At 35.4% G+C, this 230,686-nt stretch carries 198 protein-coding genes and 5 pseudogenes (2 of these 203 running past the window's edge); 40 read left to right on the plus strand and 163 right to left on the minus strand.

Annotation, left to right across the window (positions count from 1 at the left end):
• The 3 genes from IGJ55_RS14150 to IGJ55_RS14160 all read right to left on the minus strand — a co-directional run.
• A protein-coding gene (locus tag IGJ55_RS14150) for a beta-glucoside-specific PTS transporter subunit IIABC (RefSeq protein WP_069639363.1) crosses the window boundary here: on the minus strand, nucleotides 1-45 show its 5' portion. It extends 1,815 nt beyond the left edge of the window; the window shows 45 of its 1,860 coding nt (coding positions 1-45); it begins with the start codon at nucleotides 43-45; the stop codon falls past the left edge of the window.
• 4 nt (nucleotides 46-49) lie between these two features.
• On the minus strand, nucleotides 50-898 hold the full coding sequence (locus IGJ55_RS14155) for a PRD domain-containing protein (RefSeq protein ID WP_430606681.1): 849 nt from the start codon (nucleotides 896-898) through the stop codon (nucleotides 50-52).
• 202 nt (nucleotides 899-1,100) lie between these two features.
• Nucleotides 1,101-2,549, minus strand: coding sequence for a glycoside hydrolase family 1 protein (locus tag IGJ55_RS14160; RefSeq protein WP_430606682.1), 1,449 nt, complete (start codon nucleotides 2,547-2,549; stop codon nucleotides 1,101-1,103).
• 161 nt (nucleotides 2,550-2,710) lie between these two features.
• On the opposite strand from IGJ55_RS14160, the gene IGJ55_RS14165 reads away from it, so the two are divergent.
• Both IGJ55_RS14165 and IGJ55_RS14170 read left to right on the plus strand, forming a co-directional pair.
• Nucleotides 2,711-3,502 (plus strand): MurR/RpiR family transcriptional regulator, encoded by a 792-nt coding sequence (locus IGJ55_RS14165; protein WP_429948666.1) that lies wholly within the window; start codon nucleotides 2,711-2,713, stop codon nucleotides 3,500-3,502.
• A 31-nt stretch (nucleotides 3,503-3,533) separates the two neighbouring features.
• Nucleotides 3,534-4,136 (plus strand): hypothetical protein, encoded by a 603-nt coding sequence (locus IGJ55_RS14170; protein WP_069639359.1) that lies wholly within the window; start codon nucleotides 3,534-3,536, stop codon nucleotides 4,134-4,136.
• A 221-nt stretch (nucleotides 4,137-4,357) separates the two neighbouring features.
• On the opposite strand, the gene IGJ55_RS14175 is transcribed toward IGJ55_RS14170, so the two are convergent.
• The 3 genes and pseudogenes from IGJ55_RS14175 to IGJ55_RS14185 form a co-directional block, all read right to left on the minus strand.
• A complete protein-coding gene (locus tag IGJ55_RS14175; protein WP_430606683.1) occupies nucleotides 4,358-5,617 on the minus strand; it encodes an MFS transporter in 1,260 nt (419 codons plus the stop codon).
• Between the two features lie 179 nt (nucleotides 5,618-5,796).
• Nucleotides 5,797-6,471, minus strand: a complete 675-nt coding sequence (gene yeiL, locus IGJ55_RS14180; RefSeq protein ID WP_430606684.1) for a transcriptional regulator YeiL — start codon at nucleotides 6,469-6,471, stop codon at nucleotides 5,797-5,799.
• A 102-nt stretch (nucleotides 6,472-6,573) separates the two neighbouring features.
• A pseudogene (locus tag IGJ55_RS14185) lies at nucleotides 6,574-6,702 on the minus strand (DUF3788 family protein); the annotation flags it as partial.
• Nucleotides 6,703-6,758: 56 nt separating this feature from the next.
• On the opposite strand from IGJ55_RS14185, the gene IGJ55_RS14190 reads away from it, so the two are divergent.
• Nucleotides 6,759-7,385 carry a YczE/YyaS/YitT family protein gene (locus IGJ55_RS14190; protein ID WP_430606685.1) on the plus strand — a complete coding sequence of 209 codons (627 nt, stop codon included), beginning with the start codon at nucleotides 6,759-6,761 and terminating at the stop codon, nucleotides 7,383-7,385.
• A gap of 43 nt (nucleotides 7,386-7,428) precedes the next feature.
• Here the strand turns inward: IGJ55_RS14190 and IGJ55_RS14195 are convergent, their stop codons facing one another.
• Nucleotides 7,429-8,220, minus strand: a complete 792-nt coding sequence (locus IGJ55_RS14195) for an LssY C-terminal domain-containing protein (RefSeq protein WP_069639357.1) — start codon at nucleotides 8,218-8,220, stop codon at nucleotides 7,429-7,431.
• Nucleotides 8,221-8,569: 349 nt separating this feature from the next.
• Nucleotides 8,570-9,142 (minus strand): LysM peptidoglycan-binding domain-containing protein, encoded by a 573-nt coding sequence (locus IGJ55_RS14200; protein ID WP_069641559.1) that lies wholly within the window; start codon nucleotides 9,140-9,142, stop codon nucleotides 8,570-8,572.
• Between the two features lie 546 nt (nucleotides 9,143-9,688).
• On the opposite strand from IGJ55_RS14200, the gene IGJ55_RS14205 reads away from it, so the two are divergent.
• Complete coding sequence (locus IGJ55_RS14205; protein WP_430606686.1) at nucleotides 9,689-10,993, plus strand: ISL3 family transposase; 1,305 nt, start codon at nucleotides 9,689-9,691, stop codon at nucleotides 10,991-10,993.
• A 169-nt stretch (nucleotides 10,994-11,162) separates the two neighbouring features.
• On the opposite strand, the gene IGJ55_RS14210 is transcribed toward IGJ55_RS14205, so the two are convergent.
• The 15 genes from IGJ55_RS14210 to IGJ55_RS14280 all read right to left on the minus strand — a co-directional run bounded on the left by IGJ55_RS14210 (nucleotide 11,163) and on the right by IGJ55_RS14280 (nucleotide 32,263).
• On the minus strand, nucleotides 11,163-12,428 hold the full coding sequence (locus tag IGJ55_RS14210; RefSeq protein WP_430606687.1) for a hypothetical protein: 1,266 nt from the start codon (nucleotides 12,426-12,428) through the stop codon (nucleotides 11,163-11,165).
• Between the two features lie 20 nt (nucleotides 12,429-12,448).
• A complete protein-coding gene (locus tag IGJ55_RS14215) occupies nucleotides 12,449-14,218 on the minus strand; it encodes a glucosaminidase domain-containing protein (protein ID WP_430606688.1) in 1,770 nt (589 codons plus the stop codon).
• Nucleotides 14,219-14,235: 17 nt separating this feature from the next.
• The gene (locus IGJ55_RS14220; protein ID WP_430606689.1) at nucleotides 14,236-15,396 is read right to left on the minus strand and encodes a hypothetical protein; all 1,161 of its coding nucleotides are present in this window, start codon (nucleotides 15,394-15,396) and stop codon (nucleotides 14,236-14,238) included.
• Nucleotides 15,397-16,193: 797 nt separating this feature from the next.
• A complete protein-coding gene (locus IGJ55_RS14225) occupies nucleotides 16,194-17,618 on the minus strand; it encodes a glycoside hydrolase family 1 protein (protein ID WP_069641555.1) in 1,425 nt (474 codons plus the stop codon).
• A gap of 18 nt (nucleotides 17,619-17,636) precedes the next feature.
• A complete protein-coding gene (locus IGJ55_RS14230) occupies nucleotides 17,637-19,499 on the minus strand; it encodes a beta-glucoside-specific PTS transporter subunit IIABC (protein ID WP_430606690.1) in 1,863 nt (620 codons plus the stop codon).
• 95 nt (nucleotides 19,500-19,594) lie between these two features.
• The gene (licT, locus tag IGJ55_RS14235) at nucleotides 19,595-20,428 is read right to left on the minus strand and encodes a BglG family transcription antiterminator LicT (protein WP_069641553.1); all 834 of its coding nucleotides are present in this window, start codon (nucleotides 20,426-20,428) and stop codon (nucleotides 19,595-19,597) included.
• 227 nt (nucleotides 20,429-20,655) lie between these two features.
• On the minus strand, nucleotides 20,656-22,611 hold the full coding sequence (locus IGJ55_RS14240; RefSeq protein WP_430606691.1) for a heavy metal translocating P-type ATPase: 1,956 nt from the start codon (nucleotides 22,609-22,611) through the stop codon (nucleotides 20,656-20,658).
• Between the two features lie 344 nt (nucleotides 22,612-22,955).
• The gene (locus IGJ55_RS14245) at nucleotides 22,956-24,596 is read right to left on the minus strand and encodes a peptide ABC transporter substrate-binding protein (protein ID WP_429948650.1); all 1,641 of its coding nucleotides are present in this window, start codon (nucleotides 24,594-24,596) and stop codon (nucleotides 22,956-22,958) included.
• Nucleotides 24,597-24,632: 36 nt separating this feature from the next.
• Nucleotides 24,633-25,007: an OsmC family protein gene (locus IGJ55_RS14250; RefSeq protein ID WP_069641550.1), complete on the minus strand. Its 375-nt coding sequence runs from the start codon at nucleotides 25,005-25,007 to the stop codon at nucleotides 24,633-24,635.
• Between the two features lie 180 nt (nucleotides 25,008-25,187).
• Nucleotides 25,188-26,513, minus strand: a complete 1,326-nt coding sequence (locus IGJ55_RS14255) for a metallophosphoesterase (protein ID WP_430606692.1) — start codon at nucleotides 26,511-26,513, stop codon at nucleotides 25,188-25,190.
• 113 nt (nucleotides 26,514-26,626) lie between these two features.
• Nucleotides 26,627-28,051, minus strand: a complete 1,425-nt coding sequence (locus IGJ55_RS14260) for a 6-phospho-beta-glucosidase (RefSeq protein ID WP_429948646.1) — start codon at nucleotides 28,049-28,051, stop codon at nucleotides 26,627-26,629.
• Nucleotides 28,048-29,925, minus strand: coding sequence for a beta-glucoside-specific PTS transporter subunit IIABC (locus IGJ55_RS14265; RefSeq protein WP_430606693.1), 1,878 nt, complete (start codon nucleotides 29,923-29,925; stop codon nucleotides 28,048-28,050). The genes IGJ55_RS14260 and IGJ55_RS14265 overlap by 4 nt, the downstream gene beginning before the upstream one ends.
• Nucleotides 29,926-30,036: 111 nt before the next feature.
• The gene (licT, locus tag IGJ55_RS14270) at nucleotides 30,037-30,873 is read right to left on the minus strand and encodes a BglG family transcription antiterminator LicT (protein ID WP_069641546.1); all 837 of its coding nucleotides are present in this window, start codon (nucleotides 30,871-30,873) and stop codon (nucleotides 30,037-30,039) included.
• Nucleotides 30,874-31,090: 217 nt separating this feature from the next.
• The gene (locus IGJ55_RS14275) at nucleotides 31,091-31,423 is read right to left on the minus strand and encodes a thioredoxin family protein (RefSeq protein ID WP_430606694.1); all 333 of its coding nucleotides are present in this window, start codon (nucleotides 31,421-31,423) and stop codon (nucleotides 31,091-31,093) included.
• A 60-nt stretch (nucleotides 31,424-31,483) separates the two neighbouring features.
• Nucleotides 31,484-32,263 (minus strand): MerR family transcriptional regulator, encoded by a 780-nt coding sequence (locus IGJ55_RS14280; protein ID WP_069641544.1) that lies wholly within the window; start codon nucleotides 32,261-32,263, stop codon nucleotides 31,484-31,486.
• Between the two features lie 98 nt (nucleotides 32,264-32,361).
• On the opposite strand from IGJ55_RS14280, the gene IGJ55_RS14285 reads away from it, so the two are divergent.
• Nucleotides 32,362-34,104 (plus strand): ABC transporter ATP-binding protein, encoded by a 1,743-nt coding sequence (locus IGJ55_RS14285; RefSeq protein WP_429948642.1) that lies wholly within the window; start codon nucleotides 32,362-32,364, stop codon nucleotides 34,102-34,104.
• Nucleotides 34,104-35,879 carry an ABC transporter ATP-binding protein gene (locus tag IGJ55_RS14290; RefSeq protein WP_429950009.1) on the plus strand — a complete coding sequence of 592 codons (1,776 nt, stop codon included), beginning with the start codon at nucleotides 34,104-34,106 and terminating at the stop codon, nucleotides 35,877-35,879. Before IGJ55_RS14285 ends, IGJ55_RS14290 begins: the two co-directional genes overlap by 1 nt.
• 195 nt (nucleotides 35,880-36,074) lie before the next feature.
• On the opposite strand, the gene IGJ55_RS14295 is transcribed toward IGJ55_RS14290, so the two are convergent.
• The 7 genes from IGJ55_RS14295 to queG form a co-directional block, all read right to left on the minus strand.
• Nucleotides 36,075-36,365 carry a hypothetical protein gene (locus tag IGJ55_RS14295; RefSeq protein ID WP_429948640.1) on the minus strand — a complete coding sequence of 97 codons (291 nt, stop codon included), beginning with the start codon at nucleotides 36,363-36,365 and terminating at the stop codon, nucleotides 36,075-36,077.
• 33 nt (nucleotides 36,366-36,398) lie between these two features.
• Nucleotides 36,399-36,854, minus strand: a complete 456-nt coding sequence (locus IGJ55_RS14300; RefSeq protein WP_207120902.1) for a DUF1292 domain-containing protein — start codon at nucleotides 36,852-36,854, stop codon at nucleotides 36,399-36,401.
• A 326-nt stretch (nucleotides 36,855-37,180) separates the two neighbouring features.
• Nucleotides 37,181-37,528, minus strand: coding sequence for a hypothetical protein (locus tag IGJ55_RS14305; RefSeq protein ID WP_207120903.1), 348 nt, complete (start codon nucleotides 37,526-37,528; stop codon nucleotides 37,181-37,183).
• Between the two features lie 15 nt (nucleotides 37,529-37,543).
• On the minus strand, nucleotides 37,544-39,166 hold the full coding sequence (locus IGJ55_RS14310) for a hypothetical protein (RefSeq protein WP_430606695.1): 1,623 nt from the start codon (nucleotides 39,164-39,166) through the stop codon (nucleotides 37,544-37,546).
• A complete protein-coding gene (locus IGJ55_RS14315) occupies nucleotides 39,156-39,524 on the minus strand; it encodes a DUF3958 family protein (RefSeq protein ID WP_430606696.1) in 369 nt (122 codons plus the stop codon). The genes IGJ55_RS14310 and IGJ55_RS14315 overlap by 11 nt, the downstream gene beginning before the upstream one ends.
• 5 nt (nucleotides 39,525-39,529) lie before the next feature.
• The gene (locus tag IGJ55_RS14320; protein ID WP_069641536.1) at nucleotides 39,530-39,808 is read right to left on the minus strand and encodes a TIGR04197 family type VII secretion effector; all 279 of its coding nucleotides are present in this window, start codon (nucleotides 39,806-39,808) and stop codon (nucleotides 39,530-39,532) included.
• A 310-nt stretch (nucleotides 39,809-40,118) separates the two neighbouring features.
• Nucleotides 40,119-41,264, minus strand: coding sequence for a tRNA epoxyqueuosine(34) reductase QueG (queG, locus tag IGJ55_RS14325; RefSeq protein ID WP_069641535.1), 1,146 nt, complete (start codon nucleotides 41,262-41,264; stop codon nucleotides 40,119-40,121).
• A gap of 397 nt (nucleotides 41,265-41,661) precedes the next feature.
• Here queG and IGJ55_RS14330 point away from each other — a divergent pair, with 397 nt between their 5' ends.
• Nucleotides 41,662-43,578: a MucBP domain-containing protein gene (locus IGJ55_RS14330; protein ID WP_430606697.1), complete on the plus strand. Its 1,917-nt coding sequence runs from the start codon at nucleotides 41,662-41,664 to the stop codon at nucleotides 43,576-43,578.
• Nucleotides 43,579-43,676: 98 nt separating this feature from the next.
• On the opposite strand, the pseudogene IGJ55_RS14335 reads toward IGJ55_RS14330, so the two are convergent.
• The 3 genes and pseudogenes from IGJ55_RS14335 to IGJ55_RS14345 form a co-directional block, all read right to left on the minus strand.
• A pseudogene (locus IGJ55_RS14335) lies at nucleotides 43,677-44,095 on the minus strand (zinc-binding alcohol dehydrogenase family protein); the annotation flags it as partial.
• Between the two features lie 84 nt (nucleotides 44,096-44,179).
• Nucleotides 44,180-45,241, minus strand: coding sequence for a C45 family autoproteolytic acyltransferase/hydolase (locus tag IGJ55_RS14340; RefSeq protein ID WP_207120909.1), 1,062 nt, complete (start codon nucleotides 45,239-45,241; stop codon nucleotides 44,180-44,182).
• A 125-nt stretch (nucleotides 45,242-45,366) separates the two neighbouring features.
• On the minus strand, nucleotides 45,367-47,016 hold the full coding sequence (locus IGJ55_RS14345) for a peptide ABC transporter substrate-binding protein (RefSeq protein WP_430606698.1): 1,650 nt from the start codon (nucleotides 47,014-47,016) through the stop codon (nucleotides 45,367-45,369).
• Between the two features lie 216 nt (nucleotides 47,017-47,232).
• On the opposite strand from IGJ55_RS14345, the gene IGJ55_RS14350 reads away from it, so the two are divergent.
• A complete protein-coding gene (locus IGJ55_RS14350) occupies nucleotides 47,233-48,336 on the plus strand; it encodes an NAD(P)/FAD-dependent oxidoreductase (protein WP_207120911.1) in 1,104 nt (367 codons plus the stop codon).
• Between the two features lie 105 nt (nucleotides 48,337-48,441).
• Here the strand turns inward: IGJ55_RS14350 and IGJ55_RS14355 are convergent.
• The 8 genes and pseudogenes from IGJ55_RS14355 to IGJ55_RS14390 all read right to left on the minus strand — a co-directional run.
• A pseudogene (locus IGJ55_RS14355) lies at nucleotides 48,442-48,654 on the minus strand (transposase); the annotation flags it as partial.
• A gap of 22 nt (nucleotides 48,655-48,676) precedes the next feature.
• On the minus strand, nucleotides 48,677-49,996 hold the full coding sequence (locus IGJ55_RS14360) for an amidohydrolase (RefSeq protein WP_430606699.1): 1,320 nt from the start codon (nucleotides 49,994-49,996) through the stop codon (nucleotides 48,677-48,679).
• Complete coding sequence (locus IGJ55_RS14365; RefSeq protein WP_430606700.1) at nucleotides 49,980-51,719, minus strand: adenine deaminase C-terminal domain-containing protein; 1,740 nt, start codon at nucleotides 51,717-51,719, stop codon at nucleotides 49,980-49,982. The genes IGJ55_RS14360 and IGJ55_RS14365 overlap by 17 nt, the downstream gene beginning before the upstream one ends.
• A 21-nt stretch (nucleotides 51,720-51,740) precedes the next feature.
• Nucleotides 51,741-52,805, minus strand: coding sequence for an ABC transporter substrate-binding protein (locus tag IGJ55_RS14370; RefSeq protein WP_069641526.1), 1,065 nt, complete (start codon nucleotides 52,803-52,805; stop codon nucleotides 51,741-51,743).
• A 27-nt stretch (nucleotides 52,806-52,832) separates the two neighbouring features.
• The gene (locus tag IGJ55_RS14375; protein WP_069641525.1) at nucleotides 52,833-53,873 is read right to left on the minus strand and encodes an ABC transporter ATP-binding protein; all 1,041 of its coding nucleotides are present in this window, start codon (nucleotides 53,871-53,873) and stop codon (nucleotides 52,833-52,835) included.
• A gap of 55 nt (nucleotides 53,874-53,928) precedes the next feature.
• Nucleotides 53,929-54,708, minus strand: a complete 780-nt coding sequence (locus IGJ55_RS14380) for an ABC transporter permease (RefSeq protein ID WP_207120915.1) — start codon at nucleotides 54,706-54,708, stop codon at nucleotides 53,929-53,931.
• A complete protein-coding gene (locus IGJ55_RS14385) occupies nucleotides 54,701-55,537 on the minus strand; it encodes an ABC transporter permease (RefSeq protein ID WP_069641523.1) in 837 nt (278 codons plus the stop codon). The genes IGJ55_RS14380 and IGJ55_RS14385 overlap by 8 nt, the downstream gene beginning before the upstream one ends.
• A gap of 202 nt (nucleotides 55,538-55,739) precedes the next feature.
• On the minus strand, nucleotides 55,740-56,126 hold the full coding sequence (locus IGJ55_RS14390) for a YbgA family protein (protein WP_069641522.1): 387 nt from the start codon (nucleotides 56,124-56,126) through the stop codon (nucleotides 55,740-55,742).
• A 198-nt stretch (nucleotides 56,127-56,324) separates the two neighbouring features.
• Between IGJ55_RS14390 and IGJ55_RS14395 the strand changes: the two genes are divergently transcribed.
• The gene (locus tag IGJ55_RS14395) at nucleotides 56,325-57,794 is read left to right on the plus strand and encodes a peptide MFS transporter (RefSeq protein ID WP_069641521.1); all 1,470 of its coding nucleotides are present in this window, start codon (nucleotides 56,325-56,327) and stop codon (nucleotides 57,792-57,794) included.
• 47 nt (nucleotides 57,795-57,841) lie between these two features.
• On the opposite strand, the gene IGJ55_RS14400 is transcribed toward IGJ55_RS14395, so the two are convergent.
• The 9 genes from IGJ55_RS14400 to IGJ55_RS14440 all read right to left on the minus strand — a co-directional run bounded on the left by IGJ55_RS14400 (nucleotide 57,842) and on the right by IGJ55_RS14440 (nucleotide 71,725).
• Complete coding sequence (locus tag IGJ55_RS14400; protein ID WP_069641520.1) at nucleotides 57,842-59,005, minus strand: cation:proton antiporter; 1,164 nt, start codon at nucleotides 59,003-59,005, stop codon at nucleotides 57,842-57,844.
• Between the two features lie 211 nt (nucleotides 59,006-59,216).
• Nucleotides 59,217-59,780, minus strand: a complete 564-nt coding sequence (gene efp, locus IGJ55_RS14405; RefSeq protein WP_430606701.1) for an elongation factor P — start codon at nucleotides 59,778-59,780, stop codon at nucleotides 59,217-59,219.
• Between the two features lie 273 nt (nucleotides 59,781-60,053).
• Entirely contained in the window at nucleotides 60,054-64,028 is a 3,975-nt protein-coding gene (locus IGJ55_RS14410; RefSeq protein WP_430606702.1) for an MSCRAMM family protein, read from the minus strand.
• 616 nt (nucleotides 64,029-64,644) lie between these two features.
• The gene (locus tag IGJ55_RS14415) at nucleotides 64,645-65,136 is read right to left on the minus strand and encodes a nucleoside deaminase (protein ID WP_069641518.1); all 492 of its coding nucleotides are present in this window, start codon (nucleotides 65,134-65,136) and stop codon (nucleotides 64,645-64,647) included.
• Nucleotides 65,133-66,575 (minus strand): cytosine permease, encoded by a 1,443-nt coding sequence (locus tag IGJ55_RS14420; RefSeq protein ID WP_430606703.1) that lies wholly within the window; start codon nucleotides 66,573-66,575, stop codon nucleotides 65,133-65,135. The genes IGJ55_RS14415 and IGJ55_RS14420 overlap by 4 nt, the downstream gene beginning before the upstream one ends.
• 24 nt (nucleotides 66,576-66,599) lie before the next feature.
• Complete coding sequence (locus IGJ55_RS14425) at nucleotides 66,600-67,742, minus strand: ankyrin repeat domain-containing protein (RefSeq protein WP_069641516.1); 1,143 nt, start codon at nucleotides 67,740-67,742, stop codon at nucleotides 66,600-66,602.
• A gap of 21 nt (nucleotides 67,743-67,763) precedes the next feature.
• Entirely contained in the window at nucleotides 67,764-69,188 is a 1,425-nt protein-coding gene (locus IGJ55_RS14430; protein WP_069641515.1) for a DUF1116 domain-containing protein, read from the minus strand.
• Entirely contained in the window at nucleotides 69,185-70,735 is a 1,551-nt protein-coding gene (gene fdrA, locus IGJ55_RS14435; RefSeq protein WP_069641514.1) for an acyl-CoA synthetase FdrA, read from the minus strand. Before fdrA ends, IGJ55_RS14430 begins: the two co-directional genes overlap by 4 nt.
• 72 nt (nucleotides 70,736-70,807) lie before the next feature.
• Nucleotides 70,808-71,725: a DUF2877 domain-containing protein gene (locus IGJ55_RS14440; RefSeq protein ID WP_069641513.1), complete on the minus strand. Its 918-nt coding sequence runs from the start codon at nucleotides 71,723-71,725 to the stop codon at nucleotides 70,808-70,810.
• Between the two features lie 170 nt (nucleotides 71,726-71,895).
• On the opposite strand from IGJ55_RS14440, the gene IGJ55_RS14445 reads away from it, so the two are divergent.
• Nucleotides 71,896-73,572, plus strand: a complete 1,677-nt coding sequence (locus tag IGJ55_RS14445) for a PucR family transcriptional regulator (RefSeq protein WP_069641512.1) — start codon at nucleotides 71,896-71,898, stop codon at nucleotides 73,570-73,572.
• 63 nt (nucleotides 73,573-73,635) lie between these two features.
• Here the strand turns inward: IGJ55_RS14445 and fabZ are convergent, their stop codons facing one another.
• A complete protein-coding gene (fabZ, locus tag IGJ55_RS14450; protein ID WP_010762460.1) occupies nucleotides 73,636-74,070 on the minus strand; it encodes a 3-hydroxyacyl-ACP dehydratase FabZ in 435 nt (144 codons plus the stop codon).
• 2 nt (nucleotides 74,071-74,072) lie between these two features.
• Nucleotides 74,073-75,311: a beta-ketoacyl-ACP synthase II gene (fabF, locus tag IGJ55_RS14455; RefSeq protein WP_069641511.1), complete on the minus strand. Its 1,239-nt coding sequence runs from the start codon at nucleotides 75,309-75,311 to the stop codon at nucleotides 74,073-74,075.
• A 304-nt stretch (nucleotides 75,312-75,615) separates the two neighbouring features.
• On the opposite strand from fabF, the gene fabI reads away from it, so the two are divergent.
• Nucleotides 75,616-76,368 (plus strand): enoyl-ACP reductase FabI, encoded by a 753-nt coding sequence (gene fabI, locus IGJ55_RS14460; protein ID WP_069641510.1) that lies wholly within the window; start codon nucleotides 75,616-75,618, stop codon nucleotides 76,366-76,368.
• A 129-nt stretch (nucleotides 76,369-76,497) separates the two neighbouring features.
• On the opposite strand, the gene IGJ55_RS14465 is transcribed toward fabI, so the two are convergent.
• From IGJ55_RS14465 to IGJ55_RS14525, 13 genes and pseudogenes are all read right to left on the minus strand, one after another.
• Nucleotides 76,498-77,592 carry an acyltransferase family protein gene (locus IGJ55_RS14465; RefSeq protein ID WP_429948611.1) on the minus strand — a complete coding sequence of 365 codons (1,095 nt, stop codon included), beginning with the start codon at nucleotides 77,590-77,592 and terminating at the stop codon, nucleotides 76,498-76,500.
• 194 nt (nucleotides 77,593-77,786) lie between these two features.
• A complete protein-coding gene (locus IGJ55_RS14470; RefSeq protein WP_430606704.1) occupies nucleotides 77,787-77,924 on the minus strand; it encodes a hypothetical protein in 138 nt (45 codons plus the stop codon).
• An 11-nt stretch (nucleotides 77,925-77,935) separates the two neighbouring features.
• Entirely contained in the window at nucleotides 77,936-78,523 is a 588-nt protein-coding gene (locus tag IGJ55_RS14475; RefSeq protein WP_069641508.1) for a DUF1700 domain-containing protein, read from the minus strand.
• Entirely contained in the window at nucleotides 78,516-78,833 is a 318-nt protein-coding gene (locus IGJ55_RS14480) for a PadR family transcriptional regulator (RefSeq protein WP_069641507.1), read from the minus strand. Before IGJ55_RS14480 ends, IGJ55_RS14475 begins: the two co-directional genes overlap by 8 nt.
• A gap of 200 nt (nucleotides 78,834-79,033) precedes the next feature.
• On the minus strand, nucleotides 79,034-79,849 hold the full coding sequence (locus IGJ55_RS14485; RefSeq protein WP_430606705.1) for a helix-turn-helix domain-containing protein: 816 nt from the start codon (nucleotides 79,847-79,849) through the stop codon (nucleotides 79,034-79,036).
• 187 nt (nucleotides 79,850-80,036) lie between these two features.
• Nucleotides 80,037-80,894 (minus strand): GNAT family N-acetyltransferase, encoded by an 858-nt coding sequence (locus IGJ55_RS14490; protein ID WP_430606706.1) that lies wholly within the window; start codon nucleotides 80,892-80,894, stop codon nucleotides 80,037-80,039.
• Nucleotides 80,895-80,952: 58 nt separating this feature from the next.
• On the minus strand, nucleotides 80,953-81,333 hold the full coding sequence (locus IGJ55_RS14495; RefSeq protein WP_069641505.1) for an NAD-binding protein: 381 nt from the start codon (nucleotides 81,331-81,333) through the stop codon (nucleotides 80,953-80,955).
• 11 nt (nucleotides 81,334-81,344) lie between these two features.
• Nucleotides 81,345-82,886, minus strand: a complete 1,542-nt coding sequence (locus IGJ55_RS14500) for an ABC-F family ATP-binding cassette domain-containing protein (RefSeq protein ID WP_430606707.1) — start codon at nucleotides 82,884-82,886, stop codon at nucleotides 81,345-81,347.
• A 466-nt stretch (nucleotides 82,887-83,352) separates the two neighbouring features.
• Nucleotides 83,353-83,505 (minus strand): annotated as a pseudogene (locus tag IGJ55_RS14505) (DUF454 family protein); the annotation flags it as partial.
• A complete protein-coding gene (locus IGJ55_RS14510) occupies nucleotides 83,502-83,825 on the minus strand; it encodes a nitrous oxide-stimulated promoter family protein (RefSeq protein WP_207120928.1) in 324 nt (107 codons plus the stop codon). The pseudogene IGJ55_RS14505 and the gene IGJ55_RS14510, both read right to left, overlap by 4 nt.
• A gap of 560 nt (nucleotides 83,826-84,385) precedes the next feature.
• Nucleotides 84,386-85,813 (minus strand): helix-turn-helix domain-containing protein, encoded by a 1,428-nt coding sequence (locus tag IGJ55_RS14515; protein ID WP_069641502.1) that lies wholly within the window; start codon nucleotides 85,811-85,813, stop codon nucleotides 84,386-84,388.
• On the minus strand, nucleotides 85,814-86,416 hold the full coding sequence (locus IGJ55_RS14520; RefSeq protein WP_429948602.1) for a bacterial Ig-like domain-containing protein: 603 nt from the start codon (nucleotides 86,414-86,416) through the stop codon (nucleotides 85,814-85,816).
• A gap of 104 nt (nucleotides 86,417-86,520) precedes the next feature.
• Nucleotides 86,521-90,957 (minus strand): bacterial Ig-like domain-containing protein, encoded by a 4,437-nt coding sequence (locus IGJ55_RS14525; protein WP_430606708.1) that lies wholly within the window; start codon nucleotides 90,955-90,957, stop codon nucleotides 86,521-86,523.
• A 382-nt stretch (nucleotides 90,958-91,339) separates the two neighbouring features.
• Here IGJ55_RS14525 and IGJ55_RS14530 point away from each other — a divergent pair, with 382 nt between their 5' ends.
• Nucleotides 91,340-92,011, plus strand: coding sequence for a hypothetical protein (locus IGJ55_RS14530; RefSeq protein WP_207120932.1), 672 nt, complete (start codon nucleotides 91,340-91,342; stop codon nucleotides 92,009-92,011).
• Nucleotides 92,011-92,868: a sce7725 family protein gene (locus IGJ55_RS14535; protein WP_069641498.1), complete on the plus strand. Its 858-nt coding sequence runs from the start codon at nucleotides 92,011-92,013 to the stop codon at nucleotides 92,866-92,868. Before IGJ55_RS14530 ends, IGJ55_RS14535 begins: the two co-directional genes overlap by 1 nt.
• 84 nt (nucleotides 92,869-92,952) lie before the next feature.
• Here IGJ55_RS14535 and IGJ55_RS14540 read toward each other — a convergent pair whose 3' ends face one another.
• Nucleotides 92,953-94,149: an AbrB/MazE/SpoVT family DNA-binding domain-containing protein gene (locus IGJ55_RS14540; protein ID WP_069641497.1), complete on the minus strand. Its 1,197-nt coding sequence runs from the start codon at nucleotides 94,147-94,149 to the stop codon at nucleotides 92,953-92,955.
• A gap of 211 nt (nucleotides 94,150-94,360) precedes the next feature.
• Here IGJ55_RS14540 and IGJ55_RS14545 point away from each other — a divergent pair, with 211 nt between their 5' ends.
• Together IGJ55_RS14545 and IGJ55_RS14550 are read left to right on the plus strand one after the other, a co-directional pair.
• The gene (locus IGJ55_RS14545; protein ID WP_430606709.1) at nucleotides 94,361-94,786 is read left to right on the plus strand and encodes a lipoprotein BA_5634 family protein; all 426 of its coding nucleotides are present in this window, start codon (nucleotides 94,361-94,363) and stop codon (nucleotides 94,784-94,786) included.
• 367 nt (nucleotides 94,787-95,153) lie between these two features.
• Entirely contained in the window at nucleotides 95,154-96,218 is a 1,065-nt protein-coding gene (locus tag IGJ55_RS14550) for a YdcF family protein (protein WP_430606710.1), read from the plus strand.
• Nucleotides 96,219-96,339: 121 nt separating this feature from the next.
• Here IGJ55_RS14550 and IGJ55_RS14555 read toward each other — a convergent pair whose 3' ends face one another.
• The 9 genes from IGJ55_RS14555 to truA form a co-directional block, all read right to left on the minus strand.
• Nucleotides 96,340-96,798 carry a GNAT family N-acetyltransferase gene (locus tag IGJ55_RS14555; protein WP_430606711.1) on the minus strand — a complete coding sequence of 153 codons (459 nt, stop codon included), beginning with the start codon at nucleotides 96,796-96,798 and terminating at the stop codon, nucleotides 96,340-96,342.
• A 171-nt stretch (nucleotides 96,799-96,969) separates the two neighbouring features.
• Nucleotides 96,970-97,245 (minus strand): hypothetical protein, encoded by a 276-nt coding sequence (locus IGJ55_RS14560; RefSeq protein WP_069641493.1) that lies wholly within the window; start codon nucleotides 97,243-97,245, stop codon nucleotides 96,970-96,972.
• 178 nt (nucleotides 97,246-97,423) lie between these two features.
• Entirely contained in the window at nucleotides 97,424-98,527 is a 1,104-nt protein-coding gene (locus tag IGJ55_RS14565; protein WP_430606712.1) for an NADH-dependent flavin oxidoreductase, read from the minus strand.
• Between the two features lie 85 nt (nucleotides 98,528-98,612).
• The gene (locus IGJ55_RS14570) at nucleotides 98,613-98,981 is read right to left on the minus strand and encodes a MarR family transcriptional regulator (RefSeq protein ID WP_207120935.1); all 369 of its coding nucleotides are present in this window, start codon (nucleotides 98,979-98,981) and stop codon (nucleotides 98,613-98,615) included.
• 145 nt (nucleotides 98,982-99,126) lie between these two features.
• Complete coding sequence (locus IGJ55_RS14575; protein ID WP_430606713.1) at nucleotides 99,127-100,440, minus strand: NCS2 family permease; 1,314 nt, start codon at nucleotides 100,438-100,440, stop codon at nucleotides 99,127-99,129.
• Nucleotides 100,441-100,823: 383 nt separating this feature from the next.
• Complete coding sequence (locus tag IGJ55_RS14580; RefSeq protein WP_430606714.1) at nucleotides 100,824-101,729, minus strand: phosphatase PAP2 family protein; 906 nt, start codon at nucleotides 101,727-101,729, stop codon at nucleotides 100,824-100,826.
• A gap of 312 nt (nucleotides 101,730-102,041) precedes the next feature.
• A complete protein-coding gene (locus IGJ55_RS14585; protein ID WP_069641488.1) occupies nucleotides 102,042-102,431 on the minus strand; it encodes a DUF1307 domain-containing protein in 390 nt (129 codons plus the stop codon).
• Nucleotides 102,432-102,552: 121 nt separating this feature from the next.
• On the minus strand, nucleotides 102,553-103,215 hold the full coding sequence (locus IGJ55_RS14590) for a DUF998 domain-containing protein (RefSeq protein ID WP_430606715.1): 663 nt from the start codon (nucleotides 103,213-103,215) through the stop codon (nucleotides 102,553-102,555).
• Nucleotides 103,216-103,552: 337 nt separating this feature from the next.
• Entirely contained in the window at nucleotides 103,553-104,293 is a 741-nt protein-coding gene (gene truA / locus IGJ55_RS14595) for a tRNA pseudouridine(38-40) synthase TruA (RefSeq protein WP_430606716.1), read from the minus strand.
• Nucleotides 104,294-104,491: 198 nt separating this feature from the next.
• Here truA and IGJ55_RS14600 point away from each other — a divergent pair, with 198 nt between their 5' ends.
• From IGJ55_RS14600 to IGJ55_RS14610, 3 genes are read left to right on the plus strand one after another with little or no spacing between them, the layout of a single operon-like run.
• Nucleotides 104,492-104,830: an ArsR/SmtB family transcription factor gene (locus IGJ55_RS14600; RefSeq protein ID WP_429948584.1), complete on the plus strand. Its 339-nt coding sequence runs from the start codon at nucleotides 104,492-104,494 to the stop codon at nucleotides 104,828-104,830.
• Nucleotides 104,827-105,741, plus strand: coding sequence for an ABC transporter ATP-binding protein (locus tag IGJ55_RS14605; RefSeq protein WP_429948582.1), 915 nt, complete (start codon nucleotides 104,827-104,829; stop codon nucleotides 105,739-105,741). Before IGJ55_RS14600 ends, IGJ55_RS14605 begins: the two co-directional genes overlap by 4 nt.
• A 42-nt stretch (nucleotides 105,742-105,783) precedes the next feature.
• Nucleotides 105,784-106,554 carry an ABC transporter permease gene (locus IGJ55_RS14610; RefSeq protein ID WP_069641483.1) on the plus strand — a complete coding sequence of 257 codons (771 nt, stop codon included), beginning with the start codon at nucleotides 105,784-105,786 and terminating at the stop codon, nucleotides 106,552-106,554.
• A 90-nt stretch (nucleotides 106,555-106,644) separates the two neighbouring features.
• Here IGJ55_RS14610 and IGJ55_RS14615 read toward each other — a convergent pair whose 3' ends face one another.
• The 5 genes from IGJ55_RS14615 to rpe form a co-directional block, all read right to left on the minus strand.
• On the minus strand, nucleotides 106,645-107,382 hold the full coding sequence (locus tag IGJ55_RS14615) for a DeoR/GlpR family DNA-binding transcription regulator (protein WP_069641482.1): 738 nt from the start codon (nucleotides 107,380-107,382) through the stop codon (nucleotides 106,645-106,647).
• A 121-nt stretch (nucleotides 107,383-107,503) separates the two neighbouring features.
• Nucleotides 107,504-108,877, minus strand: a complete 1,374-nt coding sequence (locus tag IGJ55_RS14620) for a PTS transporter subunit EIIC (protein ID WP_207120940.1) — start codon at nucleotides 108,875-108,877, stop codon at nucleotides 107,504-107,506.
• Nucleotides 108,878-108,929: 52 nt separating this feature from the next.
• On the minus strand, nucleotides 108,930-109,856 hold the full coding sequence (locus tag IGJ55_RS14625; RefSeq protein ID WP_207120941.1) for a sugar phosphate isomerase/epimerase family protein: 927 nt from the start codon (nucleotides 109,854-109,856) through the stop codon (nucleotides 108,930-108,932).
• Between the two features lie 127 nt (nucleotides 109,857-109,983).
• Entirely contained in the window at nucleotides 109,984-110,421 is a 438-nt protein-coding gene (rpiB, locus tag IGJ55_RS14630) for a ribose 5-phosphate isomerase B (RefSeq protein ID WP_069641479.1), read from the minus strand.
• A 39-nt stretch (nucleotides 110,422-110,460) separates the two neighbouring features.
• Complete coding sequence (rpe, locus tag IGJ55_RS14635) at nucleotides 110,461-111,114, minus strand: ribulose-phosphate 3-epimerase (protein WP_430606717.1); 654 nt, start codon at nucleotides 111,112-111,114, stop codon at nucleotides 110,461-110,463.
• Between the two features lie 210 nt (nucleotides 111,115-111,324).
• Between rpe and IGJ55_RS14640 the strand changes: the two genes are divergently transcribed.
• Nucleotides 111,325-112,332 carry a LacI family DNA-binding transcriptional regulator gene (locus IGJ55_RS14640; RefSeq protein ID WP_430606718.1) on the plus strand — a complete coding sequence of 336 codons (1,008 nt, stop codon included), beginning with the start codon at nucleotides 111,325-111,327 and terminating at the stop codon, nucleotides 112,330-112,332.
• A gap of 308 nt (nucleotides 112,333-112,640) precedes the next feature.
• Here the strand turns inward: IGJ55_RS14640 and IGJ55_RS14645 are convergent, their stop codons facing one another.
• From IGJ55_RS14645 to IGJ55_RS14670, 6 genes are all read right to left on the minus strand, one after another.
• Nucleotides 112,641-114,986, minus strand: a complete 2,346-nt coding sequence (locus IGJ55_RS14645) for a hypothetical protein (protein ID WP_429948577.1) — start codon at nucleotides 114,984-114,986, stop codon at nucleotides 112,641-112,643.
• A 32-nt stretch (nucleotides 114,987-115,018) separates the two neighbouring features.
• Nucleotides 115,019-116,125 (minus strand): DUF916 and DUF3324 domain-containing protein, encoded by a 1,107-nt coding sequence (locus tag IGJ55_RS14650; RefSeq protein ID WP_069641475.1) that lies wholly within the window; start codon nucleotides 116,123-116,125, stop codon nucleotides 115,019-115,021.
• Nucleotides 116,126-116,256: 131 nt separating this feature from the next.
• On the minus strand, nucleotides 116,257-116,964 hold the full coding sequence (locus IGJ55_RS14655) for a WxL domain-containing protein (protein WP_069641474.1): 708 nt from the start codon (nucleotides 116,962-116,964) through the stop codon (nucleotides 116,257-116,259).
• A 22-nt stretch (nucleotides 116,965-116,986) separates the two neighbouring features.
• Nucleotides 116,987-117,616, minus strand: a complete 630-nt coding sequence (locus tag IGJ55_RS14660; protein ID WP_069641473.1) for a WxL domain-containing protein — start codon at nucleotides 117,614-117,616, stop codon at nucleotides 116,987-116,989.
• 21 nt (nucleotides 117,617-117,637) lie between these two features.
• A complete protein-coding gene (locus tag IGJ55_RS14665) occupies nucleotides 117,638-118,315 on the minus strand; it encodes a WxL domain-containing protein (RefSeq protein ID WP_069641472.1) in 678 nt (225 codons plus the stop codon).
• A 25-nt stretch (nucleotides 118,316-118,340) separates the two neighbouring features.
• Nucleotides 118,341-119,018, minus strand: a complete 678-nt coding sequence (locus IGJ55_RS14670) for a WxL domain-containing protein (protein ID WP_430606719.1) — start codon at nucleotides 119,016-119,018, stop codon at nucleotides 118,341-118,343.
• Between the two features lie 658 nt (nucleotides 119,019-119,676).
• Between IGJ55_RS14670 and IGJ55_RS14675 the strand changes: the two genes are divergently transcribed.
• The 7 genes from IGJ55_RS14675 to IGJ55_RS14705 all read left to right on the plus strand — a co-directional run bounded on the left by IGJ55_RS14675 (nucleotide 119,677) and on the right by IGJ55_RS14705 (nucleotide 127,783).
• Nucleotides 119,677-121,221, plus strand: coding sequence for a helix-turn-helix domain-containing protein (locus tag IGJ55_RS14675; protein ID WP_430606720.1), 1,545 nt, complete (start codon nucleotides 119,677-119,679; stop codon nucleotides 121,219-121,221).
• 93 nt (nucleotides 121,222-121,314) lie between these two features.
• Nucleotides 121,315-122,010: a winged helix-turn-helix domain-containing protein gene (locus tag IGJ55_RS14680; protein WP_430606721.1), complete on the plus strand. Its 696-nt coding sequence runs from the start codon at nucleotides 121,315-121,317 to the stop codon at nucleotides 122,008-122,010.
• A 270-nt stretch (nucleotides 122,011-122,280) separates the two neighbouring features.
• Nucleotides 122,281-123,807, plus strand: a complete 1,527-nt coding sequence (locus IGJ55_RS14685; protein WP_207120945.1) for a helix-turn-helix domain-containing protein — start codon at nucleotides 122,281-122,283, stop codon at nucleotides 123,805-123,807.
• 205 nt (nucleotides 123,808-124,012) lie between these two features.
• Nucleotides 124,013-125,011: a DUF916 domain-containing protein gene (locus tag IGJ55_RS14690; protein WP_069641468.1), complete on the plus strand. Its 999-nt coding sequence runs from the start codon at nucleotides 124,013-124,015 to the stop codon at nucleotides 125,009-125,011.
• A gap of 22 nt (nucleotides 125,012-125,033) precedes the next feature.
• Nucleotides 125,034-126,872: a hypothetical protein gene (locus tag IGJ55_RS14695; protein ID WP_430606722.1), complete on the plus strand. Its 1,839-nt coding sequence runs from the start codon at nucleotides 125,034-125,036 to the stop codon at nucleotides 126,870-126,872.
• Between the two features lie 21 nt (nucleotides 126,873-126,893).
• Nucleotides 126,894-127,190 (plus strand): LPXTG cell wall anchor domain-containing protein, encoded by a 297-nt coding sequence (locus tag IGJ55_RS14700; RefSeq protein ID WP_069641466.1) that lies wholly within the window; start codon nucleotides 126,894-126,896, stop codon nucleotides 127,188-127,190.
• Nucleotides 127,191-127,213: 23 nt separating this feature from the next.
• On the plus strand, nucleotides 127,214-127,783 hold the full coding sequence (locus tag IGJ55_RS14705; RefSeq protein ID WP_069641465.1) for a hypothetical protein: 570 nt from the start codon (nucleotides 127,214-127,216) through the stop codon (nucleotides 127,781-127,783).
• 299 nt (nucleotides 127,784-128,082) lie between these two features.
• Here IGJ55_RS14705 and IGJ55_RS14710 read toward each other — a convergent pair whose 3' ends face one another.
• The 23 genes from IGJ55_RS14710 to IGJ55_RS14820 all read right to left on the minus strand — a co-directional run bounded on the left by IGJ55_RS14710 (nucleotide 128,083) and on the right by IGJ55_RS14820 (nucleotide 157,688).
• Nucleotides 128,083-128,592 (minus strand): DinB family protein, encoded by a 510-nt coding sequence (locus tag IGJ55_RS14710; RefSeq protein WP_430606723.1) that lies wholly within the window; start codon nucleotides 128,590-128,592, stop codon nucleotides 128,083-128,085.
• Between the two features lie 584 nt (nucleotides 128,593-129,176).
• Complete coding sequence (locus IGJ55_RS14715; RefSeq protein ID WP_430606724.1) at nucleotides 129,177-130,616, minus strand: 6-phospho-beta-glucosidase; 1,440 nt, start codon at nucleotides 130,614-130,616, stop codon at nucleotides 129,177-129,179.
• A 30-nt stretch (nucleotides 130,617-130,646) separates the two neighbouring features.
• Complete coding sequence (locus IGJ55_RS14720) at nucleotides 130,647-131,957, minus strand: PTS sugar transporter subunit IIC (RefSeq protein WP_207120951.1); 1,311 nt, start codon at nucleotides 131,955-131,957, stop codon at nucleotides 130,647-130,649.
• Nucleotides 131,958-132,150: 193 nt separating this feature from the next.
• Nucleotides 132,151-132,906: a MurR/RpiR family transcriptional regulator gene (locus IGJ55_RS14725; RefSeq protein ID WP_207120952.1), complete on the minus strand. Its 756-nt coding sequence runs from the start codon at nucleotides 132,904-132,906 to the stop codon at nucleotides 132,151-132,153.
• 49 nt (nucleotides 132,907-132,955) lie between these two features.
• Nucleotides 132,956-133,888, minus strand: a complete 933-nt coding sequence (locus IGJ55_RS14730) for an ROK family protein (RefSeq protein WP_430606725.1) — start codon at nucleotides 133,886-133,888, stop codon at nucleotides 132,956-132,958.
• Nucleotides 133,889-134,211: 323 nt separating this feature from the next.
• Nucleotides 134,212-135,072, minus strand: a complete 861-nt coding sequence (locus IGJ55_RS14735) for a hypothetical protein (protein ID WP_207120953.1) — start codon at nucleotides 135,070-135,072, stop codon at nucleotides 134,212-134,214.
• 170 nt (nucleotides 135,073-135,242) lie between these two features.
• Nucleotides 135,243-136,166 carry a zinc ribbon domain-containing protein gene (locus tag IGJ55_RS14740; protein WP_430606726.1) on the minus strand — a complete coding sequence of 308 codons (924 nt, stop codon included), beginning with the start codon at nucleotides 136,164-136,166 and terminating at the stop codon, nucleotides 135,243-135,245.
• A gap of 124 nt (nucleotides 136,167-136,290) precedes the next feature.
• Nucleotides 136,291-137,235, minus strand: coding sequence for a serine hydrolase (locus tag IGJ55_RS14745; protein ID WP_430606727.1), 945 nt, complete (start codon nucleotides 137,233-137,235; stop codon nucleotides 136,291-136,293).
• A gap of 359 nt (nucleotides 137,236-137,594) precedes the next feature.
• A complete protein-coding gene (locus IGJ55_RS14750; RefSeq protein ID WP_069641457.1) occupies nucleotides 137,595-139,364 on the minus strand; it encodes a DNA-binding protein in 1,770 nt (589 codons plus the stop codon).
• A gap of 273 nt (nucleotides 139,365-139,637) precedes the next feature.
• Nucleotides 139,638-140,393, minus strand: a complete 756-nt coding sequence (locus IGJ55_RS14755) for a hypothetical protein (protein WP_430606728.1) — start codon at nucleotides 140,391-140,393, stop codon at nucleotides 139,638-139,640.
• 210 nt (nucleotides 140,394-140,603) lie between these two features.
• Nucleotides 140,604-142,001: a CHAP domain-containing protein gene (locus IGJ55_RS14760; RefSeq protein WP_430606729.1), complete on the minus strand. Its 1,398-nt coding sequence runs from the start codon at nucleotides 141,999-142,001 to the stop codon at nucleotides 140,604-140,606.
• Nucleotides 142,002-142,321: 320 nt separating this feature from the next.
• Nucleotides 142,322-143,626, minus strand: a complete 1,305-nt coding sequence (locus IGJ55_RS14765) for an McrC family protein (RefSeq protein WP_430606730.1) — start codon at nucleotides 143,624-143,626, stop codon at nucleotides 142,322-142,324.
• Nucleotides 143,627-143,628: 2 nt separating this feature from the next.
• Nucleotides 143,629-145,671: an McrB family protein gene (locus IGJ55_RS14770; RefSeq protein ID WP_100630411.1), complete on the minus strand. Its 2,043-nt coding sequence runs from the start codon at nucleotides 145,669-145,671 to the stop codon at nucleotides 143,629-143,631.
• Nucleotides 145,672-145,911: 240 nt separating this feature from the next.
• Nucleotides 145,912-147,465 (minus strand): hypothetical protein, encoded by a 1,554-nt coding sequence (locus tag IGJ55_RS14775; protein ID WP_430606731.1) that lies wholly within the window; start codon nucleotides 147,463-147,465, stop codon nucleotides 145,912-145,914.
• A 247-nt stretch (nucleotides 147,466-147,712) separates the two neighbouring features.
• Nucleotides 147,713-148,423, minus strand: a complete 711-nt coding sequence (locus tag IGJ55_RS14780; RefSeq protein WP_069641451.1) for an HAD family hydrolase — start codon at nucleotides 148,421-148,423, stop codon at nucleotides 147,713-147,715.
• Between the two features lie 225 nt (nucleotides 148,424-148,648).
• Nucleotides 148,649-149,917, minus strand: a complete 1,269-nt coding sequence (locus IGJ55_RS14785) for a class II D-tagatose-bisphosphate aldolase non-catalytic subunit (RefSeq protein ID WP_429948560.1) — start codon at nucleotides 149,915-149,917, stop codon at nucleotides 148,649-148,651.
• Nucleotides 149,918-149,955: 38 nt separating this feature from the next.
• Entirely contained in the window at nucleotides 149,956-151,020 is a 1,065-nt protein-coding gene (locus IGJ55_RS14790) for a PTS fructose transporter subunit IIC (protein WP_207120960.1), read from the minus strand.
• A gap of 26 nt (nucleotides 151,021-151,046) precedes the next feature.
• On the minus strand, nucleotides 151,047-151,376 hold the full coding sequence (locus IGJ55_RS14795; protein ID WP_069641448.1) for a PTS fructose transporter subunit IIB: 330 nt from the start codon (nucleotides 151,374-151,376) through the stop codon (nucleotides 151,047-151,049).
• Nucleotides 151,377-151,397: 21 nt separating this feature from the next.
• The gene (locus tag IGJ55_RS14800) at nucleotides 151,398-151,877 is read right to left on the minus strand and encodes a fructose PTS transporter subunit IIA (protein ID WP_430606732.1); all 480 of its coding nucleotides are present in this window, start codon (nucleotides 151,875-151,877) and stop codon (nucleotides 151,398-151,400) included.
• Nucleotides 151,861-153,801, minus strand: coding sequence for a BglG family transcription antiterminator (locus IGJ55_RS14805; RefSeq protein WP_430606733.1), 1,941 nt, complete (start codon nucleotides 153,799-153,801; stop codon nucleotides 151,861-151,863). The genes IGJ55_RS14800 and IGJ55_RS14805 overlap by 17 nt, the downstream gene beginning before the upstream one ends.
• Before the next feature lie 514 nt (nucleotides 153,802-154,315).
• Entirely contained in the window at nucleotides 154,316-155,188 is an 873-nt protein-coding gene (locus IGJ55_RS14810) for an ROK family protein (RefSeq protein ID WP_430606734.1), read from the minus strand.
• 21 nt (nucleotides 155,189-155,209) lie between these two features.
• On the minus strand, nucleotides 155,210-156,193 hold the full coding sequence (locus IGJ55_RS14815; protein WP_069641445.1) for a LacI family DNA-binding transcriptional regulator: 984 nt from the start codon (nucleotides 156,191-156,193) through the stop codon (nucleotides 155,210-155,212).
• A 13-nt stretch (nucleotides 156,194-156,206) separates the two neighbouring features.
• Nucleotides 156,207-157,688: a sucrose-6-phosphate hydrolase gene (locus tag IGJ55_RS14820; RefSeq protein ID WP_430606735.1), complete on the minus strand. Its 1,482-nt coding sequence runs from the start codon at nucleotides 157,686-157,688 to the stop codon at nucleotides 156,207-156,209.
• 252 nt (nucleotides 157,689-157,940) lie between these two features.
• Between IGJ55_RS14820 and IGJ55_RS14825 the strand changes: the two genes are divergently transcribed.
• Both IGJ55_RS14825 and IGJ55_RS14830 read left to right on the plus strand, forming a co-directional pair.
• Nucleotides 157,941-159,902: a sucrose-specific PTS transporter subunit IIBC gene (locus tag IGJ55_RS14825; protein WP_430606736.1), complete on the plus strand. Its 1,962-nt coding sequence runs from the start codon at nucleotides 157,941-157,943 to the stop codon at nucleotides 159,900-159,902.
• Nucleotides 159,892-161,505 carry a glycoside hydrolase family 13 protein gene (locus tag IGJ55_RS14830; RefSeq protein WP_430606737.1) on the plus strand — a complete coding sequence of 538 codons (1,614 nt, stop codon included), beginning with the start codon at nucleotides 159,892-159,894 and terminating at the stop codon, nucleotides 161,503-161,505. The genes IGJ55_RS14825 and IGJ55_RS14830 overlap by 11 nt, the downstream gene beginning before the upstream one ends.
• A 52-nt stretch (nucleotides 161,506-161,557) precedes the next feature.
• Here the strand turns inward: IGJ55_RS14830 and IGJ55_RS14835 are convergent, their stop codons facing one another.
• Nucleotides 161,558-163,732, minus strand: a complete 2,175-nt coding sequence (locus IGJ55_RS14835; RefSeq protein ID WP_430606738.1) for an alpha-galactosidase — start codon at nucleotides 163,730-163,732, stop codon at nucleotides 161,558-161,560.
• 88 nt (nucleotides 163,733-163,820) lie between these two features.
• On the opposite strand from IGJ55_RS14835, the gene IGJ55_RS14840 reads away from it, so the two are divergent.
• A complete protein-coding gene (locus tag IGJ55_RS14840; protein ID WP_207120965.1) occupies nucleotides 163,821-164,612 on the plus strand; it encodes a helix-turn-helix domain-containing protein in 792 nt (263 codons plus the stop codon).
• 521 nt (nucleotides 164,613-165,133) lie between these two features.
• Here IGJ55_RS14840 and IGJ55_RS14845 read toward each other — a convergent pair.
• The 5 genes from IGJ55_RS14845 to IGJ55_RS14865 form a co-directional block, all read right to left on the minus strand.
• Nucleotides 165,134-166,024, minus strand: a complete 891-nt coding sequence (locus tag IGJ55_RS14845; RefSeq protein WP_069641439.1) for a helix-turn-helix domain-containing protein — start codon at nucleotides 166,022-166,024, stop codon at nucleotides 165,134-165,136.
• A gap of 511 nt (nucleotides 166,025-166,535) precedes the next feature.
• On the minus strand, nucleotides 166,536-168,947 hold the full coding sequence (locus IGJ55_RS14850) for a hypothetical protein (RefSeq protein WP_430606739.1): 2,412 nt from the start codon (nucleotides 168,945-168,947) through the stop codon (nucleotides 166,536-166,538).
• Between the two features lie 595 nt (nucleotides 168,948-169,542).
• Complete coding sequence (locus IGJ55_RS14855) at nucleotides 169,543-170,154, minus strand: hypothetical protein (RefSeq protein ID WP_430606740.1); 612 nt, start codon at nucleotides 170,152-170,154, stop codon at nucleotides 169,543-169,545.
• Nucleotides 170,155-170,396: 242 nt separating this feature from the next.
• Nucleotides 170,397-173,084 carry an N-6 DNA methylase gene (locus IGJ55_RS14860; protein ID WP_430606741.1) on the minus strand — a complete coding sequence of 896 codons (2,688 nt, stop codon included), beginning with the start codon at nucleotides 173,082-173,084 and terminating at the stop codon, nucleotides 170,397-170,399.
• Between the two features lie 316 nt (nucleotides 173,085-173,400).
• A complete protein-coding gene (locus IGJ55_RS14865; RefSeq protein WP_430606742.1) occupies nucleotides 173,401-173,496 on the minus strand; it encodes a PTS transporter subunit EIIB in 96 nt (31 codons plus the stop codon).
• A gap of 250 nt (nucleotides 173,497-173,746) precedes the next feature.
• Here IGJ55_RS14865 and IGJ55_RS14870 point away from each other — a divergent pair, with 250 nt between their 5' ends.
• Nucleotides 173,747-174,343, plus strand: a complete 597-nt coding sequence (locus IGJ55_RS14870) for a histidine phosphatase family protein (protein ID WP_430606743.1) — start codon at nucleotides 173,747-173,749, stop codon at nucleotides 174,341-174,343.
• Nucleotides 174,344-174,403: 60 nt separating this feature from the next.
• Here the strand turns inward: IGJ55_RS14870 and IGJ55_RS14875 are convergent, their stop codons facing one another.
• Together IGJ55_RS14875 and IGJ55_RS14880 are read right to left on the minus strand one after the other, a co-directional pair.
• Nucleotides 174,404-175,297: a MurR/RpiR family transcriptional regulator gene (locus IGJ55_RS14875; RefSeq protein ID WP_430606744.1), complete on the minus strand. Its 894-nt coding sequence runs from the start codon at nucleotides 175,295-175,297 to the stop codon at nucleotides 174,404-174,406.
• A gap of 22 nt (nucleotides 175,298-175,319) precedes the next feature.
• On the minus strand, nucleotides 175,320-175,712 hold the full coding sequence (locus tag IGJ55_RS14880; RefSeq protein WP_430606745.1) for a MerR family transcriptional regulator: 393 nt from the start codon (nucleotides 175,710-175,712) through the stop codon (nucleotides 175,320-175,322).
• A gap of 124 nt (nucleotides 175,713-175,836) precedes the next feature.
• On the opposite strand from IGJ55_RS14880, the gene IGJ55_RS14885 reads away from it, so the two are divergent.
• Both IGJ55_RS14885 and IGJ55_RS14890 read left to right on the plus strand, forming a co-directional pair.
• A complete protein-coding gene (locus IGJ55_RS14885; RefSeq protein ID WP_430606746.1) occupies nucleotides 175,837-176,154 on the plus strand; it encodes a carboxymuconolactone decarboxylase family protein in 318 nt (105 codons plus the stop codon).
• Nucleotides 176,155-176,176: 22 nt separating this feature from the next.
• A complete protein-coding gene (locus IGJ55_RS14890; protein WP_430606747.1) occupies nucleotides 176,177-176,977 on the plus strand; it encodes an MBL fold metallo-hydrolase in 801 nt (266 codons plus the stop codon).
• A gap of 247 nt (nucleotides 176,978-177,224) precedes the next feature.
• Here the strand turns inward: IGJ55_RS14890 and IGJ55_RS14895 are convergent, their stop codons facing one another.
• From IGJ55_RS14895 to IGJ55_RS14955, 13 genes are all read right to left on the minus strand, one after another.
• Complete coding sequence (locus IGJ55_RS14895) at nucleotides 177,225-178,205, minus strand: aldo/keto reductase (protein ID WP_069640240.1); 981 nt, start codon at nucleotides 178,203-178,205, stop codon at nucleotides 177,225-177,227.
• Nucleotides 178,206-178,794: 589 nt separating this feature from the next.
• A complete protein-coding gene (locus IGJ55_RS14900; RefSeq protein ID WP_430606748.1) occupies nucleotides 178,795-179,529 on the minus strand; it encodes a GntR family transcriptional regulator in 735 nt (244 codons plus the stop codon).
• Between the two features lie 122 nt (nucleotides 179,530-179,651).
• Nucleotides 179,652-181,010, minus strand: a complete 1,359-nt coding sequence (gene celB, locus IGJ55_RS14905) for a PTS cellobiose transporter subunit IIC (RefSeq protein ID WP_069640242.1) — start codon at nucleotides 181,008-181,010, stop codon at nucleotides 179,652-179,654.
• A 5-nt stretch (nucleotides 181,011-181,015) separates the two neighbouring features.
• Entirely contained in the window at nucleotides 181,016-181,513 is a 498-nt protein-coding gene (locus tag IGJ55_RS14910; protein ID WP_207121605.1) for a hypothetical protein, read from the minus strand.
• 879 nt (nucleotides 181,514-182,392) lie between these two features.
• The gene (locus IGJ55_RS14915; RefSeq protein WP_207121607.1) at nucleotides 182,393-182,632 is read right to left on the minus strand and encodes a hypothetical protein; all 240 of its coding nucleotides are present in this window, start codon (nucleotides 182,630-182,632) and stop codon (nucleotides 182,393-182,395) included.
• Between the two features lie 12 nt (nucleotides 182,633-182,644).
• Complete coding sequence (locus IGJ55_RS14920; protein WP_207121608.1) at nucleotides 182,645-183,112, minus strand: hypothetical protein; 468 nt, start codon at nucleotides 183,110-183,112, stop codon at nucleotides 182,645-182,647.
• Nucleotides 183,113-183,174: 62 nt separating this feature from the next.
• The gene (locus IGJ55_RS14925; RefSeq protein ID WP_207121609.1) at nucleotides 183,175-183,615 is read right to left on the minus strand and encodes a hypothetical protein; all 441 of its coding nucleotides are present in this window, start codon (nucleotides 183,613-183,615) and stop codon (nucleotides 183,175-183,177) included.
• Nucleotides 183,616-184,113: 498 nt separating this feature from the next.
• The gene (locus IGJ55_RS14930) at nucleotides 184,114-184,632 is read right to left on the minus strand and encodes a hypothetical protein (RefSeq protein WP_207121610.1); all 519 of its coding nucleotides are present in this window, start codon (nucleotides 184,630-184,632) and stop codon (nucleotides 184,114-184,116) included.
• Between the two features lie 459 nt (nucleotides 184,633-185,091).
• Nucleotides 185,092-185,610, minus strand: coding sequence for a hypothetical protein (locus IGJ55_RS14935; RefSeq protein ID WP_430606749.1), 519 nt, complete (start codon nucleotides 185,608-185,610; stop codon nucleotides 185,092-185,094).
• Nucleotides 185,610-186,515, minus strand: coding sequence for a polymorphic toxin type 44 domain-containing protein (locus IGJ55_RS14940; RefSeq protein WP_207121612.1), 906 nt, complete (start codon nucleotides 186,513-186,515; stop codon nucleotides 185,610-185,612). The genes IGJ55_RS14935 and IGJ55_RS14940 overlap by 1 nt, the downstream gene beginning before the upstream one ends.
• A gap of 185 nt (nucleotides 186,516-186,700) precedes the next feature.
• Nucleotides 186,701-186,904, minus strand: coding sequence for a hypothetical protein (locus IGJ55_RS14945; protein ID WP_207121613.1), 204 nt, complete (start codon nucleotides 186,902-186,904; stop codon nucleotides 186,701-186,703).
• Nucleotides 186,894-187,280: a hypothetical protein gene (locus IGJ55_RS14950; protein WP_430606750.1), complete on the minus strand. Its 387-nt coding sequence runs from the start codon at nucleotides 187,278-187,280 to the stop codon at nucleotides 186,894-186,896. The genes IGJ55_RS14945 and IGJ55_RS14950 overlap by 11 nt, the downstream gene beginning before the upstream one ends.
• The gene (locus tag IGJ55_RS14955) at nucleotides 187,280-187,567 is read right to left on the minus strand and encodes a TIGR04197 family type VII secretion effector (RefSeq protein ID WP_069640256.1); all 288 of its coding nucleotides are present in this window, start codon (nucleotides 187,565-187,567) and stop codon (nucleotides 187,280-187,282) included. Before IGJ55_RS14955 ends, IGJ55_RS14950 begins: the two co-directional genes overlap by 1 nt.
• A gap of 208 nt (nucleotides 187,568-187,775) precedes the next feature.
• On the opposite strand from IGJ55_RS14955, the gene IGJ55_RS14960 reads away from it, so the two are divergent.
• On the plus strand, nucleotides 187,776-190,196 hold the full coding sequence (locus IGJ55_RS14960; protein WP_430606751.1) for a hypothetical protein: 2,421 nt from the start codon (nucleotides 187,776-187,778) through the stop codon (nucleotides 190,194-190,196).
• Here IGJ55_RS14960 and IGJ55_RS14965 read toward each other — a convergent pair.
• A complete protein-coding gene (locus tag IGJ55_RS14965) occupies nucleotides 190,171-191,235 on the minus strand; it encodes a hypothetical protein (RefSeq protein WP_430606752.1) in 1,065 nt (354 codons plus the stop codon). The two genes, IGJ55_RS14960 and IGJ55_RS14965, sit on opposite strands and share 26 nt — an antisense overlap.
• 90 nt (nucleotides 191,236-191,325) lie before the next feature.
• Here IGJ55_RS14965 and IGJ55_RS14970 point away from each other — a divergent pair, with 90 nt between their 5' ends.
• On the plus strand, nucleotides 191,326-192,216 hold the full coding sequence (locus IGJ55_RS14970) for a tyrosine-type recombinase/integrase (RefSeq protein ID WP_430606753.1): 891 nt from the start codon (nucleotides 191,326-191,328) through the stop codon (nucleotides 192,214-192,216).
• A 197-nt stretch (nucleotides 192,217-192,413) separates the two neighbouring features.
• Here the strand turns inward: IGJ55_RS14970 and IGJ55_RS14975 are convergent, their stop codons facing one another.
• From IGJ55_RS14975 to IGJ55_RS15000, 6 genes are all read right to left on the minus strand, one after another.
• Nucleotides 192,414-192,884, minus strand: a complete 471-nt coding sequence (locus IGJ55_RS14975) for a JAB domain-containing protein (protein ID WP_430606755.1) — start codon at nucleotides 192,882-192,884, stop codon at nucleotides 192,414-192,416.
• Nucleotides 192,885-192,932: 48 nt separating this feature from the next.
• Nucleotides 192,933-193,253 carry a DUF960 family protein gene (locus IGJ55_RS14980; RefSeq protein WP_430606757.1) on the minus strand — a complete coding sequence of 107 codons (321 nt, stop codon included), beginning with the start codon at nucleotides 193,251-193,253 and terminating at the stop codon, nucleotides 192,933-192,935.
• A 90-nt stretch (nucleotides 193,254-193,343) separates the two neighbouring features.
• The gene (locus IGJ55_RS14985; protein ID WP_430606758.1) at nucleotides 193,344-193,472 is read right to left on the minus strand and encodes a hypothetical protein; all 129 of its coding nucleotides are present in this window, start codon (nucleotides 193,470-193,472) and stop codon (nucleotides 193,344-193,346) included.
• 107 nt (nucleotides 193,473-193,579) lie between these two features.
• Complete coding sequence (locus IGJ55_RS14990; RefSeq protein ID WP_430606759.1) at nucleotides 193,580-194,521, minus strand: hypothetical protein; 942 nt, start codon at nucleotides 194,519-194,521, stop codon at nucleotides 193,580-193,582.
• A gap of 33 nt (nucleotides 194,522-194,554) precedes the next feature.
• Entirely contained in the window at nucleotides 194,555-195,340 is a 786-nt protein-coding gene (locus IGJ55_RS14995) for a hypothetical protein (protein WP_430606761.1), read from the minus strand.
• A gap of 31 nt (nucleotides 195,341-195,371) precedes the next feature.
• Entirely contained in the window at nucleotides 195,372-195,785 is a 414-nt protein-coding gene (locus IGJ55_RS15000; RefSeq protein WP_430606762.1) for a hypothetical protein, read from the minus strand.
• Between the two features lie 342 nt (nucleotides 195,786-196,127).
• Between IGJ55_RS15000 and IGJ55_RS15005 the strand changes: the two genes are divergently transcribed.
• A protein-coding gene (locus IGJ55_RS15005; RefSeq protein WP_430606763.1) for an IS3 family transposase occupies nucleotides 196,128-197,254 on the plus strand; the annotation gives its coding sequence in 2 pieces (ribosomal slippage) (nucleotides 196,128-196,383 and nucleotides 196,383-197,254; 1,128 coding nt in all).
• Between the two features lie 224 nt (nucleotides 197,255-197,478).
• Here the strand turns inward: IGJ55_RS15005 and IGJ55_RS15010 are convergent.
• The 20 genes from IGJ55_RS15010 to IGJ55_RS15105 all read right to left on the minus strand — a co-directional run bounded on the left by IGJ55_RS15010 (nucleotide 197,479) and on the right by IGJ55_RS15105 (nucleotide 217,009).
• A complete protein-coding gene (locus IGJ55_RS15010) occupies nucleotides 197,479-198,588 on the minus strand; it encodes a DUF916 and DUF3324 domain-containing protein (RefSeq protein WP_429948525.1) in 1,110 nt (369 codons plus the stop codon).
• Between the two features lie 65 nt (nucleotides 198,589-198,653).
• On the minus strand, nucleotides 198,654-199,499 hold the full coding sequence (locus IGJ55_RS15015) for a WxL domain-containing protein (RefSeq protein ID WP_430606764.1): 846 nt from the start codon (nucleotides 199,497-199,499) through the stop codon (nucleotides 198,654-198,656).
• A gap of 96 nt (nucleotides 199,500-199,595) precedes the next feature.
• Entirely contained in the window at nucleotides 199,596-203,000 is a 3,405-nt protein-coding gene (locus IGJ55_RS15020) for a hypothetical protein (RefSeq protein WP_430606766.1), read from the minus strand.
• A gap of 433 nt (nucleotides 203,001-203,433) precedes the next feature.
• A complete protein-coding gene (locus tag IGJ55_RS15025; RefSeq protein WP_430606767.1) occupies nucleotides 203,434-204,225 on the minus strand; it encodes a WxL domain-containing protein in 792 nt (263 codons plus the stop codon).
• 73 nt (nucleotides 204,226-204,298) lie between these two features.
• Nucleotides 204,299-204,526, minus strand: a complete 228-nt coding sequence (locus IGJ55_RS15030) for a hypothetical protein (protein WP_429948518.1) — start codon at nucleotides 204,524-204,526, stop codon at nucleotides 204,299-204,301.
• On the minus strand, nucleotides 204,523-204,861 hold the full coding sequence (locus IGJ55_RS15035; protein WP_429948516.1) for an LPXTG cell wall anchor domain-containing protein: 339 nt from the start codon (nucleotides 204,859-204,861) through the stop codon (nucleotides 204,523-204,525). The genes IGJ55_RS15030 and IGJ55_RS15035 overlap by 4 nt, the downstream gene beginning before the upstream one ends.
• Nucleotides 204,836-205,936, minus strand: a complete 1,101-nt coding sequence (locus IGJ55_RS15040) for a DUF916 and DUF3324 domain-containing protein (protein ID WP_429948514.1) — start codon at nucleotides 205,934-205,936, stop codon at nucleotides 204,836-204,838. The genes IGJ55_RS15035 and IGJ55_RS15040 overlap by 26 nt, the downstream gene beginning before the upstream one ends.
• A gap of 265 nt (nucleotides 205,937-206,201) precedes the next feature.
• Nucleotides 206,202-206,864, minus strand: a complete 663-nt coding sequence (locus IGJ55_RS15045) for a winged helix-turn-helix domain-containing protein (RefSeq protein WP_429948512.1) — start codon at nucleotides 206,862-206,864, stop codon at nucleotides 206,202-206,204.
• A gap of 369 nt (nucleotides 206,865-207,233) precedes the next feature.
• Nucleotides 207,234-208,340, minus strand: coding sequence for a tyrosine-type recombinase/integrase (locus IGJ55_RS15050; RefSeq protein ID WP_429948510.1), 1,107 nt, complete (start codon nucleotides 208,338-208,340; stop codon nucleotides 207,234-207,236).
• 398 nt (nucleotides 208,341-208,738) lie between these two features.
• Nucleotides 208,739-209,008, minus strand: coding sequence for a 4'-phosphopantetheinyl transferase (locus IGJ55_RS15055; protein WP_429948508.1), 270 nt, complete (start codon nucleotides 209,006-209,008; stop codon nucleotides 208,739-208,741).
• A 59-nt stretch (nucleotides 209,009-209,067) separates the two neighbouring features.
• Complete coding sequence (locus IGJ55_RS15060; protein ID WP_429948507.1) at nucleotides 209,068-209,538, minus strand: JAB domain-containing protein; 471 nt, start codon at nucleotides 209,536-209,538, stop codon at nucleotides 209,068-209,070.
• A gap of 48 nt (nucleotides 209,539-209,586) precedes the next feature.
• Nucleotides 209,587-209,907, minus strand: a complete 321-nt coding sequence (locus IGJ55_RS15065; protein ID WP_429948505.1) for a DUF960 family protein — start codon at nucleotides 209,905-209,907, stop codon at nucleotides 209,587-209,589.
• A 95-nt stretch (nucleotides 209,908-210,002) separates the two neighbouring features.
• On the minus strand, nucleotides 210,003-210,896 hold the full coding sequence (locus tag IGJ55_RS15070; RefSeq protein WP_429948503.1) for a helix-turn-helix domain-containing protein: 894 nt from the start codon (nucleotides 210,894-210,896) through the stop codon (nucleotides 210,003-210,005).
• Between the two features lie 385 nt (nucleotides 210,897-211,281).
• Nucleotides 211,282-211,761: a DUF960 family protein gene (locus IGJ55_RS15075; RefSeq protein WP_429948501.1), complete on the minus strand. Its 480-nt coding sequence runs from the start codon at nucleotides 211,759-211,761 to the stop codon at nucleotides 211,282-211,284.
• Between the two features lie 281 nt (nucleotides 211,762-212,042).
• Nucleotides 212,043-212,561 carry a hypothetical protein gene (locus tag IGJ55_RS15080; protein ID WP_069640247.1) on the minus strand — a complete coding sequence of 173 codons (519 nt, stop codon included), beginning with the start codon at nucleotides 212,559-212,561 and terminating at the stop codon, nucleotides 212,043-212,045.
• 176 nt (nucleotides 212,562-212,737) lie between these two features.
• Entirely contained in the window at nucleotides 212,738-213,115 is a 378-nt protein-coding gene (locus IGJ55_RS15085; protein WP_429948499.1) for a hypothetical protein, read from the minus strand.
• Nucleotides 213,116-213,126: 11 nt separating this feature from the next.
• Nucleotides 213,127-214,026 carry a hypothetical protein gene (locus IGJ55_RS15090; protein ID WP_430606768.1) on the minus strand — a complete coding sequence of 300 codons (900 nt, stop codon included), beginning with the start codon at nucleotides 214,024-214,026 and terminating at the stop codon, nucleotides 213,127-213,129.
• Nucleotides 214,027-214,282: 256 nt separating this feature from the next.
• Entirely contained in the window at nucleotides 214,283-215,539 is a 1,257-nt protein-coding gene (locus IGJ55_RS15095) for an SPASM domain-containing protein (protein ID WP_429948495.1), read from the minus strand.
• Between the two features lie 917 nt (nucleotides 215,540-216,456).
• On the minus strand, nucleotides 216,457-216,801 hold the full coding sequence (locus IGJ55_RS15100) for a hypothetical protein (RefSeq protein WP_429948493.1): 345 nt from the start codon (nucleotides 216,799-216,801) through the stop codon (nucleotides 216,457-216,459).
• Between the two features lies 1 nt (nucleotide 216,802).
• Nucleotides 216,803-217,009, minus strand: coding sequence for a helix-turn-helix transcriptional regulator (locus tag IGJ55_RS15105; protein ID WP_429948491.1), 207 nt, complete (start codon nucleotides 217,007-217,009; stop codon nucleotides 216,803-216,805).
• 85 nt (nucleotides 217,010-217,094) lie between these two features.
• On the opposite strand from IGJ55_RS15105, the gene IGJ55_RS15110 reads away from it, so the two are divergent.
• Nucleotides 217,095-218,732, plus strand: coding sequence for an ABC transporter ATP-binding protein (locus IGJ55_RS15110; RefSeq protein WP_429948489.1), 1,638 nt, complete (start codon nucleotides 217,095-217,097; stop codon nucleotides 218,730-218,732).
• Nucleotides 218,733-218,930: 198 nt separating this feature from the next.
• Here the strand turns inward: IGJ55_RS15110 and rlmH are convergent, their stop codons facing one another.
• Nucleotides 218,931-219,410, minus strand: a complete 480-nt coding sequence (gene rlmH / locus IGJ55_RS15115) for a 23S rRNA (pseudouridine(1915)-N(3))-methyltransferase RlmH (RefSeq protein ID WP_069640257.1) — start codon at nucleotides 219,408-219,410, stop codon at nucleotides 218,931-218,933.
• Between the two features lie 423 nt (nucleotides 219,411-219,833).
• Here rlmH and IGJ55_RS15120 point away from each other — a divergent pair, with 423 nt between their 5' ends.
• On the plus strand, nucleotides 219,834-221,153 hold the full coding sequence (locus tag IGJ55_RS15120) for a S1C family serine protease (RefSeq protein ID WP_069640258.1): 1,320 nt from the start codon (nucleotides 219,834-219,836) through the stop codon (nucleotides 221,151-221,153).
• Nucleotides 221,154-221,306: 153 nt separating this feature from the next.
• On the plus strand, nucleotides 221,307-221,591 hold the full coding sequence (locus tag IGJ55_RS15125; RefSeq protein WP_069647287.1) for a hypothetical protein: 285 nt from the start codon (nucleotides 221,307-221,309) through the stop codon (nucleotides 221,589-221,591).
• Nucleotides 221,592-221,776: 185 nt separating this feature from the next.
• Here the strand turns inward: IGJ55_RS15125 and IGJ55_RS15130 are convergent.
• The 4 genes and pseudogenes from IGJ55_RS15130 to IGJ55_RS15145 form a co-directional block, all read right to left on the minus strand.
• A pseudogene (locus IGJ55_RS15130) lies at nucleotides 221,777-222,667 on the minus strand (IS3 family transposase); the annotation flags it as partial.
• Nucleotides 222,655-223,185, minus strand: a complete 531-nt coding sequence (locus IGJ55_RS15135; protein ID WP_429949422.1) for a helix-turn-helix domain-containing protein — start codon at nucleotides 223,183-223,185, stop codon at nucleotides 222,655-222,657. The gene IGJ55_RS15135 and the pseudogene IGJ55_RS15130, both read right to left, overlap by 13 nt.
• Nucleotides 223,186-223,386: 201 nt before the next feature.
• The gene (locus tag IGJ55_RS15140; protein WP_069640260.1) at nucleotides 223,387-223,839 is read right to left on the minus strand and encodes a universal stress protein; all 453 of its coding nucleotides are present in this window, start codon (nucleotides 223,837-223,839) and stop codon (nucleotides 223,387-223,389) included.
• A 132-nt stretch (nucleotides 223,840-223,971) separates the two neighbouring features.
• Nucleotides 223,972-227,394 (minus strand): Cna B-type domain-containing protein, encoded by a 3,423-nt coding sequence (locus tag IGJ55_RS15145; protein ID WP_430606769.1) that lies wholly within the window; start codon nucleotides 227,392-227,394, stop codon nucleotides 223,972-223,974.
• A 589-nt stretch (nucleotides 227,395-227,983) separates the two neighbouring features.
• Between IGJ55_RS15145 and IGJ55_RS15150 the strand changes: the two genes are divergently transcribed.
• Together IGJ55_RS15150 and IGJ55_RS15155 are read left to right on the plus strand one after the other, a co-directional pair.
• Nucleotides 227,984-228,724 (plus strand): tyrosine-protein phosphatase, encoded by a 741-nt coding sequence (locus IGJ55_RS15150; protein WP_430606770.1) that lies wholly within the window; start codon nucleotides 227,984-227,986, stop codon nucleotides 228,722-228,724.
• A 162-nt stretch (nucleotides 228,725-228,886) separates the two neighbouring features.
• Nucleotides 228,887-229,276, plus strand: a complete 390-nt coding sequence (locus IGJ55_RS15155) for a hypothetical protein (RefSeq protein ID WP_069640263.1) — start codon at nucleotides 228,887-228,889, stop codon at nucleotides 229,274-229,276.
• 304 nt (nucleotides 229,277-229,580) lie between these two features.
• On the opposite strand, the gene IGJ55_RS15160 is transcribed toward IGJ55_RS15155, so the two are convergent.
• On the minus strand, nucleotides 229,581-230,686 hold the 3' portion of the coding sequence (locus tag IGJ55_RS15160) for a dihydrolipoyl dehydrogenase family protein (RefSeq protein WP_430606772.1). Its footprint extends 235 nt past the window's final position; the window shows 1,106 of its 1,341 coding nt (coding positions 236-1,341); its start codon lies beyond the right edge, outside the window; the stop codon is at nucleotides 229,581-229,583.

Below are 230,686 nucleotides of genomic sequence, written 5' to 3' on the forward strand. Positions count from 1 at the left end.
ACCTACTAGGCGGATGATGTCTTCATTAAATGTTTGATATTTCATTTTCTTATGTCCTCTCTTTTTGACTCCGATGCGTCACTCGATGGATATGGAGCATAAGATAGGTTTCTTCATCGATCGTTAGATTACAGCTGTACTTTTGCTGAACATAGACTCTGATTTTCTGCACACATTCAAACGAACTAGGATACAAGAGCTTGATTTGTTCATTTAAGATTGAATCACTTTCCTCATCACTATTTTGAGTCATGATTCGTTGAATAAAGTATTGCAGATGGGTCATCAGCCTCATATAATTCAAAGAGCCTTCATCTAATTTAATCTGAAAATGATACTGAATGATCGATAAGATATCTCTTAAACTCTCCATTGAGCGGATCGTTTCGTCTAGATTATTCTTATCCTCCTGCAGATTGACAAAGTGTAACGCAATCGAAACAGCTTCATCCTCTGGAAATGTTACTTGGAATTGGTCATTGATCAAGTTCAATGCATACATGCCAATGTCAAAATGCTGCGGATAAAATTTCTTTACTTCCCAAGTTAATGGGCTGCGAATAAATTGTCCTTTGGCTGCACGTTTCAATGCAAATTCGATATGATCCAGTAATGTCAAACTGAGATAGTCATTTGATTTTTCACCCAACTTTTCTTCCCCGTAAGCAATGATTTGATTGACTAAAGTGATATGATTCGCATCAGAATGAGACAACAAATAACTAAAGTGCTCCAACATATCATTAGAATCTAACACATACGTTTTTTCAATTTCATCTTCATGGATGACTTGACCGACTTTTTTTCTAAACGCCAAACCCTTGGCATAGACGATGACCTCGTTGTCTCCACGGCTTACGATTGCTACGTTGTTGTTTAAAATTTGACTTACTTTCACTTGATATACTCCTTTCCAGAAAAAAAACTCAAACTACCCAGGAAAGGACATTCCTAGGTAATCTGAGTTCTGCCTGCATTATTCAGTAACATACTCTATAAATGACTACATCGTCATTATCAGTTTTTTCTCTTGTGTTTAGTATAATCCATTCAGCTAAAATAAGCAACGCTTACATTGAATATATTTCGGTATTCTTCTCTTAATCCAGATTGCCGCCATTTGTTTCAATTACTTTTTTGTACCAATAGAAAGAATCTTTTCTAGAGCGATCCAAGGTGCCTTTTCCCTCATCGTCTAAATCCACATAAATGAAGCCGTAACGTTTGGACATTTCACTCGTACTTGCACTGACTAAATCGATACAGCCCCATGGCGTGTAGCCCATTAAGTCCACACCTTCATTGATGGCTTGTTCCATTTGTTCAATATGACTTCTTAAATAATCAATACGATAGCTATCATGAATACTGCCGTCTGCTTCGACAACATCTTTAGCACCTAACCCGTTTTCTACGATAAATAATGGAATTTGATAACGATCATATAGCTTATGCAAGGTTACACGTAAGCCAACTGGATCAATTTGCCAACCCCATTCACTTGCTTCTAAGTAGGGATTTTTCTTAGACCCCAGTAAGTTGCCTTCTGTAATATTGCCCTCTTTTTTATGGGACGCAATGCTACTCATGTAGTAGCTGAAAGACATATAATCGACTGTTCCTTCTTTCAGAATTTGATCATCACTTGCTTCTTTTTTGATCGTAATATTATGGTCACGGAAGAATTTATTCATATAACTTGGATAATATCCACGAATTTGAACATCTGAATAGAATAAGTTATTGTGATCACTATTCACACTTTCCATTACATCTAACGGATGACAGGTTTCCGGATAAGCTTCCATTCTTGCTAACATACAACCAATTTTCGCATTTGGAATAATGTCATGACACGCTTTAACTGCTAGAGCACTTGCTACAAATTGATGATGGGCTGCTTGGTATTGCGCCTGCAGCATATTTTTTTCTCCATCAGCTAAGATTCCACCACTTAAATAGCCTGTCATTCCAATAATATTGATTTCATTAAAGGTCAACCAGTATTTCACTTTGTTCTTGTAGCGATTAAAAAGAACACGTGCATAACGTTCAAACGCTTCAATCGTCTTACGACTTTCCCATCCATTTTGCTTAAATGCTAATCCTAAAGGAAACTCATAATGAGAAATCGTTACGAGTGGTTCTATATCATATTTCAAGCACTCATCAAAAACCGCATCATAGAAAGCTAAACCAGCTTCATTTGGCTCTAACTCATCTCCGTTTGGAAAAATGCGCGGCCAAGAAATCGATAAACGGAACGTTTTAAAGCCCATCTCAGCAAATAAGGCAATATCCTCTTTATATCTATGATAAAAATCGATGCCGTGACGTTTCGGATAGACTCCTTCTTTGTCATTCATCGCAAACTCAACATCTGCTTTGGTCGTTGGTTTAAGTAATTCTGCCATACTTATTCCGTTTTCTTTGATAAAACGTGCAGTATCAGCTGTTGACCAGCCCTTACCGTCTTCTAAAAATGCCCCTTCAAACTGATTAGCTGCTGTTGCGCCGCCCCATAAAAAATTTTGTGGAAATCCACTCATATTTCCCATCCTCTCAATCATTGATTTAGTGTATAATTGATTTAACAACTTTAGTTTACCATGAGAAGAGCCCGAGCTATTTTTATGTTTCTGATACGATTTTCATTATTACGATTCATTTTCATGTTTGCGAAAATGAATCGCTACGAAGGAGTTTTTTGATGCTTGATCTATTTGATTTTCTCCATTATTTAAATACGAATAAGCGAGATGCAACCTATTCACGAATCATCATTTATCTCTTTACTCATCTTGACAAAATTCGAATGATGACGATTACTGAAATTGCAGAATCTTGTTTCGTCTCACCTGCAACACTAACACGTTTTTGTCGTCACTTCGGTGTTTCCAGCTTTGCCTCTTTACGGGAATCGTTAGTTTCTTTAGGAACAATGAGAAAGCATAGTGGTTTACGGATGAAAGAACAGGAATTAGCAGATTTGACTAGTGATCCCAAAAGTTATCTCGCTTCTTATGGAAATGAAATCAGCACAGCAATCAATGATGTTTTACAAACGATCGATATAACCCAAGTGGATCATATCTTGGCTGATATCCATCATGCTGAAGAAATCGTTCTTATCGGCTACAGTTCCACTTTAGATTTAGCTAAAGATTTACAAACCTCTTTTCTACTCAGCCAAAAATTAGTCTTGGTAGGAGAAACAGAAGAAACACAGCAAGCTTTTATTGAAGACCTTAGCACAGATTCGATGGTGATTGTTATTTCATCTTATGGTTCTGTCCTTAATCGCAGTAGTGAGCTAATGAGAAAAATCAGCGACAGTCCCGCACGGTCGATTCTTTTGACACAGCATACACAAAATACTTTGACCAACCAATTTGACTTAGCTGTCAATGTAACGACGACAAATTATGTGCGTATTGGAAATTATCCGTTGACTTTTTTTCTAGATTATTTTGTAAGACGCTATGCAAGTTTGTATCAGTAAATAAATTAAGATTGTTATTATAGGAGGAATTATGGGTATATTTGATTTTTTTAAAAAGGAAGAGCCAAAAGAAGTGGTTGATTTAAATGAGGAAGTCGCTAAAATCGTCGCTATTTATGAAGATTATCCTGAATTTCCAGCGATGTCAGCTGACCGTAACGTTGATGAATGGTTAAAAACAATTGCAGATGGTAGTGGCAAAATTGTTCCGAAAGAAAATATGATCAGAAATGCAGATGGTTTATTACCTGGTGAAGTGCTTTTACTTGATTGGGTCAATGAAAAAGACTCGACTACTGGGTGTTTTCCAGAGTTCTTTGAAATGGAGTTTGGAATTGATCCCGTAGAAGCAACGAATCAACTATTATTTGCTGATTATCTAGATATTTTAAATGATGCATCTGTTATTGATTATTGGTCTTTATTTCAGCTAAATGAAGTTTTAGAGGAAAATGGTCTCAACCAATATGATACGAAAGAACGCGCTATCCAAGTATTGAAAAAGGAATTTACCGCTGATTATATCGTAAATATGGTCGATCCCGGGATTTATGTTTTAATGGAGAAAGGTCAGTTTATTGTATCTAAATATGCTGATTTTATTCACGAATATTTAGATACACCACCTGAATAAAAAAATCTAGGCTAACAATCACTGTTGTGCCTAGATTTTTTATCTAACTCCCAAGGCCTACACTGTTCGATTCCCCAGAGTCCACCACTTCACTCTATCCCTCACCATTGTTGCTTTTGTATTCGTTACAGGCAGCGTTGTACTTTCTTTAAATTAAAGAAAGAAGAAAAAAGCACTTAAAAAAAGCAACTTTCTTCTTACAAAGGTGTTCAATTTCTTATTTAAATCATTTCTTTTCTTCCATAAATATCGGTTTCTACAGTTTTTCTGAACAAATAATAACATAAAAAAGAGAGCAACAAGACGCTACAAGCTATGAAGGTTAGCGGCAAAAAGACATTGCTTGTCGTTTGCTTAAAGATCATGCCAATCATTATTTGTCCTAATGGAACTGCACATTGCGCACATGCCACAATTGTGGCCATCACTTTTCCTAGATTTTCTTTAGGCGTCACTCGCTGGACCATGGAAATCAAGTAAATCGAGATAACACTCATCAACATACCAATTGGAATACCTGTGATCACAAATAAGACAAACCCTAGTACATTCCCAGAAGGTGTCCCGGCGAAAGTTAACCCAAGATTCATAGCAAACAACAACAATCCTGATAATGTAAACGTAAGATACAGGTTGTTCAGACGTAATTTCTTTGTAAAAAAACCAGCAAATACAGCACCTAAAATTGTTGCAAGGCTGACTAAAGACATGCCAAAACCATACATCGAATCATTGGCCTGTAGAATTACTCTTAATATAACAGGCGTACCTACAATAAAAAATGATGCTAACACAAAGTTGACAAGCGCCGCAATCAGAATCGATTTTAAAATTACTGAATTTTTGCGGACCTCTTGAAAGCCTTCAATCAAATCTGAGGTCAGTGTTGTGAGCAACCCCTTTTCTAACGCTCTTTTTTCAAACGGAATTTGAAGGAAGGATTCAATCACAGCTGCCAAAAGGAAAAAAAGTGCACTGCACGCAACCAGTACCTGAGCACCTAAAATACTATAGAGAATACCGCCAATAATCGGTGCCACAACATTAGACATGGAAAGAACGCCATTCACTAACCCATTCACTTTTTCTAACTTGCTTTCTTCTACCAATAAAGGAATACTGGCGGTAACAACTGGCGTGTCAAAACTGCCGACGATCGATAAGAGGAACAACAGCGCTCCTATCATGAAAATCGATTGATTCATCCCTAAAACAAAAAATAGAAACACAGCCAATACTGCATTCGCAATGTCCATCAAAACCATTAACATCCGTCGATCAAATCGATCAGCGATTGCACCACCGATTGGTGCAACTAAAACAGGGATACTCGAAATCGCCAAAACCGTTGCAAAAATATCTGCTCGTCCGGTCTGATCCAACACGAAAAGTGATAAAGCAAATCGTAAAATAGCACCTCCAAACACCGAAATAACTTGTCCCAATATCAAATATAGAATATTCTTTTGACCCTTTTTCATTTTCTCTCTCCTAACATCCTTGTCTGTGTCCATCTGCCAATAAAGCGATTACTTTTATATCACTTATAAGCTTACCATTTTATGGTAGTTTCCTACTCATTCAAAAGAACTAGTTTTTCTAGGACTTTCGGCTGATTATTACAGATCAGTGTTATTAGATTCGGTCCTTCTTGATACTTTTAAAAATCGCTCAATCCTTGAGCTAGTTGCTTTAGTTTGGCTTGATTCAAGTGATAGCTTTTTCCCTCTTTTATAACCACTTCATTCTTTTGAAATTCAGTCAATGTATACATCAGATGTCGATAGCTAACCCCTAAATATTCAGCAGTTTCCGTTTGTTTTTCAGTGTAGACTCCTCCAACTTCTGTCTGCAGCATATATGCCGCTAAACGATGCTTTAATTCATAATTTTGATTATTTGAAAAATGCTCTACTCTTAGCAGAACTTTTTCACCTAAATACTGTGCAAGAATTCTTAAAAAATGAGGATCATTTAGCAAATCTTGTTTTACCTTCTGATAGGGCAGCGCTAAACAAACACAACGGTCGATTGCTTGCACATCTTTGACTTGTTTTTCGACTTCTAATAAAGACAGTTCTCCGATAAAATCTCCACCACCTAAAAATTGAATCAGCGAACGTCGACCATTTTCATGTATTTTGTAAATTTTGGCTCGACCTTCAATGACAAAAAAGAGATGCTCTACTTGTTTTTCAAAACGAACAATGTATTCTTTACTATCATAAATAAAGAGTTTGGCTTGTTTGAGTATTGTTTCGGAAAAGTAAGTAGATAAATCAATTTTATTTTCTCCAATTACTTCATTCAGTTGCTCTAAGCAAATTTTTTTCATGTCATTCTCCTTAAAATGTGAGATATCTCCTATTATTATGACTGATTATCCGTTAAATTGTGAGTGGGACATAACTCTTCGAGTCATATCCCGCTCACGTGGAATCAGGATAAACGGTGGGAGCAGAAGCAACCCCTTCGGAAATAAGCTGAAATTCACAAAAATTTGAAGAACAATTTTCGTGAATTCCCTCTTATTTCTCGGGGTTTAACACTTCTGTCCCATCCTCATTCTTTTTTGTCAGTGCTAACGATGCTTGATTCGCTTTTATATTAGGAGGGTTCATAGTGAAAAAAATAATATCTTCATTGTTCTTTTATACACTTAGCGGTATTGGCATCAGTTTAACCTTAAAGGCCGAGATCGGTGTTAGTAGTTTCAATTCGCTCAATGTAGCGATTGCTTCAATCAATGAAATTAAAGTTGGGACAATCACCGTCTTATTAAATACTTGTTTTTTGATTCTGTATATGTTGCTATCTAAGGAAAAACATTTTTTGAAGTATTTATTGATGTTTCTTTCAGTCCTTTGCTTGGGAAGTATTATCAATTTCTTTACATATACAGTACTCGCTCCACTGAGTTTGAATAATTATTTGCTTCGGTTAGCAGTCTTTGTTCTTGGTACATGCGTTGCAGGTTTTGCAACTGGAATGGTGATCTCCCTTGGGGTGTTACCTTTTCCTATTGAAAGTGTCTGTATTGTTTTATCAGAATTGACTGGCTATTCTTTCGCTAAGTTCAGGTATGGTATTGATTTGTTTTCAGTAGCTAGCTCCTTAGCCCTTTCATTTATTTATGATCTGCCGATTTTTGTCAGGGAAGGGACGCTGATCAGCTTAGTCTTATTATCTGGTGTCATCTCTTTTACCAAAGCTAATTACGAAATCTACTTACTCAAACGAAACAATTAAAGAAAAGGCGCAGAAAACGTGATTGCTCATTCTGCGCTCTTTCTTATTTGTCTATTTTAATAAATGGTAAGGCACCATCCGTAAATATTTCATCTCCACCACCGTTACGACCATGATAACTCGTTGTAAAATGCTCCACAACCTCAACTGAGACGGCTTGACTCGATTGCTTAAACGAATCTAAAACAAAATCTCGTTCTTTATCAATATCTGAATTGATTTTATGTGTGACCTGTCCAGTAAAAAATGAGAATCCTACTTTTTTATCATAAGTAGCGGCTCCTAACCAGTCTGCCTCTCTTCCACCTGGTAAATACCAATTTTCTGGAGTTTGCCAAAAACGAATATGATGTCTTCTTCTAGGGTTATTATTTATCTCTCGTTCAAAAGCTATATCTTGTTTCTTGTTGAACAGAAATAGCGAACTGACAGGTGCTTTAGGGTATGACTTCCCAAAAACACTTGCAGTGATCATATGCAGACTAGACTTTACCGATAATGGCTCCGCAATTGTCCATCCTGCTTCTAGAAAAAGTTTCTCTAATTCTTTTTTTGTACCAATAAAGGCAAGATTGATAGGATCACCAAGCAAACCATCACTGGTTCTTGAACGACCAATGAAATAATCTGGCAGATAGCGACCTGTCAATAATTTATTAATATAAGGAATCACTAGATAAGAGCTAAATAGCCATAACGCAATATAGAAAAATAGATGGATTTTTTTAGTTAAAATTTCTGCAAATAACGACTGATAAACTAAATAACCAATAATCACGATCACAATGAAACGAAATACTCTAAATATACTATTCAACACCGTTTGCTTTTTCATTTACTCTCTCTCCTTTTTATATAACTTATGGCTCTATTTTTCTAGGTTATAAGAGACCTATCGATTATAATTATCCAGTCCTCCTTCAAATATATAACAGAACTAATCTTTTGTTCCAAGCTCATCTCAATTATATTATTCATCGCCTTTTTGGTATTCAGTTGTTGTAAGCATTGCTCTTGTTTTTTCGATCCTTTCTTTAATGGCAGTTATCAAAATGAAAAAATGTTTTTTCGTTTAATTAAATTATACTCTATTCTGAAATAAAGTCGTCTGATAGCATTTAAACTAAGACATAAAAAAAGAAGTAACCAATAAATGGCTACTTCTTAGAATAGTCTACTTTTTCTTAATACCAACCATTTGCTAACCAAAAGGCTTGTGCAGCTTCCCATGAACCATAACGTCCTGCTACATAACTATCTGCTACGCGCTCTTGATTGGCCTCAGAGTAATCACCATTTAGATAAGAAGCATCTAATTGATATCTCCCGATATATTTGCCATTTGTCGCATTATATGAACCGCTAGATTCTTTTTGCGCGATCCATTCTTTTGCAGAAGAAGTTGTAGCTGTTGCAGTTGGCGCTACTTCTTGAGCAACAGGAGCTGATTGTTCTTGTACTTCTTGTACAGGTTCCGCTACTGGGGTTTGCTGAGTCGGTGCTTGAGTTGTCTCATCAGCGGTACGAATCGTTAATTGTTCGCCCTCAAAGATCATATTTACATTCGAAATGTTATTATCCTTAGCAATCAAATCAATCAAGCTATTGTCTCCACTAAACTGATGAGAGATAGTAGATAATGTATCTCCAGTTTTTACTGTATATAAGCTATCGGCATGCGCGTCAGTCGTTCCCATAAAAATTCCAAATCCTGCAGTCAAAGTTGTTGCGAATAAAATCGTTTTAAGTGATTTCATGTTGTTTCTCCTTTGTAAAAAATATTTTTGTCGTTTGTTTATCGACTTTGCATACTTTAACATCTAAAAATATTTCATAGGTGAAGATCTAGTGACAATTCGTTACGAGTGTTTTCGTTGCGTAACAGCTTGTAAAATTAGAGCAGAAAAACACTTGTTCGCACTTGATTTGTAGTTGATTTTAGAAATGGAAAAATTCATGATTTTTTCTGAAATTTATTTTTTTCGATTCGATAACGGTTGTCATATTACAAAATTCTAGAAATATTACAAGATATTTGTCTGAATTGCTATCAATTCGAGCACTTTTTTCAGTAAGTTTGGCCCATTTTTATAAACCGATTAAGTAAATACACGTCATTTTCAATCAAAATAGAGCAAAAAAACAGAATCCATAATTGACTAGGATTCTGCTTTTATGGGCTCTATACTTTCTGATGTTGGTGAGAAATCACCGGCATCTTTTTAATGCAAAATAATAGAAAAGACACCCTGATATCCTTTAGAATTAAGTCGTCTAAACCCATTCAAAAAGGAGAAATCAAGATGTCCTACACCAATCTTATCAAAGAAACCTTAGATATTCTAGACTTAAACATTACTTTTAATGAAAATGGCTTAAAAAAAGAACGAATCAAAGGTAGAATCTGTCAGGTCTTCTCAGGTACGCTCGATTATGCTGCTCATGTTTGTCCTCATTGTGAATCGAAAGAGAATGCCGCCATTATACGTTGGGGCTTTACAACTTGTCTGATTTTACTGAATGATGTTTCGGAGTATCAAACGTATTTACGCTTGAAGAAACGCCGTTTCTTCTGTTACTCCTGTAATCGATCGTTCGTTGCTAAAACGAGTCTTGTTGAAAAACATTGTTCGATTTCAACTAAAGTGAAGCTATCCATTGCCGATAGACTCAGAAAAACCACTTCTATGAGTGAGATTGCGCGTCAAAAGAAGGTCTCTGTCTCTTCTGTTTATCGTGTCCTAAAACGATTTTATGAACCTAAAAAAATCAACCGACTCACTTTACCTGAAGTCCTTTGTTTTGATGAATTTAAATCAGTTAAGCAAGTCACCGCTTCTATGAGTTTTATCATGATGGATGGTCAAACAAAGCAGTTAATTGATGTCGTTGAAAATCGTCAGCTCCCTTTTCTAGAGCGGTATTTTTCACGTTTTCCTTTGGCTGTTCGTAAAACGGTTAAGTATATTGTTTGCGATATGTATGCCCCTTATTTTTCTCTCGTTAAAAAGTTATTTCCGACGACTCAGATTATTCTTGATCGCTTTCATATTGTCCAACTCATCAGCCGAACCTTTTTAAAGCACCGTATTCAGAGAATGAATACATTTCTTCATCAGGGAAATACAGAAGCAAAAAAATATCGACACTTGAAGAAATACTGGAAACTTCTTCAAAAAAATCAGTCGAAGCTTGATTTTGAAAAACGCCTTTGGCGTTCTTCCTTCCGCACCTATTTAACTGAAACAGAAGTCGTGGATCGTTTACTTGCGTATGATGACGAATTGAAAAGTGGCTACACCTGTTATCAGGACTTTCTTTATGCCGTACAGACAAGAGATTTTGCTCGGTTTTGTGCACTATTAGACGAAGATTTTTGTCGTCTTCCTACCTATTATCAAACGACTATTGGTACTTTTAAGAAGTACAAAAATGAAATTAAAAATGCGCTAGAATTGCCTTATTCTAATGGACCATTGGAATGTTTAAACAACCATATTAAAGTGTTGAAGAGAAATGCTTATGGGTTTCGTAATTTTTACAATTTTAAGTTGAGAATTTCTTTATGTTTTGGCACTATTCTTTTTCAAGAAAATAGAAAAACCTAGAGGAAATTTCCTCTAGGAATCATATTAATCGATTTAATTCTTTAGATTTTCTTCACCAACATTAGTTGACAAAGAGCCGAAATTTCCTCTAGGAATCATATTAATCGATTTAATTCTTTAGATTTTCTTCACCAACATTAGTTGACAAAGAGCCCTTTTATGCTTTTGACTATACATTTAAATCTTTTTGTTCAATTACTGATTCTAATAATCGATTCTCCGTTTGAATAATGTCAAAGAAAGCACTGATTTTCTCTAATTGTTCATAATCGATTTGATATAATTTTACTCTGGGTTTAAAAAATAAGAACCCAGGACGAATTTTTACTCGCTCATTGATCAAATGGCATTGCTCCATCATCGATTGTAAATCCATTTCAGATACACTGTTCTTGATTTTTTCAATCCGTGCTCGTTCATAGACCCATTGATCTTTCGTCACGGTCATTCGCTCAGTAGTTGTGACTAATTGACGATTTAAACGCCAAGATTGCTCAATAAATTTTGCCTTTTTATACAGATCATCATACTGAATCAAATCAATTCGAACAGGTTTATACCAGTCTTCTTCATCTATTGTACTTTTTTGATGCTTCTTAAATCGTTTTAAGCCACTAACGAGTAAGCTGTTTTCTATGGCGAGCAGCTCGTACTCCAATTTTTCTTTTGCTACCCGCACACGTTCCTTTGACGCTTTTTCTCGTTTTAGACTTTCTTTGAGGAAAAGAACTTCATTTTCCTCTGAACGAGCAATAGCTGTTGTGTCAGCTGCTTTTTTAGGTTCGATCTCAATGTCGGTTTCGGTTTCGGTTTCGGTTTCGGTTTCGGTTTCGGTTTCGGTTTCTAACTCCTCAGCCTCCAAAAACGAATGATCAAAGTCCGGTATCTCTTCATCATTTTCCTCTACAGATACTTCTACTGGAAAGCTAAGTGTTTCACCTGCTAAAGAGACATCCTCTTCCTCTTGAAAGCTAGAAAGAAGTTTTGCTTCTAGGATACTGCTGACAGATTGATTTTTTGAATACCCCATCTGCTCTAAACTAGTTGAAACAACAAATTGTACTGGTTCGTCTTCTGAGTTTAGTGAGACTGGAACGAACTCACAAAAATATGTACTAAAAGCGCCATCGACTTCTTCGATGATTCTCGTCCAAATAAATTGCGGGAAGAGTTCTTCTAGTTCTTCCAATAAAACATCCCAATTTAATTGCGCTTGAAAAAACTGAATTTCTACATGCTTTTTAATGGGCGAAGAAATTACTTTTCGAGAAAGTTCATCATTTTCCCGAAAAGTGAGAAATTCTCCTGTTGAGCGTTCATAGAGTGTTTCGCACGCTTCAATGATTTCTTCTGTGCTGTTTTTTTGGTAGAGAACGGTCCCTAAAGTGAATGGGATTGCTTGTTGATGAAAAAAAACATCGAAATAATCATTCATTAAACCGTTCTCCTTTCTTTTTATGATTGAAGATCATGTACTGGGGTTAAAATAAGCTGTTGTCCCTCTGTTAAGAAGTACTGTTCTAGATCGTTCCACTCTTTTAACGACCAAACAGAAATACCAGTTTTTTTAGAAATACTCGCTAAAGTATCTCCTTTTTTCACTTCATATGTTTCTTTTGTCTTCTTGCGCGTTGCACTTACTTGATAATCTTTTGTATCTTTTTTAGTTGTTGTTTCACTGGTACTTGTTGTTTTTGTATCTTTCTTAGTTGAAGAAGTTGTTTTAGTTTCTTTTTTAGCTGAGGAAGCGGTCTTAGCTTCTTTTTTAGCTGTTGTTTGAGTCGTCCCTTGATTTGTGAAAGCGTTAGATAGATTTTGAACCATTTCTAATGAACGATCTACTGCGTCTTCTTTCATTATAACAGTGCTTGGATCTTCTTGTTTTGGCACGCTCAGTTTTTGACCGATAAAGAGCATCCGTCGATCTAATTGATTCTTTTCCAAAATAGCTAATGTGGAAATATTATAAAGTTCACTGATTGATTTAAGTGATTCACCTTTTTTCACAACGTGAGTAAGGTACTCAATTTTTTGATCTTTGTCATCGTCTTTTTTCTCTAATTTATCAAAAGAGGTGTTCAACGTGATTTTCTTCGCTTTTTTACTGTTCTTTTTATCTTTCAGCGTATCGTACTGTGTTAAATCATACGCATCGATCAAACCATTTAATTTAGAATTATAGCTAGTATCCGTTGCATAACGTCCAGTTAGAAACTTCGTCGCATCTTTATAAGAGGTCGTTTTATTTTTCCAGGTACCACTATAAAATGCACTGCTAGAATCTGTACCACCTTTAAGTAGCTTCACGTAATCGCCTAGCGATTCTTTGTAAGAAGGATACTTTCTAAAATTAGAACGAATCGTAAACATACCACCAGAACCATTGTCTTCACTTGTTAGAAAGTTTGCACTTGCCCCTTCATAGCTTCCTTTGATTCCAAATAGGTTATAATTTGGTGCAGAAGCTAGTGCGCTATTGCCAGAAGCACTTTCTAAAATTGCCTGAGCAATCATTACTGATGCATATAAATTGTTCTCACCTGCAATTGTGCGGGCATCTTCACCAATCACTTTGACAAAGCTTTTTGTTGTCAAGTTCGGACTGATATGAAACACTTGATCAGACCCAGCTGAACTACCAGCAGTATTGCCACCTGTCGTTGTTCCAGTATTTGGTCTGTTTGACGATGGAGCAGGTGTATTTGGCTGATAGCTTGGACCTTGGACTGAAGGTCTATTTGGTTTTGGTGCTGGTTTATTTGGTTTTGGTGCTGGTTTATTTGGTTTCGGCTTTGGTTTTGGTTTTGCCGGTGTTGTTGAACTTGTGCTACTACTTGTCGTACTACTGCTTGTTGTAGAACTAGTTGATGATGTCTCAGATGTACTGGTTGAATCTGTTGTCTCGTGTGTAGAACTAGTATCTTCTGTTGAGCTCGTTGATTCACTACTTGTTTCAGCTGTTGAATCTGTTGTTGACGAGGTTGTACTAGTATCTGTAGAGGAACTCGTTTCAATTCCTTCTATTGTGCTTTCTGTTGTTTCATGTTCTTTAGTTGAAGATAAAATAGCTACACTCTCTTGTTCTTCGGAGCCTGAAGTTACTGTATCGTCGACTTCTTTGGCAACAATCGGTTGAACATCGGTAACAGAAAGGACAGCACTTGAAGTAAGTAACCCTACACTCAATAATCGTAATTTCTTACTGTTTAGATTTCTTTTTTTCATTCTGTGTCCTCTCTTTCTTATTGATCAGGATCTTCTTTCACCAAATTGATGATTTGGTTGAAGGCTTGTTCTGATTCTTCCTTCACGTCTTTGATACGTTTGTAATAGTTTTGGTATTCTTGTTCCGCACGCTCTAAGCGTTTTAAGACGCCTGCTTTTTTCTTTGTTTCTTCATTAATAATTTGTGCACGTTGATTAGCTTGGCTGATAATTTCTTTAGCTTGTCTCTTGGCCTCAAGCAACACTTCACCGATATCTTCTTTAGATAATTGCTGATCGACATCGATTGTTTTTTGGGCTAATTGACGTTTTGTTGTTTCTAATTCTTGACGAACCTTCGCTAATTCTTCATAAGCTCCTGTATCCGTAGGAGTATCTGATGCCATGATCACGATACGATCTTCTGTCAATTTATCGATTTCTTCTTGCTTAGCCAATAGCTCTTGTTCGTACTGTCTAATTTTATTGGCAAAACGTTCTGCTTTTTTACGGTTTAAATCAGTTTCGTCCATCTGACGGTTGCTGTCTCGTAATAGGCTGTTGTACTTGCTTTTTACTTGTTCCAGTTCGGCCATTCGTGCATCGTAATCTTTTGGCACAGCTTGAACCATGGCCAACTCATTTTCTAATGATTCGTTTGACTCACGTAAGGCTTCTACCTCGTTTTGTAATTGAGAGCTTTCTCTTTTACTCTTACGCAATTCAGCTTTCAACTCACGAATTTCACTTTGAAGTTGTGCGTTTTCTTCTTGAAGCTCTTCTAATTCATCATCATCGATAACTTCATGGATTGGTGGTCGTTTTTTCTTTGGTTTAGGTTTTTTAGTAGGTGCTGGAGTTGGTTTTTTCTTCCTACGAGAAAATAACGAACGTTCCTCTTCATCATCATCGTAGTCTTCGTCGTCATCTTCGTCATAATCTTCGTCGTCATCATATTCATCATCATCGTCGTAGTCTTCGTCGTCATCTTCGTCGTCATCATATTCATCATCATCATCGTCGTCATCATATTCATCGTCGTAGTCTTCGTCGTCATCATATTCATCGTCGTCGTAGTCTTCGTCGTCATCATACTCATCATCATCGTAATCTTCATAATCATCGTCATCATATTCATCATCGTAATCTTCATATTTTTTTCTTTTTTTACCTTTGCCTTTGCCAAAAATTTTTAGCATATGCTCACTTCCTTCTACAAAAATGGGACTGTCTCTTTTTTTGATTATTTTTAACATACTGATTTTAATACTAAGTAAATTATGTGATTTGTCGATATATGTAACTATAGTGACAAGTGTAGTATTTTTGATTTGTAAAAATAACCAACTTCACTTTAGGTATATGTTTTTCAGTAGTAGTTTGACCTAGCTCACTCGGCTAATCAGGTTCCTTATTATTCAACTACTATTTGTTCAATAAAAAACTTACTGAAAAACATCCAAAAACACGCCTACCTTGTTCTATTCTATCAGATAAACCCTAAACAAACAAACTGAATTAGCGGTTTATTCCTAATTTTACGAAACTAAAAGGACGCTCATTTTTAGTTTCCAAAAAAATACTCTTACAATAAATTAAATACATGTTTTTTTATTATTAATATTAATGAAAAAATTCATTTTTTTGTAATTTTGATATCAAAGTGAATTTACTATCTACCACTTACAAAAAAGATACCTTCTGTTTTACACAACTCAAGATACCGAGCTTTATTCATATTATTTATGTCTTTATTTTATTTTAACGCTCATATTTAATACTAAAAAAAGAAGTAGGCTCTAATAAAATAAGAACCTACTTCATTTCAATATAAATAATTATCATTTTTCCCAAATTAAACAAATTAATTTATTTGTTATTAATTTAATTATAATTAATTAGTAGTATTAAAAGATTTTTCTCAGCCTTCATGATTATTTCACACAAATTACTCATTTTTTTCATGACTTATGAAGCTATTTTCTAGATTGATCCACTATAAGCAACTATTGTCATTTAAGAGACAGCGACCATTCGTTGTAATCACCTCTTGATACCATTTAAAGCTTTTCTTTTTATACCGTTCTAAAGTCCCTGTTCCGTCATCATTGCGATCAACGTAAATAAATCCGTAGCGTTTTTTTAATTCAGCCGTGGTAAAGCTGACTAAATCAATACAGCCCCATGAAGTATAACCCATAATTTCTACACCGTCTTCAATAGCCTCAGCTACTTGAACTAGATGATTCTTCAAATAGTCAATACGGTAATCATCGATCACAGTCTTTGTACCGTCTTCGAGTTCAATCAATTCATCGACTGCACCAAAACCATTTTCAACAATAAAGACAGGTTTTTGATAACGATCATACAAAATGTTTAAATAATATCTCAACCCTTCTGGATCGATCTGCCAGCCCCAATCGCTTGCTTTTAAATAAGGATTTGGCACGCCACCTAAAATATTACCTTCTCCAGTCTCTAAAGTAGGATCTGAAGATTCACAGGTACTCATGTAATAACTGAACGAAATGAAATCCACCGTTTCAAGCAAGTCTAATTTATCTTGTTCTGTTATCTTGAGCTGAATATCATTATCCTTGAAAAAACGTTTGGTATAGGCTGGATACGTTCCCCTTACCTGTATATCAGAAAAGAAAAAGTTTTCTCTTTCTGTCTGCAATGCAGCCAAAACATCCGCTGGTGCTGGTGTCAGTGGGTAAACAGGCATCCCTAAAATCATACAACCGATCCTAGCTTCCGGAAGGATTTCATGACAAGCTTTAACAGCTTTAGCGCTGGCAACTAGTTCATGATGAATGGCTTGATATAAATCTTGTTGGGATAGTTTTTCTTTTGGTGTATAAATGCCTCCACTTAGAAATGGTGCGTGTGTAATTGAATTGATCTCATTAAATGTCAGCCAATACTTCACTTTCCCTTTATAACGAGTGAAAACAGTTTTAGCGTAGTGTTCAAAGAAGCCAATCATTTTACGATCACGCCAACCATCATATGTTTTTGATAAATGGAGTGGCGTTTCATAATGTGATAACGTAACAAGCGGCTCCATTCCATATTTATGGCATTCATCAAACACTTTATCATAAAATTCTAACCCTTTTTCATTGGGTTGCGTCTCATCTCCTTGAGGAAAAATTCGGGACCAAGCGATGGATAATCGAAATACTTTAAACCCCATTTCTGCAAATAACTTGATGTCTTCTTTATAACGATGATAAAAATCAATCCCGACCAGTTTCATATTATCTGAAGTTGGTTCTGCTGTAGGTTCACCTTTCCAGCCATGGGGTGCAACATCTTCCACACTTAAGCCCTTACCATCTTCATTATATGCTCCTTCACACTGATTGGCAGCAATTGCGCCACCCCATAAAAAATCTTTTGGAAATGTTAACATGTTCGCTCCTCCTTTTTTTTAAACAATATATAAAATAGTCTCTTGACTTTCTGTTTCAGTTCCTTCTTTTGCAACAACATCAATAAATGATTCTGAATTCGTTACTACAATCGGGGTTGTGGTATCATATCCTGCAGTTTTTATCTGCGCAAAATCGACCGATAGTAATTTTTGTCCTTTTTTGATTTTGTCTCCCGTTTCAACAAACGCTGTAAAATATTGTCCCGCTAATTCTACAGTATCGATCCCTACATGGATCAATAGTTCGATTCCTGAGTCACTTGTTAAACCAATAGCATGTTTTGTAGGAAAAAGGGCCGTTACTTCTCCGTCAAAAGGTGCTTTTATCGTGTCTTCTTCGGGAATAATCGCAAGACCTTCTCCCATCATTTTCCCTGAAAAAGCATCGTCTTTTACTTGTTCTAATGGTATTACTTGCCCTTTCATCGGGGCATAGATTTTTTTAGGATCATTACTGCCAGTTTCAACTGCCTCTGAAATTTCAATATGCTGTTCTGTTTCATTTTTGTCCACTTCATCAATACCGAAAACCCAAGTTAAAATAAATGTCAACACAATAGATATCACTGCTACAACAATCGCATTGATAATATTTCCATTTCCTTGCCCACCAATAAATTGAGGTAATGAAACAAGCGATGGTACAGCAAACGCATATGATTCTAACCCTGTGATTCCCATGTATACACCACAGACTGCTCCTGAAATCATCGCGGCATACAATGGTTTTTTATATTTCAATGTAATACCATATAGGGCGGGTTCTGTCACCCCTGCTAATAATGCTGAAATTCCGGAAGCGGCAGCTACTTGTTTTAAATTTTTATCTTTTGTTTTAGCTGAAACTGCTAATGCTGCTGCTCCTTGAGCTAAGTTTGCGGCCAACATTGCAGGTAGGATCAAAATATCAGGTGTGGCTGGTGAAGCAATTAGGAAAATCGGTGCAAATGCCCAGTGCATCCCTGTCATGACAATCAGCGGCATAAACGCTGCCATCAATCCTAACGCTAACCAACCAGCTTTCCCTTGAATCCAAATAATAGCAGAAGATAATAATTGTCCTGCAAAGGTTCCTAAAGGTCCCACCACGATTAAAGCTACTAGTCCTGAAATCAATAAAATAAGCAACGGTTTAGTGAAGCTTTTGATGACATTTGGAATAATTTTGTCAAAGAAACCTTCAATATATTTCATTAACCAAACCATGATCAAAATGGGGATCACTGAGGAACCATATGATGCTAAAGTAACAGGTAATCCTAGAAAATGGACTGGATCACCAGCATTGACCATTTCTACAAAATTTGGATGCAACATGATTCCACCAACGGTGACGGCCAGCATTGGTGTAACGTTAAATTTCTGTGCAGCAGTAAAGGCCAGCATCATCGGCATAAAGTAAAATGGCGCATCCCCAAAAAATGATAGGATCGCAAACGTCTGACTGCTGTCGTCTAAAATGCCCATCAACGGTAGTAAAATCAACAATACCTTGATCATACCACCACCTAACATTGCAGGAATCAAAGGTGACATACAGCCTGAAATCACATCCACGAAAGCTTCAAACAGATTCTTCTTTGTTCCTGTATCGTCAGTTGAAGATTGGTTGCTAAAATGACCTAATTTAGCTAATTCTTTATAATAAGAGGCCACATCATTCCCTATAATAACCTGATATTGCCCCCCTTTTCTCATAACGCCCATTACGCCTGGAACCTCTTTGACACGAGTATCTTCTACTAAACTTTCGTTGCGTAAAACAAAGCGTAAACGTGTCATACAATGAGTGACGGATTGAATATTAGCCTCTCCTCCAACTAAATCCAGTATTTGTTTTGCTGATTCTTTATAGTTCATTTTGCTCTTCCTTTCTACATGAAAAAAACCTAAAACAGCCGCTGTTATGCGTACTATTTTAGGTCATGCTCCTAATGGATAACAATCCTATTTGTCTATAAATTTTTCGTTATTCTTCTGATGTGCGCTGTTAAATAAACTAATTCAGTGGAACTTAAATCGTACTCAAAGGTCGTCTGGACATAGTCGCTGATTTTTATTGAACAACGATATTCCAATTCATACTTTTTCCTCAACGTATCAAGTAATTCAGAATCTTCATCTTCATAGTGTTCCCCAACTAACAGGCGTTGAGCAAAAAATTTTACGTGAGTGATAAAACGATAATAATCGAGCGAAGATTCATCAAATTCTGTGTTATATTCTTTTTTCACGATATCTTCGATATTTTTAGTGATTTCAGCGATTTCGTAAGCCAAGTCAAAACTTTTAGATTGCTCTGCATTCACGAAATGAATTGCAATGAAGGCCGCTTCATCAATCACAAATTCCACACCCAATTCATTACGAACGATCTCGATTGCCTTTTCCCCAACTACATATTCATCGGGATAAAAGCGTTCAATATCCCAACGTAAAGGATTCTTTAAGATAATCCCTTCTTGATAGCGTTCGACGGCTGAATGAATATGATCGGTTAGATTGACATAAATCGTTTCACTGAGGTTTTTCCCTAGCTTAATTTTACCAAAGTTGATTATTTTCTCCGCTACTAAAATGTGGTCCATTGGCACGTCAATCAATAATTCTGTAAATTTATTTTGTGTGTCTTTATCTCGTAACAGGAAGGTCTTTTCAACTAATTCCAAATCGACGGTTTGGCCTTTTTTCTGACCAAAAGCGATTCCTTTTCCCATTAAAAGAACTTCCACACCCTTACTATTAGTAGAAATGATGGTATTGTTATTTAGTACTCTTTTTATGATCATAATAAGTCCCCAATTACAAAAAAATCCCATTTACCCGTCGCTAAAAAACGGTGCAAATAGGTCATGCTCACTTGTGTGATAACATCCAATAAAATAATGTTCAAAAACCGCATGGCATGCTTACCCAAAGTAATAACATCCATTGCTTAATACTTAGAATAGCAAATATTGTAAGGGCTGTCAACACATGAAAAAAAAGAAGGCCCAGTAGGCACTTCTTTTTTTGTTTATTCTTTTGATGGCAGCAACAGACGTAATCCGTTTAAAATAACTAGTAATGTACTTCCTTCGTGTGCAATAACACCAATTGTAATATCCATTTTCCCAAGAATATTCAAGGTGATCAATAACACTACAATAAACATTGAAAAGAAGATATTTTGCCATACAACACGATCTAGACGTTTGGATACTTTATACGCATAGCTGAATTTAGTTAGATCATTTTGCATCAATACCGCATCCGCCACGTCAATAGCGATATCGGTGCCCTCTCCCATTGCCACACCAATATCTGCTGTTACTAGTGCTGGTGCATCATTGACTCCATCACCTAACATGGCAACACTACCGAAACGAGCTTGTTGATTCTTGATGATTGCAGCCTTATTTTCTGGCAGAACATTGCCGACTACTTCATCGATTCCAATTTGATATCCTACTGCTTGTCCTGTTAACTCTGCATCTCCTGTAATCATAGTCGTATGAATTCCTTGTGATTTTAAATAGCTGATTACTGATTTCGCGTTTTCATTTGGGACATCCATCATTGCAATCAAGCCTACAACTTCGTTATTTTCAGCAAAGTAAACAACTGTTTTCCCCTCTTTGGCGTATTGTTCATTATGAGCATTGATTTGTGTGCTGACTAAACTAAATATTTCTGGTTTACCGATTTGATACGTATTTCCTTGATATTCTGTCACCAAGCCTTTACCAATCTCATTTTCCACAGTTACGTCCAAAACTGTTTTTGCATGAAACTTAGCTAAAATCGCATTGGCTAATGGATGATTCGCTGTTTTTTCCATCGCAACAATGAGATCAATATATGCTTGTTCTTGTTCAGTAGCTGAATCTGTCAAGAAATAAAAATCCGTGACAGATGGTTTGCCTTTAGTCAAGGTTCCTGTTTTATCGAAAGCGACTGACTTGATTGTCGCCAGATTAGCCAAATAGGAACCGCCTTTAAATAACACCCCGCGTTTAGCTAAATTAGAAATCCCTGATAGCGTTGCTGGTACTGCACTTGCTGCCAATGCACATGGAGAAGCGGAAATCAAAAACACCATTCCACGATAAAAGCTTTCATTCCAAGACCAGTTAAAGAGTATTGGCCCTACTGCGATAAAGATTGGCACTAAGATCAAAACGATCGTGACATAATATGGTTCTAATTTTTGAATCTTAGTGGCTGTTTTTGACAGGTTTGCTTGTGACTGATTGACCAATTGAAGAATTTTAGCAAATACAGTATCACTGCTATCTTTTGTGACTTCCATCGTAAAGGTTCCACTGCCATTGATGGTACTACCGAAGACTTCATCTCCTACTGTTTTTTCTCTAGGAATACTTTCTCCATTGATAGATGATTCATCGATAGAGGTTCTTCCTGAAAGAATAATGCCATCTGTTGCGATTTGGTCACCATTTAATACTTGTAGCTTGTCTCCGATCTTTAATACTGAAACGTCTACTGTTTTCACACTGCCATCAGCTTGGATCAAACGTGCTTCTGTTGGATTCATTTTAAGCAGATTAGTGATTTCTCTTTTGCTGCGTCCTTCAGCATATTCTTCAAGGAAATGTGCTGCTGCAAAGATGATGATCAACAAGGCTCCTTCTTCATAATTTCCAATGATCGTGGCACCAAACGCCGCTAAGGTCATCAAAATATGAACATTCGGTACAAATTTCCTTTGCTGTTTCGATTCGTTGATCGTATCTACGATTCCTTCTAAAATAATGTGATAGCCGGATAATAGCATAGCACTGACAAACAGAATTTGTTGGAAAAGCGAACCTTCATTGATGAAAAATGCAACGATAAAAAACGCTAATCCTGTAAAAAATAAAACAACTGGTGATTTTCCTCCATGACTATGGCTGTGATTGTGGCTGTGACCATGATCATGTCCTTCTTCTTTAGAACAATCGTGCTCATGAGTTTTTGCGGTTTCCATTTTATTCATCCTCCTTTTTTAGGTTATTTTCTGAAAAGATACACGTACTTTTTTCAGATGAATAACTGTTCATATATCATACACCCATAATACATGAACGAACATTCATGTGTCAAGTGATAAAATGAATTTTCTACAAAAAAAAGAAGAGTCTGAGACATAACTTTACGAGTTATCTCTCAGACTCAAGGAATCCGTATAAACGGTGGGAGCAGAAGCAATCACTACGCTTCGCTTCGATCACATCAAATTCTAAGTGCTAAAGCACTAAGATTTGAAGAGCAATTTTCGTGAATCCCTTCTTATTTCTCGGGATTAAACACTCCTGTCCCACCTCTTCTTAATTATTTTGATTCTTTCACTTGAATAGATTTAAAACTATAAGGTGAACCAAAACTGTGTTTCACTACACCAGTGATTGTCGGCTTTTGCAGTAATGCAGTTTGTTGTTGGTAAATCGGGGCAATCGTATAATCTTCTGCTAACAAGACTTCTTCTGCCTGTAATAGATCTGACCATCTTTTTTCTTCATTAGCCGCATCAGTCTCAGAAGCAGCTTGGATCAATTGATCGTATTTCGGATTTTTATAATTTACATGATTCAATCCAGAATCTGAGGCAAACATATCTAAAAATGTGATGGCATCTTTAAAATCAGGCATCCATTGACCAAAAGCAATATCATAATCTCCTGACAAGTACCGTTCCTGCACGTTATTACTAGGTAATGTTGTAATCTCAAATTTAATTTCTGGCAGTACTTCAGCAATTTGACTGGCTAAGTATTCGGCTGTTTTTTTCTCCGTATCGGTATCTTTGGTCAAATAAACCAAGGTAATCTCTGCTTTGTTTAATTCTTTTTTCGCTTGTTCGTATGCTTTTTGAGCTGTTGTTTGATCAAATTTTTGCTGAACCCCATTTTCTTTACGGAAATCTTCACCAGTCGTAGGATTTTGCACAAAGTTTTGCGGCACAAATCCCTCAGCGGCAATAGACCCATCACCTAAGACATTTTTTACAAACGTTTCTCGATCGATAGCTAAAGAAAGTGCTTTTCGCAATTGTTTATTTTCAAGTAATTTCCCTTGTCCTTGATTAAAACGCAAGTACCCCATTTTAGTATCATTTTGATTTTGGAAATCGGGATCATTTTTATATTGTTTAGAAAATTCTCCGTCTAAAACTACGCGATCTAGTTCGTCTGTTTGATATAAATTAACGGCTGTACTGGTTGATTTAACAACAGTTGTTTGAATTTCATCCACTAACACATGTTGTTTATCCCAATATTCAGGGTTTTTCACGTATTGCCAAGTATCTGAATTTTGCTCCCAGCCAGCTAACGTAAAAGGTCCGTTGTAGATTGTTGTTGTGCTTGAGGTACCGTAATCTTTGCCTTGTTTTTCCGCAAATGCTTGATTGATTGGGAAAAATGTTTCAAAGGTTAATAAGGAAGTGAAATACGGGATTGGTTTGATCAAATGAATCACCAAAGTTTGATCATCCAGTGCTTCTACTCCAAGTTGTTCTGGTTTCATTTTTCCTTGATAAACCGCATCGGCATTTTTGATTGATGACACAAATAGACTAGCATAAGAAGGTGCTGTTTCTGGTGTCACGGCACGCCGCCAAGCATAGAGAAAGTCATTTGCTGTAACAAGATCCCCATTTGACCATTTTGCGTCTTCTCTCAAAGTAATCGTGTAGGTTAGCTGATCTGCACTAATTTCAGGTAATTCTTTTGCGACAGCTGGGATTGCTTCGTCTTTTTCATTTAATTGATAAAGTCCTTCAAGCACTTGATTTTGGGCATTAAAACTAGTGAAATCTTCTTCTTGTGTCGTATCTAATGTCAATAATTCAGCTGGTTCTGTAAAGTGAACGATGGCTTTTTTTGACTCAGTGGACTCTGTTTTGTTCGCTGCGTTACAACCTGTTAAAACGAGTAATAATCCTATAAAACTGACGGTCATGATCTTTTTCATCGTATTCCTCTTTTCTGTAAAGAGTGTGTCACCACACTAAATAAAAACAACCTCTTCAACAACTGTGATGGCAGGGTCTAGCGACTGCATGACTGGACAATTTTTGCCGATCAGTTTCAATGCTCGCTCGGCTTTTCCATGCTCTTCTTCAGAAATTTGAACAGAGAAGGTGATGACCACTTTGCTCAAGGGTTTTGCTTGTATTTCTGTTCTTTCATAAGAGATTGCTACATTGGCAATTGTAAAATCAATATGGGAATTTGTTAATATTTTTTCGTACACATAAGCACCACATGCGCCAATGGATGCCACTAACATTTCGACTGGGGAAAAACCAATATCCTTTTTTAAAATCCAATTACCGCTTTGATGAACCAACTCAAAACCTTTTTCACCTGAAATCAATTCCATCTTTTTTTCTCCTTTACTTGTTTGTCCACTCTTTTTAGAGCGTTTTCTTTATCTTCTTATAATAGTACACAATCTCGCAAACTTATAATAGTTATTTGGCAGGTATGATAGCGAAAAGCTATCGACAAAAAGCCTCCCCCTTTTCGTATTGAATGAGAGAAGCTTAAAAAATGAATTTGATCAATCTGTCAATTTCTTATTAAATTGATTATCCGACTGATTCTTATCTTGAATGATCGAGTCGATATACTCTTTTAGAAATCGACTATTCTCGGCAATGATTTGATAGCCTGGTTCTACTTTGAGGTCTGCTTCTTGTTTGTCGCTACTAAAATCATTGCCTGAGAAGAAGCGATAATTTACTTGCCCGACAAATTCGGCTGCCACATCCAGTTTTTTACTATCAGATAATCCAGCATCAATGAGTTGTTCATAGCCTAGTCTTTCGCCATCTTCAATAAATAATGCTTTACTATATGCTGAATAATCTTCGATTTGGGAAACAGCTACAGTAGAGGCATTTTCTTTTTTTTGGTAGTCAAATGATTGCCCATTTAGCTTCACAACACCATATCCTTGTGGTGCTATCGAGAAGGAACTAGACACGATTTCCGTCAATTCATGCTGACCGATGGTTTCTGTCATGATATCTTGAGCGTGAATATGTCCTGAAAAAACGATTGGTACTTGATAATCAGCTAAAACTTGCTTAAATTCTTCAGCATTATTCAACACAAAACCTGTTGATAACAATTGATTATGGGGATAAAGATTATGATGCATGAATACTAGTGTTTGCTTCTTTTCTTGTTTCGCTGTTTCCAATTGTTCTTTGACCCATTTCATTGTCCTGCCTCGAATCGTCCCACCTGTAGTTGGGCTAGCTTGTGACTGGCCATTATCTGGATAGATATTTGAATCAAGGAAAAGAAAATTGTATTGTTGGTTGACTGCTACTGCATAGCTTAATGAGCTTTTATCATAGTTCGTTGCTGTTTGATAGCCAAAATTGGCAAATATTTCTTTAAAATCAGTGGTCGAGATGGCTTCTGTTTTTTCTTGCTTCTCTCCAACAAATTTTCTTGCCCAACCATCATTAACATCATGATTGCCTGGAATCACAAATACTTTGATGCCATGATCCGTCAGCTGTGTAAGGAATTCCGCCAGCTTTTCTGCGCTGACTTTTTCGCCATTTAAGGTTAAGTCACCTGTGATGATCAACATATCTGGTTTTTGCTCAATTGCTTTATTGATTAATGCCTGCCAGCTTTCTTTTTGATGCTCCAGCTCTTTGCCGGCTGCGGTCTGTTTAATTTTTTTAAATGCTAAGCCTGAATCTGTCAAACTTTTATCGATATAATGAGGATCACTGATGACCCAAAATTCGATGCCTTCTTTTTTAAATACAGTTTCTTCACTGTGTTTTTGCTTATTACCAAAATGGATACTCAGTAATAAAACAATCGTTACAAAAACTAGTAGTGCTCCGATTCTTTTTTTCATTTTTTATTTCCCCATTCTTTATTGTTCCTTTCTATTTTATGCTTTTTCGTACAAAAAAGCTCTCACTGTTTTTATTTTACTAAAATACAATGAGAGCTGGTTGCTATTTTGGCTTAGATTTCTGAGCCATTCGTTTGGATCAAATGCTTGTACCACGCAAATGAATCTTTCTTGATTCGTCTCAGCGACCCATTTCCTTGATTATCGCGATCGACATAGATAAACCCATAGCGCTTACGCATTTCTCCCGTTGTAAATGAGATTGGATCAATACATCCCCAAACGGTATAACCTAGTACATCTACGCCATCTAGCTCGATTGCTTTTTTCATTTCTTTGATATGTTGACTGAGAAAATCGATTCTTTCGACATCATGAACATGCCCTTCGCTTAATGTATCGGCGTAGCCAAAGCCATTTTCGACAATGAAAATGGGGCGCTCATAGCGATTACTTAGTAGATTTAAATAGTGTCGTAGCCCCGTAGGATCTATTGACCAGCCCCATTCTGTCATGCCAACATACGGATTTTCAACTAGTGAACTATCACCAAGCAAATCATCCTCTAAACGAATGGCTTCTGGTCTAGTCGAAATTGTGTTGCTTAAATAATAGCTGATTCCGATATAATCTACGGTTCCAGCTTTTAATATCTGAAGATCTTCATCCGTAATATCTAATTTGTACCCATTTATTTCCCATTCTTTCACCGCCCATCGAGGATAATTTCCTCTCACTTGAACATCAGTGAAAAATAATTGTTTTTCGTCCTCTTGTTGGGCTGCGATGATATCCTTCGGGTCACTTGTTAATGGATAGTTTGGTGTTGCCGCTAGCATACAGCCGATATGAAAGGCTGGATTGATTTTTTTCCCTTGTGCAACTGTTATCGCTCCTGCTACAAACTGATAATGGGCCGCTTGATACATTGTTTCTAATTTATCTTCATCTTCTCGATAAAGGATTCCAGAGTTTGTAAATGAATAAATCGGATTTTCTAAGATTCGTTGGTTATTGATTTCATTGAACGTCATCCAGTACTTTACTTTATCCTTATAACGTTTCATAACGGTTATAGCAAAATTAGTGAAAAAACCGATCAATTCTCGACTACGCCAACCGCCATATTGCTTCACAAGATGATATGGCATCTCAAAGTGAGACAAGGTGATCACAGGTTCAATTCCCTGTTTCAATAGTTCATCAAATACATCGTCATAAAACGCTAATCCTGCTTCATTTGGTTCTTTTTCATCGCCATTTGGAAAAATTCTTGTCCAGGCAATACTTGTTCTTAAACATTTAAAGCCCATATCTGCAAACAATTGAATGTCTTCTTTGTAGTTCCCATAAAAATCAATGGCTTCATGATTGGGATAAAATTTCCCTGCTACAATTCCATCTGTAATTTCTCTTGCGTGATCTTTCGAGCCTGCTGTCATCACGTCTGCAATACTAACTCCTTTACCCCCTTTGTTCCAACCGCCTTCTACTTGGTGTGCTGCGACTGCACCGCCCCATAAAAAATCCTCTCTCATTTCGATTCCTCCTTATTTTTCCCTACATTAAATAACTTAGTTTCTGGCGTTACGAGGGCTTGATCATTGATGATCGTCATCGTTTCCATACTTTGAGCATCTGTTAAAATAACTGGGGAGGTCATGGCATAGCCTTCTTGTTCGATTTTTTCACGATCAAATATAAGTAAAGTTTGTCCACGTGTGATTGTATCCCCCATTGCAACTTTTGTTTCAAAATGCTCCCCATTCAAATTTACTGTATTAATACCGATATGAATCAACAATTCGCTACCGCCAGTTGATTTTAAACCAATCGCATGTTTTGATGGGAAAATAGCAACAACTGTTCCGTCAAATGGTGCAATGACTTTATCACTTGTCGGAATGATCGCGACCCCTTTGCCTGCGATTTCACTAGAAAATACATCATCATCAACTTCTGTTAAAGGGATCACAGTTCCTTCCATTGGTGCATAAATTGTTGTTTCTGTGTCGATTTTTGTTGTGGCTGGCTCTTCTTGAAAGTCATCTTCTCCTTGATCTATTTCAGGTAAGAAGTCGACCATTTCATCTTCTTTGACACCAAAGAAATAGGTCAATACTGCGCCTGCAATCAATGCTGCACCTACTCCGATGAAGTAACCCACTTTTGGGGTATAAACAGGGATAGAGAAAATATTATGGAACACATAAGCATTCATGGTAACACCTGTCACACCACAAATTGCGCCGCCGATAGCGCCAGAAATCGCTACAATCGGTAATAAGCGTTTGTATCTTAAAATCAACCCGTAAACGATTGGCTCAGTTACTCCTGCAAATAAACCAGTTAAGGCTAGCGGTCCAGCTAAAGCTTTCATTTTAGAATGTTTTTTAGATTTTAAATAAAAACCAATTGCGATTCCGATTTGGGCAAAAACAGCTGCAACAGCCATTCCTTCTATTGGATCGCCGCCCATCACCGTTAAGTTTTCAAGCGTGATTGGAGAAAAGCCCCAATGAAGCCCAAACATGACCATAAACGGCATACCACCACCTAAGACGATTCCTGAAAGCAGTGCACTTTTGCCAATCAACCACATCACGCCTTGAGAAAGTGCATCTCCGATAACCGTTCCAAATGGACCGAATAATAAAGCAGTCAATGGTACCATGATCATCAAACTGAACATTGGTACAGCGAACAATTGAAGGTCTTTAAAAATAATTTTGCGTAAGAATTTATCCACGAATGAATAAATAAAGATTGCGACAAAAATCGGGAAAATGGTTGTTGCATAATCAACAACATTTAAATTGATGCCTAGAAAATCAAGCTTTTCCTGACCGATCATGCCAGTAAACGACGGTTCCAGTAATGCTGCGCCGATTACACCACCCACATACATATTGCCACCAATTTTTTTAGTCAATGTAATTCCTAGAAAAACAGGTAGGAAGTAAAAGATTGCGTTACTTGCCGCACTCAGAACCATATAAGTCGAACTGGTATCAGCCAATAATTTCATTTCAACTAAAATCGTTAAAATCGCTTTGATCATTCCAGATCCTGCCATTGCTGGAATCAGTGGTGAAAAGGCACCGGAAATCACTTCGAATACATAATTGAAACTTAATTTTTTCTCAGTTTTAGGTGCATCTTCGTTTAAATCAGCGAGTGATTGAATCGCTGCATAATAATCTGGTACTTTACTGCCGATCACCACTTGGTATTGTCCACCACTATTGACAACTGACATCACATAGGGTAATTTCTCCAAAGCTTCTTTGTCCGCTTTTTTCGTATTTTTCAAGCTAAATCTTAAACGCGTCGCGCAGTGAACTAAGCTATTGATATTCGATTTACCACCGACAAGTTCGATGATTTTTTTACTTTCTTCTTCATAACGCATGATAGTATTTCCTCTCCTTGAATCATTTTTTTATAAAAAAAGTGACCCAAGAAGAAACACTTATGCATGAAGTGTTTTTCTTAGGTCACGCCTGCTTAACCAGTAACGATCCTATTGATTGCTTGATAAGCGATTTAAGTGAAGTGTTAAGTACATCAATTCATCATTTGAAATCGTCCAATCATATTGTTGTTCCAAAAATGTTTTGATTTTAACTGCACACTGATGATCTTGTTCGTACTTCACAGCAATTAGATTGATCAAAGACGAATCCTCATTTGATGAAATTTCTTTATCTAGCTGTCTTTTGACAAAGTATCGAATATGGGTAATGAAACGAGTAAAATCATAAGAGGTTTCATCGTATTCTTTACCATAGTGATATTTAATGATGTCGATAATGCTTTGAATGATTTTCGTTGTCAGCATCGTTTCGTTCATATTGCTAGTAGAATTATAAGCATTGACAAAATGAAGGGTAATAAAAGCTGCTTCTTGATCTGGAATCTCAATCCCTGTTTTCTCCCGCATCATTTGAACGGCTTTTAATGCAAACGCATATTCTTTTGTGTAAATTTGTTTGATGTCCCATTCTAGAGGTGAGCGCATTTGTAAGCCTTCTGTCACTCTATTTAAGACAAAACCGATATGATCGGACAATGTCAACAAAATGGAATCATCGATTTCTTGGTCTAATTCTGCTTTACCTAATTGAATAATATCACTGGCCAGTTCAATATCTTCAATATCGATTCGTGCAAGCAGATTGTCTAAATTGCTAACGGAATTATTACCTTCAAGAACAAATCTTTTTTCAATCAGAGCTGAATCGATCACATCGCCTTCGCGCTTGTTAAAACCGACCCCTTTGCCCATAATGATTTCTTCGATGGCATCATCATTTAGAATCAAAGAAACATTATTATTAAAAACTTTCAGTATTTTCATTGAAATTATCTCCTGTTCTTGACTTGAAAAACGAAAAAAGACCTGACCACATCAAACATCACCAAAAAAGTAATGTGTGAGGTCACGCCTGCTTAACCAGTAACGATCCGTTGACCAAAGTATACAACGTCTTATTTCCATTGTCAATAGTACGCTTACATTTTGACAACGAACATTCTAACACATTACTCAAACGCTTGAATTTACTAGATTTCAACTATACTTTGTTTTCTTCAAACGAATAAATTTTCTCAAGTGCATTGGCTAATTTTTTAAACTGAACAAACTTTCCTTCACGGATATATTCTTTTCCATCAACAAAGAAAAGGAAAGTCGGCGCTGAAAAAATCAAATATTCAGCTGAAATTGCTTTGACTTTGTCCGCTGCAACTTCTCTTAGCTCTATCTTAGGATAGCTCTTCAATAATTTGATTAGCTTAGGTCTTAACGCATGACATACCGAACAATCTTCTTGCGAAACATAAATAAAAGCAAGCGAATGTTCGTTTACGAAAGCTATTACTTCTTGAATTGTTTGTAATTTATCCATAGTCTAATCATCCTTTTGTGGTCAGCTAATAATAGCACCTTCTCAGGAAGATTACGATATTTATGCCCAATGTTCCTTACTCACTTCAATCCATGTTTTATAATAATCTCTATAAAATCCATCTTGGTCTTCTGCGGTCATGATATAACGTCCAATCATTGTGCCAGTTTGATAACCTTGCTCCTTCAATTTTTCTTTCATTGATTGGAAATTATTTTCTAGAGGATCATCTGACTTGATTGTTAGTAAAAATTGTTTGTATTCGTATTTTGTTTGCTCTGTCTGTTGCCAAATCGTTACTTCCTCTACAAATTCTTTGGTGGTCACCGCAAAACCATAGGTAAGTTCCTTTTCATGATCAGAGTTGCTATAAACCACTAAACTTGAGGGATTATCGATATATGTTTGTAATTCATTGGGATCTTTTAAATCAATCGGGATGATTCGTTCTACATCCAAAGGCTCATCAATAAACTCTTTTTCTTTCAACTCAATCAAACTCAATAACTGGTCTTTTCGATGTTTGATCCCTTGTTGTTTTTTCTCAAGTTCTGCTAATTCTGCAGCGACTCGGGTTTCTGTTTCATCTAGAATCGTCCATAATTCTTCTGGTGATTTACGATATAGATTGGTCATTTTGTTGATGGGAATATCTAATCTACGGTAAAAATCGATATCACTGATTGTTAAAATATCTTCCATATCAAACATTCGATAACCATTTTGTTGATTTCTAGAAGATGTTAGTAGATTCATATCATCCCAATAACGGATCTTTGATTTTGGTAACTTCATGATTTCAGCTACTTGTCCGACAGTTAATAATTTTTCTTTTTCCATAAAATCACCTCTGATTTTAATTATAAACAAAAAATATTGACCTTCAAGTCACTTGAAGGTGTAAAATTCCTTTTGTTCGATAAAAAGGAGGAATTTAGATGAAAATCATTCAGTTTTTCATTAAAAAAAATAGAAAACTTATTTTTGTGACCGTCATCAGTTTATGTCTACAAATTATTGGAACGCTTGGCGTGCCAATGTTGGTCGCTCAATTGATCGATGTAGGGATTGCAAGTGGCGATAAACAATCAATCAAAACGATTGGGTTACAAATGTTAGCAATGGCTTTATTCGGTGCGCTTGCCGCGATTTTGGGCAGTTATCTTTCTGCAAAAGTCGCTGCTAAATTTGGCTTTGAAACGCGAACACTATTTTTCGAAAAGCTTCAAACCTTTTCTATTAAAGATGCAGATCGCTTCGGGACAGGATCATTACTGACCAGAATGACAAATGATGTTGATAATATTCAGCAGATGATCGTTTTGTTTTTGCAATTGATTTTACCTGCACCGATCATCGCTATTTTCTCTCTTTATATGACATTTACCTATTCAGCTACGTTAGCTTTGGTTCCATTGATCGCTATAGCTGCTTTTGCTTTGATCGTTTATATTCTAATGAAAAAAGGGACACCATTATCTTTGTTGATCCAGCCAAAAATGGATAAAATCATTGTGACCTTGCGAGAATTTTTTACTGGGATCAATATGATCCGAGCTTTTAATAATCAAGATTATGAAGAGGAACGGACAAATAAGACCTTTTCTGACTATGCAAATGGTATGATTCGTGTTAATCGTATTTTTGCTTTTATTACACCTGTCGCCTTCTTGTTAATGGGCATCGTTTTTTCTTCTATTCTATGGTTTGGTGGGAATTTAGTGGCTCTTGGGACCTTGCAAATCGGTACAGTTTCAGCAGTGGTGGAATATTCTTTATTAACATTATCTTACTTAATGATTGCTGCTATGGTTTTAGTCATGGTGCCTAGATCTTTCGCTTCTGTAAAAAGAATCGAAGAAATTTTGAACACACAAGACGAAATCTCTGATCCTAAACAGTCCGCTACACTCAAAGCAAGTGGATGTGAAAATGCATTGATCGACTTAACCCATGTGACATTCAGTTATGATCAAGCGGATGAACCTGTTTTAGAGGATATTCATTTTAGTATTCCTAAAGGGAAAATTACAGCGATTGTAGGTGGAACTGGCTCTGGTAAAAGTACTGTTGCTAAATTATTATTACGACTTAGCGATGTATCTGAAGGTGCGATTTTATTTGATGGTGTGGATATCAGAAATGTTACGCAAGAAGAGCTACGCTCTAAAATCAGTTACGTTCCTCAAAAAGCCTTTCTATTTAGTGGAACCATCAAAAGTAATTTGTTGATGGGGTATCCTGAAGCAACAAAAACAGATATGGACCGAGCAGCTACTATTGCACAATTGTCTTCTTATCTGACAACGTTAGAAAACGGCTATGAGTCCTTTGTCGCTCAAGGGGGTACGAACTTTTCTGGAGGTCAAAGACAACGTTTATGTATTGCACGTGCTTTGATTAAACCAGCCGATATTTATATTTTCGATGATAGCTTCTCAGCTCTAGATTACCAAACAGATGCAGCACTCAGATTAGCTTTAAAAGAAGAAATGTCAGATAAAACATTATTGATCGTGGCTCAAAGATTAAGCACGATTCAACAAGCAGACTCTATTATTGTCCTAAATGAAGGGAAAATCGTTGGCCAAGGAACCCATAGCCAATTGCTACAAAATAACCAAACCTACCAAGAGTTTGCCCGCTCTCAAGGAATGCTTACGAAAGGAGCACAAGCATGATGAAAAAAGTAAATAAGCAAACAATAAAACGTTTCTTTCTATTGATCCGACCTGAACGTCCGATTTTTCTAGGCTTGATTTTTTGTAGTTTAATCGGAAATGCTTTAGTTATTGCGATGCCGTTTATCATGGGGATCGCAATTGATGATTTACTAACATTGATCCAAACGCAAGGAATCGGACAAATCAGCTTTTCAATGATCCAAGAAGCTTTGTTGACACCTGTTTTAATTTTGATCGTCTTTTCAATTTTCAGTAGTGTAATGTCTTACACGCAAGAACGTGTGATGGCTGCTTTAAGTGAACGAATCACATTAAGAGTCAGAAAAGAAGTAACGAAGAAATTCAAATCTTTGCCGATGGCGTTCTTTGATCAACACCAAGTTGGCGATATTTTAAGCCGAACAACAACTAGTTTAAATCAATTATCACAAGTTTTCTTAACTGGAATCAATCAGTTTTTCACTTCGATTTCAACAATTATTTTTGCTGGTATCATGTTGTTTTATATTGATGTAAAATTAACCTTGATCGTTGTACTGTTGATTGCTGCGAGCTCATTTTTGACAGGTAAAATTGCGAACAAAAATAAACAATTAGCCGAAGCAAGTCAGTCAGAATTGGGGATTTTAAATAATAAAACGGAGGAATTTCTATCTGGAAGTTTGGTAACAAAAACGTTTAATCAACAAGCTCATGCTAAACAAGTTATTTTAGAAACCAACCAAAAACATTATAAGGCCTTTTTAAAGGCTCAATTTATGAACTTTGCGATTTATCCAGCGATTCGTTTGATCAATCAGTTGGCTTTTATTGTCAGTGCGATCATTGGTGCCTTCTTAGTTTTACAAGGCGGAATCACGATTGGGCTACTTCAAGCTTATCTACAATATATCAATCAAGTTTCTGAACCGATTTCTACAGCTTCTTATGTCATCAATTCGATTCAAGCAGCTCTAGCAGCCGTCGATCGGATTTTTGAAATTTTAGATGCAGAAGATGATATTCCAGAAAAAGCGAACGTACAAATCATCGATCAACCAACCGGTGCGATCGCTTTTGATCACGTTCAGTTTGGTTATACTGAAGAAAAAATGTTGATGAAACAAGTTGATTTTTCTGTTAAACCAAAACAAATGGTGGCGATTGTTGGACCCACTGGTGCTGGTAAAACAACGTTAGTGAATTTACTGATGCGTTTCTATGAATTAAATGGTGGACATATTACCTTTGATGGCGTAGATATCACTGACCTTTCTAGAACAAATCTTCGCAGTATGTTTGGGATGGTTTTACAAAATACGTGGTTATTTGAAGGAACGATTGCTGAAAATATCGCCTATGGACGTATGGATGCGACACGAGAAGAAATCATTGAAGCTGCTAAAATTGCCCAATGCGATCACTTTATTCGGACTTTACCAAATGGTTATGATTCGATTATTTCCAGTGAAAACGGCTCACTATCTCAAGGTCAACAACAATTATTGACGATTGCCAGAATCATTTTAGCAAATCCTCCTGTGGTTATTTTGGATGAAGCAACGTCTAGTGTAGATACGAGAACGGAAGCTCATATTCAAAAAGCGATGGATGAAGTGACAAATAATCGAACAAGCTTTGTGATTGCACACCGTTTATCTACGATTGAAAATGCTGATCTGATTTTAGTGATGAAAGACGGCGATATCGTGGAGAAAGGAAATCATCAAGAGTTGTTAGCTAAACCTTCGTTGTACGCTTCTTTGTATAATAGTCAGTTTCAGCAGACGTAAGAGTTAAGAAGAGGTTCGGATAAAAGTCGTTTAGGCTCGAGTAATTGGACTAAAAACCGCACAATGCGCTTTATGTGTTGTATGGTTTTTAGTCCAATTGCCGTTTTCACATCGTTTAATCGGCTTCACGATGACATGAATAAACCACAAGAGTTTTGTCTTAGTCACTTTTATCTTAAAGAACCGGTGTCCAAACTATCCTTCTGCTTTTCTAACTAAAACACAATACTCATTTTTGATATTCACTTCATATTCTCCCAAAATACGAATGACCTTTTGTTCTACTTTGCTGATTCCAAGCTTTTTATACATTTTGCGTTGCGTTCGCCAATGGATAAGCCAAAAGAGGATACCACCTGAAAACCAAACGAATTGATCGACTTCCGTTGGGCAGTGACTGACTAGAGTGGGTAACTGTGTAATAACTGCTCCTGTGAAGATATAGTCTTCTTTTCTTTTTTTCAAATTATTGTATAGTGATGCCATATCATTTAATTCGATTGTTTTTTCCTCCGTTTTTTACTCTTGTGCAAGATACGTAGTAAATACTTCATCTAATAATGCCCATTCTTCTTCTGATTCTACATTTGCTAATCCATTTTCCATACCTGGACCATCTTTAATACTAGTAGTTGAGTATGCCATGAACTCCCCTTGATCTATTTCAGTTTCTTGATAGATATAAACGTAGGTTTTCCCGAATTGTTTTTGTGCATCGATTTTTAAAACAACCGTACAAAGTTCTTCATTGCCATCATCATCCACTAAAATAAATTTCTCTGAACTTTCATCTATAGATGATTCATAGTACACCGTATAATCAAATTTATCACTTTTGTATTTTGATTTCAGATTGTTTTGGTTGGTGTATATATAGATAGTGAAGCATAGTAACAACAAAAAGATGATTAGTGGCTTCATTTTTATTTTCGTTTTCTTTGATTTGATCTCTTTTAGTAGCTGTATAAATTTCAACCTTTTGTCTCCAACTTTTATTTTATAGATGTTCTCTTTTTTCTGATTATTTGACTATATGCTCTGATTCATCGCTTATTTTCTGTTTAAATCATTTTTATTGTTTTGACACTAAAAAAAACGGTATTAGCCGACGCCCTTCACTCATACTATTTCATAGCAAAATGGCTGTATACTTAATAAACATTCAAAAAGGCTAGGATAGTCCTATGGATGTTTGTACAATAAATATAGCTGGTTTTTGCTAGCTATTAGTGAGTTACAGCTTACTCGTTATGGCTTTACTATCCGACGCCAATCGAATAGTAAAGTGCCTTTTTTTTACTTTATGTGTATTCTATAAAAATACTGTTACTTAAATTATTTTCTAATAATTCTATTATTTTTATCAATATCTCTTGAGAGACTTTGCCTAACGTTGATTTATCAATTGACTCAAATTGTTTTAATGCTTCTTGATTATTTGGGATTTCCCAAGGACTTGCACCATACCAACCTTCATACAAATTATAATAGTATGCTAAAGATTGCCACTCGCCATTTACTGGTTGTATCGCTCTCATTATTTCATCAAAATATCCATCCCACATTTCCATACCCACTTTCTCATTTTCTGAAAAAGTATAAATATCAATTTCAGGGTTTCCTTCAAATCCTTCATAATAATTATCCATATATGATATTCCTTTCTATTCTTTCCAATGACCATCTGTTAACATTTTATCTTGATCAGGTGTATTAACACCATTTTTGCTATCTGTTATTGCTTTTTGCCAATCATTTTTACTAACCCATTTATCTTTTCCTACTAATATTTGTTGTGAACGTCGTTGACCATCAGCCGTTCCTGGAATAGTTTTCTCAACAACGAATGTATTTCCTTGTCCTTCTGGTGCTCCTGGTGTTTTAGTGTGCCAACGCACTTCAATTGTATCTCCATTTTCTTTCCACTTATAAGATATTTGTTCATATCCATTTTTAGATTGAGCTTTTATATTTGCACTTTCTGGAATATTTATTGGAGATTTTTTCTTATATTGATTGGCTAACTTTAACTGCTCTGCCTCAGTTAAAGTAGAAAGTTTTGGAACATTAGCCCCACTAGCTTTCCCAGGAGCCTTCACCTTAGATGGCTTGCCTTTCACGCTCTGAATCTTCTTGCCTGGCACAGTTATTGTTTTATTCGATTTCCCAATGTCATTCACTCTTGGGCCTCGGTTTATTATTGGTGATTTCGTTGGGGATTGGCTTGATTTTCCTCTTCCAACATTTGTTATCTGTTTGGCTCCAACTCCTAATGCTGCCAAGCTATTCGCTAATGAGGTTCCTCTAGCGAGTCTTTCTAGTGGCGTTAATTTCTTTCCTGTCTTACTATCGATCCCTGTCCGTAGCTCTTCAAATAATCTTAAGTTTTGCTCCACTAGAAGATCCATTACACCTGGTTCTCTTTCTGATGTAAAATAATCAGAACCATATTTTTTTAGCATACGAGCAACCCAGTCATTGTACAAGAATGTTTTTTCAATATCTTCTGGATCTGCTGTCGTATGTCCTTCTTTGACCCAACACCAGACTTTGCCGCCGTTAAAATCAATTTGTTTATACTCTAAGCCATCCATATTCGGCATTTGATCTTTAAGACGTTCTTTCTCTCGCTCTTGCCACTTTTTACCGATCGTATCCATCCATGAGCGATCTTTTAGATTTCCATTTGAGAAGGTTCCTTTTTGGGCATTAAAGCCTTTGCCTCCACTTACTTGAGCCAATCCTTGATCTATTGCATTTTTTAAGCTCGTCACCTCTACAAAAATCATAGTTGAAAATGCATGAAAAGCCAAGAGTTTTTGTAATTGTTTTTCCAATTTTGCTTTAGCATTAGTATAATCGCTGATCAACCCATTCGCTTCTCGAATATGTTGGACTCGTTCACTAGATACCGGCAATAGTTCTTTAACTTGCTCGATCTGCTCTTGCATGCCTTGGATTTGCACTTCATATTGTTGAATTTCTCTTTCTAGTTCTGATGATTTTAAGTCACAGCTATCTACTTGTGCTACATAATCAGTCGGTAGCTTTTCTACTGCTTTTGCCGTTGCTTCTACCACGAGAATCGCTCCTTGAATCAATGGCATATAAGCTTCTTGGAAGTAGCCTTTAGCAGAATCATAGGCTAAACTCCTTAATACTTGATCTGCTGTGAAATTGCTTATCGCCTCTTGTAAGCCAGTAAGCCCACTCTGGTAATTATTACAAACACTGGTCGTTGTGCTTCCTTGTGTTTTTGAAGGACCTAGATACATATCAATGCTCATCTTTTTCCTCCATTTCTATTAAAGTACGCTTTTTCTCATAATAAAGATGATCTTGTTCCTCTTCTAGGCTTCGATTTTCCTTATGCAAGCGTTCTTTTTCATCTTCTAATTGATAAAAAATAGCTTGTTGTCTTTGTTTTGTTTGCCAGTTCAGTTCTTCGGCTAAATAGTTTCCCTCTGCATCAACGACAAAGGTATCAAAGCGTTCGATCAGTTGATTCCCTCGGTAAAATAATTCTTGATACTCCTCTTCTATTCGCTGTACCGCCCTTTGTGTTTCAATTGTTTCTTCCAACTTATTTTCAACTTGGCGTTCTCTCTGTGCAAGTTCATCCCATTCATTGATTTCTTTAGCCATTCGGCTTACCCGTTCCTACTGACCATTCGACGAATCGTTTCATCGGCTGCTTCGAATTCGGCTGCTACACTTTTTAAGTTGTTTGCATCCGTTGCAATTGCAGCATTGATCGTCTGAATCATTGTACGCATCTCAGTAATAGCTTGTTGCGCTGCTTCATTTCCAGAAATCGTTGATTGTCCATCACTTACAACTAACCCACCGCTACTCAAGCCCGCCATCGCTGTAAAAATTCCTGACGCCAACTCGCCAGCTACAGTGCTATCGCTATTAATTTCTTCCATTGCACTCACTCCCTTAATTGTATCTAAACGAAATATAATCATATCCTACAGAAAAATTAATTTTACCATATAGATTTTTACCATTTTTTCTATTTTTTCTTAATCTCAAGAAAGACATGAGAAATTATCAGTATTTATCAAATTTTTCCGATTTTATTTCTTCTTTTTATAAATCTATACTATTTTATTGACTATTCTCACTCCTTTAATCTTTTTTTAAACGAAAACAAAAACATGGGAAACAAGCAGAAATAAATCTGATTGTTTCCCATGTTTTTCGTGAATAACGTTTTCCAACACGATTATACTCTTACTTTTCTAACCTCTTGATTGCATTCTTTATTTCCACCAGTACCTCTTCTTCTGGCTCAACTTCCAGCAACTCATTTAAAATCCCCAACCATTTTTCCGCTTCTTTATTCCCTAATTTCCCGATTGCCCAAGCAGCGGTTCCTCTAATCACAGGACGAACGTCTTCTGTTGCACAAACTAAAATTTCTGGTAAAGCGCTACGATCTCCTAAATTGGCTAAAGCAATCAAGGCATTTCTTTGTAAAGGCTTTTTCCCTCGCCAGGAACCTGAAAGATGTCCAAACGTTTCTTTAAACTCTTTATTCGAAAGGCTCAGCATCGGTTTTAGTTTTGGGTAAACAGTATCGACTTCTGGTTCCATTTCTTCATGAAAATGAAAATTTTTCCCTCTATTATACGGGCAAACAAGCTGGCAAATATCACAGCCATAAATAACATTGTGCATTTTTTTTCGGTATTCTTCTGGCATCATCTCTTTGGTTTGGGTTTGATAGGATAGACATTTCTTCGCGTTCATACTGCCATTACCTAAAAGTGCTTGCGTGGGACAAGCAGTCACGCACCGTGTACAGTCCCCACATCCGAAAGGAACAGGTTTGTCTGCTTCGAAATCAATATTGGTCACGATTTCACCTAAATAAACAAATGAGCCGAACTCTTCTGTGATCAACAACCCATTTCTACCAATAAAGCCCAATCCCGCACGCTGAGCAGCTGCCACATCGACTAGTTCCCCCGTATCGACTTGTGGCGCAAAACGCCATGCCTCTGCTTCTTTTTGGCTTTGCGCTTGTGATTGAATATATTCGATCAATTTTGATAAACGATCTCGTAAAACATCATGATAATCAATCCCCCATGAGGCTCTAGCAAACATCCCTCTTTTTTCATCTCTAGGTACTTTTCCTTCTATTTTAGTCGGATAGGCTAAGGCAATCGAAATAATCGTTTTAGGATTTTCAAAGGTCTTTTCAGGATAGATTCGCTCTTCGATCACTTGATGTTCAAACCCTGAATTAAACCCACGCGCCTTTTGTTCCTTCAGTGAATCTTCTAACTCATAAAAAGGCTCAGCCGACGCAAAGCCAATTTTATCGATGCCTAACCGTTTACTTTCCGCTATAATTTTTTGCTTCAATGACATGATGTTTACTCCTTTATTTAAAAACTGAACAGGCTCATTCAGCCTCGAATGGAAAATAGGAAAAAATAACTGAGGTGCCTTTTGCCTCAATTATTTTTTATCTTTTTACCGAGAGGCTAGCCTGTGAAGCTAGATAATTTTAAAAACTGAACAGGCTTGTTTAGCCTCGAATGGAAAAAATAGTATTTCCATCTAATTATAATCTACCAAATAGAAACTTGTCAGCTTTTTGCTTACACAAATTATCTAGCTATTTTTCTTAAAAAACGATTTTTTCATATTTTTCATAATATTCAAATAAAAAAAACATAATTATCATTTTTTTATGATAGAATGACTTGTGATATTATTCTTTTATTATCCGCACACTTTATCATGAATTATGGAGGAAATACATATGAAGAACAGAAACAGCTTGCTAAAACATAAGAAAAACACTGCTCATTTACTCATGTTGCTTACTCTTTTAGCCCCTACTTTACTGTCATCATCACTCGTTTTTGCAGAAGGTAATGCAACTGCGATGGAGCAAACTGAGGCATCTCAAGTGCAAGAAAGTACAAACTTACCTGATGCAACGTTGGATTCATCTGAAACAGTCGGAAGTTCTAGTTCTGAAGATGTCTCAACAACGTCGACATTACCTGAACCTGAACCCCCGCTTTCAACAACAGATACTACAATCCATGAGGAAACGCCCGCTGTGATGATCACCCCTAGAGCAGATACCATCACTATTGCAGATCCAATTTTAAAACAAACGATTGTCTCAACACTAGGATTACCAGCTGGTAGTGAGTTAACTCAAGCAGATATGGATCGTTTGACCAATCTTTCTCTGGCTTCTGCTCAAATCAGTAGTCTTGCTGGTCTAGAACATGCAACAAATTTAGGTTCTATTTATATTAATACCACAAATAATGTCACTGATTTCAGTCCACTCGAGCAACTTTCTGCTTTGACTTATGTTACCCTTCAAACTAAAAGTTTAACAAGTGACAATTTCCCTGATTTGTCTAAAAGTGCTGGAATCACCAATCTTAGTTTAGGTTCGACGAGTATTGACGACAATGTCTTGCCGAAAATCGCTCAATTGACCCAATTATCACGAATTTATTTAGATTCAAATATGAACATTACAACGATTGAACCATTAACAGTATTGCCGAATTTGAAATCTCTTTCGGTGCAATTTTGTGGTATTACAGACTTTACTGTGGTACCTGCCTTTCCGATGCTTAGTGATTTAGCCGCTTTTGGGCAAAATACAGGACGGAATGATTCACCAACAACAATGGGTCGTTCGGCTTTAGATTATGATTTTGAGCACGAAACGTTATTCTTACCTTTTTCAATGATGCCAAATCGAATGACTAATTTTGATGGGTATATTCCCCCGTTTACACTGTCAAGCTCTGCTAGTAATACGTACCTTGACTTCAATGGCACACAATTACCTGCAAACCGTCTACAAATCACTGATCAAGGTATTACTGTGACAGGCGTGACTGAAGAAGAATTTAAGAATCTTGCTAGCATTGAATACAATGCACGATTAGATAATCCAGCTGGCTCCTACGCCCAACCGCCTGGCTTTACTTTTTATGCTATTTCTAGCGGAACTTACTTACACCAATTCAATATCTTGGACGACGGCCAACCTGTAATGGTTCATTATCAAGATTCTGATGGAAACGAATTACTTCCTGATAAACCAATGAACGGTTTAGTCGGTCAATCATTTGAAGTCTTGGCACCAGCGATTCCTGATTATGAACTTGTAGAAACAATCGGCAATACTACTGGTAGCTTCACAAATCTTAAACAAGAAGTGACCTTTATTTATAAAAAAGTGACCGCTCCGATTATCGGGCTGACAGGCAAAGTAACTAGCTTCTATATAGACGCTACGAATAAAGAAATCATCCCCTCAATAGAACAAAAGAACCCTGTTGGCATGCCATTTACAACTGATAAGCTAGAATTCGAAGGGTACACATTTAAAGAAGTTAAAGGCGATACTTCTGGTTTCTTTACTGAAAAAGATCAAATAGTCACTTATGTTTATACAAAAAATCTAGATCAGACAAAACCGACGACCTCTACTGGAACGACCACGAAAGAAAAAACAGTGGAAGCACCGCAAAGATCGAGTACGTCTACAAGCACCAGCCAAAAAGTTTCTCCCACACTTAAGAAAAAGCTACCTGCAACTGGTGAGAAAATAAACGATATCTGGCTATTTCTTGGCCTTGCATTGATTGGATTTACGAACTATCGTTTTGTTTTAAAAAAAGGAAGACAAGAAAAATAGTAGACTATTGATAACAAGACAAACAGCAGCAAAAGTGTACTGATCCTTTTGTTGTTGCTTGTCTTGTTTATTCTCTAAATAAATTTGAAACGATCATTTTAGCTCTTTTCACTTCTGACATTGCCATTAAATGGAGCACTGACCACTACTTTCTCACGCATATGTCCCGCTTCAACATTTTCCTAAGCTTTTTTAAGTTCGCTGCATTGATCTTAGCTGTATAAGTTTTCCCTACAGTTATGGCTATTTTCCCTGCTTGAGCAAGTTTAGCAAGCAACGCCAAGATTGTTCCTTGGATTTGAAGTTGATAGTTATGACCTGTTTTGGCAAACATGCACTCCCAATCAAAACTAACCGATTTATTCTTCAAACGGCTGATGTCAATTAATCCATCTAGCCCAATTTCTTTCAACCACTCAAAATTGGCCGGACTAGCAGTAGCATAGACAGTCAGTTCTGCTCAGTGAGCGAGCTGATTTAAAATCGAACCGACACCACTAGCGCCATTGATCATTAAAAAAGAAAAGAGTACGAAACAAAACGAAAGGTCCGTTTGTTTCGTACTCTAAATCCAAATAAACGCTCTTGTCTCGCGCTCTTTCTATCCAAACCATTGTTTGAATCGATAGGTATGAAACGGCTGTTCACAGGCATTGCCGAACGCTAGATGCATTTCACCTTTGCCTAAATCAAAGATCATTGAAGCTAGAGACTTGGATAGTGGATGCTCCGGAGAAGGATGATTGCAAACACTTTTTGGAAAATTACGATGATTGGCTAAAAATTGTTTCCCCAACTGCACATCAATAATTCCATGATTTTCATTCACAATCGCCTCCATTGCTTCAAAACGAGCGTGAGATGTTTTAGAACCACCTTCTTCTGGCTCTTCCAATGCAATACTATTGTGATTGGCATGGATCATCACATCCGCTGGTTCATGAGCATAAATCTTATTGGGAAAACACTCAAAGCTTGCAATTCCTTCAACCGAATGAGATAAGCTAAACTGATTTGGCACTGCATGAGGAACACTATAGAGATACTCACGTGCTTCTTTTAAGCTTTTCTTATTGATCAGCTCTCTAATGATTCCAGCAGTAGGAATACCAGCTTGACGTTGCCCATTATCAATATATGTCCACATGACGGCTAAACCATAATTATTCATTCCCATATAGGCTGGAATACCTGGGTGACTATAAATCAACGACTCAAAATCAGAGTCTACCTCAACATGATGCACCACACAGTCCACCTCAGAGCGATATTCATCCAATCGCTCATCATTGGTTTGTCCGCAGATTACAGAACCATCAAATGTTGCATTTCCTTGAGCGGCAAAAGAGGTACACTTATCACTGATCAACTCATCAAAGAAAGAACGTTCGTAAATGGTATAAAGATACAAAATTTCTTGAAAATCCAAGCCGCTCCCTTGTGCAACGCCACGCATTTCGGCGACTACTTCTGGCGCAAATTTTTCTGTATATTCCAGATAAATTTGTGCTTTTTCCAACCACTTCGCAACGATCTCAGGTGGATCATTATAAAATAATTTTTGGCTGGATAAATTGGTTTCGATCTGCATTTTCAGTACCTGACCGATAGCCACACCTCGGTCAAAGGAAGAACCTGTTACTTGAATATAGCGATGAATCATAGAAAAACCTCCTAATTTAAAAACGTAGCAGACTCGTTTAGCGCTGAATAACACATAGAATATCATTCACGAATCATTGGCCCGAATAGCCGAATAATCTTTCTGGAGCAACAATTTACTTTATCTTATTGTTCAATATAAGTCCATTTGTAATCATATTCTGGACCAGAAGGTAGAATTCCTTTTACCTTTGGATTACGCAAGTGCGCCTCTGCTTTTTGATAAACCGGACAAACACCCATTGTATCCATTAAAATAGTTTCTGCTTCGATCAAATCAGTCCAACGTGCTTTAGGATCACTTGCATTGGTTGTTGCAGAAGCTTTTAGATATTCATCGAATTTATTATTATTGTATTTACCGCTATTATTGACATTATCTGAAGCAAATAATTCTAAGAACACGCTAGGATCATTATACTCAGCACCCCAACCAACTAAAATCATATCAAAATCACCACTATTTCCACGCTCTAAGCGAACAGAAAGTGGTACAGAAGAAACTTCTACCGTTATGCCTTTCAATGTTTCTTGAATCGCACCTTGCATATATTCTACCACTTTTTTAGCAGAATCAGCGTCAGATGAGAGTAAATTGATTTTGAGTGTCTTGATTCCTAATTCAGCCTGCGCTTTGCTCCAATATTCTTTAGCTTTTTCTGCGTTGTATTTCAAGTGGTTTCCAGAGTCCTTGACAAAATCAGCTTCTGTTTCAGGATTGAAAGACATATTTTTGGGAACCAAACCTGTTGCGGCGATCGATCCATCTCCTAAAACTTGATCTACTAAAGTTTGACGGTCTAGAGAATAGGAAATTGCTTTTCTAAGATTTTCATTTTGAAATTCTTTCTTACTTTGATTGTATTCTACATAGGTTGCATTTGACATGTCTTGTGAAAAGAAGGCAGGATCGTCTACCATTTGCTGTGCTAACTCGCCAGTCACAACGATATCGTCTGTTTGCCCATCCTGAAATAAATTGAGTGCAGTTGCATCTTCTTTTACCACATCAAAATTGATTTTTTCCATTGTAACATTTTCCTGATCCCAATACTTCTCGTTTTTTAAATAGCTCCATTTAGTATCGGTTCCAGCTCCTTCAAAATCACTTAATACAAAGGGACCATTATACACCATGTGTTCACTTGAACTAGCATATTTTTCTCCATTATCGGTGATTGCTTTTTGATTTTGCGGGAAAAATGGTGGTAGTGATAACAATGATTCCATGTATGGCACAGGTGAGGTTAGAGTTACTTCTAATTCGTGCTCACTTAATGCCTTAACACCTAATTCTGTTGCGGGAACTTTGCCATCCATGATTGCTTGATAGTTTTTGACAGCTTCAAATAAATAAGCAACTTCTGAGGCCGTTTTTGGTTCTACTGTCCGTTGCCATCCATAGACGTAATCTGCTGCCACAACAGGCTCTCCATTTGACCAGACAGCGTCCTCTCGTAACTTAAAGTTGTAGGTTAAGCCATCTTCACTGATTTTCGGTGGCTCGACAGCACCGGCTGGAATCAGTTTACCTGCTTTATCTGCACGAAACAACCCTTCACTTGTATTTTTCAACACACCCCAACCCACAACATCGTTTGTAACAGATGCATCGATGGATGGAATTTCTTGTTTTGCCACGACTGAAAATGATTGTTCCTTGCCAGTTGCTTTTTGGCCAGTTTCACCAGTCTTTTCTTTACTAGAACCACAGCCGCTAAGTAAAACGATACAGCAAGTTGCCGCAAGTAAAGACCCTAATCTTGTATTTCTCATTCAGTAACCTCCTATATGGTTGTTTTCTTTTTTAAATGAATAGAACACTCATTATCATACCATAAAAATAAGCGTTTTCTCATTAAATTCAGGTTTTTTTTTTAGAGTTAAATTTCATTCTAGGTCAACTCAAGCAGCTTCAAAGATTCTTGCATCTAAGCTAAACTTATGTAAAAATGAGTTACTTGATTCATAACGATTTAAAAGGAGTTACTTATGAAAAAAATTGCAATCATCGGCGGTGGGATCATTGGTTTGACCCTAGCCAACTATCTTGATTTGAAACAATATAGCGTAACTGTTTATGATAATCCAATTGGTCAAGCAACGAAAGCTAGCGCCGGGATTATTTCCCCGTGGTTATCAAAACGCCGGAACAAGAAATGGTATCAACTTGCGAAAGATGGCGCAGCGTTTTATCCTAAATTAGTGCAGGATTTTGCTTTACCACATAGTGTCTATCAGCAAACTGGTACGTTGATCCTTAGAAAAGATCGCGAGCTTGTCTCATTGCTCGATTTGGCTGAAGAACGCAAACAAACAGCGCCTGAGATTGGAACGGTTCAGCTGCTATCCGCTGAGGAAGTAAAGGCAAAGCTACCCTTATTGAGTGCTTCACCAGCAGTGTTTATCACGGGTGGTGGTAAGCTGGACGGTGCTAGTTACTTAGCAACCTTACGCCAGCGTGCACTTAGTCGAAATATCACTTTGAAAACAGAGCAAGTTCACATTAGCCAAGTGCAAAATCAGTGGCGAGTTCACTCAAAAGAACAAATAGAAAGTTTTGATGCTATTGCTTTGTGTGCGGGACCAGGCTTGTCTGATTTGTTAAAATCACTTGGGCTGACTACCGATATCCGACCACAAAAAGGGCAATTATTAGCATTTGAAACACCTTATAAAAACAGCGGCAGCTGGCCTGTTGCTATGCTGGATGGCGAAAGTGATTTAATTCCATTTGGACATGGGCAAATTTTGGTTGGGGCTACTCATGAAAATGATGGTGGTTTTGATTTGACGCCCACCCCCGAAGCGTTTACTCATTTACAGCAAAAAACTGGGCCTTTTTTAGAGGATTCGAACTTTTTTGAACAGTATCCTGTTTCATATCGTGTGGGAACACGTGCTTATACATCTGATTTTGCACCATTTTTCAATTGCTTACCTAACGATCCTACTGCAGTCGTGGCCAGTGGTTTAGGTTCTTCAGGACTGACAACTGGACCCTACATTGGCTTTCTTTTAGCGCAATATTTTAACGAAGAGCGGAATGATTGGATGGAGTATCAAAAACCGATTGACTGTTATGTATCGAAATAAAGAAACATAAAATAGAAGACCGGAAATCGTAAAAAGGATTTTCAGTCTCCTATTTTTTTACCGATTAGAAGAATCATCTTTGGTTACTGGCTTATTTAGCCTCTATTTTCTTAAATTTACAGCCATCAGTACGAATACAATTTCATTGTGTGCCTGCTGTTTTCCTCGAACTAAGAACCGAGTGAACGCCAAACAAGCCTTCAAATAACTGAAAGCGAGTTCAACGTCAATTTTTCGTTGACGATAGATTTTACCGATTTCTTCCTCTGAAAGTAGCTTAAAAAGAATGACTTGATTTGTGGTATGGTTTTTAAACATGAGAACACGTTTCAAGCTCTTTTCATCGTTTTTTTGCTTCTATAACAAACTCTCTCATTTCACGATATAAGCTTTCTCTGATTTTATCCAGCTTATGATAAACCATTTTTTTATCACGCACTAGCTGTTCCCCATTTACCCACACCGACTCTACATTGCTGGCATTAGCCGAATAGACGATCGCGGAGTATGGGTCAAAAATCGGAAACATATTGACTGACTCTGTTTCAATCAATGTTAAGTCCGCTTTTTTACCAATTTCGATTGATCCTACTTGTTTCGCTAAGCCTAGTGTTTCAGCGCCACCAATCGTTGCTAAACGAACAATTTCTCTTGCAGGAAAAAGGGCACGGTCTTGATGATACGTTTTATGACTGTTGGCAAAAAGACGCATTTGACTGAATAAATCTAGCGTATTCCCACTACTTGGGCCATCCGTCCCTAAACCAACAATGATATTTTTTTCAATCATTTTTTTGACCGGTGCAATCCCTTTCGCTGATTTTGTATTCGCACCAATACAATGGGCAACACGCGCTTTTCCTTTTGATTCTTCAAGGATTTTTAAATCATGATCGTTCACTAAAATACAGTGAGCCAAAATAAACTCTCGTTCAAAATAGCCTAATGATTGTAGAAATTCTATTGGCGTTTGGTTATACTTTTCTTGAAACTCTGTTATTTCATAGGTCATCTCAGATACATGCATCGTGATCGGCGCATTATATTTTTCACTAAGTACCACGATTTTCTTTAATACTTCTGGAGTATTTGTATTTGGTGCATGAGGTGCAATGATCGGCGTCACCAATGGATCATTTTGCCACTTTTTTAAGAACATTTCACAGTAGTCATAGCCACCAGAAGGTTGTGGACTATCACAAGTCGGCATATCGATGATGGTTTCGCCTACCAACGCTCTGATTCCCATTTCTTTACAACTTTTAGCCACTTCATCTTCAAAATAATACATGTCGCAAAACGAAGTTACCCCACTTAATAGCATCTCAGCAATCGCATAGTCACTGCTAGCTTTGACTAATTCTTTCGTCATAAATTGCTCTAATGGAAATAAAAATCTGCGAAGTCGATCTAGTACATCATCGCCCAATGAACGGAAAGGAATCATCCCAGCATGTGTATGTGTATTGACCATTCCTGGAATCAGAATGCCATTTCTACCATCAATCACTTTATCCGCAGAAATAGTCACTGAATCAAGCTCAGAAACTGAGCCGATTTTGGCAATCAAATGGTCTTCGATCAAGACATAGCCCTTTTTGATTTCTGAAAATTGCTTATCCATTGAAAGAAGGTGAACATTTTTAATCAGCGTCTTCATTTAATAACACTCCATCTTCTGGGAAGATCAAGGGATAAAATTCTTGGGTTTTTGTATCCATCATCCCCATATCTGTCACCTTGATTGCAGGTGAAACAGGTAAAGATAAAGTAGAAAATGACATGATCTCATTCATATTTCGATAGCCCAATGCTTGCATACTTGAACGAACTTTTTGTAACGAGCTGCCTAATTCTTCGATGGGCGCTTGAGATAAAATCCCACCGATCGGTAATGGACATTCCCCTGTGATTTCACCATTAGAGACAACGATATAACCGCCTTGGATCGCGACTAATTTATTTTGTGCCAATACGATATCTTCTGGTGTGTTCCCCATAACCATTACATTATGGTGGTCGTGCGCCCACGTTGTCGCGATCGCCCCTTTTTCAGTGATTGGTTTATCCATCAATGAAAATGAAGTATTGCCATTTTTACCATACCGTTCCATTACGATCAATAAAGCACAATCAGCCTCTTGCCATTGTAAAATCCCATTTTTAACTGGAATTTCTTTTGTAATTCGCTCTGTAAAAGTGCCTACTTCTTGCTTTTGGATCACATTGCAACGAACACTTTCTTTTTCAGTTGCTATTTTGATGACAAGATCATCCGTTGTAAGTGCCTTACAATGAACAGATTGTCGATAGCTGGCTGGAAACTGCTCGATCACCTCCGGATAGTCAATTGCAGCTCCTTTTTCGTAGACTTTTTCACCTGCTTTATAAACAGCATCAAAAGAAAAATTTTCTAAATCACTTAATAAAATAAAGTCCGCGATACGCCCTGGCGCAATTTCTCCACGATCATGAAACCCCATTCGTCTTGCTGGTGTATAGGTCGTCATGTAGATTGCTTTTTCGATTGGTAAGCCCGCTTTTATCGCTTTTTTGACATTCTCATTTAAGTGGCCGTTTAACAAATCGTCAGCCATTATATCATCCGTTATAATGCTAGCATATTCATAAAACTCATTTTCAATAATGACCTGCATATTTTCAGGTGTGATCGATTTATTTTGAAATTGAATAAAAACGCCAGCTTCGATTTTTTCTTTTAACGACACTGGAAATTGATGGGTATGATCTGACGTGATTCCACTAAATAGAAAATCAGCCAGCTCTTCTTCATATATTTTTGGACAATGACCTTCCAGTGGCATTGTTGGTCGTTCTTTTTTGCATAAATCAATGATTTTTCGAATCAATGATTCTGGCTCATAGGCAATGCCTTTAAAATTCATCGCTTCACCTAAACAAATGATTTTAGGATTTTTCAATAGTTCTGCTACTTCTGGAAGTCCGATGATTCCACCAGTGGTTTCGAGTTCAGGAGTGGTCGACGGAACAGAGGACGGAATGGCATGGAAGATGTCCAATTCAGTTTCTGCTTTCATAAATTCATCTAATCCTTCTAACCCAAAGACGTTTGCCATTTCATGTGCATCTGCTACAACAGTCGTGACACCGAAACGTAAAACTGCTTTTGAAAAAATCGTTGGTGTCGTCATGGAGCTTTCAATGTGCATATGAGCATCAATCAAGCCGGGAATCATATACTGATTCTCGGCTTTGATGATTTTTTTTGGCGTTAAGTTCTGCATTTCTGCTTGACTGATATAATAAAATTTTCCATCTTTAATAGAGACATTTTTTTTGATAAATGATTGGGTCGCAGTTTGGAAGACCCAAGCATTTTGAATGATCATATCTACTTTCATACTTATCGCCCTTCTTATTGTTTATTGATTCATTGTGCGGTTCCACTGATCGACCCAGCTTGATAAATTATCATTGATAAAGGAGAAATCAACTGTTTTGGCACGATCTGCGACTTGACCATATGTTTTATTTCCGGCTTGTTCTTCATCAAGCGTGACGTTGCTATTTGTTGGTCCTTCATTCAATGAAATTGCTTTTGTTTTTTGTGATGCTTCGCTAATACGATCGTTAACAAATGTATATGCTAGCTCTTTATTTTTAGAATTTTTTGGTACATTGATTGTATTATAATTTGCATAAGTACCACTTTCAGGAACAACATAGGTTGCGTCTTCAGATGCACCTTGAATAATATCAACTGCAAAATCCGCTACAACTGCAACTTCGATTTCCCCAGATTGAAACATATTTGCTAGATCCGATGATTTTGAATACGTCTTGACAACATTCGGTTTTAAGTCTTTCATTGCGGTAAAAGCAGCTTCCCCTTTATCAGACGTGATATCTTTGCCAGCATGATCACTCGCAATGTATAACATCAATGGTCCAGCTGTTGTAGAGATATCTGGTACAGAGATTTTCCCTTTCAGGTCTGAGGACCATAGATCGTCCCAGCTAGTGATTTCTTTCCCAAGTTTCTCTTTGTTATAGACAATACCGATACTATTAACCGCAATTGGAATCCCTGCACCGCTTTCGTATACTTCTTTGGCACCTGTCGTCAACTCTTTGATATTCGGTACATCTTTTTCAGTTATTTTTTCAAATAAGTCTTCTTTATTTCCTTGAGTCGCATTGGCTTGGGCTAGCTCGATCACATCAATTCCAGCATTTGGATTATTCAATAATTTTGTGTAGCGATCTGCACTATTGCCAACTTCTAATGTAACTTTTGCATCGTTTGCTTTTTCAAAAGGAGCAATGATGTCTTTTTTGACAATATCTTCACTTAAGCCAAAGGTTGAAACGACTAAGGTATTATTGCCACTGTTGTTCTCTTCTTTTGTATTGGCCTCGCTGTTACCGCATGCTGCCATTAATAAAGTAGCTGTTGCTAAAACACCGATCATTAATTTCTTTTTCATTTTGTTTAAATCCCCTTCATCTATCGTTTATTTTTCTAAAACAACTAATTTATCTGCTGGAAAAACGAGATTGACTGTATCTCCAGTTTCATAGATTTGTTCACTGGTTCCGTTGACCAGTAATTTTCCGAGTGGCGTTGTTACTTCATATTGATAGCTTTTTCCTAAGAACGTTCTCACAATAACAGAACCTTCGATAGAATCAGGTAATGTCTCTTTTACAAGCTCAATGTCTTCTGGACGAATGGTCGCTACGGTTTCAGTTGCTTCTGGCTGTGGATTTGTTGTTTGGAATTGTTGGCCATTTTCAGCAGTATATTGCCCCGCACCCGTTTTACGTATTGAAAAAAAGTTTTCAAACCCGATAAATTGTGCTACAAACTTTGTTTTTGGTAAACGGTAGATTTTTTCTGGTGAGTCATATTGTTCGATCACGCCATTATTCATGATAGCGACTTTATCAGAGATAGAGAAACATTCTTCTTGGTCATGGGTCACAAATACTGTGGTTATCCCTAATTGTTGCTGTATTCGTTTGATCTCGATGCGCATAGCTACTCTTAATTTGGCATCCAAATTACTCAAAGGTTCATCAAGCAACAATAATTTAGGTTCAATGATCAATGCACGTGCTAAAGCCACACGCTGTCTTTGTCCGCCTGAAAGTTGTTTAGGATAACGCTCTCCAAGATTTTCCAAACCGCAGACTTCTAACATTTTTGCGACTTTTTCATTAATGCTCGCTTTTGATTCTTTTCTTAGTTTCAGCCCAAACCCAACATTTTCAGCAATTGTTAAGTGAGGAAATAAAGCATAGCTTTGAAAAACCATACCAAAATTTCGTTTATGCACAGGTACTTTAGTCAAATCATCCTCTTCAAGCTTAAACGTGCCATCATTTGGTTTGATCAGTCCGGCGATCACTCGTAATGTTGTTGTTTTTCCACAACCACTAGGCCCTAGTAGTGATACTAACTCGCCTTTTTCCATTGAAATACTCAAATCTTTTAATATATCTTGTTTGCCATCATAGCTGACACGTATTTTCTTTAAATCAACAAAAGTCAAAATTTTCTCCTCTTTCTACCTATAAGTTCAAAGTCCAAGCTCGTTTCTTTGCTATTTAGGCTATTGAAGCTAAGCCCAAGGTCTTTTCAATCAAAAACATCAAGCCCATCGTCAATAACATCAACATTACTGAAATCGCTGAAACAGTTGGATCGTAATTATATTCCATATAACTAAGTAGCGAAGTCGGCAACATCGTCACTCCCGGTCCTGATAAAAACATTGAAACCGGAACATTGTTAAACGAATTTACAAATGCCAACATAAACGCTGCAAAAATCCCTGAAGAAACATTCGGTAATACAATTCGGATAAACGCACGAATTTTCGTGCACCCTAATGTCCAGGCTACTTCCTCCATTGAATAATCCAATTGCTCCATGCTGGAACCAACAACTCGAATAATATACGGTAAACTGATCAAGAAATGACCGATCAATAATCCTTGAAAAATCGGCAACCCTAATTTGATCACAATATATTGAAATAATGTATACCCAACAACGATTCCAGGAATCACTGTTGGAGATAAAAAGAAGCTTTTAATAAAATTTCTCCCTTTAACTGAATAGCGAGCAAGGGCATAAGAAGCGGGAATCCCAACTACTAATGCTAAAGCGGTCGCCAGTACGCCAATCCCTAAACTTAATTTGAAGCTGCTCATAAATGTATCTGACTGTAATGCTTTGGCATACCAGTCTAAAGTAAAACCTTTGATGGGAAACTGAATTGCTGCAGCTGTCCCAAATGACGTCACAACGATCAGGCAAAGTGGTAAAAATAGAAATAAAAATACTAGGATCGCAATCAGCGTCATTCCTTTTTGTTTACGCATTATTTGCTTCTCTCCTATCAACTTTTTTAGCTACTACATCTAATCCTTTCATCACGATCAAGGTCACAACGATCATGATCAAGGCTAAAACACTTGCTGCTTGCCAATCGCCTAACGTATTGGCTTTCTGATATAAAAAGGTCGACATCATCATTTTTTGATTCCCACCTAATAATTGTGGTGTTGTATAGGCAGTCAACGTTCCTGTAAAAACTAAGACGCTCCCAACGATCGTTCCGGGAATAGAAAGCGGCAAAACTACTTTTCTAAAAGCCGTAAAGGGACTTGCTCCTAATGTTTCTGCGGCTTCTAGCATTTCTCCTTCGATATTTTCCATCACACCCACAAGCGTCATGATCATCGTTGGTAAAAAAAGATAGACAGAGCCGATAATAATAGCAAATTCTGTATAAAGTAAATTCATCGGCTGATCGATCACGCCTATATTTAATAACAATGTATTGATTACACCTGTTTTACCTAGAATGTTGATCCAAGCAAAACTACGAATGACCGAGTTCGTCAACAGCGGAAATAACGTCATCGCCATTAAAATTCCTCGCCATTTTTTCCCAACACCTGCAATATAATACGCTGTAGGGATACCCAAAACAATTGAAATAAAGGTAACGATCAACGAAACTCTGATCGTGCGCCAAAAGATCGATAAATTATATTCATCTTTAAAAAATTCGAGGTAGTTGCTAAACGTTACCCCTTGATCTGAAAAAATAGTTGGCATGATACTTGTAATCAAAGGAATCATTAAGAAAAATAGTAATAAAATCATTCCTGGTGCCACAATAAAATACGGAACATTCTTGTTCATGTACACACTCCTCGTTCGTCTTTCCACTGATTCAGTATACTCATTTTCTAAATCAAATTCAATATGTTTTTTCATTTTATTCTATAAACGTTCGTTTACTAATGAACAATCAGTGATTAACCATAAAAAAAAGAGAGATTATTTTTTTATAACGAACTTAAAGTTAAAAATCGTTATTTCAATCTCTCTTGTTACTGTTGAGTTATTTTTCTTCTTCAGGAAAAAGCAATTTTGATTGTCGAAGATAGGGTTCTTCATATTTTAGCGTTAGCTCTTTTAAAAAAGGGCCTAATTTGTTCTGAGCCAAGGAGAAACTATCCAGCAGCTCTTCGTATTTTTTCCGTTCGTTGTCATTTGCTTTATGCTTAAAATAACCCCAGATGTGTTGATAAGCATTTAAGCTATTGCCTTTTTTTGGTTCCTCGGCTAATGCGTGCTGAAGATAGCTACGAAACTGCTGCTCCTTTTTATCATCCCAGCCCTGCTCACTAAACAATTTACGAATCGACCGATAATCTTGTTGTGATTTTGATAATATTAAATATTTAAGCGCTGCCCATTCTTGTTGTCGCTTTGTTTGTTTTTCCAAAAAATTCTTCCTTTCTTTTGCTTTTATGCCGAAAATTAAAATTAAATGAATAAAAACTCTTTTTTTCTTATAGCCTAATCATGAATCTTTATGACAGTTAAAAGATAAAGCGTTTAAAATGTACTGTATATATTTATTTTCAGAAATTCTAGGTTAAACAAATTTTCTGAATATTAAAAAGAATTGAGGTTATTTTTTATGGACGAGCAGCAGCTAGACAAATCATTCTTGGGTCAGCCAAAAGGATTGTCTACACTCTTCTTTACTGAGATGTGGGAAAGATTTAGTTATTATGGTATGCGGGCGATTCTACTCTATTATATCTATGATACTGTCGCAAACGGCGGATTAGGTTTGCCCAAAGAAACAGCTTTGGCGATCATGTCGATTTATGGATCATTGGTTTTTATGTCCAGCATTATTGGCGGTTGGATTTCAGATCGTGTATTAGGTGCTAGAAAGACCGTGTTCTTTGGCGGTGTATTCATTATGGTCGGTCATATTGTCTTGGCGACGCCCTTTGGCATTTCTGCTTTATTTCTTTCTATTCTCTTGATCGTGATCGGGACAGGAATGTTAAAACCAAATGTTTCTGGCATGGTTGGTCATCTTTATTCCAAAACAGATACACGTCGTGATGCTGGTTTCTCTATTTTTTATATGGGAATCAACATTGGTGCCTTACTAGCGCCTTTCATTGTCGGCACATTAGGTCAAACGTATAATTATCACGTTGGTTTTTCTGTGGCTGCCTTCGGGATGTTTTTCGGTTTGCTGCAGTATTATTTGCAAGGAAAAAAATCATTATCGGGTATTGGTTTGACCCCAACAAATCCAATCGGAACAGAGGAACGTAAAAAATTCGTTCGTTCTCTATTGATTGCGCTTGTGTTTATCATTGTTATATTTGGTGGCGCCTTTATTATGGGACAGTTGACCATTGCATTTTTCATCAATAGTGTCAGTATATTAGGTATTTTACTGCCAGTTTATTATTTTATCAAAATGTTGACCTCTAAAAATGTAACAGCCGAAGAAAAGCCAAGAGTTCTTGGGTATATTCCCTTATTTCTAGCTGGAATCGTATTTTGGTCATTAGAAGAACAAGGCTCTTCTATTTTAGCATTATTTGCAAGCGAAAGAACCCATGATACCTTATTTGGTTTTTCGATTGCACCTAGTTGGTTCCAATCATTGAATCCGATTTTTGTGGTTGTCTTAACACCTATATTCGTTACTTTGTGGACTAAGCTTGGTACTAAACAGCCTTCAACTGTAGTCAAATTTTCATTAGGTTTAGTTTTCGCTGGTCTTTCTTTTGTTCTTTTGATGTTGCCTGGTTTACTTTATGGTACGGATACAAAAGTCAGCCCCTTATGGCTATTCTTTAGCTTTTTCATTATGATTGTTGGAGAAATGTGTATTTCCCCTGTTGGTCTGTCGATCACAACAAAGCTTGCACCTAAAGCTTTTGAGTCACAAACCGTTGCTATTTGGCTTTTAGCCGATGCTGCCTCACAAGCAATCAACGCACAAATTGCACGTTTTTATACGCCGCAAACAGAATCGGCTTATTTTGGAATTGTCGGCATTGTTGCTGTGATTGCGGGTATTTTATTAATTCTTAGTAAAAAACCAATCAAAAAATTGATGGGGTCGATTCATTAAATGAAAAGAGTTTCAGCTGATGTATGTCAGTCGAAACTCTTTTTATCTTAGTATTTCAGTTGTTTTTCTTGTTTCATGATCGTTCCTTTTAAAAGTAATGGTGCGATGATCGTCGTCGCAATAATAACAATGATTACAGAAGAATAGTATTCTTCTGAAAGAAAGCTTGAGGTCAAGCCTACTTGGGCAATAATCAAGGCCATTTCTCCTCTAGAAACCATACCCGAACCAATGATCAATGTAGAAATCCCTTTAAAGCCAGTGGCTCTAGCACCTAATGCTCCACCTAGCAATTTTGATAACACGGCTACAGCTGTCAAAACAAGGATAAAGAGAAAATGTTTTGAAATACCGACAAACGTCATATTTAATCCGATTGAAACAAAAAACATTGGAATAAAAACCGCATATCCGATCGGCTCTAATTTTTCATCAACTTTTTTGCGATAGTCGGTTTGAGCAATTGCGACACCTGCAAAAAAGGCACCAATGATCGCACCCATATCCAACATTTCTGCAAAATAAGCAAAGCCTAAACAAATCACTAAAGAGAATGCTGAAACAGCTTCAATCGCAATTAATTTTTTGCTTAGGTTCAATAACCACGGTACCAACCATTTACTCGCTGCAAATATCACAATAAAGAAAAAGACTTTCAATAGTAAAACTTCCCACATCGGCAAGTTTTGTCCTGGTGACGAACGATTCATCAAGCTCAGCATAATACCTAAAATCAAAACAACCACGATATCATCGACCACAGCTGCCCCAAGGATCGTAGCCCCCTCTTCTGTATCTATTTTTTTTAGGTCCTTTAATACTTGAACCGAAATACTGACAGACGTAGCACTAAACAGGACACCTAAAAATATAGAGTTCTGCACTGAAAATTGAAAGGCTTCTCCCACACCAAAACCCATTGCCGCAGGAAAGACAATACCTAAAAGCGCCACAGCTAAGGCAGGTCGCCAATACTTTTTCAATAATTCTAAATCACTTTCCAAACCAGCAATAAACATTAAAATAATCACACCGATTTCAGAAAAATAATGCATAAATTCATCCGGTTTGATCCATCCTAATAATGCTGGCCCAATCAAAATACCGACTAATAATTCTCCAATTACCGAAGGAATCCCCACTCGGTTACAAAAATGTCCTGCAAGTTTTGTAAATAATAAAACTAGGCACAATGTTAATAAAAAACCCATTTTCCTCTCCCTTTCTGCTAAAAAACATACAACTTATTGTACCATAGTCAGCTCATTTAGTAGGTCCGAAAAGTTTACTGATTCCATAGAAAAAGTGAGTGGGACATAACTCTTTGAGTCATATCCCGCTCACATGGAATCCGTATAAACGGTGGGAGCAGAAGCAATCCCTTCGGAATTAAATACTCCTGTCCCAACCTCTTTCATACAATTATTTTGATGCACGTTTTAAGTACGTACCTTCTTGTGTATTGATTTCTAATGATTCATCTGCTTCGATAAAATCAGGAACATTGACTACTAAACCTGTCTCCATAATAGCTGGTTTCCCTGAACCAGAAACCGTTGCACCTTTGATCGAAGGTTGTGTTTCTTTTACTTTTAAGACAACTGTCGTTGGTAAAGTGATACCGATGACTTCTGATCCGTAAAATTGGATTTTTACTTCCATATTTTCTAAAAGATAGTTTAGTTCTTCTTCGATTACAGAAGTTGGGATTTCGTATTGTTCATATGTTTCTAAATCCATGAAATTCGCTGTATCATCTTGGCTGTATAGGTATTGTACTGGTTTATTTTCAATAAACGCTTTTTTCACTTTATCATCAGGACGCATTGTTGTATCTGTTGTCGTGCCTGTCCGAACATCTTTCAATTTCATACGCATAACGGTATTTCCTTTACCAGGTTTGTGGTGGCTCGCATCCATTACGCGGATCAATTTACCATCTTGTTCAAAAGTCATACCTGCTTTAAGATCACTTACTGCTATCATGTTATTTTCTCCTCTTTCTTTAAGGTTCGATCAATAGGTTAATCGAAACGTTAGTGTAGTGTCGCTATGCCTAGGTTGCTAAGCTCCTTAGGATAGAGACTCTTCTTAAAAAATTCTTCTCAATCATTGTAGCAGATTACTAGCGGATATTCTAGAGAATACGCTGTTTAGCTTCAATTTTTTGAAGTAAAATAACTATAGAATCTAAACTTGCAAAAAAAGAGCGAAGACAAGTCCTCACTCTTGAGATTATTTTTGGTTTTAATGTGTAAATTAGTAGTTCAATTTATCGTTATAGTACTCTCCGTGAACTTTTTTCGAGAACATCCATAGTAAAAGTAAAAATAAGAGAACATATCCTAGGTTGATAAGCTTGGTTAATGCTTGTTCCCCTGTAGCTGGTAGCAATCTTGTTTTATTCCCTGTATCATTTCCTTGTTGCTTCATTGTTGAAAGTTGGAGGATTGATTCAGATTTTTTAACATTTTCTTTTGTGACTTGAACTGTGGTTCTAGCTGTTGTCACTTCAAATGAAACAGGTTCAACGTCTAGTTTATAATCAGTTGGTGCGGCAGTCTCTACAAACTGGTAGTTTCCTAATGGTAAATCTGTTACTATTATTTTCCCTTCTGTATTGGTAACTAACTCTTTTTGGACGACGAGCCCATCTGCTCTTTCTAATTGGAACACAGCCCCAGATAAAGCTTCTTTTGTTACACCATCTATTTTCATCAGCTCTGCGGAACCAAGAAGGCTAGGAGGAACAAGAATCGGCGTATTTTCTTTCGTTAGTTTTACTATCGCTTCATCTAGCAGTTCAACTCTAATTGGTGTTGAATCTAGCTCATATCCAAACGGAGCAGCCGTTTCTACAAGTTGATACTCTCCTAATGGTACATTTTCTAGACGTATTTTACCTTTTGCATCTGTTGTTATGTCAGCTTCGATTATTGCACCATCGACTTGCTCAAAACGGAAGTTAGCTCCAGCTAACACCTGTTTTGTTACACTATCTATTTTGGTTAATTCCACCGTTCCTAAAATAGGAAGATCAGAATAAATACCGATGTTGATCGTATGAGAAATAGCTTCTGGTGCTAAAGTGACTGCTGCGATCCCCTCTTGATTATTTGCTGGATCAAGTTTTACGTCTGTTGCTACTATCTCTTCGCTGCTCTGTAAGTATTCAGAGATGACATCTCCTTCTTTAGTTTTGATTCGAACAGTGTAGTCCCCTCTAGCAGGAACAGGTGAAAAATCATATTCTCCTCGACTATTTGTCAATTGTTTCGCAATTAGTTCTGTTGCTTCCTCTTGTTCCAACTCTACTTCGTATCCTACCAAAAAGGGTTCATCTGAATCTTTTTGACTATTTTTATTTTTGTCTCGATAAACTGAACCTTTGACCGAATAGGCTGTTACCGGAATTTCTGACCCTCTTGATTCAATCCAGTTGGTATCATTCGTCGTTACCGTAAAGGTATTAACCATTTTATCATTATGCTTAATTGACTTATTGATTGGTACTTTGACTGGAAAAGTAAAATCGACCTCTTGATTTTTTTCTAACAAGCCATTTGTTAACTCGATTTTAATCATCGTGACTTTATTATAGTCAATTTTTGAGCCTTGTTGTTGCCATTTTTTATTCTTATTTTCCGCCATCAGATGTGATGGTTTATCGTATGAATAATAAACCGTATAGCCATCTGGTCCTTCTACTTCTCCATCTAATAGATACCCTAAATCTGAGCCTCTCGGAATATATTTTCCCTCTTCGTTTGCTACTGTGCTTAAGTCCCCCGCATGAGGTAAAATGTTTATTCCAGTTAAACTAGGAACAGCTTTATTACTGTAATTTAGGACAGATATCTTTTGTTTAAACTGATCTCCTTGATCAACAGCGTCTGTTTTGCCGTGAACGAACTCTTGTTGTTCATTGACTGATGCAGCTGTATCTACAAACACACTACTTGGCGGAATCAGACTAATAGGTTGTGAACAGGCTAATAACTCTTTTTTTTCGGTGTCTTCACTAATAATTTGATAAGGATCCAACTCAGATGGGTTATAAAACCCATTCTTACTCATCTCTATTCCTTCATCTCCATTATTCTCATAAGTCAAATAGGATTCAATTGATTGATTACCATAATTAGCAGCATTATTGAACCGCAAGGATAGCTTTGTCTTATTTGGAACAAATATCTTTTGAAAATCCTTTAATTTCAACTCTGTCTTTGGTTCGATGACGATTGCTGTCTTTCCACTATTCTTAAAATTTTTCTTTTCAGTATACGTTACACTATCTGTATCATAAAAAAAGTCTACTAGCTCTAGCCCTCTTGGAAGTATGACATAGAGTTTAGGTTTTATTAGAGTAGGGTTTGTAGGGCTTGATACACTAGCAAACATTGTCATCTCAAATTGTTCACCAAGAAACATGGTTGACTTATTTAAAAAGTCTACAAAGCCTATTTTATTGACAGGCTTCAAAGTATCAATATAACCCATTGAAGTACTTTTGCTCACATTCTCATCCTTGTCAGTATAGTAAATGTTTCCATCATTAAATGCCCTGTGATCCCCTGTTGATAAATTTTCACTTAAATATTTCCAATACTCCGAACTTCTTTTAACAGAAAAATTTAATGTAACTTGATCAGTTGAGCTGGTTAATTCCACCGCCTTGTCAAATTCAATATAAAACGATACAAAAGGCTGTGGGTCTTTTATGCTAAAAGCTGTAGCTCCTATATTCTCAGCAATTAACGTTTTTTCCCCTGCTACAGTGATACCATATACTTTATTTTTATCTGTGTTTGCCAGATTGCCAACAGTACTCAACCAAACTTCCTTAAGAGTAAACGGAGAAGAGCCGTTTACTTTTGTCGGTACATCTTCTATTTTATTTAAAAAAATTTCACCTTTTTCTCCGTTGTGATTGGCTCGTATCCAGCCAGTTAGTTCCTTATCTTCATTTTCTTTTATATAATATCCAGAATCAGAATTCTTCCATCTCATCCATTTATTAGTAGTGGCACCAACGCCTTGTGAAAAAAATTTTCTTTGTTGAACTGAACTAGTTTTTTCCAAGTTTGTTTCAATTTCGCCTTGCTCGTTCAGTACATTGACACTGCCGGTGAATTGGACAGGGTAATCTGATGTTTCCGTATAAACATTTTTATATCTGACTTTAAATACACCACTTGTATAAATATTAGACTTAAACTCCCCGCTAATTGAATGGTTTACAGCATCATATGTCCATGCCGAATCATTGTCTTCCTTCTTAAATATGACGTTTTCTGTTAACTTGAATTCAACTAAGGAAGCTCCTATATCAGTATATTTATCTCTCAAGATACTATATGATACTTCATCAATAAAATCTGAGCTAATTAATTTGTCCTGGTTAACATATTCATTAGGTACCTTTTGAGATAACGATCCATAACTAAAACTAATCATTCTATTCGTCGTTATCGCTTTTAAATCAAGAGAATTTTCTGTTAATACTTCCCCATTATGATCGTAAAGCGTTTGAGTAATCGGGACTTTAGTTCCATAATACAGCTGATTAGAAAGAAACTTCACTCTGAAAGGGATAGCTAAATTTATGCCTGTTTTAACATCATCTATAGTAATATCTAAATAAATATTCTCGCTATCTTCTGAAAGCTCGCTGTTTACTGGAAAGGTTAGCCCACCTGAAACGACTCCAAAATACTGAAAATATTTTTTGGCTAATGTCACTCTAAATTTCACTTGCTTAGATGGAAAATAGCCACTGGAAATTTCTAGTTTAGAGTACAAGATAATTTCTTCGCCTACCAGATAATCTAATTTAGGTGTTCCATCAGCGTTATCTAACTGAGGATAAAAATCTGTTGTTAATTCGTAATTTTGATTTTTCAGAATCTCTTCATTTTCACTAACTCTTACAAGGCCTTCTTCATTTCGATCATCTGCTATTGGTTGATTCTCATCACTAGCAAATAATTTTTTTTCTGGAACATCTAGCGTTGGTTTTTCCAAAAGCTCAGATGCATCGATGTCTTCTTTCGTTTCTATCGATGTAGCTAGTTCTTCCGGTTTCTCCTCATTTCTACTAACTTCTTCCGCCACTGTATCAGTAACCGTTTCTTCAGCATATGCGATAGTTAAGTACCTAAACATACCAATTACATCTATTACTTGAACCAACACAAGTAATAGAACCAACATTCTTATTATTTTTTTCTTCATAAAGCCTCTCCTTTTTCCAGTTTTAAAAACATTATATCATAAAAAGGTTTTATAAAGTTATTTTTATTTTACTCATAACCATAAAAAAAGGCAAAGCTTACTTTAGCTTTTGTTCTATTTGTTTAGCTTCCGCTGACTAAAACAACTATGAACAATAAAAAAGATTTCTTGTTTACTAATCGTTCCATTCCTTTTTTATTAGATTTTCTGTTTATTATTTAAAGTCATAGAATTGGATGCTCATAAGAAAAGAGTGGAGACAGGCTCCACTCTAAGAATCACTAACGAAGTTTAAATTTTTTTGTACAACTATAAATTGCTTTAGAATGTCCAACAACGTGGTCCCAGCTTTATTCGTTGGCTTCATTTTGGCAAATTCAACTGTTGCTTCTACCTTTTGAAGCATACTGCCAGGAGCAACTTATTCTTCATCAATATGTTGTTTTATTTCTGCGATCCTAACTGTTTCTAACCTTTTATGATTGGGTTGACTATAGTTGACAAAAACAGTTGCCGCACCTAGTAAAATAATCAGTGTGTCAGCTGTGTTTTGAATGCCTTTTGTTAAGCTCGCGCGCTATGGGATCACTTTTCAAACTAGCCTTACCACCAAGCGCTATGACGATCTGCTTCCGCTCTCGCCAACATTCTCTGTCTTACCAGAATTAAGCTGGTCAAACGTCTCCCACAGTGCATCACACTCTGGACAACTACCTGTATGAACCATTGTCAATGGCGCTTGATCCGAGCCATCTAAATAGTTTCGCAAATGCATATCTGAAAAGCCATGTTTTGCAGCATCGTTCCTAGTATTCGAATAATAAACCGTTTTAATTCCTGCCCATAAAATAGCCCCAACACACATCGGACAGGGTTCACATGTTGCATAGATTTCACAATCTGACAGATCCATCGTATCCAACCTTTTACAAGCTTCTCTGACAGCAACCATTTCTGCATGTGCAGACGGATCGGTATCTTTCATCATTGTATTACTGACTGAAACAATCACTTCACCATTTCTAACTAAGGTTGCGCCAAAAGGCCCGCCATCGTTTTTTTTCATTCCAGCAACTGTAGCCGCCGCTGCCATTTTCATATAGTTCATATTTTTTCTCCTTTCACCACTTTACTAAGAATGCTGTACGTAACAAACGAAAAGATCAATCCTGAAAAGAAAGCAAAATCATTGATCGTTTTCAAAAATGGTACTGATTGTAAAAATGCACCCGACATCGTAATCACAAAACTAATCGCTAAAGTAATCATCGCCACCTTATTATAGCCCGATTTAAACTCCCCCAGATCTCCTTCTTCAACATAAATCGTCTCTAAATTAATGGTTTGCTTATGTTCAACATAAAAACTAGCCAACATGATCCCTGTAATAGGGCCAAACATCGAACCGATAAAACTATAAAAATAAAATAATGTCGCAGCATTTTCTACTAATTTCCAAGGTAAAATCATCGTGCCAATTATCGCAGTCAGAACGCCCGCTTTTTTCACATCAAGTACTTTAGGAAATAAGGATGACATTTGCAATCCTGCTGGGAATAGATTCCCAAAAACGACGAAAGCAAGCGCCCCCATATTCAAGGCTAAGATCAAGACAAAGACCGCAAACGTATTTTCGATCTTATCAAAGGCATTGACAATATTGAAAATCGGTTCTCCAAATGCAATTTGTGTCCCCGCAATCAACCCAACACAGGTTATCGCAAACAATATATAAGAGAGAATAAAGCCTAATGGCAAACCGATAATCATCGCTTTTGGTGTTTTCGCTTTTTGAGTAAAATCACCAATATTTACAATTGGGCCTGCCCAGTTTGAGACCAAAGCACTGACACAAGCAATAAAAACAATCGGACTTGTTGTAGCATTCGCTGGTGAATAAGCTAAGATCGGACCAAAGCCACCAGCAATTTGTATCGTCCACACAGCAGCACCAACAATAAAAACATACACGATCGGTGAAGACCAGTTACCAAATTTATCCAAGACTTTTGTTCCACCTAAAAACAACGCAACCGTCACACACCAAACAAGCAAATAACTCAGCATCGTAGGTGCAGCCATTCCTAAAATCGTCATCCCACCACCGATATTCATGTAGTTAGGAAAAATCCGACTAAACAAGACATCTAAAGATTGTGCACTGACAACACTTTGAGTGCCAAAGAACACAACTCCTGCAATCAAGCCCCGACATAACGAAGGAATGATCGCACCCTTTACGCCAAAAAACGCGCGCAACAACATTGGAAATGGTAAGCCACATTTAGCCGATGCTACGCCATTCAATACATAGAAAAGCGAAACGATCAAGGCCGATAGCATCACCGCTGACAAAACTTGTTTTGTATTTAACCCTAATAAAAAGAAGCCAGCTACAGTCATATACGACAAAATATTATGAACAGCGCCCATCCATAATGTCATATAATGAAAGATCCCCCAATTTTTATCTGCTCCTGTTTTGGGTAATAATTCAGCTGAGTAAGTAGGGACCGTGACAATTGTTTGTTTTTCTACTGATTCCATTGTCTTTTCCTCCAATACATTTCCTTAGTTTTTTACTAACTGAAGTGATTGAGCAAGGTGTTCTGAAAATAATGGATTTTCTGGATCGATTTGAACTGCTCTTTCCATTGCTTGAATGGCTTCTTGATGTCGGTTCAAACTACGTAGACTATTGGCCTTATGAAAATAAAAATCAACTCGTTCAGGGTAGTCAGCTAGTAAGTTATCCATTAGTTGGACAGCTTCTTCATGTCGCCCTAATTCTCTTAAAAAATTAGATTTATGATAGCGGTAAAAGAAGCTTTGATCCGTTGCTATTGCTTGATCATATACTTGTAATGCTTGTTCTGTCGCACCCATCATACGATAACTATTTCCTACATAAAAAGCAAATTGCTCGTCTTTTGACCAACCTTTTTTATAATACTCAAGCGCTTTAGGGTAGTCTTTTGCTCGTTGATACGTATAACCCAAATAATACAGAACGGTTAAATTTGTTTGGTCTAACGTTTTCAATACTTTTAGCGCTTTTGTCAGCTCATCGTGACGTAAATAGCTTCTGATTTTAGTAAAACTTTCTTCTAGGACTTCTTGTTTATCTAGAATGGTAATCAGCTCATCGTGTCCAGCTTCACGTGCATAATCACGAGTATTTTTACCAGTAGCGTCAACTTGAGTACTGTCTGCCTGATGCTGAACGAGTTCTCGAATCACATCCTGATACAAAAAACCGTTGTTGCCTAAAATCACCGCCTCTAATAAAGCTGACCAGCCTAGGCGATTCACATGATTGACTGGTACTCCTGCAGTCAAACATAGCTGAACCGTTTTTAAATAGCCTTTTTCACTGGAGGGTAAAAGAGCGGTTCCGCCAAAACGATTGACTAAAGCTAAATCAGCGGTTCCTGTTTTAAGAATCTCACGAACGATTTCATCAAATCCGTTCGCAGCAGCGCAGATAAACGGCGTTAGCTGTGTATTGTCCCGCTGATTCACATCTGCTCCAAAAGCTAATAATGTTTTGACCATTGAAAGATCATTCTGTTGGACTGCCAACATCAAAAGCGAGCGGCCTGTTTCATCAGTCAAAGAGACATCCAAGCCTTCGTTTAGCAACTCCAAAACTTGTTTTTTTTCACTTTTCTCCACTGCTTGTAGTAATGATTGATTTGTTTCTATTGTGTCCATCGCTTTACTCCTTTCTACTTTTTATAGTTGTTGGCTAAAAGCCACGATTGCTTTTTCAAAAGCTTCCATCGGTGGATGTGTAATCCCTGCACCGATCATACCGATTCCAGCTTCTTTATGAGCAATAGCAGTATTGATGATCGGCAAAGTGTTTGTTTGGATGACTTTCAAGCTATCGATTCCCGATGGAATGCCCATAAAGTCTAAAGTAGGAATCGTAATATTAGGGTTTTCCGCGGTCGTGATTCCTTGCATCTCCATTGAAAAACGTAAGGCGTCTTCGATAGTTCCCCCGACAAGCGCAACGATTGCAGGGGCTGCTGCCATTGCAAAACCACCAATTCCATATGTTTCAGTAATCGCACTATCGCCTATATCAAGTCCAGCATCTTCTGGTTTATAGCCAGCAAACATTGGTCCAATCACTTTTTGTGAAGGTCCGACAAACCAAGGATTCCCTTCAATCCCGCTAATATGAATACCAAATTCAGTACCGTTTCTAGCCATTGTCGTCACAACTGTACTATAAGGAATCCCTACAGCTGAATCTAAGGCAGCTTTACACATTGCCATCCAAGTCGGTCCTGAAAAATAATCGCTGCTCGCAACAAAATCAAAGACTTCCTTCATTTCGGCAGTCGAATGATCGGTTTGAATAATGTATGGTGTTAATGCTTGGATCAATAGTGTTGTCCCCGCATTATTTCGATTGTGACATTCATCACCCATATGCAGCGATTGAGCTAGCATATATTTCAAATCAATACCCTCTTTACATAATTCCATGGCATCTCGCAAAATCGGACCAAAAACATCCCGCATCCAAATCAGCCGCTCAATCACGCTTTCATCATTTGCACCCATCCGTAAAATCTTAGACATTTGTTCACTTAAGTTAGTAAAGGCTAAGTTCCCATACGTTTTATTTTCCACGATATGCACATACATTGAAGCTGACGTTACCCCTGCCATTGAGCCAACACATTGGTGTTCATGGCAGGGAGAAAAGATAATTTCACCTGAGGTACCCACTCGTTCGGCCTCTTCTAAATCTTTTGCTAAGCCTTCGAAAACTAAAGCACCTTTGACCGCTCCTTTCATCGGACCGTTCATTTTAGCCCAAGTAATCGGTGGTCCCGCATGTAAAATTGTCTTTTTAGTCATCCCTGGAACCACATTGATCGCCTGATCATAGCCAATCAATGAAACTTGAGACGAAATGATTCGGTGAACGGCTTCTTCATTGGCTTTCCGAATTTTTTCTAAGTTTTCTGGTGTTTCTATTTTTTCTAAAGCAGCTAAGATATTGGCTTTGCCTCGTCCTGGTGGTGCCCAATTTAAATAGGTTGCTTGTACCTGTTGTTCTATTAGTTCTTCTTGAAATGATTCAATTCCAAGATCGATAATAACTGGTTGTTCTTTGAAAAATTCACTGATTTTACTCATTTTCCTACTCCTTTCACGACAAATTCTCTAGCAAGCAGCCCAGCATTTTGACTGCTACTGGCATAAGTTGCGCCGATTGCTGTTAATTTTTCGACTTGTTCATCAATATTTTGTTTATCTAGATCCGTCCCTAAGACGTACCCGATGATTTCCAAATGCCGTCCTTTTGCAGTAGCTTTTTCTTTGGCTGCTTGCATAACCGGTACCATTACACCAACTGGATCCGGATGAGCGCCATATCCCAATACAAAATCCATTAGAATTACCCCAACTGTTGGATCTTCTGCTTCTTCTATAAAACGAGCAATTCGATTCGACGGGTCGATCATTGGATGAGGTTTACCATTGGTAAATTCATCTGCTCCAAAATCAATGAAGGTATGCTTTTTACTAGCATCACCAAAATGTAATAAATGTTCTTGGTCTGTCGCTATATTACTATAAACATCAGAAAAATATTCTTTAGCGGTGAACATTGCTTCATCACATAACGTTCCACCTGTAAATAATCCACGAATATATTGCTGATCTAGTGTTAATTTCCCTCGAACCTCATCGATCAAAGGTATGTTTAAAGGATGAATATTTAAACTATCTTGATCGATTCCAGCCAGCGTAACAGCTTTTAAAGCAGCAGCTTTCGACATTTTTTCAAAATAAATGCCCTCTTCATTTGCCCGTGCATCACTGCCAATGAACCAGATAACTACTGGTTTTTCAGTTTTCCTTACGCGAGCAAGAATTTTTTCTTCAACTGTTTTTGCCGGTGGTTTAGAAATTAAAACAATGACTTTCGTGTCTGCATCAGCTTCAAGTGCATCAATGGCGTCTAGCATCATTTTCCCACCAACAGCCTCACTTAAATCTCTACCACCTGTCCCGATTAATTGAGAAACTCCTTCTCCAAATTCATGAATCCGAACGCTGATTTCCTGACTACCCGTTCCTGAAGCCCCTATAATGCCAATGCTTCCTTTACGAACTTTATTCGCAAAACATAACCCCACATTATTGATGATTGCCGTTCCACAATCTGGCCCCATCATTAGTAAGCCTTTTTCATGGGCAAACTCTTTTAACTGAATTTCTTCTTCTACGCTGACATTATCGCTAAACATCATTACGTGTAAGTCATTATTCAGAGCCTTTCTAGCTTCTCGAGCTGCATACTGACCATTTACCGAAATAACAGTCATGTTCGCTTCAGGGATCGCTTTTTTAGCAGTTTCAATCGTAGTATAACGTTCCGTCGTTTGGTTATTCCCCTTTTCTTTTTTTTCTGTCATCAATGTTTCGATCTTTTCGATTAAGTTAGCCGAATCCTGCTCATCAGTTGCCTCTAAAGCAATAATTAAATCACTCGTTTGTGCTTTTTCGATTTCTTCAGTGAACAAGCCAACATTTTTCATTACTTCCTTATTCATTTCAGTGGCCATTGCAATAATTGCTTGCTCAACACCTACTAACTGATTCGCTTTGGTCGATAAAGCCATTAATGAAACTGAATCAATGTAGGTATTCGGTTGAATTTTGATACTGATTGTCATGAAATTTCCTCCTTTATTTCAACGCTAAACAGGTTTATACAACTCGAATAAAACGACATTTCACTTTGTACTTTAATAGCCATTCTTTTCATTTTCTGTGTCTGAAATCAATGCTAAAGTCAATTCCAAACCAGCTATCATTCCCGTTAACATATCACCGCCAGACGTTGAACCTATCCTTAATACGGCTAGCATTTTTTCTTTTAAACGCTCTTCTTCTTTTCCATAAAATAATTCATTTAAAAATGAAGCGATCCGTTCTCTGGACTCACCTTGTATCGCCCAATCTAAAGTTGAGAAACTAATAGTGTTGGTCCTTTTTTTTAATTCATTGCGACTATTAATTAGCCACTGACTGAATGAGTGATAAGGATAATCTACCGTTGTGAATATGAGTGCCAATCCAACCAAAAAATCATCACCTGATGGCGTTAAACCCGGTCCTAGACCAATCACTCGATACAACTGCTTCATTGCTTGAAATAATTGTTTTGCCTTCAAATAAATCAATAACTGCTCTGACTCCTTCCAAAGCATCGTATGGATCATTTTCTCGTATGTCGTAGCTTGAGTGGTGTTTAATAAATAACCACCCTTGCTTTCTAACTGGGACAGCCAACTATTGATCTGTTTAATTCGTTCCTTGATTTTTACATACTCCTGTTTTGGCGGAAACTCGATTTTTGGATACTGCCATATATGCGCACTCTGGATTTCAATTGCTGCAATTTTTCCAATCACTAAGTGGCCATCTTGAGAAAAAACAGGTGTCTTCTCAACTAGTAGGGAGCGCCTATCAAAAAAATCAGCAACTCTTAGGGTATTAGGCGCATTGTCCAATTCCGCTGCCGCTATCGTGTATAATTCTCCTTCTGTACAAATGATGTTGATCGTTCGCTTAAACGTACTATGAATTTCCCCTCTCCATTGTTTTTTTTGAATCTCATCCAAGAATTTTTGTGTTCCTGACAGGGATTGGTATGTATGCATCGTTCTCACTCCCTTATTCGCTGAAACTTCTTTACACTCTAAAATTTACACCAAGAAAACCTTTTCAAATACAGATAAAATAGCTGAATATTTCCTTTCCGAGTTGTATACTTTAACTAATTACCGTATAGTTAAAGGAACGAAATCATGTATGAGAAAGATGGTGTAGCATGTTAACAGTTGAACATTTTTTACAGCTTGCTCCGTTTAAAAAATTCCAATTAGTCGCTGGAGCAAATGGACTTGATAATAAAATTACAGGCATCAACATTTTAGACAATCCAGATGCTTCTGATTGGTTGTCTGCCGGGGAATTGCTGATTACTTCAGGCTATTTTTTTAGCGAGAACACCGAAATTCAAAAGCAATTTATTCAGCGTTTTAAAGAAATCAATTGCTCCGCGATTTGCATCAAACCACATATTTATTTAAAAGGTATTCCAAAATCTATGCGTGATTTAGCCGATGAATTAGCCTTACCTATCATCGAAATTCCCTATGGGGTCGCCTTTTCAAAAATCATGAATATTGTCATGGCGGAAATTTCTGGTCGGATGGACGAGCGAAATCAAGCTTCTTTGGATATTCATTCACAATTCTTTGAGATTTCATTACATGGCGGTGGAATGAAAAAAATTGCAGCGGAGTTAGCAAATATGGTTCAAAATCCTGTTGTGTTAGTTGATACGGATTGGTCAGTCACTGCTGTCAGTGATCATAAACAGCCTTTGATCCAAGAAACGATTAAAACAATTGAGCATACTTTTACATTTCCCCTTCAGACCTTTAATGACTTACCAACAAATTTTGAGCGCATCCAAAAACCAATTACCCGCTCACTTTTTTTTGCAGATAAAGAGTATCCCTGTGTAATCATGCCCGTTTACTTCGATACGATTCATTATGGTTTTATTCTGGTCTATCAAATTGAACGACCACTGACCGATCTTGACTACGTTGCTTTAGAAAATGGCTCGATGGCCTTTGCGCTAGAGCAAATGCGGTTGTTTGAAATTGAACGGACAGAAAATCGTATTCGCCGTGATTTTTTCGATCAATTATTATCTGGTCAAATCAAAGATCTTGATACCTTAGCAGCCTATGATACAGCAATCGATCCACTCTTGAATTATACAGTTTTGATTCTATCCATTCAGACATTCGGTATACAAACAGACTCTCTAATGAAAAAAAAGCAGGCTGAGGATCGCTTAATGAAAAGCTTATTGTCCTCATTGACAAGCTATACAGCGAATCGATTTCCCCATCTCCATTTATTCAGTCGGAAAAATCAGTTGGTCATGCTTTTAGGAACTGACCCTAATTCAAGTACCTTAAAAACACATAATGAACTATCCGATACAGCAGAACGAATCCGGATGTATTTGGAACAACAAGGACCGTCTGAACGAGAAATTTTCTGCACTATTGGTTCAACTTTACCAATTCTAGAGTTATCTCAAAGTTTTGAAGAAGCAAAAAAAGTCATCCAGCTACTTGAGGATGACTCAAAAGAAGAAAAAATTTATTTTTTCAATGATTTTTACTTTGATTCTTTTTTAGTTGATTCGATTTCAAAGGATCAAGGACAAAAATTCTACACTCATTATTTAAACACTCTATTGACTTATGACAAGGAAAATAAAACTAGCTTTACCCCGACATTAAAAGCTTATTTAGCACATCATTTAAACATCGCTACGACTTCCAGAGCCTTGTTTATCCATCGAAATACGTTGCTTTATCGAATTGAAAAAATCAAAGGGCTGTTACCTGTAGAGTTAGATCAGGAGAAAAACACCTTTGCATTACAATTGGCGCTAAAATTGTACGATTTGTACCATTGAGCATCCTGACAAAAAAGACCGAGAAGTAGCAAAATACTTCTCGGCCTTTTTTTATTCAATTTACTATCTACCTACAATAAAAGTCAATTCACATTCACAAACTTTTTTATCTTCAACAAATGCAGTTGCCTTCCCGATTCCTACATAATCTCTGATCTTCACGATTTCAAAGTGTAATTTTAACACATCTCCAGGAACAACTTTTTGGCGGAATTTTGCTTTGTTGATGCCGCCGATATACGCTGTTTCACCTTTAAATTGATCCATTTTCAAAATCAAAATCGATCCAACTTGTGCTAAGGCTTCAATAATCAAAACGCCTGGCATTGTTGGGTTTCCAGGGAAGTGTCCTTGGAAAAATTCTTCATTGATCGTTACATTTTTTGTGGCAATGATTTTTTTATCTGTAATGATTTCATCTACATAATCGATAAAGCAAATTGGGTACCGGTTTGGAATCATTTCCATAATTTCTGTTGCATTCATTAATCTTGTCATTGTTAGTTTTCCTCCCATTTCTTCATACAAATAACACCGTTATGTCCGCCAAAGCCAAATGAATTGCTGATCGCATATTGTGCTTGGACAGAGCGTGAGCCATCTGTTATATAATCCAAATCACATTCTGGATCTGCTACTTCATAGCCGACTGTAGGATGTGCTAGTCCTTCTTGTAATGTTTTCACACAAGCAATTGCTTCAATTCCTCCAGCAGCGCCTAAAAGATGACCTGTCATACTTTTCGTGCTTGAAATGGGTATATTATAGGCACGTTCGCCAAATACTCGTTTCAAGGCTGCTGTTTCGGCTGCATCGTTCGCTGGTGTTGACGTCCCGTGTGCATTGACATACCCGACTGCTGAGGCGTCAATTGCCGCTTCTGCTAAAGCTAATTCAATGGCATCTGCTGCACCACTACCGTCTTTCAACGGTGCCGTCATATGACTAGCATCACAATTGCTGCCATATCCTACGATTTCACCTAAAATCGTCGCACCTCGTTTTTGAGCGTGTTCTAATTCTTCTAGCATTAGCATGCCCGCACCTTCACCCATCACAAAACCATGTCTTTCTTTATCAAATGGGATCGATGCTCTCGTTGGATCTTCTGTTGTATTCAATGCGCTTAGAGCAGCAAAACCGGCAATCCCGATTTCACAGACCGTCGCTTCTGTTCCACCTGTGATCATCATATCTGCTAAACCATATTTGATCGTGCGGAATGCTTCACCAATTGCATTCGTTGCAGAAGCACAAGCTGTCACGATTGTTTGAGAAGGTCCTTTTGCGCCTAATTTAATCGAGATATTTCCTGAAGCCATATTGGCAATCACCATTGGTACAAAGAACGGTGTTACGCGTTTTGCGCCTTTTTTATCCATAACTCTGACTTGATCTTGTAATGTTGTCATGCCACCGATACCGCTGCCTACAATCACACCAAAACGTTTTGGATCAATCGTTTCCTTCGTTAGACCACTCATATTCCAAGCTTCCATCGCTGCAACTAAACCATATTGTGAAAATAAATCCATTCGCTTTTGTTCTTTACGTTCAAGAACCTCACTCGGATCAAAATCTTTCACTTCACCTGCAAGTGCTACACCTGTATCTTCAGAATCAAATTTCGTGATTTTAGCGATTCCTAATTTTCCGTTGACTAGATTTTGCCAATACTCTTTTACCGTATTGCCTAAAGGAGTCACTGCTCCCATTCCTGTTATTACAACTCGTTTCATCGTGCACCTCCGCCATTCTTTTGACTATCAAATTAAAAAAAACTAGCATAAACAACACATTTTTGTTTAAATTTAAGTAAAATAGTTTGACTTTCAAAGTATTTTAGTTAATAATTCAGACATCCGATAAAATGTCTGTATTGGTGTTGCTTATTTGTTAGAGAATTTTTTTATCATTCTCAACACAGATAATACCAGTTGCAATTTTATCCGTCAACTTAAATAAAATCAAATCATTAGATTTTGTTAAGATGTGAGACCTTTTTCACACACTAAAAATACTTTTAAAAGGGGAAAAAATCATATGTTTCTAAAAAATAAAAAAGTCGTCGTAATGGGCGTAGCAAACAAAAGAAGTATCGCTTGGGGCTGTGCTAAAGCATTAAAAGAGCAAGGTGCTGATATTATTTACACATACCAAAACGAACGCATGAAAAAACAATTGTTAAAATTAGCTGAACCAACAGATTTACTTGTTGAATGTGATGTTGCCTCTGACGAGTCGATTGCCCAGGCTTTCCAAACGATTCAAGAAAAATTTGACAAAATCGATGGGCTAGTTCATGCTATTGCTTTTGCTAACAAAGAAGAATTAGATGGCAATGTTAGTGATATCAGCCGTTCTGGTTTCTTGTTAGCTCAAGATATCAGCAGCTACTCACTTTTAGCTGTTGCACATCATGCGAAACCAATGCTAAATCCTGGTTCTGGTATCGTTACAATGACTTATTTAGGTTCTGAAAGAGCTATCCCTAACTATAACATGATGGGAATCGCTAAAGCTTCTTTAGAGACAGCCGTAAAATACTTAGCTTATGAATTTGCAGCAGATAAAATCCGTGTGAATGGCATTTCAGCTGGCGCAATCAAAACCCTTGCAGTAACTGGGGTGAAAGATTACGATCAATTGATCAAAATTTCAGAAGGTCGTACGCCAGATAAAGCAGGCGTTACGATCGAAGAAGTCGGGAATACGTGTGCCTTCTTAGTTAGTGAGCTAGCGGCTGGGATCGTCGGGGACATTATTTATGTAGATAAAGGTGTTCACCTTACTTAAAAAAAGGACGCGACCCTAATAAATAAAACGGAGTGGCTTTTGCTCCAGCGTTTACTCGGGTTCTTTGAGTATGGGATATCTCGTAGAGTTATGTCCCATACTCACCTTCTTTTAACGGCTTACTTGTTTTTAAATTAGTTTTTGTATATACGTGCGATTGATTTTCAACATTAGTTGTAAATCAAAATAATAGCATGGCAACTGTTGGGTCATAGTGATTGTCAGCGAGCTTAACAGATGGGTAGCAACCAATGTGACTATCAGCTGCAACCAAGTATTTGCAAAAAAATCATAGCTATTGACTAAATTCGCTGTCCATAAAATACATAAAGGATGGATGAAAAAATAATATTTACCTAACTCTCTTAAGCGTCTGATATCGATGTTCTCTTCTACTTTCACAAACAAACTCCAACAAAACAGACTACTTGTAAACGGAATCAGCATCCACATAAAATTCTTATCAATGCCGATATTCGAATAAACAACCATTCCTTCAACAACTAACAATACTCCTGTAGCTAATACTGACAACCCAAAATACTTTTGGTAGTTGGCGATTTTTTCTTGATGATCCCATAAAAAGAACCCAATCGCCACAAAGATCAATGCAAAAAACAAGCCATTACGCGTTGTGATAAATAGATTCAGGTACTGATCAAAAAAAGCTTTCAACTCTTCATTGCCAATATAAGCATAGTACGTTTCTATTGTTCCAAAGCCATACATCAATAAGGCCAAACTAAACAAAACTACATAGCCCGATTTTTTTAACAACCATTGAACACAAATGATCCCAAAAATTGCTGCCGGAATGTACCAAAGGTGATAATACGTTCCGGTATAAACCAAACCCGCAACGAAAGCTACTGGATACAGCACAGGACTAAGAGAATAGTTTTCCTGAATCCACTGGAACCCAATTGGTAAATAAATCAAACTCCAAAACAAATAAGATTTCGTCAATGACTTGACATATTGCTGTATGTAATCTGCTGATTGATTTTGTCCTCGTCTCACAAAATAACTAGTAGAAATCAAAAAATAAGGGACCGCAAACCGACACAAGACATTTTTAAATAAATGATTGACCGCCGGATCTTGAAACACTTTTTCACAATGAAAGCAAATAACTAAAATCGCAGCGACATATTTGACCAAATCGATACCGTTTGTATGACTTCGCTGTTCTTTCATCTTTTTGTTGATATTTTCCACCTCCATACCAATAAATACTACTGGATTGTTTCTCTTAATTTAAATTATAACAAAGCTTATTTTAAATTTTATCGGTATTAAGGCTGATTTTTGTCCCATCATTTCATAAATATCAGCTAATCACTTGATCGTATTCTTCTTTTCCTTATAAAAATAGAAACATTGTCAGAATTGTTTCCTGTCAAATGTTTCTAGCTAGTTTAATTAAAATAAACGGTTCGATACCATGAACGCGGTGCTTCTTGATATTTATCAAGCTGCCATCCGGTCATTGAGAAACCTATCAAAGTAATGACTAATCCAATAACTGTCAAGCCAACACCTATTTTAAAAAACATTTTTTTCCCCATCATAATAACAACTCCTTAACGCGGATTAAGCGAATGATTTTGCTCGAAAAATAGTTTGACGTTTTAATGAAGTAACGGCTCATACTGATGGTCAACAAACCGCTAAGTATCGATAGACCTAGCACAAAGATCCCCACACCTAGCTGTGTAACAGCAATACTAATACCATCTTGTAATGTAAAAAAGCTAAACAATACACTGAATAGGGAAGCTGCTAATCCAGTTACTGCAAAAATACCTGTTGAAAAAGGTAAACACCAAATAACAATATACCCAGCTAAAATGAGAAGAATTAGGGCTAGTAATAGACTTCCCCACAATGGAAAACCCAGAATCAATAGCACAACGAGTAGCGGATTGATTGATTTTTTAGGTTGGATATTCCCTTCTTCAAATGCCTCTTCTAGAATTTTACTTGCTACCTGGGCTGGTTTCCCTAATTTTTTTACCGCTTCCTCTTCACTAGCGCCATCTTCTACATAATCTTCGATCAACTCATCATAATAGTGGATGAATTGCTCCTTTTCACTTTCATTTAAGCGAATTAAACCTTCATTTAATTGATATAAAAATTCTTGTTTAGTCATTTTGCTCCCCCATTTCAATAAAATGATACACCTTCATTACTTCATCCCATTCTTGAATAAAGGACTTTATTTTTTCCCTACCTGTATCTGTTATTCTGTAATATTTTCTTAATCGACTATTATGTTCCAATGAATAAGTTTCTAGCTCTTCTTTTGTCTCCAAGCGTTTTAAGATCGGATATAATGTTGATTCGGAAATTGTTATCACACTGGATAAATCTTTGATTATTTGATACCCATAGGAATCAGATTTCTTTAAAACAGCTAAAATACAATATTCTAATAATCCTTTTTTTAATTGCGAATCCATATTATACCTCCTGACACATATTACTATACATTACATAGTATAATGCGTCAAGGAGTATTTTAGCTTATAATAATCTTTAATCCGAATTGTAGATTAAGTCTACAAGGAGATAACGTATCTTTATTTACATATGAATTTCGACTATTAGATAACAAAAAAGAAAGTTAGTTTGATTCCCAACTTCCTTTTTCTTTTACAGCTTAGAATGATTTATTGGCATTAAATAAGGAAATGTCTTCAGCCTTTTCACGAATTGCCATCACTACTTCCTCTTCACTTGTTCGCTCTAACAATTTTTGAAACGCCTGATCTATTTGGATATTTAACACTGAAAAAGCCTCATGATGCCAAATTACATAGGCAATTTTCAACGATTCCACCCAAAAATAATACGTTTGATCTTTAGTTACAATATCGATCAAGGTTACAAAATTACCGCCGACATTCCGAAAATATTTACCAAATTGAAGCTTTATTTCTATAATATCGGATAATGAAAATTGTGCTATTCGTTGTTCTACAGGAATATTTATCGCCACTTTAAATTTACCGATTTGATCAATCCGCACTTGATCTGCACTAAAGCTGCACAAACAATTCGCATACCCCATCATTTTTGAAAATGTTGCTTGCGGAAAAATTGCTTCTTCAATTCTTATAAATGTATTCACACGTTGTTTTTCTAAAAATAATGGTTTGATGTCTGTAGCATAGGCGCTGTAAAATGCTGCCTTGTTGTTTTCATCCTTGTGTTGGTCCATATGATTTTGCCTTCTTTCTGTACCGTCAAACAAGCTCCGAAAAAAGCCAGGTTTTTTTCGCCCCAACAAAACATCTACGCTGATATTGAAATATTCAGCGAGCCGTATAACATTTTCCAAATCTGGCAGACTTTTTCCTAGCTCCCATTTTGAAATCGTTTGACGTGAAATGTTCAAGTGGTCTGCTAATTCCTGTTGTGAGACTTGTTGTTCTTGACGGAATTTTTTTATTTGTGTACCAATTTCTACAGTCACTATAAGCCACTCCAATCTGAACGTCTATTGTTTTTAGTGCATCAATACGTTGCGTTGCTTTATTATACAATATTAGATAGTGCAACGGTGCGTTGCTTTGCGATTTATTCGCGGTTTGATACTCATTTTCTAAAAAAAGATCTCTGTAACCCACGTCAAATTTAGCGAAGGTCACAGAGATCGTTTATTAGTCACAATAGCTATTTGCGACTCCATTATTTATCTCTTTAGTCATCTGAAACTGTGTAAGCTGGAGTGTGATCCCGATTTTTTCTAACTCTTGATATTCAGGTAAAGCCTGATCGAAATTAGTCAATTTAACCATTGTAGCTTGTTCTTGTTCTTTTAAGCGAAATAAAATTGCTGTGACCACTGAACAATCTATTCGTTCTAGTAAATAGAATTGCGTAAGAATTAATATATTGCTGGAGCCATCTTCTGTAACATTAAAACTAATGGAGCCAAGCCTTATCCCATCTTGGTAAATATTGTAATTTTTATCTGAAAAAATAAAACGATTCTGCCAAGGGGTCCATGGATGTTCAGTCAATGATAATTCATTTGGTGTTACTGATTTAAAAGTAATCGTTTTTTTCTCCTTACTTATAGCAGGTAAGTTAAGCGAGCCGACTGCTAACTCGTTTACAACCTGAAATCCTTTTGACTCGTATAGTTTTTTTGCCCGTTCATTTGTGGCGATCACTTCAAGCATCAAACGATCACAAGCATTTTCTTTAGCTAAGTGTTCTGCATAATCAATCAATTGAGACGCAACTTTATTTCTGCGATATTTTGGAACGACTGCCATTCCCCCAACCCACATCACTTTGATTTGTTGAAATGTTTGTATGCCCAAAAGAATGATTCCAGCATATTCACCATCAATGGAAAAGACCGCCGAAAGCTGTTTTGATAATTTTAATGACTGGATTCTTTGTTCTAATGCTTCTTTATCCACATGGACCGGTACAAGATAGTCACTAAATCCTTGATTCCATGTTTCTACCACTTGCTGAAAATCTGCTTCGTCTATCGTTATAAACATATTCATTCTCCTTTGATCATTCCTCTGTTTATCTAACTATAAACGAATTTAAGAATATTCATAGTTTTTTGCGAACAATAAGCTGATCAATCGTTAAAAAACTTTCGAATCCTTCTTCATTCCACAGACAAACCAGATTATTTTCAACTTTAATACAGGCGTTTTCTAAAAAAATCATAACTACTAATTTTTCTAATTGGCGCATAAGCTCCGTTCTTTTCGATGTAGCGAAACAATCTTTAAGGATTTCATCTGAATATTCTAAAATTGTGACTTCCTTGCCTTCTCGTGCTAAATCAATTGCGAGTGTACATTCTAAAACCCCACTGCCGATGATCAAGATTCGCTCAGCTAATGGATACTCTGACTCTGCTTGACGTGTTTGCGCTACTGATGAAAGTTGGTAAAAATCACATTCTTGATAGATTGAAAAAGTCATCGGGATTTACCTCACTCTTTCATCATCTGTTTATCTGCAATTGTGTAAACATGATCTGCGATACTTGTATAAAACTGTTCATCATTTGAAATCAATAAGACACTGCCTCTAAACGCTTTTAGGGCATCTTGAAGAGCTTTTCTTGAATCTACATCTAAATGATTGGTCGGCTCATCCAAGATCAATAAATTACTTGGCTGCATTGTTAAATCACACAACTTGACCTTTGATTGTTCCCCACCACTTAGCATATAAAGATTTTTTGAAGCAATTTCTCGCTTTAATCCACATTTTGCTAATTCGCGGCGAACATCTTCATAGGTCAGTCTTGTATATATATTTGCTAAAGCTTCGATTGGCGTCCACTCTGTATTTTCCCACTCGATTTCTTGTGAATGATAACCAACAGCAACTTGAGGAGAAAACTGACTTTTCCCAGAAATAGCTGGTACCATCGAAAGCAGTGTTTTCACTAGCGTCGATTTCCCTAAGCCATCGGCACCAGTAATCACGATTTTTTCTCCTTTTTTCAATTGAAAATCACGCACTGTAAGTAATCGTTCTTTATAGCCCACCGTCAGTTCCTCTATCGTCAACACATTGGGTGAGCTTTGTGACATTAGCTTAAATGAAAAATTCGATTTGACTTTCTTTTCAGGCTCTTTCAGTCGATCCATCTTTTCTAAGTGCTTTCTGCGTCCTTGAGCCATTTTCGTTTTGATGCCGGCAATATTTTTTTGAATAAAAGCTTCGGTTTCTTTGATTTTTCGCTGTTGCGCCTCAAATTGACTCTGATAGGCTTCCGCTAAATGAGCTTTTTGTTTTAAAAACTCAGTATGGTTACTATGATATTTTTTGATCGTGCCAAAATCGATGTCACAGATGCAGGTGGCAATATTACTTAAAAATTCAGTATCATGGGAAACGATGATAAACGCATTTTCAAACGCATTCAGATAATCGGTCAACCATTCGATGTGTTCTTGATCTAAATAGTTCGTCGGTTCATCTAATATCAAAACAGAGGGTTTTTCTAATAAAAGTTTAGCTAAAATAACCTTGATCTGATCTCCCCGATTTAAGGTCTCTAGCGTTTGCTCAGCATCACTGATCCCCAGCCCTGTGATGGCTTTACTGATATCATTTTCGACTTGATAAAAGCCTTTGATTTCTAATTGCTCTTGATACGTTGCTGCTCTACTTAAAAGCTGGTCATCGCCAGTTTCACCATACCTCTCATAAAGCTTGAGCATTTCTTTTTCTGTATCAAATAATTCTTGATAAGCGGATGTTAAAAACTCGTTGATTGTTTGTGATTGATCCATGTCTACATATTGGTCTAAATACCCTAATGTAGCTGTTGGGTTCCAAATAATCACACCATCATCGGGTAATACAGTTCCTAAAAGCATCTTCAGCAATGTACTTTTTCCTGCGCCGTTTTTACCAACGATCCCCATATGCTCGTTACTGCGAAGCGTGAATGAACTGTCTTCGTAAAGCTGTTTATCTGGTACTGCATAGGTTAAACCTTTAACTTGTAATAATTCCATTTTATTTTCCTCTTTCATGTACTTTCACTGATTTTTACTAAAGAACATACAAAAAAGACCCATAGACAAAATGTCTAGGGCCTTTTAATCTATATATTCTTCAGTAAATGAGCAGACTAAAAACATAGCAAAAAGATGCTATTTTCTTAATAGACTAAATTTACTGATGAATATGAAAAGCTCAATAGCTTTTCGATTAAGCTCCATACAACACTTCATCAAAAATAAGTTGTAGGGAGCTAAGAGTTGAAATATATAATACGTACATTTGAAACACCTTCCTCAGGTGTTACTCTACCATTTTGAAAAAAAATAGTCAAATTCAATTGAACTGATCTTGTCTCTACTAAAGCTTCATTAGGTCAAACTATACTCTATTAAGCAATTCCAAATGCAGCAAAAACAATAGGAATCACGGTTACGCCAACAAGTAACGTCGTTGTGTTCACTGTTTTGCCTAACAACCAACATATTTTTGATATAACTTATCCGAACTTCTTATCCAGAAAAATCCAGTCAATAAATAAAAAACAGCCGTCGGTAAAAACGGTAGAAAGATTCCCAATGTTCCCAATCCAAACATCAATGATCCTAATAAAATAAATAACTGTTTTTTCATTCTTTCACACTCCTTGTCAATCCTCGATAGGCATGTTTAAACGTTAAGATTGGATGTTTAAACAACATTCGTGGTCCTGAATAACGCATAATTTTTTTCATTTGTTCTCGATATTTAGGTTGATAACAATGAACTGGACATTTTTGACAAGTCGTTTTTTGTTCCCCAAACTGACAAAACTCCAATCGTGTTCTTGCATAGGTCAACATTCTATCTTCTGGTATCAACGGATCATCTTGCTGATGATAGTAAACTTTGATCATGACTTCCATTAAACGAATTTCCTCCAGAATAATAGGCCCAGAATTTTTTTGCCTCAATTAATTCCCCTCCTATTTTAAAAGTGAAGCAGGCTTGATCAAACGCATAGAAAAATAAAAAAGACAGTTGTGCGTTTTTTTGCCTCGTTTAGATATTATTTTCCTCCAAAGATCTTCGCAGTATTTCTTGGTATGTCTCAAGAGCATCTTGCTCATTTTGATAATATAATTAGTGTCATCTTGTTCAGTATAGCACATGGAAATCCAATTGAGAATGATTATCAGCAGCATTTTTATTTCCTTTATTACGTATTTGAACTACTCGCTTCCATCCAACTTATTCAAGTTTTTTATATTTCAAAAATGTCATTGAAAAACACACTTTATCGATGTTCCTTTTTTCCAGATTATTCTATTATTAAGGTATAACTAAAGGAGGCATACAATGAACCAAGAAAAAACAACTAAAAAATTCAAAACCCATGGTAATTTATACGCTTTGGTAACAACGATTATATCTGAAATCGTGGATCGAATCATTTTCTAAATCCCTATTTATATAGACAAAGTGAGCGAGAAAAAATACGATAAATTTTTTCTCGCTCACTTAATTAGTCATGCTATATTCGTTTTTTATTCAATTGTAAATTCCTATTGACTTGTACGATTTCATTGCCAAAATTACGCCAATCACTTGCTCTAGGAGGAGCCAGCCAGATCAGTGTTCGCGCTGAAAAAGTTGTTTTGAGATGATAGTCTGAGATAATTAGATCCGTATCTGGGCGTACAACCGGCTGGAAATTTATGCTAAAAGAATCAAAAATTTGAATTTGAGCTTGGATGAATTGATTATATTTTTCTCCTTGTGTGAAACTTACATGAATATTAATTGTATTTGTCTCGCTTTCTTTATCATATTGTTGAGAAAGAACGAGTAGTAAATTAAGAAAAAGCGATTTTTTACTATATCTAAATTCTTCCTCTTTCAATTGACAAATAAATGTATGGCAAATGTCAAATATGATTGGATAGCGCTCATGGAAAAATTCTAAATCCATCACTCGTAACGTGATATCTATCAACGGTGAAATAAAAAGATGCTGATAAATCACCCAGTTCACATCGTTACAAAATTCAGCTCCTGCTAGTTTTAGCTGTGGGTACCTAAGAAATTTCTGCTTTAACTGCATTTGATAGGTTTGAACTCCCTTATTTTCAAGGTTACAAAATTCAATTCGATACACTGACAACTGGCTAAGAATCCCTTTTACTTCAGCTTCTATTTCACGATTCGTTCCATTCAATGTTTGATTACTCCATTGAGCAATTGCTTGATATATGCCGTTTTCTTTGGCAAAATCAGCTGTCTGAAAATCATTTGGTAAAAAGTAATTTGGGGTTCTCCTTACTCTTTCTAAAAAAACAAATAAATAATGTTTGAAGAGATAAAACGTGTTTATTTCTTCACAATAAGGTTTAATAGTCGCTAGTAATTCATTAACTGATAAGATATCTGATTGGTTGTATAATTCATCTGAATCTTTATAAATTCGATATAAGAGCATATTAAAATATTGACGAATCTTCATCTCATTTCCCACTAATTGACATTTTTTCGACAATTTTATATCATACTGTGCTAACTCTTTACGGATCCTATCAATAATTTTGTATACAACGGTCCGGCTCATCCCCTGTTTTTCTCCGTATTTTTTGATTGAAGTAAATTGATTGAAAAATATCGTTCGCAATAATGTAAATTCTAGAGAGAACTTTAAATATTTTTCCTCAACGACACTTGATGAAACTTGAGCGTCTTGGAAAAGAACGATTTCATTACTTTGCTCAATCAATTCGATACGCTCAATCAATTCAAATCTTTTCAAATCTTCATTTATTTCCAGAATGCTATGCTCTAAAAGGTACTGAGAGATATTCAATTCTTCACATAAAACATCTTTGCGTTCCGAAAACGAAAATTGCTGCTCCAATTTTCGGATGATTGACAGTTTCAAATTTGCTCGTTCATCTAATAACAAGAAATCCATTTATACTCTCCTTGTTCCATACAGTAGTGTTCCTGACAGGAAACCCAACATATTTCCAAAACTTGTAGAACCCAGCTGAGTCCCTCCTCCGGAAGTATTTATGTTTTGTATTTGTTTCGCTCCATCATTTAGCAATTCATCATTTAACATGATTCTTGTTTGAGCGTCATTTGGGGAATAACGATTCATTACGCTGTTTTTATGATCAGAACTAGTAAACTGATTGACTGATACTTTAGCGGTAGAAACATAGTTTTCATATGAAAACTTGACAAAATAAACCCCAGGTTCTTGAGTATTCACATTATTTTTGATTGTTACGTCTTTCAATGCTAATGGTCCGCCATCCTTATCTTTCAATGAAACAATATTATCTACTGGTGACCATTTTGCATTTTGCCTGATGATACTGTCTTTTAATAGCAGCTCTGTCTGGTTTTCTTTGACTTCAATCGTAGCAGTTTCGACTTTTCCATCTACTTCATAGGTCATTTTGTATTTTCCAGGAGTTGTTATTTCTTCTCCATAAACTGGGTCGAAATGAAGAAGAAGTGCCGATGAAAACAGTAATGCTGTTCCTACTATCAAAGGTTTGTTCGTCATTTATTTTGATGCCTCCTAAGTGCTGATAGAATTGAATAGAGGCCTAAGCCAAAAGTAATTTACTCTCTACTTTTGACCCAGCCTCAATCCTCCTTATCGATCAGCTAATCTGTTCTTCGTTTTCTTAGTCGGATCACACTAACAATGGTGACCGCAATGGCTAACAATCCAAGCAAACGGATAGAATAGTTACTTTTTTCACCTGTTTTTGGGTAATTTCCTTGTTTGTCTGGTTTAGCACTATGGGTTTGATCCTTGTTTGTTGTATTTTGTTTAGGTGCATTCTTTTCAAGGACTGTGATTGTTGCAGTAGCTGCAAGTTTTTTGTCAGCCTTTGCTGCTTGTTTCGCTTTACTTGGTTCAGATTTTTGAGCTGTTTGGACAGCGTAAGATACTTGTTGCTCCCCTTTTTCTTTGGTTTTAACGTTTCCTGTCACTTCTACTTCTTCAAATGCAATCGCCTTACCGTCACGATCCGTTGCGGATACAAAGTTGTCAGCACTCTTCCAATCATCTCCTACGTAAATGGTGGAATCTTTTACAACTAATGTTGATTGATCCGCTTTTACCGTGATCTTAGCTGTTTGTGTTAAGGCTTCTGTACCATAAACAACTTCATAGACGCCAGTTTTTGTGGTATCTACCGTTCCTGTTACATTGAGATCTTGAATTGGAATAGTTTTGCCTGTTTTATCTGTCGCTGAGACAAAATTATCGACCGCTTCCCACGTATCTCCCACATAGATACTAGAATCTCTAACAGCCAGCGTTGCTTGTGTAGCAACAACATGAACTGTTACCTGAGCTTTTTGCCCTTGATTTTCGTAAGTGACGTCATAATCACCAACTTTACTGGTATCAACAGTTCCTGTTACCGTAACTTGGTCAAAGGCAACAGGGTTGCCTTTTTTGTCTGTTGCTTTAACAAAATTATCGACTGGTTGCCAATTAGTCCCTACAGAAATCGTTGAGTCTTTGCCGCTGATTGTTGTTTGATCTGCTAAAACAGTCACTTTAGCCACTTCAGTTTGGCCACCGAAGTGATAGGTTACATTATACGCTCCAACTTTCGTGGTATCTACTGTTCCCGAAACTGTTACGTTTTCAAACGAGCTGATTTTCCCATCTTCATCTGTCGCTGACACAAAATTATCGACCGCTTGCCATGAATCCCCCACATAGATCGTTGAATCTTTGACGACTAAGGTCTCCTGATTGGCAACGACTGAAACTGTTGCTTTTGCTTCTTTTCCTTGATTCTGATACGTGATCTCATAATCACCGACTTTTGTGGTATCTACCGTTCCACTTACCGTAATTTGATCAAACATCACTGGGTTTCCATCTTTATCCGTTGCACCTGTGAAGTTGTCTTCTGGTTGCCAGTTGGTTCCGACATAAATCGTTGAATCTTTTGCGGTGATACTCGTTTGATTTACTTTTTCTTTGAGCGGAATTTCGATTAAATTCGACTCTTTCTTCAATTTGATTGTTTTGCCGTTGATATAGTCCTCAGCAATCGTATACTCTGATGGAATATCGGTCACTCTTAAGGTATATTCTCCTGACATGATTGCATCGACGTTATATTTCCCGTCTTGATCGGTCGTAAACTCCGTTCGATTATTTGTCACAATATCGACTAGTTCAAATGAGACATTTGGAACATTGATGGTTTGATCTTTTTCATTATACGTGTGAAATTGCGCTTGAGCCAAATAAACGACTCCTTCTGCATCGCCATCAGAGAATCGCAACACAAGAGGTGTTGTGTTGACCGTTCGACGAGTTTCTGTCATTTGATCTAAATTATCCGCACTAATGATAGTTTCTGTAAAAATCTGTCCAGCATTTTTGGACACTGTATTATAGGTGATTGTGATATTTTCGGTTAATGTATAGTCCTCGAAAATGATTTGAGCACCCGTTGTAGTTTGTTTAACAGTGTATGCGTCTTTTGGAACATTTTCTATCGTAATCGAATTTAAATCAATACCAGCATTGGTTGTTCCTTGTGTCTTAATCTCAAAGGTCGGATTTTTGACCTTTCTTGTTCCGCTATTGATATTCTTTGTCTTCACTTCATTTGTAGTTACATTTTTTAATGACTCATGACTTGTTTGATTGGCAGATAAGATCTCTGCGCCTTCATTATTTACTGATACTGACGCTGACATTAGCTGATCGCCATATAATGGTTCAGCAGCACTTCCAGTGACATTGATCGTTTTAGTGTCGATCCAACCATTAGCATATTTATATTCAATAATGTACCGTTTGTTTGTTTTACCGAAATCAAATTGATAACTGTTGGTAGCTTCATCGAATGTAATTTTTGGATAAGCTGCACTGGTTGGGGCTAGTGGTTTATCAAAATATTGACCTCGATCCCAATATTGGGGGTAAATCGAATCTACTTGGTCATTTGACACATCATAAATATCAAAAACTACGTCAATCCCCGCAGGTATTTTAGTTGTTATATTCAAGTCATCAAACGAATCATTTCGAGCATTTACTAAAAATTGATTTTTGCTAGCTTGTAGTGTGCGTTCTGAATACATTTTGCGTCCAGTTCTAACGGTTGTGTCAACCGTCTCATAGTCATCAGCACTTAATGTAACAGGCAGTGTGTCTATTGGAATACTTTTACTTTTTTCTAAGCTATCCGGCACATAATTGAAACCTAGATCTAAATTAAACGAATGAACGACCGGGGTTGTAAATTTTATCAGCGAACCGCCTTCGACTGCTGTTATAGTGTAATCTTTAGCTAACTTGTAATAATCATATTCTCCTTTAGGCGCTCTCAATTGCAAGTAATTTGGATGCTCGATTTTGATTGTTGCATTCTTTACTGGATTTTCAGTACTCCCTTCTATCGCGATTGTTGTGTCACCAAAATAGGCACCGTTCCGATCATAATTGCCCCATGCGGTTTCTACGTTATTGGGATTAATGATCGAAATTGGCTGAAGGTATTGATCAGATACGAGCATCATCTCTTTACCGCCACTGACAACAGGTGTACTCACAGTTATATCAATATCTTTTTGATCAAATGGGATGAGCAGTTTGTCTACATTGATTCTTAACACGCTATCTTTGGTTGCTGTTAAAATTAGTTTATTATTTTCTTTACGCACATCAAAAAAATCAGTAAGTGGAACCGACCTGTATTCCACATCTGTGGCTGAAATTTTATAATCAGAAATTGCTTGACCATTTTTATTTTCTAAAACTATTTTCTGTCCTGATTTAGTTAGTGTAGGGATATTGTAAACATTGACATAATAATTTCCTTTTTCTTGGAAATTGGCACTTTGAAACCAGCCTAAACTTGCTTCTTTTAAAGATTTTTGGTCTTTACTTGTTTTTGCTGTAAATTCAAGACCACCATATGGTGCGGTTGTTCTATTTAAACTGACTGACCCTAATTTTGTCGTAGGGTATTGATTGTAAAAGCTATAGGAATAATTTGAAACACTCTCCAAGCCTAATGTTCGATCAACCGCTAAAGCATACGCCTTTTGTTTGTCCATATTTGTGATTGTGATTGCTGCTCGATAGGTAGTGTCTTCACTAATAGTGTACTCTTTGTCCTTTTCTAATGGTTGTTTTGAAGCTTGGATCACGTTTCCATTGATATCTACATCATACGAAAAGACACCAATCTGTTCATTGGATGTAGTATAAAATTTTGCTTCTGGCGCATCTAATAGCACTAACTCTACTGTCTGACTACCTGACAATGCTCTATCCAAATTATAATAGATAGTACCTTTGAGACCATAAGTATTGGTCGTTTCTTCATACTTGATAGGGGCAACCTCTTCATATAAATCAAAGTGATATTTGTTTGCTGTTTGCCCTGGCGTGTTGATTGTTACTAGTGGTTGTGCATCTGTGAATACATAGCTTTTCAACTCTAGGTTGAACTCTGTTTCAGTAATACGCTGATTAAAAGTGATCGTCAATGTTTTACTCGTTGCATCAACTGACCAGCTTGCCCCAACATTGGCTACCTCACCACTGACATCTGAGTACCCTAAATGATCAGGCAAGCTTATTGTGTAGGTTGAACCTGGCGCATAATCTTTGTCTTCGATCACAAAATTTAGCTTTGCTGTTACCGGTGTTGTATTCAAGACTCGATTTACATCAATCTGACTATATTCAGTACCATCCATACTCATAAGCGTCATCTTTGTTAGAAGCTCATCTTCAATCAGTGCGTTTGGTTGGACTTTTTTCAGCTCTGGAAGAGTTGGACTTGCAGTGGTTGACTGTTCGGTTGTTTTAGTTGAAACATCATCAGTTGCTTCTCTAGTCATTTCACTCGATTGTGCCTGCTGATTCTCAGTTGATAATTCTACCTCTTCACTAGATAAATTAGTTTCTGACCCTAGCGCTGTTGATGTATCAGCCGACTGTTCATTCCCATCTATGTTGTTAGTCGTCGCAAAAGCACTTACAGTTGAACCAAAACTCTGAGTGAGTAAGACTGCAAGCATCAATATATGTAATTTTCTTTTTTTCATGAACATACTCCTTAATTTTAATAATTTTATATAATTATATCATATACTTTTTCAAACTTTATTATGATTATTTTTTTATAGTTTAATAAAAAATAAAAACATACCTATTGTTATATTTACTATATAGAAGCTATTTCATCAATATATGTGTACTTATTTCTGTAAAAAGCACGATAATAAATCTTATTAAAATCGAATAATTTATAAAAGAATTCTTTTAAAACCACCAAATAGATATATTTTTTTTATGGAAATAACTCAATTTATTAATGATTATTCCTCATCCAAAAAGTATTGAACTAATTTTATGATAACGTCAAAAAACACTTTATTTTTACGAACATACGTTTTATAGTAGAATAAAAGCAAAAAGGAGCTAGATATGAAAACGTCATTAACGATCCAAATGGAAGAGGTCCTTTATTATTACTGTCGAGAAAATGGAGATGTGGTAGTAGAAGAAGTGACTATGCCTGATGAACAAGGTATTGTAGATACGTTGAGTTGCCGTCTGAACGCCGAGAAGCAATTTGAGTGGCGCTGTTACGAATTAAAAGTCAGTAAAGCCGATTTCCGCTCAAAAGCAAAACTTTCGTTTATTGGTCATTATAATTACTTTGTGTTACCTGAAGCACTCTTTGAAAAAATTAGAGAAGAAATCCCAAGTCATATTGGCGTTATGGTTTACCACCAATATCTTTCTACAGAAGATCAAATGCTGCCTGGCTATTTTACAATAAATAAGAAACCTCAAAAGCAAGACCTTTTGGTCAACGAGCAAGAATTGCTTTTTCGTTTGATCTCAGCTCAGGCACGCGAAGTCGGTAAAGCGAAACAAACAGCACGTGGCTTACGCGTCTTTTCAACCGACCAGCTTTATAAAGAATTAAAGAAAAGACAACCAGATTATGATTTATTTGGCGGTGGGGTAAACTTTTATGATCGCTTTGTCGAAGAAATTTGTGACCAAGCAGTCGAAGCTTTAAAAAGTGAATTGGACGCAACGCGTGAGGCTTATTTTGCATTGGAACAGCGTCTTTTGGAGGAAAGCTAATGTATTATCCCTATTTTCGGGGCAAGCAGTTTGATTTGCTTGCTTTGACAGCATTAATTGAAGCACATAGACTATCCACTCATGTTTTGCCGATCATTGAACCGGTTAAAAATTCTACGGCCTTGAAAAAATTTATCACATTAGCTCAAAGGGAACATCAGGCTTTTTACCTCATTCAAAATCCTCAAGCGGGTGATTTTCTGACAAAAGAAGGCATCCTTTATCTAGATGCCTTATCATTAGACAAAGCCATGATCGTAGAGCAACCGATTGAAACACTGAATCAAGAACCACAATTATTTGTGATCAACAACGCAACCCCTGCTTTACAAAGTGATTGGCAAGCGAATCAAACAAAGGTCCTACTCTCTAAAGAATTCCGTTTGTTGCAAAAGGTCAAAGGTGAAAAAATCATTTCCCAAGATCCTTTCACTAGATTGCCAAAAGCCAACTTTTATCAAGAATGTCCTGATGAATTCTTCTCAGACACCCACTTGACTTTTCACAAGAGCGGCTTTGTTGGATTCAGTGATTTCTCTATTGATAGTCGTATTTATTATGAACGTAGCTATCCTTCAAAACGATTGAGCTTGCATCTTGTTTATTTTGAAAATGAGCATTTGCGCATCCATCATTTCCTTTCAAGTGAAGAAGCACCCACTCAAAAAGATAAATTTATAGAAGTGATGAATGAAGTACAACCGTGGACAAGTAAATTATGCGGCGAAAATCTAACGTTAGGGCTCGAATTACTCCTTCATGCTGTTTCTAAAGATAAATTCCCTGGAATAGGCGTTATGAGAAAAGCCGCTGTTATGCACCATATGGAACTGATGTCTCGTTATTTGGATCAATAGGTATTGTTTGTACAAAAAAGATCAGAGCGAAACCAAGCGGCTTCATTCTGACCTTTTTTCGTTTATTTTTCTCAGAAGATAGACTTAATCATCTGTCATTTGTTTTTCAGCATCAAGTTCAACCTTGACTTGAAACGTATTATTGATATTTTGCGTCATTTTCTGGAGGTTTTGAAGTAAGAGGACGATCCAACTGAACGCCAGCATAAAGGACAGTAATTCAAATGCTGTCAATGAAAGATAGCTTGTCCATTGGAATAATACGACAACGGTCACTAATGTCGCTGCGATCATATAAGAAATCGACAAAAATTCTTTTGTAACATTGGGTAATAACCACTTGATTCCCACAATCAAAATCACGATCAAATAAACTAAATAACCCGCAACTTGATTATGAACACCTTGGAAAGGGCCTGTTTCGGTATAAGGGAATAGTCCTACAGCACCAAGATCTAATGCAGTTAACGTTAAAAGAATACGCAAAATAGTCAAACGGCGACTATGCGGAATTGCTTTTTGTAACTCGACAAATAAGCCATCGATCAACGCTACCATCAATAAAGAAGAAAACATTAGGGTGACATTGAACTGCCAACTACTTTTTGCCTCGATCGTTCCTAAAAAACTAAAGTTAAATTGCCACCACTGGTAATCTTTATTGGTGATCATAGCAAGTAAGACACCGCCAATAATGACAAAAATTAACAAATTCGTTAGTTTCGCTGGTGTGATCGATAATGCTGAATAAATCATAAAATAATTGACTAGCGCCACAAATACAAAAAATAACAAGGTCGCCGTATAGCGATCAAACGTTGCACCAATAAAGACTAAACCAATCACTTTAAAAAAAACAAGTAATGAAAAAACTAAGATAATAATAAATGACAATAAGATTGTCGGAAAGTTGCGCCAATAAATATCTTTTGATTTCGTTGTGACTTGATTGCGTTTCCCTTTGATAAAAAAGAGCAAAAAACTAAAGACGCCACTTAAGACACCAAAAGAAAGCACAAAATTGGCAATCGAATAGGCTCCTACCAAAGCAATTTGATTTTTACCAGTATAAAATAAGTATCCTAAAAACAGTAGGCTAATAATGGTAGTCGGAATCAAAAACCATCTTAAAGAAAGTGTCTGATTCCCAGCTGCTTTCTTTTTTGGTTCGATCACTATTTTTTGGTCTTTGATGCTTAAAGTAACTTCAGTTTCATCCTCTAAATCAAATTCTTCTACTATTTTTTTCGGCAATGTTATACTGAAATTTTTTTCTTCCATGCCTATTCCTCCTAAATTAAACGTAAACATCTCATAAATAGTATAGATAGCTTTAGTTTAAATGCAAGTTCTAAATATAATTTTTAGTCTCTTCTTGCCTAAATCTTTCTATCGTCTTTCATTATTGTTCGTTTTTGAATGCATTAATCGATTTTCTGTCATTCCTTTTTTTTATATACTAGCATTAAATAATGATAAAAGGAGATTTTTCATGTTAAAAAAGATTTTAATTTCTATTTTAAGTTTAATTGTACTATCTGTAGGAGCACTCTTTGTCTATAATAATGTTCGACATAAGCCAGTATACGGAATAATTGTTTTGGACAAAGACGAAAAAAAAATAACAGATGCGCTCAGCACACAAAAAAAGGATATCGAGAAATCAATCGTCCTTAATGGGAAATGGGTTGAACAATCAAAAACTCTTGTTTTAAAAGCTACTGATGCACAAAAAGTATTGCCTTTTAATGGCTTCCAAAAAGTGAGTGGTTCAAAAGATAATTATAAATTTGACGCAATCAAACAGATTTCAGAAAACGAAGCTACGCTATTTTCAAAAGATCAAGCACCTTTGATAAACGATGAGGCTGATAAAACATTTTCTTCTAAGGTTTATGAGCATGCAACTCTAGGCTAGACTACCGCTTACGTCAAAAGTGTATTTATCCTTCCAGACCATCAATACAATGAATTTACTGCTTCACCTATTTCTTTAGGGATCTTAAAAGTCAAAACAGATGCATCAAAGGCCTTAATCAATTATAATAAGTTGGAAATAAAGCAACTATATAATGAGAGTAGGGCATAATCATTTACTATCAACTCCTACTCTTACAAAAAATTTTATAAAAGATGAGGCTTAGATGTAACTCATAGAGTTACATCTAAGCCTAAGGGAATCCGAATAAACGGTATGAGCAGAAGCAACTCCTTCTTATTTCTCGGCGTTAAACACTTCTGTCTCAACCTCATCCTATTTATTTGGAGAAGGAGAGTTTGATATAATGCAATTGGTCTTTGTCCCCATTATTTTCATTATTATTGGTATACTTATTTTACTAAAAGAACGGCGCAGCTTTGTTGGTGGGATGATTTTTGCTTTTGGTGGTTTGTTCCTTACATTAACTTTATTATTACTCGGTTTGTTAAAGCTAGGGGAAATTTCTTCCAACAGTTCCACGTTAGTCATCGTTATTGTTTATGCCTTATTTCCATTGCTATTTTTGGGTGTTTGCGTCTTTTTTGTTATTAATACACATACGATGCAAACCAAAGAAGGTCGTAGCGTTACCGCAAAGCTTTCCGCATTAGTAGGAATCAATCTACTTATTGCTGTGCCTGCTTTTTTCTATTTATTGTCTGTAGGAGCTAGTAAAATTCCTGTGTGGTTGTTTTCAATTTTGATTTTTGCGCTATTAAGTGATTTACTTTTTTCTTTTCTCTTTACTTGCTATTTATTTTATTCCTGGATGTACCAAATGATTCCTATCAAAAAAAAGGTTGATTATATCATTACTTTAGGTTCTGGTATCAGGAGTGAGGAAGTTCCTCCATTGCTTAAGAGTAGATTAGATAAAGCAATCGAATATTACTATAAAAACCCACATGCAAAAATTGTTGTTAGTGGTGGACAAGGTGTAGACGAACCTGTATCAGAGGCTTTTGCTATGAAAAAATACTTACTATCGCAGCAAATCCCAAATAATCAAATTTTAGTAGAAGATCGATCAACAACCACCCTTAAAAATATGACCTTTTCTAAAAAAATTATTTTTGAAGACTGGAAAAATACAGACTATGAACCTACCATTTTATTCTCAACAAATAATTATCATGTGCTGAGAGGGGCTTTATACGCAAGAAAAGCTCATTTAAAGGCAGAAGGAATCGGTGCCCCAACTGCTTTATATTTTCTTCCGACTGCACTCATTCGCGAATATATTGCCTTACTCACCCAATATAAATGGTTTACCTCATCCATGATCTTATTCTGTTTATTATTTGTGATTTGGAGTCTATTACCTATACAATCCCAAAACTATGAACAGCTCCTGTATCTTATAAATTAATCCTCTTCATAAAAAGAGGTTGAGACAGGAGTGTTTAATCGGGAGAAATAAGAAGGAATTGCTTCTGCTCCCACCGTTTATACGAATTCCTTGAGTCTGAGAGATAACTCGTAGAGTTATGTCACAGACTCTCTTTTTTCATACAAATACACAATTCATCTCCAATAAACTCGCCATAATTTGGGATGATCTGATAGCCTTGGCTTTCATAGAAGCCAATAGCACCTACCATTTCCTTACCCGTTTCTAACACAGCTTGTTGATAGCCTTTTTCTAACATATCACGTTCTAACGCTTGCATAATTTTTCCTGCTGCTCCATTGCCACGACTTGTTGGTTTGACATACATCCGTTTTATTTCTGGTATTTGTCCATCTAAACGTTTCCAACAGCCACACCCGATCGCAACTTGATCCTCATACGCTACAACTGCACACGCCATTTCATTGAGGTTATGATGATTTTGATACCCTTTAGCAATCTCTGTACTCCATTCTTCATTGAAAAAATCATTCAACTCCGCTATGAGCTCAAGCAAATCTGGATGTGTCGTTGCTACTTTCTCTATTTTGATCGTCATTTGATCCCTCTACTTTATGATTATTTTGTGCTGACTCCATTGTACCTATACTTATGATTTAAAGTAAAGAAAACGAAAGCCATTTTTCATTTAAGAAGTGGCTTTCGTTTTCTTTACTCATTTTTCGGATCAAAACCAGATAAAAAATTAAACGCTTACATTTCTTTGAAATCATAAACCGCCTAAGCTAGCTAAATAAAAATCCAACGTATAAAATTGATAATCACTTTTAGAATATCGTGATTTCTTATCTTTTAATTGATCGATCAATGTTAATCGTTCGGGCTCTCCAACTTCTTCCCAATCTTGTTTCCCCATTCTACAATACAAACGAAAAGGTAATTCAACTTCCATATGAACTTCCAAAAATCCCTCTGGTTCTCCTAATCCATGGTATTCTACATCTGTAATAATTTCGCCTACATAATTTAGATATTTTTTATTCATTACGCACTACCTCCTTATTTTTTTTCAGCCTTGAAAAATATTTTTCTTCATACATGAATTGTACTAAAATTTTAGAGAATAAACAACTTATTTTTGATTTTCTCACTTAAAATAAAAAGCTGAAAGACTAGAGAACGCAGCAACAGCGCTAGCCTTTCAGTTTCCTATTTAGTCTCCTTTATTTAAGCCGTTCAGGCATCATTCCTTCTAAAAATCCCCAAACCCCATTACTGATTCGCAACTCATCTCGATCATAGTGAGAAAGTTCGGTTCTGATCAACTGTTCCTGTCCATCTAACACTTTTTGTACCCAATGAGGATCAATCAAAATTGCTCGTCCAACTGCAGCTAAGTCAGCATTCACTAAGACTTCTTTTACATCAGCCCCTGTTCTAATATCTCCCACACCGATCAGAGGTAGACGATCATTGATCGTCTCTTTGATATACTCGATAATTGGTTTTTCTTTAAACTCGTCACTAACTGAATGATTTCTATAATTACTACTAGATAAATGCAAGTAATCCAATGACTTATTAGACAATTGATCAACTAAAAATAATGTGTCACTCAAGCGAATCCCCGGGGTTTCATATTCTTCTGGTGAAAAACGATAACCCACAATAAAGTCTGTGACATCAGATTGATCGACAACGTCTGTGACACCCTCAACCAAATCATTAATAAATTTAAATCGTTTTTCTAACGTTCCGCCCCAAACATCCGTACGTCGATTCGAATGGGGAGAGAAGAATTGTTGGATCAAATACGTATTGGCCCCATGAATCTCTACACCATCAAAACCTGCTTTGATGGCTCGTTCAGTCGCTAACTTGAAGCTTTCTAAAATCTCAAAAATCTCTGCCTCAGTTAATTCTCTTGGTGTTTGCGCATCTGGACGTTGTGCTGCAATAGCACTTGGCGCAACAGGTTGAGCACCATGCAAGACTTTAGAATCTGTCATACGACCACCGTGAAAGATCTGTAGAATCGCTTTTGTATTGTTCTTTTTAATAGCCGCAGCTAATTTAGCAAGACCTGGGATAAAACGATCATCATAGACACCCAATTCGCCGTCCCAACCTTTGCCTCCTTCATGGACATTCGCCGCTGCTGTGATAAATGCCCCCACTTCACCAGTCCGCAAAGCATAATAATCTACTTCATCATTGGTTACAACACCGTCAAAAAAAGACATTTTTGTAGTCATAGGTGCAACGACAAGTCTATTCTTTAAGTGTAACCCTCTTTTAAATGTTAAACCTGAATCTAAATTATTCATCTAATTCCTCCTATCCGAACATGCATGCGCATGCATCTATTTAGATAATACTCAATAAAAGACTAAAAAGCAATTCATTAGTCTTTTAAATAAAGTACTCTTTTAAAATAGTCTCTACTTCCTGCTCGACCGATGCCAATAATTGTGCTCCTTCATTCGTCAACTCAACGTATACTCCACGTTTATCATCTGAACAATCTCTTCTTTCAATTACAGAAGGTGTTCTATCTTCTAATCTCTTAACCAAACGAGACAAGGCGCTTTGACTTAAACACAAATAGCTGCCTAAATCATTCAGCCGCATATGACAGCCATTTTGTTTCAGTTGGTATAAGGCATAATATTCACTTGTAGTCAGTTGATTCTTTTTCTTTAACATTTCTTCTAATTTTTTTTCAACAATAGACTGCCTTTTTACGTAGTCCAGCCATTGTGATATAAGAGGTGTTTTCATTTACTCATCCCTCACAATCTAATCTCTTAAACTAGTTATAGTTTGCTTGTTTTTGGTGGAAAAGTCAAAATTTTAAAATTTTACTCGTAACATAAAAGCCATGGACTTGTGGTCCCATGACTTTTGATTAACTATTATTCAACACTTAATTCGCGTTTAAAATCCACATAAATCCTACGAAAACAAAGAATAATGCATACATGATCGGTGATACTTCTTTGCCACGTTTTGCAGCGATCATTGTGATTGGATAAAAGATAAAGCCAAGTGCAATCCCATCAGAGATACTGTACGTTAATGGCATGCCTAACAAAATCAAGAAAGAAGGGATGGCAATTTCCATTTCTTTCCATTTGATTTGACTAAGCGATTGCGCCATCAACACACCCACAACGATTAGCGCTGGTGCTGTTACTTGTGATGTGACAACTGAAAGTAACGGAGAGAAAAACAAGCCCACGATGAAGAATAAACCAGTTGTCACAGCTGTCAATCCAGAACGTCCCCCAACCGCAATACCAGCAGATGATTCTACATACGCGCCCACAGGAGAAGTTCCTAAAAGAGAACCTGCTAACATCGCTGTAGAGTCAGCCGCTAATGCTTTTCCAACACGAGGCATTTTGTTGTCTTTCATAAAGCCTGCTTGATTCGCTAAACCAACTAGTGTTCCAGCCGTATCAAAGAAAGTCACTAATAAAAACGTCAACACAACGACCCATAACTGTAGAGAATTTATATCTCCAACATGTTTTAATGCAACTAAAAAAGTCGGTTTAAGACTAGGAGCAGCTGAAACGATTTTAGCTGGCGTTTCAATTAAACCAGTTACTAATCCCAAAATAGTCGTTGCAGTCATCCCAATAAAAATACCACCCGGAACACGACGGACCATCATGATTGCTGTGATTATTAGACCAAAAATAGTCAGCCAAGTCGTTCCAACATTCAAGGGGCCTAAGGCAACCAATGTTGATTCATTAGAAACAATGATCCCGCCTTCACTTAGACCAAGAAATGCGATAAATAGACCAATCCCACCAGAGATAGCAAATTTTAAATCTGCTGGTATCGCATCAATAATCAATTCACGTAACTTAAAAATTGTGATCAAAATAAAAATTAAAGACGCGACGAAAACACCTGCTAACGCTGTTTCCCAAGGAATGCCCATTCCTACACAAACGGAATAAGCAAAAAAAGCATTGATTCCAAGTGCTGGTGCCGTTGCGATCGGGTATTTAGCAAAAATCCCCATCAAGATACAGCCTAATGCACTGGCTAATGCAGTCGCAGTAAAAACAGCACCTTCATCCATGCCGGAAGCGCCTAGCACAGTCGGGTTAACAAATAAAATATACGCCATCGAAATAAATGTCGTAAATCCAGCTAAAAATTCTCGCTTGACCGTCGTGTTTAATTTGTCGATCTCAAAATAGGAAATAATTTTTTCTTTCACTTGATATCCTCCTAAAAATTTGAATAATAAATGATGTATAAAATTGCAATGTATTAACTTAAACAACGTGTTCAATCATATAATAAAGATTAGAATATGTAAATACAAAAATTACAAACTACAACTTATCCGTAATTTGCTAATTTATAAAAAGAATGGCGCGTTTTCTTTCATTCAGAAAACCCGTCATTCTTACTATAAAAAAACTATTCTTAACTGGAAACTATTTATACTCCTTTTTCCCATTGATACTCCACAAATTTGTAACATCAACCCAATTATTTTGTAATTCATAAGGTCGCAATCAATCCAAAAAAATTTTCTATAGCATTCGTCATGTCTATAGCACTGATTGCCTAGCAGACAGTCTCCCAGCTTCTTTTTTAGTTTACAAGCTTTAATTGTGCGCATCTCGTTCCAACAAAAACAAGAAAAATGATAATAAAAGCTCCCATCGTGGCATCACTAAAGAAGTGACAACCTAATATCACTCTGCTGATTGCAGTAACAGCACCCCAGGTCACACCAAAAAACAATAATTTCTTACGTAACTTAGTATTTTTGGGGCTAGCGTATAAAGGAACGAAAATCGCAAACATACTTTCACATGAATGACCTGACGGAAATGATTTATGACCAGTTGGACCATTTATTTTGTACCACGGACTAAAATTATCTTGAACAGCATTTAGCTCGTATGGACGAACACGTCCCCATAAAATTTTGATTTCTTCAACACACATTAGATAGACAAACGCGACCGCAATTCCTAAAATAGCCACACGCATCAAACGATCAAGCTCTTCCTGCGTTTTATGATTTAACCATTTTTGTATGATCAAGGTTGCTATGGTAAATACAGCTAGACAAATAATGATATTGATCAATGTTGGTAGTGTAGGATTCGCTCCACCATCATTATTGGCTTGACCGATTGGACGATTGTGCTCTACATTTTGAATCGATGATAATGTATACTGGATAGCAAATTTCAAATAATACCATATTCCATATAAAGACAGACCTGTTCCCGCCACACCTATCAATAATTTTGCGATCACAGGCTGACTCGATCGAACCGCATAATGCATGATGATTTCTCCACTCATCATGATTACAATACCAACTGGAAAACAGGCATAATTTTGTAAAAATGTCGCAATGTATGAATTTTGACTCATCACTGCATTCGAAATGGCCAGGTCCCCAAAGGTACCGATCCCTAGCAATAAAGCAAAAATAGCAATAACCAACATAATTCTCCAATTCTCTAACACTTTTTCCATCATGTTTATTCCTCCTCTACTTAAAAACAGAATGAACTTAAGCTGCTACCCAATAATCAAAGAAGAATAGTGAAAATCTGCTCGTTTCTACACGTCTTCTTCTCTTTACTCAAATCAGTTCAAAGGACAGTTTAACGTCACTCACAATTTTTATTCTATCATCTCCAACCTCACAAATCTATTCTTTTTGTAAAATATTAATTAAATAAAGTTATTTATTTCAAACTCATTACCCTTTAACACAAAAAAAGAATCTCAGGTTAAACTACTACCTAAAGATTCCTTCACTATTCTGTCAACAATATTGATTTTGCCCTATTTTTTCTCAAATCCCATATCGATCAATTGTTTTTCGCCTTCTTTAAAACTGCTACCAGACTTCACACTATTAGCAGGTGCTTCGTACGTGATCACAGTCTCTTTCTCAGTGTATTTCATTTTTGAATCTTTTAAGTTAGATGAAGTTTCAAATGCTTCAGAAACTTGTTTCGCAGTATCTTCATCTGTAATTTGTAATGTCTCATTATCAAAGACAGCTTTACAAGATACTTTCGTTACCTTGTCTCCTTCATGTTCAACAATGATAGAAACTTCTGACCCCACCATAGGTGATTGGGTAAATGTAGCTGTCTCAGCCTTTTTACCACATCCACTTAAAATAAATACCATAACCAATACTGAAAATACCCCTAAAATTTTTTTCATGTTATTCTCCTTAAATTTTAATTACGAGTTCTATTATATCAATTTTCAAGATAAAATAACAGAAGTATTTAAATAATATGTATTAATTATAAATCTATTTTGTCTCTTAATATTTAGATATTTAATTTACTTTGGCACTCTTCTGCCGCTCATTTTTGATTTGCCCTACAGAAAAAACCATCATCGGTAAATAGTTGAAGAGAAAACTAACTCGCTGCCAAAAACCAAGTTGATTCAATATGGGAAAATGGTTGAATGCAGGCATTCGTGCGAACCCGTAAAATCCTGCAACACTAAAACTAATAATTGATAGGAGTAAATAAAGTTGCTGATACTTGGTTTCTTTTTGTTTTTTATAAAGTAACATTAAAAAAAATGGGAATAGTATGAAACCAGCGTAACCCAAGCCAGAGCCAATATTATGAATCCAAGTCGAGAGAGTCCAAGTTGCTTGTTTCGTATCAATACTGAACACCCCTGTAAAAATACAGTCTCCCACACCATAGAAGCCAATCGCTAAAGCGAGTATGACAGCCATGCTTCGTGATGTGTCTTTAAACAGATAATAAACTGCCGGAATTGCCAAAACAAACAATAGACCAGAGAGAACAGACCAAATGAAAAAAGCTTGCCTCACAGGACTGTCTACATCCCCAAAAACACTAATTACTGTGGTCATTTGGTTTATTTTTGGATAAAAGATACCTAAAATATAGGGTGTTAATAAATCACTAATCACACCAAATAATAGAAAATAGTAGCCATATTTTTTTAAAAACGTCATTTTGCCCCTCCTGTTTTAACACCCGAACTTGCAGTATATACTACTCTGTTCTCTAATAATCAATCAGGCGCTTTAATCAACATACTTTTTAAAAATCCTTTACTGTTTATTCAAACTGTCCTGTGTTGCTTTTTCCTCTTCCCCTTTTTAACCATCTAACGACTTTCTTCCCCATTTTTTTCATCTTTTAACCCCTATTTATCTATTATTGCACACGTTTCTAATTTAAATATACCGCGTGAATCCTCTTTTATTGTATCAAAAAAACAGGATATGCTCCTGTTTTCTTTAAGTTCTTAGTATATTTTCTTCAAGCAACTGACAGCTCTCTCTGGTCTTATTTATAATAAACCTCATCCAAAAATAGTCCTTGTGCAGGAACTGTCACACCCGCTTCACTTCTGATTTTGCTTTCAAATACTTCATCAATCGTTTCTAATGAAAGTTCCCCCGCTCCGATTTCCAAAAGTGTCCCGACCAGAATCCGAACCATTTTATGCAAAAAGCCGTTGCCTACAAAGGTAAAATGGAGTCGTTTCCCCTCTTTTTTGATTGATATTTCCTCAATTGTTCGCGTCGTTGATTTTTTGGTTTTTTTAAGTGCAGAAAAGCCAATATAATCATGGGTTCCAATCAATTTAAGACAGGCTTGATTCATTAATTCAATATCTAAATCTTGGGCATAGTGGTAACTATAATTTCGTTCAAATGCCGAAGGAACTCTATCATTCCAAATATAATAGCTGTATTTTTTCCCTACAGCATTATATCGCGCATGAAATCTTTCTGGTACTTCTTCTATTTTTTGCACAACAATGTCTTGTGGCAAATAGCGATTAAGAAAGTCGATCATCTCTGGTAAGCTTACCGTGCTATCGGTTTTAAAATTCGCAACCTGTCCTCTAGCATGCGTTCCAGCATCTGTTCGACCAGAGCCGATAATTTCAACTTTTGTACGCGTCATTTGGGTTAGTATATTCTCGATTTTTCCTTGGATCGTTTTATCTGAGTCACCAAGCCGTTGCCAGCCAAGGTATCTCGTGCCATCATACTCAATTGTTAGTCGGATATTTTTCATATTTTTTAGGTTACTCCTCTAAGATGCAAATTTTTCGGTGATCAAGCTAGTTCTAGCTTCCATTATAACAGCATTCCTTCTTTGGATGAAGCTTCTTAAAAAATATCTTATTCTCCCATGTTAGTTTCCCTTGACATTCGATTTAAGTTAATTTATATTTAACATAGATATCTATCTATGTTCGAAAGGAGAATGGGCTTGGATTATGAACGTATTTCATTAGCGCTTAAGGCAATGGCTGATCCTAAACGAATGAAAATCATCGATTTGCTTTCATATAGTGATATGTGTGCATGTGATGTATTAAAACATTTTGACTTTACTCAGCCGACCCTTTCCCATCATATGAAAGTATTAGAAAAAGCGGGTATCGTCTCAGTGAGTAAACAAAAGCAATGGCACCACTACACATTAAGGGAAGACTTTGTGGAGGAGTTTATGGATTCTATGACACACTTATTTTCCGATTGCACTGAAAACATTGAGACAAACGCTAAACGAAAGAATCAGACCAATAAGGAGACCTCTATAAAATGACATATGCACTGGAAATAAAAGAGTTAAAGAAAGTTTATGCAACAGGCGTACAAGCGCTAAAAGGAATCGATTTAGTCGTAGAAGAAGGCGATTTTTATGCCCTTCTAGGTCCAAACGGCGCTGGAAAATCAACAACTATCGGCATCATCACCTCTCTTGTCAATAAAACATCGGGGAAAGTAACTATTTTTGGCTATGATATTGATAAAGAACTAGTCCTCGCAAAACAACAAATTGGTTTAGTTCCACAAGAATTCAATTTTAACCCTTTTGAAACAGTTGAACAAATCGTGGTCAACCAAGCGGGTTACTATGGCGTTTCACGAAAAGAAGCCTTAAAACGCAGCGAAAAATACTTGAAACAATCTAATTTGTGGGAAAAACGAAATGTACGTGCCCGAATGCTTTCTGGCGGTATGAAGCGTAGATTGATGATTGCACGCGCTTTGATGCATGAACCCCGGTTACTGATTTTAGATGAACCAACAGCGGGCGTGGATATTGAATTGAGACGTGAAATGTGGGATTTTCTAAGAGAACTAAATGAAAATGGTACAACCATTATCCTTACGACTCATTACCTAGAAGAAGCAGAAATGCTTTGTCGGAATATTGGGATCATTCAATCAGGTGAATTGATTGAAAATACCAGTATGAAAACTCTTTTGGCAAAACTACAATTTGAGACCTTTATTTTTGATTTAGAGGATTTTGAACAACCACTTGAAATTGTTGGGTATACGCATAGTTTTGAAGATGAACGAACCTTAGTTGTTGAAGTCGAACGAGATCAAGGAATCAACGAGTTGTTTGCGCAACTGACAGCTCAAGGAATAAAAGTTCTTTCTCTGCGCAACAAATCAAATCGCTTAGAAGAGCTATTTTTAAAAATCACAGAAGAAAAACGTTAAGCGAAACACTTCGCTAAGCTTTTAAATTGAGGAGAATAAAACATGTTCAAGCTATATTTCACGGCTCTAAGAAGCCTTGCAGTAAAAGAAACGAATCGTTATTTGCGGATTTGGGTTCAAACTTTAGTTCCGCCTGTTATTACCACATCCTTATATTTTGTCATCTTTGGAAACTTGATTGGCGGACGGATCGGTCAAATGGAAGGTTTCTCTTATATGGAATTTATCGTTCCAGGACTGATCATGATGTCTGTAATTACAAGCTCTTATGCGAATGTCTCTTCTTCATTTTTCTCACAAAAGTTTCAGAAAAATATTGAAGAATTATTAGTTGCTCCTGTTCCAACTCATATTATTATTTGGGGCTTTGTGATTGGCGGACTTGGTCGAAGCGTACTAGTCGGCACATTAGTGACCATTATCTCGCTATTTTTTGTCCCTCTTCACGTTTATTCATGGTCTATTGTTATTATCACACTTCTTATGACGGCTATTTTATTCTCATTAGCAGGTTTATTAAATGGGATCTTTGCCCAGTCGTTTGATGATGTATCGATTGTCCCAACCTTTGTTTTACAGCCATTAACGTATCTTGGCGGGGTATTTTATGCCATCTCAATGTTGCCGCCGATTTGGCAAGCAATTTCTAAAATCAATCCTATCGTTTATATGATTTCCGGATTTCGCTATGGCTTTTTAGGAACGATCGATGTGCCAATTATCTGGTCTTTGATTATTTTGGTTCTTTTTATCTCTGTGCTTTATGCCGTTTGCTGGTACCTGATTGATAGAGGCCGCGGATTGAGAAGCTAAAAACTGTTCATATGAGAACTTTTGAATGATATTGAAATAAAATGAAGCACGTCTCTAAAAAAAGAGAGGCGTGCTTCATTTTGTATTTTTTTATTCAGAGATGACTTTCATTTCTTTACTCAACTCAAGATCTACTTTGTCTGTAATCAACACCACTTCGTTCAAATCAAATGATTTCACTGCCGATGTCTTATGAAATTTAGAACTATCACAGACTAAGAATGCTTGTTTGGCGTGATCGATGACTGTCTTTTTTTTGATTGCTTCAATCAAATTAGGTGTTGTTACGCCAAATTTCAAATCAATGCCATTTGCCCCGAGAAACGCTTTATCAAAGACATATTTTTGAATATTCGCTTCAGCGAGCGGCCCACTTAACGATGAAATTTTAGGATCATAAGTGCCGCCTAAAATCGTAATATCTGCTTCAAACTCCCCAGTCAGTCTAAATACATCTGTATTTGTCGTGACGATGCGAATCTTCTTTTTGAGTAACTCTCTTAACAATACGGTGCAAGTCGAACCCGAATCTAAATAGATCGTCTCTCCCGCTACCACTTCACGAGCAGCTAGCTGTGCTATATGGAGCTTTTCTTTCGTTTGTAAACTGGCTTTTGTTGCCATTGGCAGCTCTGATACACTTGAAGAAAGCTTGACGGCACCACCTGATAAGGTTTGTACTTTATTTACCCCTTCCAGTTCCTTCAAATCACGTCTAAGTGTGGATATCGAAACTTCTGGGATTAATTTTTGTAATTCCTCGATCTTGATCAATTCTCTACTTTCTAGAATCTCGATGATCTTCTCTTGGCGAACATATGGAATCATAAGAAACTCCTTTCATTTTTTCATTACTAATTATTTCAAGAAAAATACTCATTCTTAAAATACCATAAATAGCGATAAATAGTAACGAAATAAGCCAATTTGAAAGAAGTTATTTTAGATTTTAAGATAACATTTCTTCTCTTTCAGTAAACATATACCCTAGAACTGCTGACGTAACCAGTGAAATTGCTAATCCAATCATTGCTTGAATAAAGTTTGACGCATTGTCTGTTACAAAAGCTGGAAAAGTTGTCACACTACCAAATACAAAAGCGTTCGTTACGACTTTTGTCAGTCCTAAATATGCACCGCCGACAGCACCGCCAATGATTTGTGCTAAAAATAATTTTTTGTTTTTTACTAGTAAGCCAAATAATGTAGGTTCGATAATGGCTGAAAGTGCGACCGTCACTAGACCTGTTAACGCAAAACTACGTAATTTGTTGTTTCTTGCTTTAAAATAGACACCAATCGTCGTACCAATAACAGCAAAATTACAGGCAAAGGTAAACGGTACAATATAATCAAAGCCATAGGTTGAGACATTATTGATCATGATTGGATTAACCGCCCAGTGAATTCCTAGACTTACTAGAACACTCCAACCGCCACCAATCAAGATACCTGTCAAGATACTACTACGTTCAATCAACCAGTTAACGACCTGAGCCACCGCTTCACCGCTATAAACACCAATTGGACCGATTACAATAATCGTTAAAGGAATCATTACCGCTAGAGAAATCAACGGAACAACCACTAATTTTAATGTCTCAGGCACTTTTCTGTCTAAAAATTTATAAAGATAAGAGAATGCCCAAATTGAAAGAATGATCGGAACAACTGTAGAATTGTAATTCATCAACACTACTGGAATCTTCAAAAAGCTTGTTGTTGTACCATTTCCAGTGTCACCCATCAATGCAATAAATTCTGGATTCAACAGCGCCGCACCGATCAAAGCAGATAAGTATGGACTAGCGCCAAATCTTCTCGCAGAAGTAAACGCTAACAATACAGGTAAAAAATAAAAGACACTCATTGAAGCAACATTTAAGATACTATAAGTCCCGCTATTTTCAGATAAAATTCCTGTTTGAACAGCTAAAATCAATAGTCCTCGTAAAATCCCTGATCCAGCTAATGCAGGTAATAATGGCGCAAAAATTGCTGATATTGCTGAAAAGATATTACTGATAATACTGCCAGAATGCTCCCCGCTATCCTTTACTTGACTATTGCCATCCTCCCCTGTAACCAACGCTTCGAATTCATCATATAATTTAGGAACTTCAGTGCCGATTAAGATTTGGTATTGGCCAGCTTTGTTCACGACATTAACAACACCATCAATTTGTTTTACTGCCTCATCATTTGCCTTAGAAGGATCTTTCAGTGTTAATCTCAATCGTGTAGCACAATGGGTCATATTCGCTAGATTTTCTGGACCGCCAACATTTTCTAAAATTTCTTTTGCTGCTAATTTGAAATCCATCCTTGTTCACTCCCCTAGTTCTTTTTGTTATTGGAACAATGTATTAGAAATCTTAGGCTAAGATTTCTAATACTAAATCACTTACTTTCACTGCACTGTTTTGTTTGATCACATCAGCGATGTAGTCCATTCCTAATCGATCAATGATCCCATCGATTTTTTTGATCATGTTGATATTTCTTTCACACTCTTCTACAGGATCTTCAATAATTGGAAATGTGTCGAAATAGAAAGCGTGATCATAATTGTGCAATTTTGTATAGTAGATAAATTCGATCGTCTTGATCAAACTGCTTGTACCAATCATCAATCCATCATCATTTAGACCATAGCCATCATTTAAATGAACCCCAAATAGTTTTTGACGACTGCCTAAGATGCTCGCGCCGTAGGCTGGATTTTCATGTTTCATTAGCATGTGGCAATAATCTAAGGTAATCCCTAAATTCTCACGACCAACCTCATGAACCATTGATAAAGCAACTCCGAAACTATCTAAGAATGCATAAGCTCTTGGTTGAAACGGCTTGTACTCAATGCTGATCTTAAGATCAGGCGCATAGTCTGTAATTTCAATCATACAGGCTTTGATTTGGTTCCAAACTTTTTCATAGTCGATCTGGAATGAATAATCAAACCCATCAAAGCCTAACCAGATCGTCACGACTTCTCCACCTACTTCGCGACAATAATCACACGCTTCTTTGCACAGTTTAACTGCATTGCTAGAAATACTCTGATCCGCATTTCCTAATTCGCCATTGATAAACTCACTTCTAAACCTTAGTGCCACACCATTTGCTTTTAAATGATTTTGTTGTAAAAGCTCGTTCATCTTGTCAGCCGAAATATTTTCTACATGCTCTGGATAATTAAGGTCAACATGGGTTAGCCCTAGACGGTTAAATTCTTGTAGGACTTCTCCCACGTCATGATTGAATTTCGGTAAAAATGAATTGATTCTTGTTGCTAATTTCATTTTTTATTCCTCCTGTCTTCTTCTACACCCCCATAATAGCATCTATTTTTTTCAATATCAACCATTATTTTTCAAATTATTTCATATTTTATCAAAAAGAATCAACGGTAAAGAAAATTGAACCCTTTTAACTCTCTATCTGTTGAATCATCTCTACACGTTTGGCATGTCTGCCGCCTTCAAAGGTAGCATCTAGCCATTCTTTTACAATCATCTTGGCTAACTCACTGCCAACCACCCTAGAGCCGAATGCTACAATATTCGTGTTGTTATGTTCCTTAGAAAGCTTAGCCGAATAAGGTTCACTACATACAACTGCTCGGATGCCTTTGACTTTGTTGGCAGCAATTGAAATCCCTACCCCAGTACCGCAAATCAAAATACCTCCATCAAAATTTCCTGAAGCCACTTCTTCTGCTACTTTTTTCCCATATTGAGGGTAATCCGTTCGCTCTGATGAATTCGGTCCAAAATCTTCGATCTCATGGCCTAATTCTTTTACATAGTCGATAATGATGGGCTTCAACTCAAAGCCAACATGATCGCTGCCGATTGCTAATTTCATAAAATGATACCTCCTGTTATTTAGAATCAAAAAATCAACTTATTCGCCTGCTCTTAACTTTCCAAGGGTCTCTTGATATGTGCTAGTCTTTCCAAACAAGGCCGAGGTCCCTAAGACAAAGCCTTTTACTCCAATTTTGCTTAGTTGTTGGACCTTTTCGGGTGAAATCGCGCCATCTACCATCACGTCAAAGTGATATTCATTTGTTAACGCTAGCAACTTCTCTATTTTAGAATTGGTATACTCTAAATACTTTTGACCAGCAAAGCCTGGATTAACAGTCATCACCATCACATAATCTACTAACGGCAATAATCCTTGAACCATTTCAACCGATGTCCCTGGATTAATTGCGATGCCAGCTTTCTTTCCTTTTTGATGAATGATATCCAACGTTCGGGCCGCTTGTTGATCTGCTTCTGGATGGATATAAATAATATCTGCTCCAAGATCCGCAAATTTTTCAACATACTTGCTTGGTTCTTGAATCATTAAATGAACATCCACTGGCTTCTCTGTAACAGAACGGACTAATTCAAAATCTTGTAATCCCATTCCAAAGTTTGGCACAAAACTACCATCCATAAAGTCCATATGAAAAATATCGATCCCAGCTTGATCAAGTTCTTGTGTTTCTTTTTTTAGATTAGAAAAATCAGCACACATCATTGATGGGCATAATAATATTGACACTCTGACTCATCTCCTTTTGAGATAACGATTACTCAAGAGTTAAAAAATAATTGAGTAATCGTTTACCTTCGTTTATGGTTAATATATCACCATTTTTTTGACCTGTCAACCAAAATATGGAGTGAAAATTTGTATTCAGCCTTTTTTTATGAGAAAATATGGGTAAATATCAAAGAAAAATGAGAACGATTACTCAAGAGGACATGATTTATGAAAAACTATTCTATTAAAGACATTGCTGAAATAGCAGGTGTTTCTGTCGCAACTGTTTCAAGAGTTATTAATGACAATGGTCGCTTTTCTGAAGAAACTCGAAAAAAAGTATTAAAAGTCATTGAAGAAACAGGGTATAAAATGAATTATAGTGCTAAAAACTTACGTATGAACAAATCTTTCACGATCGGTATTTTAGTACCGGACATCAGTAACTATTTCTTTTCTGATGTTGTGCAGCAATTAGAAGAAATTCTATTTGCTAAGGGCTATTCTACTATTATTTGCAATACATCCCGAAGTTCAGAAAAAGAGCTTGCTTATCTACGTATTTTAGAAGGCAAGGGCGTAGATGGTTTGATCGTTATTTCAGGAGCCGAGGCATTTGAATTTGATTCCTCTGGTGCCGAAAAGAAAATCCCTTATATCTGTATCGATCGGGAGCCAAAAAAGAAAGAGGATACTATTTTTATTTCGTCCAATCATTACCAAGGTGCTTTTGAGAGTACTGAAGAACTGATCCATCAAGGCTGCCAGCATCCTGTTATTGCGATGCATAATCAAAAATCCACCAGTGCTAAAGAGCGGTTGAATGGTTTTAAAGACGCATTGAAGAAAAATAATATTTCTTTCAATACAAAACAGCATTTACTTGCCATTGACATTGAAGATTCTAATTTTGAGGAAGACTTACTAGCTTTTCTCAAGAAAAATCCAAATACAGATGGAATTTTTTCGATAAATGATCTCATTGCCTTAGAATTAATGCTACGCTTGAAAAAAAATCATATCCCTGTGCCACAAAAAATAAAATTAATCGGCTTTGATGATACTGCTTTTGGGAAATACACAACACCTACCCTTTCATCGGTCAAACAAAATACAGATTTAATCGCCACTCATGCAGTGGAATCATTGCTAGAATTGATTAATAAAAAAGGAGAACTAGGCAGACAAATCGTCGTGCCCGTTTCGTTGGTTTTAAGAGAGTCTAGTAAAGTTTAAGACAAAAAAAGTTAAAGAGAGTCTGAGATATAACTCTACGAGTTATATCTCAGACTCAAAGAATCCGTATAAACGTTGGGAGCAGAAGCAATCACTACGCTTCGATCACATCAAATTCTAAGTGCTAAAGCACTAAGATTTGAAGGCTTCGGAAATAAGCTGAAATTCACAAAAATTTGAAGAGCAATTTTCGTGAATTCCTTCTTATTTCTCGGGATTAAACACTCCTGTCCCAACCTCTCTTTAACACTATGTTCTTGTAGTCATAATGTCTTTCAAACAACTTTTTATCAACATTCCCTTACTCTTTAAGGAGCATCAACTAAACTCATTTCAATGCTTCCTTTGTAATTTCCCTTTTTTACTTCTGGCGGTACTTGGATAAAGATGCCTTTATCCTCTGGTCTCCAATTGATAGGAAATAGGACATTATTCGCCGTTGCTTTCCCTGTGCTTAATTTTACTGTGGCATCGGTGGTAAATGGCGTCTCATTTCCCTCTTCATCCCGATAAACGATTCCGTCTTTTATTATTGTATTCGTTGCACTATCTTTCAATTCTGAAGTCAGTGAACCAACCAATTTCCAGCTTGTATTGCTGCCACGGTAATCTTCCACACTAAAATCTACCCCTTTATTTAGCTTTGCATAGGAGCCTTTAGAACCAATTTTAGTTTGATTAAAGTCTAATGTTTCTGGTGGCAATTCTTTGAATGCTAAATAGCCACGGATGTCTAACGTAAATTGAGCTACCTCAGATTGATTATCCTCACTATCTTTCGCATACACTTTCACTACATGATCTCCCAGCTCCAGTAATTGTGTTCCTGGAATTTCATAGGTAAAATCAATTGGTTGATTCAGATCAGTATTCGCCTGTTTATCCCAGATTGTCGTTGGCGTTCCGTCATCAATAGTAACAAACAGCGACAGATCTTCACTATCCTCATCAGAAACCGTTCCGCTAAAACTATACGGAACACCTTTACTGCTCACAACAGTCGTACCAGCTTCTGGAATCGCTACTTTTGGCGGCATGGCTACGACATTCACCTTGATTTCTTTTGTTAAAGTGACATCTCCGTCTTGTGTAGATAATGTAACAGGATAGGTTCCTACCTTAGAATCAATCGCCATATCCGTTACACTTACAGGAAGCTCGGTATCTAAGTTCAGATTTTTCCCCTTCGCTTTTGAATCTGTCAAAAGCTTTTCTTTAAAAGCTTCTGGCTCTTGATTGAATCTTTTTATTTCTCCTTGACCATACGTCACATCATTTGCAGTAATTTCTAATTGATAGTCCCATTTGATTTTAGCCGTTGTTGCATTAGATGATTGAACACCATCTAAATCAGAAGATTGCGTGATTGGATCATACGGTATTTCCAAATAGCCATCCTTATAGAAACCAAAAAAATCTTTGGTCTTGTCTAACTCATAGTTCAAAGTGATTTCATAATTTGTTCCATAAAAAGTATCTTGATCCAAAAAGCTTGATTTTGCTTCCAACTTATTTCCAGACAGAGTAAAATTGCTAGTTACATCCGTATCATCCAAATAATTGACTACTTTAAACGATTTAAGTTTGTAAAAATCATTGACCGGTATAGTATAGTCTAAATACCCGTACTTACTAAAATTAGACAGACGATCTGGAACGACTTGTTTCATCGAAATAGAAAAAGATGTACTATGTTTGGTGCCATCGTTCTCCAATGAGCCACTAAGTTGTGGTGCGGGTATTTTCATTCTTGATACAAGGTTTGTGCTATAATTCATCCCCATACTGCCTGTTGAATAAGGTGATATAGGTAGTGCACAAATCGAGCTTCCCGTAAAAATACCGGTCACATAATATTGAGGCTGCGTTAATTCATCGGTGCCATTACCTTTGAGAATACTTTTTGTGTTGGTTTCGCTAGTAGTATCATAGGTTATCCTTGAGTTACTATTAACATAAGTTGCGTCTACTTGACTATGATCCCACCCTATTATATTATAGTTAAAGTCTACAAAAGTACTAAAGATTCCTTTTACCACGTATGGCTCTCCAGTCTCATTATCAAAGTAAGAATAGGTGATTTTAGAACTTTTATCAGGACCCATTAAACTGTAAACTGTGCCAAAGCTATTGGTTACTCCTTTTCCAACATTATGGGTATAACTAAACCTACAGCTATAACCGTCCTCAATACTAATCATCATATCAACCGTTTTTCCTTGGTATTCACCAACATTGCTAAAATAAGCTGCCTGAGTACCATCACTAAGAGCCCTATTGTTGTCATCAGTATACAACCCACTACCCTGATTTCTTATGGGGGTATGTTTATACTCCAATATCTTATTTCGGGTAGTTTTATTAACTTTGAAATAGCGAGTATTTTTATTAGGCTTAGCGAAGAAATAATACCCTTCTGGAAGGGTGTCATTTGGGCCAATCGGTATAAACTTATTATTTCCTAGTATACTATTTTGTGCAAACAAGCTTGGTCCATTGAATGGGGCAGAAGTTGTTAAACTTTTTTTCGTCACATTAGAAGATTGTGGGGCCTTTTCCTCTGCAGAAATTTGCGAATTCGATAGCGCTAAATAACTTCCAATTCCAAGTAATAAGGCAAGTCCGCTAATACACATAGCTAGCTTTTTTTTCATGCTATTTTCACCTCCTCTTTTGATACTTGTATTTATTTGGGCCGCTTTTTCATTTTTTTATGTTCATCTGAACGATCCCTTTTTTGTTTCTGTTTCTTTTTGCGAAGCTTCTTTAGGCGTTCTGCTTCTTGTTTTTTCTTTTTACTGCGATGAATAAAGAAGAAGAGTAAACCTAGCAGAACAATGATGATTGCGCCGATAATTAGCCCAATTTTAAGCCAATCCGTTGGTTCTTCTTCTAAATCGACCGCTTCTTTATTCAATTTTTTGGTATCTTCTGCAGAAATGTTAAAATCTTGCTCAAACTTCCAATTTTCTGTTTGATCTTTTGCCGTAAGTCGTAATGTGTAGTCTCCTGCTTTTAAGGGCTGATTATTCATCGTTATTGGGAAGTAAAAGTTTGAATTTGGCGCCATTGACATGTCTTTTTTTGTTGTTTCGTATAACACCTCTGTGCTGCCTTTTTTGCTGATTTTCGCTTCTACTTCCAAGTTGTTGATGATGGTTGCTTGTGTGTTTTGCAGGTTTGCTGAAATTGCTGTGCGATAGTTTTGAAGTGTTGGTTTCACATCATTTAATTGGAGTACAGGCTTCACAGTCTGTTCGTTTTCCCGTAATTGAATTCCGATGACATAAGAATAACGATTTTTGATTTGGACACTTTCACTATCTTTTTCTTCTTTATCTGTCGATTCTTTGGTTATATAGAACCCACCTAAAATGGTCCCGTCAAATGCTACTTCTGGCATTTGTAATGTGAAAACAACGTCTTTTGTTTCTTGTGGTTCTAGCGTTACTTTTTGCTTGTCAGAAATGATATCTGTAATTGGTACTTTTAAGGATGAATCTTGTTTTGCTTTTTCTTGATTATAATCTATTACACCATTTTGATTGGTTAGTGCAATATTAGGCGTGATAATAATCGTTGCTTTTTCTTTTGAACTATTACTAATCGTTAATGACACGTCTTGTTTTTGTCCAGGTGTCATTTTCAAATCAAAATATGTTTTACTCTTATCTATTTGATTCTCCGGAATATTTGCTTTAACAGAATAGGCCATTGTATCAGCATATACTGAATGGCTGAAGAAAAAACAACCGACTATTAAAGCTACTAATGCTGTTAACCTGTACTTCATATTAATTTATGCCTCCATTACTTTACTAAATTGTTACTATCAACACTGCATACCCATGACCTATCTCATTTTTCTATCTCTTTGTTTCTTGAACTAAATTTATTTTTGAGGAATTTGGTATCGCCAAACGATTATTTAGGTGCGTCTGCTAATTCCCAAAGAATTGTTGCTGTGTATTCTGTATTTGCATCTGCCGAACCAGCTAATACTTTTAATTGAACATTGTCATTTTTTTCGCCCTTAGCACTCCAAACATTTAACCATGTTCCACGTCCTTCTCCAGCTTTAGCAGTGAATACAGGCTGTGCTTCAGTATTAGAAAATACTATGTCAGAAGCTTTTGGTTCTACAGAAACTGAATTTGTGCTAGTCGCTTTTACTTCGCCATTTTTAAATGAAAGCTCTGCACCTTTCAATGTTTTAGTCTTATCAGCAGATTGGAAAGTAGATGCTTTTGCCGATAAATGCCAGCCTGCGCCTGTCCCTCTTGTATCTGTTACTTGGACAAAAGGATCTTTATTAATTGCTGAGTAGACCATATCTTTACCTGCAATTTTTTGCTCACCAAATTTGATATTTGAAGCATAGTCGATGGATAATGGTCCTTTATTTCCAGTTCCTGGGTTCGTTGGATCGGTTGGATCTATTGGTGATGGAGCGACTGGATTGGTTGGATCAGTTGGGTCTACAGGCGTTGTTATATCCCCTTCACCAGCTTTAAAGTTTACTGTATTGTTTGAATTTGCTGTGTCACTGACTTCGGCAAACATTGCTTGCGGTGCGTATAAAACAGCTCCTGTGATTAGTGCAGCTGTTAAAAGTCCTGTTGTTTTTTTCATTTTTATTGCTCCTCTTTATTGATTATTTTGGTGCGTCTTGTAATGACCAGTTGATTGTTGCTGTATAAGCTGCAACATAGGCATCAGACGGTACAGTCAATTCTACTTTTTGATTATTTCCTTCAAATAAATCAGACCAAGAACCCATTCCGTTATCTTTGCTTGCGCTGAACACTGTACCTGCAGTGCTATTTAAGATAATTTCACTTGCAACAGCTGCTTTTGAGCTATCTGATGCAGATGTGTTAACTTGACCTGCGGGAATTTTAACGCTGGCTTTCAAGGTTTTGGTTTTATCGGCATTTTGAAATTCAGTAATACTTGCTGAAAGATCCCAACCAGCACCTGTACCACGTTTGTCAGTGACTTGAACTCCGAGTGCTTTTCCTTCAGGAACAACGGCTTCTTTTGTCAGTGTACCTAACTTGATTTTTCCGAAATCAAATGATGACACTGCATCAATCACTAAAGGTCCTTTTTGATTGGTTGGTGGTTCGATGGGATCGATGATTTCATTTGTATCATCCCCTGCGATGATTTCAACGTTTGTTGTTGAAGCGGCTTTGCTTGCTTCTTCTGCAAATGCAGGAACGGATACTGCTGTTGCTCCTAAGAGAAGTGCTAGACATGCGGTTGTTTTAACTGTTTTCATTTTTTATTCCTACTCTCTTTATTATTTTGGTGCGTCTGCTAATGACCATGTGATCTCAGCAGTGTATGTGTCTGCATAGTTTCCTGTTGGTACTTTCAACTGAACTTTTTCGCCTAATCCTTCAAATTCATTTGCCCAAGTTCCCATCCCATTGTCTACTGCAGCTGAAAAAATAGTTGCTGGTTCTTCATTTAAGGTTAGGCCTGAAGCTATCGCGGGTTTTGTATCGTCTACACTATTTGTGCTAACTTTCCCTGTTGGAATCGTTACTTCTGCTCCTTTTAAGACTCTTGTTTTTTCTGCATTTTCGAATGTACTGATTTTAGCAGTTAAATTCCAGCCAGCTCCTGTACCACGAACATCTGTTACTTGAGCCCCTAAAACTTCTCCCTCTGCAACAACCGCATCATAGGTACTTGTTACCTTATCGATTTTCTTTTTACCGAAATCAAAATTTGATACTGCATCAATTGTTAAATTGCCTTTTTGATTAGTTGGTGGGTTGATTGGTACGATTGGATCTACTGGTCCATTATCATCGCTACCTGGTTCTAAAATAAATTTAGCTGTTCTGTCAATATCTTTGTTTACAGCTTCTGGGTTTTCTGGTGGTACTGTCTCTTCAGCAAATGCTGTTGTTCCTAATAAAACGGTTGAAAATAAAGTAGCCGTCAATACCGTTAATTTAATAGTTTTCATTTTTCATTTCTCCCTATCTCTGTTATTATTTTGGTGCATCTAATAGTGACCATGTCATCGTTGCTTGGTAATCGCCTTTTAAGTTCCCTGCTGGAACCATTAATTTTACTTGTGATGCATCAAATTCATTGGTCCAAGTACCTAGTCCTGTTTTTTCTTTTGCTGAAAAAATTGTTTGAGCACTGTCGATGCTTCCTGCAATGACAACGTCTTTAGTTTCTGGTGGGAGTGCAATATTTCCTTCACTTTTGCCCACTGTTCCAGCAGGTATTGAGAGTTCTGCTCCTTTTAAAATCTTTGTATCATCTGTTTTATCAGCAAATTCAGACATGCGGACTTGTAAATTCCATCCTTGTCCTTCACCTCGTCTATCTGATACTTGAACATTAGGTGCTACTGTTTCTGTTGAGAATTCTGCTTTTCCACCGTCAATTTTGTGTTCTCCGAATAGTAACGGACTTACATTGTCAATTGTCAAAGCACCTGTATTCCCTGTTTCACCACTAGGCTCAGACGGCTTAATTGGCGGAACTACGCCTTCTGTATTTGCTTCAAGCTTTAATGTTCCGTATGAAGTTGCACCTTTTCCAGTTTCCGTCCCTTGAATGCCATCTGCCGGTGCAGCACTAGCCATACTTGGCGCAAAAACACTCATACTACCAAACAAAATCAAACCTGTAATTATCTTTTCTTTTCTTTTCACTTTTTTTCCTCCTTTTTTCAAATAGAAAGTTAGCGCAAATATAATGAATAGTGAACCTATTATAAATAGGAGCATACTGGGAGCACTCTCTCCTGTTTTTGGAAAACTATTCGCTTTTTGCGATTTAAGTATCGAGTCATCATTTCCTCCCTTAATAGGAGGATCTTTGCTCTCACTTGTATCAGAATCTTTTGTTTTGTCACCTTCTATAAATTTAATTCCTACTTGACTGTTTGTTTGACTTTCAACAGCATTCACTTGTTGAAATGAGCCTACTCCCAAAAATAAAATCAAAAATACAAACAATCGAATATTTTTCAATTTTCACACCTCCTTTTTAAATAAAATCGAAATTTCGTTTAATTAATTTCTTATTTTATTTTTAGTTTTATTTTTAGTCAGTTGACGAAAACTATTATAGCTTTATTTTTCATACGTTTAGATTCATTTTTTTCGTACAAGCACAACACAAAATGGTCAAAAGCTTGTTTAAGGACCGTTTTCACATTCTGTTTTCTTAGTTTTATCCTTCATTTGAAATAGAAGTAGAAAAAATTGGAAAATTATCAAAAAAAAATTTAATATAATATTTAAAGCATACTTTTTTGATATGCGCTATTTCATTTAATTTGAACTAGTAGAAAAAGGAGGAGCGCTTTTGGAAAAAGAGTTAAAACTAGAATCTTTTCTAACACGAATTGATTCTCGTAGATTTTCAGTTTTAAAACTTTTTGAGCAGGAACATAAAAATTCGCTCTCAGTTGAACAAATTTCGCTTAAATTAGGATTATCTGAACGAACTGTCAAACAAACCATCATTGATATTCAGTCGGACATTGAAACATTTGGCTTTAAGGAGAACGTTAGCTTAGATCTTTATATAGGCTCCAATAGTAAACTTTATTGTTCTCTTCACTACCAACTCACGTTTTCAATACATTACATGTTAAGAGAGTATCTAAAAAATTCGATTTTTTTCTTAATTATTAAAGATTTGCTCTTTGACTCTTCGTTCTCAATAAAAAAGGCTATTGATAAATATTTTGTAACCAATTCAACATTAAGAAGATACTTAAAAAAAATCGATACAGAGTTACATACATTTAATTTAGCCTTATCGGTCAAAAAAGAACTGACTATTACAGGTGATGAGGCTACTATTCGTTTATTTTATACCTCTCTTTTTTTTGAAGTATATGGCGGGGAAAATTGGCCATTTTCTTTTATCTCACAAAAAGAAGTGAATGATTTATTAAACAAATTTCCTTCTTCCATCTATACACCAACTGAGTACTCAAAACGAAATTATTTTCAAATTTTTCTAGCCATTTCCATTTTAAGAATTCGTAAAAAGAAACAAATTGAAAATAGAATGCTCTTTTATACTTACCAAAATGAGGCAGAACATCAGCATTTCCTTGAAGAAGTCGATTTTATCAAAGCATTATGTCCCGTAAGTTCTATTGCTCAACTTAAAATCGAATTAGCTTTCATGCATAGCTTAGTTTTATCATACGGTCCTTATTCAAGTTCTATTTCTATTTCTCATTTTTTCATCAAAAACTCTGAACTATCAAAAGCTAATTTCTTTGCCAATGTCCTACTTTGGGTAAACGATATAGAACAGTATCTTTATGAACCGCTCTCTCTAGAAGAAGAAAATGAGTTGATTTATGCAACATGTATATTGTTCTATCGCTTAAAATTATTCAATCACTTCAATTTTTCGGCTGATAAAAATTGGATTGAGGAATCGACTTTAGATAAAACGTTCAAATTTCAAATTGATTTATTACGAGGTATTCTTGCGAATATCACAAAAACAACCTCACTTTTGAAAATCAATGATCATTATTTGAAGTTTCATTATATAGAAACGCTATTTTCTTGCGTTGATGTAACAAAATTTATGCCTCCAGTTCATCTAGTTATTTTCTCAACACTCGGGCAAACACTGAAAAAATATATTCTGAATTATGGCGATTTATTTAATAAGTTCAACTTATCGATTGTAGATGATGTACAAACTACTGTCGATGTCGTTATATCTGATCGCCCATTATCAAAAGATAATTTTTCTTATTTGGTTTCAGAACAAACGAATTATGTTTTATGGCAAGAATTCCCTACAAAACAAAATTACGAAGATTTAAAAGAATTATTAGTAAGAATCTGTAAGAACAAACTTCCTTTCGCCATTTAGGCTATTCTTTGTCTCATGTACTTTAGACAATTGTTTCCTAATTAAATAGAAATCTGAAAAACGTATTATATGGAAAAACTTAGGAGGAATATCATGTATAAAATAGGTGAAATCGTTACATCTAAAGAAGAACTCGCTTCATATATAAGTAGTTTAGAAAATGCTGGACACACTATTATTGATTGTAAAAACAAAAAAATACTTTCTGAATTAGATATCATTTTGATCCAAGAAAATACTCCAAATGATTTGAAAGTTATTTGCGAACAAATTTGGGAAGTGAAAAGTCAGACCAATGCACCGCTTTGGATACTCTCAACTCACTTCATCCAAATCAATCGTCTCATTTATTTGCAATTAGGCGCAGACTTAATCATTGACCTTAACCAAGAGCAACCAGATAGTTTCATTTTGCAAATGGAAAATACAATCAAACGATTAAAAAAAAGCAATGGCTCTGCCTCTTCCACTGATGATGCTTCCGAGAGTTCAAAAAGTAATTCTAGAATAGAATTATTTCCTGATAGCCTTAGAGTGACCATTGGCGATCAAAAAGAAATCCAACTCACACCTTTAGAATTTTTAGCATTATCCGTTTTAGTAGAGAATACTGGAAAATTAGTAACCTATGAAGATCTTTTTCAAGCTATTTGGAAAAATAATGACAAAGAAAAAGCATACCGTCTAAACAATTTAATTTTTCATTTACGAAAAAAAATCGAAGTCGATACTAAAAATCCAATTTTTATTAAAACGATTCGTTCTAGAGGATACATGGTGTCCATTTAGTTTCACAATTACTGAATGGCTCATTTAACACGACTCTACGTAGAAAAAACTAGGTGTACCTTGGCTTAATGGTCAAGATACACCTAGTTTTTTTCTTTGCTATTCTCAAGTACTTGCAAACGACTTAACAGGTTCTTAAAATAGACTTTTCAAGCTGACTATTTTATGATTACTATAGGACGTTATTCGTACTAAATATAGACTTTTCAAGCTGACTATTTTATGATTACTATAGGACGTTATTCGTACTAAATAAGGAGAGTTTTGTTTATGAAGGAATTATTAAATAAAGAATTCGTTCTTCGCTTAGAATTATTAGATAACCTTTCGCGAGAACGCTTAAATGGTACGAGTGCTCTATCTGTTTCAGATTATGCTAGTAAACTTTCTAAAGATCGTCGAACTATTCTTAAAAATATAGAAGCTTTGAAAATTGATATTAAACATTTAGGCTGCGAAAAATATATCACAATCAGCTTAAGTGACGAAAGTACTATTTATACCGACATTACGCCGGATTTTGATACAAATTATTTTTTTCTTTATTATCTAGAGCACTCCATTTTGTTTAATCTTTGTCTTGAAATTTTCAATGAAACCTTTGTTGATTTGCAAAGCTTCGCTACAAAACGATTTTATAGTTATTCTACTGTCTACAGAAAAATGACTGATTTAAAAAAGATAGTAGCGCAGTATGATTTAACTTTGGATTTAAATACCTCTACCTTAATCCAGGGAAAAGAACAACATATTCGTTTCTTCTTTTTCTCTTTATTTTGGGGATCTTACAAAGTCTTGGAATGGCCGTTCCCAAGTATTGATTTCGATAAACTTAAAAAAACGTTAGAAAGTAGCAGTCTCGAAGTACAACCATTTTTAGAGAAACCAAATATGGTGTTCATCTGGTTTGCTGTGACAATTTTCCGCATAACTAATGACCATATTATTGATGAAGAGTATGAATATAATGAATCAACTTTCCCAATGTTAGCGAAAGAAAAATTTCTCTTTTTTTTCTCAACCTTTACTAAAAACTATTCTCAATTAGATAGTTTAGAGCAGCTAAATTGGCATTACGAAGCAAATTTTTTGTATTTCACACTCTTGACCAGTCAAATCTATCCATTAAAACGAATTCCAACATTGAAATTAACAAGTTTTGTTGCGCCTAAAACAAATAGTTCCACTTTGATTACAGAGGCTTGGATCAATCAATTTATGAACGAATTTGAGCTTTCCCTAGATATTAATGAATACTTTTATCTTTATTATAATTTACTTTCACTTCACAGTAGATATCTGTATTTGCCTGGTCCCGTTCAAATCATCAATATTTTTAATGATAGTTCCTATGCAGATATGGATTTATTCATTGATTATGAGCTTATTTACGATTTTTTAAATAACTTGTTTTTAGACCCTGTGATTGCACCATTGAGTAGTCAAAAAGAATCATTGAATTATTTTTACCTACTACTTATTTCAGAACTAATGGATAGTAAACGTCCAGCTTTGAACATTGCGGTTTTCTCCCATTCAAGCGTTTTCCAAAAAGATTTTTTTGAAGCAATGCTCACTAAAAACCTCTCGTTCCCTGTGAACTTCCTGCCTTACACTTCTGAGCAGGTAGATTTTCTGATTACTGATGTCAGTTTATCTAAATGGCTTACTAAAGAACTGCCTACTTTTGTCTGGAATTCAACCGTAGAACACGGAAAAATCACTCGTTTGGTTTCCTATTTAAATAAAGTATACACTGAAAAATATAAGGTCCGAAGTCGCTCTCTAAACAATTAGCCTATCCCCCACACCCTATTCTCTTTTTGATCAGTTCGAAAGAGAAAGGGTTCTTTTTTTTACTCTAATTCAAAAAATGTAAAAAATAACAACATTTATTGAAAAAAGAAACTACATATTTTTTATAAATATTGTTGTATGATAAGCTTCAACATTACAAAACTATCAATTTTAGTGTAATGAAAAGAATAGACGGAGGAAACATATGACTATAGAAAAACACGATTATGCTTTTATATTAGCCTTATTAATTAGCTTTCTTCTTTTGGCTCCAAACTTCTCCCTAGCTCAAGCTACTCAAACAACGTTCAGTGTGAATCCTAATTATCCTAGTCAGCAAGCACCTGACGTTAATGGCTACTATGATCTTACCGTAACAAACAATGAAGAAGTCGATTTACGCTTTTCTCTTAAAAATCCATCTGATAAAGAGATCATCGTTACGAATACAATCAGTCCTGCAACAACAAACAAAAATGGTCAAATCATTTACGGCCCTACAGAAATCGCTCTTGATGCTTCTGCAGACTATAATTTAGCTGACTTAATCACTGGAGCAAAGGAAACAACTGTACCAGCAAACTCAACAACAGATTTAGTCCTACACTTAAAAAGCCCCACCAAAGAATTTCAAGGAATCATTTTAGGTGGCATTGAATTTGAAGAAAAACGAACGGATAATGCTTCACAGACAATCCAAAATGTGATTGCTTATGACATTCCCATTTTATTACGTCAAAATAGCCAAAGTGTTCCACTGTCTTTTACTTTTGACAAACTCAATCAAAACAAGCAAGCGGATCAACTATTCTTAACTCAACGAATCTATAATTCGACACCTGCCATTGCAAAAAAAGGGAAGCTAGTGACCGAAATACGTAGAGATGGCACTACCGAAATTCTGTACAAAGAAACCAATAACGAGGTCAACTTTGCCCCGAATTCTACCATGGATTTTGAAATTTCTTTGACTGATTCTTCATTGTCTAATGGGAATTATACCGCTAAAACAATCATTCAGTTTGGTGAGCAAAAATGGGAAACAACCGAGTCCTTCACTATTACTGGAAAGACAAAAAGAAACTCTGCCACATCTAATATTGAAAACAAGAAAACAACTAAAGGAATATACCCACTAGTAATTCTAGGGCTAATCGCTGTTATTGTTCTGTTATTGTACAAAAATAAAAAAACGTTGACGTAATTTTTCTGATGTATATAAGGAGGTGTCTAGCCTGAAAAAAGGAATTTTATCCATTATCGTTGCCAGTATGCTGATTGTTTCTATTCTACCTAGTAGTAAAGTTAGCGCTGACTATATTTTTAACCCTTCTGATTCGACATTTTCTAGCAATGAATCGGAAACAAAAATTTCTCAAACTGAAAATACTTCGTCTCCATCAGAAGAAGTAAACATTATAGAATCAACAGAGGTCTTGCTAGAAAAAAGGTCGGATCAACAACAGGATGTAGCCTCAACTGCACCTGAAATTGATTCAACACTTCTTCGCTCTGATTTGACAACACTAGCAAAAGAAAAGCTTCAAGAATTAAAAAAACAGCTAGATCAATCAAAAGGAATCGGTATCTATATTGGAGATAACTTAACGATTTCAATCGATGGAACTGTTCATTTAGACTATACCCTTTCTGATCAGTCTGTCGTAGCTTACGATGGTCTTCTTTCCTTCGAAAAGCCAACGTATCAAAAGTTTCCCGGTACACAAACTGAACTCACAGGGCAATCTTTAGACATCACTCGAGAGCGAGAAAGCTTGGATAAAAAATTTTATGAGACCCTTTCAGCAAGATGGCATTTTGCGGGCAAAAAAACGATTGATGGCATGAATTCAGTTGATTTTTCTATCGGTCAAGTGGAGAATACCTGGGAATATCCATTGTCTATCTCATTGATTTTAAACGTCGATATTCCCCCCTTGATTGTTGATGCTCCTAGAGGAACTAGCAAGGAAAATCCCATTTTGATAGAACAAGGTGCTACGGTTAGTGAGGATCCAAAAGATTATTTCCGTGTGGTTTCAAGTGGGTATGATGCTACGATCGAATGGCATGTTAAACCAGATTTTTCTAAAGAAAATGACTTTACAGCTGAACTTGGAATAAGAGATAAGTTTGATCAGTACTGGACGGTAAATGGTCAAAGTTCTGTGATTATTTACTTCAAAGTGGTTGAAGACACACCAAAATATTTAACTACTTTAACCACCCAAATCTCTTATGCTGATATTAAGTTGGAGAATAATGCGCAAGGAATCAGTGTCTCAAACTCAGTCGATGCCGACACCAATACAAAGCTACACTCGATTCCTGCACAGTTAAACTACATGCGTTTCTCTTTTCCAAAAGAATTCGATCTACTTTCTGAAGCTATCAGTATGGAAGCTGTTGTTAAAAGTACTAATCAGAAAATTCCGATTGGTCAAGAGGAGTATTCCATCTTGACTAATGGACATTCATTTTCTTTAACAAATCTTTCCAAAAGAATAGAAATGTTTTATGCACAAGAAGAGCTCATTATTCATTATGATTTAAGAAAGCTTACACGCTTATCTAAGGATGCTTACTGTACATTTGAAACCAATTATAGCCCTCAAAACAGTGAGAATAACGTGGCTAAAACCATGGCTAAAATCCAAGAACCTGAAAATTTATTAATGTTGAGTGTTCCAGAAGATTTAGATTTCGGCTCAATTGAAATCGGTCAAGAAAATCAGGCAGCTTTGACGGCAGTTGCCCCTAATAGTCTTTGCATCACAGACAATAGAGAGCAAAAGTCCGCGTTGAAGTTGTTTGTAGACTTATCAAATCCGCTAAAAGAAGCTAGCGGTCGAGAAATGCTTGGTACTCTTTTACTAAACAACTCAAAACCCAAGTCACTTGAGCCCACTCTGTTTTACGAAGGAGCTTTGACTGGACTTGAAGAAAATTCCGTAGACTTGACCCAGCACTTATCTGAAAGCTTACGATTGACTATTCCCAAAAATGAGCAAAGCGGACGCTATCAAGGAATAGTAAAATGGACGTTGATTTCAGATGAACCTTGATATATCAACAGGAGGTCTTACATGAAAAAAAGAGTAGCGATCTATCTAACATTCTTACTTTGCCTTTTTTCCGTTCAATTTTGTTATGCACAAGAAGATAGTCAAGTTAGTCGAGTGATTGTGGATTTAACAGATATAAGACCTGATTTCATCGACCAAGATACGACGACCTCTTCCTTCTATCCAACTGATACCAAACAAGCTTATTTACCAAAAACAGGTGAGAAAAAGAACTTTTTTGCTTTTGAGCTTGGTTTGACGCTCTGTTTATTCGCGATACTCCTTAGAACAACAAGGAATCGTTTAAATAAAAAATAAAAATTGAAATGGAGAAATGAATTATGAAGAACAAAACAATCAATACTGGAGTCGCTTTAACAATTTTAAGTAGCTTATTACTTTTTCCAATGACTATACATGCAGCAGAAGATACAAATGGAAATTCTAAAGTCAATGCTGAATTGGTGGGGGGAACTTTGTCTCTTGGAGATTTATCCAACGGTACTGCTGATATGAGTTTTGTCGGTACGATCGACGGCACAAGTAAGACCCTAACAGATACAAATAAGAGTACCTCTAACGTAGTTGTAAATGATTTTCGCGGTCTTAGTGATGGTTCTTGGGAACTTAGTGTGCAAGAAGCTATTCCCGAAGATAAACAATCCAGTACCTATGGTCTCGAAAATAACAAGATGACACTCTCAGTTAATCTGCAAGGGGACAATACGACTTCCGTTGGCAAAAAAAGTATCACTAATGCTGCCATCAAAGTCACTTCTTCTGAAAATGATGCTGCTCGTGGCTCTCATTCATTATTACTAAATGGGGAATTAGGAATCAATGAAAAAACCAAAGCCCTGAAAGGTGAGCTAACTACTTTAAAATGGACTCTAATCGGTGAGCAACCTTAAGCTAATAAGGATAATCTTTCATTTCACTAACCAAAATAATTGCTTTTTAGTTGAATGGATGTCTTTTTTGTAGTTGATATAAAGCTTTAACTATTCCTAAAAAAAGAAAGAAGAAACCATAACAAAAGTTCCTTACATTTGTCATGGTCTTTTCTTTTTTATTTACTTTCTTTTATTTCAAACACATGAATTTGTAGCACATTGATATTTTGAAATTGACTATTCAAAATGAACGCATACGGCTAAAACTATATCTAGTTGTCACTTTTCTCCAATTTAAACAACTTAAACTCAAGTTTCTATTTCCCAATCACTAATCTTCTTGTATACACTGCTTGACCCGAGTGCATCACTGCATCATCAATAGCCGAGACGATACGTGCTTGACGCGTAACTGCTGGCGTCCAATTTGTGTCTACGATATCACTAAGGCTTGCTTCTGTTAATGCTTCTAAATACATAACGGTAAAATCAACACTTGCCGCTAAATAATCTTGAAGTATTTTTTTATCTAGTACGATAACTTTAGCCGCTTCCTCAGGCGTATGCTGCCAATCTTGTGTATCATCAGGTAAATCCAACCCGAATTTAGTAGACCAGTCTGACTCTAGCCACAGTGGCTTTGTATTATTTAAGTCAGCCATTTGATAATCCAGTTCACGTGCAGTATGCCAAATGAGCCAGGTTACTGATTTAATCAGTGGATTTGGCATTGCATTCGCCTCCTCGACAGTCATTTGAGCAAGAGTTTCTTCCAAACGCTCTTGCGCTCGTTTTAATGTATCGATGGATAGTTGAGTGATTTTCATAGTAAAACCTCCTTTTGTATTCAAGCTGAATCTATTTTATCGTGAAATTCGCCTCTATTAAGTACTTTACTACAGTGCTGACATGACAGCAAACTTTCTAACCTCAGTACTGAGAAACATGGTCAATCGCTGCCCGTTCTTCCAATTTAAGAGAATGTGTATAGGTCTCCAACCTCATTGCATTTTCTTTTTTTCATTATTGTTAGTTGACAGACAAGGTTTTCGACCATTTTTGACCATTACGTGAGTGACACAACATTTTTTTCAAATTCAGTCTTGTTAAATTTAATCTAATCTCTTCAAACGAAATACAAATAAAAATAGAGGTTGGGACGGGAGTGGTTAATCCCGAAAAATAAGCTGAAATTCACGAAAATTACTCTTAAAATCTTTGTGAATTTCTTCTTATTTCCGAAGCCTTCAAATCTTAGTGCTTTAGCACTTAAAATTTGATGTGATCGAAGCGAAGCGTAGTGATTGCTTCTGCTCCCACTATTTATACGGATTCCATGTGAACAGGATATGACTCAAAGAGGTATATCCCACTCTCTATTCATGATACAATTAGTCATTTATCCGATAACTTAAAGATCTTCGCCATTCGTTTCAATCACTTGTTGATACCAATAAAACGAATCTTTTTTCAAACGTTTAAGCGTACCTTTCCCCTCATTATCTTTATCAACATAGATCATGCCATATCTTTTTTCCATCTCGCCACTGCCAAAGCTGACGATATCAATGATTCCCCAAGGTGTATAACCGATAACTGGAACACCGTCTTCTAAAATGGCTTTTTTCATTTGTTCAATGTGTTTACTTAAATAATCAATCCGGTATTCATCGTGAACGGTATTTTCTTCGGTTAATTCATCATAGGCACCGAACCCATTTTCCACAATAAACAACGGTAAGTCATAACGTTGATAGACCGTATTTAAAATATAGCGTAACCCAACTTCGTCAATTGGCCAGCCCCAATCGGATACACTTATATATGGATTTTTCACTATTTTTGCATTGGGAATATCTTCTGTTGACCAACCTTCAACGTCTTTAAGTGTTGAGATCGTACCAGACATATAATAACTAAAACCGATATAATCAACTGTTCCTTCTTTCAAAATGGCTAATTCCTGCTCGCTGATATCAATTTGATAGTTCTTACGTTCCCAATACTTTGTAGCATATGTGGGAATTTTACCACGAGCATGAATATCATTATAAAAGAATCTGCGTTCATTCGCTTTTACCGATGCCATCATATCTTCTGGATTACAAGAGTATGGATAGACCGGAACATAAGCCATCATACAACCAATTTGGAAATTAGGATTTATTTTTTTCCCTTCGATCACCGCAGCCGCACTAGCGATTAGTTCATTGACTCCTGCTTGAAAGACAAGTTCTTCTTTCCTGTCTTCATCTTCAATAATCATCGCTGAGTTCGTCCAAACATGCAGCGGCTCTTGCCCATCAGCTTGGTTGTTGATTTCATTGAAGGTCATCCAATAGGTTACCTTATCTTTATAGCGTTCAAACACGCACTTAGCGAATTTCACAAATAACGGAATCACTTCTTTGTTTGCAAAACCGCCAAACTTTTCATAGAGGTAATACGGCATTTCAAAATGAGACAGCGTAATGACTGGTTCAATTCCATTTTCTACTAATTCATCAAAGAGCCGATCATAGTATAGCAGACCTGCTTCATTCGGCTCTGCTTCAGTCCCTTTAGGAAAAATACGACTCCACGATATGGACGTTCGCAAACATTTTAAGCCTAGCTCTTTAAAAAGCTTGATATCCTCTTTATAGTGGTGATAAAAATCAATCGCTTCATGATTTGGATAATACTCTCCTTCAAGAATGCCTTTCGTTATTTTCCGAGGAATTCCGTTGCCTCCTGCAGTCATTACATCGGCGGTACTTGGTCCTCTGCCGTCAACATTCCAAGCCCCTTCTGCTTGATGAGCGGCAATTGCGCCACCCCATAAAAAATCTTCTGATATTTTATTCGTCATAATAGATCTCCTTCAATAAAAATAATACCTTTATAAATCAATTTTTTGTGCACGATTTGATGCAATAACAAATGGTAAATAAATCCCCACAGAGACAGCTAAGCAGACGATTCCAACTAATGCAGCCACTATATTTCCACCTGTTCCTAAGAATAAATTAATGATTCCAGGCGTAGTCCACGGGACACCAATCGCAGGCGAAGGCATAATTGGCCAAACGACCGTCACGAAATAACCAATCATAATATTGACCATTGGTACTAAAATAAATGGAACGATCAATAACGGATTTAAAACGATTGGTAGCCCAAAAATGATTGGTTCATTAATTTGAAAAATACCTGGAACTAATGACATTTTGGCAATTTCTCGTTGTTCTGGACGTCTAGATGCAATAAAGATCGCAATAATCAAGCCCATCGTCATCCCTGTACCACCCATATTTGCGAACATGTCATTTAATATGCCCCACGTTTCTTTATAAGGAACATCCCAAAGTGAACCGCCTTTATTAATAAAATCAAGATTGGCCAAATCTTGTTCTGTAAAAATAGCAGAACGAACAGCATTTAACGTGTTTGGACCATGAATACCAATTGAGAATAACAATGTTTGAATAAAGGCTAACAGCATTACACCAACAACATTTCCTCCAAGATCACGTAAAGGACTTTGGATTCCTTTGTAGATCAGTTCGTTAACTCCTTCTGGTGCGATCATTAACACTAAAAAGTTAATAATTGCCGAGAGCCCAACTACAATAACAATGGGAATCATACTTGAAAAAGAACGAGAAACAGCTGGTGGAACCATTTCCGGCATTTTAATTTGCAGACGTTTCACCTTAAATAGTTTTGGTAAAAATTCCCCAACTAAACACCCAACAATCATAGCTACAAATAAACCTTGAGCGCCTAAATACTGTGTACTCACAACATTCAAGTCATCTGCATTAAAGGGTTTAGGATACAAAATCATAAAGCTTGCGATACTTGTCAGCCCAACCAAAGTGGAATCTGCGTTAAAATGTTTCGCTAATATTTGCGCAACAAGGTAGGTGATAAAAATACTCATGATATTGATTGTTCCATTTGCCACGGAAGACAACACCTGTTGTGCACTTTCTAAATTCGGAAAAACACTAGATAAGCGTAATAATTGCACGACAAAACTATCATTTGAAAATAAAATATTGTTGACTAAAATAACCAGTGATGCAGAAATCGTTAATGGAAAAATCAACATAAAAGCATCTCGAACAGCTGCAATGTGACGTTGATTATTCAACTTTGTTGCAATTGGCACTAATGAACGATCAATAATATCATTAAATTTTTGCATAGATAAAACTCCTTTCATTTATAAACCTATTATACCTAAATTATCTCGCGAAAAAGTAAGCGCCTTCTTTTTTAAAATAAATTCTTGGGAAATAGAATAAATTCCTTGTGCGGAACGACTTGTTCCTAATTTTAAACAAAAAAATTAACTAAAGTGGGGATCACTCTAGTTAATTTGTTGTAACAGCTTCTATTTATTCATTACGAAAATCTTTAAGATAACTAATCAGCGTTTCTAAGATTGCGATCGATGGCAACTGACTCGTAAGGTCTAAAAAAATATCTTTGCGTTCTTCTTTGATTTCGTACTCAATAGAGTAATCACAAAGTTGAGCGAGCGTACTTTTTTTGTTTAGTGTAATACAATAGTTTTTGACACTATTCTTATCTTCTAAACCTGCAATGACTTCTATCAATTCTTTTGTTTCACCAGAAACACTTAAAAATACGATGACGTTTTTTTGATCCTTGCGTAAAAAGCTGCGAATAGGGTAGGTCAAATCATCTAAACTGATAGATAGATAACCTAAACTCGCTAATTTTCTAGCAATATACTGAGCAATTGCACCAGAGGCTCCCATGCCCATAAACAATATAACATCACTATCGCACAAATCCTGTGCCATTTTTTTGATTTGATATTCTACATCTGGATGAAAAATTCCCATATTAAGAGAATCCACTCGTTCCTCAATACCAATATGCTTTTTATCCTCTTCTTGACGAACATTATCTAAATGAGACTTAATATAAAATCGAAACTCTGGAAAAGAATGAAATCCTATTTTCTGAACAAAACGAAAGACGGATGTAGAAGAGACATGTGCTCCATCCGCAATATCTCGAACACGCATATACGGGATTTTATCTAGATTATTCACAACAAATCGATAAATTTCTTGTTCTACCGAGGACAGGTCATTTAATTTCAGATAATCGAATATCGCCATTTAGGTTAATCTCCTTTAATTTGCTAAGAAAATTATACCATAAAAGAATTTATTTGCTGACAACTTGATGAACCTGATAAACAGCCCCGATAAGTCCTGCATTATTTTTTAATTTAGTTGGCAAGACTGGAGCAATTGTTTTTCCTCTTAAATAATTGATTGATGCATGTCTTTTTTCAACTTCTTCTAAGGTTTTCTGAAGCTCTTGATGGAAAAATTGGTTTGCGCTCACAGCACCACCAATTAAAATAGCTTCTGGATCAAAACAACTAATTAGATTGACCAATCCTACAGAAAGGTCAACATAAAATTGTTTAGTGATTGCTATTGCAAGAGTATCCCCATTTTCTGCCAAGGTAAAAATCTCCCTTGCATCACTCACTGGAACAAATTCCTCTGGGCTTTGTTCCAGTTGCGCATCATTATAAAGACGTACTAGACCTCCAACAATTGCGGTCCGTTTATTGATAGACACATCCTCAAGGTTTCCAGTTTCAGGTAGTTTATCGATCATCATCCAGCCAAATTCCCCGGCCATGCCGTGAGAACCACGATAAACTTTTCCATTAATGACGATTCCACCGCCAACACCAGTACCTAAAACTAGGCATAAATAATTTTCCATATCGGTTGCATTTCCAATCCATTTTTCAGCTATGGCAACTGCATTTGCATCATTTTCTACAGTGACAGGTAAACTAGTGAATAACGCTAGCTTTTGTTTGAAATTTTCTCCATATAAAGGTCTGATCGCACCCGCCGTTAGCATATATCCATCTTTTTGGACAATTCCTGGAGCACTTATCCCGATTCCTTTTATTTGATACTTTGCTTGAGCAGCTTCAATAATCTTTAGTAAACTTTTGTAAAAGGCCTCCGGTTCATATTCCGTTCCAATACTTCCTTGTTCTAAAATAGTTCCGTATTCATCCAAAATACCGTGCTTAATCGTTGTACCGCCTATATCAAATCCTACATACATGTATGAACATCCCTTATTATTTATTTGAATCGCAAAAAAGATAGCGTATTCATTTTTGAATATTGTATCATAATTTTGGAAGGAATTTTTTCCTTTCTAAAATTCCACTATTTACATTATTCCAGAAAGGACGATAAGCTCGGGTTTCATTGTTTATTCGTTTGATTCATTATTGCTACTATAGAAAAAAATCGGAAACAAGCATCTAAATAGGGAGACATGCTTACAATGTTCTTTTGTCCAATGGTCTTGTTGACGACTTAGCTTAGTTTAGTCATAGTATCTACGTATTTAGATACTGTCAGAGACAAAATACTCTATTTTTACTTGCCATAGGAAAGATAACTTATTTTTTTATCTTTAACATGAAACGTATAGGATCTACCGCCTGTTCTTCCGCCATCCTCGGTTACTGTATCGAAAGATAATCTATAGATACCATCATAGAAAGTTGATGTATCTAGCGTTAGTATCTTTCGACGTACTCTTCGATCCAATTCGTCAATCGTATCAGGAAATAGTTCTTCTGAAACATTTTCATAGCTTATTTCTACTAAGATGAGCCCAAGCTTCATATATTTTTCTACATTGATATCATAATAGCCTTTAAATGGTCGCCCTGCTTTTTGGTTATTTGCTACGTCTTTTTTATACAGTGCAAAATTATCTGAAAAAGAACCGATCTCTTCCGATGAATCTAATAAAGGAAACGTCATCAAATAAGGTTCTACTTCGATCAAATGCAACTTTTCTATCTCAATTTTTTCACTAAGCTCCTTTTTAATCACTTTTGCTAAAGAAACTGATTCCTCTTGAAAAGCAAAACTTTGGACCACGCCAGAATACATACTAAATTCGGTTAAATCTTCAGCTCCAACCGCTTCACTTTCCTGATTTAATGTAGTTGTTTTATGTTCAAAAAACATCGTGTCATTGACCGTCACAGGTTTATCTCCCACAATCTCGGTGTAATCAAAGACCACTCGTGTATAAGGGGTTGAATAGAAGTAACCTTGCCCTTCAACACTCTCTACTGTTATTTCTCCTTTTAATCGGCTTTGAGCATAAATACCTGAAATCGTTTGTTCATATTTTTCCTTGCTCATACCACTACATCCCGCTACTAAAGACAAGACCAAAAGGAAAAACAAGTATAAATTTTTTTGCTTTAGTCTACCAAACATTTAGGCAACTCCTTTTTCTACTACCGTATGATCACTATCTAAAAATAATATCCCTCGATTTCAAATTCGTTACCTTGACTAAATAAACACTTCAATAACTAGAACATTCACTTACAATACAAAAAATCGCATCATAAGTGAATGAAAATAAGTCTATTAAAAAGGAATCTTTAATACGTAATCCAAACTTCATTTACTCCGCTGCCCTTATTGAGACCATCTGTTAGAGCCAAACGAGAGGAATAAGAAAGATAGCCATACAGGTTTTGACTTCCTCCATTATTATCCCATTGAATCGTGATTTTAACATTCGAATTGATCGTCTTTGTACTTGGCATCCTGGTTGGATATAAGGTATCCGTATTGTAACTCAAAATATCACCCGAAGCGTTGACAATTGTGGCTCTACCAAAATATTGCGTACCATCATAATTACTTTGAGTAACGCCTCCGTTAGTCGCAATCGTTAATCGGCTTTGTTTTTGGCTGCTTTGAGAATAATAGAATGTATAGGTATTGGCCCATTTAGCTAAATCACCTGTGAAAGTCGATGGATCATCATTTTGCTGCACATTATCAGATGATTTTTTTTGCTCTTGAAGCCCTTTATTGTTTAAATTTGTTAAATTTTCTATAGCTTCCTTGATAGTTGCCCATTCGGGTTTTCCAAGTACACTGACAGGAATGGATGCTAATTTTAATTCAGATTCCTTGTATTTTCCTTCGATATTTAATTCTTTCGCTACTTTAATGATTTCATCGTAATTTTCTGCCTCTTTTTTTGACGAGGTTGTTTCTGTTTGACTACTATTTTTTGTCGTTGAAGTCGTCTCAGTTCGACTACTTTCTGACGAAAGTGCAGAAGTGTTATTTGGCTTTAAATAGATAAATAAAATAATACCAATAATAATGCCCACTAGTGCCACAATCGCGCCAATTAATACAGGCTGTATATTTTTCTGGGCAACCATAGACTTACTCGTCTCATGTGGTTCATTTGTTGAGCCATTTTCCCCAAGCGGTTTCCCACATTGCTCACAAAATTTAGATTTATCACTGTTTTTAGTATGACAATAACTACATTCTTTCATCATTAACATCCTTTCTTTGTTCAGACCCCTTTTTTTATGTCAGGGCTCTTTACCGCATAGTTAAGAGTTCTCATAAATAAATACACATAAAGTACCAAAAACCACTAGCAATATTTAGGACAATTTTTTAGCTTTCTTCAAATGCTTGCAAAGCAAATCCACCAATGGCCTCTCTCATTGCAGAACTGTCATAAACCTCGTTTGTTAAAATAACGATGGCAAAAGGGTTCTTTGGATCAAGGACTAAGCCGATATCATTTTCCACAGTCGTTAACTCTCCCGTCTTATTCGCCACCTGAACCTCGAATGGTAATTTACTTGGAAGCTTAGTTCTGATTGTTTGGTCACTCATGATGGTTAACATTTGCGAGTACGGCCATTCGTTACGATGAACATACATTTTCTTCAAAAATTCCATAGCATCTTCTACTGATGTATAATTTTCCAGCCCATTCATTCTAGCTTGCTCATCCAGCATTTTCCGTTGTAATTTTGTCCCTTTATACCCTTGCTCTTCAAAATAGTGATTCAAATTATCCATACCCAAAAACTCAATAAGTCTATTAGTCGCTTGATTATCACTAATTTGAATCATTCTCCGAACCAATTCTTGAGTGGTTTCCCCCTCTAGCATTCTGTCTAATGCCAGCTCTTTTTCATAAATATACGCCATTATAAACACTTTAATAACACTAGCAGAGATAAAAGGATCTGTATTGTAATTTGTTAGATAGTCATCTTCATTAAAATAATACACACCATACCCTACTTTTCCAGCATTTAAAAATAATTCGGATGCATCTAGTTTAGTCTGCACACTATTTTGAGTTTTAACGGGTTCAAGCGAGCTGCTTTGTGTAGAATCTAGTCGATTTACTGTTGAAGTGGCAGAACTTTTTTTCTTTGTTTCGTTGCTAGTGGTTACCGTTTTGCTACTATTGGAATTGTGTTCGTATGTTTGGTTCGTGTATTTTTTGTTTTTTATTGAAATAGCTAGTAAAACAGCTACTGTTAAAATGATAGACATTAAAAAGATAGAATAATACGTTCGATTGGTCCTTTTTCGTTTCAAATTAAGCTCCTTTAGCCTATTAATATATAAATAGTTTACCATAAATTAAAAATATTTATATAGAGGATTGTGATCATCTGTCTTTCATTTTATAATCTAGCTTTTTTACAGTAACATTCTACAATTATTTCCTTTTTCTTAGATTCAAGATAAGCTATGAAAACTAGTTCATCTTGTTTATCGCTCATTATTTTTACTTGACTTACATTTTTTTAAATAGAATAGACCAATCACTGATTCCAGATGATTGGTCTTCATTATCACGTTCTTTGTAGAGCACAACTCACTTCTTCAGTGACTATCATTGAACGTTGGCTTGCACCACTAGGCTTGAATCTGTCTGAGTAGAGTCAATCCTACTATTCTAGACCTTCAATCACAAGGTTTTCAATACTGGCAGCTTTTGCATCCGCTGTAACGACCGCTTGAAACGCAACCTTGTCTCCTTCTTTTAAGAAAAGAGCCATTGGGCTGTTATTCGTTGTGACGCTATAAATTGTTTTCTCGTTTTCTAATAAGAAGGAAACAACAGTTTGGGCCTCGCTAGCAACAATCGTAATACGAGAGACCGTCCCTTTTATTTTCTCTAAATCAGCAGCATCAGTGCTTGTGTTATTACTTCCTTTCGTTGCTAATTCGATCCGGTAAGCGTCTAATGCATTTTGTGCCGCATCGGCATCTACCACAATATCATTATCTACTGCGTTGACATAAACATATTTTTTGAAGATTCCCTTACTGTCCATTAGAGACACAATCCAGGTTGGAACGCCATCGATGTTATAAAGAACTGGCATGCTTGCTTTCCATTTTTTCTCTGGGTAAATCTTCGCGGCAATCGAAATGGCGCCGTCACTATCCATAATTCCTACTTTTGTATCACGGTAATACGTTACTTGGCCAGTTCTTGCATTGATCAAGGAATAACCTAAAGCAGAATCTTGCTCCTCGTCACCACTTGTAAAGTCTGTAAAGTACAATAATTGACTGCCTTCTTTATTCATCATAGGTGTAATTTGACCAGATGCATAAATACCATTTTCTGTTGGAATTTTAACCTCTTTTTTCGCGCCAAACATCGTTTGATTCCACCATCCTTGGCTGTAACGACCAAAGTATTCATTGATACTATTTGCAGCAGAACTTGTGATTGGAGCATCTACAAAGGCTGGTGCATCATGGCTATTATAAACTTTCACTTCGCCTGTTGTCGCATTTAAAACAGCTGTCTTAAATTCATTGTAGTTCATCCGACCAGAAACGCCATATTCTTTGTATAATGTCTGAATATAGAAGGGATTTCCTTTTTCATCGATTTCTAAATTAATTTTGCCAGTCGCCGCATAATCTGGATAAGCAGCGTAAATTTTACGTGCCGCATCTTTACTAAAATAAGCAGACGGCGTATACACAATCGGTGTTTCAACAAATTTAGGCTGTGCATTAATATCGGTTGCACTGATAATAAAATACCCTGGAACTGCTCCTAGTTTTGACCATTTAAAAAAGCCATTAAATTCCACTGTGGCAACATATACATACTCACCATTCACAACCTGTGCAGTAATACCATCCAAGGTAAACATATTTGAATTTGGAATCACTGAGAATTTTTGCAGCATCTTGCGCTTAGCCGTTTTCGGTGCAATAGCAATCGGTGTTTCTTTGGCGGAGGTTAGAACTTCTGCTTTTTCTTCTGTCTTCAACGGAATGGTTTGGTAAACATCATCAATTGCCGTTACCTTCGTTATAGAACTGATAATGAATAATAAAACCATTGCAGCAATACTGATTCCTAAAACACGACCAGACCAATCGTTGACCGTATTTGTCCCAACAGTTTTTCGTTCTTTATGCAGCACGTTCATCGATGCCTTATTAATAGAACGAATGGTCAGCAACAAACCGCTTGCAATAACGGCTCCAACGAGATTAATCCATAAAATAGTTGAAAGAGTTTTACTAGGCAATGCAACAAATAAGAAGCCTCCCAATAATAATAATTCAATAACCATTAGTACAATGGTACTTTTTGTATTTCTCCCTTTTGCAGCAATGAGACTTACACCATTTGCTACTAAGATACCTATACCAAAAAACAACGTTAACCCGATAAAATTTACAAACATTTTCTTCCTCCTTTTTAAGTTGAGATAAAAAAAGTACTTCCACTTTAGAGTAGAAGTAGCTTTAATGCTTGCTTTAATTATACAGGATAGAAATTTCACTTACAATGTTCCTTGCAAAAACTTCTAGTTCTTACACCAATTGAAAACAGTAGTACCAACAAAAAAAGACTTGCATTTGATTATTTCAGACACGATAGTTCTGTTTTTTCTTGTCTCAATCTGTCCTGTATGAAAATGTCACAGGACTTCTTAATCCTTTTTAGATTGGTTTTATCATCCAAAAAACTTAAACTTTTTTTGTATTAGTTTTCCTGTTAACCAAAAGGATCCAGAAATAATATTTCCTTCCCTAATCTCTTCAGTAACAAGTTCAGGATCAGCGACTACATCAAATTCCCCACCTAACGTTTTGACTTTTGCATAGTAAAAATAAGCATCAGAATAAGGGTTTCTAAGCTTTTCAGCAGCCAAAACCCGACCTCCAAACAGCCCCATAGAGCTCGGTCCGCCTTCTCCATCTCCGCCAAATAAACCTGATGGAATAAAAAATTCACTAGCAAATTTGGCCTCTGTTTCTTGTCCATTATTATATTCTTCTTCATTAGCGTAAACACTCAACTCATGCGCAAAAGCTGCTAACTGTACTTCTCGTATCACAGGGTATTTTATTTTCTGAGCTGCAATATTCGGCATATCAAAAACAAATGGGTATGCAAACGTCCCATCTTCGCCTGGCTCCGCTTCACTATGAACTCTTCCATCTAATACCGTATCTGTAGGATCTTCAACTTTTTCAAGTAAACGAATGGTTGAAACAGCAGTTCCTTCATAATGTGGATTTAACCCAATCATCTCACCTTGTGTATTTAACTGACCCCAAAGTTCGATTCCGTTTCCCATTTTTAGTAGAAGATAGGTTCCACCAGGTGCCTTGACTTTCTTCCCTGATTCAAACACTAGATTTGCATATTTCATGAAATCGGCTTCAGATGAAACAGGTATACCAACTGTTGAAAAATGATTAACCATTTTATTTTCTCACTCCTTTTATTCCAATCACTATTTATTCTATCATAGGCATGAGAATGGAGGGAAGGTGCTTTTGAGCTCTTATCTATTTAAAAAAATGAAATGATCCTAAGTGTTCAATCCTATACCTAAAAAGTGGAATAACAGACAGATTTTTTCTGCCATTATTCCACTTTTTCCTGCATTAAACATGGTCTTTATTTCTGTCGTTTACTTATTTTTATACTTAGATACTGTATTCACAGGTTCTTTGGTTATTTTCCCATCTAGCTTTATTCGAATTGCTTGAATGGCTAATTTTTGACCTGTTGTACCTGCTATAGCGCCATTTTTGACCCATGGCATCCAGCCCTTTTCAGATACATGTACTTGATAGTAAATATCGTAGTACTTGTCTAGCCCATTTTTCAAGTTGATTTTGACTGCTTGTAACGAAAGTCTTTGACCCACAGTCCCACCTGCATTTGTCAACCAGCCTTTTTCAGCGACATGAGCATCAATTTGTATATTTTCTTTTTTCCCATCCATATAGACTTCTAAACACTGGCTTTCGATTCCTAAACCTGTTGTTCCAGCCATTTGGTTCTCTGTGACATACCCTAACCAACCTTCTTCCGCTAGATGCATACGGTAGCTTAGACCTTTAGCAGTAGGTTGTTTGCTTCCTTGGACGATTGGTTTTCGAACTAATTTCATTTTAATCGCTTGAAGGGTTTTCTTTTGCCCTGTTGTACCGGCTGTCGCACCGTTATTTACCCAACTTAACCACCCATTTCCATCTACATAGGCTTGATATTCCAGATTATAATAATTTGCGGCTTCGCCTGTTAAACGTGCTTGAATTGCTTCAACTGCTTTTGATTGGCCTGTTGTTCCAGCTACTTGTCCACTTTTTACCCATGACATCCAACCCTTTTCAGAAACATGTGCTCGATATTCGACTGAACCATTAATTTGGCCATTTTTAAAGGTAATTTTGACTGCTTCAACAGGTAATTTAAAACCAGTCGATCCAGATAATGCACCATCTTTTACATTGTTCATCCAGCCAACTTTACTCACATGTGTTTCATAATTGATACCTTTAGAAATAGGTTGTGCCGGATTTTTTGATGGTAATTTAGGTGCTGTTGATGGATTTTTAAAGTTATTACTTGGTGCGTGGAGAATACATTTGACTGTTCTGTTGCTTGAAAGTCCTGTATAGTTGCTTCCATTGTAAGCATATGTCATTCTGCCACTAGCCGAAGCATTTTGCTCTACTGCATAAATGATTCCTTTATCCACATCTGTATAATCGACAACAGAAACGTGTCCATATGGATTTGAGCTATTTCCTGTTTCAATTATTAAATCTCCAGGTACTGGAATATATCTAGATCCTGGATTATATCGGGCTAAACCTGGAGAACCTTCTGGAATATATTGCGCACCACCATTTCCTGCTGCATAGACTCTTGGCCATCCCATTTTAGGATATAACCTTTGTTGCGGTAATTCGACACATTGATAATACGTACCATAATTACCACCATTTGAATACACATGAACTCCTTGTCCTTGTAACCATTGACTTCCTGAAATTAAAATCGATCCCTCTACTGCCATTTTTGTTTCCTCTTCTCTTTTTATGTTTTATTCTCAATTATTCATTTAGAAGCTTCTGAACTAATAACTAATTGATTAATTAAAGTATAGTGAATAACTAGATCTTCAAACTTTTAGATTCCTTTCGAAATACTCCCAGTTTAAATTCTGTTTTGTAGTCATCTTCCAGCTAGATTTTCCATTGGTTAGGTAGTCGTATAGTCTACTGAAAATCAATCCATAAAAAAGAGACCAATCACCGATTTGAATGATTGATCTTCGCATATATACTGGTGAAAATAAAATTGATGAAGCCCCCTATAATCAAGACGGATTGCCCGTTATTTCAAGATTTTACAAACTTCTTCTTCAATATTTACTGACAATAAATCAACAAACCTCACTTGGACTTTTGCACCTAATTCTGCGTTTGCTTTTTTTATGCTTCTGAATTCTTGTTCATTATAGTTTTCTGAATAGGGATAAAGGAGAATAACTTTATCTACATCTTCCTTATTGTGCTTATACCTAGTGAAATAAACATACATTTGATATAAATCGGCTTGTGTTGGCCCAGTATGGTCAAGAAGTTTCCACTTAGTATCTACAATAATCGTTTGCTTGCTAGTAACATCTCTCAACACCAAGTCAGGTCGAAGTTGGTATCCACGACTTGTTTCTTCTGTACCATCGAATAACCAATAAGTTTTGTCTTGTGCAGAAATCTCATATTCAGGTAAACTCTTTATAGCGATACTTGAAATATACGCCTCGAAAATTTTATCCATCGGGAAAAGCAGTGCAAATGCTAATGATGATCCTTTGAACGAAGTAAATGATTGCCCTCTCAAGAAAATTTTGCACCACTCAATTGCTTGCCTATAGTAAACATAGTCTCTTCCCAGTTGAACCTTATGAAACGTTTGATTTGGGTCACGGATTTCATCAACATTATCAAAATAGAGCAATTGCTCTTTGATCAATCTAAGATTCTGATGATCTTTACTTCTTTTTAGAAGAAATATAAGAGTCGTTTTTAACAATTGATTTTCTGGAATATTTGCTTGGTATTCATCAAATTCATTGTAAAATTTAGAATTATTAAAACTATTTTTCCTAATATGACTTCCTGTTAATAGTTTACCTTTAAGAAAACGTTCATTACTTTGAATTGAAACATAGTTTGCCTTAATTCCTTGCTTAAAAATACGGCTAGATTGGGTTAAAAACATTGAAATGAATACTTCAAAAATTGTATTCCTTCGCATATCAAGATTTGTCATTTCATAGTACTTTCCATTAATATTCCTGGCAGTTTTTAACATTTGAAAAAATAAATTTCTAATAACCTTTTTATCTTCTAATGAAGCAGACTTTCCATAGATTTTGGGAAGAATTTCAATTGTTAAACCTGAGTCAGTTTGCAAGACACCTACATAATTATTTACTTGAACACCATTTCTGATGGGCTTCAAAAAATCATAATAATGTGCTTTTTCACCACTAACTTTTGTATTCTGCTCGTCAATATACTCTCTTAACTCTTGAATATCTTTTGGTTGTATCATCACACCATCATATGTTTGACCAGCATATATTCTACCAAATTCTGAAACTGTGATTGTTCTAGCATCAATAGCTGACATATTTATTCACCACCAACAACTACTGATTGAATAAATTGAACAAATTCTTCATCGCTAACATTGGTCTTCAAAACAAATCGATCTGTATCGTAGTCACTAATTAAGTTAGCAAATTTTGAATCAAAAAGATTGATTGACTGCTTGGATTCTCGCTTGATATAAATGCCGTTTATATCATTTAATACCGCTTGGATTTTTTCATAATCTTCATAGAAGTATTCTTGCAATAGTGGAATTATCTTATTTTCATAAACTGACTGTAATTCTTTAATAGTTGAAATATTCAAGAAAAAGGCATGACCTAAAGTATGTTCACGATCATAAAAAAATTCAATTCGATCATTCATTACTTGGAGTATATCTGCAATTTCAATACCGTCAATTTCTCCAACTTCATCCCTTATAATATCTGCATCGGGCATCCGTTCTATAAATTCAAAGCGTCTACGAAGTGCTGTGTCCATCAATGCAATGGATCGATCTGCTGTATTCATAGTACCTAGTATAAATACATTTTGAGGGACGCCAAAGATATCACCCGAATAAGGAAGGGTGATCGATAGTCCTTCCTCTTTTCCTAAACGTTTACATGGTTCAATTAAAGTAATCAGCTCCCCAAAAATTTTGCTGATATTTCCACGATTAATTTCGTCAATGACAAATAAAAAATTTTTGTTTGGATATTCTTTCGCACGATTACAAAATTCTTTAAATACACCATCTTTAACACTGTAGTGGATCTGACCGTCCTCTGTCTCTGCATAAATACCTTCAATAAAATCTTCATAACCATAAGACTGATGAAATGTCACAAGTGAAAAGTAAAAGTCAGCTTCAGCTAGTCGTTCTGTATTCACAACATCCTCAACTTCATCTGCTTCAATTTTACCATCTTCAGTAAGTATCCATTTTTTTTCAGATAAACCATCTACGCGTTCAAATAAATCCGTGCCCTTTCGATAAATAGTCCCTGTTGATTTTTCAGTTGCATTCTCAATTATTGTTGTACTTAATGTTCCATAGGGTGTTTTGCTGCTTTTCGTTTTTGCATATTGTTTTACAACTTCACTTTGTTCAATTTGTTTAATCGTCATTGGATTATTATTATTTCGCTTGAACGCTAAATAAATAGCTTCTTTCCAAGATAATGTCGCATAATTTAGAAGTGTTCTTGAGGTACTATGTTGACCGTTAATCAGATTTTCTTTTACTTCATTAATACTATACGTTTTACCTGTACCTGGCGGACCGTATAAAATACGATTCCAACCTGAAATATTGTATGATTCTCCTATATTATTTTCCAAACCATTTTCACACTCCTTTAAATACTGCTCGTAATTCTTAGCCCAAGATGTCCTCTTAAAGTTAGAATATTCCCAGCTTCTCCATCTTTTATCTGTTTCTCTATCCAACAAGTTGAAAGAAGTAATTTCCCTATTTACTTCACTAGAATGATCTGAAAATATTTTATTTAATATTTCTTTGGCCTCTTGAAACTCTTTAAGGTTATTAAACGAAAATAGATTTTCTGGTAGCTCCCATACCGCATTTCTTTCATTTTCAGTTAAGCCTTGGATATTTAATGCAATATTTTTAATAGGAATGAATTTTATTTTTTCATACTTAGACCCTTCATCACAATAGCCAGATAGCCAATTAGCTTTAGGATAAACTGAAGTCCATTTCCCTCCACTTTTTTTACTTCCCCACTTCAAAAATGCCGCTTTTCGATTGGCCAGTTCCTCTTTCGAAAGCGAAAGTTTTTTTATCTTGAACCCCAGCTTTTCAAGAAAAGAATTCGTTCGTACTCCCCCTTTAAACCAAGAGGTATCAACTGTAGTATTCGGCTCAATCGAAATCCCCTCCGACAACTGCTTTCCAATAGAGATTACAAATTTTACTGGATACTGTTTTCCGTTATACTCTAATACATAATCTTTCGCTGTCTTTTCATTTGGATACCCATAATTATCAATAAATTGAATAGCTTCAATGATATTTTGTTTGTTAATTGACTCTGGAATTGACACAGTCTGCTTCATCCTCTCCATATTAGGTTATATATCCCTTATTTTATCACAGGATAGGTTTCTAGAATAATTTGTAATGTATGAAATAAATAAAAAACTCTAAGCTATTCAATAAACATCATAAGAATGTATCTTCTTACCAAAAATAGACCAACCACTAACTACAATGGTTGGTTTTTCAGAAATCTACTATATATTTACTCTCTTCTTTTTCTGTAGAATCGTCAGGAAATTCATACATTGACTAGCACATCATTTATCTATTTTGGCCTCGATTGTTTTGATTAAGTAGCCATTTTCGTCATGTACAACAGTCTTGCCATTGGGCTTTACAATCATAATCAGCCCTTTGGATAAAAATATCTGTTCGTCTTCTTTTGATTGATAAAATAACTGTCCATCCTTATCATAGTAATACTTTATAGGCTTTTTCCCTGGCAAACTCTTTGATACTTGATAGCTATTTTGCATTTGCTCTATCTCGATTTCTGAGCCTTTGCTTGCTTCTATAAGGATCTTCCCTTTTTGATTCACTAACCCTTGATCGTAATTCTTTGTACTAAAAATAGATAATCCGGAATCTGTAAATTTACCAAAATGATGAATTTCTTTGGTTTGGCTCTCAGTTTTGGAAAAAATTTCTTTTCCAGAACTATTTATAACGGTAGGGAAACTATCTGCCCCAACTTCTCGAATCGAAAACAGGCCATTACCTAGATAAATTGGTGAGGCTTTATAGTCACTTGAAAATTTTTTGACTACTTCGAATTTTTCATTCATCAGAGCATATTGTTCTTCTCTAACATTCCCTAATCTAACTAAAATAGTATTCTCTTTTAAAAAGCCATCAACGATCCTAGCCTCTTCTTTTAGTTGATCTGCAACTACTGTCACCACTTCTCCAGCCTCATTGATGACAAGGTCATCACCATATGACTTAGCTAAAGCAAGACCTTTTTCAGAAAAGGGGGAGATGTATTTAAACAACACGGGTTCTTCATCCTCATAGACTACTTTACCTTCTTGATTAATCAAGCCATACTTCTCTTCTTTTGTTTTATAAATAGCCGTTGCACGTTGTGCATATGGAAAGATCTCTGTTATTTCAAGCTTCTTAGCTTCTTCTGGAGAAAAAATCAACCCCTTCTTTTCGTGGACGATTCCGTAACTTCCCTCCATCCGAATAACAGCTAGCTCACCCTCTTCTCCCTCTTTTTCTAGATAACTCAGGTCTTCAGTTTCTTTCAATAACAGATTCCCCTCGTTATTCATTAGCCCAGATGTACCATCTTTAAAGCGAACATGAGCAAAGCTTGCATTGCTAAAACTAAAATCTCTTATACCATCTGGCATATCTTTGGCTTCTTTCACTACTGTGCCATCATTCAAAATAAGTCCATACTTTTTCAAATTGGGATCTTCATAACGACCATATTTACTATTTTTAAACGTCCAATTTGGGATTCTAAGTTCTGGATTTTCAGGAAAAATTTGATAACTATCTGTATTGAAATAAAACACTTCGTGCATAGTTGTAGTATATTGCAACAATGTACTATTAGAAAAGGCCTCAATTTCTTTTACTCGCTCTTTTTCTCCATCCATTAAAATGGTTCCCGTAGTATCCATCAAGCCCATAAAATTATTGGACATGTAAATAATTGGACGCTCTGCTATGGCTTTTTCCGCTTTTTTTATCAATTTTTCTTTATTAGCAGCTCGCTCTGCCTCTTCCTTGTTCGCGCAACCACTAACAAAAAGACTTAAAAGTAACATCATACCTAAACCCCAACGCTTTTTCTTCATTTCAATCCCCCAATAATAATCAACTAGATAGAACTCTTTTATTCTAGCAAATAGTTTAATGAGATTACAAGGGGGCTTTTCTGTGGCTCCTTTGTATGGCATTCAAATAGAAATAACGAATGTGATAACAAGAGCTAATGCTACTTAAAACAGATAAACCCTCTTTGACCTTATCTCTGCAAGCGCAAACTACCTACAAGCCCTTCTTTTGCTTCAGCTTTACTGGCTTGTCACTTGATTCCATTTGTTAAAAACGATTACACAAGTTTTCTATTAAATCATAGATTTGGCCAGTTTTTTTCACTATGAAATCAGGCTCACTAGCTTCATCTGTTATAAAGTGATCACGTTGATTGTACCAAATCGTTTTCCAGCCGGCACTTTTTGCTCCAAGCATATCATTTTTATAAGAATCGCCAATGTAAAATGTCTGTTGTCGTTCCAACTTCATCTGATTTTCTACATAATGAAAAATTTGTTTGTCCGGCTTTGCCATCTTCAATTCACCCGAAATAAATAGATGCTCTGGTTTTATCCAATGAGTGATGTTTAAATTTTTTATCTTGTTTCGTTGATGCTTGGAAGGTCCATTTGTAATAATACCCGTGGTTACGTTATTTGTTTTACAGTACTGCAATGTTTTCTCCATATCTGGAAGTAAAGTGATTTCCTTTTGAAATCTTGCATAGTCCTTTTGAAAAGCTAAAGCTTGCTGTGGTTTGATTGTAATATCAAACACATTAAAAGCCTTAGTGAGACGGTAGATATGCATTTCATCCATAGAAATAGTTCCTTGTTGCGACTGTTCAAAAACTTCATCACTAAATTTACGACTATAGCGATATAATCCTTCTATAGAAATTTCGTTATTTGTCGAAAAGTTTTCATAATATGCCCTCTTGAAAGGCTCTAGCTGATCGTATAATGTATCATCAACATCGAAAATAAAATTATACAAAGTTTTCCTCCTAACGTTTTTACGTTCCATCTCTCATACGAAAAATGGTTTGACTTTAACTGGATTGAATACAGCTTCAAACCAACATGTAAATTTTGTTTATCTATAGTATACAACGAACTTTCAGCATTAGGCAGACTATGAGAAGATCTCTAAAATTGCGAAAGAGAGGGGAAAGTAAAACAAGAACCGTTTTACTTTCCCCTCTCTTTACTGATTGTTTTTTTACCCTAATTGCTTGATCCGACTTGTTACACCTTTTAGATTGTAGCATTCTGCATAGTCTCTGATTGGGCGCTTAATATGGTCGATAACATACCGTTGTCCATGAATATTATGTTTTTCAAGATTTGCGTAAAGTGTCGCTATTTCATTTTTTACTTCCTCATCATTGAAGGTATAATGTCCAGCGATATCAAGAATTTCCTCCGATAATGCCGCATCTTGCATGATTTCATCGACTGTCAATTCTTTTTGTGCGCCAACCATCCATTTTCTCCAGCGTTCACTTTTAATGGCATGTACAAGTAAAACCTCTCTTGTTTTCGACGGTTTTGTTATAAGACCATTCTCTACTAATTTCGCTTCTACTGCAGCAAGATTCAAATAAGCACGGGTTTCTTCTGTTCCATATTGTGGTGCAACATTCGTTGCTGTAATTTCTGAAGGAATATGCTCTAGCAAGGTTACATCATCTAAATAGTCCCCATTGTGCTCCTTCAAACCAACGCCATACCCTTTTGCCATTTGTGCTAAATCATAAGCATTTTTGAAATTGAATGTACCAACCTGCTCTGTTTTACGTGTTAGTGTTCCAGTTTGTCCAACTATAAAGGTTGGCATTGGTAATCCACGTTTTTCTAGTTCTTCTTTTAATTGTAGAATGAAGGTTTCGTATGTTTCTGTAGAGGTTAACCCTCCATTGGTCTCCTCTGTTCCAACTTCATAACCAATTGCTGGTAAGTTTCGTGCTTTTCGTTCATTTTCACAAAATTCAATTAATTCAACCGTTCGATTTAAGACGGTTTCTAAAGGAATCACTTTGCCAACTTCAAAAGGGTCTTTGGTAGGGTCAATCATCAATAGATCAAATCCTGCTTCAATATCAGCAACATAAGATTTTCTTCCTAGCTCCATCGCCTTTTCTGTAGGTAAATGGTCATTTCTTTCCTGATCACGCTGCCAAGGACCACCATGATCTCGGCACATATAATATAAGTTGTCATAATCAATTTCTTCTGCTACTTCTTTCACTGCTTTTGCAAAGGTAAACTGATTCCAGCCATTTACATAGCCCCCGCCAAGTTCATCTGCATCTACTTGATTTCGACTCGCGATAAACATCACTGGATAGTCATCTTCTTTGGATAGTTCTAGCGTTGCCTGAACACAATTTTTTGACATCGGTCCAATTCCTAACAGCGTTGCACTTTCACCTGTTTTTTGTAACTCTAGTAAACCTTCTACTACTTTTTTGATTGGTAATTTTTCCATTATGCTCACTATCTCCTATTCGTTTTTTCTAGTTCGAACTATTTTTCTGTTTTTATCTTGTCTTCTTCATCTAAATTCGGTTTTGTAAAATGTAGAATTACCACAGATATCAAGGTACCGATCAGCATTGATAAAACGTACCAAAGTTTTCCGTTAACAACTGGTAAAATAATCAATCCGCCATGAGGCACCAGCGCCTCGACACCATTTGCCATCCCCAATGCACCACCAACGGCGCTACCAATAATAATCGCTGGTAATACTCGTTTTATATCCTTTACGGCAAAAGGAATCGCCCCTTCTGTAATCCCAATCAGTCCCATAAAAAACGCAGAAATCCCAAGGTCTTTATCTTCTGCAGTATATTTTTTACGGTCAATAAAGGTAGAAATCGCCATTGCTAGCGGAGGAATCGCTACCGCAATTCTATGTGCGCCATTTGGTCCATAAATCCCTTCTGACATTAAGGCTAAAGTAAAAGCTGTCGCTGTTTTGTTGATTGGGCCGCCCATATCTATTGCTGTCATGGCACCGATGATCAACCCTAGAACAATGGCACTGCCCCCTTGCATTTCTCCTAAGACTTTGACTAACCAATCCATTCCTGCACCAATTGGTACTGCAATGATGTAGATATAAATCATTCCTAAGACAAATGTCGTTAAAACTGGCACAATTAAAATCGGCATAATTGTTCGAATTGTTGTCGGAACTTTCCATGTTTTACACCAGCGGACAAAATAACCAACTGCTACCCCCATGATCATAGCACCCAAGAAACCGGTCTTTACTTGACCTTCTCCGATAGGATTATTAGCAACAAATCCTAAAATCATTGCAGGTGCTAAGGCTGGTTTGCCAGCCAGCGAATTGGCAATATAGCCCGAAAGTAGTGGAATCATCATAGCGAAACCCGCAGCACCCAAATCATTTAGATTTTGCATGAAGGGATTAGTGATCTCCATTCCTGAGTCTGTCGCTTTTCCTGTAGCCAAAGCGACTGCTAAAAAAATCCCTCCAACGACAACTGCAGGCAACATGAACGATACTCCCGTATTAAAGGCTTTTTGCAAATCTTTAAAAAACTTGTTCTCCTTTTTCATTTTGAGTCCTCTCCTCTATTTTTGATTTATTCAGTTGTTTCAACTATTTTTTCAGCGTTGTCTAACACCTCAACAGGATGCTTGATTGCATCTGACGGATCGATTTGCAGTACCTTTCCTTCATCTGTTTTTTCATCGAAGCGCTCTTCGCCCTCAATTCCTATTGCAACTGCTAAAATCACAACATCTGCCTTGTCTACTGTTTCTTGTTCTAATTCATTTTCAATCCCCATACTACCTTGTGTCTCCACTTGTACATCGTATCCTCTTTTTTTACACTCTTTTTCAATTGCTTCTTGGGCCATATATGTGTGGGCTACTCCTGTTGGACATGCCGTTACTGCTACGATTTTCATTTTGCTTCCTCCTATTCATTTTCAGCTTACTACATTGATCGAACGTAGTAGCTTAAAGACCTTCTCTTGATTTTTTTCTTCGATTAATTGATTTCTGAACTCTTCATCTAATAGCTTTTTACTAAGTTGTGAGATAAATTTCAAATGAATATTATTCTCATTTTCAGCTGGTATACCGATTAAAAAGACAAGTTTTACCTGCTCCTCATGCCCTTTTGTCCAAATAAATTCCTCTTCTGTTTGTAAGAAACCAATAAAAGGTGTTTTCACTACCTCACTTTTCCCATGAGGAATAGCAATTTGATACCCAATTGCAGTAGGTACTTCTGCCTCACGATTCAATACTGCATTCAGAAAAAGAGTTTCATCTGAAATCAATCCCACTTCACCAGCTTTTTGAACTAATGCGTGTAATACTTCATCCTTCATTTGAAACTTTGTCTGTAATAAAATCATGTCTTTCTTAATTACATCACTTGCACGATCATTCAAGAGTCTCACATCCTATCTTTCGTCTTAACGCTTCTTTTGTTGGGGATTCTGTAAACTGATTCAGTCTTTCTTTACTTTCTACTATTTGGTAGATATCAGATAATATTCCTTTAATTTTTTGGGTGTCCTTTTCAGCGATACACACAATCATCACGGTTTTTACAGAAGATTCATTCCATTTGATGTACTTGTTATTTTTTACAATAGCAACAACTGTTCTCTTAACATATTTGGGATTTCCATGAGGAATAGCTGCTCCAGTCACTAGGTCTGTTCCCCCCAGTCGTTCCCGCCTCATCATACTCTCAATGAATTTGTCTGTTACGACCTTGGCCTTTTGAAGTCGGTTCCCAATCTCATTGAGTAATTCACTTTTTGACTTGAAATTCTCATTCCAAAAGATAAATTCTTCTGATACATACGGACTAAGATTACTTAATTTATTCTGCGTCTCGTCAGCAAATTCCTTTGAGAACATAAATTGTTCATTATAAGCGGCAGAAATATTTTTTATATCTTGATCACTTAACAGCGGTGAAACAACAATTACCTTTTTATTCACTAGATTTAGCTGGACTGTAGAGATGACGAAATCGATTTGCTCTAAATCGATTGCAGCAACCTCTTTAATTGACGCTACTTCTAACATATCAAAAGACGGCAGAACATTTTTGATTCGATTCAAGAGTAGCTCTGAGGTTGCAATACCAGTTGGGCAGACGATCAAAATTTTTTTACTTAATTTCGCCCGCTCCATTGCTGATTGAAAATAAATCGTTAAAAATCCTATTTCATCTTCATTAAAAATCACTTCAAGCGCCTCTTCATATTCACTTAAAATAACCCAGATTAAGTTAAATACGATAGTAAACTCATTCTTTATTTGATCAATAAAAGGATTAGTGGTTTGAACCCCTTCTCGTAATCGATAAATCATCGGCGGGATGTGTAGCATTAATTGGTCCTTTAATTTTTGATCTTCTGTGAAATCCATTTTGAGCGAATTGCTCACTTTTTCAATAATATTGGAAACAACCTTATGATATTTTTTTTTCGTCGGCAAAGGTTCAAAACGATTTGAAATTAGATACGTTGATAAGTATTCAATATCATTGCGAGTAAATTGAAGGTTTAAGCGCAAGGATATTGTATTCAGCATCTCTTGCGCACTTTTTTCAAAAAAGACACGCTCCTTTTTATTCTCTACCTCACCCAGTCCTTCAACATGATGGTTATTCCTGACCCGGTAGACCAAAATAATCATCATATTCAATACGTTTGATACATAATGTTCTGCTATTACGGTTACATCTTTTTTGATATATCCGTAAAGAACTCTTGTACACACCCGAACGATATCTTCCCCGTAATACTGACTAAGCAATGCTTCTTTTTTTTCGTCATCTGGTTCAAATATGTTGTTTTTTTCCTCAGTTAGGTACTGATTAAACGCTAGATATGCCTTTTGTAACTCCTTTTCTTGCCCTGATATCCTAGTTCCTTGAGAATCGCTAATAATTTTTACTGTGTTTCCTAACGTTAATATTTTTTTTATAAACTTAAGGTCATTATTGATAGATGTCCTGCTGATCAAAAACATCTCCGATAATAATTCAAAGGTCACTGTTCGATTTTCAAATAAAAGTAATTGAATAATTTTTTCCCGTCTACCATTCGTAGAGTATATATTTTGTTCTGGTAGTTCATTCGTTTTCGGTGGACTTCCAATGCTTCTTTTTACCCGAATCCCTATACCAGGTTTTCTCTCCACCTGATAACCTTCTTGTAAAAGGTATTTCTCTACACTCTTTAAATCAGAATGAACTGTTCTTTCAGAAATGTTTAACTTTTTTGCATAGTGCTTAACTGTTTGAAAGCCATTCTGTTTTATAAGTATTGAGGCTAAAAGTGACTGTCTTTGCGTCAATTTCATATTCCCCCTCCATTCTTGTGCTATGTCATTTCTGAAACTCAACTGCAAGCGCTATCATTCTTTACACTTTCGATTATATCGGTACCGCTTCCTTTTTTACATCACAAATCCTTTCAAGAACTTGTTGCAATTTCTTGTACTGTTTCGTTCTAAACGATGCTGCTCTATAGAAAATATAAGCGATCGATTTGTTGGTATGATTATGTTGCCTGCCTAATTTGTATTTATTTTTCCCATATGTGCAATCACCTCCGACTATCCGTAATCACATCATAAATTAGATTTAGAAAAAGTACATGTTTCAGTTATGTTCAGCACTAAATAGTAAATAAAAAAAGGCAAAATGCCTTGTATAAGTAGCTCGCTTTAAATAAGCTTCCTTTACAGTTCATCTTGCACTCTCCAATCAATCTTACGTAAAAAAGACCAGTCACCGATTAGAATGTCTGGTCTTTGAAAGAGAATTTATAGTGGTTTCTTTTTTACAACATCGGTTATTATTCACTATCCTTAGCTACGCTTGCAAATACAAATCCTTCGCTAAAGCGAGACACCCGATTACACCTGCGTTGTCCTCTAATTGAGGAGTAACAATATAGGTCGACAAATCAGGGTATTTCACATAATCATTGATCAACTTGGCGAATTGTTCTTGGACTTTTTTTCTTAATTGTTCTTGCTTCATCACACCGCCACCAAAGATAATGACCTGAGGCGAAAAGAGCAAAGTGGTATTGTAAGCGCATTGCGCAATATAGTATGCCTCAATATCCCATGATGGGTCTTCTGGCGGTAGATCTTGTCCTTTGGTTCCAGTTCGTTTTTCGATAGCGGGACCTGCAGCTAATCCTTCCAAGCAGTCTGTATGATACGGACAATTACCGATAAATGTATCATCAGGATGACGTCGAACCATGGCGTGTCCCATTTCCGGATGACTAAATCCTTCAACAAATTGACCGTCTACTAAAGCACCGCCACCAACGCCAGTTCCGATAGTATAATAGACTACGCTTGATAATCCTTTACCGCATCCCGAAATATATTCGCCATAGCAAGCAGCATTTACATCCGTTGTCCAAGCAACAGAAATATTATTCAACTGTTCTTTTAAATGTCCAACAAAATCAAAATTTTCCCAGGCAAGTTTAGGTGTAGAGGTGATATAGCCATAGGTTTCGGACTCCCGTTTAACATCGATTGGGCCAAATGATCCGACTCCAATAGTTGAAAGTGTTTCAAATTTTTTGAAAAAATCAATCACAGAGCGCATGGTTTTTTCAGGTGTTTCTGTAGGAAACGATACACGCTCAATTATTTCTAAGTTTTCATTTCCTACTGCACAAACAAATTTCGTGCCTCCAGCTTCGATCGCACCGTATAACATATTGTTCACTCCTTTTAAAGATTATGTTGTTTGACCTTGAATTAGTTTTACCGGTAATAGGTAATTTTTTTCAAGTTTTTTTTCTGGATTTTGGATTCTTTGTAGCAATAAGTCCACTAAAATTTCTGCATAGTCAGCCATTGGTTGAGCAATCGTCGAAAGTTGTGGAAAATAATTTTGAACGAATTTTGTTCCATCATACCCAATGATCTTGATTTGTTCAGGAACTTTTATCTTCAATTGCTGGCATTGATTATAGACAAGGATAGCCGTTAAATCATCCGTACAAAACAAGCTGTCAATTTCTTCTGTTTCTAAAATATGTTTGATCTCTAAATTTTTCAAGGTTGTTGATCTAGCCGTTGTTTGAATCTGAAACATTTTTGGTGTTAATTCGTGCTTCTCTAGAAAACTTAAATACCCGTTTAAACGAAAATTTGTAGGCGAGTTTGATTCTTGTGATCCTGTGAGAATCGCAATTTTTCGTGCACCTTTGACAAATAATGTTTCAGTAGCTAAATAGCCCCCTTGAAAATTATCACTGCCAATAATTGGAATATTGTCAGCTAAATAACGGTCAAAAGAAACAATCGGCAGCTCGATATCTTCATATTCTGTGATTCCTAGGTTATGAGCACCGGCTATGATTCCATCTACTTTATTGGCCGCAAGCATATTAATATAATGACGCTCTTTTTCTTTATTATTGGCACTATCACACAAAATAACACGGTAGCCTAAATCAAATAGTTTCCCTTCGATTCTTTCAACAAGCTCCCCAAAAAAAGGATTGGCAACGGTTGGAAAAATCAGTCCGATCAATTGTGTATTTTTTCCTTGTAAGGAACGAGCTAAAGAATTCGGTTGATAATTCAGCTCTTTCATCGCCAAATTTACTTTATCAATGGTTTTTTGACTTAAGGAGCCGTAATTATTAATCACACGAGAAACAGTAGTGGGCGAGACGCCAGCCTTTTTGGCTACATCCGTTAGTTTGATGACCATGTCCGTTCATCCTTTATTGGTTAGTTTTCCGCAGTTGCCATAATTTCCCTTGATAGCCTCCATCACACTCTAGATGGACTCCTGTCTGATGTGTTTCTGGAAATACTCGCATGGTTGCCACTTTTTCACCTTCGTTGATGAAGACTTCAACAATCGATGAATCTACAAAAATTTGTAGGTCTAATGGTTTTTGTTCAACCGAAAACGATCGAACAAATCCATATTCTTTTCCAAAAACAGTACCAGCTTGACTACGGTCTATCATTATTTTACCATGTTGCGAATCAAAATTAATCGTTAATCCCTCATTTTGTTCTTTATTCGTAAATAAAGTAAGCGTTCCACTGGAAAGTGGGTCAAATGACAGCCTGATCTCATACTGATTTGTCTCTGTTTCAAAAAAAGAATCGGAATCTTTGTTCAACTCAATCGCTTCACCTATGCGTAATTGCTTCATTTCTGCGACAGGGCGTTGATACAATTTTTTGTCTTTTATAAACAGCTCTTTTACACTACTTAGACAATGGGCCCATTCTTCTTGATCGGTTGGATAATCAATTTCTGGTAATCCCACCCAACTAATAGATAATAAACGGTTATCTGGTGCTTGAAAGGCTTGAGTAGCGTATACATCAAACCCTTCATCCAGATTTTTTAATACAGTAGGCTGAATCAAACAATTCGCTTCACTGTCGTAAGAATCCCCGATGACATACGTATTAGGATAAATATTTCCATAAGAACAGATATCTGGTTCTAACCCTTGAGGACAAAAGATAAGTAAAGCCGCGTCTTCTGTTACTAGTAAATTAGGGCATTCAATCATAAAGCCCATTTCTTTATCGGTAAACTCCAATTCACCCTTGCACTGCCATGTAAGCAAATCAGAACTTTGATAAGTAAGAATCTTTCCTTTTTCTGTCTCATCTTGAGCACCTATGACCATCAAGTAACGATTATTATAGCGAAAGACTTGAGGATCTCTAAATTCTGATGTATATCCTTTCGGCGGTGCAGCGATCAATGGCGTCTCGATTTTTTGAACCGTTCCAGATTCATCCATCCAGGCACCTAACTGGTAGGAATGACGAACCCAATTATCATCACGAACATTTCCTGTATAAGCAAGAAACAATTGATCCGAAACAGGCAAAGCGGTTCCTGAATAGACGCCATGACTATCGTACAAACTATCTGGAAATACTTTTGTTCCTTCTTCTTTCCAGTCCACTAAATTATCAGATGTCAGATGATACCAAGATTTTAATCCATGAACAGCTCCCATTGGATAGGATTGATAAAAAACATGCCATTGATCATTAAAAAATGAAAAACCATTTGGATCATTTAGTAAGCCAGTATTTGGTTGAATATGGTACCCTAAACGCCATTTAGAATTGGCGATTTTCTCTTTTAATAAAGCAAGATGCGTTTTATCCCATTCTTGATATGGACGATAACGTTCTTCTTTCGTCCAAACTTTTTTTACAGACATATATACTCTCCTCGTAAGCGTATTCTTGCATATAGTTTAACTTTAAAGGCAATTATTGTCAAACGTTAATCAATTTCAATCCCTAATTATATAAACACCTTTTAAAATCTATTTTATTAATTGTCATACGTTTGACATTTTTATGAAAAATGGTATACTTTGGATGTGAAAAAGCGATTTCATTTCTAGTTTTCATATACAAGATAACAACTTCTATTGAGATCGTTTAAATGACATTTAGGAGGAACGAGAATGGATTACAAAAAAGTGGCAGAGGAAATCAATCAAGCACTCGGCGAAGATAATATTCAAGCAGCAGCGCATTGTGCGACACGACTAAGGTTAGTTCTAAAAGATTCAAGCAAGGTGGATCAGAAAGCTTTAGACAACAATGATGCTGTTAAAGGAACCTTTGAAGCCAATGACCAGTTTCAAATCATTATTGGAGCTGGTGATGTCAACAATGTCTATGATGAACTGATAAAAATAACCAATGTCAAAGAAGCATCCACCGCTGATTTGAAAGCAGTCGCGGCAAACGGTAAGAAGAACAATCCAATTATGGCCTTTATTAAAGTATTATCTGATATTTTTGTTCCGATTGTTCCTGCTTTAGTTGCGGGTGGTTTATTGATGGCCTTGAATAATGTGTTAACTGCACAACATTTATTTGGTCCTCAATCCGTTGTAGAAATGTTTCCAGCTGTAACGGATGTTGCTAGCATCATTAATTTGTTGGCCTCTGCTCCTTTTGCCTTTTTACCTATCTTAGTTGGATTTTCTGCAACCAAACGCTTTGGTGGTAATCCTTATCTAGGTGCTGCCATTGGAATGGCGATGGTTATGCCCGATTTGGTCAATGGATATGGCGTGGCTAATGCGATTGCAGAAGGAAGTATGAATTATTGGCATGTCTTTGGGATGAATGTTGCCCAAGCCGGTTATCAAGGTTCTGTATTGCCAGTATTAGTGGTTGCTTGGATTTTGGCAACTTTAGAAAAATTCTTCCACAAGCGCATTCCAAATGCATTTGATTTTACTTTCACCCCAATGTTAGCCATCATTATTACTGGATTTTTGACATTTATCGTTGTAGGACCTGTTATGAGAATCGTTTCAGATGGTTTAACTGATGGACTTGTTTGGTTGTATAATACAACAGGCGCAATTGGTTTAGGTGTATTCGGACTATTTTATTCCCCTATTGTTATCACAGGTCTACATCAAAGTTTTCCAGCAATCGAGACCACCTTGTTAGCAGATGTGGCACGTACTGGCGGTTCCTTCATTTTCCCAGTCGCTTCTATGGCAAACGTTGGTCAAGGTGCAGCAACACTTGCTATTATGTTACTAACTAAAAATAAAAAACAAAAAAGCTTAGCGACCTCAGCAAGTATTTCAGCGATGCTAGGAATTACGGAACCAGCAATTTTCGGGGTCAATTTAAAACTTAAATTTCCATTTATCTGTGGAATGATCGCTTCAGCAGTTGCTTGTGTATTTATCGGTGCATTTCATGTTTTATCCGTTGCAATGGGCCCTGCAAGTGTGATCGGATTCATTTCAATCGCACCAAAATCAATTCCTTATTTCATGATTGGGATCGTCATCAGCATTTTAGTTGGTTTCGTTACGACATATGCTTATGGTAAACGTCATATGGCTGTATTTGCAGATGATGACACTAGTTCAGGTGAAGTTGCGGTTGCAATCAATGAAGATCCTGAAGCGGAAGTGATCGCGGTTCAAGATGAAATCTTAGCTGCACCAGTCAAAGGCACACCTATTGCTTTAAAAGAAGTCAACGATCCTGTCTTTGCACAAGAAATGATGGGGAAAGGCATTGCGGTAATTCCAGAAAAAGGGATTATTTACGCCCCAGCCGATGGGGAATTAACGGTCGTATACGATTCAAAACATGCGTATGGATTAAAAACAACCCATGGTGCAGAAGTCCTGATCCATATTGGGATCGATACGGTAAAATTAAATGGAGAATTCTTTGAAACGACTAAAAAATACGGAGACTTAGTGAAAAAAGGCGATCTCTTAGGCACAGTTGATTTAGATGCTGTCAAACAAGCTGGCTTTGATCCAACGGTGATGATGATCATTACGAATACGAACGACTATGAAGCCGTTGAAGTAATTGACACATTAAGTGTAGATGAAAACCAAGATCTACTAGCTTTGAGTGTGCGCTATGAAAACTAATTGGTGGAAAAAGGCAACGATCTATCAAGTCTATCCACGTAGCTTTCAAGATACGAATGCAGATGGTATCGGGGATCTTCCTGGAATTATTCAACGTCTAGATTATCTTGCTTTTCTAGGGATAGAAGCAATTTGGTTAAGTCCTGTGTATCAATCCCCTAATGAAGATAATGGCTATGATATCAGTGATTATCAAGCGATCGATCCAGAATATGGAACAATGAAGGATATGGACACACTAATTGAAGAAGCGAAAAAGAGGAATATCAAGATCATCATGGACTTAGTCGTCAATCATACGTCCTCTGAACATCCATGGTTTCAATCTGCGCTTCATGATCCAAAGAGTGAGTTTCATGATTTTTACGTTTGGAGAAAGGACGTTGACGGACGACCGCCGAACACCCTGCAGTCAAATTTTGGCGGTTCTGCTTGGACATTAGTTCCAGAACTTGGAGAGTATTATCTTCACTTACATGCCAAAGAGCAGCCTGACTTAAATTGGGAAAATAAAACGATGCGCTACGAAATTTATCGTATGATGAATTACTGGATCGAAAAAGGAGTAGGCGGATTCCGTCTAGATGTTATTGATTTAATCGGAAAAGAACCCGACCAATTAATTACTAAAAATGGGCCAAAACTCCATGAGCTATTACAGGAAATGAATCAAAATACCTTTGGTGAATATGATTTGGTCACGGTTGGCGAAACTTGGGGCGCAACACCCGAAATTGCTCAACTTTATTCAGATGAGAGTAGAGATGAATTGTCGATGGTTTTCCAATTTGAGCATATCAATTTGGATAAACAACCAGGCAAACGAAAGTGGGATCTAAAAAAACTTGATCCAAAAGAACTACATCACGTTTTTTCTAAATGGCAAACTGAATTAACTGGAAAAGGCTGGAACTCCCTGTTTTGGAATAATCACGATTTACCACGAATCATTTCTCGTTGGGGCGATGATCAAGAGTTTAGGGTACTTAGTGGGAAAATGTTGGCAATCTATCTTTATTTTCTTCAAGGAACACCTTATATTTACCAAGGTGAAGAAATTGGGATGATCAATTATCCAATTAAATCTATTGATGAGGTCGATGATATTGAAAGTCGTAGAATGTATGATGAACGCATCTCTTTGGGCTATACAGAAGAAGAAATCATTGTCTCTATCAATGCCAAAGGACGGGATAATGCACGCCATCCAATGCAGTGGGATGATTCTAAACAAGCGGGCTTTACAACTGGCATTCCTTGGCTACCTGCAGGAGATTCAAGTGAGATCAATGTAGCCGCTGCTTTAAACGACCCAGACTCCTTATTTTATACGTACAAAAAATTGATTCAGTTCCGAAAACAATTACCCGTGATTACAGAAGGAACATTTGAGCATATTCAAACAGAAGATGCAGCAGTTTTGGCCTATATCCGTAAGCACGAAGGAGAGCAATTATTAGTTGTTGTCAATTTTTCCAATAAGCCAGCTCAATTCTTATTGGAGGCAACACAACAAATCAAAGAAATCTTGATTCATACTTATGAAAAAGAGATCAGTCAAACGCTTCTTCCTTTCGAAGCCTATGCTGTTTTATTAAATTAACAAAAAGCCTCCCTACGGCGAATCGCCGTAGGGAGGCTTTTTAATGTATCGTTTACCCAATGACCGTCCAATGAATATAAAAACAATTGAAATCCCCTTTGATCCTTGGAACAAGAATACCGGCATGATTTAATTCACTACCGCTGTATATTTTCCCTGTACGCATATCCTTATAAAGAGCCGATTCCTCAAGATATTTTGTTTTTAAATACTGAATCGTTTGTGCTGGTTGAGCAAGTCCATTGGAATAGACAAGTAGCGCTTCTGTTTCGTTTTTGAATAGCCAAGCAGTGGAGCACGCCGCATCAAGTTCTTTTAAACGATAAAATTGCCCAAACTGTAATAGCCTACGATGCTTTTTATAAAATACAATTTGCTCTTTTATCATTTCGAGGTCTTGTGGCGATTGTTTTTCTATCGCTAATTCATAGCCAAAGTTTCCACTCATTGCAATTAAAAAGCGACTTTCCAAGGGGGTGTTTCGACCTACCTGATGATTAGGACTATCTGAAACATGAGCCCCCATCATAATTGGCGGATACAGATAGCTATAGCCGTATTGAATTTTCGAGCGACATAATGCGTCTGTGTTATCGCTTGCCCAAGTTTGTGGCATATAGGCAACCATGCCTGGGTCAAATCGACCGCCACCACTAGAGCAATTTTCAAAAAGGACTTGGGGAAATTGTTCTGTCACTTCAGATAAAATCCGATAAAGTCCTAGAACATAACGATGGCTCACTTCCTTTTGTTGGTCATTTGGTAAAAGAAAACTGCTCACTTCCGTTAAATGTCGATTCATGTCCCATTTTATATAATCAATTTTATTTGAAGAAAGATAGGCTGTCAGCATGTTAATAAGGTGATCTTGAACTTCTGGCAAACTTAAGTTTAAGACTAGCTGTTGTCGCCCTTGTGTTTGAGGATAATTTGGAACCTGTAAACTCCATTCTGGATGTTTCTCAAACAAGCGACTTTTTACAGAAATCATTTCTGGCTCAAACCATAAACCAAATTTCATCTTTTGTTGGTGAATAACATCTGCAAGATGCTCGATCCCATTTGGCAGTTTTACTTCGTTCACATGCCAATCACCTAAAGAAGTTGTATCATCTACACGTTGACCAAACCACCCGTCATCTAAAACAAATAATTCAATCCCTAAAGTACTCGCTAATTGAGCTTGGCGGATCAAATCCTCTTCAGTAAAATCAAAATAATTCCCTTCCCAAGAATTAAGTAAAATGGGACGTTCCATCTGTTGCCACTGCTTAGGAATCAAATAGGTTTGGTATAATTTATGAAATGTCTGGGAAAGTTGATTAAATCCTTGCCCACTAAAATTCAATACAACTTCTGGTGTTTGAAATGTTGCTCCTGGTGACAATTTCCATTCAAAGTTCTCTGGATTAATTCCGATTTGAATCCGTGTACTACCATATTGCTCTACTTCTGCTTGAGCAACAAAATTTCCACTGTAAATAAAATGAAAGCCATAAACGTCCCCTTGATCTTCATTCGTATACCGATCAGCAAGCCCCAAGAACGGATGATGTTGCGGACTACTTGTTCCTCTAGTTGATGCGATTTTTTGTATACCAGGATGGAGGGCTTGGCGATGGATTGTTGCTTCATTTGTATGCGCTCCATTAAGTGTTAGCAAGTCGAAGTCACAACGAGGAAAATCTAACAGCATCGAACCAGCATTTTCTATATAGACTGCTTTTGTTCCATTATTTTTATACCCCACACTCCGTGTAATGACAGGAAGATCTTCATATATCGTATAATACAACACCATTTCAAGTAACTGAATATGGTCTACAAGATAAATCGCTAAGGTTTGTGCTTGTTCTCCCCTTAGTGAAGGCAGACCCTCTAAAGATCGTTTGCCTTCTATAATTTCAAAGTGATCATAGACAAGATTGGTAATACAATATCCGTCTAGATTCCGAAACTGATAGTTACTCACCCGATAATCTAAGCTACCTTGTGTACTCGTTTCAAGTGGCAGCGTATTTAACGAAAAAGTCCGTTCTTCACTGATTGGATTCGTGGCAAAGCCGCGATCGATCATTTGCAGCTGATTGACTTGATGATACTCTGCTAAACGAGGACCAAAATACCTATGGGTAAGATATTTTTCTTTTTCGATACCAATGATATAACTAATTTCATTATTGCTCAGGTGAAAAACATTTTGTGATGTATCAAAATAAATTGGCATATTTACCATTCCTCTTCTTTTATACTCTCCATGATATCGAGTATAATCAGAAGTAACAAGAAGAAATTATTTTAAGGAGGGTAATAAATTGCAGAATTTTGTGCGTCAATTCCATTACATCGATGACCGACATTTACCACTCATCCGAGGCATTGGTGTCGGACAAGGAAGTATTCATTATGACTGGGATGCACGTCTTCGAAAAGAACAACTAATAGTTTTGCAAGTAACATTAAGTGGGCAAGGATTTATACAAATAGGAGAAAAAACTGTTAGCTTAACAAAAAATAGAGCTTTCTTTGCTAAAATCCCTGGAAATTTTCGCTACTTCGGTGAGGATTGGCAGTTTCTATTTGTAGAGTTTTCAGGAAATATGATCCAATGGTTGGATAGATCACTTGCGATCGTTGAACTCTCTGATTCATTTATTGAAATGTTACGAAGCGTTATTCTTGATCTAAAAATACGAGAATTAACCGTTACACAAAATGCCAAAATAGCATTTGCCCTTTTTTTAGATAGTAAAGAAGAGATCCAAAAAGAAATCCAACAAAAAACAGATACCATCATAGCTGTAAAAAAATATATTGATGAACACTATTTTGAAGATATTAGCTTGGATTTTTTATCTGAAAAATATGAGCTATCAAAATACAAGCTAATTCGACAATTCGAAGGCGCTTATAGCTCCCCACCAATCCACTATTTAAAAAAAGTTCGCATCCTTCATTCATTATCGCTATTATGGGCGGATGAAGCGGTGGAAATAGTCGCAAAAAAAGTTGGTTTTTCAACAGGAAACTATTTTAGTAAAGTATTTAAAAAAGAAATGGGAATCTCTCCTAGTGAGTATAAAAATAAAAGAACACAGTATTATTAAGGATTCGTTCCTTTTTAAGAGCTATGTTGATTGAGAAATTAGATAGATGGACATTCTATTTTTAATAGCATAAACAATAGTTTAATGAATTTATACAGATAATTATTGAATAGACTAGTACGTTACTTGATAATCTCTCTCGATCAATTAAATTACCCATTCATTGTTGAGGTATTTGTTTGAAACTGATAGAATGCCTTTTTATTATTTCTTAATAAGGATAGTTATTAGAGATAACGTTTAAAATGCATGCTATTATGTGGAAAATAATAACTATCATAGAAAAATTTTTCATTACCATAACAAAAAAAGCACCTAGACAAGTGCCTTTCTAAATACCTTATCGACATAATCACAAAAAATAAGGCAGATTGCGACTACAAATGCACATTATTTACAATTTGAGTGAAAAAAATACAAATAATATGGTATGCTAATCATGTAATGAAAATTACAAAAAGCAACTATGTTAGTGGAGCGTATACTTGTCAATTTATTTTCAAGTATAACTGATGCTCAAACTACAAGTCAGCTTGAATAAATATTGGAATATCTTTGCTTTCTGAAATGATAGAGTAAACTTCTCGCTCAATGCTTTTTGCGAAATGCTGCTCTCCAAGTTTAGTTAATAAATGAATATAGTCAACTATATTTTCTTTATAACGGTCATCGCCAGTAATTAAATAGCTCGTTAAGTTATCTAAATACTGAATGACTAATTTATAATCAAATGTAAGACTGCCTTCTTTTGTAATGGCTAATTTTAAGTAATAACGGCTTTCTTCATATTCTTTTTTACGTAGCAGAGTCGTGATTAAATTATTGATCATGTTCTTAATGAATTCTGTTGTTTCAACATTTCTAATTTCGATATCTTTAACAGGCAAGACTTTTTTGGCTAGGCTCTTGATTTGTTTATCATTAAATAGAAAAATTGTATTGGATAACACCGCATAGTCATACTGAAAAAAATACTCTTTTTTGATTAGAAGATCATAGATTTGGTTTAATTCCTCTTGGCTCACAGGAGAAATTTCTTTCCAATAATTGGAGAATAACGTTTTTATGCCGATAAAATTTGCCATTTCTCTAAGATGCATCTCTTTAGAAAAGCTTAATTGGTTATAGTAGCTGAGTAGCTCATATTTACTTGATTCATCAGTTGGGTTATTACCACACTGTTTAAATAGTTTACGAAACTTTTTTTGTTCTATACTGTCTTCTAAATATTCTGAAAATTCTTCTAGTGGGATAGAGAAACGTTCTAGAATATCTGTTAACTCAGAAAATCTTAATATCTTTTTGCCGGTCTCAATTTTGGAATAGACGGAGGTATCAGTATAGGTAAGAACATCTTTTTGCTTTAAATTTTTATTTTTTCTAAAAAAATAAAGTGCTTCTTCTACGTTCATTCTAGTTCCACTCCCTTTTGTACAAGTATAGCACATTATTACATATAAATTGTTTGAAATATTATATTTTTGAAAGGGGGGATCGTTGTGATTACAGTTGCTAGTGCATTTGCTATTTCAGTTTTTATTTGGGTTAATGTTTAATTTTATTAGACAGCTATTATCTGAGATAACTGGATAATTATGTTGCAAATAGCCCATTGTATCTTTTTCGATACAATGGGCTATTTAGCAATCTAATTTTTTTATTGGTCCAACCATTCTACTATCCTATTACATCTATATCGTGTGAGGCATCATTATAAACATTAGTTCCTATTTTAAGTTTAGAATACTAATAAAGCCTAAAATAAAAAGGATAATTATGTTTTCACCAAACGTTATACTCGTAAATTAATAGGTAGACATAAAATCAAAACAGCATGAATTGTTTTTGTACCGCCGCCAATTTTTATGATAAAAAAGAGCTGAGCATTTTATCTACTGGTAAAATATGTCACAAAAAATTGTTCTACTGCTCTAATATAAATCGCGTACTTTTAATATATTTCGTATACGTCCCTTCTATCTCTAATTTATTCCCCTCTTCCCAGCCATCACCATACACATGATCTAACCGTCCTAGATCGTCAAAGGTAAAAACCAGACTTACTTCATAGCCGTTCCTCAAAAATAACGTTGGCTCATCAGCTTTCAAGTCACTACTCTTTTCCATATCCATATAGAGATCTGTGTTGATTAAGTCTTTAGACATATCCAGTGATAAGCGATCATTTACTAATGAGCGGATATTATCGCTAAAATACTCATCATATTTTGCTAGATTTTCTTGTTTTTCACTTGAAAATAATATATATCGAATAAAAATTTTTACCGCCTCTTCGTAATCAACCACTTTAAGAGGCGTATAAGAATTTTCACCTTGGAAATTCCAACTATCACCAACTAATCCATTGATTTTTGGTTCATTATCTCCAGGATAAAATCTAAGGATACAAAAAGGAGTATCTTTATAACGAATATAGACTATTTCTGAGATATCATTATCCGTTTTTTCCTTCGTTATAAAAGAGAAATCTGACATAGAACTATTCACATAAGGTTTAGCAGGAACAAAATCAGTCATCTGTTCTCGTAATAAATTATCATAAGTGAAACTAATTTTAAAAATGTCTTTTAATAACTGATTGTCTGTACTATAAAAAATGTAAATAAATCTTTCAGCTAATGAACTAAACGGTATATCTAAATCGTCAAAATTTACCGGAGTAAACTGCTCTATTCGTTCCCAGCCTTCCCCATAAATTTTGTCTATCTTCTGATTGTAATCATTTATCCCAAGTAGATTAATAGGTTCGTCACGATAATAGATGATGGTGTATTCTGTCAATTTATTTTTTTTGATTGTAAAATCACTTAATACAGCCTGTTCAAATTTTGGTTGAGCATTTAGCTGTGCTGCTGCTTCAATTGATACATTTTCCTCCATATAGTCAATCTGAAACTGTTTTTGCTGCTCTAATTGATTCGATAGGTAAAAAGCCTCAATAAATGTTCGCTCAATTAATTCTTCGTTTAAATCTTTTTCTACATAACTATCTTCTTCGTCTTCCAGCGAACTGGATAGCTGTTCAAGAAGTTTCGTTTTTGAAATTCTATGTACGGTATTCGGACCAGTATTATTAAATACAGCAAATATGAAAAACATAACGATCAGAACAAGTGAACAGAAGAACATTATTTTAGAAGATTCACTGCTTTTCCCTTCCTTTTGTTTCCTCTTTTTCATTTCATTTTGCAGGTACAAATAGTCTTGTTTATGCGTACGCCATAACTGTTTCTTCATTTCCTTTAAAGAATCTTCCAAATAAACTATTTCTTGTAATGGAAGCTTTTTCCACATCTCAAAAGCTATTACGTATTTATGTTGGAAAAAAAAGACATACCCTTCCAACAAGTAATAGAGTTGTTGAGGAATAATTAATTGCGTCTTCTTCCAGGTAATCGTTTCTTGAACTACTTGACGAGCTTGACTTTTCTTTAGTGCTTGGATATACGTTCTTAAAAATTCTGTTGTCTCATTTTTTTGACCCTCTTCAGTTGATAGCAGGGCATTTTCAATTTTTGTTAAAATTACCTGATTTTTGATATTGCCGTGATCAATTTTTAAAGTAGTCAGAACATACAAATTTGACAGATCGCTGTCTTTAGAAAAAATGAGCTTCGCTCTGTCTATTTTTTTCTCGATTAAATGAACATCTGCATCACTTTCAAGCATACAATAAATAGAATAGCGTAAATTGAAATATTCTTCCCGACTGTTTCTATCAAGATCTTGTGCTATTGCAAATGAAAATGGCGGAACATGATATATTTTATATCTTAAGGCTGTAAAGTCTCCGTATACATAATTTTCTTGTCCAATTTCATCACGAAGCTCTAATAAGTCAAACGTATGAAATAAAAAATGAATAATTTCTTTTGCTATAATTGTAAAATGCTCAACTAGAAAGACTTGAATGCTATAAGAGTTTGCCATAAATTCATCAATAGACCATTCATTGATCGGTTCTACTAGCTTCTCCCAGTATGCTAACTTATAAAAATAATCTTTTTCCGCAACGATTCGTTGTAGCTGTGTTGAAAAAGGAATATCAAAAATACTACCATTCTCTTGATCATCTATTTGATCTTGTCGAGCTACCTCCGAATCTAAGATGTTTTCATCTTTTATAAGGATAGTAGCAGGCCCATCATCAGATGCTTTAGCTATAGCTAAGGCCGCATCAAAAGCTAGTTTTAATGCCTGAAATTCTTCTGGTTGTTCATCAGGAAAAATCAATTTCAACTTTTTAGCATACGCTTTCTTTATTTTTCTACTATCTGTTGTATAGTCAATCTCTAAAACTTCCCATGGATTCATATGCACTTATCACCTTCAAATTTAGGTTTCTACTCGATTATTTAGTTGAAAATCTGATTTTATTTTTCAAGGACTTCGTTACGCTCTAGTATCAGCTTTTGACTACGCTCTTTTTCCATTTTTACCAAAAAAAGTTCATCCCATTTCGCCAGTACTACTTAATTTCTAACTTTATCCTTATTCTATATTTTCAACTATCACTTGTTACGGAGCTGTCTCTAACACATTAATTACTTTAGCAATAATTTAGTAAGAACCAAATACTATGCTCTTTGTTATAAAATGAGTCAATAAAATTATAACATAGGAAATTTTTAGCTTTCGTCAAATTATTTTATTTTTTTTAAAATTATTGATAATAAATTAGTCGTAGAAATTCTTCTAGCATAAAAAAAGACACTCAAACAAGTGCCTTCAAAGATCCCTTATTGATCATCGCCAGTAATTAACAGCATGTTACATTCTCCAAGTACTGAATACCCCATTTATAACTGAACGTAACATTACCGTTTTTGATAGAGGCTGGTTATAAATAATAACGGCTTTCTTTCTGTTCCTTTTTATGTAATAACGTTGTACTTTAAAATTCGCATGATTACCAATTATGCGAATAATAATTGAAAACAGGGTATCGCTTTATCAAATATTCACCTAACTGTCGCTCTAAATTATTGACAATTTTTGACTCATCAGAATTTACAGGAATTATTAAAACATACGTAGTAAAGGAATTCATTTTAGCGTTTATTCGTTCCATTTCTTTTTTGGCCTCTTCAGAATCAATCAGAAACTTTACTATTAATTTTTGGGTTCCAGTACGAAAGATATCAAACGGATCAAACAAATCACCGTAACCAGATTTTTTAGAAAATGAAGTTCTTCCAATCGTCACGATCATTCCATTATCTCGAAATGAAACCCAGAGATAGTGATATTTCTCTTTCTCGCCGGACCTTTTCATGATCTCTTTTTTTACTTCCTCTTTGTTCATATCAGAAACGAGTATCGGAAGATTATCAGCAATCATCAGTTTGTTCGGTTTTTCTTTTATTATCCACTCTTGTATAGATCTTTTAACTTGTTGAACATGATTCTCTGCTGTAAGGTTCTCCTTATATTTTAAGACCTGAATTTTGGCTATTTCATCTCTTATACTCCAGTTTCTAGGTCGTGTAAACTCTTTTAAAATTTTTTCTCTATCATTCATCTATTAACTCCTACTCCAAAATTCTTAATACTAGCCCTATTTATGATACAGTTCCATGTATCGTTAGGGGATGATATTTAAGAAAAACTGCTGGCATTAATCCTAAAATAGGATTTACCAGCAGTCTAAGTTCACGTATTTCATACTCGCAATAGTAATACACTTAATCTAACACAATATTTTCAGAACATTGATCAATACTCGTAAAGTATTTTCGTTTGATTATAGACCTTCTCAAACTGTTAAATATTGTTCATTGATGAAAATTTCCCGAATTTGATCAAATGATTAAATTTATCATACAGCTCGTTCAAAGAGAGTAATATTGTTTCTCTTTCTCTCATATTATTAATGATTTGAGTTTGGTTTTCTTTAGAGTATTCACCAGCCTCGTTAATAGGTATCTGAATTTCAATATAAGATATCAGATTGTCTCTATTTGATTTGATAGTGTACCCAAATCCAAACCTTTTTTTTATATCTTTTATTGCATAATAAACATACTCTGTTTTTATATTTTTATTTAAAACTTTAAAAGCTAACCTACTTGTATTCAGATAAAATGGCGTTTTATGCAAAATAATATTGGTTCCTGCAGTACCATCTCCATCTGTCGCTACTGAAATAAACATCTCTTTTTCAGTAGCATCAAATAACGCTTTTGGAAATCTTTTTTTACTCTCTACAGCATCAAAGAAAGCTACCGGTTTAGCAGCCGCAGTATACACTGGAATTCCTTTTTCTCTCCTCATAGGAATATATTCTTTCTGCTTTAATCCGAGATTCTTAGAAGAAAATTCAAAATCCTTCTCATTTAATGAAATATCAACAAAATTGTAATGCTCAAATAGTTCTGCTTTTTTATCCAACGCTTTCAACTCCTCAAGCATTTGGGTTATTGTACTTGAGATATCTTCTAATTCTGTTTCTAAATCCTCATAAGATGTGACAACATCTTCAACTTCCAAATTCAGCTCTTTTCTGATCTCTTTACTTATCAACATGTCCGACATCCACAGGTTGTTTTCTTTGTAATAATTTATATCTTTCAAAAAAATTTGTGGCTTATCTGCTTTATAGTTGTCTTTGTCAAAATAAAACTTTTTATATTCTATTTCCAAAGTATTCAAATCATGCAAGCTAGTATTCACTCTATTTGCATCTAAGCTTTCGCCAACATCCGTAACAATGTAATTAAACACTTTGTTCGTTTGCTTGATCCTTTTCGCATTCTTTTTTGTTAAACATAAGATATAGGTCTTTTTTGGGGTAGTATAAAAAGTCCTAGACGGTAACGATATGATCCCGTCAATTATACATTCCTCTATAACGAAATTTCGCAAGTTTCTGTCACTTTTAGTATGGAAAAAACCATCCGGCAAAATCACAAATGCCTTTCCCCCATTTTTTAAGGATTTTACAATATTTACCAAAAATAATCCTTCTTTGCTGCTAGCTGACACATTATAATACTCGTTTAAAGAGGTATTAGAATGAATATAGCTATGATATACACTTAGCCCTTTTCTAACATAAGGTGGATTTGATAGGATTAAATCATATTCTTTCTTAATATTACTTAACGAACCAATACTACTTGAATGAAAACTTTTGAATACTTCATTTAAGTATCTTGATATCTTTTTTAATGAATAATTTATTTCACTAGCTTCTGCTATATAGTTCGATAATAGAACAGTCAATGAAGCTTTTGCAAGAGTGATTGTTTCAGGATCAAGATCGTAGCCGCTGTATCTTAATAAAGAAGAAAAATTATCCTTCTCAAAATTGAACTCATTTTCAATTCCACGCTTTATCATTGTTTCTTGAATAAATCCACCAACACCACAGGCTGGATCACATACAGACTGATCTTGAGTCAGCTTGGTTACTTGTGCCATTTCAGTAATAGAACGCACAATATTTCTTGGTGTAAAAAATTGTGCCATTAGTTTTATCCCATTTGTGCCTTTTAAAAATTCTTCAAAGAGACTAGACTTAAATTCAATAGAAACGCCCTTCAAACTTCCAAATGCCCTGAACTGTGTTAATATATCAAAAAATAACTTGTCTTGATTATTGTCAGCTTTTAAACTAAGCCCATTGATAATTGAAGTATGATCCTCTCCCACTGGAAATAGTTCTTTTATTCTTGTTCTAACCGTATTTTGGTAAAATTTCAAACAATGTTTCTCACCTTTTTGGTATGTATCTTCAAAGGATATTTCAATCCCTTCATCGTTCTCTTTGATTACTTCCAAATCACTAAGATACTTGTACATGAATATTTCAGTAAAGGTCATTAAACATTTTTTAGGATCATCTCCAGTAGCTAGCCAAATAGATTGCCATACTTTTTTGGCTAATGCCGTTGGATCAGTCATGACTTTTTCAGAATCCAAGACAGACGAGGCAACTGTAATTGACTTAATTATCTCAATTACAGTTAATTGTGAAGCACGGTCACTTGTAAAATCGTCGGTAATGATAGCATCACCCTTCGAATCAATAATTCTGTTGACGTTTAGTTCCTCATAGACATCAGAGCTAAACGTTTCATCGTGAATTAAATCTTCTGAGGCGATATTAAACCAATAAAATGAGGAACCGTTTGTAATAGCGCCCAGATGTGTTTGAGTCGCCCAACAATACTCTGAAACTTGTCTAATCGCATCCGTTTTTTGTTTGTTTGTTTTTAGCTCTTTCGGATCTTTATATTCAATAATTGCTTTAATTTGATAGGGTTCTTTTATACCTGATAAAATGAGACCATCTGGTTTCTTTTTTAGAAATTCCTTTTTCACTTTATTCTTTATGATGTTTGATCGGCTTAGGTCCTGGAAAGTCGTGTTTCCTATATTTAAGTACTTATATTCTCCAATTGTAATCATATTTTCTAGAGATTTTTTTTGATATAACTCTTCGCTCAATTTAATCCCTCCAAAATTCACTTCATTGGAGTTATCATACCATAATCTGTCGTTTTTTTCTTTATCACCAATTATCTTCCTCTCTACTTCCGCCCTTTATTTATCCTTGTTTCAGAGTTCTATAACAAATAGCTAAGTATGAGACTTTTTGAATAGTAATCAAGTTACTTGCGATATACCCCATCTTTTATTCGCTAACAAGTCAGCAACTTTTTGTTAATAAGTAAAAAATACCCCAATTTATGATACGGTTCTGCGTATCGGAAGTGAATGATATTTTCTTAAATCTAAATTGATTTAAAACCTCCAAATAATATTAAATTATTTGACAATGATAAGCATCTATAATATTTTCCTTTCCGCCTAACGCCTCAACAATGTCTTGGGCTAACTTTTCATATTTTTTACTCATGGCTTTCTCCCTTCAATGTAACAAGCACCTATTTTGAATTAACCGATTATCCAACTCTTGTTTCTAATCGAACTTTATCATTTATTGATAGCGTTACCAATAGTTTCAAAACATCTCGAAATATATTCCGAAAAAAAGAGAAAAAAGTTAAAATTATTGAAATCTATTTCATATTCCTTTGAATTTTTAAATAAAATGATTGACTTAAAGCTCGCTTTAAGATTTATAATGAGCTTGAGGAGGTGTAAAAATGAAAAAACAGTTATATCTCATGCGTCATGGAGAAACTCTTTTTAATGTACTGGGAAAAGTCCAAGGTGCATGTGACTCTCCATTAACAAACAAAGGAAAAAAACAAGCACAACAAGCGGCAACTTTTTTTCAAGAGAATCAAATTGACTTCGATCATTATTACTCATCAACCCAAGAGCGTGCTTGCGATACATTGGAAATCATTACAAACAGCAATCACTTTTATCAACGAAAAAAAGGGTTGAAAGAAATGAATTTTGAACGATTTGAGGGAGAAAGTTCGGAGCTACAGCCAAAAGGTCCCCACAATTTTGAAACTTTCTATGAACAATTTGGAGGCGAAAAAGCTTTTGACGTTCAAAATAGAATGCTTAAAACACTTCATTCGATTATGGATAAGGAAGATCATCAAAAGGTTTTGGCAATATCGCACAATGGTTCGTGTTTTTACTTTTTAAACTCTATTTGGAAGCATTCTGATAGAAAAATTCCTATTCATTTTCCAAACTGTGCCATTTTTATTTACACTTATGAAAAATATCATTTTGAACTCATTAATATCATTGACCCAACAAGTAAAAAAAGTATTCTTTAGTCTGGTCATGAAAATAGTTAAAAAGCACTTGGCCGAAAATCTCCAAGTGCTTTTTTATGTTTAAAATTTTTCAGAAAACTCTTTAAAGGTAGCTTGTCTTTTAGACTCTAATAATTTCGAATTTGTAATTTTATTCCTTTTATTGACTTCATAATCAAGTGAAAATACTTTTGCGAATAAAGCATCCAGAATCAATAGAATGGATTCCTGTGTCGCAAAATTGGCTATCTTGGAATATAATTTTTCTTTACTAGAAATATTAAGTACAACATCTGAGTAATCCCTCAAATAGTTTTCACCGCCGCTTGTAATACTAATGATTGGTACAGAATTTTTCATTAATAATTTTATATTACTAGTTGGGTTGTACTGAAAATTACTTCCTGAATAAGAAATCATAATTGCACAATCTTTATTATTCAATGTTTGTGTGATAATACCACTTTCACCGGAATTGGCCATGATTGCTTTCTTTTGAATAGATAATAAGTTTCTTTTGATGAGTTCACCGTAATAATAATTCGGACTAGTTCCATAAATCACAACACTATTTGCACAATGAATAAGTTCGGCAGCTTTATTAAGATCTTCTGCTGCTATCAAAGAAACTGTATCTTTGTTACTCTGAATTTTTAATGTAGCAATACTTTCAATGATTTCTAACGTATCGTGTTGCGCTGAAAATGGAAAATTAAAATCAATATCTAAATACGCATTCTCGTCGTGATAGGCTACTTCATGAGTAAAAGCATACATGAACTCTTTCCAACCAGAATAGCCAAAATATTTCGCAAATCGAACTAAGGTTGGCTCAGACGTAAAGGTTTTCTTGGCAATCTCTTCCATTGAGTAAGATTTTAATTGGTCACGATTTTCAAGAATAAATTCGCCAATCACTCGTCTGGCATCATTTTGTTTAAAAACTGCTTCCTCAATTCTTTGAAAAAGATACATTTTTATTTCCCTCCAGTTTAAACTAACCTAGTTCTTTTTCTGTACTTATTGCTTCCTCATACTGTTTGATTTTAACATCGTAATTCTCGATTTTCTTTTCTAATTTCGCTACAGTTCCATTAATCAACGCTTGCTTCTCTAAAAGTTTTTGATATTCCTCCACCAAAATCTCTTTTCTTTGCACTAATGTTTGTTCCCCAATTTGATATAACTCTGAATATTTTGAAAGAGAATGAATAGACAACCCCGAATCCCTCATGCATTTAATGAATTCAACCCAAATTAAATCTTCTTCTTGAAAATCTCTAGTTCCTGATTGATTACGTGTTATGGCCGGCATTAACCCTTGACTCTCATAGTAGCGAATCGTAGCAGGTGTCATATCATATTTTGCTGCAACTTCTGAAATATTCATAGTAATCAATTCCTCTTCTGTCATTTAAATAGTTGTTCATTCTATCTTACCAGTATTTTTCTTGATTTAAAGTACACTTTAAGGTGTATACTTTAAACAGAGGTTAAAATAGGAGGTTAGCAACATGGAAAAAAATACAGCAGGACGTGACCAACTCGGTGAGTTTGCACCAAAATTTGCTGAACTAAATGATGATATTTTATTTGGACAAGTTTGGTCAAGAGAAGATGAATTGAATCCACGTGATCGCTCAATGATTACGATTACAGCATTAATTTCTGGCGGTAATTTTGAACAGTTAGTGTTTCACATGGGAAAAGCAAAAGAAAATGGCGTTACGCAAGAAGAAATGGCAGAAATCATTACTCATCTTGCCTTTTATATTGGATGGCCTAAAGCTTGGTCAGCTTTTACTATTGCTAAAAATGTTTATGAAAAATAATTATCTTGAAAAGGAGAAAATAATGAACGAACAACCGCAAGCGACACCACCAAAAACAATTCCGTTTGGCGCAGAAGCCTTTCAAGAAAGTCATCATACTGAAATCCGATGGCTAGGAAATTCAGGTATATTTTTAAATAGCAGAGGCTATTGCATGATGGTCGATCCAGTTTTAGAGGGATTTGATTTGCCTTTGTTAATTGAAATGCCAATAAAAACAGAGCAAGTACCACATTTAGATAGTATTCTTATCACCCATTCTGACAATGATCATTTTAGTATAGCAACTCTGAAAAAATTGCTACCGCTAACAAACACTCTCCATGCACCTAAATATGTAGCAGAATTAGTCAAAGAAAAAATGATGTTTGAAGCATTTGGTCATGAAATACAGGCTTCTTTTGAGGAGGGACCTTTAAAAATAACTTTAACCCCTGCTGATCATTTATGGCAGAACGAAAGTAAAAAATATGATCGTGTCTTTAAACTAGAGGACTTTTGTGGGTTTTGGATTGAAACACCTGATGGAACCTTATGGATTCCTGGAGATTCCAAGCTATTACCATCCCATTTAGAAATGCCAGAACCCGATGCGATTCTCTTTGATTTCTCTGATAATGAATGGCATATTGGCTTAGATAATGCGATTAAACTTGCAAATACTTATCCAAATGCTGCTTTACTTTTATCTCATTGGGGAACAGTTGATGCTCCTCATATGAATGTTTTCAATGGAAATCCAGATGATCTGCTTCATAGAGTAAATAATCCTGAAAGAATCCAGATAATAGCTGCTGGAGATCGTTTTATTTTAGGAAAATAAAAAAAATGTGATTGGGTCATAACTCTACGAATTACAACTCAATCACTTAGAATCCAAATAAACAGTGGACGCAGAAGCAACCACTACGCTTCGCTTCGATCACATCAAATTCTAAATGCTAAAGCACTAAGATTTGAAGGCTTCGGAAATAAGCTGAAATTGCTGTAAAACACAGCAAGGAATGAGTTGATGTTGCACAGTACCAACGTGGTTCTCGGGGTTAAACACTTCTATCCCATCCTCATTTTTAAACGTGTCCTACTACTTTGTGAGGGATATAAGGTTCTTCTAAATAAAGAACATCATCTGGGCTTAATTTAAAATCTACGGCACCCACCGCTGTTTCAATATGATTCATTTTAGTTGCCCCAATGACGGGTGCAACTACTGGATTTTTTTGTAGTAACCATCCTAAGGCAATATTCACTTTATTTGTCTCATATTTGGCAGCCAATTCAGCAACACGCTCTATAATTATCTGATCTTTAGCAGCTGTTTCATCATATTTAGCTTTTTGTGCATCATCAGTGGTACTTCGTTTGGTTGCTTCTGTAGCACTTCTAATTAATCGCCCTGATGCCATTGGACTATAGGGTGTAAGCGCAATTTTCTCAGAAAGACAATAGGGAATCATTTCGCGTTCTTCTTCACGATAAATCAAATTCAAATGGTTTTGCATAGAGACAAATTTTGCCCAACCATTTTTTTCTGCTACATGATTTGCCTTTTGAAATTGATAAGCGTACATCGCAGAAGCTCCAATATATCTTGCCTTTCCAGCTTTGATAACATCATTTAATGCTTCCATTGTTTCTTCAATAGGCGTAAATGGATCCCAACGATGGATGATATACAAATCGACATACTCTGTTTGCAAACGTTTCAAACTCTGATCTATTTGAGACATAATGGCTTTTCTTGATAATCCTTGACCATTTGGGCCATCAAACATTTTTTGGTGAACTTTTGTTGCTAGCACAATTTCATCTCGATTTGCGTAGTCCTTCAGCGCTTTACCTAAAATTTCTTCACTTCTACCTAAAGAATAAACATTTGCAGTATCAAAAAAGTTGATGCCCAGTTCTAGCGCTCTTTGAATCAGCGGTCTACTTTCTTCCTCTTCAAGTACCCATTTATGAATCCAGTTTTTAGGGTCTCCAAAGCTCATTGCACCTAAACAGATTCTTGAAACGTCTAGTCCCGTATTCCCTAATTTTGCATACTCCATCTTTATCATCCTCTCAATTTTATACTCGTTCTATATTTTATTATACAACTTAAAGTACACTTTAACACAAGGTTTATATGAACTTAGTGTAAAGAAAGTTAAACTAAAGGATATGTGAACAACTATGAACTAAAGCAATGCGAACTCGTTTTAACTTTCGTTACGCACCTCTATCCTCTTCATAAACTGTTGTCCCGAATTTTACAGATATTTTTTCAATTTTTTTAAACACCATTAACTCTAAATTGCCCCACTTAAACTAACTTCCTTTTGAAGGTTATTATTTTCCAAAAGATACATTCGTTTCGTCTGGAGCAATAAAGACCTATTCTCCGTCTTTATAAGCTCCCTTAACTCCTGATGCTGGCTTGTTAACCATCTTGGTACGCGCTCTTCATAAATTTTTGGTAAATTGAGCTGCTTTCTCTATATACTGCTCAATAGAAGCTGCTCCAACTTATATTCCATGCACCTGAAATGATATTCCAAAAAAATCTGCTACACTTTTAAAAAGCTGACTTTGAACCTAAAATGTTCAAAATCAGCTTTATTTACTCATAAAACCAGTAGCTCAGCTGAACTTTTTAAATCAGTATGTTTTTTTAAACATAAATAACTCGGCTTTTCGATAATCATAACAAATTTTTGAAAATGCTAATAGCTTTCCTGAACTTAAAAATGTGTCATCTCTGACCACCAATGTTGGAGCACCTATAGGTAATTCAAAAAAACTTGCACCAGGCTCAGAAAGTGCCTCACTACTAATGACTTTGTCAATAAAGCCTATTTTTATGTTTTTATCCTGTTCAAAATAGTTAAAAACTGAATCATACAAATATTCTTCTGGAATTTCTTGAATAATTGACTGTAAAAAGTAAGATTTTTCGGCTAAGTATGGCTTATCATCCAGTGTCCTCAAGCGGTTAACCTCAATCAATTGAACATCCGGAGACAATGTACTATTTTTAGGTAAGAAATCTGCTGCTGTCACATTCACAATCCTACGACTAGCTTCTATAGTCTTGATCGTCCGCCCAGGTCGTGCCATTTCTTCCGTTATTCCAATGTTATTTTGTAAGTTCAGTACTTTTTCATGGCGTTCTGGACGTATAAAAGAACCAATACCTTGAGCTTGATAAATAACCCCCATATCACCAAGCTGCGCCAAAGCTTGTCGGAGCGTATAACGCGAAACACCATAATAAGTCATCAATTTTTGTTCACTTGGTAACTTTCTATTTTCATCTGCCAATTTACCCTCTTGTATTTCATCAATCATCTCTTTGACTAATGATTTAATATCAAATGAATTCTTGCTTTGCATCTTTAGACACTCCTTTTTTATTATGCCTAACGAATAGTAGCTTATTATTTATCTTATACCAACTTATTAAAGCAATACCTCTTACTTATATTCTTTCAGCAACTTCTTTGTTTACTTCGGTGCTATACATTTTCTACAGTAGCGTTTGCTTGTTCATCTTGGTACAATTTTCTATCATAAAATTTAATAAATGGAAACCAAATTATAAATGCCACGGCCGCACAGACGATCGCTAATACAAAAGCTCTCCAATCGCCACCTGAACCAATAAATCCTGACAAGCCAAGTGGTGTTGGCCACGCAACTTGAGCTATAGGTGGATTGACCATACCGAATTTTATTGCAAAATAGGCTACTGACATTGAACTCATTGGTGCTAAGAAAAACGGAATCGCTGTATATGGATTGTAGACAACTGGCATCCCAAATAAAATTGGCTCATTAATATTAAACAATGATGGTACAACCGCTGCTTTACCTAAAGCACCTAATTGAGCTGATTTGGCAAAAAACGTGATGAAGATAACCATTCCAAGAGTTGCCCCTGAACCGCCAATCGTTACAAAACTATTGTTAAATTCACCCGCAAAAGGAAGATTCGCTCCATTTTGATTTTGAACCATATTTGATAAAACAATCGGTGTTAAAAATGACGTAACGATTGTTGCACCATGAATTCCGACTATCCAAAGTGCATGCATCAAGAAATATATAACCAATAATCCAACCCAGGTATTGGTCAAATTTGTTACAAAACCAAATGGAATAGCAATCATTTTAAATATATCTGTTCCAAGAGCAACTAGGATGCCATTAATAATAATAACAGTCAATGCAACCATCACAGTTGGAATAAGAGCTGTAAAAGAATTTGAAACACCTGTTGGTACAGTTTCAGGCATTTTGATCACCCATTTACGCTTCACACATAAAGCATAAATTTTAACAGCAATGATCGACATAATAATTGCAGTAAAAATTCCTGTTGTCCCTAGTCGTGTCACACCACCTGACATTTCCCAACCATCAATAATTTTTTTATCATCAGTCACAACATTCACCAATGTAGCAACGCCACCATCAAAAATCAATTCCGGTAAACACATGAAGTAAGCCATCATAGATAACAATGCCCCATTCATAGGATTTAGATTGAGTTTTTCTTCTTGTGCTTGAATTTTTGTATACTCGTAGCCGAAAACGATACAAAAATAAAGTGCCAAAATCCCCATAGTTGCCATATTAGCAAGCATATACAAGCTCTCAACTCGCTCAAACGAAACTTCCCATATTCCTTTTAACACCGGAAAGCTCTGCGGTAAAACAGCAATAATCAGAAACATTGATCCTACGATTGTAAATGGAATCGAGGCCATCCCAGCAGCCATAACGCCACGAACAATTCTAAACTGTGAGATTTTCCCCATAGGTCCCATTAAATAGTTATTCAAAAATTTAAATAGTTTGTTTTCTGAATCCATGTTTATCACCTTTCTTTTTTTACATTATTTTCAAAAATTTCCATATGTCTTAAATAAGCATCTTTATTCTGTTCAATTTGCCAAACACGCCATTCGACAACAATACCAACTAGACACCCCACAACAAGACTTGCAAGTAACAATCCGCGTCCTTCATTATTGATAAACGGAAAGAGTAACTGTTGCTGCCCTGTTAGGATTATTATAATTCCTAACAAATTACTAAATATCTGTACAGCATATCCCGTTTTAGTAATGAATAAATGATTAGACGGATGCCAATATTTAATAGTCTGTTCAATTATGATAGCGATATCAATTACAATTAGCAACAAAGGGAGAATAATCCAGATACTCAAAGCTGAAAAAAACAATATACTCCAATATAAATTGATAAAGAAAAACATTGCAGTAATGTAGCGAAATAGTAGAAAGCGATTGAAAGAGATGCTTTTTAGCTTAGATTGTTTAGTTAATTCTGTTTCAGCTGATATATTTTTCATTTCCTTTCCTTCCTTTTACGTTTAATGAAGTCCTCACGCCTCCTCTAATAATAAAGCATTTTTGTATCATTACTTCTTTTAGAGTTACTAGCAACCTTACTTGTTCGAACAAGTAAAGAGTAACACATTATCGCAAATATGTAAACGCATTCTTTTTGAAAAAATTTGAATACAGAATGCTATTTTAAAAAATAGAAATGACAATTTTAGATGATTAGGATGAATAATACTTAGTTAGAAATTAAAATTAGTAAGTAATCCTACGTCCTTTCTTTTTTGAGCAATCAGATACTAACAATCCCGTTGAAATGTTCATTCACTCCCTTCATGATGTAACGATTTTCTTTGTTATCAAACATTTTATTTCCCTCCTTGAAACACAAAAATAGACCAATCACCATTTAAGATGATTGATCTTCGTAGATATAATATATAGTTGTTTTTGATAAAATACAATTAGTCACTTGAGTAAATATTTTTGGTTAAGAAAACATGTTGACGTAAAAAACTTCCTCATAATATCATCGAAAAACAGCTAAGTAAATCTTGTAGACCCCTGCGTTCTTCAAAATGATTATTAGTTTCTTAGGTAAAATTTTCTTGAATACTCCCTATAATGTATGATGTTTGGTTCAACACATATGCCATACCGTATGACAGAATTTTGGTTACTTGAAAAAAACAACTCTTCTATAGAACTTATCTAATGATTCAAATAGATATTACTTCACATATTTTTCATCATATTTGGAATAATCAGGTTGTTTCTCTCTGTTCATTGCATAGCGTAAATAAGGTTCTTTAGTATTAGGAATAATCATAATAGCAATGGTATCATCTTTTTTTCTGGGAAAATAATATGCACTCTCCCTACTCTCTCTATTTCCATTTCAAAATATTTTTCCCCTCAGTCGTACCTGAAGTGATTTGATTGACTTCTAGCTTCACATCATTTACGGTCATTGTCGTATCCGTGATTATCATTTCTGAAATTTCACCAGAGTCATTTTGTACGTGCCCAGTTCCTTTAATGCTCTCAGAATTTTTACATGAAACGAGTAAGAAAAAAGTGATTACGTTTAATACTATCACGTAAAACATTTGTTTATTATTCATCATTTTCTTCCTCTTCTACTTTTCTCCCTCTGTTTCTTGTTTTACTTCTTCATACCATGACATAAAGATGTCAGAACTATGAAGGTCATCAGTATTAGAATACATAGGATCATACTGGTATTTAGCTTTCAAACTATTTTCATGCACATCATAATACAATTTGAATTGTGTCGGTACTGGTTGTTCATATTTCTTGCAAACTTCTTCTATTTTTTGTAAGTCTTCAGTCCCTATTCGCAGAACAGCCCATTTTCTATCGGAAGATATATCATATTCTTTTTCCCCTTCAATTATTGCAGAATTGACTTTATTCATGGTTACAATTCGACCATGGATTTGAAAGAATAAATTAAAGGAATACCCCCCATTTTCAATAGAACCATATAAGTAAATTTTTTCTGCTCGATCTTCAATAAATTCTTTAGCGATATCAACCATATCTGCTTGCCATTCCATAAATTCATCTTCAAATGTTTTTGTCATTACATTACTCCTATGCCCAATTTACGTTTTCTTCTTGATAATATTTCCGATATTTTATTATGTTAATTATAGTATTTCTGTTTTAGATGTTCTACCTTCTTGATATCAGTCCCGTACACCATTGTTCTGTAAAACATTCTTCCATCATTGGAATATGGTAGCTCTTCCTGATCAAATTTAATGTTCATTTTATTCAGTTCTTTAGCTAATACTTCTGAGGTATTCTTGTTCTCTGTAGCAGAAATACAATGGGTTCTAGCCCAATTACTTTTCTCTAATTTTGCAGCTAAGTAGCCAACTAGTTCTTTCTCAGTATTAAACTTTTTTTCTGGATATACCTGACCTCTTTCAGAATAAAATAGTTCAAGTTGTGAACCAACTCTTCTTACTCCATATCCTTCTGGATTTGTATTTTCACTCAGATGAATTCCAAACTGATTAAACCCACCATCATCTAACCATTGAAAAAACTCTTTTATTGTTACTGGATAATCTGTACTCAACCATACCACACTCCTTTACATCTATAGTAACAAAAAATTGAACGATTTTAACCTTCTAAATTAAATAAAAAATAGCAACTACCCATAATCTCAAGATAATTGCTGTAATTATTTTATTCAGTTTTGATGCCATATGATTTTATTAATCGATTTCTTTTGGTGCTTGTTCGTTCACTCCCTTCGTGATGTAACGACTCTTTTTTGTTTTAAACATTTGCTCACTCCTTTAGATATAAAAATAGACCAACCACTGATTAAGATGATTGATCTTCATGAATATAATATATAGTTGTTTTTGAGATGAATACGCTAGTTTAACCTCATCATATTAATAAGTAAATCAGCCCTAGAAAGTATCAACTGCTGTTATGCTAAGAAGAAAACACGTATCTATAATCCATCTTTATCTAGACTATTTTTAATTTCACAAATCTAGCTCACCAATCGTAAAATTGATAAAATGCTTTAGTTATCTGAATCGACAGGTTAAATAACTAGCTAAGTGTTTTCTACAGATACATATACTTTTCCAGAATAGTTTGATACATTTTCTATTTTTATAGTGTAATTCTTATTGTTAGTGACATCAAACGTTTTTTCCCCTTTAAACTCAATTACAAAGTGATTATTGTCGAAACTCACACCATCGTTTTTGTTTATGGGAGCTTTTTTTTCAACAACCTCACCGTTAACAGTAACAAATTCTGTTTTTTGTTTCGTTACTGTATCATAAAATATATCTGTTGTTAAATCATGCCAGAGTTCTTTATCGTATTCTGTACTAAACTTTAACTTAATACCATCTTTATTCTCAATTCTAAGTACGGAATCGTAATCCACTTGCTTTACTTTCGGTTCAACTTTTAGCACTATCTCTTGTCCTGGATTGAGTGTTTTATAGCCCAATCCTGCGAATATTTTGGTGTAGTTTATAAAAACTAAAAAACTAAAAAGTAAAGCTACTATCGCAAATACTATGAGTAAGTATGTATATAGCCTCTTTCTATAGGGGTACATTAATTACTCCCCTTTCGGTTTTTATAATCTTTTATCCCATCTTCAATGTATTGTGCATCGTTTGGATTGTCTCCAAAATTACCTTTTTTCATGTTTTCTAACCATTTAGCTATATCTTTATCAGACCAAGCTTGTGCGGCACCTGCCCTTAATTTCAGTACAGGATCATCAAACCCTTGTCCAATATAGCCACAAGTTCCCGCAATTGATCAGAGACAAACTTCTCTGCATAGATATAATATAAAGTGGTTTTTGTGTTGGATACACTAATTCACCTTCATCGTATTAATAGGTGAATCTGTCCTAGCAAGTGTCTACTGCTTTTATTAGGGAAGAACAAGCACCTACGCTCTCTCTATCTAGACCATTTTAACTTCACAAAGATACTCCACCAATTCTAAAACTACTATGCTGTTTGGATCAATTGGGATTATGTTTACTATAAGGTTGAATAATGGCTCAAGTATTCTCTACAAATATCTCGATTTTTCCTGAATGCTTTGATACATTTTCTATTTTTATAGTGTAATTCTTATTGTTAGTGACATCAAACGTTTTTTCCCCTTTGAATTCCATTATAAAATTGTTATCATCAAAACTAACACCATCAGTTTTATCTACTGGTGAATTTTTTTTTATCATTTCATTATCAACGATTACCCTTGTTGTTTTCAGTTTAGTAACAGTATTATAAAAAGTATCTGTTGATAAGTCGTGCCAGAGTTCTCCATCACTCCCTGTACTAAACTTCAGCTTAAGACCATCTTTATTTATAATTCTGAGTGTTGAATTGTAATCTACTTGTTCAACTTTTGGTTTAACCTCTACTGTTATTTCCTGTTTAGGATTGAGCGTTTTATATCCCAACCCTGCAAATATTTTAGTATAGTTTATAAAAACTAAGAAACTAAAAAGTACGACTACCATCGCAAATACTATGAATACATATTTATACAGTCTCTTTCGATAGAGGTACATTAATTAATCCCCTTTTGATTTTTATAGTCTTTTATCCCATCTTCAATATATTGTGCATCATTCGGATTATCTCCAAAATTACCTGCTTTCATGTTTTTTAGCCATTTAGCTATATCTTTATCAGACCAAGCTTGTGCGGCACCAGCACTTAATTTCAGTACAGAACCATCAAACATTAAAAAGCCTTGACCAAAATAGCCAAAAAGATAATTACCTAGATAATCTCCTGACATGTCACCTGTCCAGTTTCGTGACCATATAGAAAAATCATAATCTTCACTATAAGCTCTTGTTTTCAAGTCAAGTGGTGCTCCTGTATCAACAATACTTGCAAAATAAAGATAATCTAACGGTGACATACCATCTTTTGTCCCGTTTGCTTTTAGTATATCGTTTCCCATGTCCCTAACTACAGCTTTGATATCAACTCCTGATTGTATAAGATAGTTTGATAATCGTTGTTCAATATCATCAATAATATCTTTCATTTTCGGGTCTTTAGAGAACCATTCATCCCCATATTTTTTTCTAGTATTATTGTATTCATTCAGTGCAACTTTATTCAATTCATACAAATAATCTTCATATGCTTTAACTATTTTTGCTGTTTTAACAGCATCTGAATCAGAACTATTTAGAATAGCTTCAATTTGTTTATCTAGATAAATTGGACTTCGTTTCCAACGTTCATTGATTGGTTTCGCCCAGCTCATATCCAATTTCTTGAGGTCAAATGTCCCTGTAGAGGCATTCCATGCCTTACAATCCTTAACTTGCGCAATACCATTGTTCAATTCTTGTTGAGAAGAAGTGTATTCACTAAAGAAGCTTGTTGACTGAGCACTGTATGTCCGTAATTTCTCCAGTTTTTCTTTTCGCTTTTGCATGGCCTCATAAGCGTTCATCGAACGTCTTTCTAAATCTGGTCGAGGTCTTTTCGCATCCCGAATCAAGTCGTCAATCGTGTGTAATAATTCTTGATATTGATCAATCTATGCTTGAATTTTGTCCTCATCTATATCCTCTCCACCTACAGTAGCCTGATATTCACTTACAAATTTCTTATGTGCACTGGTAAAAGCTTCCGCAGTCATGATAATGGACTGACAAATAGGCGTATACGCCACCATAAAATAATTTTAGCCGAATCATAGGCTTTACTGGATAAAGGCGCAGATAAAAACTGTTGGAAGCTTTGTTGTAAGGAAGACACAGCTTGTTGTGCTTGGCTACTAACTTGTGTTGCTTGTGAACTTCTAGCTTGTGCTTCAGATACGATAAATTTAAGTCCCATTCGAAGGCTCCCTTCCTTCCGATTTCAAGAAATTTCGTTGCTCCGAACGGACAAAATCTTCTTTCTCTAACAAGTTTTTACGGTCTTGTGCTAACTGTTCTTGTTCCTCTTCAAATTCTTGTAATGCTTGTCGTGATAAGTGAAAACTATCATCCTGTCGTTCCTCGAAAAAAGCTCTCTCTTCTGATTCTACTTCATTTAGAGATTCCTGATAGATTCGTTGTTCTTGTTGTTGTAACGCATAGAATCGTTCTTGTAGTTGTTCAATAAACTGTTGGTCTTTCTTATTGTCTAGTTGTGCTTCTTGAAGTTCTTCCAGTTGATTTCGAAACTGGTAGTTTTGATCGTCAAAACGTTGTTGCGAAGTTAACGTCATTACCGTATCCCTCCAATTGAAAGAGTAGGTAACTGCGCAATTTTTTGGTCAATGCGTTCAAACTCTTTCGCAACAGAATTTATATTGTCCCCTGCTTTTACAATACTGTTAGACACACCTTTTAGGCTAGATTGAAAGGTTGAAAAACTTTCAATCGCAGTGCTGTTACCAGCCACGTTGATTTGTCCAGAGCTGACAGAAACAGATATTCTATTTAATGCACTAGCTGATTGACTAAATGAGGCTGAAACCCCACTGGCAATACTAGAATTACTATTAATCGACATGCTTCACTCTCCTTTTTTTAACAAGTCATTAACTTTGTGTCTATTTAATTTTACCAAAGAGCATATCTATTTTCTATACTTTTTGTTAATAAGTAAAAAATATCCCTACTTATGATACGGTTCTGCGTATCGGAAGGGGATGATATTTTCTTAAATCTAAATTGATTTAAAACCTCCAAATAATACGCAATTATTTGGAGGTTTTTATTTGAGTGAAAACTTTGAGTTTTGGGATGAAAAACTAGAAAAAGAATATAATAGGGCAAGTCTAGTTATTGATGAAGCGTTCAATTCAACTACTTCATTTTCGGATATCGGTTTAATTGTTTTAGGAAATCAGTTTTCAGGAAAAAGTGAATTTATCGCTCATGTTATTGAGACTCAGATTTTTATAGATAAAAAAAGAATGAAAACAATTGGCGAGATAATAAAAATTAGTTACGAAGGATTTCTAAAAGTTGAAGTACTGAAAAACGATGAGAAATCTAGAATACAAAAAGTGTCTGAATTTATTGAACCAAGTATTTCAATACCTTTAGGTCTAACTGGAATAAGTATTGATATAGGTTTGGAAAAAATAGTTTCAAAGATTATTGGTAGCAATAAAAAGATTAACATTATCTGGATTGAAAATATCAATAATCACTCGCCGATTTCATTAGAGCAAATTTCAAAAATCGTTAAGGAAAATGAAAATCAAAATAACATTTATTTAATAAGTTCAAGAGTTTTAGACATTTACAATAGAGTACTCCATTTAATTCCAAACTTAAGAAAAATCACTATACCAAATATAAGTATAGAGTGGTTTGAAAAAACAGTTTCAAATCCAATCAATAATCAAGCTTTTCCAAATAACTTATATCGTAAACTTAAAGAGGTAAATAATGTACGTGAACTAATCCAAATGAGTGAAGGATCTTATGGATTTTTGAAATTATTAACTGAGAATCAATATTCCTTTAGAGCTTCCAAATTAGAAAAACAGAACATAATTCCTCTTCTCTTTTTTAATCAATTAGATGATGATGATATTCAAGATGAGATGAAATTGAAACTTCTTTTGCAAAGTTTTCTCTATTCAGACGATGGTTTATACATTACTTGGTTAGAAACGTTATTCCCTGACTTTTCTTTTGACTATTTCCAATATATCGAAAATTGGGAAGATAGAGGATTAATCAATAAGTTAGAAAATCAAAAAAATTACCAAATTAATCCTATTTTTTTGAAATATAGAGAAGAATACTTTGAAAATTTTGAAAATAAAAGTTTAAGTAGAAATTTATCAAAAAAAATTGATTTTTTTTTAAAGCAAGACTCGCCTGAAAAATACAATTTAAGATGTATAAATGCAAATAATTTTGATAAAGATTTATCTGCTGAATATATTTTTATTTATTCACTAAGAGAACCAATTATACAAGAAATTGACCTAGTTAAAGATAACATTTTAACTAACTACAACTTAAATTTATTAAACCTATTAAAAACACCTACAAAGAACTTAAATGATGAAAAAAGAGATGAACTTTTGACTCAACTCAGTAATTCTAAAACTGACTATCTCCCATTATTAGTATATGCTGAATATGCTTATTTTCGTTTACAAATTCTTTTAGGTTATAGCTATGGTGAAAGAAATAGAGTAAGAAACAAAACAGAATTACAAATTCATCGTCTAATACGAACTTTTGATGACTTAATTGAACAGGAAGAAGATGATATGGCTATAAAAATTGGTTTAATATTGTCATCACAAATTATTAATTATTTATCCAAGCAAGAGCATGCAGAAGCTAAAAGAATATACAAGTGCGTTACAGAGAAAATATATAAGAGAAAGAAAATAAATTATCCATACTATAAGCGTTATGATATAATAGGAAAATTTATTTCTACTAGTATCATTAATTATAAACAAGCAAGTTATAACTTACGTAGTGTTTTAGAAAGTCTGAATACTAAAAACTACAATTATAAGGAATTGATGCCAATAGTATTTTGTAATTTATTAGGTATAACTCTTTTTTTAGATTATCAATCAATTGAAGAGTTACTAAAATTTTATGTAGCGCATCAAGAATTGCTCTCATATTCTAAAACAAAAGACTATAAAATTTTGAATAATATAGTCTTGGCTAAAGCTTGTTTAAATGATGAAAAGATGAGTCAAAAAAATAATGATTATTTATTAGAATTTAAAAAAATTAAGGATAAAGATGTATCAGCCATTAATTACGCAGGACTTCTTTTTTATTCAGAGCAATATGGAAAAGCTAGATCTGTTTTAAAGAATATTATGGATAGGGAAAAATATGATGATTTTTATCAATTCTATTGTAAATACAATTTATGCTTAATTGATTTGATAGTAGATTTAAATAAAAATCGTTTATCTATTTTAAATAATTTAGAATATCTTGAAACGCCTTCTCTTTTTTACGGGAAGCCACTTGAAAGTATACTGCAGAAAAGAGTTGGCGTATTAAAAAAAATAGTTAAACAAATTGATACTAATCTTAAAACACCTAAAGATTTGGATATTATTTTTTTGAAATATACAACTAATAAAATACCTTTATTTAAATTTTGTTGGAATTTTAGTGATTACCAACATTGGAGTTAAAGGCGCTAAATACTAAAGCTAATAGCGTTTGATGCGTGAAACCTCTTTTTTTTAATAAAAAATTAGGAGAAGAATGGTGTGTGACATATGGTGTTGTGGATATATCAAAGCAATATATGTTTCCGCCACTTTCTACTCGAAAGTCAACTCTACAGTAGTCTTTTAATTCCAATAAATTTGCTATATCTATAGCTGTTTGATAAATATATTTTAGACTATTATAGTTTATACAATTTATAGCAAAGTCTGAAAAATCAAAAAAATCGTATTGAGAACTGTGTTCAAACATTTCTTCTGGTAGTGTTTTACCATAAAGAAATTTTGAATTTTTGACAGAGATTCCTGCTAGCCCAAGAGCCTTAAATTCGCCATTTATTTGAAATAGAGGAACTTCTATCTCGTAACCGTCGATAAATTTTTGGACAATTAAATCTTTTGAAATAGGGTTGTTTTGAATATACTCTGTTAATTCAGGGTGTGATTTACTTGTTGTTTCTGAGAGTATTCCTCTACTAGCCGAACCATTACTCTTTTTTAACAAGAAACGATCTGTTTCTGAAAAAATTTCATTTAAAAAGTTCTCAATGTTAAAAGTAGGAATAAATGCTAGACTTTCAGATTTTAGAAGTTTTTGAAAATGAAACTTATTTCTAGCTAAGTTCATTGCATAAACACTCGAACCAATATAAGGGATGGTTTCGAAATCGCATAAGCTTGTTATAAGTGATTTTTGATTGTTGTTTGACCCCTGCCTTGATAAGTTCCAAACAACTAATCTATTTAAATCTATCTTTTTCTCCATAATATCTTTAATAAAGTCTAATTCGTTGGGATAAGGTAGGATGTTGATTCCATTTAAAATAAGTGAATCAAATATTTCTCCAATCTCTTCATTAGAAAAAAAATCAGTTGATTCATGTGTTTTATTTATTTTTCGTGTAAAACCAATTGCATTATATATAATTGCTAAATTTGTATTAGCCATGGCTTCCATAGAATCATCGATAAGCGTTCTGATCTCATCATCTGTAAATATCATAAAAAAACCTCCAAATAATTGCGTATTATTAGTAGTTTTATTATATCATATATGTTGTAAAAAAATATAAACTTTTATTAAGGAGAAAATATGGAACGCTATATCAATAGTTTTATTATTTATAAAAAAATGCAAAATCTTTCGACTAAAACAATTCATGCATATACAACTGATTTAAATCAACTTACAAATCACTATGATCCAACTAATGGTACTATTGATGATTGTTTTGTTAATTATACTGATTTTTTAATTCAAACAAACAACTATAAGTCCAACACTAAAAAAAGAAAATTGATTACAATAAAAATGTTTTGGAATTTTTTAACTAAAAAAGAGAATTTACAGCTCATGGCTTTACCTACTATAGCTATACGTAAAGAAAAAAGATTGCCAAAAACACTAAGTGTGCTCGAACTCCGTCGATTAACTAGTAGCGTTAATGACTATCAGCCATCATCTGGTAAAAAAGAACGTGATCACTTAAGAGATAAAGCAATCATCGAGATAATGATTAATTTAGGTCTTCGAATTAGCGAAATCAGTAATATCAATTTGAGCGACTATAATAATGGCGATTTAATTATTCATGGCAAAAATAACAAAGAGAGGATACTTTTTTTAACCACTGATATATCAAAACAAATAATCAATGATTATTTAGTTTGTCGCAAAGAGTATACCCCTTCCCCCACTGAAGATTCTTTCTTCTTAAATAAATATGGTAATCGCTTATCTATCTTTGGAATTTCAAATATCTACAAAAAATATAGATATTTATCTCAAATTAATTCTTTGTCTACTCCTCACTATTTACGTCACAGTTTTGCAACACAATTATTGAACAATGGTGCTAACTTAAGAGATATTCAAGAACTTTTAGGACATTCAAATATCTCTACAACGGAAATTTACACAAGTGTTTCTTCTACGCGGAAACAAAAAGTTCTTACTCTTTATGGTTTTAGAAACAATTCATAAAGAAATTAGGGTAATTGAAAATGGACAATTACCCTAATTTCTATTTATATGTTTATTTCACCTCTTTTTTCAACAAATACAGGTTTCATAGAATAAGGACTGCTATTTTACTCTATTATGATATTATTTACTTCGCTCAAATCGCCAACATTATATGGTATAAATATAACCTTATGAGCTTACCTCATAAGGCTTAATTACTTACTATCGGTTATATATCTTTCTGCTTTCATAGACAGATATTTCCCTCCACTACCAATTATCAGATGATCTTGTAAATTGATTTGAAATAATCGACAAGCTTTTTCTAACTTTGCAGTAAATTCGATATCCGCTAATGAAGCGGTCACATTACCTGAAGGATGATTATGCCCAACACAAATAGACACACTATTTGATAAGAGCGCCATCTTTAAGATATCTCTAGGAAAAGCGAGTGATTGATTGATGGTTCCTATATGAACAACTTGAATAGCCGTTGGTTCATTTTTTACGTTTAAGCCCGCTACCACCAAATGTTCTCGGTCTTTTGTTTCAATAAACAGAGCGAATAACTCATAGACAGCTTGAAGGCTAGTACAGGTTCTAGCTGCGTAAAAAGTGGAGGCTTCTTTCACCAGTTCAAGACTGACAATAGCTACACGCTTTCTCGGTTGGTTTGTTTTCATGTCTTTCTCCTTTTTGATTGTTGTAGTTGGTTCTTAGAAAAATGCCAGTTAATAGTCTTCTGGTAATAACATGGTTTGATGACTACGATCATCTATCACCCATATTTTTTTTATTTTGAAATCAGCTATCTTTTCCTTTATGGTGTAGGTATGATAATCGATGAAAAATGGTAGCTCTTGTCGATGAATCACTTCAATTGCTTGGCGTTGATTATCTGGATTGAATTCAAAGATTTGTAAGTAGTCTAATTCTGTTTCTGCTTCACTTCTTTTTTTGTCGATCAAATTCCAGCAATAGAGTTGGATTTCTCTTGGTACTTGTTCGTTCACTCCTCTCGTGACGTAACGATTTTCTTTGTTATCAAACATTCTATTCCCTCCTTAATAAATAAAAATAACCCAATCACCACTTAGATGATTAGGCTTCATAATAATATATAATTGTAATTCATGATGTTTCTATTTCCTCTTTTGTCCTGTATCAGAACGTTTCTTTCTCCACTCACCTGAACTCTTTCTTGTTCTATTCTCACCCGCAGTTGGACCTGTTTTTACTACTGGACCTTTTGTATCTTTTGGACTAGGCATAGTTTTTCCTCCTTTTATTATTTCTTTAGTTCATTCTACTATGCCTTAATCAATTTTGATAGCCTTTTCATAAAATAATATAAATAATGGTACTTGATTTACTTACTCTAAATACTCTGAAAAAAATTAGGTTTTGGCTTAACAGTATTACTTTTTTTTATTTCCGTAAAAAAATTAGTCATTAACTGCCACCTAACCACCAAATCAGAACCTGGGTCAGGATATTTAATATTATTCCTCAACTCCATCTTTGTGATTACCGTTGGAGTTAATACAGGGACTTTATATAAATGTATTTTTTTAACCTTATCATCTGCACAAAGTAGATTTTTCAAATCGAGTCCTTCGTCTATTTTAAACGTTGAATTTTTTACATCGATAAGAGTAAAACCTATTTCTTCATATTGAATCTCTGAAAATCGTACTTTTTTCCCATCAGATATTCTAAGTGGCATAAAACCTTTTATTACATTGTGAGTATGTCCATCATCTATAATATCATTTGGAATTTTAACTCTAGCATTCTGTGGAGCACCGATTGGAAGATAATAATTCATTAAAATTTTGTAGTCTTCATGGAGAAATAGAGTACTTTTTGGATCTCTAAGATAACCTCTTACTGCATCTAGAAATGGTTTATCCATCGAATCTTCTTCTCCATTTATACTAAAAAACATTGCTACAATTTCTTTCGCCACTCTAAGTGGGTTTATTTTTTTTATTGAATGTGTTAAATCGGGCTTTCCATTTTTTAAACTTGTATTATTACGAATAAAATTTTTATTGTCTTCTGTAAATTTGATATACTCCTTAACATATTCACTACCAAAAAAACTATTGCATTCACCACATAACGTATAATACACATTACCGTGAGGTTTTCTTTTAATCCCTTTCGGAAAATCTCCTTTTGTAAAATCCCCTCTAAGAAAATCTTCTAAACCGCCAGTTCGTGTTTTTTTACCTCCAGTATTTCCTGATTTTTTAGGTGGTACATGCTCCTTGGTAAGTTCAGTATATTTTTCACATAAAATGCAGTGACCTTTCACCTAAATCCCCCCTCTAGATTGGCTCTATCTTAATTAATTATATTTCAAAAGAATCCGTTGCAGTTCCTCTTGTGCTGCAGTATCTTCTGATACAAAAAATGGCACTTGTTCTGTTGGCCAATAATCAAAATTACCTTCATCATCTGTTACATAAAACCCACTAGTAAAAGAAGCTGTACCTTGAAATTCATACACTATACCATTATCTGCAAGTAAATATTTTACAATCGGTTTATCTGGATTAGCTACTTCACTAAAACCAGTCGCTGTACTTGGATGATTTTGTTGGTCATTTATTTCATCAGACAATCCAGTTACTCCATATTTTGATGTATAGAAAACTACGCCTCCTAAAGAATGAATAGAATAAATATCCTTTCCATTTCTTATAGTTGGATCTTGTTGTTGAACCAGCACATGTTGACCATCTGTAGTCATTGCATACCAATCTCCCCTTCCACTTGCTCCATGAGTGAAATAACTGTCATTTACAGCCATTCCGCCCATTGTTGCTCTTTCTCCTGCCCATTCAAGAAATTCATTGGAAATCGTTCGCTTTTCCACTTCAGTGTATCTTCTATTTATATTTACAGAAACACTTGATTCTTGTGTATCTGAGTTTTTTTCACTATGCACTTTCTCTTGAGATACAGATTGATCCATTTCTTCGCTAATCGTCGAAAAAATTTCACTAGCTACACTATGACTTGGATCCGTTTTAACCCTTTCAACGGATGAATTTTTAGTATCTTTTTTGTTGCTTGAACAACCACTTATAAAAAATAATAGAATACTAAACATCAATAATTTTCTTTTCATTATCTTCTCCTTACTACCATATTATAATTTCTTAAAAATAATCCAACACATTATCTTTAGATACAAGAAAAACTTTTATACCTAATTGTTTAAGCGGTGTTTGTATCTGATCAATTTGTTTCCTGTGCGTAGCATTATCCGGCAAAGCAATAGCAGAAATAGTATCTTTGCATTCTTGGTTTAAAACTTTTAGTGCGGCAACTACTGCTTTTCCAATATGATTTTTTACTTGATTATCATTGAATGGCTTAGCATATCTAGCAGAACCTTTCATTGAAGACGTTGCACCTTTAGCTTCAATACAGATTTTGTTTCCATTTTTAAATGCCTCAATGTCAATTCCTGTTTGTGTTGTAGTTGCGTATCTTTCTATTGTGTACCCTTGACTATTTAAATAGCTCATCATAATTTCAACTACTTCATTTTCGGTCAATAATTCATTCATTTACCTTAACCTGTTCCCTTCCCAACCTATATCTATCAACTTAAAAGAGTATTAGATCAGTATTATCTTTCCAAAAATATCCCTACTTATGATACGGTTCTGCGTATCGTAAGGGGATGATATTCTTCTACACAAAATACACTATCAGCCTTATTAAAAATTCTATGCAGAACAACTTGTTCCCTCCTTAAGATTAGAATACCCTACCAAATAATTTATAGACCCTATACAAAATAACAAGACTGTAAACATTTGGAATGTTGTTTTGTATAGGTTACACTTAACTGGACAATAAAAATAAGGTGTGTAGACTGAAGATAACACAATCAGGAGTGAAACCACATGTCCAGAAGACCTAGAAGAACCTTTACAACAGAATTTAAAGCCCAAATTGTCGCACTTTATGAGAATGGCAAGAGCCGCAAAGACATCATCGTCGACTACGACTTAAACCCATCTACCTTTGATAAGTGGGTTAAACAACACCATCAGTCAGGGTCCTTTAAGGAAAAAGATAACCGCACTCCCCAAGAACAAGAACTACTTGATCTGAAAAAGAAAAACCAACAATTGATGATGGAAAATGATATTTTAAAACAAGCGGCGCTGATATTCGGATGCGAATCCAAGTAATTAAGGATAATCGCCATAAATACCCAATAGCAGCGATGTGTCGATGTTTAAACGTGCCAAGAAGTACTTATTACTATGAAGCAACAAGAAAAAAAGAGGACGTTCAATTGGAACAGCAGATTCAAACTATTTTCCGTAAGAGCCGCAATAGCTATGGAACGCGACGAATCAAAGAAGAGCTAGAGAAACTTGATAAACGTGTATCACGAAGACGAATAGCGCAAAAAATGACGAAGCTGGGCTTAATTTCAACTTACACTATCGCCCATTTCAAACCGAAGAAAAGTCAGTCAAACGAGTCAGCAGTTAAAAATGTTCTGAACCAAAAATTCACGCAAGAAACACCTTTGACCACAATTGTCAGTGACTTAACCTACGTTAGGGTCGCCGGTAAGTGGCATTATATTTGTACATTGGTTGATTTATACAATCGAGAAATTGTGGGGTACAGCTCAGGACCGCGGAAGGATGCGGAGTTAGTTAAACGGGCATTTCAACAAGTTCAACGTCCTTTGACAGATATTCAGTTATTCCATACGGATCGAGGGAATGAATTTGATAATCAGCTAATTGATCGCGTTTTAGAAGGGTTCCAAATTCAGCGATCCTTAAGCAAGAAAGGCTATCCTTATGATAATGCCGTTGCGGAAAGTCTGTTTAAAACCTTGAAAGTTGAGTTCATTTATCAGTACTCGTTTAACAGTCAAGAGCAGTTATCTCGAGAATTATTTGATTATGTGCATTGGTACAACACCAAGCATTTGCATAGTACACTTAACTATCAATCCCCTGTTGCGTTTCGAATCCATAACCAACAGGGACAGCGATTGGCATAGCGATTCGTTGACAATGAGCATAGGTGTGAGAGTCTATAGGGAACTAGCCCCTGTCTTAAACCTGAGGGCAATAATGCCAGTTCATCGCAGCCTATGACGGCTCGTTGTCAACGGCAATCAGTTAATAACAGAACTCTGTCTAAAGCGCCTTATAATTTCTGTACAGGAAAGTGTTGACATTCCACTGTAAACATTTGGAATGTTGTTTACAGTCTTAAAATGAACTAACCATCACTTTTTTTCTTCTTTTTTCTTTTTTGTTGTAGTTTTTTCTTCTTTGCTTCTGCTCGCTTTCGTTCTTCCTCTTTTTTCTTTTTTCTATACAACAAGAAAAATACGAGAACTAGTAAAAGTATCAAAAGTCCTGCACCAATGACTATATATCGCCAATTTATTCCTTCTTTTAAATCAACCGCTTTATCATTTAAGGTCTTTGCTTCCTCTGCAGTGATCTCAAACTCTTCGTCCCACTGCCATTTTTGACCCGTCTCTTTTGATGCGGCTGTTAAGTTAACACGATAGGTGCCTCGTTCAAATCGCTCGCTTTCCCAACTGATTGGATAGGTAAAACTAGAACTTGGCGCAAAACGATACCCACTGACTTGGCGCTCATGTAGAACTTCTTTACCTCCTTTTTTATAGATTTTCGCGTCATAATCAATCTGTTCTAGATTCGTAGATGCTTGATTTTGCAACGTCACTTCGACTTGATTTCGTCCTGCTTCTTGACTTGCTTTTGATCCAACAAAATCTAGTGCGGCTTTAACAGGACTATCTGATTCTGTTAGCTTTATGCCTACGGTTAAAGAGACCATATTTTCAATTTGCATTCCCTTACTTTTTTTAACTGTACTTGCTTTTTCTTTTGGCTGTGTCACCGTAACTCCACCTAAAATCATGCCATCGAAGGAGTCTTGCGGCATCTTTATCTGAATCGGTACTGTAATCGTTCCTTTTGCTGGGACGGTGACAGTAGGAGCTACCGTTGCGATATCCGTTAACGCCACCTTCAGACTGGAATCTTTTTTATATCCTTCGACAATGGAATAATCAAGGTCTCCATTCATACTTGTTCGGGCATCTGTTAGGGCGATTGTAACGATTTCTTCCTTCTCCCCAGCATTATAGATCGCCAATTCGACTTCTTGTGTTTGTCCAGGAGTCATTCGTAGATCATAATACGTTACCTCTGAATTATGTTGATTGTCAGGTAAGATCGCTTTGACTGAAATATCTCCTACCTCTGCTTGACCTCTAATAGGGAAAAGAAAAAAAATACTACTTATCATTATGTATAGAAATCCTAGAATAACTCGTTGTCGTTGTTTTTGCATGTACTTCTCCTTCTCTCTTAGTAAAAAGTGGAAATGGCTAGCTATCCATTTCCACTTTGATCTTTTTATAATGCGTCTGTTAAACTCCAAGTAATCGTTGAGGAGTATGTCACATTACTTTTAGGTGATTCACCTGTTGGTACATGTAACTTCACTTGATCGTTCTCTTTATTTTCCACATCATCTTTAATCGTACTATAATCTTTATCTTTATCATATGATCCATCAAAAACAACTGAAGAAATAGACGCATTCGCACCCTTGGTTGTTGTTGATAAAACAGTTAATGGCGTAGAATTCAATTCAGCCTTTGCAGTCGTTGTTAACGATTTATTTTGTATGCCAGATAAGATTGTTGTAATATCTGATCCTGATGTTTTATCTAATACATTATTTGTTAATTTCTGACTATAAAATTGGATACGAGTATTTTCTAACACATCCGCTGTATCCTCTTCTGCCACCCCTTGCTCAGTAAAATTCGTGGCAGTCGCAGTCACTTTAAAAATACCATTTTTTCCACGTTCATCTGCTACTTGCACAAATTGTGGGATTTTTACATCCGTACCACTTGGTGTAACTACTCCATCTGCATCTGTTGTCGTTGTTTGGTAACTGGTCAAAAGAGATGGATAATTTTGCGCTTGTGCTGATACTTTTACAGAGCCAAATCTAAAATGAGGAACATTTGTCAAACGAAGACTGCCCTTTGTGGAAGCCCCTTCCTCTAATTTGATAGTTGTATTTTCTGTTCCTGGTTTGATCAATCCACCTACACCGTCGTTTTCTGTAAATAACACGGTACCATTTGTCGTTGTACTTCCTACTTCTGTTGCTTGAGCTGATTGTCCTGCTAGAATTGTTGCTCCACCAATTGTTAGTAAAGCGACAGTTGCTACTGTTTTTTTCATTTTTATATTCCTACTTTCCTTTTTTTATGTGAAACATTAATGAGATACATTAATGAGCACGACCTTTATATGTTTGTTACAATTCTTATTTGTTAGTTATGGTGCATTGGTTAATCCCCAATTAACGGTTGCCTGATACGTTCCTTTTTGTGCTTTTCCAGCTGGAATTTTCAACTTAAAGCTACTCGTATTATTCAACGGAATATCTATTTTTGTTGTGGCTGTTGAATTGGTTTTTATGGTTGTTCCTTCGGTTTTCTTTATCATCGTATTTCCATAATACAAAATACCAGGAAGTGTCGCAGTTGAGCCCTCTTCTTGAAGGGTAAAATCACTGGCCACGTTCACAGTGACTTTCCAATTTCCTTTGACCTCTCCTTCGCCCGTTGTCTTTCGATTGTCTCCAACGATTAAAGCAGAATTATCTTTGGAAGCCGATGATTCTTGATCAAATGCGCGAATATTTTTTGAATCAAATTTCATCGTTGCTGGAATTGTTATAAAACGTAATAACCCTTTATATTGTAAAATATACACATTAGGATCTATCTCTGCATCAGCGTCCTTCCACTGAATAGGAACCGCACTTGGTGTCGTTACTTTTGTTTTATTATCTGCTTTAAAATAATCGACAAATTCATACCCTGTCCCGTTTGTAGCGGCAGTTTTTGATTCCGTAATACTTTCTAAGGTTGTGAAATTAATTGTTTTCCCAACAATTTGGTCATCCAAAAAAATGGGAGCAATCGCTAACGTTTTGTCTTCTTTCTTATAGGTTAACGGGTTGTCATCCTTATCGTATAACGCATTCCCATCTTCATCATTCGAGTTGATCGTGACTGTCACAAATCGATAATATACCGTTACTGGCGTCCCTACCGTTGTTGTCTTTGATTCATCCGCTGTATCTCGTTTGATCTCATAATGAACTTTTTTTATTGGATTCGGTTTATCCGCTGCAGGTGGATTGCTTTTATCTATCGGCTCTACAGTTTGTAGATCTACAATATCTGTTTCTACTGGAGTGACTGCTTTTTCTGTGATGTCTTCTCCTGTTTCAAAATCATAAGCAACGACCTTTCCATCACCCATGACTTGTTTACTAAGATCCTCTTTCTTCAGCGTGGACGTAATATCCCACGGCAGAGAAATTGGTTCCGTATTAAAAATAGTCGTCCCATTTTTCCCTATTTGTTCACTATTGTTGCCCATCACATAAACATATGTATCTCTTGTAATAGGTTTCCCATTTTTAGTCAATGTATAGGTTAAGGGAAATTTACCAAATTTTTTAGTTGCATTGATAGCAGCTAATTGTATTGGATCAACTTTTACATCTGTATTGTAATTCGTTCCTGCGTCCAAATCCCATGCCAACACATTCCCATACTTACTTGTTGTATCTTGTCCAGTCAATAAGACTTGTGTTAACCCGCCAGTTTTTTGTAGTTCTGTTAGATCACTTAACTTGATAGTAAAGTTTTCTGCTCGAAGGGCTGCTTTTGTAGTTGTTTCATCGTAGACTGTTTTGGAATCAACTTTATTCACCCACCGTGAAGTTGAGGTTTTGGATTGATTTGAATCTGTAGCGAAATAAGTAACTCTGTTAGGACCAACTTTATCATTATCTTCAAAACCTAATTTTTCCCAATCAATAGCTTGAGTGTATTTATCAGTATTCATATCAAAACTTTTGGGATTTTTTTGAAAACGGTCGTTTAGCCATTCTTGCCCATAAAATAATGAGTTAGTATCATTAGTATCGTATACAACAACATCCTTTAATAAACGTTCATTTTTACTATCTTGATCAGAATTTTTTTGAGTGATATCATAAATCATATTAGGCATTTTTTTTACAATTGGGGCATAATCAACTATTCGATTGAACGTGCCAAAATAAGTATATGTCTGTTGTGTATTAACAAAAGAATCAATTGGTAGTTGTTGAGTAAATACCTTTGATAACTCGCTAAACGAATCTGGCTTAACTGTTCCAAAAATAGCAAACTTAGAATCAGAACCCGCATCCTCTAATGAAATTATTTTATTTAGTGTATAACTTCCTGATGGAACATCAAATACAGAAACGTTTTTAATAGTAAAATCTTTATCCATATCACCACTTACGATACTAGGTCTATTTATTCCATACTCCGATAATGCTGGCAAATCACCTTTCGTATTCAAAATATAAGAATAATTTTCTGAATCAGTTGATTTTTTTACTAAAAGAGAAGTTCCCTCTGGATATTCTAATTTACTGATTATTTTAGTTTCATTTTTAACATTTATTTCAAGCAAATTGCCCTTTTCTACAGGGGAAAAAGCATAAAAGTAAAAATTACCTGAATCATTGATATTTGGAAAGTAATTAAGTGTTTCCTCTGTCCCTTTGCTAGAGTTACCCACAGAGGAAACATATAGTTTTTCTTTAAATTGCAAATCTTTATCATATAAACATACAGCTTTTACCACAAGGGCTTCGTTTGTAGTTGTATTGGCCTTATATCTATACGCTCGTGTTGTAATTAAATAGTTATCATCATCTATTTTTTTTAGCATATCGATTGCGACGCTATTACCAGAGACTTGTGGTGTCTCAAAACCAGGGTACCCAGCAAGATTTCCTTCCTTGGTTTGAGCTGGATTGTATATTTGTATATCCTTCGTAATTTTTGTAAAAGTATTCGTGTCGGCATTGTAACTAATTAAGGGCGTTGGCACATTAACTAAATTACTTTCTTTAAGTACATTATCATCTACAATGTTTATTTTTGTAAAAGTTACATTTGGAAAGTTTTGCCCATTAATATTAAACTCCTCAAACAAACTTCCTGCAATACTCACCCCTGTTGCTGTTTGTGTTTCTATCTTGAATTTTTTATCCGGAGCTATAGATGCATCTCCGCTAATATCTACTGACATATCCAATAAATTTGACTCTCCTCCTAAGTAAGCTATTACACTGAAATAGAATCGCCCGTCTTTTTCATACGTAGATAAATTCGTTAAGTCTTCAAATCTTGTCCCATTTTGTATAACATCATAATAACCCAGTACTTTTCCTTCATTATCTAGGTAGTACAATACTCGACGACCATATGCTGGTACAGTTTGAGCATCATAAATACTTACGATAAATCCTCCTGAAGGTACTGGAATAATATTATTGCTACTCGATAAAATACCACCGGCATAATTACTTCTACTAGAATAGAGTGAAAAAGTATTTGGTTCACTGACTCTTGATACATCACTACCTTGAACATAGTCTTTGTATTGGGTTTTATCAATTTTTGGTTCGATTATATCTATCGCGTCTTTTGGAATAGTCATTGCTATATCTGGCGTTAAACCTGTATCAATTGTAATTTCTTTGTCCGGATTGGCTTTGATAACTTCCTCTTGGCTATAATATCTAAAAAGAAATAGTCCTAAACAGCTAATCACTCCTAACCCTATTAAAAGTTTTACTCTTTTTTTGTTTAATTTTTTCATGGTTCACACCTCATATTTCTACCTGTCTATCTACATTATTCTTGTATGGACAGTTTCTACTTCTTCTTCTTGCTACTATTTTTGGTACATAGATTGTTACAATAACTTTCTCCAATTGAAACGATGCACTCATTTATAGGTTATACTTTCGGCTAGTGTTTGTGATGGATTGAAATAAATCGGTTACTTTCGCATTCAGTATCCATTCTTTTGTTTTCGTGAGACAATTATCACATACAGCCAAACAGACTGATTATACTCACATAGCTAAGCAATATAGCATTATTTTTAAAGTCTTTTCTTGAGTTTCCAAACAACTAACATCCATTTAAAAGCTTAGATAGTTACTAACATTTATTTTTCACTTAAGTTCTATAGATTATCACAATAACTTCCTCTACGATGTATTGTGTGGTTCGTTAGTTTCTATTAATTAGATTGCTGGGTCTTCTGCTAATGTCCAGTTCACTTTACTTGTAAATTTCTTATCTTTTACATTACTGTGATCTTTTACTTTTAATTGAACACTAGATACTTCTTTCGCTACTGCTAAGGTAGTTGCTTCTGATTGTGTTTGTGTCGCATAGTCTAATACTTCCACTTCTTTTGTTGCCCCTGCCACCAACGTTACTGTTGCTGGTGAAGCGGCGTAATAAGCTAATTGTGTCGGTGTCATCGCGCTCAAAGCATTGTCTGCTGTGATCGCTGGTGTTGGTGTTGCTGGTTTAGCTGCATCTGACAATTTTGTATCAATATTGTACTTTTGTGCGGTTCCTAAATTAAATGATAGTTCTGCTTTATCTAATTTCGTTACAGTACTAACGCCTTTATCATCTGTTGCAGTATTTTGGAACTCATTCAATGTCGCTTTTACTGACCAACCATTCTTTTTATCTGCACGATCATCAGAAACTGCTAGATATTGTTTCACTGCTGTTTTAGGTGTTCCGTCTTCATTTGTACCAAATTCTTGTTTATAAGTTGCTGCTGTTGCAGTGGCTGCTACATCATGATTTCCGAAATCAAAAGTTGTTGGAACATACGCCAAAACTAGGCTTCTTTGGAATGGTCCACCGCCAGGTGTGCTTTCGCTAAAAAACGAAATAGATCCATCTGTTGTCATTTTATTGGTTGTTGCTTCTTCTGCATGAGCGTTGTTTCCACCCATCAATACTGCACTAAATGCTGCCGCTGTTGTTAATCCTACTACTACTTTTTTATTCATGATATCCTCCGATTTTTGCTTGTAGAGAAAGTTATTGTGCTAATCTATAGAACTTAAGTATCCAGCTAGTGTATTATCCACCCAATTGCATCAATTGATTTTTTACCGATACAAAAAGATAAACCATCAAGGAAAAAGAACCAATTGATACCAGTAATAACAAGTAATTAAGCAGTAATACGTTGAATGAATACCCCAATTTTTTCTTGGACTTCCGGTCTTTCAAGAATGTCCCTACAAAAACTAACAAGGCAATCAGACCAATCACCCCACTTGCCGCAATCCATACATAGATACTCATTTGCACTCACCTTCTAATGGGTGTTTTCTCTTGAAAAATAAAACCCCAATCAATAGAACGAAAAACCAACCGATTAGTAAAAACATAATTGGTTGTAACAATTCACCTGTCATTGGCAACCGTCCAGTGGGTTTGGTTGTTGGATTCGCTGGAACAGAGGGCACTGTCCCAGACAGATCTGTGGATGTCGTTGTTTCTGTTTCACTACTGTGAGTAAATCCAATTCCTGTCTCTGTCCCGACTGCCTCCCCATAGACAGGAGAAATAGTCATCAAAGATAAACAGCCCAACAAGCCAATCAAACACCCTTTAATCCATTTTTCTTTTCTTCTCATTTTTTTTCTCCTTTCGCTTTCTGTTTTTCTTTTGTTTGATCATTCGTTGTTTCCATTTTCTTTGCCGTATCACTAGGTAACCACCGACTAGTACGGTCAACAGTCCAGCTCCAACAATACTGAAATACGCCCACTCCGGTAACGTCAATTTATTCAAAGCTTCTTCATTCATTTGCTTCGCTGTAGAGGCAGAAATTTCAAAGTCTTTTTCTAGTGTCCACGAGTCATAGCGACTTTTCGCCCCTACTTTAGCTTGATACTTCCCTGCGGGAATAATATCTATTCCCCAATCAACCCCAAATTTAAACCGACTATTGGGGGCAATAGAGCCATTTTCTAATTTCTGTTTTTTGACAACTTTTCCCGTTTTTTTATCGATAATAGAGGCAGTCATCGTGACGTCCGCAATCATTTTAGGCTCTGGATTTTGAAATTCTAATTGAATGGTTTTAAATGAGTGACTTAATTCTGCTTTTGCACTTAATAGATTTAGGGTCTTACTATTCGAATAGTCTTCTTCATTTTCTGCTAAAATCATGCCTATGCGATAGGCATAGGCTGAAGTAATGGCATTCTTCTCTTCTGACTCTTCTTCATTTTCTTGTTGAAAATAAACAGTCCCCAATTTGATTCCCTCAAAAGAGGCTTTTGGCGGAGTGATTGTCAGTGTGACCGTCCGTTCCTCGTCTTTTTTTATTTCAAATTCCGGGTCACTTACGGTGATAATTTCTTCAATCGACTCAGTGAGTGTTGGGTCCTTCTCCATCCCCGCCTTATAGGCAACTGTTCCTCCCTCCGAAGTAATCGCATTCGCCATAAAAACTTTTACTTTAGTGGGTGTTTCCGATTTCCCGGTAACTTTTATCTCTACCCTTTGCGGAACATTTGGTTCAGTCTTTAAATAAAAATATTTTTTTTCTTTATCAATTTGTGTATTAGGGATAACTGCTTCCACTTCAAATCCTAATGGAAGTTCTTCTTCTGCTGCTTTAGCCGGTTTCCCTATCAGGATGAAACTCCAAATCACTAGACTTAGTAAAGCGAATTTCATTTTTTGTTTATACTTACTGTTCATTCGACTGACTACCCTTTCGTCCCTAACATTCTTATTACTTTAAGGCTTAATTATTGAACTTTTCTCCATTCTGTTTTACTATAAAAATATGATTGTGTTTCATTAACTTGCGCTGTTAGCTATTTTATAGTGATTAAACTTCTTTACTTGACTTATTTTCATAGTAAAAACAAGTACTTTATTAAAAAAAACGGAAGACATTCACTATTTTTCTTGTTTATCCATGACCTATCTATCTAATTATTATGTTAGTTAAACTCACAAATTACTTATTTACGCTATACATGTACCCTTTATTTCGAATCGTTTTGATGGTGAAATCTTCGCTGCCTTTTACTTTATTTCTTAAGTGAAAGACAACATTAGCCAATGTACATAAGTTTGCTTTTTCATTGTTCACCCAAATCGTAGTGATCAAGCGATCATACGACACACACGTATCTTTATTTTGATATAACAGCCTAAGTAATTGGTATTCATTCCTTGTTAACAGTTGTTCCCGACCATTCACAGAAATGGATTGATTCTGCTCATTCACAATCGTTCGATCACCTTCTTCCTGATGCCCAGACGCCGTTTCCTTCGTTCGTTGAAACGTATTTTTTATAATGAGAGATAGCCGATGAATTTGCGTTTCATCCGTAACCACTGCATTTGCGCCCAACTCCATTAACAGCTCTTGTTCATAATCAAGTGCAATCGTAGAAAAGATCCAAACAAACAAGTGTGGATTCGTTTGACATATTCGTAACCAGTCCACAACAACTGGTAATTTCTCTTTTTCTGTCAATGGGATAACGACACCAGAAAAAGAAGCTAACTCTTCTTTTTCGTGGATAACAGCCAATGAGTGTTGCTCCTCTGCTAACTGTTTAAACCACCGTTCATTATCTAGCAACGGCTGGTCAATGACACCTAAGTCTGACATGAGTTTCTTTCATTCCTTTCTATCATGGGGAAGTAGCGTAGACTAATCGGTAATTTCTGTGAAAACTTTCTCTTTACCGCTACTGTGTCTAAAAAAGTTATTGCGTGCGCAGTTGTTCTCTTAGAAGTAACTATACTAAGTGCTATCCTCAAAAGAAGATTCTACTAATGATTATCATCCCTTGTTGACTACCATTGACGGCGTAAAAAAATGATTCTCGTTCAATCATAAAAAGAATTGAGAAGAAACCACGCTGTACCTTCCGATTTTTTCTTTGTAAATAGCGTCAAAAAAGAAAGCGCTAACATTCCGATGAAGTGCAATGTATCTACACAAAAACAACTATTTTTTTTATTTTATTCCTTTTTATTATTTCGCTTGTTCCATTTGTTGGATCACTTGTTTGCGACTCTCTAAAAAAGAATCAGTGTAGATATCTAACGTTGTTTGTGTTGATGTATGGCCCAATAGCTTACTAACCGAAGCAACATCCCCTTTGGCTTCAATACAACGTGTCGCAAACGTATGACGCAATTGATGAAAGTTTACCGAAAAAAGGGCACATTTCTGCCTTATTTTATGGAAATAGTAGGTTAATACCCGTGGTTCGGTAGGCTTTTGTTTGTTGGAACAAACAAAAGGGCCTGGCGCTTTCTTTTTCCATCTTCTTAAATATTTATACAGGGTATACGTCATAGGAATCGTTCGATTAGAACAATCCGTTTTGGCTTGATCTAATACTAATTGAGTCCGTTCACCCATACGCATGAGAGGGACTCGTTGATACGTTCGACGTATATGAATCGTTCGTTGATCCAGATCAATATCATCCCAATGTAACGCCGCAATTTCACCAATCCGTAATCCCGCATGAAGAGCCAACAACACTGGGAGACCTTGATAAAGTGGGCGTGTTTTCGCTTCTTTTTCTAACTGTGATTGGTGGTATTTCGATAAGGCTTTTCCCTTGTTTCGCTTCTTTTTGGGCAGCTGTATTCGTTGACAAGGAGCATGTAGAATTTTTCTTTGCACATAGGCTTCATTCAAGGACTTTTTCAAAATTTGATAGAGCACATGAATCGTTGTGGCCTTTAATCCTTGGCTTTGCCATGTATCAATAGCTTGTTGGATAGTGGAATCATCTAATTCATTTAATGAAATGTGCCCAATCAATGGAAAAATGTAGTGTGTCAATTTATAGAAGTACGTATGATATGTTGAGCTTTTCAGCACCTGTTGATGGTCATGCATCCAAGAAAATGCCCAATCCTCATAAGAAATAGCAGCTTCTCCTTTTAGTTGAATAAGGGTTTGATATTTTAGTTTATACGTATACAAGCGATGCTTGACATCTCCATACGTTTTTCCATAGATATACCCATATTTTAGTTGACCGTTTTCTTTACGCCCTTTTTTATAGCGTCCCTCCCAACGACCATCTTTTCTTTTGTATATATTTTCACCTTTTCGAGGCATATTAGTCATCCTTTCTTGACGGCTTATTTGACGGTGTATAAAATAATCCTTTTTTGTCTTAATTTCATGAATATTTCCAAAATAAAGAAAAAAATGAAAAAAAGGTTGTTTTATTAGTTCATTTTTAATATAATTAAGGAAGACATTCAGATATTTATTGAAAATCAACAATAATTCTTAGTATAGTTACTTCTAAGAACTTATAGATTGGTACTGTCCTTCTTATTTACTAATAAAATCAGAAGGATAGCACCATTATCTCTTTTTTTCGATAATTTTTTTATTTAAAAAAAGAGATAAAAATACTATTAGCATATAAAAAAAGAGAGAATTTTGTATGAACTAAAGCAAATCTTTCTCTTTTTTTAATTTCGTTACGCACCTCCCTAACAATATCCCTAGCGATGCGAGACCGAACACATGTGCCAAATGTGTTTTCTAATCGTAACATCAGTAATAAAATATACGACATATTCATTGTCTTGCTTATCTACATATAAATACAAATGGGTCATTACTAGTTTTGGTAATTGTTTTTTGGCTCCTTCTGGAAGAGTAGCTTCGTCTAGTTCTTCTCTCTCCAGTGTGACAGATTCATAGCTCCATTCCTCTTTTACTGTTACAAGATGCATTTGTTTTTGTAAAATGTTCATTGCTTCATTTAACATGGCTTTTTTCCTTTCTATGGTATAAAAATAACCTTATGAGCTTCCCTCATGAGGCTTCATTACTTACTATCGGTTATATAGTCTTCTGCTTTCATAGACAGATATTTTCCACCACTACCAATTATCAAATGATCCTGTAAATTAATTTGAAGCAATCGACAGGCTTTTTCTAACTTCGCAGTAAATTCAATATCCGCTAATGAAGCGGTCACACTCCCTGAAGGATGATTATGCCCAACACAAATAGACACACTATTTGATAAGAGCGCCATCTTTAAGATATCTCTAGGAAAAGCGAGGGACTGATTGATGGTTCCTATATGAACCACTTGAATAGCCGTTGGTTCATTTTTTACGTTTAAACCAGCAACCACCAAATGTTCTCGATCTTTTGTTTCAATAAACGGAGCGAACAACTCATAGACAGCTTGTGGACTAGTACAGGTTCTAGCGGCGTAAAAAGTTGAGGCTTCTTTTACCAGTTCAAGACTGACAATAGCTACACGTTTTCTCGGTTGGTTTGTTTTCATGTTTTTCTCCTTTATGATTGTTGTAGTTGGTTCTTAGAAAAATACCAATCAATAATCTTCTGGTAATAACATGGTTTGATGACTACGATCATCGATCACCCATAACTTTTTAATTTGGAAATCAGGCATCTTTCCCTTTATGGTGTAGGTATGATAATCGATGAAAAATGGTTGCTCTTGTCGATGAATCACTTCAATTGCTCGGCGTTGATTATCTGGATTAAACTCAAAGATTTGTAAGTAGTCTAATTCTGTTTCAGCTTCACTTCTTTTTTTGTCGATCAATTGCCAGCAATAGAGTTGAATTTCTTTTGGTACTTGTTCGTTCACTCCCTTCGTGATGTAACGATTTTCTTTGTTATCAAACATTTTATTCCCTCCTTAAAACACAAAAATAGACCAACCACCATTTAAGATGATTGATCTTCATAGATATAATATATAATTATTTTTGAGCTAGATAACTAATTCACCTTCATCGTATTAATAGGTGAATCTATCCTAGCAAGTGTCAACTGCTCAACTTCTTTCTCAGTCATTATAGAAAGTTGTTCTTCTCCAATAGTATGAAGGATATGAATGTAATCATAGACACTCTTGATGTACGTATAATCTCCTTTAGTTAGATATAAATATAAATTTTCTAAATAACTAACGCTCATGTGATACTTATAATTCTTATTTTTTGGGTTTTGCTTTTTAGCAAGCACTAAATAGTCTTGCACTTTCCCATATTCCTTACTATATAGTTTGGAGGTAATCAGATTAGTAATTAAATTATATGCAAATTGTTTTGTTACTGTATTTCGATTTTCTTCATCTTTTATTGGAATCGCTCTTCTTATTAATAGTTCAGCTTGTTGCTCTTCTAAAAGAAAAATAATATTTGACATCAATGTATAATCATATTGAACATAGTATGATTTTTTGCTTAAATAAGTAAAACTATCATTTAATCCTTCTTTTGTCACTTGCTCAACTTCTGACCAGTGATTTGAAAAGAACACCTTAATCGCAATAAAATTGGAACGTTCCTTTAATGATTGATTTTCTATATTTTTCAATTGATTATAGTAGTGAAGTAATTCTTTCTTTTTACTTTGATTCGTAAGATGAGTAGCGCAATATTCAAATAATTGTCTAAACTTTTTTTGATCATCGTCCAATGAAGAATGACAGATAAACTCTTCTGGTGAAATAGAAAGCTTATTAAGAATTGCTGTTAGTTCAGACATCTTTATTTCTCGTTTACCGCTTTCAATTCTAGAATAAGCGGAAGTATCATGATAAGGTAATACTTCTTTTTGTGTAAACTTCATATTTTGTCTAAAAAAGAGCAATGTTTCATTTACATTCATAAGATATACTCCTTTTTTGTAAAATTATACCACATATCAATCTATTTTATACTTAAAGTTTAAATACCGTTTATAATCAAATTAAATTCTGTTATGATAAAGGTAGTAACAGAATTTAAGATAGGAGAGATTAGTATGTCTATTTTATTATTGGCTGTAGTAGTTCCATTTGTTATCATCGTAGCACCATAGATAGATGATTAAAACAATAGAAACGTGAAGAAACACCTATATTGCTACATTGGATTACTTCACGTTTTGTACTTTACAATAGGATACTATTCACCTAAATAAAATCAACTTTCTGTAAGTTTTCTTCTATTACAATTTGTCCACATTTCCATTATAGGAGCCCATCACAAATTATTAAAACAGAAACAACTACTCAATAAGAGATCAACTCTTTTACACTCAAATCTCCAAAAGAGGTTATCACCTTATCTGTCACAGATAAATCTTGAGGCGGATAATCAGGATTTTGAAAACCGATAACTGTCATCTCTGCCCTACTTGCTGATAAAGCACCATTTTTGGTATCTTCAAAAGCCAAACATCTTTGTGAAGGAACTTTTAATTGTCTAGCTGCTTCTAAAAAAACATCTGGCGCAGGTTTTGTTTGGAAATCAGCTATCTTTCCCTTTATGGTGTAGGTATGATACTCAATGAAAAAAGGTTCTTCTTGTCGAGGAATCACTTCAATTGCTTGGCGTTGGTTATCTGGATTGAACTCAAAGATTTGTAAATAGTCTAATTCTGCTTCACTTCTTTTTTTGTCGATCAATTGCCAGCAATAGAGGTGAATTTCTTTTGATACTTGTTCGTTCACTCCCTTCGTGATGTAACGCTTTTCTTTGTTATCAAACATTATCTTTCCTCCTTAAAACACAAAAATAGACCAACCACCATTTAAGATGATTGATCTTCATAGATATAATATATAGTTGTTTTTGAGATGAATACGCTAGTTTAACCTCATCATATTAATAAGTAAATCAGCCCTAGAAAGTATCAACTGCTGTTATGATAAGAAAACACTCATCTATAATCCATCTTTATCTAGACTATTTTAATTTCACAAATCTAGCTCACCAATCGTAAAATTGGTAAAATGCTTTAGTTATCTGAATCGACAGGTTAAATAACTAGCTAAGTGTTTTCTACAGATACATATACTTTTCCAGAATAGTTTGATACATTTTCTATTTTTATAGTGTAATTCTTATTGTTAGTGACATCAAACGTTTTTTCCCCTTTAAACTCAATTACAAAGTGATTATTGTCGAAACTTACACCATCGTTTTTGTTTATGGGAGCTTTTTTTTCAACAACCTCACCGTCAACAGTAACAAATTCTGTTTTTTGTTTTGTTACTGTATCATAAAATATATCTGTTGTTAAATCATGCCAGAGTTCTTTATCGTATTCTGTACTAAACTTTAACTTAATGCCATCTTTATTCTCAATTCTAAGTACGGAATCGTAATCCACTTGCTTTACTTTCGGTTCAACTTTTAGCACTATCTCTTGTCCTGGATTGAGTGTTTTATAGCCCAATCCTGCGAATATTTTGGTGTAGTTTATAAAAACTAAAAAACTAAAAAGTAAAGCTACTATCGCAAATACTATGAGTAAGTATGTATATAGCCTCTTTCTATAGGGGTACATTAATTACTCCCCTTTCGGTTTTTATAATCTTTTATCCCATCTTCAATGTATTGTGCATCGTTTGGATTGTCCCCAAAATTACCTTTTTTCATGTTTTCTAACCATTTAGCTATATCTTTATCAGACCAAGCTTGTAGCTATCTTTTCCCTATACCAATCGTAAAGGGAAGCACCTTTTATATTGTTTTTAAATACGCTATTTCTTCTTCTGTCCATTTTTTATGGACTAAGATATCTAATTCTCTTAATCTTTCAAATATGTTAGTCCATATTTTTGAATTTCTTACTGAATCAGTATTCCATAGTGGACCATTTATCATTTCAAACAGTTCATCTCTTATATTTTTTGAGACACTATAAATTTCTTCATCGATAATCCCTTCTTTTTCTAGTCTATCTAAAGTATAAGGACTAAAATATGCCACCACATCACCTAAAAAAACTTCAAAAATGTAATCGTACAGCTCTTGGTCATTCATAGTTTCTATATTACTTTTAACTTTCAAACTATCTAAAAAACCATTGAAAGAATCCCCAATTGTTAATTGTTTCAAATTGCTCACCTCTATTCTATTATTACTAAAGTTGCACCATCATCCAGTGTTGGAACATAATTATCACTAGGTCTTATTACTTTTACTCTTCCTGTTGTTCCTGATGAGAAACCATAATATGAACCCACGTGGATTCCTTCTCCTGGATGATAAAATATCATTCCATCTCCTTTATTAATAAACTTCCAACCATTTCCAGCAGAGCCATATGTATCTTCAATCCATCCAGATCCTAAAATAGATTTGACTTCATTTTTTGTACTTCCATACAATCGCTCTGGATTTGCTATTATATCATCGAATGACGTGGGTTTCCATTGGACATTTCCAGCACCATATTTATCTTTAAAGTAATTATTCCAGTCTTTTCCAGAGACTGGATTTTCTGCACCAAAATCAGTTTTTGGAGGTTTAGTCCCACTAGATTTCTTTGGAGTTGAAACCTTCGCTTTAGAACCTGCATAAGAAAGCCCCGCCATCATAGCAAGGTCATATAGTCCACTATCTTGTGCGAATGCATATCCTGTCGAAATATAGCCACTCAACTGTATAGAACCTTTTGATAGTCCTTCATATTTTTGACCTGTTATATAGGTTTCTCCTCGTCTTAAGGCATCATTCTCTAAATCTCTGATTTTTTTCCAATCGACAATTTGATAATAACTGGGATCTAATTCCGTTCCATGTTGTTCTAAGAAGTTTTGTAATTCACTATTATCAAGTCTGCGGCCATCTTTATCTATAAACCAATTAACTGAAACCTTCCCAGTTACAGGGTCTTCATATGGCCATGCATAAATAGTATAGCCTTCTAGTTTCTTTAAGTTGTTATTAAACGCTTCTTCTTTTTGCTTTGCTTTAGCTACTTCTCTATTTTTCCAACGAGTAGTAATAGCTTTTGCCCAGTTCATATCTAACTTACTGATATCAAAAGTCCCTGTAGAGGCATTCCACGCTTTACAATCCTTTACTTGATTAATCGCTGTATTCAATTCTTGTTGAGAAGAAGTATATTCACTAAAAAAGCTTGTTGACTGAGCTTCCTGTTGAATTATGGATATATACTAATAAAGTAGACCCTTTAAATGATAATCATACTTCCGCTTTTGAGCATAGAAAATCCATCCAAGAATAGATATGTACCTTTCTTGAATGGATTAATTTTAATTAAGAGTTAGTATAAAGTAACTCCATGACTTTTTCAGCATTATATAAAATCGAACTGCATCTTCTTGTTTTAGTTCGAATGTTAATATTGGGGCATCCACCCATGCAAGCAGGAAGTACAGCACAATCTATACATTTTTCATCTGATATTGCTTCATAATTCAAATAATTTGAAAGTACACTGTTGAATTCTGGTCCTTTAAATACATTACCTACAGAGAATTCTTTTCTTCCTATTTCATCCCAACATTTGTATAAATCTCCTAATGGGTCAATAACATAACTATTTAATGACACAGCTCCACATACACCTAATAACTGTCCAGGGACATTAATCAAGTTATACCCTTTTTTTAGAGCTGCAATATAAAATTCTATTTCTTCATAGGAGAACTCTTTATCATTGAAACATAAAGGATTTGGATTCTCATCCATCGTATCATCAACAGAGGCAATATAAAAACCTACTTTATTTTTAAGACCTCGATCATCCAAAATATCTAAAATCTCAACAACTCTTGATATATTGGATTTGTCGACATTAACTCGGATTGAAATGTTAATTATGCCACAAACTTCTTGAATATTATTCATAATTGACTCAAATGTAGGCCTCCCATTTTGGGGCACCCTTCTTGTATCATGAATATCAGGTGGCCCATCTAAAGTTATTTGAGCTCGTTTAATCCCTAGTTCTTTTAAAATTAATGCATTCTTTCTATTCAAATAAAATCCATTTGTCACTATATCCGCAGAATAATTCTCTTTGAGTCTGGGGATTTCCCACAGAGCCTTAGTAATATTTATAATACTTTTCAATCCCATCAAAGGTTCTCCACCATACCAACAAATATCTAACCTTTCTTTATTTTCAAAATCATTTTTGATAAAATCAATAACTTTTTTTTCAACTATTGGGGTCATTTTATTATGTCTATAACCTTCTTCAAAACAATACGGGCATGCAAAATTACACTCCATAGTTGGAGCTAAAGTCAATGACAATGAATTTTCATTCGATCTTATCAAATTATTATTAAATTTTATTGATCCTATTTCATCCATGTTGTCTTCGACTAACATACTTCCTTTTTTTAATTCATTCACTAAATCTTCCTTATAGAAATTTTGATTTTTAATGGCGTAATACGCCTCTTTATACTCCTCGTTTAAAAATAAAACTCCTGAAGAGTAAGAGTTGTAAATCAATAAGCCTTCATCCAGAATTTTTTCGATATTAAACTTTGATAATTTCATCACAAACATCTCCCGACTAAAATATTCAATAGCACAATTCTAATCTAAAAAATTCTAATTGTAAACAATTATTTTCTATTAGTATTTACAAATATCTTTAAAGGGTGTAAAATACATTGTGAAATATATATCAATCAAAAGGAGAATGAACATGAACTGGATTGCAGCAGATTTTAAAATGACTAAGGAAATAGAACCAAGATGGTGTATTTTTAGGTTAGCTTGTAATAAAAGAAATGATGATACTTGTTGGATTCATGGTTAGATAGGAGTGTATAACAGATGAATTGGATAAACAAAGCAAATCTATCAGATAACTTAATTACAAGAGATACTTGTGTAGTTAAAGGTTGTTGGACAAACAATGAAGGTGGAGCTTGTCTCATTAAATATTGTGTAACTAGATTTTGTTTTATGGATTATTAATACGCCATCTTTTTATTCACGTATTCATACGGAGGTGATTTTATGAATTGGATAAAAGAAAGTAACTCCCTAGACTTAAGCACTAGAGACACCTGTGTAGTCAAAGGTTGTTGGACAAACAACGAAGAAGGGGCATGTATTATCAGATATTGCGTAACTAGATTTTGTCTTAAAAATTGGTAAAGGAGATAGCTATTATGAATTGGACATCACTGCCAACCACAAATGATAACTCAAGATCTTTGTGTATAATTAGAAATTGCAATAAAAATAAGCCTTGTGGAAGTTTAATATGCTTTGCTTATGGAAACGACAGATAAAAAGGAGATGATCATAATGAATTGGGTTACCTATAGTTCTCAAGAAATAGAACCGAGATGGTGTTTATGGAGAAATTGTGCTAAATATTCGAATAATTGCGTGATTCACTTTACATGATTTTTATTTTACAAAGATAAGTATCCGATCTTTTTAATCGGATACTTATCTTGTTAAATATTTCCATATTTTTTTTTATTTATTCTCCAAAAAATAAAAAATACAATTATATCAAACACAATAGGATAAATCGAAATAACATTATTCTCCCCATACCCTATGTTTATTAGGTGTGGAACCTCAATTCCGGGATATACAATGGAATAGATTATATTTAATAGACCTTGAAAAAAGTCAACACAAAATATGACTAAAGCCACTTCAGATAAAGATTTTGAAATTATAAAATTTGTTCGTTCGTCTCGATTGGCAGGGATTTTTAGTATTCTATATTTATTAACGATTCTAAATGTTAAATAAACTAAAAAGACAATAATTAAAAAATTGAAAATAATCATTCTAATCTTCTCCTTCAATAAAAAAAAGTTTTTGAAAATCCTCATTAAGCACTTTTGATATTTTAATAGCCACTTCTAAACTAGGATTATACATCCCCCTTTCTATTGCATAAATAGTTTGTTTAGAAACATTTATAGCCAGTGCTAAATCTTGCTGTGTTAGATTATTTTGTATTCTATATTCTTTTACATAATTTTTAACAGCCATGCTACAACCACCTAAACATAAGATATCTTATACTTATAATAACATACTGACAACTTTAAGTAAATAATAAAATAGGAGGATTTTAATGAACACTTTTTTTAAAGACATGAAATTTGTTTTTAGTTCTTTACAATTATTAAATATTAAACGAACTAAAATATTTGTATTGGTAATAATAACAATACTAAATAGTATTGTTAGTTTAGCTCAACCCCTATTATTAGGTAATATTATTAACGCAGTTAACCTAAAAAGATTACCCGTAATTTATGTTAATATAGCTACATTGATAGCTTGTTTCCTTCTCTCTATGATCTGCTTATATATTAAGAACAAAAAAACAATAAAATTAGTAAGTGAAATAGAAATAGAAATAAAAAATACGATATTTAATAACATTTTATATACATCGTATTGTACTTTCTCCAAGAATGACTCCGGTAAACTTATAAATATTATCAATCAAGATTCGATGATTTTTTCTAACATATTCAATTATATGTTAGAAATATCAATTGATGCACTTAGTTTTATTATTACTATAGCTATGCTTTTTTACATAAATTTCAAATTAGCTATAATAGTAATTATTACTTTTCCACTATCTTTAGTTGTGTACTATATATCTGGTAAGAAACTGAAAAAGGAAGAGTACAAATTAAAGCTTGGCTATGACAATTATATGAGTTTTTTGACTGAATCATTAAAAAACTTTAAACTCGTCAAGATTTATAATTATGAGCAAAATAGAATTAATGATTTTAAGAACTTGATGCTTAAAGTATATCAAGTTGGTATTCGTAAAGTTACTATCGAAACCTTTGCAGAGATTAGCATACAAATTCTTCTTTTTCTCAGTAAAATATCTGTAATCTTATTAGGTATTTATTTTATCTTTAAAGGACGTTTTTCACTAGGGATGCTCGTATCTTTCAATGCTTATTCTGATAGCTTTAAACAATCAGCATCAAATATTTCAAAAATGAATAGTACATTTCAGGCTATTATCGTGTCTTTAGAGCGGATAAAAACTTTTTCTTTTATAAAAAATGAAAAAGTTGAAGAAAATACCTCAAAAATAGGATTAGCAAAAATAACTAATATACGATTAAATGATGTTACTTATTCCTATGATACTCAGAATGTATTAAATAATATTAATTGTCACTTCAAAGCAGGAGACATCAACTGGGTGTACGGAGATAGCGGCTCTGGTAAGACTACTCTATTTAACATTTTAAGCAAAGTTTTGGAAAATTATAACGGAGAAATATATTTTGACAGCTATAATTTAAGAGATTATTCAAATTTAGTTTTTAGAAAAAAAGTTTGCTACGTAACCCAAGAAAATTTGCTATTTTCTTTATCAATTAAGGAAAACTTAATAATGGGGGACAATAGTATAAATATGGACAAAATGATTGATGTATGTAAACAATTAAACATTCATGAATTTATTATTTCCTTAGAAAATGGTTATGATACGATTCTTTATAATTCAGGATCAAAGATATCAGGCGGGCAATCCCAAAGGCTTTGTATAGCTAGGGCAATTTTAAAAAATGCAGAAGTTTATATTTTTGACGAAGTAGTTAGCTCTTTAGATAAAAATAATGCAGACATTGTCATGCAGTATATCAAAAACATGTCTGTAAACAAATTAATAGTTATTGCATCACATCAAAAAAGCAAAATATTGAGTACACCAGCCCTATCCCTTTAATATTAATTTCATATGCTTTCGTAAGAAAATTAGACTTTCTAGCTGTTACGCACCCAAATAAATTCTTGAAATATCTGAAAAACGTGATGAATTAAACTATATATAAAATGCTATTAATTCATTAACCTTGATCTTTCAACAAAAATAGACCATACCCAACAAATCAGGTATGGTTTATTTCCTATTTTCTTTATATCCCTATTTATGATACGGTTCCCCCCGCATAATCCGAAACCCACGATAAATCTGTTCCACCAAAACTAATCGCATCAACTGATGTGGATACGTCAACTTTCCAAATGACATCTGCTGCTGACTTCTTTTCATTACTGCCTCACTCAATCCAAGTGAACCGCCAATCACAAAAGCCAATTGGCTCTTTCCATTAATGCCAAGTTGATCGATCTCTTTGGAAAATTCCTCACTGCTAAACTGCTTGCCGTTGATTGCTAAAACAAAGACATGATCTTGATCACTGATTTTTGCTAGAATTCGTTCGCCTTCTTTTCCCTTGACTAGCAGCATCTCTGCATCACTTAGATTCTCTGGTGCTTTTTCATCTGCCACCTCGATCATTTCGACCTTTGCATAACTTTGCAGACGTTTTAAATATTCATTGATCCCTTGAACTAAATATTTCTCTTTCAGCTTACCCACAGTAATGATTTTTATTTTCATAGATTTCACGTCTCTTCCTACTTGATTCTTTTACTTGTTAACAATTTTATCATGAATGTTTTGAGTCTTCCACATACTTTCCCACAAAGTTATACACATATGCACAGACTTATCCACAGCTTTATGCTGAATCAGCCTTTATTTCATCGTATTTTGAGATACAAACACATATTCCCATTTATTTATCCACATTATCCACATTTTGTGGATAACTTTTTCACAGGGGTTTTCCTCTGTTTTTCAAGAGTTCTTCACACTTTATTGTGTATAAGTATTCCAGTAATAATCTTTTTTCATTATTTATATCTGTTTTTCTCCCTAACTTGTTCATAAAAAATTCAAAGCTCTTGGGTAGACTAAAGGTGTCTTGAAAGACTATACTAAATATAACAAATAATGATAATTAAATAGGAGGTTGCTTGTATGCAAAAAAAAGATGTTACACCTAGTTCAGATAAAAAACAAAATGGATTATTCAAAAAATTTGGCATTGGTTTGATTGGTGGGTTACTCGGAGGTGCGTTAGCCTTTGGTGGTGCTTATGCGATCATGGGGCAAAATTCTTCTTCGTCTAATTCCTCTACAACAACTAGTACAGTAAAAGATAATAAAGGCGACACCAAAGTAACCAATGTTAGTTTGGATGTTAATAGTGATGTGACTAAAGCCGTTGACAAAGTCAAAGACTCTGTTGTTTCGGTCATCAACTTACAAAGCCCTAGTCAAAGTAGTGACACTAGCGGTTTCGGTAGTATCTTTGGCGGAAATGACGGCAGCGACTCTAACAGCGCTGAATCCGATGGCAGTGATTTACAAGCGGCCAGTGAAGGAAGTGGCGTGATTTATAAAAAAGATGGTAAAACAGCTTATGTCGTTACCAACAATCACGTAGTAGATCAGGCAAAAGGATTAGAGGTTGTTTTACATGACGGAACAAAAGTGGAAGGCGAATTAGTCGGTACTGATTCTTATACTGACCTTGCCGTAATCAAAATTTCTTCTGATAAAGTGGATTCAATTGCTGAATTCGGCAATTCTGATAACTTGAAAATCGGTGAACCAGCTTTAGCGATCGGTTCTCCATTAGGTTCAGCATATGCGAACTCCGTAACGCAAGGGATCATTTCTTCATTAAACAGGAATATCCAAAATGAAAACAATGGGCAAGCGATCAATATTAATGCCATCCAAACAGATGCAGCGATCAACCCAGGAAATTCCGGTGGTCCTTTAGTAAATATTGAAGGGCAAGTGATTGGGATCAACTCAGTTAAAATCGTTCAATCTGAAAGCCAAGTCAGTGTTGAAGGTATGGGCTTTGCGATTCCAAGTAATGATGTAGTAAGCATCATCAATCAATTGGAAAAAGAAGGCAAAGTGACTCGTCCAGCATTGGGAATCACAATGGAAGAATTAACAAATGTTTCAACACAACAAAGAAAAGAAATCTTGAAGCTTCCTGATACTGTTCAAATGGGCGTACTTGTTCGTTCTGTTCAGACAGCAACACCTGCCGACAAAGCAGGACTTGAACGATACGACGTTATCACTAAAATCGATGACAAGGATATTGATTCTGTCACTGACTTACAAAGCGCACTTTACAAGAAAAAAGTCGGCGACAAGATGAAAGTTACCTTCTATCGTGATGGAAAAGAACAAAGCGTAGATGTTGATTTAACTATCGATCAATCCGCACTTAAACAAAACTCATCTAACTCAGATAATTCTCAAAATCCATAATTTCAGTTAAATAAAACTAGGTTGTATTCTTTTCAATGACATGAAAAAGTACAGCCTAGTTTTTTGCTTTATTCATAAAGCTTTATAGGAGGAATAAATCAAAGAATATTGTAGAATAAAGATACAGTAAAAATATTGAAAGAGGGATGCACTATGGCTCACAAATTGCGCGAAGAATGGGATAAATTATTTGGTAAAAAATACGATTTAGATACAGTAAAAAATGCGAAGCATGATGAAAATGGACATTTCATTACAGGTGATGGTTTGAATACTGAGGTTTTGGGTCACCGTTCTATAGAAGATTTAAATGCCATGATGGATGCAGATTGGAATACCTTTTTAAATGATAGTACTTTGTTTACCTCTTTAGAAGAAGGAGAACAAGATAAAGTTCGTTCAAATGGGCCTAGTTTTGCTGAATATAACGGCGACTAGCAAATGTAAGTAAAGTCTATATATCGAATCTACACGTTCTGATGTTGCTGAATAATCACCGACATCTTTTTTTATGAAACTAATTACAGATAAAACTCCTCATCAGTACAGCTAAGATAGCTCTAAAAAGAGTCTGGGACATAACTCTACGAGTTATGATGTGCGCCCTAAAAGTTGTACGTAGATTAACCTGTCATTCGACTGGTATGAATTCGGTATTGAACCGGACTCATACCAGTCAATTTTGCTTTTATCCGATGATGATTGTAATAATCAATATAATTTGTAACTGCTCGTTTTAATTCCTCAAAGCTAGAAAAACTACGGCCATAATACATTTCTTGTTTCATTAGACCAAAGAAATTTTCCATTAATGCATTGTCCAAACAATTTCCTTTTCGTGACATACTCTGGTATAACTTTGCTTGCTTCAATTGTCTAACATACTGTTGATTTTGATAATGCCACCCTTGATCGGAATGGATTGTTGTTCGAAAGTTGGTCTTTTTACTTTCTTTAATGGCTGTTTTTAAAGGAATCAATACACAATCCAACGTTGGTTTTTGCTGAAATTGATAGGCAATGATTTCTCCATTAAAACCATCAAGAAAAGGACTGAGATAGGCTTTTCTTTTTAGTTTAATTCCTTCGGAATTTCGTTCAGTATAGTGGAATTCTGAAATATCTGTAAAGATTTTTTGTTTTGGAATCGTGCTAAAGAAGCGGCGATTCACCTTGTTTTTAGCCAAGGTTCCCACCAAACCTTTGTAAGATCGATACCTTCTTGAACGACGTGTAAAGCTTATACATACTAAGTTATATTTCTTCATAATTCGTCTGATTTTCTTATGATTGATTTGATAGCCCCTATTCACTAAAGCCAACTTGATTCGACGATAGCCATAATTGCGATCATTCTCTTCAAAAATTGTTTGAATCAATTTCTCTATGTGAGTCATTTTTTCTTCGCTCATTATCTTTTTCCAGTAATTGAAGGTAGAACGCGGTAGCTTAATCGCTTGTAATACATGATCTTGACGATACTTTCCAATAAGTTCTATGGCTATTCTGGTTTGAACTCGTCTTTTCGCTTCGCCATAATAGTCTGTTGGAAAGTCCGTAGCTTTTTTAAATACTCGACCTCGATTCGCAAACGTTCATTCTCACGCTCTAATTCCTTTTCACGAGATAGTTTGCTTGTTTCTTGCTGTTTTTTTGTTGGTTTGTTCATCCTTTTTTTGGGTCTCCCTTTTTGATTGGACAGAGCAGTTTGACCACCAGCGATATATTTCTTTTGCCAACGAGAAATCATCGACCCACTAGGCAGCTTGAATTGTCTTGCTGCTTCACCGAAAGAAGCATCTGTCGTTTCTATAAAGTGTAATACATCTCGCTTAAATTCACTAGTATATTTTGTCAATGAACGGTGTCTTTTGAGCCCTTCTTTCCCAAATAATTGATAGGAGTGTTTCCAATTGTAAATTAAGGCATTTGATGGGAGTCCGTATTTTTTAGCCAAGGCTCGTCCGCCCAGAGGGCCTTCTAGGTACTCTTTCACTAGCTTTAATTTGAATTCTACCTCATAATAACTCATAAAAAATAACCTCCAAAAATTGTATTTTTCACGTACAACTTTTGGGGGTCACATCATTATCTCTCAGACTCAAGGAATCCGTATAAACGGTGGGAGCAGAAGCTATCACTACGCTTCGCTTCGATCACATCAAATTCTAAGTGCTAAAGCACTAAGATTTGAAGGCTTCGGAAATAAGTTTAAATTTAACATATATCGGGATCATCTCAAAATAAGTAGATTACTAGTCGTATTCTTTATAACATGTTTTGCGACAGATTCTAGTTCTCTTTTAGACAATAATTCATCATAGCTACCTAGGACGATTAAATCCATACTATTTTTTTCGATATATTTATTGATAAAAGATTTTGTACTGCCACTATAAATTGTAGTCACCAATTTGTCTACGCCTTCGGCTTTGACTTTCGAAATAACCTTATCCACATCTTTTTGATAATTTTCGTCATTCTCTTTAATCATATCATATTCATAAGGCATATACATTCCACTATCATATGGTAGATAATTCAGTTGTTCAAGCGCTTCTATTTCAGGTTTGTTAATTAATAAATGAAGTTCAGAATTTTCTCTTTGCGACATAGTAATGACTTCAGCTAATACTCCATTTGGTTCTCCAAATACATCAACTACTGTTACTATTTTTTTATACATAAAATTCACCTCAAATTTTTTCTTAAGTATACCATTCATTTGAAATTTATACCTTTAATACAACTTTATATTGCTTTTATTATCTCTTATTTAAGGATTAATTTTTGCGATCCGTATTTTTTTCTAATCATTTCACTTATGGTATTTTACCTTTTTTAAGCCTACATACCCCACAATTACTATCAATAGTATTCCTATTGCATAGAAAATCCAACTATTTTTTTCTCCCGTTGCTGGATAATCTTTATTAAGGCTATTTTTACTTGGCGTTTCAGGATCACTACCCTTTACTCCATTTTTGGGTATATGCGTATTTGTAATAATAATGTTGCCGACATTTTCGGCGTTGATTGTTACGTCGTATCCCTTAATATTGCCTACTTCTTTTACAGTGTAGACGATTGGTTGTCCATTGTTTTTCTCTGCCAAATCAGTCCAAGTCGTTGTCCAGTTATTGCCTTCATTTAAGGTAACTTCTTCTCCTGACTTTTCACCATCCGCGTATAATTGGACCTTGATACTGTCGGGACGTATGCCATCTTGATTGTTTCCATCATTCCACGATTTCGTTACTGTTACACTGGTTTTGCCTGGTGTATAATGATTCGTAATAGTTGTTCCTTCTATACTTGTCGAATACTCTGGTACATCATTTTCTGTTACAGTATAAACGATCTCTTGCCCATCTTTATATTTAGGTAAGTTATCAAAATGGTACGTCCAGTTATCTTTTTCCGTTACTTCTTTTGAGTCAACTGGTGCTCCGTTGGCTAACAGGTTTACTGTTATCGTTGTTGGACGTTTACCGTCTTGATCGTTTTTATCATCCCATGTTTTTGTTCCACTGATCTCTGTTACCTCTGGGATATGGGTATTTGTAATAATAATGTTGCCGCTATTTTCGGCATTGACTGTTTTATTGTATCCTTCGATACTTCCTACTTCTTTTACAGTGTAGACAATCGATTGTCCATTTTTTTTCTCTGCCAAATCAGTCCAAGTCGTTGTCCAGTTGTTGGCTTCATTTAAGGCAACTTCTTCTCCTGATTTTTCACCATCCGCATATAATTGGACCTTGATACTGTTTGGACGTATGCCATCTTGATTGTTTCCATCATTCCACGATTTTGTTACTGTTACACTGGTTTTGCCTGGTGTATAATGATTCGTAATAGTTGTTCCTTCTATACTTGTTGAATACTCTGGCACATCATTTTCTGTTACAGTATAAACGATCTCTTGCCCATCTTTATATTTAGGTAAGTTATCAAAATGGTACGTCCAGTTATCTTTTTCCGTTACTTCTTTTGAGTCAACTGGTGCTCCGTTTGCTAACAGGTTTACTGTTATCGTTGTTGGACGTTTACCGTCTTGATCGTTTTTATCATCCCATATTTTTGTTCCACTGATCTCTGTTACCTCTGGGATATGGGTATTTGTAATAATAATGTTGCCGCTATTTTCGGCATTGACTGTTTTATTGTATCCTTCGATACTTCCTACTTCTTTTACAGTGTAGACAATCGGTTGTCCATTGTTTTTCTCTGCCAAATCAGTCCAAGTCGTTGTCCAGTTGTTGGCTTCATTTAAGGCAACTTCTTCTCCTGATTTTTCACCATCCGCATATAATTGGACCTTGATGCTGTTGGGACGTATGCCGTCTTGATTGTTTCCATCATTCCACGATTTCGTTACTGTTACACTGGTTTTGCCTGGTGTATAATGATTCGTAATAGTTGTTCCTTCTATACTTGTCGAATACTCTGGTACATCATTTTCTGTTACAGTATAAACGATCTCTTGCCCATCTTTATATTTAGGTAAGTTATCAAAATGGTACGTCCAGTTATCTTTTTCCGTTACTTCTTTTGAGTCAACTGGTGCTCCGTTTGCTAACAGGTTTACTGTTATCGTTGTTGGACGTTTACCGTCTTGGTCATTCTTGTCATCCCATGTTTTTGTTCCACTGATTTCTGTTACCTCTGGGATATGGGTATTTGTAATATTCATCCCATCACTAATTGCTGTATAATTAGGAACGGAATTTTCTGTCACTGTATAGTCAATCTCTTTTCCCTCTTTATATTTAGGTAAATCGGAAAATTCATATGCCCATCCTTCATTTTCTGTAACATTCTTTGTTTGAATTATTTCTCCATCTGCTAATAAATTGACCACAATAGATGAGGGGCGTATCCCATCTTGATTATTTCCATCTTCCCATGATTTGACTCCTTTTAGGTCAACTGTTTCAGGTTTATACGTATTGGTTAAAAGGATAGCTTTTCCTTCATCAGTCGAATTTATACTCAAATCATATTTTGAATCAAGTTCTTCTCTAGCCGTATAATATAGAGGATTTCCATTATTATCTTTTATTGGTAAGTTCCCCCAGATATACTCCCAGCCATTTTCTTCATTTAGCTCTTGTACCTCACCAAATTTAGTTTCATTGCCTTGTGTCAGGCTTTCGTTACTTGTATGCGTGTATGGTTTATCGCTCTGATATAATTGTACAGGTAAATTCAATGGACGTATGCCATCTTGATTATTTGAATCATCCCAATTTTTCAACACTGAAAAAGATGTTTCGGATAAATCTAAATCAATACTGGTTCTGGTAGTTAATGTCCTTTCAATTGGTTGGTATCCACCGAGTGGTTGAACTCCACTTGAAATAAATACCAAATAGTAGGGATGTCTAGTCGTGAGCAGTGTATCTATATTAAAATAAATGACCGTATCATCGGCTTTATCTTTATCAATTAGGTCTTTCGGTATATCTATAGAGATTGTTCGCTTATCGTAGTCTTTATTAATTGTAGTATCTTTCGTAATATCGGTTATTTTAGAATTCTTATAGAGTTGTACCCCTATATTTATCTCTTCATCTTTTACTTGAAGTAATTTTTCTGTTTCTTGATCGATATTGTCTTCAAATTGCAATAAGTAATTATAATTTGTCCCATCGTCACCGTTTGGAATAATCTCTTTTGCGTTGATTTCAACGTTATTTATTTTGTTGATTACTTCTTGATACGAGGTATCATCGTTGGTCTTTGTTTGCGCTTCTGTGTATAGATCTTTTATTAAAGGATTTGATTCAATTAACTTATTATCAAATTTTCCTCCAGTTAATTTCCAAATAACAACTTGTATTGCAGCATATCTAGTTAACTCGTTTGCATCACGATATCCCTCAACATTTGGTACAGAATTCTGTGTATCTTGATTTTCGTAGAAAGTTTGCATCAACCATAGTACTGAGCCAGATATTTTTTCGTTCATATCTACTTTATAATCTTGACCTGATGGATAGTATTTACTTTCGTCCAAACAAAAATATAAATTTTTATCATTATCGACAATCGTATATAATCTAGAATTCAATAAATTCAAATTAACTAGCTTAACATCAGGATTACCTTTTAAATTCGTATCTAAACGAACATTTTTAATTGGTTCTGGCGGCAAAATAGTCGCCTCCGCCTTGGCAACTTTAGGCAAACAAATAAAACTAAAGAAAATCAACAATAAATATATGTATTTCTTCATCTTTTCATCTTCTTTCTTTTTATAATTACATATAAATGGAATAGCATCTGATTTTCAATAACATTTCCAAAGTAATTTTTAAATTAAACATTTTTATAATTCACTAGACTATTCATGTTCTTTTATTAAAATCTACTCACTATTAAAACGTTATTGAAAATCTTATTTCGCATCAAACATTTCAGATTATACATTATCTTTAAAAATTATAAAAACCGGACACTCGTTATTTAATTATCACATCATGAAATGAAGTTTTCTCTTTCCTAGATTTTTAGAGTATCATCTGATTAACTAACTATTCAATATTAATATTTAATTTTATAATATTTTTAATTTAATTTCAAAATAACTGTTTTCATCATAAAAACGACGGATACCAAAGGAGTTTCATCACCAATCAACATTTGTTTTTTTAAATATATTTTAAAAAAATGAAAATTAACACTCATCTTACTTCTATAAAAATAAAATATTAATTTTTTATAAAGAGTCTCTGCTATTAACTATTTCATCTGTCTATTTATTTTACATCCACAAATATCGAGAGTATTATTACATATACAAATTATGTAGAAAGGTGTTTACTATGATAACAAATTTAAGAGATATAGGTGGCATTACCGTACCTACAGGAACTTTAAAAGAAGGATATTTCTATCGAAGTGGTCAGTTAGTTGGATTAGAGAAAAAAGATATTCTATTTTTAGAGGACGATTGTAGAATCAAAAAGGTCTATGATTTTAGAAACAAAACAGAAATTTCAGAGCAGCCAGATATGGATATGAACAACATTACAATAGAGAATATTGATATATTAGCATCTGAGGATTCATCTAGCATCGCTTCTTTACAAGGAATGTTAAATATTGACCAAAGTGACGTCGAAAAAGCGATGTTTGAAACCTATGAGGAACTTGTAGTCAGTGCTTCTGCACTGTCTGGTTATAGTAAGTTTCTTACGGAAATTTTAGAAGACAATCAACCTATTTTATTTCATTGTTTTGCCGGGAAGGATCGTACTGGATTTGCAGCTGCTCTTATTTTAAAAATAGCTGGTGCCTCTGATCAAAGTATCATGGACGATTATCTAAAAACAAATGAATCTAGAAAATCAGCAAATAAACAAATCATTGACTCACTGAAAAGCAAACTTACTGAACAACAACTAAACGCTTTGGAACTTGCTTTAAATGTTGATAAAACGTATTTATGTCATGCAAAAAAAGTTTTAGAAGAGCATTTTGGTTCTTTTGACAATTATTTACTTAAGGGATTAAAACTAGATACTGATTATGTAGATCAATTCAGAAAAAAATTTATTGTTTAGCTAGTTGTTGAACATAATCTATCTCATAAAACGAGGTTGAGATAGTTGTTTCTGTTTCCACCACTTATTCGAGTTGCTTAAGTCATAGGAAAATGTCTCATCCTCGTTTTAATTAATGTACTCCCCATAAAAAAGATCTGCTAGCGAACGGATGGTTATAAAGTGAAGGAAGAATTAAAAGACATCATTTCATATATTCCAATTATTTTTGTTCTTGCATATATCTTATTGTTAGCAGATAAAACAGCTAAAATAGGTGTCTTTGGTACGATGATTACATTGTTGATAAACACTGATAATTATGAACTAAAGTATAAAAAAAAAATAAGTGAATCTACTAAATTGAAAATTTTAAAGTTTAAAAATATTGCACTAACCTTTTATTGCAGTTGCTACATAACTGGGATTATAAATATTTTCATTACAAACGCTACTCTCCATACAGTAGTAAATTTAGTATTTCCTAGTATATTTTTTTTGATTATCTGGTTATATGTTCAGAAAATAATCCCTACAACGATTGACTATATGGAAAAAAACAGAAAAAAATAACAATGTTATGATTTTTAATTTTTTCGTCGTAATCGTAACAAAGCAATTCCTGTTAATAAGTTTTTCTATGAATACCAACTATTGTCAAGGCTGATATAGATAGTCGTAAATCTTGATAATAAAAAAAGGTACCTGCATAGTGCATTTTTACTACAGCACAATCAACCTGATCTCCTTAGATACACGTACACGCTAGCATTCATCTTGTTATTCTCCTCACTGAAAAGTGAAGGAAATCCAAAGATTATCGTACTTAATTCAATCTTTGAATTTCCTTCACTCACATCTATTTTTCCATATTATTTTAATGATACGCTCTTAACACATCATTCGCTAATGATGGGTAAGCAAAAATAATTTTTTTCAGCTCTTCTTTAGTCCATCCCGCATGCAATGCCATCGTAAAATAATTAATAAACAAATCCGCTTGATTACTTAAGCTAGTTGCACCAACTATTCTATTATCACTTTTCTGATATATAACTTTTACTAACGCAATAGCGTCATTATTTTTTTTATATTCTAGCCAATCAGTCATATCGATCGTTTCAACGCTATATAGCTCTTGATTTTCTTTGGCGTGGGAAATTGAGATGCCTACTTGGGCTAATTTAGGTTGACTAAAGGTGGACATCACTGATAATGGATAGTCTATGTTTTTCAGCCCATCTCCGGTCAAATGTTCGACTAAATAGTCTGCCTCCCAAACTGCATATGTAGCTAGTTTTGGTACAGGAGTGTTACTACAATCTCCACATGCATATATAGTTGATATGTTGGTTGTTAGATACTCATCGACGACAATACCGTGTTGATCTGTTTCAATCCCGATCCTTTCAATTCCTAAATCAGATATATTTGGTATTCTACCAGCAACACAATAAATAGCATCCGCTTGATACTCGATACCTTTAGCCGTTATGGCACTATAATTGTCTTGATTTTTTTTTACTGCAATAAGCTGTTCATCAAAATGATAGTTTATTCCACGACTTTTATTCAACTCAATCAGTTTATAAACAAGTTCTTGGTCAAAGGCAGCTAAGGCTCGCTCATCATGCTGAAGTACAGTTACTTCTGTATCGAAAGCTTCAGCAATGGTCATAAAGGCGAATGCGATAATCCCAGCCCCGATAAAAATTACTTTCTTCGGCAATTCTTTTTGCGTCAAAAAATCAGTACTGTCTTTTAAATAGTCGCTACCTTCAATTTGTAATGTTCTACTTTTTGCACCTGTTGCTATCACAAATTTTTCCCCTTCATATTGAGTGCCAGCTACTTCAATATGATGCTCATCCACAAATATTGCTTCTCCATAAATTGTATCGATTCCAGCCTTTCGCAATGCTGTTTCATGCTCTAGTGATTCAGTGTTCTCGAGTGAATCTATATAGGTCATAGCTGACTGCC

This window comes from Enterococcus sp. AZ170, from assembly GCF_050545135.1.
In the GTDB taxonomy this organism is placed as follows: Bacteria; Bacillota; Bacilli; order Lactobacillales; family Enterococcaceae; genus Enterococcus_L; species Enterococcus_L ureilyticus.

Coding starts and splice junctions, on each gene's coding strand:
- IGJ55_RS14160 (WP_430606682.1), bottom strand. CDS start 2,549: ATGAGTGGATTTCCACAAAATTTTTTATGGGGCGGCGCAACAGCAGCT.
- IGJ55_RS14165 (WP_429948666.1), top strand. CDS start 2,711: ATGCTTGATCTATTTGATTTTCTCCATTATTTAAATACGAATAAGCGA.
- IGJ55_RS14170 (WP_069639359.1), top strand. CDS start 3,534: ATGGGTATATTTGATTTTTTTAAAAAGGAAGAGCCAAAAGAAGTGGTT.
- IGJ55_RS14175 (WP_430606683.1), bottom strand. CDS start 5,617: ATGAAAAAGGGTCAAAAGAATATTCTATATTTGATATTGGGACAAGTT.
- yeiL (WP_430606684.1), bottom strand. CDS start 6,471: ATGAAAAAAATTTGCTTAGAGCAACTGAATGAAGTAATTGGAGAAAAT.
- IGJ55_RS14195 (WP_069639357.1), bottom strand. CDS start 8,220: ATGAAAAAGCAAACGGTGTTGAATAGTATATTTAGAGTATTTCGTTTC.
- IGJ55_RS14200 (WP_069641559.1), bottom strand. CDS start 9,142: ATGAAATCACTTAAAACGATTTTATTCGCAACAACTTTGACTGCAGGA.
- IGJ55_RS14205 (WP_430606686.1), top strand. CDS start 9,689: ATGTCCTACACCAATCTTATCAAAGAAACCTTAGATATTCTAGACTTA.
- IGJ55_RS14210 (WP_430606687.1), bottom strand. CDS start 12,428: ATGAATGATTATTTCGATGTTTTTTTTCATCAACAAGCAATCCCATTC.
- IGJ55_RS14215 (WP_430606688.1), bottom strand. CDS start 14,218: ATGAAAAAAAGAAATCTAAACAGTAAGAAATTACGATTATTGAGTGTA.
- IGJ55_RS14220 (WP_430606689.1), bottom strand. CDS start 15,396: ATGCTAAAAATTTTTGGCAAAGGCAAAGGTAAAAAAAGAAAAAAATAT.
- IGJ55_RS14225 (WP_069641555.1), bottom strand. CDS start 17,618: ATGTTAACATTTCCAAAAGATTTTTTATGGGGTGGCGCAATTGCTGCC.
- IGJ55_RS14230 (WP_430606690.1), bottom strand. CDS start 19,499: ATGAACTATAAAGAATCAGCAAAACAAATACTGGATTTAGTTGGAGGA.
- licT (WP_069641553.1), bottom strand. CDS start 20,428: ATGATCATAAAAAGAGTACTAAATAACAATACCATCATTTCTACTAAT.
- IGJ55_RS14240 (WP_430606691.1), bottom strand. CDS start 22,611: ATGGAAACCGCAAAAACTCATGAGCACGATTGTTCTAAAGAAGAAGGA.
- IGJ55_RS14245 (WP_429948650.1), bottom strand. CDS start 24,596: ATGAAAAAGATCATGACCGTCAGTTTTATAGGATTATTACTCGTTTTA.
- IGJ55_RS14250 (WP_069641550.1), bottom strand. CDS start 25,007: ATGGAATTGATTTCAGGTGAAAAAGGTTTTGAGTTGGTTCATCAAAGC.
- IGJ55_RS14255 (WP_430606692.1), bottom strand. CDS start 26,513: ATGAAAAAAAGAATCGGAGCACTACTAGTTTTTGTAACGATTGTTTTA.
- IGJ55_RS14260 (WP_429948646.1), bottom strand. CDS start 28,051: ATGAGAGAGGATTTTTTATGGGGCGGTGCAGTCGCAGCACACCAAGTA.
- IGJ55_RS14265 (WP_430606693.1), bottom strand. CDS start 29,925: ATGCGTTATGAAGAAGAAAGTAAAAAAATCATCGAACTTGTCGGTGGT.
- licT (WP_069641546.1), bottom strand. CDS start 30,873: ATGAAAATACTGAAAGTTTTTAATAATAATGTTTCTTTGATTCTAAAT.
- IGJ55_RS14275 (WP_430606694.1), bottom strand. CDS start 31,423: ATGGATAAATTACAAACAATTCAAGAAGTAATAGCTTTCGTAAACGAA.
- IGJ55_RS14280 (WP_069641544.1), bottom strand. CDS start 32,263: ATGGAAAAAGAAAAATTATTAACTGTCGGACAAGTAGCTGAAATCATG.
- IGJ55_RS14285 (WP_429948642.1), top strand. CDS start 32,362: ATGAAAATCATTCAGTTTTTCATTAAAAAAAATAGAAAACTTATTTTT.
- IGJ55_RS14290 (WP_429950009.1), top strand. CDS start 34,104: ATGAAAAAAGTAAATAAGCAAACAATAAAACGTTTCTTTCTATTGATC.
- IGJ55_RS14295 (WP_429948640.1), bottom strand. CDS start 36,365: ATGGCATCACTATACAATAATTTGAAAAAAAGAAAAGAAGACTATATC.
- IGJ55_RS14305 (WP_207120903.1), bottom strand. CDS start 37,528: ATGGATAATTATTATGAAGGATTTGAAGGAAACCCTGAAATTGATATT.
- IGJ55_RS14310 (WP_430606695.1), bottom strand. CDS start 39,166: ATGAGCATTGATATGTATCTAGGTCCTTCAAAAACACAAGGAAGCACA.
- IGJ55_RS14315 (WP_430606696.1), bottom strand. CDS start 39,524: ATGGCTAAAGAAATCAATGAATGGGATGAACTTGCACAGAGAGAACGC.
- IGJ55_RS14320 (WP_069641536.1), bottom strand. CDS start 39,808: ATGGAAGAAATTAATAGCGATAGCACTGTAGCTGGCGAGTTGGCGTCA.
- queG (WP_069641535.1), bottom strand. CDS start 41,264: ATGTCATTGAAGCAAAAAATTATAGCGGAAAGTAAACGGTTAGGCATC.
- IGJ55_RS14330 (WP_430606697.1), top strand. CDS start 41,662: ATGAAGAACAGAAACAGCTTGCTAAAACATAAGAAAAACACTGCTCAT.
- IGJ55_RS14340 (WP_207120909.1), bottom strand. CDS start 45,241: ATGATTCATCGCTATATTCAAGTAACAGGTTCTTCCTTTGACCGAGGT.
- IGJ55_RS14345 (WP_430606698.1), bottom strand. CDS start 47,016: ATGAGAAATACAAGATTAGGGTCTTTACTTGCGGCAACTTGCTGTATC.
- IGJ55_RS14350 (WP_207120911.1), top strand. CDS start 47,233: ATGAAAAAAATTGCAATCATCGGCGGTGGGATCATTGGTTTGACCCTA.
- IGJ55_RS14360 (WP_430606699.1), bottom strand. CDS start 49,996: ATGAAGACGCTGATTAAAAATGTTCACCTTCTTTCAATGGATAAGCAA.
- IGJ55_RS14365 (WP_430606700.1), bottom strand. CDS start 51,719: ATGAAAGTAGATATGATCATTCAAAATGCTTGGGTCTTCCAAACTGCG.
- IGJ55_RS14370 (WP_069641526.1), bottom strand. CDS start 52,805: ATGAAAAAGAAATTAATGATCGGTGTTTTAGCAACAGCTACTTTATTA.
- IGJ55_RS14380 (WP_207120915.1), bottom strand. CDS start 54,708: ATGCGTAAACAAAAAGGAATGACGCTGATTGCGATCCTAGTATTTTTA.
- IGJ55_RS14385 (WP_069641523.1), bottom strand. CDS start 55,537: ATGAACAAGAATGTTCCGTATTTTATTGTGGCACCAGGAATGATTTTA.
- IGJ55_RS14395 (WP_069641521.1), top strand. CDS start 56,325: ATGGACGAGCAGCAGCTAGACAAATCATTCTTGGGTCAGCCAAAAGGA.
- IGJ55_RS14400 (WP_069641520.1), bottom strand. CDS start 59,005: ATGGGTTTTTTATTAACATTGTGCCTAGTTTTATTATTTACAAAACTT.
- efp (WP_430606701.1), bottom strand. CDS start 59,780: ATGATAGCAGTAAGTGATCTTAAAGCAGGTATGACTTTTGAACAAGAT.
- IGJ55_RS14410 (WP_430606702.1), bottom strand. CDS start 64,028: ATGAAGAAAAAAATAATAAGAATGTTGGTTCTATTACTTGTGTTGGTT.
- IGJ55_RS14415 (WP_069641518.1), bottom strand. CDS start 65,136: ATGAACTATATGAAAATGGCAGCGGCGGCTACAGTTGCTGGAATGAAA.
- IGJ55_RS14420 (WP_430606703.1), bottom strand. CDS start 66,575: ATGGAATCAGTAGAAAAACAAACAATTGTCACGGTCCCTACTTACTCA.
- IGJ55_RS14425 (WP_069641516.1), bottom strand. CDS start 67,742: ATGGACACAATAGAAACAAATCAATCATTACTACAAGCAGTGGAGAAA.
- IGJ55_RS14430 (WP_069641515.1), bottom strand. CDS start 69,188: ATGAGTAAAATCAGTGAATTTTTCAAAGAACAACCAGTTATTATCGAT.
- fdrA (WP_069641514.1), bottom strand. CDS start 70,735: ATGACAATCAGTATCAAAATTCAACCGAATACCTACATTGATTCAGTT.
- IGJ55_RS14440 (WP_069641513.1), bottom strand. CDS start 71,725: ATGCATACATACCAATCCCTGTCAGGAACACAAAAATTCTTGGATGAG.
- IGJ55_RS14445 (WP_069641512.1), top strand. CDS start 71,896: ATGTTAACAGTTGAACATTTTTTACAGCTTGCTCCGTTTAAAAAATTC.
- fabZ (WP_010762460.1), bottom strand. CDS start 74,070: ATGACAAGATTAATGAATGCAACAGAAATTATGGAAATGATTCCAAAC.
- fabF (WP_069641511.1), bottom strand. CDS start 75,311: ATGAAACGAGTTGTAATAACAGGAATGGGAGCAGTGACTCCTTTAGGC.
- fabI (WP_069641510.1), top strand. CDS start 75,616: ATGTTTCTAAAAAATAAAAAAGTCGTCGTAATGGGCGTAGCAAACAAA.
- IGJ55_RS14465 (WP_429948611.1), bottom strand. CDS start 77,592: ATGGAGGTGGAAAATATCAACAAAAAGATGAAAGAACAGCGAAGTCAT.
- IGJ55_RS14470 (WP_430606704.1), bottom strand. CDS start 77,924: ATGTTTTTTAAAATAGGTGTTGGCTTGACAGTTATTGGATTAGTCATT.
- IGJ55_RS14475 (WP_069641508.1), bottom strand. CDS start 78,523: ATGACTAAACAAGAATTTTTATATCAATTAAATGAAGGTTTAATTCGC.
- IGJ55_RS14480 (WP_069641507.1), bottom strand. CDS start 78,833: ATGGATTCGCAATTAAAAAAAGGATTATTAGAATATTGTATTTTAGCT.
- IGJ55_RS14490 (WP_430606706.1), bottom strand. CDS start 80,894: ATGTTTATAACGATAGACGAAGCAGATTTTCAGCAAGTGGTAGAAACA.
- IGJ55_RS14495 (WP_069641505.1), bottom strand. CDS start 81,333: ATGACTTTTTCAATCTATCAAGAATGTGATTTTTACCAACTTTCATCA.
- IGJ55_RS14500 (WP_430606707.1), bottom strand. CDS start 82,886: ATGGAATTATTACAAGTTAAAGGTTTAACCTATGCAGTACCAGATAAA.
- IGJ55_RS14515 (WP_069641502.1), bottom strand. CDS start 85,813: ATGGATTTCTTGTTATTAGATGAACGAGCAAATTTGAAACTGTCAATC.
- IGJ55_RS14520 (WP_429948602.1), bottom strand. CDS start 86,416: ATGACGAACAAACCTTTGATAGTAGGAACAGCATTACTGTTTTCATCG.
- IGJ55_RS14525 (WP_430606708.1), bottom strand. CDS start 90,957: ATGAAAAAAAGAAAATTACATATATTGATGCTTGCAGTCTTACTCACT.
- IGJ55_RS14530 (WP_207120932.1), top strand. CDS start 91,340: ATGAAAACGTCATTAACGATCCAAATGGAAGAGGTCCTTTATTATTAC.
- IGJ55_RS14535 (WP_069641498.1), top strand. CDS start 92,011: ATGTATTATCCCTATTTTCGGGGCAAGCAGTTTGATTTGCTTGCTTTG.
- IGJ55_RS14540 (WP_069641497.1), bottom strand. CDS start 94,149: ATGGAAGAAAAAAATTTCAGTATAACATTGCCGAAAAAAATAGTAGAA.
- IGJ55_RS14545 (WP_430606709.1), top strand. CDS start 94,361: ATGTTAAAAAAGATTTTAATTTCTATTTTAAGTTTAATTGTACTATCT.
- IGJ55_RS14550 (WP_430606710.1), top strand. CDS start 95,154: ATGCAATTGGTCTTTGTCCCCATTATTTTCATTATTATTGGTATACTT.
- IGJ55_RS14555 (WP_430606711.1), bottom strand. CDS start 96,798: ATGACGATCAAAATAGAGAAAGTAGCAACGACACATCCAGATTTGCTT.
- IGJ55_RS14560 (WP_069641493.1), bottom strand. CDS start 97,245: ATGAATAAAAAATATCTAAATTATGTAGGCGAAATTATTACAGATGTA.
- IGJ55_RS14565 (WP_430606712.1), bottom strand. CDS start 98,527: ATGAATAATTTAGATTCAGGTTTAACATTTAAAAGAGGGTTACACTTA.
- IGJ55_RS14570 (WP_207120935.1), bottom strand. CDS start 98,981: ATGAAAACACCTCTTATATCACAATGGCTGGACTACGTAAAAAGGCAG.
- IGJ55_RS14580 (WP_430606714.1), bottom strand. CDS start 101,729: ATGATGGAAAAAGTGTTAGAGAATTGGAGAATTATGTTGGTTATTGCT.
- IGJ55_RS14585 (WP_069641488.1), bottom strand. CDS start 102,431: ATGAAAAAAATTTTAGGGGTATTTTCAGTATTGGTTATGGTATTTATT.
- IGJ55_RS14590 (WP_430606715.1), bottom strand. CDS start 103,215: ATGACGTTTTTAAAAAAATATGGCTACTATTTTCTATTATTTGGTGTG.
- truA (WP_430606716.1), bottom strand. CDS start 104,293: ATGAAAAATATCCGACTAACAATTGAGTATGATGGCACGAGATACCTT.
- IGJ55_RS14605 (WP_429948582.1), top strand. CDS start 104,827: ATGACATATGCACTGGAAATAAAAGAGTTAAAGAAAGTTTATGCAACA.
- IGJ55_RS14610 (WP_069641483.1), top strand. CDS start 105,784: ATGTTCAAGCTATATTTCACGGCTCTAAGAAGCCTTGCAGTAAAAGAA.
- IGJ55_RS14615 (WP_069641482.1), bottom strand. CDS start 107,382: ATGATTCCATATGTTCGCCAAGAGAAGATCATCGAGATTCTAGAAAGT.
- IGJ55_RS14620 (WP_207120940.1), bottom strand. CDS start 108,877: ATGGATTTCAAATTAGCAGCAAAAGAAATTTTAGAAAATGTTGGCGGT.
- IGJ55_RS14625 (WP_207120941.1), bottom strand. CDS start 109,856: ATGAAATTAGCAACAAGAATCAATTCATTTTTACCGAAATTCAATCAT.
- rpiB (WP_069641479.1), bottom strand. CDS start 110,421: ATGAAATTAGCAATCGGCAGCGATCATGTTGGCTTTGAGTTGAAGCCC.
- IGJ55_RS14640 (WP_430606718.1), top strand. CDS start 111,325: ATGAAAAACTATTCTATTAAAGACATTGCTGAAATAGCAGGTGTTTCT.
- IGJ55_RS14645 (WP_429948577.1), bottom strand. CDS start 114,986: ATGAAAAAAAAGCTAGCTATGTGTATTAGCGGACTTGCCTTATTACTT.
- IGJ55_RS14650 (WP_069641475.1), bottom strand. CDS start 116,125: ATGAAGTACAGGTTAACAGCATTAGTAGCTTTAATAGTCGGTTGTTTT.
- IGJ55_RS14655 (WP_069641474.1), bottom strand. CDS start 116,964: ATGAAAAAAACAACAGGACTTTTAACAGCTGCACTAATCACAGGAGCT.
- IGJ55_RS14660 (WP_069641473.1), bottom strand. CDS start 117,616: ATGAAAACAGTTAAAACAACCGCATGTCTAGCACTTCTCTTAGGAGCA.
- IGJ55_RS14665 (WP_069641472.1), bottom strand. CDS start 118,315: ATGAAAACTATTAAATTAACGGTATTGACGGCTACTTTATTTTCAACC.
- IGJ55_RS14680 (WP_430606721.1), top strand. CDS start 121,315: ATGTATAAAATAGGTGAAATCGTTACATCTAAAGAAGAACTCGCTTCA.
- IGJ55_RS14685 (WP_207120945.1), top strand. CDS start 122,281: ATGAAGGAATTATTAAATAAAGAATTCGTTCTTCGCTTAGAATTATTA.
- IGJ55_RS14690 (WP_069641468.1), top strand. CDS start 124,013: ATGACTATAGAAAAACACGATTATGCTTTTATATTAGCCTTATTAATT.
- IGJ55_RS14700 (WP_069641466.1), top strand. CDS start 126,894: ATGAAAAAAAGAGTAGCGATCTATCTAACATTCTTACTTTGCCTTTTT.
- IGJ55_RS14705 (WP_069641465.1), top strand. CDS start 127,214: ATGAAGAACAAAACAATCAATACTGGAGTCGCTTTAACAATTTTAAGT.
- IGJ55_RS14710 (WP_430606723.1), bottom strand. CDS start 128,592: ATGAAAATCACTCAACTATCCATCGATACATTAAAACGAGCGCAAGAG.
- IGJ55_RS14715 (WP_430606724.1), bottom strand. CDS start 130,616: ATGACGAATAAAATATCAGAAGATTTTTTATGGGGTGGCGCAATTGCC.
- IGJ55_RS14720 (WP_207120951.1), bottom strand. CDS start 131,957: ATGCAAAAATTTAATGATATTATTGATCGTTCATTAGTGCCAATTGCA.
- IGJ55_RS14725 (WP_207120952.1), bottom strand. CDS start 132,906: ATGGCGATATTCGATTATCTGAAATTAAATGACCTGTCCTCGGTAGAA.
- IGJ55_RS14730 (WP_430606725.1), bottom strand. CDS start 133,888: ATGTATGTAGGATTTGATATAGGCGGTACAACGATTAAGCACGGTATT.
- IGJ55_RS14735 (WP_207120953.1), bottom strand. CDS start 135,072: ATGTTTGGTAGACTAAAGCAAAAAAATTTATACTTGTTTTTCCTTTTG.
- IGJ55_RS14740 (WP_430606726.1), bottom strand. CDS start 136,166: ATGATGAAAGAATGTAGTTATTGTCATACTAAAAACAGTGATAAATCT.
- IGJ55_RS14750 (WP_069641457.1), bottom strand. CDS start 139,364: ATGTTTGTAAATTTTATCGGGTTAACGTTGTTTTTTGGTATAGGTATC.
- IGJ55_RS14755 (WP_430606728.1), bottom strand. CDS start 140,393: ATGGTTAATCATTTTTCAACAGTTGGTATACCTGTTTCATCTGAAGCC.
- IGJ55_RS14760 (WP_430606729.1), bottom strand. CDS start 142,001: ATGGCAGTAGAGGGATCGATTTTAATTTCAGGAAGTCAATGGTTACAA.
- IGJ55_RS14765 (WP_430606730.1), bottom strand. CDS start 143,626: ATGTCAGCTATTGATGCTAGAACAATCACAGTTTCAGAATTTGGTAGA.
- IGJ55_RS14770 (WP_100630411.1), bottom strand. CDS start 145,671: ATGAAGCAGACTGTGTCAATTCCAGAGTCAATTAACAAACAAAATATC.
- IGJ55_RS14775 (WP_430606731.1), bottom strand. CDS start 147,465: ATGAAGAAAAAGCGTTGGGGTTTAGGTATGATGTTACTTTTAAGTCTT.
- IGJ55_RS14785 (WP_429948560.1), bottom strand. CDS start 149,917: ATGGAAAAATTACCAATCAAAAAAGTAGTAGAAGGTTTACTAGAGTTA.
- IGJ55_RS14790 (WP_207120960.1), bottom strand. CDS start 151,020: ATGAAAAAGGAGAACAAGTTTTTTAAAGATTTGCAAAAAGCCTTTAAT.
- IGJ55_RS14795 (WP_069641448.1), bottom strand. CDS start 151,376: ATGAAAATCGTAGCAGTAACGGCATGTCCAACAGGAGTAGCCCACACA.
- IGJ55_RS14805 (WP_430606733.1), bottom strand. CDS start 153,801: ATGAAATTGACGCAAAGACAGTCACTTTTAGCCTCAATACTTATAAAA.
- IGJ55_RS14810 (WP_430606734.1), bottom strand. CDS start 155,188: ATGTTATACGGTGCGATCGAAGCTGGAGGCACGAAATTTGTTTGTGCA.
- IGJ55_RS14815 (WP_069641445.1), bottom strand. CDS start 156,193: ATGGTCATCAAACTAACGGATGTAGCCAAAAAGGCTGGCGTCTCGCCC.
- IGJ55_RS14820 (WP_430606735.1), bottom strand. CDS start 157,688: ATGTCTGTAAAAAAAGTTTGGACGAAAGAAGAACGTTATCGTCCATAT.
- IGJ55_RS14825 (WP_430606736.1), top strand. CDS start 157,941: ATGGATTACAAAAAAGTGGCAGAGGAAATCAATCAAGCACTCGGCGAA.
- IGJ55_RS14830 (WP_430606737.1), top strand. CDS start 159,892: ATGAAAACTAATTGGTGGAAAAAGGCAACGATCTATCAAGTCTATCCA.
- IGJ55_RS14835 (WP_430606738.1), bottom strand. CDS start 163,732: ATGCCAATTTATTTTGATACATCACAAAATGTTTTTCACCTGAGCAAT.
- IGJ55_RS14845 (WP_069641439.1), bottom strand. CDS start 166,024: ATGAACGTAGAAGAAGCACTTTATTTTTTTAGAAAAAATAAAAATTTA.
- IGJ55_RS14850 (WP_430606739.1), bottom strand. CDS start 168,947: ATGAATCCATGGGAAGTTTTAGAGATTGACTATACAACAGATAGTAGA.
- IGJ55_RS14855 (WP_430606740.1), bottom strand. CDS start 170,154: ATGAATGATAGAGAAAAAATTTTAAAAGAGTTTACACGACCTAGAAAC.
- IGJ55_RS14865 (WP_430606742.1), bottom strand. CDS start 173,496: ATGAGTAAAAAATATGAAAAGTTAGCCCAAGACATTGTTGAGGCGTTA.
- IGJ55_RS14870 (WP_430606743.1), top strand. CDS start 173,747: ATGAAAAAACAGTTATATCTCATGCGTCATGGAGAAACTCTTTTTAAT.
- IGJ55_RS14875 (WP_430606744.1), bottom strand. CDS start 175,297: ATGTATCTTTTTCAAAGAATTGAGGAAGCAGTTTTTAAACAAAATGAT.
- IGJ55_RS14880 (WP_430606745.1), bottom strand. CDS start 175,712: ATGAATATTTCAGAAGTTGCAGCAAAATATGATATGACACCTGCTACG.
- IGJ55_RS14885 (WP_430606746.1), top strand. CDS start 175,837: ATGGAAAAAAATACAGCAGGACGTGACCAACTCGGTGAGTTTGCACCA.
- IGJ55_RS14890 (WP_430606747.1), top strand. CDS start 176,177: ATGAACGAACAACCGCAAGCGACACCACCAAAAACAATTCCGTTTGGC.
- IGJ55_RS14895 (WP_069640240.1), bottom strand. CDS start 178,205: ATGGAGTATGCAAAATTAGGGAATACGGGACTAGACGTTTCAAGAATC.
- IGJ55_RS14900 (WP_430606748.1), bottom strand. CDS start 179,529: ATGCAAAGCAAGAATTCATTTGATATTAAATCATTAGTCAAAGAGATG.
- celB (WP_069640242.1), bottom strand. CDS start 181,010: ATGGATTCAGAAAACAAACTATTTAAATTTTTGAATAACTATTTAATG.
- IGJ55_RS14910 (WP_207121605.1), bottom strand. CDS start 181,513: ATGAAAAATATATCAGCTGAAACAGAATTAACTAAACAATCTAAGCTA.
- IGJ55_RS14915 (WP_207121607.1), bottom strand. CDS start 182,632: ATGATGAATAATAAACAAATGTTTTACGTGATAGTATTAAACGTAATC.
- IGJ55_RS14920 (WP_207121608.1), bottom strand. CDS start 183,112: ATGACAAAAACATTTGAAGATGAATTTATGGAATGGCAAGCAGATATG.
- IGJ55_RS14930 (WP_207121610.1), bottom strand. CDS start 184,632: ATGTACCCCTATAGAAAGAGGCTATATACATACTTACTCATAGTATTT.
- IGJ55_RS14935 (WP_430606749.1), bottom strand. CDS start 185,610: ATGTACCTCTATCGAAAGAGACTGTATAAATATGTATTCATAGTATTT.
- IGJ55_RS14940 (WP_207121612.1), bottom strand. CDS start 186,515: ATGAACGCTTATGAGGCCATGCAAAAGCGAAAAGAAAAACTGGAGAAA.
- IGJ55_RS14945 (WP_207121613.1), bottom strand. CDS start 186,904: ATGGGACTTAAATTTATCGTATCTGAAGCACAAGCTAGAAGTTCACAA.
- IGJ55_RS14950 (WP_430606750.1), bottom strand. CDS start 187,280: ATGACGTTAACTTCGCAACAACGTTTTGACGATCAAAACTACCAGTTT.
- IGJ55_RS14955 (WP_069640256.1), bottom strand. CDS start 187,567: ATGTCGATTAATAGTAATTCTAGTATTGCCAGTGGGGTTTCAGCCTCA.
- IGJ55_RS14965 (WP_430606752.1), bottom strand. CDS start 191,235: ATGATATTTACAGATGATGAGATCAGAACGCTTATCGATGATTCTATG.
- IGJ55_RS14970 (WP_430606753.1), top strand. CDS start 191,326: ATGGAACGCTATATCAATAGTTTTATTATTTATAAAAAAATGCAAAAT.
- IGJ55_RS14975 (WP_430606755.1), bottom strand. CDS start 192,884: ATGAAAACAAACCAACCGAGAAAGCGTGTAGCTATTGTCAGTCTTGAA.
- IGJ55_RS14980 (WP_430606757.1), bottom strand. CDS start 193,253: ATGTTTGATAACAAAGAAAATCGTTACGTCACGAGAGGAGTGAACGAA.
- IGJ55_RS14985 (WP_430606758.1), bottom strand. CDS start 193,472: ATGCCTAGTCCAAAAGATACAAAAGGTCCAGTAGTAAAAACAGGTCCA.
- IGJ55_RS14995 (WP_430606761.1), bottom strand. CDS start 195,340: ATGAAAAGAAAATTATTGATGTTTAGTATTCTATTATTTTTTATAAGT.
- IGJ55_RS15000 (WP_430606762.1), bottom strand. CDS start 195,785: ATGAATGAATTATTGACCGAAAATGAAGTAGTTGAAATTATGATGAGC.
- IGJ55_RS15010 (WP_429948525.1), bottom strand. CDS start 198,588: ATGCAAAAACAACGACAACGAGTTATTCTAGGATTTCTATACATAATG.
- IGJ55_RS15015 (WP_430606764.1), bottom strand. CDS start 199,499: ATGAAAAAAACAGTAGCAACTGTCGCTTTACTAACAATTGGTGGAGCA.
- IGJ55_RS15020 (WP_430606766.1), bottom strand. CDS start 203,000: ATGAAAAAATTAAACAAAAAAAGAGTAAAACTTTTAATAGGGTTAGGA.
- IGJ55_RS15025 (WP_430606767.1), bottom strand. CDS start 204,225: ATGAATAAAAAAGTAGTAGTAGGATTAACAACAGCGGCAGCATTTAGT.
- IGJ55_RS15030 (WP_429948518.1), bottom strand. CDS start 204,526: ATGAGTATCTATGTATGGATTGCGGCAAGTGGGGTGATTGGTCTGATT.
- IGJ55_RS15035 (WP_429948516.1), bottom strand. CDS start 204,861: ATGAGAAGAAAAGAAAAATGGATTAAAGGGTGTTTGATTGGCTTGTTG.
- IGJ55_RS15040 (WP_429948514.1), bottom strand. CDS start 205,936: ATGAACAGTAAGTATAAACAAAAAATGAAATTCGCTTTACTAAGTCTA.
- IGJ55_RS15045 (WP_429948512.1), bottom strand. CDS start 206,864: ATGTCAGACTTAGGTGTCATTGACCAGCCGTTGCTAGATAATGAACGG.
- IGJ55_RS15050 (WP_429948510.1), bottom strand. CDS start 208,340: ATGCCTCGAAAAGGTGAAAATATATACAAAAGAAAAGATGGTCGTTGG.
- IGJ55_RS15055 (WP_429948508.1), bottom strand. CDS start 209,008: ATGTTAAATGAAGCAATGAACATTTTACAAAAACAAATGCATCTTGTA.
- IGJ55_RS15060 (WP_429948507.1), bottom strand. CDS start 209,538: ATGAAAACAAACCAACCGAGAAAACGTGTAGCTATTGTCAGTCTTGAA.
- IGJ55_RS15065 (WP_429948505.1), bottom strand. CDS start 209,907: ATGTTTGATAACAAAGAAAATCGTTACATCACGAAGGGAGTGAACGAA.
- IGJ55_RS15070 (WP_429948503.1), bottom strand. CDS start 210,896: ATGAATGTAAATGAAACATTGCTCTTTTTTAGACAAAATATGAAGTTT.
- IGJ55_RS15075 (WP_429948501.1), bottom strand. CDS start 211,761: ATGTTTGATAACAAAGAAAAGCGTTACATCACGAAGGGAGTGAACGAA.
- IGJ55_RS15080 (WP_069640247.1), bottom strand. CDS start 212,561: ATGTACCCCTATAGAAAGAGGCTATATACATACTTACTCATAGTATTT.
- IGJ55_RS15090 (WP_430606768.1), bottom strand. CDS start 214,026: ATGAACTGGGCAAAAGCTATTACTACTCGTTGGAAAAATAGAGAAGTA.
- IGJ55_RS15095 (WP_429948495.1), bottom strand. CDS start 215,539: ATGAAATTATCAAAGTTTAATATCGAAAAAATTCTGGATGAAGGCTTA.
- IGJ55_RS15100 (WP_429948493.1), bottom strand. CDS start 216,801: ATGATTATTTTCAATTTTTTAATTATTGTCTTTTTAGTTTATTTAACA.
- IGJ55_RS15105 (WP_429948491.1), bottom strand. CDS start 217,009: ATGGCTGTTAAAAATTATGTAAAAGAATATAGAATACAAAATAATCTA.
- IGJ55_RS15110 (WP_429948489.1), top strand. CDS start 217,095: ATGAACACTTTTTTTAAAGACATGAAATTTGTTTTTAGTTCTTTACAA.
- rlmH (WP_069640257.1), bottom strand. CDS start 219,410: ATGAAAATAAAAATCATTACTGTGGGTAAGCTGAAAGAGAAATATTTA.
- IGJ55_RS15120 (WP_069640258.1), top strand. CDS start 219,834: ATGCAAAAAAAAGATGTTACACCTAGTTCAGATAAAAAACAAAATGGA.
- IGJ55_RS15125 (WP_069647287.1), top strand. CDS start 221,307: ATGGCTCACAAATTGCGCGAAGAATGGGATAAATTATTTGGTAAAAAA.
- IGJ55_RS15135 (WP_429949422.1), bottom strand. CDS start 223,185: ATGAGTTATTATGAGGTAGAATTCAAATTAAAGCTAGTGAAAGAGTAC.
- IGJ55_RS15140 (WP_069640260.1), bottom strand. CDS start 223,839: ATGTATAAAAAAATAGTAACAGTAGTTGATGTATTTGGAGAACCAAAT.
- IGJ55_RS15145 (WP_430606769.1), bottom strand. CDS start 227,394: ATGAAGAAATACATATATTTATTGTTGATTTTCTTTAGTTTTATTTGT.
- IGJ55_RS15150 (WP_430606770.1), top strand. CDS start 227,984: ATGATAACAAATTTAAGAGATATAGGTGGCATTACCGTACCTACAGGA.